The organism is Arenicella xantha (assembly GCF_003315245.1).
Classification (GTDB): Bacteria; Pseudomonadota; Gammaproteobacteria; order Arenicellales; family Arenicellaceae; genus Arenicella; species Arenicella xantha.
In genome coordinates, this window is record NZ_QNRT01000002.1 from 292,587 (window position 1) to 523,272 (window position 230,686).

At 47.2% G+C, this 230,686-nt stretch carries 182 protein-coding genes, 3 tRNA genes and 1 pseudogene (1 of these 186 running past the window's edge); 69 read left to right on the plus strand and 117 right to left on the minus strand.

What is annotated here, in order from left to right; translation table 11 throughout:
* The 3 genes from dnaJ to grpE all read right to left on the minus strand — a co-directional run.
* Positions 1 to 135, minus strand: the beginning of a protein-coding gene (dnaJ, locus tag DFR28_RS07235; RefSeq protein WP_113953669.1) for a molecular chaperone DnaJ. 1,008 nt of this gene lie to the left of the window's left edge; only the first 135 of its 1,143 coding nucleotides appear in the window; its start codon is at positions 133 to 135; its stop codon lies beyond the left edge, outside the window.
* Between the two features lie 174 nt (positions 136 to 309).
* Positions 310 to 2,235: a molecular chaperone DnaK gene (gene dnaK / locus DFR28_RS07240; RefSeq protein WP_113953670.1), complete on the minus strand. Its 1,926-nt coding sequence runs from the start codon at positions 2,233 to 2,235 to the stop codon at positions 310 to 312.
* A 110-nt stretch (positions 2,236 to 2,345) separates the two neighbouring features.
* Complete coding sequence (gene grpE / locus DFR28_RS07245; RefSeq protein ID WP_170132008.1) at positions 2,346 to 2,963, minus strand: nucleotide exchange factor GrpE; 618 nt, start codon at positions 2,961 to 2,963, stop codon at positions 2,346 to 2,348.
* Between the two features lie 569 nt (positions 2,964 to 3,532).
* Here grpE and speD point away from each other — a divergent pair.
* From speD to DFR28_RS07260, 3 genes are all read left to right on the plus strand, one after another.
* Complete coding sequence (gene speD / locus DFR28_RS07250) at positions 3,533 to 4,078, plus strand: adenosylmethionine decarboxylase (RefSeq protein ID WP_113953672.1); 546 nt, start codon at positions 3,533 to 3,535, stop codon at positions 4,076 to 4,078.
* A gap of 97 nt (positions 4,079 to 4,175) precedes the next feature.
* On the plus strand, positions 4,176 to 5,036 hold the full coding sequence (gene speE / locus DFR28_RS07255) for a polyamine aminopropyltransferase (RefSeq protein WP_113953673.1): 861 nt from the start codon (positions 4,176 to 4,178) through the stop codon (positions 5,034 to 5,036).
* A 60-nt stretch (positions 5,037 to 5,096) separates the two neighbouring features.
* Positions 5,097 to 6,263: a type III PLP-dependent enzyme gene (locus tag DFR28_RS07260; RefSeq protein WP_113953674.1), complete on the plus strand. Its 1,167-nt coding sequence runs from the start codon at positions 5,097 to 5,099 to the stop codon at positions 6,261 to 6,263.
* A gap of 138 nt (positions 6,264 to 6,401) precedes the next feature.
* Here the strand turns inward: DFR28_RS07260 and DFR28_RS07265 are convergent, their stop codons facing one another.
* The 3 genes from DFR28_RS07265 to DFR28_RS07275 all read right to left on the minus strand — a co-directional run bounded on the left by DFR28_RS07265 (position 6,402) and on the right by DFR28_RS07275 (position 8,565).
* Positions 6,402 to 6,956 (minus strand): energy transducer TonB, encoded by a 555-nt coding sequence (locus DFR28_RS07265; protein ID WP_113953675.1) that lies wholly within the window; start codon positions 6,954 to 6,956, stop codon positions 6,402 to 6,404.
* Positions 6,957 to 7,241: 285 nt separating this feature from the next.
* Positions 7,242 to 7,547 (minus strand): hypothetical protein, encoded by a 306-nt coding sequence (locus DFR28_RS07270; RefSeq protein WP_113953676.1) that lies wholly within the window; start codon positions 7,545 to 7,547, stop codon positions 7,242 to 7,244.
* Positions 7,548 to 7,719: 172 nt separating this feature from the next.
* On the minus strand, positions 7,720 to 8,565 hold the full coding sequence (locus DFR28_RS07275) for a LysR family transcriptional regulator (protein ID WP_113953677.1): 846 nt from the start codon (positions 8,563 to 8,565) through the stop codon (positions 7,720 to 7,722).
* Between the two features lie 217 nt (positions 8,566 to 8,782).
* On the opposite strand from DFR28_RS07275, the gene DFR28_RS07280 reads away from it, so the two are divergent.
* The gene (locus DFR28_RS07280) at positions 8,783 to 8,998 is read left to right on the plus strand and encodes a PA3496 family putative envelope integrity protein (RefSeq protein ID WP_113953678.1); all 216 of its coding nucleotides are present in this window, start codon (positions 8,783 to 8,785) and stop codon (positions 8,996 to 8,998) included.
* Positions 8,999 to 9,270: 272 nt separating this feature from the next.
* On the opposite strand, the gene DFR28_RS07285 is transcribed toward DFR28_RS07280, so the two are convergent.
* Entirely contained in the window at positions 9,271 to 10,662 is a 1,392-nt protein-coding gene (locus DFR28_RS07285) for a GH1 family beta-glucosidase (RefSeq protein ID WP_113953679.1), read from the minus strand.
* A gap of 2 nt (positions 10,663 to 10,664) precedes the next feature.
* Positions 10,665 to 12,506: a sodium:solute symporter family protein gene (locus DFR28_RS07290; RefSeq protein WP_113954531.1), complete on the minus strand. Its 1,842-nt coding sequence runs from the start codon at positions 12,504 to 12,506 to the stop codon at positions 10,665 to 10,667.
* A 655-nt stretch (positions 12,507 to 13,161) separates the two neighbouring features.
* On the opposite strand from DFR28_RS07290, the gene DFR28_RS07295 reads away from it, so the two are divergent.
* Positions 13,162 to 14,190, plus strand: a complete 1,029-nt coding sequence (locus DFR28_RS07295) for a LacI family DNA-binding transcriptional regulator (protein WP_113953680.1) — start codon at positions 13,162 to 13,164, stop codon at positions 14,188 to 14,190.
* 38 nt (positions 14,191 to 14,228) lie between these two features.
* On the opposite strand, the gene DFR28_RS07300 is transcribed toward DFR28_RS07295, so the two are convergent.
* A complete protein-coding gene (locus DFR28_RS07300; protein ID WP_113953681.1) occupies positions 14,229 to 15,860 on the minus strand; it encodes a long-chain-fatty-acid--CoA ligase in 1,632 nt (543 codons plus the stop codon).
* A gap of 276 nt (positions 15,861 to 16,136) precedes the next feature.
* Here DFR28_RS07300 and DFR28_RS07305 point away from each other — a divergent pair, with 276 nt between their 5' ends.
* The 3 genes from DFR28_RS07305 (at position 16,137) to DFR28_RS07310 (ending at position 18,659) form a co-directional block, all read left to right on the plus strand.
* Positions 16,137 to 16,562: a hypothetical protein gene (locus DFR28_RS07305; RefSeq protein WP_113953682.1), complete on the plus strand. Its 426-nt coding sequence runs from the start codon at positions 16,137 to 16,139 to the stop codon at positions 16,560 to 16,562.
* Between the two features lie 104 nt (positions 16,563 to 16,666).
* Entirely contained in the window at positions 16,667 to 16,816 is a 150-nt protein-coding gene (locus DFR28_RS19640) for a DUF5989 family protein (protein ID WP_170132009.1), read from the plus strand.
* Positions 16,817 to 16,823: 7 nt separating this feature from the next.
* Complete coding sequence (locus DFR28_RS07310) at positions 16,824 to 18,659, plus strand: carbamoyltransferase family protein (protein ID WP_113953683.1); 1,836 nt, start codon at positions 16,824 to 16,826, stop codon at positions 18,657 to 18,659.
* Between the two features lie 185 nt (positions 18,660 to 18,844).
* Here the strand turns inward: DFR28_RS07310 and DFR28_RS07315 are convergent, their stop codons facing one another.
* The 5 genes from DFR28_RS07315 to leuB form a co-directional block, all read right to left on the minus strand.
* A complete protein-coding gene (locus DFR28_RS07315; protein ID WP_113953684.1) occupies positions 18,845 to 19,744 on the minus strand; it encodes a hypothetical protein in 900 nt (299 codons plus the stop codon).
* A 167-nt stretch (positions 19,745 to 19,911) separates the two neighbouring features.
* Positions 19,912 to 20,304 (minus strand): hypothetical protein, encoded by a 393-nt coding sequence (locus DFR28_RS07320; RefSeq protein ID WP_113953685.1) that lies wholly within the window; start codon positions 20,302 to 20,304, stop codon positions 19,912 to 19,914.
* Positions 20,301 to 20,861: an RNA polymerase sigma factor gene (locus DFR28_RS07325; protein WP_170132010.1), complete on the minus strand. Its 561-nt coding sequence runs from the start codon at positions 20,859 to 20,861 to the stop codon at positions 20,301 to 20,303. The genes DFR28_RS07320 and DFR28_RS07325 overlap by 4 nt, the downstream gene beginning before the upstream one ends.
* A gap of 39 nt (positions 20,862 to 20,900) precedes the next feature.
* Positions 20,901 to 21,626 (minus strand): DUF6249 domain-containing protein, encoded by a 726-nt coding sequence (locus DFR28_RS07330; protein ID WP_113953687.1) that lies wholly within the window; start codon positions 21,624 to 21,626, stop codon positions 20,901 to 20,903.
* A gap of 515 nt (positions 21,627 to 22,141) precedes the next feature.
* Positions 22,142 to 23,245: a 3-isopropylmalate dehydrogenase gene (gene leuB, locus DFR28_RS07335; protein ID WP_113953688.1), complete on the minus strand. Its 1,104-nt coding sequence runs from the start codon at positions 23,243 to 23,245 to the stop codon at positions 22,142 to 22,144.
* A 320-nt stretch (positions 23,246 to 23,565) separates the two neighbouring features.
* Between leuB and DFR28_RS07340 the strand changes: the two genes are divergently transcribed.
* Genes DFR28_RS07340 through DFR28_RS07350 form a run of 3 tightly spaced genes read left to right on the plus strand, consistent with a single transcriptional unit; the run spans position 23,566 to position 25,636 of the window.
* Positions 23,566 to 24,495 (plus strand): MBL fold metallo-hydrolase, encoded by a 930-nt coding sequence (locus tag DFR28_RS07340; RefSeq protein ID WP_113953689.1) that lies wholly within the window; start codon positions 23,566 to 23,568, stop codon positions 24,493 to 24,495.
* Between the two features lie 5 nt (positions 24,496 to 24,500).
* Positions 24,501 to 24,731: a DUF350 domain-containing protein gene (locus tag DFR28_RS07345; RefSeq protein WP_113953690.1), complete on the plus strand. Its 231-nt coding sequence runs from the start codon at positions 24,501 to 24,503 to the stop codon at positions 24,729 to 24,731.
* Between the two features lie 47 nt (positions 24,732 to 24,778).
* Positions 24,779 to 25,636, plus strand: a complete 858-nt coding sequence (locus DFR28_RS07350) for a transglutaminase-like domain-containing protein (RefSeq protein ID WP_170132011.1) — start codon at positions 24,779 to 24,781, stop codon at positions 25,634 to 25,636.
* Here the strand turns inward: DFR28_RS07350 and rraA are convergent.
* From rraA to DFR28_RS07375, 5 genes are read right to left on the minus strand one after another with little or no spacing between them, the layout of a single operon-like run.
* Positions 25,625 to 26,128 carry a ribonuclease E activity regulator RraA gene (gene rraA, locus DFR28_RS07355; protein WP_113953692.1) on the minus strand — a complete coding sequence of 168 codons (504 nt, stop codon included), beginning with the start codon at positions 26,126 to 26,128 and terminating at the stop codon, positions 25,625 to 25,627. The genes DFR28_RS07350 and rraA overlap by 12 nt on opposite strands.
* Complete coding sequence (locus DFR28_RS20045; RefSeq protein WP_113953693.1) at positions 26,121 to 26,348, minus strand: DUF5522 domain-containing protein; 228 nt, start codon at positions 26,346 to 26,348, stop codon at positions 26,121 to 26,123. The genes rraA and DFR28_RS20045 overlap by 8 nt, the downstream gene beginning before the upstream one ends.
* Positions 26,349 to 26,359: 11 nt before the next feature.
* Positions 26,360 to 29,626: a fused isobutyryl-CoA mutase/GTPase IcmF gene (gene icmF / locus DFR28_RS07365; protein ID WP_113953694.1), complete on the minus strand. Its 3,267-nt coding sequence runs from the start codon at positions 29,624 to 29,626 to the stop codon at positions 26,360 to 26,362.
* Positions 29,616 to 30,263 carry a TetR/AcrR family transcriptional regulator gene (locus DFR28_RS07370; protein WP_113953695.1) on the minus strand — a complete coding sequence of 216 codons (648 nt, stop codon included), beginning with the start codon at positions 30,261 to 30,263 and terminating at the stop codon, positions 29,616 to 29,618. Before DFR28_RS07370 ends, icmF begins: the two co-directional genes overlap by 11 nt.
* Before the next feature lie 5 nt (positions 30,264 to 30,268).
* On the minus strand, positions 30,269 to 32,044 hold the full coding sequence (locus DFR28_RS07375) for an acyl-CoA dehydrogenase (RefSeq protein WP_113953696.1): 1,776 nt from the start codon (positions 32,042 to 32,044) through the stop codon (positions 30,269 to 30,271).
* A 228-nt stretch (positions 32,045 to 32,272) separates the two neighbouring features.
* Here DFR28_RS07375 and DFR28_RS07380 point away from each other — a divergent pair, with 228 nt between their 5' ends.
* From DFR28_RS07380 to prpC, 4 genes are all read left to right on the plus strand, one after another.
* On the plus strand, positions 32,273 to 32,881 hold the full coding sequence (locus DFR28_RS07380; protein WP_147250949.1) for a TetR/AcrR family transcriptional regulator: 609 nt from the start codon (positions 32,273 to 32,275) through the stop codon (positions 32,879 to 32,881).
* 108 nt (positions 32,882 to 32,989) lie between these two features.
* On the plus strand, positions 32,990 to 33,685 hold the full coding sequence (locus DFR28_RS07385; RefSeq protein WP_113953697.1) for a GntR family transcriptional regulator: 696 nt from the start codon (positions 32,990 to 32,992) through the stop codon (positions 33,683 to 33,685).
* 5 nt (positions 33,686 to 33,690) lie between these two features.
* On the plus strand, positions 33,691 to 34,587 hold the full coding sequence (gene prpB, locus DFR28_RS07390; RefSeq protein ID WP_113953698.1) for a methylisocitrate lyase: 897 nt from the start codon (positions 33,691 to 33,693) through the stop codon (positions 34,585 to 34,587).
* Positions 34,588 to 34,598: 11 nt separating this feature from the next.
* Entirely contained in the window at positions 34,599 to 35,729 is a 1,131-nt protein-coding gene (gene prpC, locus DFR28_RS07395; RefSeq protein ID WP_113953699.1) for a bifunctional 2-methylcitrate synthase/citrate synthase, read from the plus strand.
* A gap of 125 nt (positions 35,730 to 35,854) precedes the next feature.
* Here the strand turns inward: prpC and prpF are convergent, their stop codons facing one another.
* The 5 genes from prpF to DFR28_RS07420 all read right to left on the minus strand — a co-directional run bounded on the left by prpF (position 35,855) and on the right by DFR28_RS07420 (position 42,531).
* On the minus strand, positions 35,855 to 37,036 hold the full coding sequence (gene prpF / locus DFR28_RS07400) for a 2-methylaconitate cis-trans isomerase PrpF (RefSeq protein ID WP_113954533.1): 1,182 nt from the start codon (positions 37,034 to 37,036) through the stop codon (positions 35,855 to 35,857).
* A gap of 34 nt (positions 37,037 to 37,070) precedes the next feature.
* On the minus strand, positions 37,071 to 39,689 hold the full coding sequence (acnD, locus tag DFR28_RS07405; RefSeq protein WP_113953700.1) for a Fe/S-dependent 2-methylisocitrate dehydratase AcnD: 2,619 nt from the start codon (positions 39,687 to 39,689) through the stop codon (positions 37,071 to 37,073).
* 667 nt (positions 39,690 to 40,356) lie between these two features.
* Entirely contained in the window at positions 40,357 to 40,983 is a 627-nt protein-coding gene (locus DFR28_RS07410) for a cation efflux transmembrane domain-containing protein (protein WP_113953701.1), read from the minus strand.
* Between the two features lie 36 nt (positions 40,984 to 41,019).
* Positions 41,020 to 41,817, minus strand: a complete 798-nt coding sequence (locus DFR28_RS07415; RefSeq protein ID WP_113953702.1) for an inositol monophosphatase family protein — start codon at positions 41,815 to 41,817, stop codon at positions 41,020 to 41,022.
* A 126-nt stretch (positions 41,818 to 41,943) separates the two neighbouring features.
* Positions 41,944 to 42,531 (minus strand): TetR/AcrR family transcriptional regulator, encoded by a 588-nt coding sequence (locus tag DFR28_RS07420; RefSeq protein ID WP_170132012.1) that lies wholly within the window; start codon positions 42,529 to 42,531, stop codon positions 41,944 to 41,946.
* A gap of 433 nt (positions 42,532 to 42,964) precedes the next feature.
* On the opposite strand from DFR28_RS07420, the gene DFR28_RS07425 reads away from it, so the two are divergent.
* The 3 genes from DFR28_RS07425 (at position 42,965) to DFR28_RS07435 (ending at position 46,009) form a co-directional block, all read left to right on the plus strand.
* Entirely contained in the window at positions 42,965 to 43,513 is a 549-nt protein-coding gene (locus DFR28_RS07425; protein WP_113953704.1) for a hypothetical protein, read from the plus strand.
* Between the two features lie 2 nt (positions 43,514 to 43,515).
* Entirely contained in the window at positions 43,516 to 44,715 is a 1,200-nt protein-coding gene (locus tag DFR28_RS07430) for a hypothetical protein (protein ID WP_147250950.1), read from the plus strand.
* A gap of 136 nt (positions 44,716 to 44,851) precedes the next feature.
* Positions 44,852 to 46,009 (plus strand): pyridoxal-phosphate-dependent aminotransferase family protein, encoded by a 1,158-nt coding sequence (locus DFR28_RS07435; RefSeq protein ID WP_113954534.1) that lies wholly within the window; start codon positions 44,852 to 44,854, stop codon positions 46,007 to 46,009.
* A gap of 414 nt (positions 46,010 to 46,423) precedes the next feature.
* Here the strand turns inward: DFR28_RS07435 and DFR28_RS07440 are convergent, their stop codons facing one another.
* The 4 genes from DFR28_RS07440 to msrA (DFR28_RS07455) all read right to left on the minus strand — a co-directional run bounded on the left by DFR28_RS07440 (position 46,424) and on the right by msrA (DFR28_RS07455) (position 49,842).
* Positions 46,424 to 47,074, minus strand: a complete 651-nt coding sequence (locus DFR28_RS07440) for a response regulator (RefSeq protein ID WP_113954535.1) — start codon at positions 47,072 to 47,074, stop codon at positions 46,424 to 46,426.
* 184 nt (positions 47,075 to 47,258) lie between these two features.
* On the minus strand, positions 47,259 to 48,707 hold the full coding sequence (locus tag DFR28_RS07445; protein WP_113953706.1) for a sensor histidine kinase: 1,449 nt from the start codon (positions 48,705 to 48,707) through the stop codon (positions 47,259 to 47,261).
* A 109-nt stretch (positions 48,708 to 48,816) separates the two neighbouring features.
* Entirely contained in the window at positions 48,817 to 49,188 is a 372-nt protein-coding gene (locus DFR28_RS07450; RefSeq protein WP_113953707.1) for a DUF423 domain-containing protein, read from the minus strand.
* Positions 49,189 to 49,203: 15 nt separating this feature from the next.
* A complete protein-coding gene (msrA, locus tag DFR28_RS07455; RefSeq protein WP_113953708.1) occupies positions 49,204 to 49,842 on the minus strand; it encodes a peptide-methionine (S)-S-oxide reductase MsrA in 639 nt (212 codons plus the stop codon).
* Positions 49,843 to 49,971: 129 nt separating this feature from the next.
* Here msrA (DFR28_RS07455) and msrA (DFR28_RS07460) point away from each other — a divergent pair, with 129 nt between their 5' ends.
* Positions 49,972 to 50,613, plus strand: a complete 642-nt coding sequence (gene msrA, locus DFR28_RS07460; protein WP_113953709.1) for a peptide-methionine (S)-S-oxide reductase MsrA — start codon at positions 49,972 to 49,974, stop codon at positions 50,611 to 50,613.
* A gap of 42 nt (positions 50,614 to 50,655) precedes the next feature.
* Here the strand turns inward: msrA (DFR28_RS07460) and DFR28_RS07465 are convergent, their stop codons facing one another.
* The gene (locus DFR28_RS07465; RefSeq protein ID WP_113953710.1) at positions 50,656 to 51,006 is read right to left on the minus strand and encodes a TraR/DksA family transcriptional regulator; all 351 of its coding nucleotides are present in this window, start codon (positions 51,004 to 51,006) and stop codon (positions 50,656 to 50,658) included.
* The gene (gene ttcA / locus DFR28_RS07470) at positions 50,993 to 51,871 is read right to left on the minus strand and encodes a tRNA 2-thiocytidine(32) synthetase TtcA (protein WP_113953711.1); all 879 of its coding nucleotides are present in this window, start codon (positions 51,869 to 51,871) and stop codon (positions 50,993 to 50,995) included. The genes DFR28_RS07465 and ttcA overlap by 14 nt, the downstream gene beginning before the upstream one ends.
* A 192-nt stretch (positions 51,872 to 52,063) precedes the next feature.
* On the opposite strand from ttcA, the gene phoB reads away from it, so the two are divergent.
* Both phoB and phoR read left to right on the plus strand, forming a co-directional pair.
* Positions 52,064 to 52,756 (plus strand): phosphate regulon transcriptional regulator PhoB, encoded by a 693-nt coding sequence (phoB, locus tag DFR28_RS07475; protein ID WP_113953712.1) that lies wholly within the window; start codon positions 52,064 to 52,066, stop codon positions 52,754 to 52,756.
* A 21-nt stretch (positions 52,757 to 52,777) separates the two neighbouring features.
* A complete protein-coding gene (phoR, locus tag DFR28_RS07480) occupies positions 52,778 to 54,109 on the plus strand; it encodes a phosphate regulon sensor histidine kinase PhoR (RefSeq protein ID WP_113953713.1) in 1,332 nt (443 codons plus the stop codon).
* A 35-nt stretch (positions 54,110 to 54,144) separates the two neighbouring features.
* Here phoR and DFR28_RS07485 read toward each other — a convergent pair whose 3' ends face one another.
* The 9 genes and pseudogenes from DFR28_RS07485 to DFR28_RS07525 form a co-directional block, all read right to left on the minus strand.
* Positions 54,145 to 55,821, minus strand: coding sequence for an endonuclease/exonuclease/phosphatase family protein (locus DFR28_RS07485; RefSeq protein ID WP_113953714.1), 1,677 nt, complete (start codon positions 55,819 to 55,821; stop codon positions 54,145 to 54,147).
* Positions 55,822 to 55,919: 98 nt separating this feature from the next.
* On the minus strand, positions 55,920 to 56,633 hold the full coding sequence (phoU, locus tag DFR28_RS07490; RefSeq protein WP_113953715.1) for a phosphate signaling complex protein PhoU: 714 nt from the start codon (positions 56,631 to 56,633) through the stop codon (positions 55,920 to 55,922).
* A 52-nt stretch (positions 56,634 to 56,685) separates the two neighbouring features.
* Positions 56,686 to 57,468: pseudogene (gene pstB / locus DFR28_RS07495) on the minus strand (phosphate ABC transporter ATP-binding protein PstB); the annotation flags it as partial.
* 82 nt (positions 57,469 to 57,550) lie between these two features.
* Positions 57,551 to 58,870: a phosphate ABC transporter permease PstA gene (gene pstA / locus DFR28_RS07500; RefSeq protein ID WP_113953717.1), complete on the minus strand. Its 1,320-nt coding sequence runs from the start codon at positions 58,868 to 58,870 to the stop codon at positions 57,551 to 57,553.
* Positions 58,863 to 60,290 carry a phosphate ABC transporter permease subunit PstC gene (gene pstC, locus DFR28_RS07505; protein WP_113953718.1) on the minus strand — a complete coding sequence of 476 codons (1,428 nt, stop codon included), beginning with the start codon at positions 60,288 to 60,290 and terminating at the stop codon, positions 58,863 to 58,865. The genes pstA and pstC overlap by 8 nt, the downstream gene beginning before the upstream one ends.
* Positions 60,291 to 60,548: 258 nt before the next feature.
* A complete protein-coding gene (locus tag DFR28_RS07510) occupies positions 60,549 to 61,679 on the minus strand; it encodes a substrate-binding domain-containing protein (RefSeq protein ID WP_113953719.1) in 1,131 nt (376 codons plus the stop codon).
* Positions 61,680 to 61,788: 109 nt separating this feature from the next.
* Positions 61,789 to 62,535: an oxygen-insensitive NADPH nitroreductase gene (gene nfsA, locus DFR28_RS07515; protein ID WP_113953720.1), complete on the minus strand. Its 747-nt coding sequence runs from the start codon at positions 62,533 to 62,535 to the stop codon at positions 61,789 to 61,791.
* A gap of 4 nt (positions 62,536 to 62,539) precedes the next feature.
* Complete coding sequence (locus DFR28_RS07520) at positions 62,540 to 62,854, minus strand: DUF2288 domain-containing protein (protein ID WP_113953721.1); 315 nt, start codon at positions 62,852 to 62,854, stop codon at positions 62,540 to 62,542.
* Between the two features lie 164 nt (positions 62,855 to 63,018).
* The gene (locus DFR28_RS07525; RefSeq protein ID WP_113953722.1) at positions 63,019 to 63,462 is read right to left on the minus strand and encodes a hypothetical protein; all 444 of its coding nucleotides are present in this window, start codon (positions 63,460 to 63,462) and stop codon (positions 63,019 to 63,021) included.
* 445 nt (positions 63,463 to 63,907) lie between these two features.
* Between DFR28_RS07525 and dksA the strand changes: the two genes are divergently transcribed.
* Positions 63,908 to 64,360, plus strand: a complete 453-nt coding sequence (dksA, locus tag DFR28_RS07530) for an RNA polymerase-binding protein DksA (protein ID WP_245941743.1) — start codon at positions 63,908 to 63,910, stop codon at positions 64,358 to 64,360.
* A 153-nt stretch (positions 64,361 to 64,513) separates the two neighbouring features.
* On the opposite strand, the gene DFR28_RS07535 is transcribed toward dksA, so the two are convergent.
* Positions 64,514 to 65,785: a peptidylprolyl isomerase gene (locus tag DFR28_RS07535; protein WP_483959584.1), complete on the minus strand. Its 1,272-nt coding sequence runs from the start codon at positions 65,783 to 65,785 to the stop codon at positions 64,514 to 64,516.
* A gap of 37 nt (positions 65,786 to 65,822) precedes the next feature.
* Positions 65,823 to 68,102, minus strand: coding sequence for an LPS-assembly protein LptD (locus tag DFR28_RS07540; RefSeq protein ID WP_113953724.1), 2,280 nt, complete (start codon positions 68,100 to 68,102; stop codon positions 65,823 to 65,825).
* Between the two features lie 433 nt (positions 68,103 to 68,535).
* Here DFR28_RS07540 and DFR28_RS07545 point away from each other — a divergent pair, with 433 nt between their 5' ends.
* Positions 68,536 to 69,525 (plus strand): aminoglycoside phosphotransferase family protein, encoded by a 990-nt coding sequence (locus DFR28_RS07545; protein ID WP_211316922.1) that lies wholly within the window; start codon positions 68,536 to 68,538, stop codon positions 69,523 to 69,525.
* Positions 69,522 to 70,229 carry an N-acetylmuramate alpha-1-phosphate uridylyltransferase MurU gene (gene murU, locus DFR28_RS07550; protein ID WP_113953726.1) on the plus strand — a complete coding sequence of 236 codons (708 nt, stop codon included), beginning with the start codon at positions 69,522 to 69,524 and terminating at the stop codon, positions 70,227 to 70,229. Before DFR28_RS07545 ends, murU begins: the two co-directional genes overlap by 4 nt.
* On the opposite strand, the gene lipB is transcribed toward murU, so the two are convergent.
* From lipB to DFR28_RS07595, 9 genes are all read right to left on the minus strand, one after another.
* A complete protein-coding gene (gene lipB / locus DFR28_RS07555; protein WP_342773294.1) occupies positions 70,200 to 70,748 on the minus strand; it encodes a lipoyl(octanoyl) transferase LipB in 549 nt (182 codons plus the stop codon). The two genes, murU and lipB, sit on opposite strands and share 30 nt — an antisense overlap.
* A gap of 118 nt (positions 70,749 to 70,866) precedes the next feature.
* Complete coding sequence (locus DFR28_RS07560; RefSeq protein WP_113953728.1) at positions 70,867 to 71,172, minus strand: DUF493 domain-containing protein; 306 nt, start codon at positions 71,170 to 71,172, stop codon at positions 70,867 to 70,869.
* Between the two features lie 45 nt (positions 71,173 to 71,217).
* Positions 71,218 to 72,393, minus strand: a complete 1,176-nt coding sequence (locus DFR28_RS07565) for a D-alanyl-D-alanine carboxypeptidase family protein (RefSeq protein WP_170132014.1) — start codon at positions 72,391 to 72,393, stop codon at positions 71,218 to 71,220.
* Positions 72,394 to 72,412: 19 nt separating this feature from the next.
* Entirely contained in the window at positions 72,413 to 73,708 is a 1,296-nt protein-coding gene (mltB, locus tag DFR28_RS07570) for a lytic murein transglycosylase B (protein ID WP_113953730.1), read from the minus strand.
* 5 nt (positions 73,709 to 73,713) lie between these two features.
* Positions 73,714 to 74,787 (minus strand): rod shape-determining protein RodA, encoded by a 1,074-nt coding sequence (gene rodA, locus DFR28_RS07575; RefSeq protein WP_113953731.1) that lies wholly within the window; start codon positions 74,785 to 74,787, stop codon positions 73,714 to 73,716.
* Complete coding sequence (gene mrdA / locus DFR28_RS07580) at positions 74,788 to 76,701, minus strand: penicillin-binding protein 2 (protein ID WP_211316923.1); 1,914 nt, start codon at positions 76,699 to 76,701, stop codon at positions 74,788 to 74,790. It abuts the gene before it with no gap.
* A 12-nt stretch (positions 76,702 to 76,713) separates the two neighbouring features.
* Positions 76,714 to 77,208 carry a rod shape-determining protein MreD gene (gene mreD, locus DFR28_RS07585; RefSeq protein WP_113953732.1) on the minus strand — a complete coding sequence of 165 codons (495 nt, stop codon included), beginning with the start codon at positions 77,206 to 77,208 and terminating at the stop codon, positions 76,714 to 76,716.
* Positions 77,209 to 77,216: 8 nt separating this feature from the next.
* Positions 77,217 to 78,071 (minus strand): rod shape-determining protein MreC, encoded by an 855-nt coding sequence (gene mreC, locus DFR28_RS07590; protein ID WP_113953733.1) that lies wholly within the window; start codon positions 78,069 to 78,071, stop codon positions 77,217 to 77,219.
* Positions 78,072 to 78,128: 57 nt separating this feature from the next.
* Positions 78,129 to 79,175: a rod shape-determining protein gene (locus DFR28_RS07595; protein ID WP_113953734.1), complete on the minus strand. Its 1,047-nt coding sequence runs from the start codon at positions 79,173 to 79,175 to the stop codon at positions 78,129 to 78,131.
* A 218-nt stretch (positions 79,176 to 79,393) separates the two neighbouring features.
* On the opposite strand from DFR28_RS07595, the gene gatC reads away from it, so the two are divergent.
* The 4 genes from gatC to DFR28_RS07615 all read left to right on the plus strand — a co-directional run bounded on the left by gatC (position 79,394) and on the right by DFR28_RS07615 (position 83,511).
* Complete coding sequence (gatC, locus tag DFR28_RS07600) at positions 79,394 to 79,681, plus strand: Asp-tRNA(Asn)/Glu-tRNA(Gln) amidotransferase subunit GatC (RefSeq protein ID WP_113953735.1); 288 nt, start codon at positions 79,394 to 79,396, stop codon at positions 79,679 to 79,681.
* 151 nt (positions 79,682 to 79,832) lie between these two features.
* Entirely contained in the window at positions 79,833 to 81,272 is a 1,440-nt protein-coding gene (gene gatA, locus DFR28_RS07605) for an Asp-tRNA(Asn)/Glu-tRNA(Gln) amidotransferase subunit GatA (RefSeq protein WP_425455477.1), read from the plus strand.
* Positions 81,272 to 82,720, plus strand: a complete 1,449-nt coding sequence (gene gatB, locus DFR28_RS07610; RefSeq protein ID WP_113953737.1) for an Asp-tRNA(Asn)/Glu-tRNA(Gln) amidotransferase subunit GatB — start codon at positions 81,272 to 81,274, stop codon at positions 82,718 to 82,720. The genes gatA and gatB overlap by 1 nt, the downstream gene beginning before the upstream one ends.
* Positions 82,717 to 83,511 (plus strand): thioesterase family protein, encoded by a 795-nt coding sequence (locus DFR28_RS07615; RefSeq protein WP_113953738.1) that lies wholly within the window; start codon positions 82,717 to 82,719, stop codon positions 83,509 to 83,511. The genes gatB and DFR28_RS07615 overlap by 4 nt, the downstream gene beginning before the upstream one ends.
* Positions 83,512 to 83,774: 263 nt before the next feature.
* Here DFR28_RS07615 and DFR28_RS07620 read toward each other — a convergent pair.
* A tRNA-Arg gene (locus DFR28_RS07620) sits at positions 83,775 to 83,851 on the minus strand.
* Positions 83,852 to 84,244: 393 nt separating this feature from the next.
* Between DFR28_RS07620 and hrpA the strand changes: the two genes are divergently transcribed.
* Positions 84,245 to 88,126, plus strand: a complete 3,882-nt coding sequence (gene hrpA, locus DFR28_RS07625) for an ATP-dependent RNA helicase HrpA (RefSeq protein WP_113953739.1) — start codon at positions 84,245 to 84,247, stop codon at positions 88,124 to 88,126.
* A 203-nt stretch (positions 88,127 to 88,329) separates the two neighbouring features.
* Here hrpA and eno read toward each other — a convergent pair whose 3' ends face one another.
* From eno to rpsB, 19 genes are all read right to left on the minus strand, one after another.
* The gene (gene eno, locus DFR28_RS07630) at positions 88,330 to 89,613 is read right to left on the minus strand and encodes a phosphopyruvate hydratase (RefSeq protein WP_113953740.1); all 1,284 of its coding nucleotides are present in this window, start codon (positions 89,611 to 89,613) and stop codon (positions 88,330 to 88,332) included.
* A gap of 52 nt (positions 89,614 to 89,665) precedes the next feature.
* Positions 89,666 to 90,502, minus strand: a complete 837-nt coding sequence (gene kdsA / locus DFR28_RS07635) for a 3-deoxy-8-phosphooctulonate synthase (RefSeq protein ID WP_113953741.1) — start codon at positions 90,500 to 90,502, stop codon at positions 89,666 to 89,668.
* Between the two features lie 36 nt (positions 90,503 to 90,538).
* Positions 90,539 to 92,164: a CTP synthase gene (locus DFR28_RS07640; RefSeq protein WP_113954538.1), complete on the minus strand. Its 1,626-nt coding sequence runs from the start codon at positions 92,162 to 92,164 to the stop codon at positions 90,539 to 90,541.
* Positions 92,165 to 92,453: 289 nt separating this feature from the next.
* Entirely contained in the window at positions 92,454 to 93,782 is a 1,329-nt protein-coding gene (gene tilS / locus DFR28_RS07645; protein WP_113953742.1) for a tRNA lysidine(34) synthetase TilS, read from the minus strand.
* Between the two features lie 347 nt (positions 93,783 to 94,129).
* Complete coding sequence (gene dnaE, locus DFR28_RS07650) at positions 94,130 to 97,588, minus strand: DNA polymerase III subunit alpha (protein ID WP_113953743.1); 3,459 nt, start codon at positions 97,586 to 97,588, stop codon at positions 94,130 to 94,132.
* Positions 97,589 to 97,714: 126 nt separating this feature from the next.
* Entirely contained in the window at positions 97,715 to 98,272 is a 558-nt protein-coding gene (gene rnhB / locus DFR28_RS07655) for a ribonuclease HII (RefSeq protein ID WP_113953744.1), read from the minus strand.
* A complete protein-coding gene (gene lpxB / locus DFR28_RS07660; protein WP_113953745.1) occupies positions 98,269 to 99,447 on the minus strand; it encodes a lipid-A-disaccharide synthase in 1,179 nt (392 codons plus the stop codon). The genes rnhB and lpxB overlap by 4 nt, the downstream gene beginning before the upstream one ends.
* A gap of 32 nt (positions 99,448 to 99,479) precedes the next feature.
* On the minus strand, positions 99,480 to 100,259 hold the full coding sequence (gene lpxA, locus DFR28_RS07665; protein ID WP_113953746.1) for an acyl-ACP--UDP-N-acetylglucosamine O-acyltransferase: 780 nt from the start codon (positions 100,257 to 100,259) through the stop codon (positions 99,480 to 99,482).
* Between the two features lie 10 nt (positions 100,260 to 100,269).
* Positions 100,270 to 100,719: a 3-hydroxyacyl-ACP dehydratase FabZ gene (fabZ, locus tag DFR28_RS07670; RefSeq protein ID WP_113953747.1), complete on the minus strand. Its 450-nt coding sequence runs from the start codon at positions 100,717 to 100,719 to the stop codon at positions 100,270 to 100,272.
* Positions 100,720 to 100,890: 171 nt separating this feature from the next.
* Entirely contained in the window at positions 100,891 to 101,397 is a 507-nt protein-coding gene (locus DFR28_RS07675) for an OmpH/Skp family outer membrane protein (protein ID WP_113953748.1), read from the minus strand.
* 95 nt (positions 101,398 to 101,492) lie between these two features.
* Positions 101,493 to 103,775 (minus strand): outer membrane protein assembly factor BamA, encoded by a 2,283-nt coding sequence (gene bamA / locus DFR28_RS07680; protein WP_113953749.1) that lies wholly within the window; start codon positions 103,773 to 103,775, stop codon positions 101,493 to 101,495.
* 108 nt (positions 103,776 to 103,883) lie between these two features.
* Positions 103,884 to 105,248: an RIP metalloprotease RseP gene (gene rseP, locus DFR28_RS07685; RefSeq protein WP_113953750.1), complete on the minus strand. Its 1,365-nt coding sequence runs from the start codon at positions 105,246 to 105,248 to the stop codon at positions 103,884 to 103,886.
* A 32-nt stretch (positions 105,249 to 105,280) separates the two neighbouring features.
* Positions 105,281 to 106,453 carry a 1-deoxy-D-xylulose-5-phosphate reductoisomerase gene (gene ispC / locus DFR28_RS07690; protein ID WP_113953751.1) on the minus strand — a complete coding sequence of 391 codons (1,173 nt, stop codon included), beginning with the start codon at positions 106,451 to 106,453 and terminating at the stop codon, positions 105,281 to 105,283.
* A gap of 24 nt (positions 106,454 to 106,477) precedes the next feature.
* Complete coding sequence (locus tag DFR28_RS07695; RefSeq protein ID WP_113953752.1) at positions 106,478 to 107,281, minus strand: phosphatidate cytidylyltransferase; 804 nt, start codon at positions 107,279 to 107,281, stop codon at positions 106,478 to 106,480.
* Position 107,282: 1 nt separating this feature from the next.
* Positions 107,283 to 108,125: an undecaprenyl pyrophosphate synthase gene (locus DFR28_RS07700; RefSeq protein WP_113953753.1), complete on the minus strand. Its 843-nt coding sequence runs from the start codon at positions 108,123 to 108,125 to the stop codon at positions 107,283 to 107,285.
* A gap of 48 nt (positions 108,126 to 108,173) precedes the next feature.
* Positions 108,174 to 108,731 carry a ribosome recycling factor gene (gene frr, locus DFR28_RS07705; RefSeq protein WP_113953754.1) on the minus strand — a complete coding sequence of 186 codons (558 nt, stop codon included), beginning with the start codon at positions 108,729 to 108,731 and terminating at the stop codon, positions 108,174 to 108,176.
* Positions 108,732 to 108,888: 157 nt separating this feature from the next.
* Complete coding sequence (gene pyrH / locus DFR28_RS07710; protein WP_113953755.1) at positions 108,889 to 109,629, minus strand: UMP kinase; 741 nt, start codon at positions 109,627 to 109,629, stop codon at positions 108,889 to 108,891.
* Between the two features lie 165 nt (positions 109,630 to 109,794).
* Entirely contained in the window at positions 109,795 to 110,673 is an 879-nt protein-coding gene (gene tsf, locus DFR28_RS07715; protein ID WP_113953756.1) for a translation elongation factor Ts, read from the minus strand.
* 113 nt (positions 110,674 to 110,786) lie between these two features.
* A complete protein-coding gene (rpsB, locus tag DFR28_RS19930) occupies positions 110,787 to 111,809 on the minus strand; it encodes a 30S ribosomal protein S2 (protein ID WP_113953757.1) in 1,023 nt (340 codons plus the stop codon).
* 360 nt (positions 111,810 to 112,169) lie between these two features.
* On the opposite strand from rpsB, the gene DFR28_RS07725 reads away from it, so the two are divergent.
* Together DFR28_RS07725 and DFR28_RS07730 are read left to right on the plus strand one after the other, a co-directional pair.
* Positions 112,170 to 113,705 carry a WS/DGAT/MGAT family O-acyltransferase gene (locus DFR28_RS07725; RefSeq protein WP_113953758.1) on the plus strand — a complete coding sequence of 512 codons (1,536 nt, stop codon included), beginning with the start codon at positions 112,170 to 112,172 and terminating at the stop codon, positions 113,703 to 113,705.
* Between the two features lie 36 nt (positions 113,706 to 113,741).
* A complete protein-coding gene (locus DFR28_RS07730) occupies positions 113,742 to 114,635 on the plus strand; it encodes an alpha/beta fold hydrolase (protein ID WP_113953759.1) in 894 nt (297 codons plus the stop codon).
* A 48-nt stretch (positions 114,636 to 114,683) separates the two neighbouring features.
* Here the strand turns inward: DFR28_RS07730 and DFR28_RS07735 are convergent, their stop codons facing one another.
* Positions 114,684 to 115,484, minus strand: coding sequence for an esterase/lipase family protein (locus DFR28_RS07735; protein ID WP_113953760.1), 801 nt, complete (start codon positions 115,482 to 115,484; stop codon positions 114,684 to 114,686).
* A 151-nt stretch (positions 115,485 to 115,635) separates the two neighbouring features.
* Here DFR28_RS07735 and map point away from each other — a divergent pair, with 151 nt between their 5' ends.
* From map to dapE, 4 genes are all read left to right on the plus strand, one after another.
* Positions 115,636 to 116,406, plus strand: coding sequence for a type I methionyl aminopeptidase (map, locus tag DFR28_RS07740; protein WP_113953761.1), 771 nt, complete (start codon positions 115,636 to 115,638; stop codon positions 116,404 to 116,406).
* 45 nt (positions 116,407 to 116,451) lie between these two features.
* Positions 116,452 to 119,139, plus strand: coding sequence for a [protein-PII] uridylyltransferase (gene glnD, locus DFR28_RS07745; RefSeq protein WP_113953762.1), 2,688 nt, complete (start codon positions 116,452 to 116,454; stop codon positions 119,137 to 119,139).
* 90 nt (positions 119,140 to 119,229) lie between these two features.
* Complete coding sequence (gene dapD, locus DFR28_RS07750) at positions 119,230 to 120,054, plus strand: 2,3,4,5-tetrahydropyridine-2,6-dicarboxylate N-succinyltransferase (RefSeq protein WP_113953763.1); 825 nt, start codon at positions 119,230 to 119,232, stop codon at positions 120,052 to 120,054.
* Positions 120,055 to 120,067: 13 nt separating this feature from the next.
* Positions 120,068 to 121,225, plus strand: coding sequence for a succinyl-diaminopimelate desuccinylase (gene dapE, locus DFR28_RS07755; RefSeq protein ID WP_113954539.1), 1,158 nt, complete (start codon positions 120,068 to 120,070; stop codon positions 121,223 to 121,225).
* Between the two features lie 68 nt (positions 121,226 to 121,293).
* On the opposite strand, the gene DFR28_RS07760 is transcribed toward dapE, so the two are convergent.
* Positions 121,294 to 121,626 (minus strand): hypothetical protein, encoded by a 333-nt coding sequence (locus DFR28_RS07760; protein WP_170132015.1) that lies wholly within the window; start codon positions 121,624 to 121,626, stop codon positions 121,294 to 121,296.
* A gap of 130 nt (positions 121,627 to 121,756) precedes the next feature.
* Here DFR28_RS07760 and DFR28_RS07765 point away from each other — a divergent pair, with 130 nt between their 5' ends.
* Positions 121,757 to 122,740, plus strand: a complete 984-nt coding sequence (locus DFR28_RS07765) for an alpha/beta hydrolase (protein WP_113953765.1) — start codon at positions 121,757 to 121,759, stop codon at positions 122,738 to 122,740.
* A 7-nt stretch (positions 122,741 to 122,747) separates the two neighbouring features.
* Here DFR28_RS07765 and purL read toward each other — a convergent pair whose 3' ends face one another.
* The 9 genes from purL to ilvB all read right to left on the minus strand — a co-directional run bounded on the left by purL (position 122,748) and on the right by ilvB (position 134,135).
* Positions 122,748 to 126,644: a phosphoribosylformylglycinamidine synthase gene (purL, locus tag DFR28_RS07770; RefSeq protein ID WP_113953766.1), complete on the minus strand. Its 3,897-nt coding sequence runs from the start codon at positions 126,642 to 126,644 to the stop codon at positions 122,748 to 122,750.
* Positions 126,645 to 126,748: 104 nt separating this feature from the next.
* Positions 126,749 to 127,459, minus strand: coding sequence for a phosphoribosylaminoimidazolesuccinocarboxamide synthase (purC, locus tag DFR28_RS07775; RefSeq protein ID WP_113953767.1), 711 nt, complete (start codon positions 127,457 to 127,459; stop codon positions 126,749 to 126,751).
* Positions 127,460 to 127,509: 50 nt separating this feature from the next.
* Positions 127,510 to 128,214 carry an outer membrane protein assembly factor BamC gene (locus DFR28_RS07780; RefSeq protein ID WP_147250951.1) on the minus strand — a complete coding sequence of 235 codons (705 nt, stop codon included), beginning with the start codon at positions 128,212 to 128,214 and terminating at the stop codon, positions 127,510 to 127,512.
* A 47-nt stretch (positions 128,215 to 128,261) separates the two neighbouring features.
* Complete coding sequence (dapA, locus tag DFR28_RS07785) at positions 128,262 to 129,140, minus strand: 4-hydroxy-tetrahydrodipicolinate synthase (RefSeq protein ID WP_113953769.1); 879 nt, start codon at positions 129,138 to 129,140, stop codon at positions 128,262 to 128,264.
* Positions 129,141 to 129,206: 66 nt separating this feature from the next.
* Positions 129,207 to 129,998: a CDP-diacylglycerol--serine O-phosphatidyltransferase gene (pssA, locus tag DFR28_RS07790; RefSeq protein ID WP_113953770.1), complete on the minus strand. Its 792-nt coding sequence runs from the start codon at positions 129,996 to 129,998 to the stop codon at positions 129,207 to 129,209.
* Between the two features lie 51 nt (positions 129,999 to 130,049).
* Positions 130,050 to 130,700: a phosphatidylserine decarboxylase gene (locus DFR28_RS07795; protein WP_113953771.1), complete on the minus strand. Its 651-nt coding sequence runs from the start codon at positions 130,698 to 130,700 to the stop codon at positions 130,050 to 130,052.
* 132 nt (positions 130,701 to 130,832) lie between these two features.
* Complete coding sequence (gene ilvC / locus DFR28_RS07800) at positions 130,833 to 131,843, minus strand: ketol-acid reductoisomerase (RefSeq protein ID WP_113953772.1); 1,011 nt, start codon at positions 131,841 to 131,843, stop codon at positions 130,833 to 130,835.
* Positions 131,844 to 131,899: 56 nt separating this feature from the next.
* Positions 131,900 to 132,391: an acetolactate synthase small subunit gene (ilvN, locus tag DFR28_RS07805; RefSeq protein ID WP_113953773.1), complete on the minus strand. Its 492-nt coding sequence runs from the start codon at positions 132,389 to 132,391 to the stop codon at positions 131,900 to 131,902.
* Positions 132,392 to 132,431: 40 nt separating this feature from the next.
* Entirely contained in the window at positions 132,432 to 134,135 is a 1,704-nt protein-coding gene (ilvB, locus tag DFR28_RS07810) for a biosynthetic-type acetolactate synthase large subunit (protein ID WP_113953774.1), read from the minus strand.
* Between the two features lie 307 nt (positions 134,136 to 134,442).
* Between ilvB and DFR28_RS07815 the strand changes: the two genes are divergently transcribed.
* Positions 134,443 to 135,177 (plus strand): UDP-2,3-diacylglucosamine diphosphatase, encoded by a 735-nt coding sequence (locus DFR28_RS07815; RefSeq protein ID WP_113953775.1) that lies wholly within the window; start codon positions 134,443 to 134,445, stop codon positions 135,175 to 135,177.
* A gap of 67 nt (positions 135,178 to 135,244) precedes the next feature.
* Here the strand turns inward: DFR28_RS07815 and ftsB are convergent, their stop codons facing one another.
* Positions 135,245 to 135,541: a cell division protein FtsB gene (gene ftsB, locus DFR28_RS07820; protein ID WP_113953776.1), complete on the minus strand. Its 297-nt coding sequence runs from the start codon at positions 135,539 to 135,541 to the stop codon at positions 135,245 to 135,247.
* A 248-nt stretch (positions 135,542 to 135,789) separates the two neighbouring features.
* Here ftsB and DFR28_RS07825 point away from each other — a divergent pair, with 248 nt between their 5' ends.
* Positions 135,790 to 136,392 (plus strand): outer membrane beta-barrel protein, encoded by a 603-nt coding sequence (locus DFR28_RS07825; protein WP_113953777.1) that lies wholly within the window; start codon positions 135,790 to 135,792, stop codon positions 136,390 to 136,392.
* Between the two features lie 129 nt (positions 136,393 to 136,521).
* Here the strand turns inward: DFR28_RS07825 and DFR28_RS07830 are convergent, their stop codons facing one another.
* From DFR28_RS07830 to DFR28_RS07870, 9 genes are all read right to left on the minus strand, one after another.
* Positions 136,522 to 137,700, minus strand: a complete 1,179-nt coding sequence (locus tag DFR28_RS07830; protein ID WP_113953778.1) for an O-succinylhomoserine sulfhydrylase — start codon at positions 137,698 to 137,700, stop codon at positions 136,522 to 136,524.
* 10 nt (positions 137,701 to 137,710) lie between these two features.
* Positions 137,711 to 139,237: an amidophosphoribosyltransferase gene (purF, locus tag DFR28_RS07835; protein WP_113953779.1), complete on the minus strand. Its 1,527-nt coding sequence runs from the start codon at positions 139,235 to 139,237 to the stop codon at positions 137,711 to 137,713.
* Positions 139,238 to 139,368: 131 nt separating this feature from the next.
* A complete protein-coding gene (locus DFR28_RS07840; RefSeq protein ID WP_113953780.1) occupies positions 139,369 to 139,938 on the minus strand; it encodes a CvpA family protein in 570 nt (189 codons plus the stop codon).
* 108 nt (positions 139,939 to 140,046) lie between these two features.
* Positions 140,047 to 140,901 carry an SPOR domain-containing protein gene (locus tag DFR28_RS07845; protein ID WP_113953781.1) on the minus strand — a complete coding sequence of 285 codons (855 nt, stop codon included), beginning with the start codon at positions 140,899 to 140,901 and terminating at the stop codon, positions 140,047 to 140,049.
* A 75-nt stretch (positions 140,902 to 140,976) separates the two neighbouring features.
* A complete protein-coding gene (gene folC / locus DFR28_RS07850) occupies positions 140,977 to 142,251 on the minus strand; it encodes a bifunctional tetrahydrofolate synthase/dihydrofolate synthase (protein WP_113953782.1) in 1,275 nt (424 codons plus the stop codon).
* A gap of 36 nt (positions 142,252 to 142,287) precedes the next feature.
* On the minus strand, positions 142,288 to 142,923 hold the full coding sequence (locus tag DFR28_RS07855) for a phosphoribosylanthranilate isomerase (RefSeq protein WP_113953783.1): 636 nt from the start codon (positions 142,921 to 142,923) through the stop codon (positions 142,288 to 142,290).
* 33 nt (positions 142,924 to 142,956) lie between these two features.
* Complete coding sequence (gene truA / locus DFR28_RS07860; RefSeq protein WP_211316924.1) at positions 142,957 to 143,751, minus strand: tRNA pseudouridine(38-40) synthase TruA; 795 nt, start codon at positions 143,749 to 143,751, stop codon at positions 142,957 to 142,959.
* 131 nt (positions 143,752 to 143,882) lie between these two features.
* Positions 143,883 to 146,804, minus strand: coding sequence for a FimV/HubP family polar landmark protein (locus tag DFR28_RS07865; protein WP_113953785.1), 2,922 nt, complete (start codon positions 146,802 to 146,804; stop codon positions 143,883 to 143,885).
* A 292-nt stretch (positions 146,805 to 147,096) separates the two neighbouring features.
* Positions 147,097 to 148,143, minus strand: coding sequence for an aspartate-semialdehyde dehydrogenase (locus tag DFR28_RS07870; RefSeq protein WP_113953786.1), 1,047 nt, complete (start codon positions 148,141 to 148,143; stop codon positions 147,097 to 147,099).
* A gap of 382 nt (positions 148,144 to 148,525) precedes the next feature.
* Between DFR28_RS07870 and DFR28_RS07875 the strand changes: the two genes are divergently transcribed.
* Entirely contained in the window at positions 148,526 to 148,993 is a 468-nt protein-coding gene (locus tag DFR28_RS07875; RefSeq protein WP_147250952.1) for a hypothetical protein, read from the plus strand.
* A 29-nt stretch (positions 148,994 to 149,022) separates the two neighbouring features.
* On the opposite strand, the gene ligA is transcribed toward DFR28_RS07875, so the two are convergent.
* Genes ligA through smc form a run of 3 tightly spaced genes read right to left on the minus strand, consistent with a single transcriptional unit; the run spans position 149,023 to position 155,860 of the window.
* Complete coding sequence (ligA, locus tag DFR28_RS07880; protein ID WP_113953788.1) at positions 149,023 to 151,068, minus strand: NAD-dependent DNA ligase LigA; 2,046 nt, start codon at positions 151,066 to 151,068, stop codon at positions 149,023 to 149,025.
* Positions 151,069 to 151,079: 11 nt separating this feature from the next.
* Complete coding sequence (locus DFR28_RS07885; RefSeq protein ID WP_113953789.1) at positions 151,080 to 152,351, minus strand: cell division protein ZipA C-terminal FtsZ-binding domain-containing protein; 1,272 nt, start codon at positions 152,349 to 152,351, stop codon at positions 151,080 to 151,082.
* Positions 152,351 to 155,860: a chromosome segregation protein SMC gene (gene smc / locus DFR28_RS07890; RefSeq protein WP_170132016.1), complete on the minus strand. Its 3,510-nt coding sequence runs from the start codon at positions 155,858 to 155,860 to the stop codon at positions 152,351 to 152,353. Before smc ends, DFR28_RS07885 begins: the two co-directional genes overlap by 1 nt.
* Before the next feature lie 370 nt (positions 155,861 to 156,230).
* Here smc and DFR28_RS07895 point away from each other — a divergent pair, with 370 nt between their 5' ends.
* Entirely contained in the window at positions 156,231 to 157,031 is an 801-nt protein-coding gene (locus DFR28_RS07895) for a phytanoyl-CoA dioxygenase family protein (RefSeq protein ID WP_113953791.1), read from the plus strand.
* 214 nt (positions 157,032 to 157,245) lie between these two features.
* Positions 157,246 to 158,373 carry a lipase family protein gene (locus DFR28_RS07900; RefSeq protein ID WP_113953792.1) on the plus strand — a complete coding sequence of 376 codons (1,128 nt, stop codon included), beginning with the start codon at positions 157,246 to 157,248 and terminating at the stop codon, positions 158,371 to 158,373.
* A 35-nt stretch (positions 158,374 to 158,408) separates the two neighbouring features.
* On the opposite strand, the gene DFR28_RS07905 is transcribed toward DFR28_RS07900, so the two are convergent.
* From DFR28_RS07905 to DFR28_RS07935, 7 genes are all read right to left on the minus strand, one after another.
* On the minus strand, positions 158,409 to 160,334 hold the full coding sequence (locus DFR28_RS07905) for a M1 family metallopeptidase (protein ID WP_211316925.1): 1,926 nt from the start codon (positions 160,332 to 160,334) through the stop codon (positions 158,409 to 158,411).
* Between the two features lie 91 nt (positions 160,335 to 160,425).
* Positions 160,426 to 161,421: a hypothetical protein gene (locus DFR28_RS07910; RefSeq protein WP_342773296.1), complete on the minus strand. Its 996-nt coding sequence runs from the start codon at positions 161,419 to 161,421 to the stop codon at positions 160,426 to 160,428.
* Between the two features lie 444 nt (positions 161,422 to 161,865).
* Entirely contained in the window at positions 161,866 to 163,458 is a 1,593-nt protein-coding gene (locus DFR28_RS07915; protein WP_113953793.1) for a sulfotransferase family protein, read from the minus strand.
* The gene (locus DFR28_RS07920; protein WP_113953794.1) at positions 163,416 to 164,267 is read right to left on the minus strand and encodes a sulfotransferase; all 852 of its coding nucleotides are present in this window, start codon (positions 164,265 to 164,267) and stop codon (positions 163,416 to 163,418) included. The genes DFR28_RS07915 and DFR28_RS07920 overlap by 43 nt, the downstream gene beginning before the upstream one ends.
* A 106-nt stretch (positions 164,268 to 164,373) precedes the next feature.
* The gene (locus DFR28_RS07925; RefSeq protein WP_113953795.1) at positions 164,374 to 165,498 is read right to left on the minus strand and encodes a hypothetical protein; all 1,125 of its coding nucleotides are present in this window, start codon (positions 165,496 to 165,498) and stop codon (positions 164,374 to 164,376) included.
* 126 nt (positions 165,499 to 165,624) lie between these two features.
* On the minus strand, positions 165,625 to 166,422 hold the full coding sequence (locus tag DFR28_RS07930) for a hypothetical protein (protein ID WP_113953796.1): 798 nt from the start codon (positions 166,420 to 166,422) through the stop codon (positions 165,625 to 165,627).
* 90 nt (positions 166,423 to 166,512) lie between these two features.
* Positions 166,513 to 168,816: a CRTAC1 family protein gene (locus DFR28_RS07935; RefSeq protein WP_113953797.1), complete on the minus strand. Its 2,304-nt coding sequence runs from the start codon at positions 168,814 to 168,816 to the stop codon at positions 166,513 to 166,515.
* 192 nt (positions 168,817 to 169,008) lie between these two features.
* Here DFR28_RS07935 and DFR28_RS07940 point away from each other — a divergent pair, with 192 nt between their 5' ends.
* The 5 genes from DFR28_RS07940 (at position 169,009) to DFR28_RS07960 (ending at position 173,986) form a co-directional block, all read left to right on the plus strand.
* Positions 169,009 to 169,947, plus strand: a complete 939-nt coding sequence (locus tag DFR28_RS07940) for a hypothetical protein (protein WP_147250953.1) — start codon at positions 169,009 to 169,011, stop codon at positions 169,945 to 169,947.
* A gap of 24 nt (positions 169,948 to 169,971) precedes the next feature.
* Complete coding sequence (locus DFR28_RS07945) at positions 169,972 to 171,186, plus strand: glycosyltransferase family 4 protein (RefSeq protein WP_113953799.1); 1,215 nt, start codon at positions 169,972 to 169,974, stop codon at positions 171,184 to 171,186.
* A 296-nt stretch (positions 171,187 to 171,482) separates the two neighbouring features.
* Complete coding sequence (locus tag DFR28_RS07950; protein WP_113953800.1) at positions 171,483 to 171,785, plus strand: hypothetical protein; 303 nt, start codon at positions 171,483 to 171,485, stop codon at positions 171,783 to 171,785.
* 12 nt (positions 171,786 to 171,797) lie between these two features.
* A complete protein-coding gene (locus DFR28_RS07955) occupies positions 171,798 to 172,094 on the plus strand; it encodes a hypothetical protein (RefSeq protein WP_113953801.1) in 297 nt (98 codons plus the stop codon).
* Positions 172,095 to 172,138: 44 nt separating this feature from the next.
* Entirely contained in the window at positions 172,139 to 173,986 is a 1,848-nt protein-coding gene (locus DFR28_RS07960; protein WP_113953802.1) for a glycosyltransferase, read from the plus strand.
* 18 nt (positions 173,987 to 174,004) lie between these two features.
* Here the strand turns inward: DFR28_RS07960 and DFR28_RS07965 are convergent, their stop codons facing one another.
* From DFR28_RS07965 to DFR28_RS07975, 3 genes are all read right to left on the minus strand, one after another.
* Positions 174,005 to 175,393, minus strand: a complete 1,389-nt coding sequence (locus tag DFR28_RS07965; protein WP_113953803.1) for a sulfotransferase family protein — start codon at positions 175,391 to 175,393, stop codon at positions 174,005 to 174,007.
* A gap of 79 nt (positions 175,394 to 175,472) precedes the next feature.
* A complete protein-coding gene (locus DFR28_RS07970) occupies positions 175,473 to 176,225 on the minus strand; it encodes an ABC transporter ATP-binding protein (RefSeq protein WP_113953804.1) in 753 nt (250 codons plus the stop codon).
* Between the two features lie 7 nt (positions 176,226 to 176,232).
* Positions 176,233 to 177,042, minus strand: a complete 810-nt coding sequence (locus DFR28_RS07975) for an ABC transporter permease (protein ID WP_113953805.1) — start codon at positions 177,040 to 177,042, stop codon at positions 176,233 to 176,235.
* Positions 177,043 to 177,306: 264 nt separating this feature from the next.
* Between DFR28_RS07975 and DFR28_RS07980 the strand changes: the two genes are divergently transcribed.
* The 5 genes from DFR28_RS07980 to DFR28_RS08000 all read left to right on the plus strand — a co-directional run bounded on the left by DFR28_RS07980 (position 177,307) and on the right by DFR28_RS08000 (position 186,687).
* The gene (locus DFR28_RS07980) at positions 177,307 to 178,413 is read left to right on the plus strand and encodes a glycosyltransferase (protein ID WP_170132017.1); all 1,107 of its coding nucleotides are present in this window, start codon (positions 177,307 to 177,309) and stop codon (positions 178,411 to 178,413) included.
* Positions 178,414 to 179,562: a glycosyltransferase family 4 protein gene (locus tag DFR28_RS07985; RefSeq protein ID WP_113953807.1), complete on the plus strand. Its 1,149-nt coding sequence runs from the start codon at positions 178,414 to 178,416 to the stop codon at positions 179,560 to 179,562.
* A complete protein-coding gene (locus DFR28_RS07990) occupies positions 179,549 to 181,858 on the plus strand; it encodes a DUF255 domain-containing protein (protein ID WP_113953808.1) in 2,310 nt (769 codons plus the stop codon). Before DFR28_RS07985 ends, DFR28_RS07990 begins: the two co-directional genes overlap by 14 nt.
* A 347-nt stretch (positions 181,859 to 182,205) precedes the next feature.
* Positions 182,206 to 186,294 (plus strand): beta strand repeat-containing protein, encoded by a 4,089-nt coding sequence (locus DFR28_RS20050; protein ID WP_113953809.1) that lies wholly within the window; start codon positions 182,206 to 182,208, stop codon positions 186,292 to 186,294.
* 12 nt (positions 186,295 to 186,306) lie between these two features.
* Complete coding sequence (locus DFR28_RS08000) at positions 186,307 to 186,687, plus strand: hypothetical protein (protein ID WP_113953810.1); 381 nt, start codon at positions 186,307 to 186,309, stop codon at positions 186,685 to 186,687.
* A 109-nt stretch (positions 186,688 to 186,796) separates the two neighbouring features.
* Here the strand turns inward: DFR28_RS08000 and DFR28_RS08005 are convergent, their stop codons facing one another.
* Complete coding sequence (locus DFR28_RS08005; protein WP_147250954.1) at positions 186,797 to 187,033, minus strand: hypothetical protein; 237 nt, start codon at positions 187,031 to 187,033, stop codon at positions 186,797 to 186,799.
* 525 nt (positions 187,034 to 187,558) lie between these two features.
* On the opposite strand from DFR28_RS08005, the gene DFR28_RS08010 reads away from it, so the two are divergent.
* The gene (locus tag DFR28_RS08010) at positions 187,559 to 188,710 is read left to right on the plus strand and encodes an energy transducer TonB (protein WP_113953812.1); all 1,152 of its coding nucleotides are present in this window, start codon (positions 187,559 to 187,561) and stop codon (positions 188,708 to 188,710) included.
* 26 nt (positions 188,711 to 188,736) lie between these two features.
* Here the strand turns inward: DFR28_RS08010 and DFR28_RS08015 are convergent, their stop codons facing one another.
* Positions 188,737 to 189,396, minus strand: a complete 660-nt coding sequence (locus tag DFR28_RS08015; protein WP_113953813.1) for a VF530 family protein — start codon at positions 189,394 to 189,396, stop codon at positions 188,737 to 188,739.
* Between the two features lie 248 nt (positions 189,397 to 189,644).
* Between DFR28_RS08015 and DFR28_RS08020 the strand changes: the two genes are divergently transcribed.
* Positions 189,645 to 190,721: an alpha/beta fold hydrolase gene (locus tag DFR28_RS08020; RefSeq protein WP_113953814.1), complete on the plus strand. Its 1,077-nt coding sequence runs from the start codon at positions 189,645 to 189,647 to the stop codon at positions 190,719 to 190,721.
* A gap of 117 nt (positions 190,722 to 190,838) precedes the next feature.
* Here the strand turns inward: DFR28_RS08020 and DFR28_RS08025 are convergent, their stop codons facing one another.
* Positions 190,839 to 191,384 carry a TFIIB-type zinc ribbon-containing protein gene (locus tag DFR28_RS08025; protein ID WP_113953815.1) on the minus strand — a complete coding sequence of 182 codons (546 nt, stop codon included), beginning with the start codon at positions 191,382 to 191,384 and terminating at the stop codon, positions 190,839 to 190,841.
* Between the two features lie 154 nt (positions 191,385 to 191,538).
* On the opposite strand from DFR28_RS08025, the gene DFR28_RS08030 reads away from it, so the two are divergent.
* The 6 genes from DFR28_RS08030 to DFR28_RS08055 all read left to right on the plus strand — a co-directional run bounded on the left by DFR28_RS08030 (position 191,539) and on the right by DFR28_RS08055 (position 201,483).
* Positions 191,539 to 192,165, plus strand: a complete 627-nt coding sequence (locus DFR28_RS08030; protein WP_113953816.1) for a YjfI family protein — start codon at positions 191,539 to 191,541, stop codon at positions 192,163 to 192,165.
* Between the two features lie 43 nt (positions 192,166 to 192,208).
* Positions 192,209 to 192,898, plus strand: coding sequence for a PspA/IM30 family protein (locus tag DFR28_RS08035; protein ID WP_113953817.1), 690 nt, complete (start codon positions 192,209 to 192,211; stop codon positions 192,896 to 192,898).
* A 217-nt stretch (positions 192,899 to 193,115) separates the two neighbouring features.
* On the plus strand, positions 193,116 to 193,799 hold the full coding sequence (locus tag DFR28_RS08040) for a DUF1449 family protein (protein WP_113953818.1): 684 nt from the start codon (positions 193,116 to 193,118) through the stop codon (positions 193,797 to 193,799).
* Between the two features lie 32 nt (positions 193,800 to 193,831).
* Positions 193,832 to 195,694, plus strand: a complete 1,863-nt coding sequence (locus tag DFR28_RS08045; protein WP_113953819.1) for a flotillin family protein — start codon at positions 193,832 to 193,834, stop codon at positions 195,692 to 195,694.
* Between the two features lie 104 nt (positions 195,695 to 195,798).
* Positions 195,799 to 196,038, plus strand: coding sequence for a hypothetical protein (locus tag DFR28_RS08050; RefSeq protein ID WP_113954542.1), 240 nt, complete (start codon positions 195,799 to 195,801; stop codon positions 196,036 to 196,038).
* Between the two features lie 60 nt (positions 196,039 to 196,098).
* Positions 196,099 to 201,483, plus strand: coding sequence for a DNA repair ATPase (locus DFR28_RS08055; protein ID WP_113953820.1), 5,385 nt, complete (start codon positions 196,099 to 196,101; stop codon positions 201,481 to 201,483).
* Between the two features lie 89 nt (positions 201,484 to 201,572).
* Here DFR28_RS08055 and DFR28_RS08060 read toward each other — a convergent pair whose 3' ends face one another.
* Entirely contained in the window at positions 201,573 to 203,117 is a 1,545-nt protein-coding gene (locus DFR28_RS08060; protein WP_170132018.1) for a mannan-binding lectin, read from the minus strand.
* Between the two features lie 531 nt (positions 203,118 to 203,648).
* Between DFR28_RS08060 and DFR28_RS08065 the strand changes: the two genes are divergently transcribed.
* Positions 203,649 to 204,563, plus strand: coding sequence for a dienelactone hydrolase family protein (locus tag DFR28_RS08065; RefSeq protein ID WP_113953822.1), 915 nt, complete (start codon positions 203,649 to 203,651; stop codon positions 204,561 to 204,563).
* A 114-nt stretch (positions 204,564 to 204,677) separates the two neighbouring features.
* Here the strand turns inward: DFR28_RS08065 and DFR28_RS08070 are convergent, their stop codons facing one another.
* The 4 genes from DFR28_RS08070 to DFR28_RS08085 all read right to left on the minus strand — a co-directional run bounded on the left by DFR28_RS08070 (position 204,678) and on the right by DFR28_RS08085 (position 215,559).
* Entirely contained in the window at positions 204,678 to 205,217 is a 540-nt protein-coding gene (locus DFR28_RS08070; RefSeq protein WP_147250955.1) for a hypothetical protein, read from the minus strand.
* A 471-nt stretch (positions 205,218 to 205,688) separates the two neighbouring features.
* A complete protein-coding gene (locus tag DFR28_RS08075; protein ID WP_113953824.1) occupies positions 205,689 to 207,845 on the minus strand; it encodes a C25 family cysteine peptidase in 2,157 nt (718 codons plus the stop codon).
* Between the two features lie 24 nt (positions 207,846 to 207,869).
* On the minus strand, positions 207,870 to 214,217 hold the full coding sequence (locus DFR28_RS08080) for an SdrD B-like domain-containing protein (protein ID WP_113953825.1): 6,348 nt from the start codon (positions 214,215 to 214,217) through the stop codon (positions 207,870 to 207,872).
* Between the two features lie 580 nt (positions 214,218 to 214,797).
* The gene (locus DFR28_RS08085) at positions 214,798 to 215,559 is read right to left on the minus strand and encodes an oxygen-binding di-iron domain-containing protein (protein ID WP_113953826.1); all 762 of its coding nucleotides are present in this window, start codon (positions 215,557 to 215,559) and stop codon (positions 214,798 to 214,800) included.
* 981 nt (positions 215,560 to 216,540) lie between these two features.
* Between DFR28_RS08085 and DFR28_RS19650 the strand changes: the two genes are divergently transcribed.
* The 7 genes from DFR28_RS19650 to DFR28_RS08115 all read left to right on the plus strand — a co-directional run bounded on the left by DFR28_RS19650 (position 216,541) and on the right by DFR28_RS08115 (position 221,480).
* Positions 216,541 to 216,610, plus strand: a tRNA-OTHER gene (locus DFR28_RS19650).
* 4 nt (positions 216,611 to 216,614) lie between these two features.
* Positions 216,615 to 216,680, plus strand: a tRNA-Asn gene (locus tag DFR28_RS08090).
* A gap of 371 nt (positions 216,681 to 217,051) precedes the next feature.
* Complete coding sequence (locus tag DFR28_RS08095) at positions 217,052 to 218,188, plus strand: slipin family protein (RefSeq protein ID WP_113953827.1); 1,137 nt, start codon at positions 217,052 to 217,054, stop codon at positions 218,186 to 218,188.
* A gap of 190 nt (positions 218,189 to 218,378) precedes the next feature.
* Positions 218,379 to 219,575, plus strand: a complete 1,197-nt coding sequence (locus DFR28_RS08100) for an RtcB family protein (RefSeq protein ID WP_113953828.1) — start codon at positions 218,379 to 218,381, stop codon at positions 219,573 to 219,575.
* A 406-nt stretch (positions 219,576 to 219,981) separates the two neighbouring features.
* A complete protein-coding gene (locus DFR28_RS08105; protein WP_147250956.1) occupies positions 219,982 to 220,998 on the plus strand; it encodes a hypothetical protein in 1,017 nt (338 codons plus the stop codon).
* A complete protein-coding gene (locus DFR28_RS08110) occupies positions 220,983 to 221,186 on the plus strand; it encodes a hypothetical protein (protein WP_113953830.1) in 204 nt (67 codons plus the stop codon). The genes DFR28_RS08105 and DFR28_RS08110 overlap by 16 nt, the downstream gene beginning before the upstream one ends.
* An 87-nt stretch (positions 221,187 to 221,273) precedes the next feature.
* A complete protein-coding gene (locus DFR28_RS08115; RefSeq protein WP_147250957.1) occupies positions 221,274 to 221,480 on the plus strand; it encodes a hypothetical protein in 207 nt (68 codons plus the stop codon).
* 470 nt (positions 221,481 to 221,950) lie between these two features.
* On the opposite strand, the gene DFR28_RS08120 is transcribed toward DFR28_RS08115, so the two are convergent.
* Both DFR28_RS08120 and DFR28_RS19655 read right to left on the minus strand, forming a co-directional pair.
* On the minus strand, positions 221,951 to 222,652 hold the full coding sequence (locus tag DFR28_RS08120) for a hypothetical protein (protein WP_113953832.1): 702 nt from the start codon (positions 222,650 to 222,652) through the stop codon (positions 221,951 to 221,953).
* A gap of 375 nt (positions 222,653 to 223,027) precedes the next feature.
* A complete protein-coding gene (locus DFR28_RS19655) occupies positions 223,028 to 223,174 on the minus strand; it encodes a hypothetical protein (RefSeq protein WP_170132020.1) in 147 nt (48 codons plus the stop codon).
* 487 nt (positions 223,175 to 223,661) lie between these two features.
* Between DFR28_RS19655 and DFR28_RS08125 the strand changes: the two genes are divergently transcribed.
* The gene (locus DFR28_RS08125; protein WP_147250958.1) at positions 223,662 to 225,149 is read left to right on the plus strand and encodes a hypothetical protein; all 1,488 of its coding nucleotides are present in this window, start codon (positions 223,662 to 223,664) and stop codon (positions 225,147 to 225,149) included.
* Between the two features lie 108 nt (positions 225,150 to 225,257).
* On the opposite strand, the gene DFR28_RS08130 is transcribed toward DFR28_RS08125, so the two are convergent.
* Both DFR28_RS08130 and DFR28_RS08135 read right to left on the minus strand, forming a co-directional pair.
* On the minus strand, positions 225,258 to 225,461 hold the full coding sequence (locus tag DFR28_RS08130; protein ID WP_113953834.1) for a hypothetical protein: 204 nt from the start codon (positions 225,459 to 225,461) through the stop codon (positions 225,258 to 225,260).
* A gap of 94 nt (positions 225,462 to 225,555) precedes the next feature.
* Positions 225,556 to 227,832 (minus strand): N-acyl-D-amino-acid deacylase family protein, encoded by a 2,277-nt coding sequence (locus tag DFR28_RS08135; RefSeq protein ID WP_170132021.1) that lies wholly within the window; start codon positions 227,830 to 227,832, stop codon positions 225,556 to 225,558.
* A 503-nt stretch (positions 227,833 to 228,335) separates the two neighbouring features.
* Here DFR28_RS08135 and DFR28_RS08145 point away from each other — a divergent pair.
* Positions 228,336 to 229,748, plus strand: coding sequence for a hypothetical protein (locus DFR28_RS08145; protein ID WP_113953837.1), 1,413 nt, complete (start codon positions 228,336 to 228,338; stop codon positions 229,746 to 229,748).
* 493 nt (positions 229,749 to 230,241) lie between these two features.
* On the opposite strand, the gene DFR28_RS19660 is transcribed toward DFR28_RS08145, so the two are convergent.
* The gene (locus DFR28_RS19660) at positions 230,242 to 230,391 is read right to left on the minus strand and encodes a hypothetical protein (protein ID WP_170132022.1); all 150 of its coding nucleotides are present in this window, start codon (positions 230,389 to 230,391) and stop codon (positions 230,242 to 230,244) included.
* Between the last annotated feature and the right edge of the window lie 295 nt (positions 230,392 to 230,686).

Genomic DNA, 230,686 nt, shown 5'->3' on the forward strand with positions numbered 1-230,686 from the left:
AGCCTCAGCCTCGGTATCGTCGGGGTTGCGATCTGGATGGTGCTTCATTGCCAACCGACGGTAGGCCTTCTTTAACTCCGCCTCATCGACCGACTTTGATACACCCAATACTTCGTAATAATCTCGTTTTGCCATAATACTTACAATATTTGGAAACGCCGCAGCGTCAATTTAGACCCAGTTTAAACAACAACCTCCGCCAATAAGCGGAGGTTGATGGTCCTTAGGTACTTTAGTAGAAACCAAGCGTTACTTGCTTGCCTGCGACATATGTACCCAAGCTTAACTTGAACGTGCTACGTCCGCCGTTTAGGCATCCTTACGCTCGTCATCGTTTACTTCTTCAAACTCAGCGTCGACGACATTGTCGTCTTGAGCCGCGCCCGAATCAGCCGCATCTGCGCCTTCAGCACCTTGAGTTTGAGCGTACATCTGCTCTGCAAGCTTATGGCTAGCTTGCATCAGCGCTTCGGTTTTGGCGTTAATCGCATCAACATCGTCGGACTTAACCGCTTCTTCAACTTCAGCAATCGCCGCTTCGATAGCAGTTTTTTCGCTAGCATCAAGCTTGTCACCAGCATCTTCCATGGTTTTCTTAACACCATTAACCATCGACTCGGCCTGATTACGCGCTTCAACCAATGCTTTCGCCTTGGCATCTTCTTCAGCGTGTGCTTCAGCATCTGAAATCATCGCTTCAATCTCTTCATCACTCAGACCTGAGCTCGATTTGATCACGATTTTGTTCTCTTTGCCAGTCGCTTTATCTTTTGCCGAAACGTGCATAATACCGTTGGCATCAATATCAAAAGTCACTTCAACCTGTGGCACACCACGTGGCGCTGGCGGAATATCCGACAAGTCAAATCGACCCAATGACTTATTACCAGCAGCCATCTCACGTTCACCTTGAAGCACGTGAATAGTAACCGCACTTTGGTTGTCTTCAGCAGTTGAAAACACTTGACTCGCATTAGTTGGGATCGTTGTATTTTTATCGATCAAGGCTGTGCGAACACCGCCCATAGTCTCAATACCAAGCGTCAATGGCGTCACATCAAGCAACAAAACGTCTTTGACATTGCCACCTAATACACCACCTTGAATCGCTGCGCCCATCGCAACAGCTTCATCTGGGTTAACATCGCGACGCGCTTCTTTTCCGAAGAACTCTTGTACCGCTTCTTGTACTTTCGGCATACGTGTTTGACCACCAACCAAAATTACATCATCGATTTCACTGGCAGACAAGCCGGCGTCTTTTAAAGCCATTTTACAAGGATCAATAGTGCGCTTAATTAGGTCGCCAACTAATGACTCCAACTTGGCACGTGACAACTTAAGCACCAAGTGTTTTGGACCTGTTGCATCGGCCGTGATGTAAGGCAAATTAATTTCGGTTTGCGAACTAGAAGACAGTTCAATCTTAGCTTTTTCAGCCGCTTCCTTTAAGCGCTGCATGGCTAATGCATCGCCTTTAAGGGTGATGTTCTGATCCTTCTTAAATTCGTCGGCAAGATAATCAATAATGCGATTATCAAAGTCTTCACCGCCTAGGAAGGTGTCTCCGTTAGTCGACAACACTTCAAATTGGTGCTCACCATCGATGTCAGCAATCTCAATAATTGACACATCAAAGGTACCACCACCAAGGTCATACACGGCGATCTTACGGTCACCGGTTTTTTGATCCATACCGTAGGCTAGTGCAGCAGCTGTTGGCTCATTAATAATACGCTTAACGTCTAGGCCAGCGATCTTGCCTGCATCTTTCGTTGCTTGGCGTTGAGCGTCATTAAAGTAAGCCGGTACAGTCACTACGGCTTCAGTGACTTCTTCACCAAGAAATTCCTCGGCAGTTTTTTTCATTTTTTGCAGTACCCGTGCCGACACTTCAGGTGCCGCCATGGCTTTGCCATTCGCTTCTACCCAAGCATCGCCATTCTTCGCCTTAACGATTTTGTACGGCATTAGATCTTTGTCGCGCTGCACGACTTCTTCGTCAAATTTACGACCGATTAGTCGTTTGACGGCATACAGCGTATTCGCTGGATTAGTAACAGATTGACGTTTGGCAGGTTGGCCTACTAATACTTCGCCATCATCAGCGAATGCAACATACGAAGGCGTCGTGCGATCACCTTCGCTGTTCTCGATAACGCGTGGCTTGTCGCCATCCATTACCGCAACGCAAGAGTTAGTGGTACCCAGATCGATTCCAATAATTTTGCCCATTTTGTATTACCTCAAATAATAAAGTTGTTCTGCCCTGAGTAGTAGGGCTCATATTTGTGAATTCAACCGTCAAGCTGCTCTAAAGTGACGATTTTTGATGAAAAGTGTCGCTATTTAGCTACCACTACCATCGCTGGTCGTAATAATCGCTCATGCAACTGAAAGCCACTTTGAATGACATTCAAAATACAGCCAGAGGCGACATCAGCAGACTCCACTAAACTCATCGCTTGATGCAGATTTGGGTCAAGCTTGTCACCAACATTTGGCACAATCTCACTGATCGAGAATTTACTGAAGCCAGCCTGTAATTGCTTCAAGGTTATGTTCACTCCTTCGTGCACGCTTTTAATCGCATCATCGGCATCGTCAGCAAGCTCCACGGCAACCGCAAGCTTTAAGCTGTCATAAACATTGAGCATCTCCTTAGCAAACCCTTCAACAGCAAATTTGCGACTGTTCGAGACTTCTTTCTCTGCACGACGACGCACATTGTCTTCTTCTGCTTTCGCACGTAAAAATGCATCCTTCAGATTCGCTACCTCAATCTGAGCAGCCTCAAGTTCAGACTCGACGCTGCCGGGCTGCGGAGCATCCTGCGCTCCTTCCCCTGCACTCTGGTCTACTTGATCATCCACCATTACATCTGGTTGATTGTCAGTCCCCGCCTGCGTGTCAGCATTGGCGGCACTAGCTTGGTCTAAGTCTGTTTTCTTTTGATCGGTCATAAGTCTAAAATTAAGCATCGAAATGAATGCGTGAATTATGGGGATTGAATTAGGTAGATCAAGCATATTGATCGAATTTTGATCAATATTTTCTATCGACTGTACCGCCGTAATACATTATCGCTGAGTCAATACAGCACTGATCCGGCTGAAAGCTTGTAAACTCAGCATCACACATCTCACCACTTTAGCTAACCTTGCCTAGCCTTGGCGCGATCGATCTACTGACATCATCTATAGCGCAAAATTCAGTCGTATTCCCATTGAACGAAGCCCAACCTCACTCAAGCTAGAACACCGCATACGCTAAATAGCGAGACCTGTTTCAAGCCACCTCCCGAGTCACCAGAAATACGTGAAAATAGAGATAAAAACATCGATCAAAAATGACTTGTGTTTTATCAGAAAGAAATTAGAATGTCGGCACTTTTTTAACCCTTGGGGTTTTTATGTTACGTCGCTAATTGCGCGTTATTGGATCGTCTATTGGCCGCACTATGCAGCGCCAACCATTCCGCCAAGAAACGCGTTAGCTTTTTTATCACCGCTGTTTTTACGAGGATGTGTCGATGACGCTCGAAACTGTTAATTGCGCCACCGTCAACGCTGGCGCTCTACCTGTTCAATCGAATACTAACCAAATTGACTCCAGCTCCAATGCTGTGCAGTGCAACTGGCCAACCCATAATCAAACCGAAATTGATTCCAGCCATACCGCTGATCACTTTATCGTTCGCAACGGCGTAGAGTTTGCCGGCACGCATATTATTCTGGATTTATGGGGCGCCAAAAACTTAGACAACTTAGAGCTAATGGAGCAGGCGCTACGCAAAGCGGTTGACGTGGCTGGCGCAACTCTGCTGCATATCCATCTACACCACTTCACACCCAATGGTGGTATTTCAGGGGTCGCGGTACTTGCCGAGTCTCACATTAGCGTACACACTTGGCCGGAACGAAACTTTGCGGCATTTGATGTTTTTATGTGCGGCGACGCGCAACCGGAAGCTACCATACCGGTGCTCCGCGACGCATTTAAGCCGGCTAATATCAATGTGTCAGAGCACCTACGCGGTGCAAATATTGAGCACATCGAACCGGCTAACGATCTCTAATACGCACGCGATGAAGTCACTGCGTGGAACAAGCGCGGCTAACGAACCAACTACTCGCCTAATCAATAGCGCCAGCAACTAAGTAGCGATAGAAACTATGAAGCACTTTAAAGAAACTCTGTACGACGCGGTATGCCAAGAATATCGTATCGACAAAATGTATTTTGAGAATAAGACTGACCATCAGCACTTAATGATTTTTCATAACGCCCAATTAGGTCGCGTTATGACCTTAGACGGCGTAGTGCAAACCACTGAAGCCGATGAGTTCATCTATCACGAAATGCTCGCCCACACGCCCATCTTGGCACATGGATCAGTAAAGCGCGTGTTAATCATTGGCGGCGGCGACGGCGGCATGATTCGTGAGGTTCTGAAACACCCAGTTGAGCATGTAACTCAAGTCGAAATTGATCAGGCCGTTGTAGACATGGCAATAGAATACCTGCCAAATCATTCAGCGGGCGCCTACGATGACGAGAGACTAAACTTGGTAATCGCAGATGGCTTCGATTTTGTAAAAGAATATGCCGACAGCGACAACCCAAAATTTGATGTAATCATCTCAGACAGCACTGACCCAATCGGGCCAGGCGAAGTTCTGTTCACTAATGATTTTTATGCGCATGCAAAGAACTGCCTAACCAACGAAGGCATTATGGTGACGCAAAATGGAGTGCCATTCTTCCAAGAAGATGAAATTCAAAACACTCACGCAAGAATGGGCGCACATTTCTCTGATATGCGCTTTTATTGCGCACCAATCCCGACTTACTACGGCGGTTTCATGACCTTCGCATGGGGGACCAATAACCACGCAGCCGGTCATCGAACTGAAAGCGCGATCGAGCAGTCCTTTCAAGCACTCGAACTCAACACAAAATACTACAACCCCGCGATCCACCTAGCTTCGTTTGCCCTACCCCAATACGTCAAACGCGCTATTGGTAAAGCTTAGTCACGTTGAGCATCAACAGCGGTCGATAAGTCTAATGAATCCTACCAATGGGAGTTACTAATGCTGCCGAATGAAAAAATTGACCAACGGCCCCTGCTGATCAACGCAGAACCAGACAATGCGTCAGCCGAATTTTATCGGCAGCAGGTTGCCATACATGGCTCACCACTATTGATCTTCAACGCTCAAGTTCTACGCAATCAATTTAAAGCCTTACAATCCGCGCTTCCGGAGGTAGATCTATATTATGCCGTTAAGGCGCATCCGGACCCGGAAATCATCCATGTAATAGACCAGTTAGGCGGCGGGTTTGACATTGCATCAGCTGGCGAAATGAACCTGTTACTAGCACACAAAATATCAGGGCGGCGTACGATTCACACACACCCGATCAAAAAGGATCAGGAAATCCGTGACGCATTACGCTTTGGCGCCACTACGTTTGTGGTAGACAACTTACACGAGCTAAAGAAACTAGTGCCTTATCGTTCTCGCGTTGGCGTGCTGCTGCGCGTTAGCTTTCGAAGCGCTGCAGCCATGGTAGATTTATCCAAAAAATTTGGTTGCGCCCCAGAAGAAGTTGAGCAATTGGTAAAGGACGCCGACGACTTAGGCATTCATATTAAGGGCTTATCGTTTCATGTTGGTTCTCAATGTACCGACGCCAGCAAGCATGTCGAGGCGATCGAAAAATGCCATCAACTAATGCAAGAAATCAATGCTACCGCCAATAAACCTCTAAGCATATTAGATATTGGTGGTGGATTCCCTGCCGACTACGAGTTACAAGGAATCGACATCAACGCTTTTTGTGCGCCGATCAGAGCTGCGCTTGCGCAACTACCCCAAGATTGGCACCTGATTGCCGAGCCAGGCCGCTATTTAATTGCGCCCGCTGTTACCAGCGTTACTACGGTCGCCGGAAAATCTAAGCGCAACGGGTATCATTGGTATTATCTGGATGACGGCATATACGGTTCTTATTCAGGCCAGCTTTTTGACCATGCGATCTACCCACTAGAAGTGTTCCGCGATGGCGAGCACTACCCTAGCATTATTGCGGGCCCGACTTGCGACAGTATCGACGTGGTTGCCGAGAATATTTCAATGCCAGAATTAGAAATTGGCGACTTACTTATTGGTCATCAAATGGGGGCCTACACCGCGGCGACTAAAACCCGCTTCAACTCAATTCCAGACGCAAAACTGATCGTTATTAATGACTGAATGCGATAATACCGGGCAAGCTTAAACAGTAAGTGCCTGCTATATAAAAAAATACCCCGACCATGAAATCCATGATCGGGGCCAAATATGCCTCACGTTTAGTCAGGCATCGGCTACTGCACAATTCAGAGGTAAATATTACCCAGCCCTTCTGAGTCGCCGCATGGCATCAACTTCTTCACGCTCGAGGACTCGAAGGTCAAACTCGAATGGGAACTCCATCTGACAAGGAGTTCCATCACACACTGCAGGGTCAAAATCAGTTGCCCCAACAACCGCAGTAGCAATGTTTGTAATACGCTCATCAGGACTGTTATATACAGCAATATTTATCACTTTACCTTGTTCGCTAACATTGGCGATTAAGAACAACTTGCCCGGCATGCCGATCGCCTTATTCGCATTAATCAAGGCTTTATAAATATCCTTCGTACCTTTTTTGGGGTATGGCGGCTGCTCAGTTTCTTTCAGAATGCCGTAGTTAGCTCGGAACGCAGCTTTCTGCTCCGCGCTCAATGCTTGATAGCTTTTATTGAAGGGGATTGCCGATTCTACTTCGATCGGCCGAGTTCGAGAGCCAGTCACTTTATCACCGTAAATGCGAAATTTTTCCGCTGCCATCGCTTCAGCACCAATTAATACCATTATGGTAATACAGGCAGATTTCACCACCGTCGAATCTAATTTCAACATACTTACTCCTCATTCATTTCCACTGATTGTGCATAACTGCACGGATATCATTTACAAATAGGTTCGACGACGAGCTGCTTCACTTTGATCGCGTGCCGAACAATCACTTGCTCTTACATACTTAGATGCAAAGTCAGTGGCTTTGGATTCAAAAAAAGAAGAGAAATTATGTTTGTTAAATATCAGAAACTTAGAGACAGTCCTTATAAAGGATTCATTCCGAAAGCGACAACAATCCGTGTCTATTTACAGTGTTAGCGGCAAAAAATTGTCGAAAGGTTTTATCTAATCGAAGAATGAAGGAGCAAAAATCAGCACATAACCAACTAAAAGCGCCATCACAAAGCCATAGCCAAAACCCAGAGCGGCAACCGTCACGATTAAACTCGTGTGGTCAAACAAGGAAATCGGCTCAACTAGCTGCAAATAATTGTCGTGCAGTGCAAAAATGACCAGTGTGGCCAATGCTGCGGTGATCAAACCCGATATTAGCGAAGCTTTCCAATAGACGGAGCCTGGTTTGGCATGCAGGTAAACCGATAGAAATAGTGATACGGCAGTAATAAAATGTGGCGTGTAGTATTCGAGCATTCGGAGAAAGGGTTGAGTACCGATCAATCTTTTTATACCATGCTTCGCGCTATGATACAGCGCAATTAATCACTAGTTAAAGGTATGTGGTAACGCAAAAGCAATGCCTCTCAGTAACCAGAGCATCGCTTTAGCAAACACGCATTAAGGCAAAATTCAAACTACGCTGGGCTTAATCTTGCATTAATGAGTCTTGTAAGAGTTGGGTAACAAACTCAGCCTTATTGCTACTTTGATGGAACACCGCATAGGCTGCTCGTTCAAATACCGGAGCATCGGCGACATAGCTAATCTCACCACGCTGAACCGCTGAACGCACCATTGGCTCGGCAAGGTAGGCCGCCCCACCATTCGCCTTGATCGCCTCAAATGCGATACGACCAGAGCTGGTATACAGCTTGGCGATCGATGAGCTCGGAAACGCAGCCGCATGTTGCACGCCGAAATAGGTTCCCCAGTCGACGTAAATATAACGGTCTTGTATTGCATCGTCGATCGACACATCAGGGTTAGACGAAACTAAGCGCAAATTTATCTTACTAAAGATCTGGGATGTGAGTTGCGGTGAGTGTGGCGCATCGTAAAAGAATGCCAAGTCTATCGAACGGTTAAGAACCTTTTCAACCAACACATCGGCGCTATAAATGTCAGCATTCATTGCCAAATCAGGTTGAGCTAACAACACTTGATTCAACCAGTCTTGCAGTAAGATATCCCACAATCCAGGTAAACCACCAACGTTCAAACTGTATTGCATACCATTCGGCAGACTAACCTCCTGACGTGCACGATTCCACATATCCACAATGCTACTGGCATGAATCACCAGCGCTTCACCACTCGGACTCAAATGGATATTGCTTCTCTCACGAATAAATAACTCAGCACCTAGACTCTCTTCCAGCGCCTTGATACGTGCACTCACAGCCGACTGCGTGACACACAGGTTATTCGCCGCCCGCCCAAAATGTCGAGTCTTGGCTACTTCGAGAAAGGTCTTAAAAGCATTAATATCCATTTAGCAGTGCGGTGCTCTCAAATTTGGCTAGGTGACTGGGCATGACAAACAAAGATATTGATCGTGACAATAAAAATAATTCTTTTTACATAGTCATATCATAGTCCAATAATTAGTGTGACGTTAAGCCTTGTTTATAAGCCACATTTATAATGATGTCGCATCTAAACATCCTAACTAGTTTTAACTTTCTAACTACACAACGGAGTCGCATATCATGCGCAAACACAGCTCAAAATCCGACCATCAAAGCGAAGAATTGTTGTTCGGCGATTTTGAAGACATGTCTGAAGACCAGTTCTTCGAACAGTTTGAAAAGAAGGATAGCCGAAAAAGTAGCAAACGCAAGCGTGATGCTAGACGACAAATTGAAAGGTACAACGAAGATCGAGAGCTTGCTCGATGGATCAACGACTACCACTTAGAAGCGTAACGTACAGTTAGACGTCGACACTAGCTACACACACACCACGTGTATAACTTTGACGGCTAATTAGGTAATAACTAGATCAGGTTTAGCTGATGACTGGCTATCGTCAATTAGACCTATCTACCGGCTACAAGCAATTACATTCACCAGCAATCGCGGCCACGGTGTGAAAAGCGGCTCCGTCACAACTTGGGAGCCGCTGTTTAACCCAGACACCGATCCAAACTACCTACCTTCCATGGATGGTACTAAATAATAAATCAAAATTAGGCTTCTCAATCAAGATTACGCTTTAACATTTTGCTGAACCATAAAGCGCTGTTTTTAGGCGTTCGCCTAAATGTTTTGAAGTCGACATGGTGTAATCCGAAGCGCTTTTGGTATCCTTGCGCCCATTCAAAATTATCCAACAGCGACCATGCAAAATAGCCTTTTAGATTAACCCCGTTGTCAATAGCATTTGCACACTCCTCTAAGTAGCTCGCATAGTAGTCAATTCGTCGCTGATCGTTGACACTGCCATCTACAAGTTCGTCATCATAAGCACAACCATTCTCGGTAATATATAACGCGGGATTATCATATCTAGCGGCTATCCACTCTAATAGTTTACGACAACCCCACGGCACGACGGCCCACTGCATGTCGGTTTTCTCCCAGTCTTTATCAACCGTCAGATCAATCCCTTGGTCTTCAGATAAACCGCCGTTGCCGTAAACATTTTGATCCTTTACGTCACCGTCAGACTCCGATGCAAGCATCGTGGTGTAATGATTAAGACCAAAAAAATCAGAAGAACCTTGTATTAGTGCTTTGTGCTCGGGAGTCATTTCTGGCAACCGATCTGCAACCTTATCGCGCATTGCTTGAGGGTAATCTCCCAAATAAATCGGATCGGCAAACCAACCTAAAAAGAACTCAAGTGCGCGCTGCGCTGCAGCATGATCTTGCGGATCATTCGTTAACGGCTCGCGCCAATCACAATTATTAGTAATGCCAATCACTCCACCTTGAGTCGATTGAAATTGTTCACGATAGATTTTTACGGCTTTACCATGCGCTAATAACAAATTGTGAGCAACTTGGTATGGCTCGGAATTTGAGCTATGCCCAGGCGCAAACACACCTTGGCCATGACCCAACACCGAGACGACCCAGGCTTCGTTAATGGTGATCCAGTGCTTAACTCGATCGCCATACTGCTCAAAACACAATTGCGCATAGTCAGCAAATAGACCAGAAGTCTTTTCGCCCATCCAACCACCGTCTGATGTCTGCAGGTCATCAGGCAGATCCCAATGATAGAGTGTAACCCACGGCTGAATGCCATGCGACAAACAGCAATCAATTAAGCGATTGTAAAAATCAATACCGGCTTGATTTACATTGTCGCGCGTGCCGTTTGGTAACAACCTAGGCCACGAGATAGAAAAACGATATGCGCCGACGCCCATATTCGCCATGAGTTTCACGTCTTCGGCGAAGCGATGAAAGTGATCGCAGGCTTGCTCGCCACTGTCACCGTTAACAACATTGCCCGGAATGTCACAAAAAGCATCCCAAATTGACCGGCCTCGGCCGCCTTGATTTGCACCGCCTTCGATTTGGTAAGCCGACGTAGCGGTTCCCCATATAAAGTCATCAGGAAATCGATTAATTAGCGACATGGTTATGCTCCTTTAACAACATCTTGCGGCAATCGGTCGAACCATGTCTTTTTGAGCACGATAGTGCTGACAATCGCGATACCGGCAGTAACAACTAACGGCAAACCTGATTTAAGGACAATAAATATCGGTAGAATCACCAATGAGGTCTGCCAAATAACCCCAATAAATACGTTAAACGCGTCGCGCTTAAAATTATCATTTGGCGCAAAACTCGGGTCTTCAGCCATCACCTTGTCGCGAATCGGCCCCCAAAAGCCCCAGGGTTTTACGTTTTTGTAAAATGCTTTTAGCGTTTCATCGTCCACCGGCTTGGTCAATAAGGTGCCGGCTATACAACCAATTACCGCGAGCAACAACATCAACGGGAATGTATAAAGGTCAAATACTCCTTCGAAGATATATCGAAACGTTAACGCCGGGACTAATCCGCCAACCATACCCCAGAAAAAACCAGTGCCATTAAATCTCCACCAGTACCACTTTAATACATTAGCGGCGACGTAGCTGCCGTATAGGCCCGACACGATCCATTGCAAAATATTGTTTACGTTGCCAGCAAAGAATCCCAATACAATACTGACCGAGACCATGAGCAATCCGGCGCTCCAGTTGATTCTCGTTATAGTTTTAGCATTGGCTTCAGGGTTAATGTGCTTCAGGTAGATATCATTAACCAAGTACGCCTGCGTAGCGTTAAGCGTGCCGGCAAAAGTTGACATAAAGGCCGCTAATAAGCCAGCCAACAACAGGCCAAGCACACCTGAAGGAACAAATTCGTTAATCGCTGATGGCAATATTTGCTCGAAATCGATCTGCCCGTTCACCATCAAATCTAGCTTGTCAAAATTCAACACGGCCAAAACCCCAAATCCGGCGATCATGAAGTACCTTAGTGGCATTAAAATCAAGCTCACCGAGCCGCTCATTAGTGCTGCTTCGCGTGGGGATTTAGTGGACAATATCTTCTGCATGTCGTAATTCGGCGCAGGCCCCGCCATGCTGACCAACACACCTTTGAAAATCATCATCATGAAAAAGATATGAAAGATTCCAAAATTGTCGCTCACGATTTTGTCGTTAACCTCTGGGATAATACGCCCCCAATCAAGCGATGAACTGGTTCCAAAAAATGGCGTCAACCAACCATCAGGAACCAATAAGGACTGATCTCCCAACGCATTCATGGCTATAACACCGATTACAATTGCCGCTATAGCCATTAACACAAACTGAATCACATCGGCCCAAACAATACTCATCATGCCGCCCAGCACCGAATAGAAAACAGCGAAACAGGTTAGCACCACTCCGTAGAAATGCGGCACATATTGAGGCGAGACGGAAAACGGCAAATACGCCGAAACGACTTCCCATGGTAAAAATATCTCTACGAATTTACCGACCCCAATGAAGCCATAGGCTAAATAGCCAAGACCAAGCAGGATCGCAAATACCACGATCACGGTGTGGGATAATTGTGCGCCGGTACCATGGCCAAATCGCGTGCCAATCCATTCAGCACCAGTCGAGACATTCGAACGACGTAACCACATCGACAAAAAGACCATCAAAAAGATCTGGTTGAACACTGGCCATAACCATGGAATCCAAGCGCTCTTGAGCCCGTAAACAAACAATAGAGTGACAAGCCACATGGTGCCGGAGATATCAAACATACCCGACGCGTTCGACAAACCGAGCATATACCAAGGCAGCTTATTGCCCCCCAACATATAGTCTTTCTTTGATCTTTCGGCGCGCTTCTTTAGCACTAATCCAATCACTACCGTAGCGAGCAAATACGCTACGATAATCGAAAAATCCAGCATTGATAGTTGCATCCAAATCTCCGGCAGGACGTACAGCTTGCTAAACAAGCCAACCGTAGCCCTATATTTTTATAATTATAATTTAGTTAAGGTAATCGTTTACCATTATCGCTTAATAGCCGCTAACATTTCCAGCTTAATAAAAATTATTTTCAACTAGATGTTAAATTCGGATCTAGACGAACCAAGCTAAACCCACCTCAGCCATAAGAAATAAGTCTTCAACTCCGTCAATAACAGCCTTAGCCTGGCGCTTTAGAGAAAACAAATGTGACCATTTATTTTTATTTATTTTCAATCACTTAAAAAAGATTATTAACACTAAAACTCCAGTGACAATAAAGCCACAGCGATCAATATCAGAGCGAATTTTACCGAGTGTAAATCGTGAATCGCCCACCCTAATATCTCGAAATTTCGTACAAATTGCCTATTAACTAATTTGCGACCTTCGCTATTTAGCGGCAATATCTATGCCCATCCACTGTACAGAGAGGACCTTTTTCACCTCACCAAAGTCAAAATAAGGAAATCGTTTCCATTTTTACCAATAGAATCGCCTGCAATTCGGTCAAACCGAGCGAAGTCCTCACGTCTGTTATTTCTTCCCCACCGAAATCCTGTTAGAGTCTTGCGAAACAAACTCGTCAACCCACTTAGTAAGTCTATGGCAAAAATCGGAATCAAGGAGCTCGCCAAAATTGCTGGCGTATCTACCGCGTCAGCTTCTCGCGCATTGAGTAATCCGAGTCGAGTGTCAAAAAAAATGCGCGACAAGGTACAGGCCGCTGCACTTGAGATCGGCTACAGCCCAAATAGACTCGGCGCCAGTTTGCGCACTTCTAAGTCAGGCAACATAATTGCCATTATTCCAGACATCAGCGATACATTTAACTCAGGAGTAATTCAATCTCTCGAGCGCGCCGCCGCAGATCGCGGATACTCGGTTCTGTTTGGTGATACACAAGGGTTGAGGTCTCGAGAGTTAGTCTACGGCAGCATGGTAAAGTCACGACAAGCCGATGGCATTATCGTTCTCTCGCACCGCCTACCCTTCGAAGATCGCGACCTCGCCTCTGAGCACTTTGTGTTGCCACCACTAGTGAATTCCTGTGAGTTTGCTGAATCGTCACTGATAGACACCAGCACAATCCCTTGGGTCTCAATCGACAATGTGCAGGCAGGGCGCGACGCGGTGGAACACTTATTGTCATTAGGCCACAAAAAAATCGCAGTAATTACAGGCGACCCAGAATCTCCAAGTTCACAACAACGTTTGGAAGGCTATAAAGCAGCGTTGGAAAACGCCGGCGTGGAGCTAACCGCTGATTTAATACATGAGGGCGAGTACACGCTAGAGGCTGGAGTGCGAGTCACGGAAACTATTTTATTGGCTAAAAACCGCCCCACTGCGATCTTTTGCATGTGCGATGAAATGGCACTAGGTTGTATCGCCACGTTAAAAAGACACGGCTTTAGTGTGCCTCAAGATATGTCTGTGGTTGGTTTTGATGACATTCGTTTTGCTGAATATTTATCGCCGACGCTAACCACTATCCGTCAGCCTGTTGAAGAGATTGGCCGAACTTGCGCGAATATATTGCTGGATATTATTGATTGTGAGCCTCTCGACAATCCGAAACACATTCTACCGCACGAACTAATGGTGCGAGATAGCTCAGCAAGACTTCGCTGAGCCATCATCAAACTTATCCGTATATGCAGTAAGCCCGCTTAGACGCTATCTGAAAACCGGTAGTCAGCAAACTGGTCACGCAGCTTCATCTTATGAATTTTGCCGGTTGCTGTGTGCGGAAGCTCATCAACAAAAGCGACTTCTTCAGGCATCCACCATTTTGCGACCTTGCCATCCATGAAATCAAGAATTTCCTGAGGCGACACCTCAACCCCGGGCTCTTTAACAACAATCAACAAAGGCCGCTCATCCCATTTAGGATGAACAACACCAATAACCGCCGCTTCGGCGACCGCTTCATGACCTACCGCGCAATTCTCCAGATCGATTGACGATATCCACTCGCCGCCAGACTTAATAACATCTTTGGTGCGGTCAGTAATAACCATATTGCCATCTGGGTTGATACTTGCCACGTCACCAGTATCGAACCAACCTTGGCTATCCAAAGCGGAATCATCATGTTTAAAGTACCGCTCAACAACCCAAGGTCCTTTAACCTTAAGCGCGCCGAACGCGACGCCATCCCAGGGCTGCTCAACATCATTTTCGTCGACAATCTTCATCGACACACCAAACACTGGTCGCCCGGCCCGAACGCGAAGCTGGTCGTATTCGGCATCGCTATAATGTGATCGCGGATGCTTAGGGGCATTGAAGGTACCTAGCGGAGCCATTTCAGTCATCCCCCAACCGGTTACCGTGGTAACCCCATGATTTTGTTCAAAATCATGCATAATACTGAGCGGGCAAGCCGAGCCGCCAACACCGACACGCTGCAGAGATTCAACTGTCTTACCAGCTTTTTTCAAGTAAGTTAACAATGCCAACCAAACCGTAGGCACGCCAACCGCATACGTCACGCCTTCTTCAGAGATCAGCCGATGCAGGGTTTCACCATCGCCCATTTTGGATCCAGGAAAAATAAGTTTAAAGCCAGCCAGTGCCGCTGAGTAAGGCATATTCCAAGCGTTTACATGAAACATAGGCACAATCGGTAATGCCACATCGTGGGCGCCCAACCCCATACCGTCGCTTAAGCAACAAGCATAGGACTGCAGCACCAATGAACGGTGCGAGTACAACACACCTTTAGGGTTTCCGGTAGTGCCCGAGGTGTAACACAACGAACATGCGGTAGTTTCATTCAATTCAGGCCATTCAAAATCTGCCGACTGCTCAGCCAGCAACGTTTCATAACAGTAAACAGACTCTAAGGTAGTGTCAGGCATAGAAGCTTCGTCGGACATCACGATAAAGCCTTTTACGTTTGGAATCGAGGTTGATATGGCCTCAAGTAAAGGCAAGAACATCGGGTCGACAAGTAAGTATTGGTCTTCGGCATGATTAATGATGTAAACCAATTGCTCGGGGAATAAGCGCGGATTAATCGTGTGACACACTGACCCGCTGCAAGCAACGCCGTAATAGACTTCCATATGACGGTAATCGTTCCAAGCTAAGGTGCCAACCACCTCCCCTTGCTTAACACCTAGCTGTTGTAGAGCGTTGGCCAACTGACCTGCACGATCGTAGCACTCAGCTTGTGTGTATACATGACGAGGGTTGTCGTGGGTAACGGAGACAATTTCACTGTCCCCATTAATAGCTCTACCGTGCCGCATCAACGCGGTAATAGTGAGCTGCTCGTCCATCATTAATCCAAGCATTTAAGCCTCCTAATATTGGATTGTCATCGTAAGGGACTGTTGTCAGTCCACGTTTTATTATTGAGTTTTGATGTTATCACGGTACCTAAACTTGTGTGTAATTTGCGTATCGAAGACGCAATTTCAGCCTAAACTACGAGTCCAAAGAAACATTCTGCTACAACGCCCCGAAAGAGCACGAAAAAACATGCGGGACAGCCCTTTGCAAACCGGTTGATTTACGATACCTTCCGTCTTCACGTCGATCTGCATACAAGCTAATACGGACCTCAAATTATGCCTATAGAGCACAAAGCCGCCGCCACCAGCCCCACCGCCAAAGCACTTGAAAACCGCACCTTTGGGTTAATCTTTGCTGGGATATTCGCGGTGATAGCTCTAATTCCCTTAATAAATGGCAATTCTATAACTATTTGGGCTGCGATCTTATCCGGCCTTATGGCGTTGTCAGCACTGTTACTGCCGACATTATTGACGCCACTCAATACTCTGTTTCAGAAGTTTGGCTTGGTGATGCATAAAATCACTAATCCTATTTTTATGGGCTTAGTATTCTTTGGCACGGTGCTGCCAACTGGCCTAATTATGCGGCTACTGGGCAAAGACCCCATGCACCGAAAATTAGACCCAGCAGCGGACTCATACTGGATAGCGCGCGAGACTCACCTAGTGACTAAAGACTCGTTCGACAACCAATTTTAGAGCGCCCCATCTTACGCAACTAACATACGAAAGCTAACGTCGACAACCGCAATCAATAAGCCTTGGCATGTACATTACGCTGAGCGCGACACAAGGAACCAACAATGGAACTAATTAAAGAACTCTGGAAATTCATGAAGGTACGCAAGAAATTTTGGCTATTGCCCATTATGGTCTTTGCTCTATTACTTGGTGGTTTGGTGATCTTTGCCCAAGGCTCCCCACTTGCACCGTTCATTTACACTCTATTTTAGCCTACCCATGATCATACTCGGCATTTCGGCCTTTTATCACGACAGCGCAGCCGCAATTATTGACGGTGAAAAAATTATCGCCGCAGCTCAAGAGGAAAGATTTTCTCGAGTGAAGCACGATGCAGCCTTCCCCATCAATGCGGTTGAGTATTGCCTACAGGAGGCTGGCCTGACTTTGAATGAAGTCGACAATGTCGTGTTCTTTGAAAAGCCCTTTGTTAAATTTGAGCGATTACTGGAGACTTACGTTGCCTTTGCTCCTCGGGGATTTCAATCATTTCGATCAGCTCTGCCTTTGTGGGTCAAAGAGAAACTTTTCCAGAAAAAGATCATCCGCGAAACAATGGCGCATTTAGGCACCGAGTATGACTGGGAAAATCGCCTTAAGTTCTCTGAGCATCACCTCAGCCATGCTGCCAGTGCATTTTTCCCATCACCATTCGAAGAAGCGATTGTGCTCACCTTGGATGGCGTTGGGGAATGGGTAACAACGTCAATGGCAATCGGCCGCGGAAACTCACTTGAGATTGTAAAAGAAATACACTTTCCGCACTCGCTGGGCTTGTTGTATTCAGCGTTCACATATTACACCGGCTTCAGAGTGAACTCTGGTGAATACAAAGTAATGGGCTTAGCCCCCTACGGCGAGCCTAAATATAAAGACTTAATTTTACAGCACATCATTGACGTAAAGGAAGACGGCTCGTATCGGTTAGACCAACGCTATTTTAACTATTGCACTGGCTTGACCATGACCAATGACAAATTCGCAAAGCTGTTTGGTCGCCCCGCACGAGTACCTGAGGATGAACTAGAGCAATTCCATATGGACATCGCGGCTTCAGTACAGGCCGTCACTGAAGAAATAGTTCTCAAGCTAGCCAAATCACTGTCGGCCGAAACCGGCATAAAAAATATTTGCTTGGCAGGCGGCGTAGCGCTCAACTGCGTTGCAAATGGCAAACTTCAACGATCCGGTTATTTTGACAACGTCTGGATTCAGCCAGCAGCCGGCGATGCCGGTGGTGCACTTGGTGCGGCGCAAGCTCTAGCGCACCTCTACCATGATGTTCCGCGCGTGGTGCAGGCTAACGATAATATGCAGGGCAGCTATCTAGGCCGCGAATACAGCGATGACGAAATCCGCGCGAGTCTAACCGCGATTGGCGCAAAATTCACCGAACACCAAAGCCGCGATGCCATGATAGAAGCAACGGCCACCGCGTTAGCCGACGAAAAAGTAGTTGGCTGGTTCCAAGGGCGAATGGAGTTTGGCCCACGTGCGCTAGGCGGACGTTCAATTCTCGGTGACCCTCGCTCCCCAAAAATGCAAAAAAACTTGAACCTGAAGATCAAGTATCGCGAATCATTTCGGCCTTTTGCCCCGTCAATTTTAGCTGAACGTGTGAATGACTACTTCGAGCTATCTGGGTCAAGCCCCTACATGCTGCTGGTTGATGCGGTAAAACAAGATAAACGACTATCCATGTCAGATACTGAACAATCATTGTTCGGAATTGAAAAGCTCAACGTACCACGCTCAGAAATTCCGGCCGTTACACATGTCGATTATTCAGCGCGAATTCAGACAGTGCACCGTGAAACCAATCCACGTTATCATCAGCTAATCTCAGAATTCGACAAGAAAACCGGCTGCCCTCTAGTAGTAAACACTAGTTTCAATGTTCGCGGAGAACCTATCGTCGGATCGCCGGAGGACGCGTTTAATTGCTTTATGGGCACGGAGATGGATCTACTATCCATTGGCCAGTTCACGCTCAATAAGAGCGAACAAGACGCGTCTTTGGCAAAAGACTATAAGAATGAATTCAGCTTAGATTAAGCTGTTAACCAAGGGGCTGAGCTTCATCAGCCCCATGTGAAAAGCCGAGACGAAACACGATACTGCAGTAGTTGCTCACTATAAATTGCGGTATTTTAGATCGCCATAGACCCAAAATGGTCATGCAAGATCCAATCAGCTGACCAACACAATCAATTTATTCCTGCTCGGTCAGTTAGCCAGCATTAGCCTTCCAACAACAGCAAACTAAGCGCTCCCAATATCGATGCCGATTTATCGGCTAATTCTCCGTCGCCGTCAATAAAGGTCAGTTCCATATTTATAAAACTATCAAACTTACGGTAAAGAAAACTTTCACCATCGGTGAACGACAACGGGTTACCTGCGGCGGTGGTCGGGAACTGTGGATCGCTGAGAACCCCTTCTGGGCAAGTTTCACACTTCAGTTGTACATTCCAGCCACTAATATTCGATAACCGCGGCACGCCCAGCAGAAAAGGAAATGCAGTTTGATCTTTGCTAGCCGACATCATTTGACTGAACACGGGCTTATTCGAAAGCGCAGCACCGGTCAATACTAGCTCAATCTCCTCATCGCCATCCGCCGCCACACCGTCCGGTAAACGAATAGTCCCGGAGTACATATCGGCACGTTCCAACGCGATATCTACCGTGATAACGCCGTCATCGTCAACCGGACTGCTAGCCAACTGAAAAAGCTCTGCTTGGAGCTCGTCAACCACACCTTTAGAAGTATCCCAAAATCCGGCGGTGGTTAACGGTAATGATGACGTACAACCACTGATGCACTCAAACCGCAAACGGAAATCTTCGTAGTCGGGCGCATCTGGATCCTCAGATGAGGCATCATCTTTCAATAGAATAGAATAATTTGCTGAACGAGAAAATCTAGCAATCGTTACAGTCGTTGAGGTCTCTAGCTCACCATCATCGGTCAAAATGATCGACAATGGGTCAGTTGACACTTCAAACACAAGTTCATCTTGACTAACAATAATACCTGCAGGTAGATCAACTGTTCCTGAGACACGATTCGTTTGACTTAGAGCTGTGGTCGAGAATAGTAGCCCGGCAACGATTAATGCGGATTGAATTAGTTTCATGCTTTATAAAAAAATATCTGAGTAAAAGTAGATAGCTATCCAAATCATCTGGTTTAGCTCCAAAGTATCCAACCATGCCCAACGAAAAAAACGGCAAGCGAATAACGCCTGCCGTCACAATTTCTTTCTATTCTCGCCGAACTTAACCTACACCAATCCTTGTAAACTCAACGACTTCGTTCAACAACCCACCAGGCGGCTACCGACATGGCACTTATACCACCTAAGGCAATCAGCATATGCATGGGCGACAGTGTAATCGAATGCGGCATCATTGCGATAAAGCCTCTGATCAAGCTATTAAAATCGATCATGAAATAAGCAATCACCAAACCGACAAGCACACCAATCAACTCAAATGACACACCAGAGGCCTTGCGTCTAACCGGCTCTTCAGGTATCGAGTTGAGCACCATTTTAGTGAAATTGTCTGACGCAAAATTAGGTGCCGATTCTCGTGCATCACTGAACAATGCATCAAGAGCGTCTGCGCCCATAGCTAACTCGCTGAATGACTTGTCGTCCAGTGTAGCGTTTGCAATTTCAATTTTATCAGTCATGCTGTTTTCTCCTGCCAGCCGTGCAAACTTTGTTGCAACGCCGCTCGGCCGCGATTGATATGAGTTTTCACAGTTCCCAGTGGAATTCCCATAATATCTGAAATTTCCTGCTGTGTATTCTGTCTGTGTAATAACAAGTGTAACACGGAGCGTCTTTCTGGCTCTAACATAGCTAACAATTTGGCAACCTTTTGATGCAGCGGTGAGTCTTCCTCACCGTGCGGAGCTTCCGCGATTTGATTTGCAATATATGGATTCTCATCAATTGATTGAGTATCCAGTTGACGTTTACGAACATGCTGTAGAAAAACGTTGTAACCGATACGGTAAAGCCAACTGGAGAACTTGGCCTCTTTGCGAAATCGGTGCAACTCTTTAAAAGCTTGAATAAATGTTTCTTGTGCAAGGTCATCGGCTAAATCTTCATTCCAATTAGTTAGCTGCCGCATCGAGTAACGTAGGTTCGACTGATGCCGATTTACCAACTCAGTAAATGCGCGCTGATCGTTGTTGCTTACCGCAAGTTCGACCAGCACTGCCTCATCCAATTTATTCACAATTATGCCTAAACGTCGCTAATCTGATTCAAGCCCGGACTAAAGGCTGTGCTTACGTTCAGCCAAGTACCAATACACCAATCTAGCGATACCAATAAACATCGGAATTAAGCCGAATCCTGCAACCGTATTCTCGCCTACCGCGCTAAACCCAGCTACCACTCCAAGCCCTATCCCAGTCAACATGATTCCACGCTTGAGTGAATCGCCACCGTCATTGTCAATCGTGTGTAGGATTTCTGGTGGCACATCTTTACCGGCATCCAGAAAGCGGTTAATCAGCTCAAGTCGTTGACGGCGTTTCTTATGCCCAAACCAAAGCACTAACAGCACGATGATTACCGGCATGCCGAGCGTTAGAACCACCGCAGGAATCGCTATTAGTAGCGCAGCGAGCGGAATTCCATCACCATCGACGTTGAATGTAAAACCGTCCTCAATCGCTGATACTAGCTTCTCTTTCTCTTCGTCAGTTAAACCGTCTATTTCGCGGTTCAATTCATCCGCGAACTCTTCACCAAGCTTCTCCTTAATAGCACTCCGAGCCAAGGCAAATTTTTCATCAGTGGTCAATTCCTCGTCATCGTCGATCGTGAGGTTCAATCGAATTCCAGAGTCGAGATCTTCAATATTGACATCAGAGCCGGTGCTTAGCTCTTTTGCGGCTTGTGCCTTCGGAATATTGACGTCTGCATCCTGAGCGTGGGATGACGCTGCACCGCTCAGCATTGCCGCTAGACCAAAAGCGATAAATAGGTTTTTCATGAGTATTCTCCAGTTGTTGTTAAACACTGTTACTGTGTTCTTGGTGATTTAGATGCGTCTACCAGACATTCGGATTCACCTTTTTGTCTAAAATTAGTAAAAATGCCACTTTTTATTAAAAACACGTACCTAACACCTCGTTAAAACGAATTTTCACGAGGTGCTTCAGAAAAATCTCGGCGTTGGCCGATCTAGCTGTAAACCTCCCTATCAATACTTCTAGGCGATTAATTAGGCAAAAGCGGCGATCTAGCCGTTAATGAGATCACCAATCCGTATCAAAAAACTTAAATATATATCGGCACTGATAGAGTAAGACTATGCGACTTGTATCACGCGATCGAACTAAACGATTAAGCGCAAGCCAAAATATTTACGGGCAATCCAAGTTAGGTTGCCCGTAAACGAAACAAAAATAGTTGCTAGCTTCGATACAACCAGCATGGAGGGCTTAACTGCCTAGACAGATGAGTCATAACAATCTAGGCCGCCTACCCATAACCTATCGGCAAGTTCTAATTATTCGCCATCAAGTGCTGAACCACCTTGTCGCCGAAATCGGCCGTTTTCAGTAGCTTGATACCGCTGCCAGGCTTAGATAGATCCGCCGTTGAGTAACCAGCATCAAAGACACTTTGCATAGCATCCCAAACGTTGCGTGCCTCATCAACCATATTGAAACTGTATTCCAGCATCATTGCCATAGAGCCGATCATTGAGTAGGGGTTGGCGATTTGCTGTCCGGCAATATCCGGTGCTGAACCATGTGAAGGTTCATAATAAGCTTTGCCGTTTTCACCGAGGCACGCCGACGGCATCAAGCCAAGTGACCCCAATATCCCGCCACCTTGATCGCTCAGAATGTCACCAAACATATTCTCCATAACCATGACGTCAAATTGACCAGGATTCAAACACAAAGCCGTCGCAGCCGCGTCGACCAAGGTATGAATCACAGTCACATCAGAATACTGACCGGCAATCTCTTCGAGCACTTCATTCCATAGCACGCTCGATTTAAGTACATTACTCTTATGAATATTGTGCAACACCTTCTTGCGTGATTGCGCTAGCTTGAAGCCTTCATGCAATATCGCCGCGATCTGGTCTTCATCATATTCAAGCATCTCGCGTACGTAACGCTTACCTTGGTCATTGACTCCCATCTCCTTGGCGCCAAAATACAAACCACCAACCAACTCTCGAACCATGATGATATCAATACCTTCACCAATAACTTCAGCTTTAAGCGGTGAAAAATGGGCAAGTGATTTAGGCAAATAGACCGGTCTAAAATTAGCGTAGGTATTCAGGCGCTTGCGCAACGGCAGCAGTGCTCCCCGCTCAGGTTGCTGATCAACTGGGATTTTTTTTGACTCTTGATGACTCAAACCAATCGGTCCTTTAACGACAGCATCAGCCAAGTCGACCAAACGCTGAGTTTCCTCAGGAAAGGAACTGCCGTGGCTAAAATATGCACTAGCACCAAAAGGCGCCTCGATCAGGTCGAATTCGACCTCATTGCGTTGCTCTATGACTTTGAGGACTTTAATACCCTCTTGCATGATTTCTGGACCGATTCCGTCGCCGGCCAAAATAGCGATTTTGTATTTACTCACGTTTTATCTGATAGTTTGATTGTGTCGCGCGATGGATTTTAGCTGAATTAACTAGCCATGCGTACCCTAGCCGAGTAAAAGTGCTGCAATCAAGCTCTGCGTTAACAAGGAGTCGTTCAAGTTACCGAGCACGATACCCATTCACACGCTTTACACAATCAAAAGCACCGTCACAGTAAGATGGCTCAGTTCTATTGTTATCGGTCTCTGTTTACACGTTTTCTGCATCCCGATAAGATACCGTACAGTTACATTTTTCACAGTCGTCTATTTTACTTCTGATTTAGATTCAGATAACCTCAGACATCCAAGGTGATTTCATGAACATCAAGCAAACATTCAACCGCAACTGGATTCTAACCAGCGCGCTGCTGTCACTTTTTTCATCTACGAGCGCTGTCATTGCGCAAGAAGCTGAACTTAGCTTCACGACCACCAAGGTGAGCGACACGGTGTATATGCTAAGTGGCACAGGTGGGTTCACGGGCGGAAATGTCGGCTTAACCGTTGGTGACGACGGCGTCGCGATGATTGATAATGGGGTATCCGACGTACTTGACATTCTACGAGAGGAAATTAAGAAAACCACCGATAAGCCGATTGACTACTTAATCAACACTCATATTCATGGCGACCACACTGGTAACAATCACGCATTTGGTGATGGTGGAACAAAAATAATCAGCCATCAAAACTTACGCCATTCTTTGGTGACCAAAGGTGTTGCAAAAGAAGAAGGGTTCGAGCCTGCACCATTATCGGCGTTGCCGGTCTTAACGTTTTCCGACCAAATGACGATTCACATCAATGGAGATGCCGCCAAGATCATGCATTTCGCAAATGCACATACCGACGGCGATGCTGCAGTAATGTTTGAATCCGACAATATCATCCACACCGGCGACATTTTATTCAATAAGGTATTCCCATACATTGATGAGAGCAATGGCGGCAGCATGGCTGGCGTGATTGATGCTCTTAAAGCAATTGCGGCACTCAGCAATGAATCCACTAAAATCATACCTGGCCATGGCCCGCTCGCCGACAAATCGGACGTCGAACGCACCATATCTATGCTTGAAGACAGCTACCAAATGATCGCAGAGCTAGTCGCCAACGGCAGCACTGATGAAGAAATTATTGCCGCGAACCCACTAAGCAAATATCAAGACTATAACTGGGGATTTATAACTACCGAACGTATGACAAACCAAGTCATATCCGCTGCCAGAAAAGCAGCTAAGAGCTAAGCATCATGGAAAGTGAATTTTTTATTGCCACACTATTTAATTTGGCAATCAATCTGCTCTATACACTACTCTCTTTGTTAGTTGGGGTCATTGCATTAAAGTTTGTCGATAAACAACTGCTCAAGAATGTCGACATCGAGCGACAACTACAAAGCGGCAATATAGCGGTAGCGATTTTTGCCTCGACCATTCTTTTGTTCGTGGCGATTATTGTGTCGTTCGGTCTCAAAGGTTAACCAAGCGTTAACTCCTAACCAAGGATGGTACTGAGGGTTATAGTTTGTTGAAAAATGGTTTGCTTAAGAATAGTTTTGCTTTACTGATAATCTGCCTGATCGCGTTAGCTTACTTAGAGCAAACGCGCCACGTTGTAGTCCAACGAGGTGGCGGTGATGGGGCTAGCAGCTTACCCCATCTCTCAACCGTCGAACCGCTAGCGCAAAACAAGCAACAACGAGGTTTCATCACCAGCCAATTCGGCATGTCGCACTTCAATACCGACGAATTAAACGCCATCGTTGGCGCACCGGACTATCAAGCAGGCAACGATAGTTTTTATTTAACCGACCCCAAGCATCGGATCATCAATTATGTTGCCGTGGGGATTAATCAAAAACCCTACTTCGCAAATTCGTATCTAGTCGGTTTCGTACCGTTTCAAACGGATCGAATTTGGGTCCCGTTGGCAACCCTAAGTATGCGTAAACGCTATGTGCTGGACCATATACAATATGGGCCCAGCATGTCGGATGTCTGGCAAAACTCAGAACAAGCTTATTACTACGGTCATGGAGACTGTGAAGACCATGCCTTACTGTTGGCTGATTGGTTAATTGGTTTAGACTACGATGCCCGAGTCGTGATTGGCGAGATACCAGCAGGTGGACACGCTTGGGTAGTAGTGTTTCTCGATGGTAAGGAGTACGTACTCGAAGCGACAGATAAACGCCGACCGTCATCATTAAACGATTTCATGTTGGCCAGTCTGGCCACGGCTTATCGGCCGAAACTTCAGTTCAATCGAACTTCGTTTTGGGAAAACACCGGTTCAACATTAACCGTTCGCTATGGCGATGATAAGTGGCAACTACACTCACGATTTAAACGCGAGTCGCCGGCGCCATTAACGCTAGTCGAATGACAATGCTTGATCACAAACCAAAACACCATTTTGATCGGCGTACAGCCAATCGCCCGGCATGATGGTTTGACCAGCAAAGGTAACCGGTACATCCAGATCGCCTAAACCGCGCTTCTCAGTCTTCATAGGATGCGTATTCAACGCCTTAACGCCAACGGCGGTCTCGGCAATTTCTAAGCAGTCTCGAATACACCCATTGATTACCAAACCAGCCCAACCATTATCGGCGGCTTGTGCGGCCAACATATCCCCTAAAATAGCTCGACGTAACGACCCGCCGCCATCCATCACGATCACACGCCCTTCGCCGGGGGTAGAAACCAACTGTTTGACAACAGAGTTGTCTTCAAAGCATTTGATCGTGACAACTTGACCAAAAAATGACGTGACGCCACCATAATCATTGAAAACACTGTCTAGGACCCTTACCTGCTCTGGATAGGCATCACAAAGGTCTGGCGTTGAAACTAAATTATTATCTTTTTCAGTCACTTGGTTTCCTCACATTAATATGTTCAAAGGGGCAGTGTCGACATGCGTTTCCGCAACATCGGCCACGAGCTAAATGGTAAGCCTCGGTTAGAACCATCAGACCATTCTCCATATAATAATGCTCGTTTTCTCGCAATTCCTTAATCGGCCAAACAGGCGCGTTGACCGAGTTTGTGGCTTGAGGTGCTGAATCAGCGTTCGACTTTGTGATTAGGCTCATAATAGCTGCCGCTAAGTGCTGCGACGATATTGACCACCAACCTCAAAAAAGGCATCCGTCAACTCGCCAAGCGAACAAGTGCGCACGGCATCCATTAACGCTTCAAAACCATTGCCACCGTCGTTGATAGTTTGCTTTATCTCAGCAATCGCCGCCGATGACTCTGACTCGTGTCGCTGCTTAAAGTCTCTAAGTCGACTGATTTGGCTTTGCTTCTCATCGTCAGTAGAACGCGCCAGTTCCACAGTAAACTCTTCCTCAGCCGCTTCAGGCAAGAAGGTATTAACACCAATAATCGGGTAACTACCATTGTGCTTCTGCGTTTCGTACTTCATTGACTCTTCCTGAATTCGACCACGTTGGTAGCCGGTTTCCATCGCCCCTAGCACACCACCACGATCTGAAATACGCTCAAATTCGCGCAGAACCGCTTCTTCCACAAGATCGGTTAGCTCATCAATAATGAAAGCGCCCTGCTGCGGATTCTCATTCTTAGCTAAACCAAATTCTCTATTTATAATCAACTGGATAGCCAATGCTCTTCGCACTGATTCTTCGGTCGGCGTGGTAATAGCTTCATCATAAGCATTGGTGTGCAGACTATTGCAATTATCGTTAATTGCCAATAGCGCTTGCAACGTGGTTCGAATGTCATTGAACTGCATTTCCTGCGCATGCAGTGAACGTCCAGAAGTTTGAATATGATATTTCAACTTCTGACTACGTGCATTAGCACCATACTTCTCACGCATTGCAACAGCCCAAATACGCCGCGCGACTCGACCGATCACGGTGTACTCGGGATCCATTCCATTTGAAAAGAAAAATGACAAATTTGGTGCGAAGTCGTCAATGTGCATGCCGCGTGCCAAATAAGTTTCAACAAAGGTAAAACCATTGGCTAAAGTAAACGCGAGCTGCGAAATCGGGTTAGCCCCAGCCTCAGCGATATGATAGCCAGAAATAGAAACCGAATAGAAATTACGAATTTCGTGATCGATAAAGTATTGCTGTATATCGCCCATCATGCGAAGACTAAACTCAGTTGAGAAAATACAAGTATTTTGACCTTGATCCTCTTTGAGAATGTCTGCTTGCACTGTGCCGCGTACGGCACGCAGCGCATTGGATTTTATCGTTGCATGCTCGCTCACGTTCGGCTCACGATCATTCTCCGCCACGAATTTATCCACTTGCTGATCGATCGCAGTATTTAAAAACATCGCTAAGATAGTTGGCGCAGGCCCATTTATGGTCATCGAAACCGAGGTATTCGGAGCACACAGATCAAAACCATCAAATAGCTGCTTCATGTCATCCAGCGTCGCTACCGAAACCCCTGAGTTACCGATTTTCCCGTAGATATCTGGACGCTCTGCTGGATCAAAGCCGTACAGTGTCACTGAATCAAACGCGGTCGACAAACGCACAGCTTCGGCGTGTTTAGACAACCTCTTGAAGCGCTGATTGGTTCGTTTCGGGTCACCTTCACCAGCAAACATCCGTGCAGGATCTTCACCTTCGCGCTTGAATGGGAATACGCCGGCGGTATATGGGAAGAATCCTGGTAGATTTTCGCGTTTCATCCAGCGCAATAAATCTCCAGCGTCTGAGTACTTAGGCACTGCGACTCGCGGCACCAACGTGCCAGACAAGCTTTCACGCACCAACTGAGTTGTAACCTGCTTACCGTTTGGCAAGGTGTCGGTTCGCTCTACTCCGCGATAAGATGCAGCTCGATCCGGCCACTCATCGAGCAGCGACTTACTCTCAGCACTTAGCTGTTGGTCGCGCTCGCCGATCAACTGCATTATCTGAGGTGAACCAGCAGAATCACCAAGCTCTAACATCTCCGCTGTGCGCGTGAGTGCTTGACGTTCACTGGCGATTGCGGCTTGTTGATCTGCATCAGCTAAATACGCGCGGACTGTCTCAGCAATTTCAGCGAGGTAGCGTTGTCGAGAACTGGGCACAATAACTGAGCGCTCAGATGGTACTCGATTATCTTGGAATGGAAGAGTTGATTGCCAATCACGCAGGCCTTTTTCACGTAACACAGTCAACAGTCCATGATACGCAGAGGTAACCCCATCATCGCCAAAGCGAGACGCAATCGAGCCAAACACAGGTAACTTTGCAGGCTCGGTATCCCATGCCTCACGATTTCGTTGGACTTGCTTAGCAACATCGCGTAGCGCATCAGCGGCGCCCTTACGATCAAATTTATTAATCACCACCAAATCAGCAAAATCAAGCATATCGATTTTTTCTAGCTGGCTCTGAGCTCCAAACTCTGGCGTCATAACATACATCGATGCATCGACGTATGGCACGATGCCCGCATCGCCCTGCCCGATTCCAGGCGTTTCGACAATTATTAGATCAAACTCGAAGTGTCGAAGCGTCGCAATTATGTCCCGCAAGGCCTCAGGGACCTCACCACTTGAACCGCGTGTAGCAATGGAACGCATGTATATATTGTCAGCGTAGATCGAATTCATGCGGATTCGATCACCTAATAGCGCGCCCCCGGTCTTCCGGCGCGTTGGATCAATCGCTAGCACGGCGATTTTGGCCTGATCTTGGCTATCAATGCGAAAACGCCTAATCATCTCATCAGTTAACGATGACTTACCTGCGCCGCCGGTGCCTGTGATCCCCAGTACCGGTACACGCTTGTCCGACGCCAGTTTAATCTTCGCCAGGCTTAATTTATCGATTTGTTGGTTCTCAATCGAACTGATGATTCTCGATAATGCGACTAGATCGGTACGATCTTGTCCGGCGAGGTCAATTTTTCCATTTACTGTCGGCGAAACCTGCACACAACGATCAATCATGTCTTGAATCATGCCAACCAGGCCAAGCTTCATGCCGTCTTGCGGAGAATAGATGCGCTCGACCCCATAATCGTGTAACTCTTGTATTTCCGCCGGCACAATCACGCCACCGCCACCGCCAAACACGCGAATGTGTTCAGCGCCGTTGTCTTTGAGCATATCCACCATATATTTAAAATATTCAACATGACCGCCTTGATACGAGCTCATTGCAATCCCTTGCACATCTTCCTGCAACGCGGCCTGCACCACTTCCGCGACTGAACGGTTGTGCGCCAAATGAATCACCTCAACCCCTAGAGATTGCAAAATTCGTCGCATAATATTAATTGATGCGTCGTGCCCATCAAAAAGACTCGCTGCGGTGACAAACCTCAGCGGCGTAGCTGTCTGACTCGATTGCGTCGTTGCATTGTCGAGACTGCTGTTAATCGTCATTACCTGTTTCCTCGCTCAATAAGCGTGTCATGGTTAGTTTAAGACCATCGTGTAAGCTTTTGGTTTCATTTAGTTTTTCAGGATTCGCCAGCCAGTAATAGACTACCCCGATAATAGATGCGCTAAACTGCGCTGCAATCACGTCCGCCTCTTTCTTAGCACGTTCTGAGATTCGCTCGTCGTGTACTATCCAATTTACTACGTCCTGAAAGCGTCGTTGATGAATAGCCTTGATGGTTGCACTTAGCTCAGAGTCGCTATTGAGTGACTCAAACCACAAGGTGTATAGCGTCCTAACATGATCAGGTGCGTCAACACAGAAATCATAATGCTGATCAATGGCATGCTCAATCGCCGCCAACCCCGACTTGGTGTTGGTCACCTCTTTAAGCTTAGCCAACCACATCTCACCAAGCTTCAACACGACAAAGTTAAATAGGTTGTCTTTAGACCCGAATCGATGACTAGCCAAGCCACGACTGTAGCCTGCCAACACACCAACATCGGTAAGGCTAGTGGCAGATGGCCCCCGCTCAACAATCAACTTGACGGTTGCATCAAGCATCCGTTGGTCGGACATCTCGGTGCGCTGCGCCTGCGTTCGGCGCGGCTCGCGTTGATTGGCGACATTATTCATTGAGACTACGAGAAAGATTGCTCATTTAATTCGGAACCAATGCCGGCACCATCACGTACCGCACTCCCAAAAGCAAACGCTCGCGGTAACATTTGGTGGATATAAAACCGTGCCGCTAATAGTTTATTTGCGTAAAACTGCGAATCACCTTCACCGGATTGAAGCTTTTTGTGCGCCGCAAGCGCACTGCGATAGTGATACCACGCACCGCACACATACCCCATTTGCATCAAATAATTGTATGCCACAGCACCTTCGAAATAGTCGCTATCTTTATGATTATCAAGAATATAATTTGAAGTCTCTTGCAGTTCTGATACGCCAGCACGAAACGCATCTCGCAATTCAGGAAAATCACCGGCTGACTCAACTGATTGCGTCATTTCGTTCATCAACGCCTTAACCCCTGCGCCACCATCACGTATTAATTTTCGATTAACTAAATCATTTGCCTGGATACCATTGGTACCTTCATAAATCGAGGTGATACGAGCATCTCTATAATGCTGAGCAACGCCTGTTTCCTCAACAAACCCCATGCCACCATGCACTTGAATCCCCAGCGATGTAACTTCATTAACCAGCTCGGTACACCAAGCTTTAGTTACCGGCGTCAGCAAGGCAAATCGTGTGGAATGATAATCGCGAGTCTCCTCATCATCGCCATGTGTCCGTAGATCGTGCGACATTGACGCGTCGTAGCACAGAGCTCGCATAGCGTCAGTGAGTGATTTCATCTGCATCAGCATGCGCTGCACGTCTGGATGCCCAATAATACTGATGCTATCACCGGTCGCTGGTGAACGACCTTGAACGCGTTCACGCGCGTAACTGAGTGCGTCTTGGTAGGCTCGCTCTGATAGGCCAACTCCCTCTAATCCAACTTCTAGGCGCGCATGATTCATTAACGTAAACATGCAAGCTAAGCCCTGACCAGGCTCACCGATCATGTACCCGACAGCGCCAGCATTCTCACCAAAACTCATAACACAAGTTGGGCTCGCGTTAATCCCAAGCTTATGTTCGGTAGAAACCACTTTAACGTCGTTGCGTTCGCCCAGACTACCATCTTCATTAACCAAAAATTTCGGCACCACGAACAGCGACAAGCCCTTTACTCCCGCAGGTGCATCGGCTAACGGCGCTAACACGATATGCACGATATTATCGGTCATGTCATGCTCGCCCCAGGTAATGTAAATCTTCTGACCTTTAATGAGATAGTGATCATCATGAGGGGTCGCTTTAGTTTTTAGATTTGATAAATCGGAACCTGCATGTGATTCTGTCAAATTCATCGTGCCAGTCCACTCTCCCGAAATAAGCTTCGGTAAGTAAATAGCCTTGAGTTCATTACTCGCATGCGCCGCAAATACATCAATCGCACCAGCCGTCAACATCGGGCATAGGGCCATCGAGGTATTCGCGCTATTCCAAAACTCACTTGCCGTCATATGCACGGTGAATGGTAAACCTTGACCACCATATTCAGGGTCTTGCGCTAAACTCATCCAACCGTTGTCAACAAAAAGTTGATACGCTTCTTTAAAACCATCTGGCGTCACCACCTCGCCATTGACTGCACGGCTGTGTTGTAAGTCGCCAACACGGTTTATCGGCGCGAACACTTGCGCAGCAAATTTACCAGCCTCTTCAACCACTGCATCAACAAGCTCTGCAGAAGCTTCTGAAAAATCTGGCAAGGCGTACAATTTAGGCACATCAAGTAGATCATTAAGTACGAACGATATTTCCGAAACTGGTGCTTGGTAATCTGCCATTGCTTGCTGCCTTCCTAAATAGGATAAAAGAATTATATTTTGATGGTTGTGGTACGGACTATAAATAGACTTGCCTGAACAAACCCCAATTTACTTGTTTGCAACAAGCAAGTCAATTAGCCACAGATATTGCCGCTATTACTATCAGAAGCAATAATCGATCTAGATAATATCTAAAATGGCGTTATCATGATGCAAACAAGATGTACCTATCGACAGTAAACTCCCGTGAATAACTCCATTCAATCAAGAAAAGCACCGTCCTCAGCGCGGGTCGGGCGACGCCGCGACAGCACTAAACACCAGGACATAATGCAAGCCACACGCGAATTGGTTGGCGAACTCGGGTACCGAGGGCTGTCCTTAAGTTCAATTGCGAGTCGCGCCAAAGTGTCGCGCAATGTGCTTTACAACTGGTGGAATGGTGATGTCAGTCGCATCGTCGAAGAAGCCTTTCTACCCAACGTTCGTGAATGGCCGGTACCGAATACTGGGAGCTTTGAATCAGACATCGATCAATTTCTCGACTTAACCATCGACGCTATCCACAAACCTGATGTGCTAAAAGGGTTCTTAACTTTAGCGGCAGAAATCGTCGACGATAGCGCGCAGTTATCACAAACTTCCCGCTATTTTCGCGCCCCTTACGCACGCCTGATTGCCAAGATCGTTCAACAAGCAGAAGCAAGAGACGAGATCTGCGCAGACCTTGATCCCAATCATTTAGCTCAAATCATTTCAGGCAGCGTCATGCAATTTGCGATTAGCAAGAAACCTGGCCGCCGAAATACTAAAATAGTCTTATCAAAAATCATCCAAAAACTCGCTCAAAAATAGCCTAGTTGTATACAATAAGCCCTGAATTATTGAATAAAAATGGAAATAGTGCCATTTATTCGCCTCATTGTTGACAATTAGTCGCCGCACCAGCAAACTAACGAGGCTATGTTAGAAGCCAATAACAATGTCTCGGACAATCCACCAGAACACTCAGACAATACCCTGAGCGGTCAAACCACGACCGCACTACGAGAGGCTATCGTCACGGGGCAAATACGTCCTGGCGAAAAATTAAATGAGCCGCGATTAGCTGAGCAATTTCATGTCAGTCGCGGCCCCCTCAGAGAAGCTATACGTCGCTTGGTCGCAATGCGCTTAGTTCGGCACATCCCCCATGTTGGGGCAACCGTCGTCACCATGAGCCCAAATAGCATCAAGGACCTTTACGAAGTCCGCGAAGTACTAGAGGGCAAAGCTGCTGGCCTAGCGGCTCTTAATATGACTGACGAGCAAATTACCCAACTACGCAAGCTACTTGAAATTCACCGCCACCATACCGAAACAAATGCTGGTGAGTACATGCAAGCCGAGGGCGATTTCGACTTCCACTATCAGATCATCAAGGGTTGTGGTAACGCCCTACTGGCAAACCAACTGTGTGACGAGCTATACCATCTGATTCGCATGTTTCGGTTCCAGACCAGTCGCTTCAAAGCCCGCTCTAATCGAGCGCTTATAGAGCACGACCAGTTAATTTACGCCATTGAGCTGCGCGATGCTGAGCTGTCAGAAATGCTGATGCGAAAACATATAGCTCGGGCCAAAACATCCATTCTTAACTCTTTAGCAACGCAGAGCTGACAACCATGACTATACATTCAGCCGGCCACCGATTTCGGGTCGCTCTAACTGAAAATTCGCCCCTTCAAATTGTTGGAACGGTAAACGCCTATTCGGCGCTAATGGCTACCAAAATCGGCCACCAAGCGATCTACATCTCCGGCGGCGCATGCGCTAATGCATCATATGGCTTACCCGATCTCGGCATGACCAGCATGAATGACGTACTAGAGGATGCTCGACGAATAACGTCAGCCGTCGATACCCCGCTGCTTATCGATATCGACACCGGATGGGGCGGTGCGTTCAATATTGCTCGCACGATCAAAGAATCCATACGAGCTGGAGTCGCCGCCGTCCATATGGAAGATCAAGTCGCGCAAAAGCGCTGCGGACACCGCCCCAACAAAGCCATTGTCAGCCGCCAAGAAATGGTTGACCGAATCAAAGCTGCAGTAGATGCACGAACCGATGATAATTTTTTTATTATGGCGCGTACCGACTCCTACGCAATAGAAGGCCTAGAGGCGTCGATCGAACGTGCAGCAGCCTATGTCGAAGCGGGCGCCGACGGAATCTTTGCTGAGGCAATGGCCTCACTCGATGAGTATCAAGCCTACAACCAGGTCATCGACGCGCCGATTCTAGCCAACATGACTGAATTTGGAATGTCACCGCTGTTTGATACGCAAGAGCTGCAGGCACACGGTGTCTCGATGGTTCTCTACCCTCTCACGGCAACACGCGCGATGCACAAGGCGGCCGAAATGGTGTATCAAGACGTTTTGAATAAAGGGCACCAACGCGACATGGTCGAGCACATGCAAACACGCATGGAACTCTATGACTACCTGAACTACCACGAATATGAGACAACATTAGACACACTGTTCTCAACCCACACCAACAAAACAACAGACTAAGGAGTATCCCTATGTCATCTGATTCAAAACTGAGCGGCGCAGGCCTACGCGGACAAGTTGCCGGACAAACCGCCTTGTGCACCGTTGGCACTCAAGGCTCAGGCCTTAATTATCGAGGCTATGACGTCGACGACCTTGCCGAAAACTGCATCTTTGAAGAGGTAGCGTACCTGATACTCAAGGGTCATTTACCGACTCAAACGGAACTCGACGCGTACCAACGCACTTTGCATGGCTTACGTAGCCTACCAAGCGCATTGAAAACCGCACTCGAACTCATACCCGCCAGCGCCCATCCGATGGATGTCATGCGCAGCGGCGTATCACTGCTTGGAAACCTCGAGCCTGAAACAGATTTCTCACAACAAGCCGAATGCGTTGATCGAATTTTAGCCCTATTGCCAGCTATTGTTGTGTATTGGTATCGATTTTCACACGAAGGTGTACGGGTTGATACAGACACCGACGAAGCGACTATAGGCGGACACTTCCTACATATGCTACACGGTAAACCGACTAGTGAGCTACATGCCAAAGTGATGAATGTATCACTGATTCTCTATGCAGAACACGAATTCAATGCATCTACTTTTGCCGGCAGAGTTGCCGCATCTACGTTAACCGACATCCACTCGGTAATTACTGGAGCAATTGGCACTCTGCGCGGCCCATTGCATGGCGGCGCAAACGAAGCAGCAATGGAAATGATCGAGCAATGGTCAACTCCGGATGAAGCCGAAGCTGCGATTCTCGACAAGCTGGCCAACAAAGAATTGATTATGGGATTTGGGCACGCGGTATATAAAGAACGCGATCCACGCAATGCAATTATCAAAAAATGGGCAGAAGTGCTTTCGAAAGACGTTGGCGATGAAGTCCTATACCCCGTTTCGGAACGAGTTGAAGCGGTAATGAAACGCGAAAAAAACATGTTCTGCAATGCAGACTTTTTTCATGCGTCGGCCTATAACTTCATGGGCATCCCGACCGGGCTATTTACACCAATTTTCGTGATGTCTAGGGTGACTGGCTGGGCCGCACACGCCTTCGAGCAACGTGCCAATAACCGGATTATCCGTCCTAGTGCTGAATACATCGGCCCGGAACACCGAGCAGTTGTACCTATTTCAGACCGAGACTAAGAGAAAATATAAAATTATTCAATAGCTTAGCAAACATAGTTGAAAGCCAACAGCATGGTCACTGCTGTTGGCTTTTTAGCTAATCGGTGGATATATTTATCTGAAGACGCACGACTCTTTGCAAATCAATCAAATGCAGACGCCGGAACTCGCACAGAGCCTTCCATAAGAATCCTTGCCGAGCGACTCATCACGGCTTTTGATGCCTGCCATTTACCGTCGACCAAACTAGCACTAGCACCAACCTTTAGCGTTCCCGAAGGATGTCCAAAACGAACAGCATTGCGATTACCACCGCCGCAAGCAAGGTTGACCAAACTACCCGGCACCGCTGCAGCCACACTAATCGCTACCGCAGCAGTACCCATCATAGCGTGATGCAACTGCCCCATGGACATCGCACGCACTAACAAATCAATCTCCTCTCGGTCGACTAATTTGCCACTGGACGCTGTGTAGCTATCTGCTGGCGCAACAAATGCGAGCTTTGGCGTATGTTGACTCGCGGAGGCTTCTTGCAACGTGTTAGCTAAACCCATTTGAAGCGCACCACTGAGTCTAATTGCCTCTAGCTTAGTGAGCAGGCTCGCATCACTATTAATATCAGACTGCAATTCTTTACCGGAAAAACCGAGGTCCGCGGCATTAACAAAAATGGTTGGAATGCCGGCATTAATCATAGTTGCCAAAAACACTCCATGACCTTCCACCGCTAAATCATCTACGATATTACCGGTCGGAAACAGATCGCCATCGCCGGCAGCTGGATCCATAAATGCCAATTCAATTTCTGCGGCCGGGAACGTCACGCCGTCTAGCTCAAAATCTCCTATTTCCTGCACCTCACCGTCTTTAATCGGCACCGATGCAACAATAGTTTTAGCAATGTTAGCTTGCCATATTTTAACTTCGACGATGCCATTGTCTGGTAATCGGCCCGCATCAAGCATGCCCTGAGCTATAGCAAAAGGCCCTACCGCTGCACTCAAATTACCACAATTACCGCTCCAATCCACCACCGGCTTATCAATAGATACCTGGCCAAATAAATAATCAACGTCGTGATCAGCTTGAGTGCTCTGAGACACTAGCACCGTTTTACTGGTACTCGAAGTTGCTCCGCCCATCCCGTCGGTCTGCTTTCCATATTGGTCGGGACTCCCAATCACACGCAGCAATACTTGGTCACGTACACGCCCAGGAGCTTGCATGCTTGCTGGCAAGTCTGCCACATTGAAAAACACACCTTTGCTAGTGCCACCGCGCATATAGGTCGCAGGCACTTTGATTTGCGGACGACTATTCATATTGGTATCAGTGCCCTGTGTCATAGCCCCGCCCTCACTCATTAGTTGCTACCGTTGATTCTAAAAAGTCTTGAGCAAAACGCTGTAAGACCCCACCGGCGGCATAGATAGACACCTCTTCTTCGGTATCCAGGCGACACAATACCGGAACCACAAAATGCTCACCATTAGTGCGTAACACGCGCAGTTCAAGCATCGCGCCGGGGGTTGGTGTACCAAGCACATCAAAGGTTTCCGAACCGTCTATCTTCAGCGTTTTACGTGTAGTGCCCTTGGCAAATTCGAGTGGCAATACGCCCATGCCGATCAAGTTGGTGCGATGAATTCGTTCAAACCCTTCCGCAGCAATCGCCTCAACCCCGGCCAGTCTTACGCCTTTAGCGGCCCAGTCACGCGATGACCCTTGGCCATAATCCGCGCCGGCGATAATAATTAGCGGCTGCTTACGTGCCATATACGTTTCTATGGCCTCCCACATCCGCGTGACGGTGCCTTCTGGCTCAACTCTAGCCCATGACCCTTGTACTACTTGACCGTCTTCAAGGACCATTTCATTCAATAATTTAGGGTTGGCAAACGTTGCACGTTGCGCGGTCAAGTGGTCACCTCGGTGCGTTGCATACGAATTAAAGTCGGCCTCAGGCACGCCCATCTTAGTCAAGTACTCACCAGCGGCACTGTCGGCCAAGATCGCGTTAGACGGCGACAAGTGGTCGGTGGTGATATTATCGCCGAGCACCGCAAGTGGCCGCATACCCGTTAGCTTACGCTCACCGGCCAGAGCTCCCTCCCAGTAAGGCGGTCGACGAATATAGGTACTCATCTCGCGCCAGTCATACAATGGGCTGATTTCGCTATCATGCGATACCTCAAGATTAAACATTGGCTCGTACACCGACCGATACTGTTCGGGCTTAACACTTGCCGCCACAATCTCATCAATCTCGTCGTCGCCCGGCCAAATATCCATTAACCGAACCGGCTTACCGTGCTGGTCATGACCCAATACACCGTTTTCAATATCAAACCGAATGGAACCAGCAATTGCATAGGCAATGACCAACGGTGGCGACGCCAAAAATGCTTGTTTCGCATACGGATGTATACGCCCATCAAAGTTTCGATTGCCCGACAAAACCGCCGTCGAGTACAAATCACGCTCTACTACTTCTTGCTGTATTTGAGGGTTTAACGCACCACTCATGCCATTACAGGTAGTACAAGCGAAGCCGACAATACCGAATCCAAGTTGCTCTAACTCGGTCAACAAACCGGCCTCTTCTAAATACAGTTGCACTGTTTTTGATCCCGGCGCCAAAGAACTTTTAACCCATGGCTTACGCAGCAAACCGAGCTTGTTGGCATTTCGAGCAATGAGGCCCGCGGCAATCATATTGCGCGGGTTACTAGTATTCGTACAGCTAGTAATTGCGGCAATAATTACCGCACCGTCAGGCATATGGCCCTGCCAGTTAGTCAAGTCGACATCTTCCACAATGTCGCGGCTAATACCTTGCTCAGCGAGGTCTGATGTCGCGACTCGGCGATGCGGGTTCGACGGCCCAGCAATATTGCGCCCGACACTGGATAGATCAAAACTCAATACACGTTCGTATTTGGCATCAAGCAAGTCAGATGCCCACAAACCAGACTGTTTTGCATAAGTTTCAACGAGCGCCACCTGAGCTTCATCGCGACCGGTAAGGCGAAGGTAGTCGATGGTCTTCTGATCGATATAGAACATCGCCGCGGTGGCACCAAATTCAGGCGTCATATTCGAAATAGTGGCTCGATCACCAATCGTCAAGTCATTGGCTCCCTCACCAAAAAACTCTAAATAGGTCGAAACAACCCGTTCAGCGCGCAAAAACTCCGTTAATGCCAAAACAATATCAGTCGCTGTAATGCCGGGCTGCCGTTTACCGCTTAACTCAACTCCAACAATATCTGGTAAGCGCATGTAAGACGCTCGGCCGAGCATCACGCTCTCAGCTTCAAGACCACCGACACCGATTGCGATGACCCCCAGCGCATCAACGTGCGGTGTATGACTGTCTGTGCCTACCAACGTATCAGGAAATGCAACACCGTCTCGAGAGTGCACTACTGGCGACATCTTCTCGAGATTAATTTGATGCATAATCCCATTACCAGGAGGGATCACATCTACATTTTTGAATGCTTTCTTAGTCCAATTAATAAAGTGAAACCGATCTTCATTTCGACGGTCTTCAATCGCCCTATTCTTATCGAATGCATCAGTTTCAAAACCGGCATGCTCCACCGCTAGAGAATGGTCAACAATTAGCTGAGTAGGCACGACTGGGTTTACTTGAGCCGGATCACCACCTTTTGCTGCAATTGCGTCACGTAAACCAGCTAAATCAACCAAGGCTGTTTGACCCAAGATATCGTGACAAACCACGCGCGCTGGAAACCATGGAAAGTCTTGGTCGCGACGACGTTCAATTATTTGCAACAATGCAGAATCTAACTGACTTGGCTCACATCGTCTAACAAGGTTCTCAGCGAAAACACGCGAGGTGTATGGGAGTTCGTCAAACGCGCCCGGTGCGAGAGCGTCGACGGCTGAGCGTGTGTCGAAATAATCGAGCGAAGTTCCAGGGAGCGGTTTTCGAAATAGTGAGTTCATAGTGATTTTTGATCTTGAGTTAATTCGAGCACTATCGAAAGTGCGCTAAACAGCAGTGCTGTCGGAGTAACAGGATTCACCAGTTACTTAACACTCATTGTATACAATAATGAGCATTATTTCTTGTAGACCACATTATTCAGCTATAGAAAGCTATCATTGTCGACAATTAAGACTGTCTTGAGCAACACGACATAACATTTCAGCACCGCCTAGACTATTTTTATAACTATTCAAAACCTCCTCCTTCACAGAAATTTAACAATTGTGTAATATTCCTGAGCCACCAATAATAAAATTCAATCATTCTCTTTGGTTATTTCTAATATGACGATATACCATTTTCAAATCAGCTTCTTAGCCCTCATATTACAGCCCGACGGAGCGCTGTAGGCTCTAACTAAAAACACAACTTGACCTCATTATTACTCTATCTATTTCAAAGGTGAAATCATGGAAATTTTAACCGTTTTGACTCTTGTACTTTTAGCCTTAGTTGCGCTGAACGAAGTAACAGATCACTAACAGACATTAAACATTGAGCCACATAAGTGCTTAGTAGAGATAAACTCTCTAGCCGACCAACCTCACTCCTAAATTGGGATGGCTCAATTGTATTGCTAAACCGTTAGACAGAAAGTCTAACGGTTTTTTTGTATGCGCCGTGTTAATGATGACTATGCGGCTCAGCCAAACGTTCCTGTCGAGCCTGGCGAATAATTTGTACCGCTGAAGATGAGAAAAGTGATGCGAGCAAAAATGCCACGATTAAATCAGGCCAGTGAGTCTGTGTTACATAGACCAGCCCCGCAGCAAGCAACACGGCAGCATTGCCGATTGTGTCATTACGACTACACAACCAAACCGAACGAACATTAGCATCGCCATCCCGGAAACGTAGCAACAGCAATACACTGGCTAAATTGGCTAGCAACGCAGCCATCGCTATCGACCCCATTATCGGCGCTGCCGGTGAATTTGCTACTACTGCGTAATATACCGTTGAGCAAAGAACCCAAGCAGCGATAAATAGCAGACTGTACCCTTTAAGCAGCGCCACCTTACTGCGCACACCACTCGCTTTACCAATTGCCCAAAGTGACACAGCATAAGTAGCGCTATCACTCAAAAAATCCAATGCATCCGCCTTCAGTGCTTGCGACTCGCCACGAATGCCAAACCACATTTCCACCAAAAACATGGTGGCGTTTATCATGATCACGGCCAACAGCGCTCGACGATACGCAGGGCTTGCCCCATCGAAGGTATCTACATGATGACAGCTAGCTGACATAAACTAAATCGCCTCAATTACACTATAAAGATTCGCTTAACCATAACAGCTTTGCGTAACCAGCAACATTTCGCGATGTACGTTAGGACTGCCGGCAAGAACATCACCACTTTCTAAATAACCGACACCTCCGGAAAGGTCAGAAATGACACCACCGGCTTCGGTAACCAGAAGTACCCCAGCGGCGATGTCCCAAAGTTTAAGATGTGATTCCCAAAAACCGTCATAGCGACCCGCTGCAACATACGCCAGATCCAATGCGGCTGCACCTAGGCGTCGCACACCGCTGGTCTGCGTTTCAAGCAATTGATTCAATGTCGACAAGAACCGCTCTAATTCTTCCAGCGGTTGGCCACTAAAGGGAATGCCGGTGGCTAATAACCCGCCACGCAGTCCTAATCGTTTCGCCACAGTCACAGGTTTACCGTTAAGTGTCGTACCCTGCTCTTGTTGTGCAACAAACATCTCGTTCTTTATGGGGTCAAACACGACAGCCGCATATGGTGTACCACGGAATAGGATACCAATCGACACGGCAAAGTGCGGGATACCGCGAACAAAGTTTGTGGTGCCATCGAGTGGATCGATCACCCATTGATAATCTGCCGCTTGCGCGCCACTTCGACCAAACTCTTCGCCAATTATCTGATGCGTCGGGAAAGACTTTAGAACATCCTCTGTCAACATCGTCTCGGAGGTTCGATCAACTTCTGAGACGTAGTCATGCAGACTCTTCTCCTCGACCTCAAAATTGTCTCGTTGGTAGAACGAGTCGCCGATAAATTTCCCCGCGCGCCGCGCAGCTTGCTTTGCTACCTGAATAATATCGCTCATTCGAACATTATCGAGTAGCGCGTAAACTAAGGCAAGAAATCCTTTCTATCGCGAGCACTGCGACCACCGGCCGCAGAAGCCAGCGACGGAGGCGTGATACACACACCAACCGTCGCTAACTGATGGCTAATTTGAATGAGAAATATACCCGTCCAAGCCATGCGGAACCAATCGACCGATTTGACGTGCCACTGATGCGATATCCTTCATCGGCGTATCGTCCAACAACCAGCCTTGTACCGTTCCTATAATTCCACCTGCGTAAAAGTCAGCAATCGTATCCAACTGACGCGCATTGAAATTATGGTTGAATTGAAACAATATTCGGTCTGAAATCAACCTTGAAACCAAGGACTTAAGTAACGACAAGCATTGAATACCGGCCTGACCAGTAAATGCCGCTCGCATTAATATCCGTTCCTTGTCACACTCCTCTAAAAGGTTGCGCATGCTGATTTCAACAAACTCCTCACGCCCTATCTCAGAGTTTTGTACTAGTGACTCAGTTCTGGTCCAGCTTTTTTCGAATAAATTTTCGATACGCGTGAGCAGAATTGATTGCTTACTGTCAAAATTAGAGTAAAACGTTTGTCGGCTCACGCCGGCTGTTTTAGTGAGTTCGCCGATGGTTATTTCATCGATAGTTTTGCTTTGCAGATGGTGAGCTAATGCTATCTGTAGCTTTTCCTGACTGCGTCTTTTTCGTAGATCCACTTTTGTGCCCCTGAATAAATTTTCATGATCAATTAGAATAAAGTTTTATATCGTTTTATGATGGCAGTACGATGCTGCCAAATTGGCGTTAAGCCACTCAAATTAATAGGTAAAACAAACACAGGTGACAAATCGAAAAGACAACACAGCGCCCTACAACGCGTGCTGAGTTTTCATCAAAAATATCCCAATAAAAAGAAGTTATCTTTTACTGTTTGTTTTTCTAGAAAGTTAAATAGACCCTTTAATACGCAAATTAATTAGACAATGATCCACCTGTTTTGCCAACACTTGTTCGGTAAATGTGACGAAACTTTACAAAGCGGTAGATATGTCTAATATCGCTAGCGTACAACACAAGTATTATACTACGTGTCACTTAGCTGACAAATGTCATTAATATTTATTATTAATCCAAATAAAAAATCGTTCTATGTTTTTACCTTTCTACCGATCAATTATTTTACTCTTTGTCGCTATTAGCCTAACGGGCTGCCAATCGTTCGGAACCAAGCAACCTTGGCCCGCCGAACTGCCCGATAAACAACTGTTTATCGACGCATATTTGGAAAAGCGCAACTTGGAAACGGTTGCGCCGGATGTAATCGAAACCCACCTATCTTGGATTCGCCGCTTTTATCAAGGCACATTGCTGTATCCAAACGGCTGGAATCAAGCGACCCAACAGTTCCTCGCGACAGTTAAGAATAGCAAAACTAAGCGTGAAGTCCGACGCAGAATGCGTCAACTAGGCATCGACATCGCCAATGAGTGGGCGCAAGATAATCATTACCGCAACATCGACAATACCAATGTCGCCATTTGGGGAAGCGCACTCAGAGAAGCCGCCGAACGCAGTGATCATCTTAACTTCATCACTAAAGTAGAAGCTGACGTTGCCAAATTAGTCGCTAGAGAGATCGCCCCGTCTCAGATACAGTATGAGCGGTATTATCCAGAAGAAGATTACGGTAATTTTTAGTAATGCAAATACCTTCATCGAATCTTACTAGTGACCTTGGCGCACGTCATCGGCCCAGCCCCATGACGCAAAAAGCGCACGGTGAAATTGCGCGTCGTAGCCTCATTGCCGTTGTCATAAGCCTACAGTGCATTTCGCCCTGCTGGTCCGCAGAAGCCGCTCAAGCAAAGCCGCTTAAAGCCACTGAGCTTGCCGAGACGCCAATCGAGTTAGACGACACGACACGCAAGATTGACGAACTTGACGAACTTGAAGAACCGCTTGAGTCCAAAGAAGACAACGGCTGCAAGCAACGTACCGAAAGTCGAGTATGGGTAGATAGACTGCGTGCAGATACGCACACGCGGCTATGCAACACCGCCAGTTGGGTCGATGGCCTATTTGGCGATGAACAACCCTTTAAGGGCGAGAACTTTAGAGGCAAGGTCGCCGTGGGGTTTCGCCATGACGAAATCGAAGGCATTGACCCGCGAGTGCGAATTCGAATTCGTACCGATTTGCCAAACATGGATAATCGACTAAACGCATTTGTTGGGCGAGTAGAAGAAGACAGCTATATCAGCAATACCGAGGTTAGCGAAGATCGGCTGAATAATGTGGGTTTACGATCGACCAATGACGATGACAGTGAATGGCTGGTCGGCTTGGGATACCGGTCCCCTACCCGCGACAGCAGCGGCTGGGATTTTTCTGTTGGAGCTAAGCTTAGCGGCGGACTCAGCCCTTACTCAAGACTGACCTACCGCCAAGTTTTTCAAACTGGCGAAGATCAATTTTGGAAAACAGAACAAACAGGTTTTTGGCGTAAACAAGACGGCTTCGGCGTGAGCAGCAACGTGGACTACACGCGCATGTTCGGAGAAAAGGACATCATGGTCCTCAACGGCAGCGTTAAATACACCGAAGAAGCAGAACAATGGGAATGGTTTACAGACGCTACGTGGCACCACTCAATCACTGACAAGCGCGGCGTGTCGTCGAGTGTCTACGCACGCGGAGAAGAGGAGAACCCAGTTTCATTGCCAGAATATGGGGTTACGTTCACTTACATCCAACCAATTATGCGAGATTGGGTATTTATCGAAACTGGCGTAGACTTTCGCTGGGAACGAGAGTACCCAGGACAATCATACCAAGGCGCAATCAACCTCGGCATTCAGTTTGAGATGTTGCTGGGCGACTATTATCGCCGTCGCAGGTAAGCTTAACTATTCACCTTGTGCATAGCGACTAGTTATCGCTTTTACCGCAGCGAACACTCAGTACCGAGTATAATTGAGTTTTTATAACTGACGGCAGTGCGACACAATGAGCTTTTATCCACCACACCGAACTTTGATGGGTCCGGGACCCTCTGACGTTTACCCTCAAGTGTCATTGGCACTAGCGCGTCCGACAATTGGGCACCTCGACCCCGAATTCATTCGCTTGATGGATGAAATAAAACAATTATTGCAATACGCATTCCGTACCGACAACGAGCTCACATTACCGATATCTGCGCCTGGCTCAGCGGGTATGGAAGCCTGCTTCGTCAATCTAATCGAACCAAACGACACCGTCATCGTATGCCAAAACGGGGTATTTGGCGGTCGCATGAAAGAGAATGTCGAAAGAATCGGTGCTACCGCCATCATGGTAGAAGACTCTTGGGGAACGGCAATAGACCTTGATAAAGTCCAAGCAGCGGCTAAGCAACATCCAAATGCTAAAGCCATTGCATTCGTGCATGCTGAAACTTCAACCGGCGTTCAGAGCGACGCAAAAGCCATCTGCCATATCGCAAGGCAATATGGCATGCTGAGTATTGTTGATACAGTAACTGGGCTGGCGGGCATCCCCGTAGACGTAGACGCTTGGGGCGCTGACGCGGTCTACAGCGGCACACAAAAATGCCTGTCGTGTGTACCTGGGCTGTCTCCAGTTACATTTTCCGATCACGCTCGTGAAGTGATTTCCACTCGTAAAACGCCTGTCCAAAGCTGGTTTCTCGACATGAACCTAGTCATGGGTTATTGGGGCGCAGGAAGGCAACGAGCCTACCATCACACAGCGCCCGTCAATACACTTTACGCCCTACATGAATCATTAACAGTGCTACGTGATGAAGGGCTAGAAGCAAGTTGGGCAAGACATCAACTGAATCATCAAGCACTAAAAGCGGGTCTTGAGGCGATGGGGCTGCAACTTCTAGTGGCGGAGTCAGACCGCTTACCACAACTCAACACTGTTTGTGTGCCGGACGGCATCGACGAGGCTTTAGTCAGACAGCAGTTATTGAAAGAATTCAGCATTGAAATTGGTGCGGGGCTCGGCCAACTGGCTGGCAAAGTTTGGCGCATTGGCCTCATGGGGTATGCATCGCGCGAAAGCAATGTTCGGTCGTGCGTACAAGCCTTAGAAAGCGCTCTTTCCAAACAGTCATTCCAATTTCCCAACGGTGCAGCGATGCTGGCAATTGATGAAGTATACCGTCAGGCCGCGTCAACAAGTTAACCACTCAAACTATTAGAACAGAATCCACCTGATACGCCGGGACAGACTTGAAGAATGGACAATCAGTGAGTGCTCATGAGGGTCGCCACTAAACGACCCTCCTCTGGTTACCCAGCAGACCAATCCATTGATCTCAAAGCGCAACGCCTTGCGGTCCAGCGGCAAACAGTAGGCGAAAAAAAAGCCCCCTACCCAAGGAGCTTTATTTTCCTCATTGCTGAGTAATATGAACCAGATCTGAACTTTAGTATTTTATCCTACCCATGCCCAAATAAAACTATAAGTAAGATCAGATCCGAGTCATACGTCTACCTAACCATGAGTCAAATATAGACGGTTAAACGCCTAACAACCATGAACTAAGGTAGGAAATTACATCAGACTTTAGTCCCGATTCGACATATCTACTTAGTTCTATCGATTCGGATATTTACTCATTTCATATGCTTTAATTGCGGCTTGCACACGATTGCTAACATGAAGCTTGTGCATAATGTTAGTCATATAATGCTTAACCGTCTTCTCACTCAGGTAAATATCATCGGCAATTTCCTTATTACTCATCCCAATTGCCAACTTCTCCAATATTTGGCGTTCCCTATCGTTTAAATCGAAGTCTTCCGGCGAGTCTCTCTTAGGCTTCTCCGAGCTTCGCATTAGCAAGTTAACAGCTAAGTTCGGCGATATATAGGAGTCACCATTATGAATATCCTGCAATATTGAAATCAGGTCTTCAGACGCAACGCCCTTAAGAATATAACCTCGCGCCTGAGCCTTAAGTGCGGCTTGAACATCATGCTCTTGCTCTGACACGGTTAGCATAATGATTTTAATAACTGGGACCCGCGACGATATCTCGGTAGCCGTTTCGATTCCGCCACCGGGCATACTCACATCCAATAACATTAAGTCGGGAAGATGTTTTTCGGCCTGAATAATCGCCTCTTCCTTGCTACCCGCCTGAGCAACGACGTCGAAAAGGCCGCTCTCGACCAATGTTGTTACCACTCCTTCGCGAAACAACGGGTGGTCGTCGACCACAACTATTGAGATTCTCTCAGCCATATTATTTGCTTTTCTCCGATAAACGCAATTGCTGCAAAACACGTCGCGCTCAATAAATATGCCGGTTAACATCCAACAAGATGCCGACTAGTTTTTTATGATCTAAATAGACCATAAACCCCGCCCATATATTAGATAATACCTAAATACCTATCTAGTCTTAGCCGATATTCCGGCTGCCGCTCTAATTGTCGTCCTTTAGACTGATCGACAATTTAAGCGCAGTGCCCACACCCAGTTCACTGTTAATGCTGAATTTCCCGCCTAAGCTCTCTATACGGTCCTTCAACCCCATCAATCCTAGATGACCTCCGCTAGGACTAAGTGTTGATTTTCTAAAACCAACACCATTATCTTTCAGCGATAAATGTAGCACATCGCCTTTGACGAAAGCATTCAATCGACATTTTTTGGCCTGACCATGTCGATGTGAATTATTTAGCCCTTCTTGAGTAAACCGATACGCAGTTATTTTGATTGGTAGCGGAATATCGTCTGGCAAATCTTGGTAAAACTGAGCAATGTCCGAATCAGATTTCGTACCATGCAGCAGCACCACCTTACGTAAACACTCTTCCAAACTCATCTTTTCCAGTTCAGGCAATACCAGACCCGAGGAGATACCACGAATTTCCTCAAGAGACTCATCGAGTGCTTGGCGCACAGCATGAAACTCATGCCCGAACTGTGTCGCGGCTTCTTGCTTAGACACCTGAGCCAATCGCATTACGGCGAAGCCGATCATTTGAGCTGGCCCATCGTGCAAATCAGCACCAACTCTGCGCAAAAACTGTTCATTTAACTCGACCGCGCGAGCACTCGCAGTTTTCATACTTCGCTGCATGTCTTTATTAGACGTCAGCAACTTAGACAATCGAGTTATCTGCTCGCTGAGCCTATCTTCTTGCTCGTTTATGGTCTGAATGCCACGACGAAAAGTATAGAACAGTAACAAAAATAATAGGCTCGTACTAATTACCAATACCAATAAAAGTTGGCCAGCCAGAAGCCGCGCTGCGGACAACCCATCTCTAAAGTCAACATTGAGTTTAGCTACTTCAACTCGCTTATTCGGTAGTCTTATCGAAACCAATAGCTCACTGATCGGATAATTATTGCTCAATGCCTCAAGCCAAGAGCTCGCCTCGAGCAAATTATGGTTGAGTTTTCTATACGGCTCACTTCGACTCTGCAACAACTTGGTAAATTCTACACGTTGCTCATCCGCAATACTGAGGTCAGCGCGCGATCGCCAGACACTGCCACCATTAATGTCAAACAGCGCAATTGATTCAACGCCTGAAATACTCAAAGCTTTATTACCAATCAATCTAGCCAAGTGCCTCTCTAATTCGAGTGGATCGATCTTCGACGAATCCATATTGGTATCATTAGGTGTAACCGCTGCATTTTTCATAACCTCCGTTACGGCATTACTTTGTGCTATCCGCTGCAGTTCACTGGAAACGCGATTCGCCATGTCTGTCGTGGCACTTTTCTGAAGGCGAGCGTACCCCCCTGCGGTTAACACAGCGACAATCAATAGAATAGTTGTCAGGCCAGCAGCAACAAAACGGCGATTTAAACCGCGCTTTTTCGCCTCGGCCGTGCTGATGAGGGTTAGATCATTCATGGGTAATGGGCAGTCTTGCAACCAGCCGCGAGAACTGATTACGTTGGCGCAATTCTAAGCCGTATTAAGCTAAGAATAAAGACATCTTCAGCGATAAATGCACTAACGTCTATTTATCACGCGCAACACCAACCAAATAGACTGTCCAACCAGCCAGCAAGCTAAGCCCGCCAACCGGTGTAACGGCTCCTAGCCACTGAATATTGGTCACCGCCAATAGGTACAATGAAGCGCTAAATATGACAATACCAACACCTAAGCATAGGGTCGTATAATAGACCAGTTTGTGTGAGCAAAGCTGGGGGTTTAAGCCAATAATCAATAGTGCTAAACCATGATAAAACTGATAGCGATTAGCTAACTCGAAGGTGGCTTGCCGTTGATTCAACGCCAAAACATCGGCCAGCGCATGAGCGCCGAACGCACCAATCGCAACGCCGGTTAAGCAGAGCAGTGCGCCAATAAAAACAGTTAGTTTCACAGCAATGTTAGCGTTCTAAATCGGGCATGTGACACCGGTTCCACCGATTCCACAGTAGCCATTTGGGTTTTTCGCCAAGTATTGCTGATGATACTGTTCAGCATAGTAAAACGGCGGTGCCAGCTCGATCTCGGTGGTGATCTGGCCGTAGCCTTGTTCAACTAAAGTCGACTGATAATCAGTCGCAATTTGTCGTGCAACGGTTAACTGGTCAGCACTCGAGCAGTAGATACCGGATCGATACTGAGTGCCCTTATCATTACCCTGCCGCATCCCTTGGGTTGGGTCATGCAATTCAAAAAATGCCGCAAGTAATTGGGGCAGACTAACAATCGCGGGATCAAATACGACTAACACCACTTCAGTATGACCCGTTCGGCCACTACAAACTTCCTCGTAAGTTGGGTTAGGAGTAAACCCAGCCATGTATCCAACAGCTGTTGTGTAGACACCAGGCATCTGCCAGAATTTTCGTTCCGCGCCCCAAAAACAACCCAAGCCTAGATAAACAGTTTGTAGATTGCCAGCATCGGTATCAAACGGCGGCATGATTGCCCGACCATTTACAAAATGTTTATTTTCAAGCGTCAGCGCGATGTCGCGGCCAGGCAACGCGTTGTCTCGAGATGGAAGTGATAATTTATCTGTAAACACGGTCTTGCTACCTAAGGTGTAATCTATTCAATGCTCAAATAGTACCATTGTTACAAACATCAAGGCTCGACATGAAATTTACTTTCGCTCGCCAGCGAACAAACTAATCAGCTATGACCTAACTTCATTATGAAAAAACAATTATTTACTATCATTACGCTAACCGTCTTTGCATTGTCTTCAATTCCAGCGCAGAGCGGTCAAACTAACAGCGCCGAAAATGCCCGATCAGATGTTTCTAAAACGGTTAGAACAGCGGTGTTCGCTGGAGGCTGCTTTTGGTGTGTGGAGTCTGACTTTGAAAAGCTCAACGGTGTGCTTAGCGCTGTATCTGGCTACACCGGCGGTAGCGCTGCAACGGCTAATTATAAAACCGTAAGCTATACCGAAACCGGTCATTACGAGGCGGTCCAAGTCAGCTATGACCCAAATCAAGTCAGCTACTCTGAACTGGTCGAGTTTTTTTGGCGCCATATCGACCCGACCGACCCCCATGGTCAGTTTTGTGACAAAGGTAGTTCTTATAAATCCGCTATTTTTTATGCCGACGACTCACAAAAATTAGTAGTCGAACAGTCACTGCAACAGTTATCCGCGAATAAACCGTTTACCGCAAATATTGTGACCGCGATTGAAGCCGCGAAGCCTTTTTACCTGGCCGAGGAGTACCACCAAGACTATTATAAGAAAAACCCTATTAGGTATCGCATATACCGATCTCGATGCGGACGAGACCAACGAATCGAGCAGCTTTGGGGTAAACAGGACTAACATCAGAACAAAGCCCAACACAATCACAATTTGCCAGCGGCGCTATTCGCGAAGCGCCGCGCAGCCTATGCAATACTCAGCTGTCAGATCTATCTCCAAGCGTGCCGCCGGAATCGCCTCACTACACTCAAAACATAGCCCGTAGGAGCCGTTAACGAGTCGCAAAAGCGCCTGATCAATACATTTGATTAACTGTATCTGACGGCGCTCGCTAGCCTGCGCCATGGCCTGCCCTTGCATTGCATCCATCCGAGACAAGCGCCCTACACTGTTTTGATCCAGCACCACCGGCTTAGCACTCAAATTAACTGAGTCGATGGTGCGCTGAGCCTGCTCTCGCAGTAACTCTAGCTTGTTTTTATAGAATTTCTGCTGTTGCTTATTGAGCAGCATTTGAACGCGTCAAAATAAGCTCCAGTGGAGAATCATCGAAAGCCGTGTCGAACTCGGTCAAATGTTGCGCATTATCCGCCGTCAAGCCAACAAAATCGAACAAGTCGCGGTCCATTAGATGCGAGCCAGTCACACGCGACATCGACTTAAACACATTAACCACTCTGCCCGGTTGTTCTTGGTCCCAATTAGCTAACATTTGCTTAATTTTCTTACGTTGCAAATTCTCTTGCGAGCCACAGAGATTGCACGGGATAATTGGAAACTCGCGCAACACTGAAAACGCTTCAAGGTCTGATTCTCGACAATACGCCAGCGGCCGAATCACTACATTCTTTTTGTCATCACTGACTAACTTAGGCGGCATACTTTTCAGCCGAGCCCCATGAAACATATTGAGAAATAGTGTTTCAACCATATCGTCCAAGTGGTGCCCCAAAGCTATTTTGGTTGCGCCTAACTCATTCGCAGTGCGATACAAAATACCGCGCCGCAAACGAGAACAAAGTGAACAAGTGGTCTTACCTGCTGGAATCTTATCGGTAACGATACTGTAGGTATCTTCTTCAACGATTTGGTACGGAATGGCGAGCTTATCTAAGTACGCAGGCAGTATCTCGGCTGGAAAACCCGGCTGTTTCTGATCTAGGTTCACCGCAAACAGCTCAAAATTTATTGGCGCACGCCGCTGCAAGGCCTGCAAAATATCAAGCATTGCATAGCTGTCCTTACCACCAGACAAACAGACCATAACGCGATCGCCCTCTTCGATCATGTTGAAGTCAACGATCGCCTCACCAACTTGGCGCTGCAGTCGTTTCACCAGCTTGTTTTGACTATATGCCAACTTTCGAGTGTCTTTCATCGTATTATAATGCCTATGATATTTGCGCGTATTCTACTCCACCAAGTGCGCAGAGGTAAGCGCGATACACACAAGCAATGCATTTCTCTCATCACAAGCGTTAATTCGACGTAAAGTTGTTGCCTGTCACATACATGTAATATGATGACGATTTAATGACGCACATTAAAAACCATATTGAGTGACACCGTCATGACCCACCACATTTTGATAGTTGATGACGAAGCGGCTATCCGTGACATGGTGCGGATGGCCCTAGAAATAGATGGCTTTACCGTATCCGACGCCAGTAATGCGCACCAAGCTGCCAAATTACTCGAAGAAGAGGAAATTGACTTATTACTATTAGACTGGATGATGCCCGGCATTTCTGGAATAGACTTTGCCGGACGCATCAGACGCGAAGGCAACCATCAGGTTGGCATTATCATGTTAACCGCCAAAGATGATGAAGCCGACATGGTTCGCGGCTTAGATGTTGGTGCTGACGATTACGTAAAAAAACCCTTCTCGACTAAGGAACTGCTGTCTAGAATCAATGCTGTGCTCCGAAGGTTGTCGAGTGGCCACGTGTCCGGCGACGTAGTATCGGCCGGCAAGATCACAATCGACTCCGAGCAGCATCGAGTTTTGATCGACGGCAATAATGTTGACTTTAGCCCAACCGAATTTCGCCTTTTACACTTCCTATTAACCCATCCTGATCGCGTATTTGCGCGTGACCAGTTATTAGATAATGTATGGGGCAATCAAGTATATGTCGAAGACAGAACAGTTGACGTGCACATCCGTCGACTGCGTAAAGTGTTGGAACCCTGTGGTTGCGACGACTACATCAATACCGTCAGAGGTGTGGGCTACCGATTCTCGCTACCGGCACTGTAAGATATTGGTCATCCCACTTCAATGAAACAAGACATCATCAAATTCGTCAGCTTATTGGCGACCGCAGGCTTGGTGGGTTGGACACTAAATATTCCTATTTTAGGCATGCTGATCGTCGCAATCGGCATTATTGGCTGGCAGATTCAGCGACTAAATATGCTGCAGAAGTGGGTCGAAAACCCCGGCGGTAACCCGATGCCTGAGATGAGCGGCCAATTCTATCAATTGCACCGCCAGCTGAGCCGCAAAGACACCCAGAACGCCAAACGTAAACGACGACTCAATGAGTTTGTCAGCCAATTTAGACGCGCCATCAGCGCCTTGCCCGACGCCATAGTCCTCGTCGATAACGACGGCAAGATCGAATGGGCGAATACTAATTCAGACCGAATTTTAGGCATACGCTGGCCGGCTGACGCCAATGTGCGATTTGTGAACCTAATTCGCTACCCAGAAGTTGATCAACTGTTACTCGCGCAAAACCCTCCCTCGGTAGGTGTGGAAGTAACAGCATCCACCGATCGCCAAATCACCATCAATATAAAGTGTGTGCGCTATACCAATAAACTACGAATGATAATCGCGCGAGACGTAAGTCGGTTAATCACGGTCAACAAGATACACACCGATTTCGTAGCCAATGTTTCGCATGAGCTCAAGACTCCGCTAACAGTGCTACGTGGTTATTTAGAAATACTGCAAAATAGCCAAGAACTGCCGCAAAAATTTCACAAGCCGATCGCTCAAATGAACATTCAAGGCGCCAGAATGCAGTCGATCGTCAGCGACTTGCTGTACCTTGCTAAACTCGAAGATCATCCCGAAGAGCTACCCATGCAAGCGTTAGATATAACGCATTTAATCAATACGATAATCGAAGCCGTACAGCCACTACTCACCGACAAGCACCATCAACTGGAGTTGGATATCGACCATTCGCTCAAAATGCGAGGAGTCCAAACAGAGCTGCATAGTGCGTTTACAAACCTGATCACCAACGCCATTCACTACACTCCGAGCGGCGGCATAATTCAAATCCAATGGCAAGCCACCGCTTCACACGCGGTGTTCTCGGTAAAAGACAATGGTATCGGTATAGCACCACAACATCTCGACCGTTTAACGCAACGCTTTTATCGGGTCGACAACGATCGTGCACGAGATAGCGGCGGCACCGGTCTAGGCCTGGCAATCGTCAAACATGTTATGCAACGGCACAATGGCCAACTTGAGATCGACAGCAATGAAGATAACGGCAGTGAGTTTCGCTGCGTCTTTCCAATCTATCAAGCCGTCGGCTTCAATGCCGAGGGTAAGCCGTCAAAAGCACCTACTCCGCAGTCAGTCGGCTAACCTCAAGCATTAGCCGATTGGGCAGCTTAGCACGCTTAAGCAAGCGTTAATTTCGCTATAACGTAAGCATGATCGCTCGGCTTATCGGTTTCTTCTCCCGGATTAATTCCGATCAGCTCATTACCGTGTAAAATTTCATACTGAGCGCGATCTTGCTCAGCCAATCTATGGCTTACCAACCCATGCATCAGCACCTGTAACTTGCCACGATGGTTATAATCATAACGTTGATTTTCAGGCAACGACATCACCAAATTTACCGAACCTGAATCGGTTAAGGTCGCGAGTGTGTCGCTTTGCTGAGTATCATTGAAATCGCCTGTCACATAATATTCAACATTGCTTAAGCGAATTTTCTCAAGCTCATTCGCTACTACCATAGCTTGCGCAATCCGAATTTCAGATTTGGCATCGACACCTGGGTTCTCTGGCGCAAAAATACTCGATTGGTGGCGCTTAGATGCAAAATGCACATTGATTACCTCCAACTTTTGGGACGAAGCGGTATGCGTAAAGCAAACCACTAAAGGTTTGCGTGAATCGGTATAACACGGATCGTTAGTACCGAGCAGCCGCAATGACCCGAGATCCGGCGTAACACGGTCAGCGCGATACAAAAATGCATTACGAATATTACCGCCAGGCTGACCGCCATCAGCGCCACTTTCTGGTGGTATATCTAACCATGCGTAGCGCACTTCAGTGAGGGTCTCAATCGCCTCAATCAGCTTCTGGTAAGTTACCGTTGCATCCACCACTGTGGTTAGCTCAGCGCCATCGCTGTCTTGAATTTCTTGTAATGCAATTATGTCCGGACACAAGGCTTGTAGCCCTACCGCTTGCGCCAAGGTATGAAAGCGCCCTTCCCCCCAATCATCGTCAATATCCTGCCGAGGGTTAGACACACGGTGCTCCGACTCAACGTGCGGGTCAAGATTGAAACAATTCAAGGTCATTATGGTGACCGAAGCATCATCGCTAAACAATGCCGTTTTAGAAAGCTCAACAAAATACGGGTCAATAGTGAACGGTTGATCAACCGACATCTGATACGCGTCCGCTCGAAAATGCAGAGGGCCGGTGATTCGACTGCGCAACTTGGCGCCCAAGTTAAGCCGTTGCGCATGATTATAATTACTTACTCTAAATCCGGGAAACCATCTTAGTGGATTGCTGTTTTCGACGATAACACCACCGTCTTCAGTGCGAACTGCACTGCGATCCACGCCAGAGCTATCTAGGGCTAGTACATAATCGCCGTGCGCATTGCTTGGTGCGATAAAGGTCTGCCCAGACGCGATAGTCACAAGCATGCCCTCCAATGCATTCAATAATCGAGCAAGGCGCGCATTATCATTCGGGATCAATTGCGCGGTAATTTCTATCGGATCAACTTGATAATCAGCCGGATTAACTCGAACGACATCTGCCTCGATAAGCCGTAATTGCGTAACTGGCTTGGCCGTTTCATGCTTTATGTAATTCAAGCATTCGCCTTCGGCTTCCACCATCACACCAACCTCTGGTCGCCAACCGGGGCTATAAACAAATACCGCGTCCGAGCCTAGTCGATCCCACTCTTTGTTGGGAGTTTGAATATAAAAACCGCGCCTGAGCACGCCGGTGACAACACCAGCTACCGTTACGGTTTCACCGCTGAACGGAGAATAAAGTGAGTCGCCCTGAATATCCCTGATAGTTACCTTAGTCACAAATAGTTTCTGTATTAAGCCAGTATTAACTGCAGTATAAACAAAAAGAGCCGACTAACCCTGGTTAGCCGGCTCTTTTGTAAACAGGAGCTTACTGATTACGCTAATTTCTCGGTAATCCGATCCAATGTTGTGTGGCGTACGTCTTGCCCTTCAACTAGGTAAATCACGTTTTCACAGATATTGATGCAGTGATCGCCAATCCTCTCCAGCGATCTGGCGGCCCACATTACGTCTAATGCGTCGGATATGTTGTCTGAGTTTTTCTTCATCAGCCCAACTAAGCGGACAATAACTCGCGCATACTCTTCATCGATTGCATTGTCCATACGCATGTTAGTCACAGCCGAGCGTGAATCCATACGCGCATAGGTATTCAAGGTTGCGTGCAATAACTCTTTCACATGCTCGCCCAAGGACAACAACCCCTTAAACGATTTGTTAGAGGCATCATTGTCGATGGCATGTCGAACCATATTGGCAACTCGCTCCGCTTCATCGCCAATACGCTCTAAATCGCGAACCGATTTTGATGTTGCGATAATAAGCCTTAGATCGCCAGCAGCAGGCTGACGTTTAGCTAATATTTGTGTGCACTCTTCGTCGATAACCATCTCAAGCTTATTGATCTTTCGATCAAGCTTTTCGACATCAACGATATTCTCCGCCGAATCCAGCCGCAATGCTTCAAGAGCTTTATCTAGCTGCGATTCCACTAAGCCGCCCATCTTGAGCACACGTGTGCGTATTTCGTCTAGTTCATCGTCAAATTGACGAGAAATATGTCCACCAATTTTAATTTCTTCGTTCATAAGTCTTCTTGAGTTTGGCGTAATCGCCTAGTTAAGGTTAGCGATATTAGGATTACCCTATTCGGCCAGTAATATATTCTTCGGTCAATTGATGCTGAGGATTAGTGAATACCGTTGATGTGTCATTCACCTCAATCAGTTTCCCCAAATGGAAGTATGCGGTGCGCTGTGATACTCGCGCGGCTTGTTGCATCGAGTGCGTGACGATACAGATAGTAAAGTTCTCGCTTAACTCACGAATCAGCTCTTCAACCGTAGCCGTAGCAATTGGGTCAAGCGCAGAACAAGGTTCATCCATCAAGATTACTTCTGGATTCACTGCAATGGCGCGCGCAATACAAAGGCGCTGTTGTTGACCGCCCGATAAGCCAGTCGCTGGCTCATCAAGTCGCTCCTTCACTTCTTTCCATAACCCACATCGAATTAGGCTTTGTTCAACCAATTCATCAAGTTCCACCTTATTATCGGTCAAGCCATGTATGCGTGCACCATACGCAACATTTTCATAGATCGACTTAGGGAATGGATTGGGCTTTTGGAACACCATGCCCACACGCGCGCGGAGTTCAACAACATCGATTTTCTTGTCATAGATATTCTGAGATTCCAACATCAACTCACCAGAAACACGACAGATATCGATGGTGTCATTCATTCGATTTAAACATCTCAGAAAGGTCGATTTACCACAACCGGAAGGACCAATCATCGACACTACTTGGTTCCGACCAATATCTAGGTTGACGTCAAAAATGGCTTGCTTCTCACCATAAAAAACGTCGACGTTGCGTACTCGCATTTTCGGGTCATCCAATAAAGGAAGCCCTGTTGTCTGGTATGTTTCGCTCACAATTTCAGCCTTAGTGTGTTGTGCATTATTCATTGTAACTGCCTTATTCAATTTAGAGTACTCAGGTTTACCAACGTCGTTCTAGGCGTCTACGCAACCAAACCGCCAAGCTATTCATACAAATCAAGAAGCTTAATAGCACCATAATCGCGGCAGATGTTTTTTCGACAAATGCACGTTCAGGGCTATCTGACCATAGAAAGATCTGCACTGGTAACACCGTCGCAGAATCCGTGACACTGCCAGGCACATCGACAATGAATGCCACCATCCCGATCATTAATAGCGGAGCTGTTTCACCAAGCGCTTGCGCCATGCCAATAATAGTTCCGGTTAACATGCCGGGCATGGCTAACGGCAGCACATGATGAATCACGGTTTGCATCTTCGATGCTCCCATGCCCATTGCCGCATCGCGAATTGAAGGCGGCACCGCCTTAATTGCAGCACGACTAGAAATAATAATCGTCGGCAAGGTCATCAGTGTTAGCACAAAGCCGCCAATTAAGGGTACCGAGCGCGGTAGACCAAAGAAATTAATAAAAACAGCCAAGCCCAACAAACCAAAGATCACAGATGGCACCGCCGCGAGGTTATTGATATTCACTTCAATAAAGTCAGTAATCTTGTTTTGCGGAGCAAACTCTTCAAGATAAATAGCCGTGGAAACAGCTATTGGAAACGACAGCAACAGTGTGACCATGAGAGTCAGAATTGAACCCATAATTGCGCCCTTAATGCCGGCCAACTCGGGTTCACGTGAGTCCGAGTTTGTAAACAATATGGTATTTAACTTGGTATACACTGCGCCGGATTTCACCAGCTTATCCACGATTTCAAGCTGTGAATCACTCAAACGATTAATTTGATCAGCCGCGTCAATGTCACGCCCATAGCTGTGCTTAAAATACATATCAAAATCGTCATCAGCGATCATGCTAATGGTCTGGGTCGTGCCGATCAACGTGGGGTCATCAACCACCATATTGCGCAATATTAACGGCATGTCACTGGTGAAAATCGCATACAGGCCACGTTTTGCCTTGCGATCGGTTACCTCAGGAAACATCTCGCGTAATGATTTCTTAAAGAAAGACTCAAAACTAGCCGCCTTTATTTCTTTCTCGGTGCTGTCTGGGGTCAGTCCTAAGGCTTCCGCATCAAATGTAATTGGCACATCCACATAGGTTTGGGTAAATGCACCAACTCCCTTGCCAATAATATCGGTAAATAGAAAAACCACCGCCGCTAAGCCAAATGCTATCGAAAGCCTACCGAACCAACGGAATCGACGTTCAGCTGCATGTCGTTGTTTTAATTTAGCCGCGCGTCGTTCAGCCGCTACAGCGCGTGGATCCTGTTCGGTTTCTGGTAATTGATCAGTCATACTGTTCTCGGTATTTCTTCACTACACGCAATGCAATCACGTTTAAGAATAAGGTAATAAGGAACAAGAAAAGCCCCAACGCAAACGCCGCAAGTGTTTTTGCGCTGTCGAATTCTTGGTCGCCTACTAATAGAGTTACTATCTGTACGGTCACAGTGGTAACCGCTTCGAGCGGGTTCACCGTTAGGTTAGCCGCCAACCCGGCAGCCATTACCACAATCATAGTTTCGCCAATTGCACGCGATGCGGCTAACAGCACACCACCAACAATGCCCGGCAATGCGGCTGGAAAAATTACTCGCTTTATGGTTTCCGATTGAGTCGCGCCCAAGCCAAACGAACCATCGCGCAGGCTCTGCGGCACAGCATTAATCACATCGTCAGAAAGTGACGACACAAACGGAATAATCATCACGCCCATGACGATACCAGCGGCCAACGCACTCTCGGATGAGACCGCCAAATTGGCCAACCAATCAATACCATTTTCTGCGCCCCAATCTCGTGCAGCATCGCCATATTGACGAATCGCTGGAGCTACGGTAAGTGCCGCGAAAAAGCCGTAGACTACGGTCGGTACCCCAGCCAAAATTTCTAATGTAGGCTTAACAAAGCCGCGTACCCGACGGCTCGCGTATTCAGACAAGTAAATAGCCGACATTAACCCAATGGGAACCGCTATGAGTAACGCGATAAATGAGATCAGCAAAGTCCCGACGATTAACGGGATCACGCCAAACGAACCTGAGGCCCCCGCTTGATCAGCTCGAATCGCAATTTGCGGACTCCAATGGGTACCAAATAAGAATTCAGTAATCGGCACTTTCTGAAAAAATGCGATTGACTCAAACAATACTGAAAACACGATTCCAAAGGTAGTAAAGATCGCGATGCTTGAACAGATAAACAGCGTGGCATTAAATACCTTTTCAACCGAATAGCGCGCATTATTGTCGGCCCTAACGGCACGCAAACCTAGTAACAAGCCAACCGCAAGCGCGCACAATGACAGAATCGGCATGGCTTTCGCGCTAATGGCATTCAGGTTTTGCAAACGTTCGATCGCAGGCCGGTACTCAATGCCAATCGATTCGACTGAGCCAATACCAGAAGCCACATTCTCAACCTGACTAAGAACCAAGCCAAGACTTTCGGGACTCAACTGTTTGGCTTCAGCAGGCAAGGAACTTTTCACCAGTGAGGCAATAATTGATCCGTCCAAGGCCAACCAAAGAAACACCAGCAGTAAGGACGGAATCAAGGCCCACAAGCCAACCATTGTCGCGTAATAGCTTGGCAGTGCTGCCAAGCTGCGAATGCCGCCAGCTGGCTTAGCAATTTGCTGAGAGCGCGTATGCCCCAGGAAATAGGCCACCGCTGACGCCGCAAAAATAATAATGAGTAAAGAGGATAAAGTCATCGTACGAAGTCGTTTTCCGTCGAGTGCAATGGGTCGTAGAGACCCTAAATTAAGCCAGCAAGCCTATCATAAATTATGAGTCTTACAGAATCATGAAAGCGGCAATAAGTAGGGTTTGAATAGTACTGTATTTACACGTGAAAAAAATGATGAATGAGTGTACTACCCATTCATCATCGCAACCCGAAGGTTAGTCTCTCGCAAGATGAGACCACCGAGTCTTATAGGCGGCACGACTCATCTCAGCGAAAAGCAGATTTAAAGCGCTAGATTTGTTAACGCTTTGGCACCAACAGCCATCTCTTTATACTTGTCAGCATCCAATGGAATCAAGCCTTTGTCGACCAAATATCCATCTTCACCGATTGCGTCTTCAGAGATAAATGCATTCAAAAACTCTTCAATGCCAGGAACCGTACCGATGTGCGCTTTCTTAACATAGAAATACAGCGGACGACTCACTTTATAGTCACCAGCAGCAATCGCATCAAAAGTTGGCGCCATGCCATCAATTACCGAACCTTGGACCATGTCAGAATTTTGATCTAGAAAACTAAAACCGAAGATTCCGAGTGCGTTAGGGTTCGCAACCAACTTGTTAACGATAAGATTATCGTTCTCACCAGCTTCGATATAAGCACCGTCTTCGCGTACAGCTCGACCGATTACTTTGACAATGTCTTTCCCCTTTGCCGCCGCACCTTTCTTCTTAACAGTTGAGGCCCAAGCATCTTGAATACCGAGTTTTGCAACCAGCGCTTCAATTTCACTTTTCTGATCTGCGCCTAAACCGCGTAGCGTTTCGATATCAGCAATCTGGCGAGCACCGCCTTCAAGCGCCAATTCTGCAAACGCATCACGGGTACCTGATGTTGGTGGTGGGCCAAGCACTTCAATTTTGCTCGCTGGCAATGCTGAATTAACGTCTTTCCAAGTTTTATTTGGATTTTCGATCAATTTACCATCTGGGCCAGGAACCATTTTAGCAAGAGCAAGATATATGTCTTTGCGAGTCAGGTTATATGCAGTCGAACCCTTTGCGTTGGCCAATACGATTCCGTCGAATCCGATCAACACTTCAACGATGTCTTTAACACCGTTGGCTTGGCATTGCTCGAACTCGCTAGACTTGATACGACGAGACGCATTCGCGACGTCCGGAGTAGCAACACCAACGCCGTTACAAAAAAGCTTCAAACCGCCGCCAGAACCAGTCGATTCGACTTTTGGCGCCTTGAAGTCCGATGATTTACCAAACCGCTCAGCCACAACGGTGGCAAACGGATAAACGGTAGATGAGCCAACAATGCTAATTGAATCGCGCGCTGCGGCTGTAGAAATATTGAAGGCGGCGGTAGTAGCTACTAGGCCTAGGACTAACTTATTCACAGTTTTTCTCCTTACTATTAAGGTATCTGGGGGTTATCTGAAACTGTGGCTATCCTAATCGGCCTGTGTGACAAGATTATGACAGCTAAAATAAGCTGCTATACGCGCTTCAATGCTGGTTAAACCCTTGTTTTTTAATGTATTCCCCCATGAATTTACGAGTTTGCGAGGCCGATTGCTTCGCCATTTGCTGGGTAAATGTCACATTTAATTTGCCGTTGGTACGGCGCTGGTAATAATCGGCGACTTCGGCATCGTACTCATCTAAGACCACATCCGTCTCGCCACGTTCAGGATAAGCGTTTTGATGAAACACCGCTTCGATAGGCAACCTCGGTTTTGCAGCTGGGTCTTGATCCGGGTAGCCTAGGCACAAACCAAATACTGGGTAAACCAAATCCGGTAGCGCAAGCAATTCTGTCACCTGCTCTGGATCGTTGCGAATTCCGCCGATATAGCAGCAACCAAGCCCGTCACTCTCTGCAGCCACCACCACGTTTTGCGCAAACAGAGCGACATCAACGGTAGCCGCAATAAATTGTTCAGTCCAGGAAAAATCGGGTTCCTCGGCAGCAACGTCGCGGCGAATGCGATCACGATTTCGACTTAAATCAGCACAAAACACCAAAAACTCCGGCGCCGACTCCACATAAGGCTGACCACCGGCTAACTTGGCAAATTTCGCTCTATTGGCAGAGTCTGACACTCGAATAACGGACACCGCTTGGATAAACGATGAGCTCGAAGCCATTTGACCAGCACGGATGTATTCTTTAAGTTGTGAGTCAGCCAGCGGTTGATCACTAAAGCGACGAATAGATCGATGCTTAAGTATGGTTGCAATTGTGTCATTCATAGCCTTAGGCCTCCCGTGATGCGTCTTGAACCAGAACATAAGGCGCTACGACCAGAGTCCAAAGCTCAGCGTCGTCTTGATACCATTTACGCGCTAAATCACTCGATGGCGCGGAAATTTTAGCGGCGTCAATCAACGGCTTCAATGTAGCAGCATCATCCTCGGCAATGCTCACACCGATGCTGACGAGATCAAGACTCGGATCGACAACCAATACTTTGCCTTGAGCGAAAAAACGTTGCAGCTCACGCCATGCGCAGTGAGCGGTTTCAGAATGAAGTTTTGCCACAAGGTTAGATTGCGCCTCGTTAATATTCATGTTTATTTTACAAACCCGTTTATCGATTATTACCAAGTAAGCGCAGCGTATTCACTACACTTCGGAACGCTATACAACCGCCAGCGCCAATACTCTGGCTGCAAAAAGCAAAAAAGCCCCACTACTCAGTGAGGCCCTTTGCGTGATTCATGTGCAGCTAATGATTAATCATCAAGCTTTTCTGCTTCTTCACTCACTGCTTCTTTAGTCGCTTCAGCAGCTTCTTCAGCGGAATCCATTGCGTCGTCAGCCATATCAGCACTGTCAGACATTGCGCCATCAATTGCGTCGGCAGCACCGTCGACCATGTCTTCAGCACCGTCCATTGCGTCTTTGGCCATATCACTAGCACCGTCCATCGCATCTTCGGCCATATCGCTAGCACCTTCAACTGCATCGCTTGCCGCGTCAGCTACTGCATCGCCAGCATCGTCTGCCATTTCTGCCGCTGAATCTACCGCGTCAGCAGTCGCATCAACTGCGTCTGAAGCGGCTTCTTTAGTCGCATCTATTGCATTACTAATCGCGCTATCTTCGCTTTGATTGCCACATGCCGCTAGAATCAACATCAGCATTGCGGTTAAAGCCGTTTTGGAAATAAGTTTCATAATAGCCTCCCAATCGAGGGATTGGTCTTATAATTGTTGTGTGGTGTACGCCAAACTGAATTGTAATGTTCGTTAGACAACACAGTCCGGACACCAATCATTATACTCAACTAAGCTGTTCCTACCATGTAAATTCAGCAAAATGAAACTTTCTTGCATGGCACAGCGAACAAGAGACGCATTATTTCGACATTAACCGTCCAACTTTGATTGATAAAGTCGTAGCTTTGTAGTAAAAATGCCTGCTAATTTTTCAGGCGACGAGTTGCCACTTTGATTAATTCGCTTTATCGAGCACAATTCTATTTGGGTTACTAATGGTCGGTTCAATGACCAGATGTGGCTTTTAGAGATTGCAAACATAGAGTAAACCTAAAAGTGCAGAATTCGGCATGCCCACGCCGAGCAACTCTTAACTCAACGCAAACTAACCAGTAGCAAGAAAGTGACTAATAAAAAAGCGTCTACTGCCGCAGACCAGGCAGAAAATTTGATTCATGGCGTCGCTCCTTACCAAGAGAAAGCGAACGAAGAGTATATGAACCCGGAACAAGTTGAACACTTTCGGAATATATTACTGTCGTGGAAACGAAACTTGCTCGATGAAGTGTCTAGAACGATTCATTTAATGCAAGATGAAAACATCAATCATCCTGACCCTAACGATCGAGCAAGTCAGGAAACAGACATGTCGCTTGAGTTACGTAACCGCGACCGTGAACGTAAACTACTAAAGAAGATTGATCAAACCATCACGCGCGTCGATAACGATGACTACGGTTGGTGTGATCGATGTGGCATTGAAATTGGCATTCGTCGCCTAGAAGCACGACCAACTGCTGAGCTATGCGTTGACTGCAAGACACTCAATGAAATTAAAGAAAGGCAGATGATTTAGTCATCGGCGCATTCACGAAGCAAGAAAGCGCTCACCAGGTTGAGTTCACAATATAAAAAGCCCGCTAAATATCTGCGGGCTTTTTTAATGATCAATCTAGCCTGCTTGTCATACAGCTAGTACCACACGTTTCAAGCAGGATTAACAGTGCAGCTATGATTTAACCAGCGAATCTGGGGTCGCCACATACTCCACGTACGCGCCCTCCTCTAGCTCCCTTATCCACTGCTTATATTCACGGTCAGCTCGTTGTCGACGGAGAATTTGCTCAGCTCGGCCGCGAACCATCTGCTCAGTGATGTTCTTTTTACGACGATCATCGGCTATTAGGATATGCATGCCAAACTGAGTCTCGATCGGCTGACTGACTTCACCTAAAGGGAGCTTTTGAAATGTTTCCTCAAACGCTGGCACCATCTCACCAGGTGAAACCCAACCCAAACTTCCTCCATTTGCAGCGGATACCGAATCGTCTGAATAAATGCGTGCTAGAGCAGAAAAGTCTTCTCCATTATTAATTCGTTGACGTAGATCAAACAGCTTCTTAGCGGCTTGCGATTTCGCTACCTTAGAATCAGACGAGATAAGAATGTGGCGAACTTTAGTTTGAATAATCTCAGTTCTGTCGCCCTTCATATCGAGCAATTTGAGAATATGGTAACCATTCGCGGTTTCGAGAACCTGAGACACCTCTCCGACCTGAACATCTTTGAGCGCGCTAACGTAGATTTCAGGTAACTGCCCAGTTGAGCGCCATCCAATCACACCACCTTCTTGCGCATCAGTCGCCTCAGAATAAGTGAGAACCGCTTGCTGAAAGCTTAGTCCGGTATCGATTTCATCTCGCACTTGGCGCGCAAGCTCTGCAGCGTTATCGCCGTTCTTAATCAATATGCGAGCAATCTGATATTCCGACGTATCAGCATCAAGATCATTCGCGGCTATAAACGTCTCTATTTCGTAATCCGGTACGATTACGCGCGAACGCGCATAGTAATCGGTGAATCTTGAAATAACCATCGAGTCACGAACCGATTCTTGGAACATTCCAAAAGGTTGTCCTGCCGCGGAAATTTGTGCCTTTAATTCGGCTACCGTGGCGTTTTGCTGTGCAGCAAAACGCTCCATTGTGGCCTGCACCTCAGCATCACTCACCTCAATTCCGCGACGCTGCGCTTCCTGAACTTGCAAGCGATCGCTAACCATGGTCTCGAGCAATTGCTGGCTAAGCCCTGGAGGCGGTGTTTGCCCAGCAGCTTTAAGCTCATCCAAAACCGTCACCATACGATAATCGAACTCGGACTGCGTAATCACATCCTCATTAACAATTACCAATACGCGATCCGCGTATGAATGGGCCGTTAAGCTTGTTATTAAAGCAATGAAGGCGATTGCAGACGCCAGTGATAATTTCATAATATTCAATGGTTTATTCCTAATGAGATGGCCAATTTAGCGGCATCTATAGCCCGGTTCTAACGCGACCTAATGAGGTCAGCTCTAGTTCAACAAACACAGAGGTGCGTTTGTCTTCAATGTCCCGGTTATGTATTCGATCAGTTCCGATGAAGCGTAGTTTCCAGCAGCAAGCGTTGTACTCAAGCCCAACGGTGGTCGCTAGACTCTCTTCATCTTCAACCGAGTAGCGTTCTTCACCAAAAAACTGCCAGCGATCAGAAATCGGCCAATTAGCCGACACAGTCACTTGGTCAACAACTTGAGTGCCGAAGTCAGAGCGATAATACCCAACACTTACGTTCTTTCGATCATCATCGTCGGGTTGGTACGACACCGCAAAGCGAGCGGTTCTTAACTCACTCTCGTCATGATCATACTGAAGAAAAGTGTAAGTAGACCACGCACCGGCTGATTCCGTCCTCACCTCAGCAAGCAGATCTCCAAGACCACTTTCGATCGTTGCCGATGTGCTCGACAAGCCTTGCTCCAAGTCATCTAATATCACCAGCTGACCGACACTCGCTGTCAACCGTTGATCACCAGACTCATTGTCAAGCATACGAGTGGTCACGCCAACAGTAACCTGATTGGTATCACCAACGCGGTCATCACCATAGAAGCGGTTTTCGCGAAATATATTGCTAAAATTATTCAACGAAACTTGACTGGTGTCGAACAGCGGAATGTCACTTTGATCCTCTTCCGGCGCGTACACGTAGTACAAGCGAGGTTCCAACGTTTGCAAAGCCGCATCACCAAACCAGCTAGTGTTACGTTCAAAAACCACACCAGAGTCTATACTAAAGATTGGTACCGCAAATGATGGGTTGTCTTCAACGCCAGCGTCAACATTGTCCAACTGATAGGAACGCGAATACAGAGAAACACGCGGTTTAACGTAACCCCAGATATTATCTAGCGGTAACTCCACATAGGGATTTAGCGAAGTTCGAGTACCTTCTATGCGCGAATCTGAACTGAAATTAGTATAGCTTGCGTCAAGTCCATAACGCATCCCCATAGGACCTTCAGGTAGGTTTGTGCGCATTCCGATCGAAGGTAGCCGCTCATACGGCTTAAACTGCTCCGAGATTCGATCGTCAATGATTTGATACTCGCTGGCGCGCGCGCCAATACGGACATACTTTCCAGAATAGTTAAGTTGCACGTCACGCGGAACATACGTCGCCGAAAAGTAGCGGATATCATTTCTAAGATCATCAAAATAATCGATATCAGAAACGTCATTGTAATTAATCTGGCCAGATAAGCTATCGGTGAACTGTTGAGAGTGCTGGATCGTCAAAAGACTACGATCATCATCTATTTCAGCATCGGGAGTCCCAGCCAAGATGTTTCTTGCTTCGACTTCGCTTCGATAGAATTCGTCACCAGACATATTTTCACCGTATATATAAGTCGATGAACGTTGAGTCTGCAGGCGATACTCTAAGCCGACCTGAACACCACGATCGCTATAATAGCGAGGCGTAATAGTGGCATCTTGGTTTTTTGCTATGTTCCAATACCAAGGTAACTCGAATATGTTACCGGAGTCTGCATCGGAACCAAAGCCAGGCGTCAATAGACCAGTTTTACGCTCGTCATTGAGTGGAAACGATATATAAGGGGTATAGAATATCGGGATGCCTTGAAATCGCACCGTTGCGCCACGCGCTTTACCAACACCAGCAACGCGATCTAACTCTAAATCACGGGCACCGATCACTACGCTGTCATCGCCTTCCGCACAGGTGGTGTATTTAGCATTCTCTAAACGTACTACGCCCTCACCTTCTAGATTAACCAGATCAGCGGTGCCACGAGATTCGATCTGAGCCGTATCGACCCCATCTTTTGACGTGAGCCCTTTAGATAATTTAAATTGCGCATTGGTCATGGAACCAATCTGTGTGGGCACATGCACATCAATGGAGTCACTCGCTAAATAATCACCATTTTCGGAGATCATTTCAACGTTTCCATCAGCGACGACACGCTCACTTTCGCGATAATAACGCAGCTTATCAGCAACAATGGTTTGGCGCCCTTGTTGAACCTCCGCATCGCCCTCGAGCAACACTAAGTCCTGACCTTGAGCTTCAACCGAATCCGCCTCCAATGAAATCGGAAACTTGCCATCAGCATTTTTGGCTAATTGCGGAGTTTCAAATTTCAGTTCTGACGGTTTGCAAATACAGTTACTCCCTTTGCATGCGGCCTGAGCAGTATTTGCCATCAGTAGTGACGCCGCAATACTCGCAAGCGCCAATCCGTGTTTCATTTGAAGTGATATTCGATTCACTCGCACACCTTTTTATTAGTTGTAATTTAAACGCAGAACGTCGGAGCTATAGATCTTGGCAGTATAGATCTTGGCAAAAAGTCTAATCGACATGCTAACTCGACTTTTACTCGTTACACCGAAACCTAATACATGCAGTCATGGCAAACTGTGAACTACTTCACTCAACGAAGTAGATCCATAGTCACTAGCCGCGAACAACACAATCAATCCGCAGCTCGAACTGATCAAACATCACCAATTCTGTATACTTGCTGGAACATATTATAGAGCAATACGAGCCGCACTGCTAAGCTACGATTAAGACCTTTTAATTAAAAACCGAATTAAAAATTTTAGCCCTTGCCTTTTCACGTTAAAGCGCTCTAACCTTCCGCAATTCACATTAGCTATCAACTAACCGTTACGTATTTTGGATAAACGATACCAGCAAGCACTAATCTGGCTACAGACCCAGCAATCAATGCCTGACGCGCGCCTATCGGTTGCCTCGGCTGACGCCAGCTTCCGGCGTTATTTTCGTGTACACACAGCCCAGCAAAGCTACATCTTAATGGATGCGCCGCCCGACAAAGAGAACTCCTCGTTATTTGTCACAATCGCCCAAGCGCTTAGCCGACTCGACGTTCACGCGCCAACCATTTACGCGGCCGACCTTGAACTAGGCTTTCTACTACTGGAAGATCTAGGCGACCGAACGTACCTTGACGAACTGAAGGACGAACCAAATAAGCTCTATTCTGATGCTCTCGCCGCGCTAGTGAAACTTCAACATGGGGAAATTAACTCCACCAACAACACTATCGAGACATATGATAAAAATCGCTTACAAAGTGAAATGGACTTATTTGAAGACTGGTTCATCAAACGTCACTTAGGCTTAAACTTACAGCCGGCGCAAGTTGCCACACTCGGCCGTATTCAACGCTATCTCATCGACACTTGCTTAACCCAGCCACAAGTATGGGTTCATCGAGATTTTCATTCGAGAAACTTGATGATCACAGATCGCAACTCGCCGGGCGTAATTGATTTTCAAGACTTAGTCGTTGGGCCATTGGCGTATGATCTCGCCTCGATCTTCAAGGATTGCTACATTGCTTGGCCTCGCAGTCGCCAGCTAACGTGGCTCAGGGAGTATCAACAACTTGCCAACGATATGCTCGACCTACCGCAATTCAGCTTCGATGAATTAGTGAGATGGTATGACCTAACCGGCCTACAACGACACCTAAAAGTTTTGGGCATCTTCTGCCGATTGAACTATCGCGACAACAAACCCAATTATCTTAATGACTTACCAATGGTTGCCAATTATGTAATTGAAGTAATTGATCTCTACCCCGAACTGCAAGAATTTGGTCTTCACTTTCGACCAATGATCGAGAGCGCTACCGCATGAGTGACTATCTTGCTAAGGCCACCACCGTGGTTTTGCTAGCCGCCGGCCGCGGCGCGCGCATGCGACCTCTGACCGATACCACACCAAAACCGCTACTCACTGTCGGCCCGCGTACTTTAATCGAACACCATTTATCTAAACTCGCGTCCTTAGGCTTTAAAAATGTGGTAATTAATACCGCGCATTTAGCGGAACAGTTTCCAGCAAAATTGGGCGACGGCGCGCAATACGGACTATCAATACAATACTCGGACGAGTCGCAATTTGGCGCCTTAGAAACCGCGGGAGGACTTCAGCATGCAGTGCCGTTAATTCACAGCGATCCATTCTTGGTAATTAACAGCGACATCTGGACCGACTTCGACTTCACCGTGTTACTACGCCCGCTAGGTGTGCTGGGGCGGCTGGTGATGGTTAACAATCCGGCACACAATCAACGCGGCGACTTTGTATTAAAGCAGGACGGCTATTTAGATGTGATGCCTGAGCACACTACCACAGGCCTCACCTTTAGCGGCATCGCGCTCTACCACAAAGCGATGTTTGCGCCATTACCTCACGGCAAACAAGCCCTCGCTCCGCTTCTAAGAAACTGTATGAAAACGCAACAACTAGAAGGCATTCAACATACTGGAAAGTGGGTCGACGTTGGCACGCCTGAAAGACTCGAACAACTAAATCAAACTTACAAAATTCGCTACTAGATCAGCGCGAACCTTAGCCGCATCGAACTGTGGAACTAAATCGCTAAGTTGCGTCACTCGCAAACCCTGATAGCCACAGGGGTCAATATTAGTAAATGGACTTAAATCCAAATCAATATTTAGACTCAAACCGTGGTAACTCCTACCGCGTCGAATACGCAAGCCTAACGCCGCTATTTTGGCTCCATCTACATACACACCAGGCGCATCCTGACGTCGCTCAGCAAGCACCGACAACGACGCCAAAGTATCAATCACTGCTTGCTCCAAGCTAGCGACCAGCGTTTTTACCCCGAGACCTAACGGCTTTAAATGCAGCAATGGATATAAAATTAATTGCCCTGGGCCATGGTAAGTAATTTGTCCGCCACGATCCGTTTTTATAGTCGGAATATCGCTCGGCAACAAGGTCTGCAATTGGCATGCTGTTCCTTGAGTATATACTCGCTCATGTTCTAACAACCATATTTGGTCGTTATTGATATCATCGTCTACCGACTTAGAAACATGTTCAAGCATCGCTGAATGTGCATCCGAATAAGCAGACTGTGCGAACTCGCAAACTTCAATACTTCGCCCTGAACCAGTTTCAAGCAAGCGCGACGAACGTAGCTTGAGCGCAGACTCGAAATCCATATTAAAGCGTCATCACAACGCGCGACGACTGGCTAATAAGCAGATAAATAGCCTCCAATTGCTCTCTATTTTGCAGCCGTACCACAGCAGTGACCGATTCAAACTTACCGGTTCGACTCGTATTTGTACTCGTTTTGAGTAACGCATTATCATCGACCATCGGGGTAATCAAACCACGAATATAATCAGCCGCGGGTTGCTCATCTTGCGTGCGACACATCGCCTTGAAAGCAAAGTCACACGGGTATTCAATAAAATCAAAGCCATCTTTAGGCGTTGAGTCTGGAGAAGAAGGCACGTCACTCATAACTGTTCTACAAATCGTCTGGTTAGTCTGAATTAATCTACCCGATTAATCGGCCATCATTTGATGGATGCTGAGTTTAATCGAGTCAACCAACTGTTTCCACCAGCCAGCCTCATCAACCTGAGTTGCTGCCACCAGCGGCACTTCAGCTAGGGTTGTACCGCCTAACTGAACCGACGCAAGTCCAACACTTTGATCAGCAATAATTGGCGCCTCAAAATACGGACTGTATTGTAATGCTACAGTGACCTCTTTTTGCCTATTTTTCGGAACCACAAGATCAATGTTTGATGCGGCACGCATTTCTAACGAATCTGCTAGTCCGCCGTAAACCTTGGCACTAACCGCCCCTTCGTCAGAAACAGACACACGAACAGCGTCATAAGCGGCAAAACCGTAATTTAATAGCGCCAGCACCTGTTTCTCGCGTGTACGCTCACTTTCGGAACCGAGCACCACCGCAATCCAACGTTGACTGCCACGTTGAGCACTAGCGACTAAGCAGTACCCAGCGGCCTCAGTGTGCCCAGTTTTGAGACCATCAACACTATCGTCTTTCCATAACAGTCTGTTGCGATTCTTTTGAGTGATATTATTGTGTGTGTATTCCTTCTCAGAATACCAAGAGTAAAACTCTGGGAATTCGCGAATAATAGCCGCCGCTAAACGGGCGATATCATGTGCTGACATAGCATGCCCTTCGGCCGGCAGACCTGAACTATTTTCAAAATGAGACTGCTGCAAGCCTAATTCGGCGGCAGCCTGATTCATCAACTGCGCAAATGCGTACTCAGTGCCACCAGCGTACTCAGCAAGCGCGATTGCCGCATCGTTTCCAGACTGAATAATCGTACTCTTTAAAAGATGCGCTAATTCAATTCGCGTGTTGACATCAGCAAACATCCGCGACCCTTCAGCACGCCAGGCATCTTCACTAATGGGGACTTGACTAGACAAACTGATATCGCCATCGCGCAATCTCTGAAATACCACATAATTCATCATCAGCTTAGTGATGCTCGCCGGCGGCATAGGCTGATCGGCATTATGTCCAGTCACCACCGTGCCACTGTTCATTTCCATTAAAACCCACGCCTTGGCATCAAACTCTGGTGCTGGCAGGTTTGACGAAACGAGATTCGATTGCAACTCAAACGCCTTCGCAACGGGAATACAAACGAAGATCAAGGTAAAAAGTAAAGTTGAGCGTTTAATAGACATAGTAGACATCAAATAGGGACTAATTATTGGCGTTGCGCTTGGCCGCTGCAATAGCAACACTCAGGTCATAAACAGCCATCGCGTACAACACGCTATGGTTATATTCCGTTATCGCGTAAAAATTATGATGCGTGTAAAAGTAACGAGGCATCGGCACGTAGCGCTCAACATTACTGGATTTCTCAACCGTTTTTTGACTTGTCTCTATTGGTTGAGAAACTACCCATTTACTCGAACTCGGCGTCACAGCTACTGGTGCAGACGGTTTTGGATTATTCGCAGTGAGCGGCAATTTGAGTTTTTGCCCACGATAAATCGAGCCTTTTTTATTTAATCCATTCAACTTAAATAGGGCCTTACACGGCACCGAATGACTTTCCGCAATCTGGCAAGCCGTATCGCCGGCGCGCACAATATAATAATCCTTCTCTTCAGCGTCAGGCACGATCTCGCTGGCATCAAGCATGACTACATTCAGTGGCTCACTATCAGGGATGCTTGCATCTATGTTTGCGCCCAATTTACGAAGATCCGCCGCCACATAAATTGCCTTGCGCTTGCGATTAGCCAGCTCTGCAATAGGCGAAGCAACCTGAAGCATCGGAGCGGAAGTAACTGCTTCGCCGCTGCGCCAACCGTTGCGCTTAAAGTAGTTAGCGACACTACCAATGGCATCAACCGGCTGATTCAACAGGTCGGTCTTACCATCGCCAGAAAAATCCACGGCATAATTTCGATAACTCGAAGAAATAAACTGTGGATAACCAACGGCACCAGCGTAAGAACCTAGAATTTCGTGAGGGTCAAGTGCATTCTCCTTGGTCAAAATGAGAAACTCTTTAAGCTCCCTGGCGAAGAACGCGCTGCGCCGAGGGTAACCCACAGCAAGTGTGGTTAAGCTGTCTAACACCTTGTGCTTGCCAGTAATCCGACCAAATTTCGTTTCCACACCAATAATCGAGACAATAACACTGGCCGGCACACCGTATTCACGCTCAGCTCGAGCTAGGGTTGCTTCATGCTCCTTCCAAAACTCGACCCCCAGTTGAATACGCTCTTCACCAAGAAATATCTTGCGATATTTACCCCAAGTTAGTTTGTATTCAGCCGGATTCGTCATCGCGTCCAATACCGACTGCTGAATAATTACCGACGCAAACACGTCACGAAGCTGGTCGCGAGTGTAGTGCTTTTCAGCAACCAACTCTTCAACTAAGGGTTGCAGCTCAGGATGCTCATCGAGTTCCACTGACTGTGCAACCGATAAAAAGAAATAGCCCATACCGACTAACAGTATGGCGAAAGTGTTTTTCATATTTACTACCGCGACATCAAACTTCGTGTGTTATGGATTCCCATTAAAATCCCAAATCCAGCCAGCAACGTTACCATAGAGGTCCCGCCGTAACTAATAAGGGGTAACGGTACACCAACCACCGGCAACATGCCGGAAACCATACCAATATTAACGAAAACATAGAAAAAGAACGTCATTGACAAACTACCGGCCAATAAACGCGAGAAAGTATCCTTGGTGTAATAGGCAATATACAAGCCACGTGCAGTCAACGCCAAGTACAGCGTCAACAACATCAACGCGCCAATAAACCCGTGCTCTTCGGAAAACACCGAAAAAATAAAGTCAGTGTGCCGTTCAGGTATAAAATCAAGTTGTGATTGACTACCTTCAGTCCAGCCCTTGCCTTGTGCGCCACCGCTACCGATAGCAATCATCGACTGAATAGTATGGTAACCATTACCCAAGGGGTCAGACCAAGGATCAAAAAGGGTTTGGATTCTGCGCTGCTGGTAAGGATGCAAAAATTGATACAAAACCGGCGCCGCAATGGCGGCAGCACCAAATAGAATGGCTATATACTTCCAAGCAAAACCGGCTAGAAAAATAATCAGCGAGCCAGACATTAAAATCAACAATGTAGTGCCAAGGTCTGGCTGCTTAAGAATTAAGAAAGACGGGAGCAACAACACCAGTGCTGCGTAAAAGAGGTTTTTTGGCGGCGGCGGCAGCGTTTTCCGGGTCACAACCCAAGCGACCATCATGGGTACTGCAATCTTCATTGCTTCCGACGGTTGGAATCGAATCACACCAAAGTCTAGCCAACGTTGCGCGCCCTTGCCCACATCACCAACCAACAATACCAAGACCAACATCACCAGACCAGCAAAGTAGAAGTATGGCGACCAACGAAACAGTGTATCAGTCCTTATTTGCGCAATCACTAGCATCCCGAAAAAGGCCACGCCCATACGAATAGCCTGATTCCAGATTAGGCGAGAATTCTCTCCACCGGCGCTCCATAGAATTAGCAAACTTCCGGCACACAACAGAAGCAAACCGAACAATATTGGCAGATCAACCTTTAAACGAACCACTTACAGCCCCTCTGTTACTTGCGACGCTGAGTTGATAACCTCAACCGGTGGCGCATTTGCATCTACGCCGAGTAAATAATAGTCCATTACTTTACGTGCGACCGGTGCGGCGACCCCGCTTCCGCTTCCGCCATTTTCAACAATTACCGCGACCGCTATTTTCGGTTTATCGACAGGGGCAAATGCAACGAATAAGGCGTGATCCTTCTCAAAATCACTCAAGATACTGGCATCGTATTTAGCACCTTGTGGTATGCCCACTACTTGCGCCGTGCCGGTTTTCCCAGCGATCGTATACAGCGCATCTAGACCGGAACGACGAGCCGTACCAGCTGGACCTTGAACCACATCGTGCATCGCATCAATTATTTGCGCATAACTAGTGTCTTGTGCCTCAACTCGCCCCAATGAGGCACCTTGCTGAGGAATAACCTCGCGCATGCTGTGGCCGTCTATTGCATGTTCCAAACGATCGACTATTCTCGGTTCAACTCGCTCACCACGATTGGCCAGCGTTGCGGTCATGACCCCCAACTGCAACGGTGTAACCAAGGTAAAGCCTTGTCCAATCCCACTATTCAAGGTGTCACCAGGATACCAGCTAACACCATAACGCTCGCGCTTCCATTCCCGTGACGGAATCAAGCCGGTCGGCTCCGAAGGTAAATCGATGCCGGTTTTCTGGCCAAGCCCAAACTGACTTAGAAAGCTCGAAATTTTATCAATTCCTAAAGTACTCGATAATTGATAATAAAATACGTCGCAGGAATGTACTATCGAATCGGCCAAAGACATCGGCCCGTGCCCTACTCGCTTCCAGCAACGATAGCGATGACTGCTGCCTTTAAGCGTAAAATAACCATTACACACGACCTTTTTGTTCGGGTCCCAACCATTCTCTAGACCGACCATCGAAATCAAGCCTTTAATGGTTGACCCTGGAGCATAGCGACCACTCAAACCACGATTGAGAAGCGGTCGATTAATATCGTCTCGTAACGCGTTATAAGAGAGGTGATCTATTCCATTAACAAACTTATTGGGGTCGTATACTGGATTGCTGACAAAGGCTAAGACATCACCACTCTCTGGCTCTATCGCGACAATAGCCCCACGCCGACCATCTAAGTACTCGCGCGCTTTTATCTGCAAGTCCGCATCGATATTGAGGTAAAGATTATCGCCGGATATTGGTGCAGTGCGATCCAGAGTACGAATTCGCTGACCGTGCGCATTGGTTTCGACTTGCTCCACGCCGACTTCGCCAAGCAATTGTGCTTCATATTGCGCCTCGATTCCCAACTTGCCGATATAGTCAGTTCCTTTATATGCGCGCTCATCAATTCTTTCGGCGTCACGCTGATTAATTCTTCCAACGTAGCCAATAACATGCACCAGCTCGGGCCCATAAGGATAATTACGTTGCAGTCTAGCTTCGACCTGCGCGCCAAGCAGTCGATGTTGATTGACCACAAACCGCGCCATTTCTTCATCACTTAAATGCAGTTTTAGAACCTGAGCTTCGAAACCAGGACGCGCGCGCACCTGACTTCGGAATTTTTCTATTTCACTCGGTGACACCTCAACTATCTTGCTTAAGTCATTCAGCAAGGCGTCCATATCGTCGACTTTATTCGGCGATATCTCTAAGGTAAAAACAGGCACGTTTTCCGCCAACACTTTGCCATTGCGATCATAAATCTGACCACGCACCGGCGGCACTGGCATCAATCTAACGCGATTATCCTTTGAAAGAACCTCGAATCGATCGTAATCATAAATTTGCAAGTACCAGAGTCGCACGACCAACAAACTCGCCAACAGCACAAGCAGAATCACCAGTGCCATTAATCGCGCATGAATCAGATTCGTTTCGCGAAGGTAGTCCTTTAATTGAATTCTCTCTTGTGCCACGGCTACGTAGTACTAGCGGATGCGGGCTTTACGCCGCATTTCTTCCAATAAAATATAAACAAATGGCCAAATCAACATGCCGCCGAGAATGGAATACCAATACTCCTTAGTAATGGCGAAATCATCAACAATACCGTACAACCAGCCAGTCACTAATTTGAAAATGCCGACAAATAGGCCGACAAAAACCATTTGCTGCCAAACCGACAAAACTCGAAGCTGTTGATGCGCTGAATTAACTAATAACGCGAGTATTGCAAGCCCTAAGCCAAGCACGCCAAAAGTGCGCACGAATAACACCTCAAGCAAAACGCCAACAATAAAAGCACTCAATGGTCCAATACGTGTAGGTGTAACTAGCGACCAGTAGATAATGATCAATGCTATCCAATCAGGCCAAAAATAAAACAGCCAAGTAGGCAATTGAACAATGGTTAATACGAAGGCGATAAAAGTGGAAATCGCGACACCGAAAAACAGGCCGAGTGATGAACTTGTACGATTCATGGCGCCGATTAATTAGTTTCAGTTGTTTTGCTGAGCGTGGTTTTAACATTCTCTCGCGACAATAAAAGCACATGTTTAGAACGGTCTAGCTTAGCGATTGGGCGCGCACTCACTCGTATAAATTTCTCATCTTGAATAATCTGTACGTCGTCAATTTCAGCAACAGGGTAGCCGTTTGGAAACCGTCCACCGAGTCCGGAACTTAACAGCAGATCGCCCACTTTAACGTCGGAGTTTTGGTTCAAGAATGGCACTCGCAAACGACTCAGCTCCCCAGTTCCGTACACGATTGTGCGTAAACCGTTACGCGCCACTTGTACCGGCATTGCATGACCCGGATCAGTAATCAACACCACCATACTGCTCAATGGCATGACTTCAGTGACCTGTCCAACCACGCCCAAATCATCGATTACCGCCTGACCAACATATACACGGTCACGGAGACCTCTATCGATAGAGATTCGATGGTTATAACGATCCAAACTTACAGCAACCAATTCGGCTAAGGTAATCTTTTCTTGAACCCGCTGCGAGGCATCTAACAGCTCTCTAAGCCCTTGATTTTCTTCTTCAAGGGTTCGCAACAGCAGGGTTTCAGACTTGAGTTTAAAGTACTCATTGCGCAAATTATCGTAAGCGATTTGCACATCGGGTTCAGCAGTCAACGAGGCAGTAAAATAACGACCGACCGCAGCAGGGACCGACGCCAAATATTGTATCGGCGTCAATAACACCGACATAGTGTTGCGCGCTCCATTTAGCCATACTGTTCTAGAATCCACCACCATCATGGTGACCGATATCACAAACACTAGGCCAAATTGCGGCCAACCAGAGTTTTTACGAAAAGGGGTTGCCACTAGAATGTATCGGTTTGGCTAAATCATTAAGTTAACGTTGTGCTCCCAATTAATCCATTACTCATGTGCGAACACATCGCCCAGATTGTCCATCTCTTCCAGCGCACGACCACAGCCGCGAGCAACACAGGTCAGCGGATCATCAGCAATAACCACGGGCAACCCAGTATCTTCCATCAGTCGACGATCCATATCACGCATTAACGCACCGCCACCAGCAATCACCATGCCTTTGTCGCCGATATCAGCACTCAGCTCCGGTGGGGTTTGCTCCAGCGCTTGCTTGATCGTCTGCACAATTGATTCGAGTGGGTCGCTAATAGCCGAATAAATTTCTTTGCTACTCAAAGTCACTGCACGTGATAACCCTTCTGCAATATCACGCCCTTTGACTTCCATCTCACGCTCTTCAGATTTATCCCAAGCCGTTGCAATTGCTTTTTTAACTCGCTCGGCACTGGCTTCACCAATCAACAGACCGTGATTCCTTCGTACATGATTAATAATAGCTTCATCAAAGGTATCGCCGGCTACTCTTAGCGAGGTACTGTAAACCATACCACCTAGAGACATAACGCCGACTTCCGTGGTGCCACCACCAATATCAAGCACCATCGAACCGGTGGGCTCAGCTACCGGTAAGTTTGCACCGATCGCAACCGCCATCGGCTCTTCAATTAGATACACTTCACGTGCACCAGCACCATAAGCCGACTCGCGAATAGCACGGCGTTCAACCTGAGTCGAACCACATGGCACGCAGATAATAATGCGTGGACTGCCTTGCAACCAACGATTCTCTTGTACCTTTTTGATAAAGTACTTGAGCATTTTTTCAGTCACGTTGAAATCGGCGATCACACCGTCTTTCATCGGTCGAATTGCTTTTATCGAACCAGGTGTTCTACCCAACATTTTTTTAGCATCGGCACCGACCGCCAAAATGCTCTTATTGTTAAGTCCGCCGCCAGGTGCGTAGCGTATCGCTACCACCGAAGGTTCATTTAGAATGATCCCCTTTTCTTTGACATAGATAAGAGTATTGGCGGTACCGAGGTCGATCGCCAAATCGTTTGAAAACAAGCCGAGAATACTGCGTAACATGGTTTATTTGATGAGTTCTTTGAGATAATTGTTCTTATTAGAGGTTATACAAATATTGTACAGGCTAACGAGCCCACACGCTATTCAACAACGCGTCTATATGTGGTAATTTTGTTGTTTATTCAGCGAATAGCCATCAGCGGCAAATTGGATTGCACTACAAACCCGATCCGACATCGCAAATACCCATTAACCTTTCTCACCGTGACATAAATCGAATGACCCTTGATAAACAAATCGTGCATACGATCGCCCGTTTAGCTCGCCTGCACATCAGCGAGTCCGACACTGAAAAATATCAAAACGAGCTATCTAGCATTCTAGATCTAGTTGCCCAAATGGAGGCCGTCGACACGAATAACATTGAGCCAATGACACATCCGTTCGATGCCACACTGCGCATGCGCGAGGATCGAATAAGCGAAGTCAATCAACGAGAAAAGTTTCAAGCCATTGCACCAAGCACTGAAGACGGATTGTATTTGGTCCCAAAAGTTATTGATTGAGTGTTGCTTATTAGTAACTGTTGTTATTTCAACCAACACCGACTCTCGCCTAATATCCAATTACAGCAGACCATTGCTATAGACTGCTGTCGTTATGTAATTCTAAAGGAACCCAGTTTTGACTATTACCACCTTAACTAAGCTGTCCGACATGCTTGCCAGCGGCAAGACCTCAAGTGTGGAACTCACGCAGGACTATTTATCGCGTATCAAGAACTCAAATCACAACGCTTTTATCAGCATTGATGCCGAACAATCACTTGCCGAAGCAGCCGCTGCCGACGACCTCCGGGGCCAGCAAAAAACCAGCCCATTACTAGGACTACCAATCGCTCAGAAAGATATTTTCTGCATCGATGGCACACAGACCACCTGTGGATCTAAGATGCTTGAGGGGTTTATTGCTCCTTATACCGCGACCGTAGTCGACAAGTTGAAAGCACAGGGTTCAGTCAATCTGGGTAAAACCAATATGGATGAATTCGCCATGGGGTCATCTAATGAGAGCTCCTATTTTGGCGCAGTCATTAATCCCTGGAGCCCCGCGAACGAAACACTTGTTCCTGGCGGCAGCTCTGGCGGATCAGCGGCAGCGGTAGCTGCCGGTCTAGCCCCAGCAGCTACCGGCACGGATACTGGCGGCTCAATTCGACAACCGGCATCTTTTTGCAATCTAACAGGCCTTAAACCCAGCTACGGACGCTGCTCACGCTACGGCATGATCGCCTTCGCATCGTCACTCGATCAAGCTGGTCCGATGACGCACACCGCCGAGGACGCCGCATTGATGCTAACGGCAATGGCTGGCTTCGATCAGCGTGACTCGACCTCGCTGAATGTTCCTCAAGAAGATTTTAGCCGCTTGCTCAACGAGTCATTAAACGGTCTAACTATCGGTGTACCCAAAGAATTCTTTGGTGAAGGCCTAGATAGCGAAGTTGCAACACTTGTTGAAGCCGCTATAAAAGAATACGAAGCACTCGGCGCAACAATTAAATCCGTCTCGCTGCCTAATTCGCACTTAGCACTCCCTAGCTATTATGTTATTGCGCCAGCTGAAGCCTCGTCAAACCTATCGCGCTTCGATGGCGTGCGCTATGGCTTTCGCGCCAGCGACTACACCGACTTAGTTGACATGTATACCAAGACCCGAACCGAGGGCTTTGGCGATGAAGTAAAGCGCCGCATCATGATTGGAGCCTACGCCCTTTCATCTGGTTACTACGATGCGTATTACTCGAAAGCTCAAAAGCTTCGACGCCTTATCTCAAATGATTTTGATGCCGCCTTCGAACAATGCGATGTATTGATGGGGCCGACCACACCGAGCCCTGCGTTCGCAATTAACAGCCGCGCAGACGACCCAGTTTCCATGTACTTAAATGACATCTACACCATTCCGGCCAACTTAGCTGGATTACCAGCGGCCTCTATACAAGCAGGCTTCACAAACAATAATTTACCAGTGGGCTTACATCTGATTTCGCCCTATCTGCAAGAGGCAAAATTGCTCAATATCGCGCACCAATACCAACAAGTAACTGACTGGCATACGCGCATCGCACCGACTGCTATTGGAGGGTCGAACTAATGTTTACATGGGACCAACGCTGGGAAGTCGTAATCGGCCTCGAAGTCCACACGCAACTACAAACACAATCCAAAATTTTTTCCGGCAGCTCGATTGCCTACGGCGCCGAACCCAATACGCAAGCCAGTGCCGTAGACATAGCCTTGCCAGGCGTATTGCCAGTCATGAACCGAGAAGCAGCGCGACTCGCGGTGAAATTTGGTCTGGCCATCGGCGCACAGATCAATCAGCGTAATGTATTTGCCAGAAAAAATTATTTTTACCCTGACCTTCCAAAAGGCTATCAGATTTCACAGATGGAGCTGCCTATAGTCGGGCCGGGCAAGCTCGAAATTGATACTCCCGCAGGCCCCAGAGAAATTGGTGTCACTCGGGCGCACCTTGAAGAAGACGCTGGCAAATCTCTACACGAAGATTTTCAAGGCCAAACGGGTATCGATTTAAATCGCGCGGGCACACCATTACTGGAAATTGTCTCCGACCCAGACATGCGTTCGCCGGCTGAGGCTGTAGCGTATTTACGTAAACTGCATAGCCTGGTTCGTTACATTGAGATATGCGATGGAAACATGCAAGAAGGTTCATTTAGATGTGATGCCAACGTTTCGATTCGTCCACGCGGACAAGCAGAACTGGGTACCCGCACCGAACTCAAAAACATTAACTCATTCCGTTTTGTCGAACGCGCCATCGAGTTCGAAATCGAGCGACAAATAGACATCCTTGAAGACGGCGGAAAAGTCACTCAAGAAACCAGACTCTACGACCCAGACAAACACGAGACGCGGTCAATGCGATCCAAAGAGGACGCCCATGACTATCGATACTTTCCGGATCCAGACTTACCTCCGATGGTACTTGATGATGCATTTCTTGAGGAGATACGGAAAACACTTCCAGAGCTCCCCAGCGCCAAGACCGCACGATTTGTTTCAGACTTAGGGTTATCCACTGAAGACGCAGCAGTACTGACCTCCGAACGAGAGGTCGCTGAGTACTTTGAAGCGGTGGTGAATACAACTCAGGCAGACACCAAAACGGTTTCGAACTGGATGACTGGAGAACTATTTGCCAGCTTAAACAAACACGAGCTAGAGATCGACCAATCTCCCGTTTCGGTGGCTCAATTTTCGTTATTGCTAGACCGAATTTCAGACAACACCTTATCAGGTAAAACCGCAAAGCAGGTGTTTGCAGCGCTATGGGACAGCGAAGGTGAAGTAGATCAGATCATTGAGTCCAAAGGTCTAAAACAGATTACCGATACCGGTGCGATCGAAGCGATCGTCGATGAAGTGATCGCGGCTTGCCCTGATCAAGTGGCTCAATTTAATGATGGGAACGACAAAGTTATCGGCTTCTTAGTCGGTCAAGTGATGCAAAAGTCCAGAGGAAAAGCAAACCCCCAAATGGCTAACAAGCTACTAGTGGAGAAAATGAAAAAATGAGTCAACCCAGCTTTTCAGAACTACTAGACAATCTTGATAGCGTCTCACCTGAGTCTTGGTCCGTCACAATTACACCTAATTGGATGCAAGGTCGAACTACCTATGGTGGCTTGTCGGCTGCTCTCTGCTTGCAAGCCGTACTACAAGAATATTCTGACTTACCACCACTACGTTCGGCACAAATAAACTTTATTGGCCCCGTTGGTGGAACCGTGTCAATTAAGACATCAATACTCAGACAAGGTCGGTCAGTGTGCTTTATCAGCGCAGAAATGTGGGGCGAGAAAGGCTTAGGCACGCATGCTGTATTCTGTTTTGGCGCAAAGCGCGAATCACGACTGAACAGTGACTTCACTAGTCGCCCAACAGTACCGAACATAGCCGATTCCGTCGAATTTTTTGACACTGGACAAGGCCCTGAATTCGCTCGTAATTATGACTGTGTTCTGGCCAGCGGTGGCCGACCTATCAGCGGCTCAAAAATAAGTGAACATTATATTTGGGTTCGACACAAAGACCGCCAAGCAAATAATCTCGCAGCCTTGGTGGGCATTGCTGATATGCCACCACCAGCGGTGCTGCCAATGTTTGAAGATTTTGCACCAATCAGCTCAATGAATTGGACACTAAATTTCTTAAGCGAGGACATTAGCACCGAAGACGGCTGGTGGCTAATGCGCTCCGCCGCCGAACACGCGCGCGACGGCTATTCGAGTCAAGACATGCAAGTTTGGAACTCAGAAGGAAAATTAGTAATCAGCGCACTTCAGAGTGTCGCCCTTTTTTATTGATCGCCTTATTGATCGTATTTTAATCAATATGCCTCGCTAACTGCCTAGCGGGATTGGTCGTGGCATCCACGCGACCTCCTTCTGGGCAACCTTTAGCTGTTCGACTACGCTCATAGGGAATTTACCGAGTCGGTGTTAACTGAAGCGATCCGATTAAGCCTCTGTGCTTTTTTCTGAAGCCCGCGGATTCTGAAGGCTTCATTACGTCCGCGGCTAATGTGTATTCACATAAAAAAACCGGCACAAGGCCGGTTCTTTTATTATGGCGCGCCCGGAGGGATTCGAACCCCCGACCACTTGGTTCGAAGCCAAGTACTCTATCCAGCTGAGCTACAGGCGCGTAACTCTTTCATATTATCAATCACCGCCAAAACCAAATGTGGTTCGAAGCCAACTAATTAGACGCCACAGGCGCTCTATCCAGCTGAGCTACAGGCGCGTAACTCTTTCATATTAATGCAATTGATAAATCACAATTCAATCTAAGCAAGCAGATTTGAGCTAGTGCTGACTATACCTAGTCTTGCTTTAGGTAAACAACTGCTTTACCAAGGTGTGCGATTATATGCGAATAAAATCATAGTTTCGACTATTGATTGCACTCCCGAGTATAATTTCTTGTTTAGCGCCTAAAATTTGATCATTACGACGCATATATCAACCTGTCGCACGAACAAATTAGCCTCACATTCAGATTAACAACCCCATTCCGACACCGTAAGCAACCATCCAGATGCCGAAAGCGAAACCTACCTCTAAAACGCCGTTGGCGTCGACTATCATCTTTCCTGACTCACTACCCATTTGTCAGCGGCGTGATGAAATCGCCGAACTGATTAAAGCGAATCAAGTTGTAATTGTTGCTGGCGAAACGGGTTCCGGTAAAACAACCCAACTTCCAAAAATCTGTCTGTCGTTAGGTTACGGTGAAAAAGGACTCATTGGCCATACGCAGCCACGCAGAATAGCGGCGCGCACTGTCGCCGACCGTATTGCGTCGGAATTAAAAACAGCGCTTGGGGAAACCGTCGGCTATCAGGTTCGCTTCAAAGATCTGTCGAGCGCCAACACTCGAATAAAATTAATGACCGACGGGGTACTACTCAGTGAGTTTCAACACGACCGACTACTACGTAAATATGAGGTCATTATCATCGATGAAGCACACGAACGCAGCCTGAACATCGATTTTATTCTAGGCTTACTAAAGCCGCTAGCGAGTAAGCGACCGGATCTGAAAATAATTATTACCTCAGCAACGATCGACCTCGAAAAATTTGCCGAACACTTTAGCCATAATGAGGTACCGGCTCCAATTATAGAAGTGTCGGGACGCACCTACCCAGTAGAAACGATTTACCAACCCATTGAAACAGAAAACGAAGCGCTACCAGACACAATAACGCGCACCGTTGAATCGGTCCTTCGAGATGAAGCCAAAGGTAAATATCGAGCCAGCGGTGACATATTAATATTTTGTGCTGGAGAGCGAGACATCAGAGAAACAGCCCAATCCTTACGGCGTGCTGAATTGCCGATTGACGTCCTGCCGCTCTACTCTCGCCTGAGTGTCGCTGAGCAGAATAAGGTATTCAAGCCAGCACATCGCCGCAAGGTCGTGCTCGCGACCAATGTTGCGGAAACATCCATCACCGTGCCAGGAATCGCATACGTGATCGACCCTGGACTTGCGCGCATCTCGCGCTACAGTTTCCGCTCAAAGATTCAGCGCTTACCGATCGAAGCCGTATCACAGGCCAGTGCTAATCAACGCATGGGCCGGTGCGGACGCGTTGCAAATGGCGTATGCATTCGGCTCTACAGCAAAGCCGACTTTGATCAGCGGCCTCTTTTTACTCCAGCCGAGATTTTGCGTAGCAACTTAGCATCCGTTATTCTAAAAATGCTCAGGCTCAAAATTCGGAATATCTACGATTTCGAATTTCTAGATAAACCAGACCGACGGCTATTGAACGACGGTTATAAGTTACTCCAAGAACTTAATGCGATAGATACCAGCAAACGCCTAACTACCATCGGGCGTCAAATGAGCGACCTATCGATTGATCCTAAATTTGCCAGAATCCTAGTCGCTGCAAATGAACAGGGATGCCTGACGGACGGCCTTGTTTTACTTAGCGTACTGAGCATTCAAGACCCGCGTGAACGACCGGCAGAGAAGCAACAAACCGCGGATCAAAGTCACAAAACACTGTTTCATCCAGCTTCGGATCTATTTACCTATCTAAACCTATGGCAAGCGGTATTGAACGCACGCGATTCAATGAGCAATAGCAAGTTCAAGTCGCATTGCGGTGCCCAGTACTGGTCGATCGCGCGGATCTTCGAGTGGCGTGAACTTAAACACCAGCTAGCCACTCAATGTCGACGATTAGGTTGGAAAATAGACGCATGGCAGCCACTTACGCTACCAGCACCTGCGGATAAAAAACCCAAAAGAATAGATTTTGACAAGCGCTATGAAACACTTCATCGCGCATTATTATCGGGCCTTTTAAGCAATATAGCGCTAAAAGACATCGACGGTGAATATCTTGCAGCGCGCAGTCGGCGGATCAGTATTTTTCCTGGCTCATCCCAAGCTAAACGACAGCCTAAATGGCTAGTTGCTGGTGAGCTATTAGAAACATCCCGCGTATTTGCCCACTCAGTTGGGGAGGTGAAGCCCGAGTGGATTATTCAAGCCTCCGCGCACCTGCTGAGCTATAACCACAGCGCGCCACATTATCATGTTCGCTCTGGTAGCGTAAAAGCGTACCGCAAAACATTACTCTATGGCTTAGTTCTGCGCGACAAAGAGCCGGTGAATTATTCTCCGATTAATCCATCCGAATCGAGAAGTGTTTTTATTCAACAGGCATTGGTCAACCAGCTGTATCAGCCGCGCAATAAACACGCCGAATTTGTTGAGCATAACCGTAAACTAATAAAGCAAATTGAAAAAATTGAGACCAAAACTCGCAAACGCAACCTCCTCGTTAACGACGATGCTATTTTTGATTTTTACGCGCAGCGATTACCTGAGACAATTAGCAACCGTGCAGACTTAGAATTATGGTTATCCAAAGGCAATCAAGATTCACTAAAGCTCACGCGTGAGCAGTTATTAATTAGCAACGTCGACGAGCAAGAAGTCGCACAGTTTCCTGACCACATTGAAGTTCACGGCAAACGAATTTCCATCGAATACAAATTCAACCCAGGTCAACACAGTGATGGCGTTACCATGGTTATTCCCATATCCGTGCTAGCGCCCTTCCCTGTACACGTTGGCGAATGGTTAGTACCCGGCCTACTGCGTGAAAAATGCATTGCTCTGATCAAGACCTTACCTAAATCAATTCGCCGAAACTTTGCACCAGCTGCCGATGCGATTGATCGCGTACTGACCAAACTGACACCAGGAAACCATGCCTTACACCAACAACTTGCTGAGGTATTGTACAAGACTCGAGGGGTTAAAGTTCAAGGCTCGGATTTTTGTTTAGAAAAACTCGACTCCTATTATCAAATGAATTACCGAGTAATAGACGTCGATGGATCATTGGTAAATGAGGGTCGAGACCTACTCGTACTAAAAAGCGAGTATGCCGATGCAGTGCAAGAGAGCGTACACTCTAACCATGCATCAGAGCGCACAAACTTAGAGCAACACAAGCTACGGAGCTGGGATTTTGGCGATTTACCGAGGCAAGTTCAGTACCAGCATCAAGGACTTACGGTGCAAGCCTATCCAATGCTCTGCGTCAGCTCAGACGACACAATTGACCTACTGATCCATGACGATATGCAAATTGCGCATTACCATACACAACGCGGCATCATTGCTTTGGGCAAAAAAACACTAAGCAACACCACACAAAAACAAGCCTACAAATACCTCCGCAAAGAACTAATGCCGCGCTCCCAAAAGAAACCAACCGGTCTCAATGCACTTGCCGCGCAATTAAACTCTATTGGACCATCTAGCGCGGAGCGTGATACATGGGTCGAGGAGCTGATCGATGCCGGACTCTATGCAGCCTGCTTTTTAGAATCCGAGGAATTAATTCGTACACAAGCCGATTTCGAAACCGCACTAGCTCGTGGAGCTAAAGACTGGGTTCGTAAAAGCATCGAACTTGAAGGCGCGTTAAGTACGGCACTGCAGCAACGTGACGATTTGTTCAACAGTCTTAAGCGCATCAAGGTAGTCAGCATTCCGGTAGACAGTGCACTCGAAGATATAAAAGCACAGTTATATCGCCTGTTCAACCCAACGTTTTTGCGATACACCAATCTAGCGACGCTCAAACAATACCCGCGCTATTTGCGTGCCATCGAAGCGAGACTCGACAAACTTGGACAAAATAAACCCGAAACGACAGCTTTACTAAGCCTGCAACACAAACTAGATGCGCGCATCAATGAACTCTGCCGAAATGATCAGGACCTCGACTTTGCTTATCTAACTTATCCTCGATTAGCCGAGTTCGCTTTACTGCTAGAAGAGTGGCGCGTGTCTATTTTTGCTCAACACCTGAAGACTCAAGCGCCGGTCTCTGAAAAGAGATTGAATACATTTTGGCAGCAGCATATTCAACCATCACACTAAGCAAAAACGTCTAAATAATGCGGCTTAATAGCGGCTCAAAAACAGCAAATACAATGATTGGACGTTTATTCCAAGCAAACCAATCTCTTCAAGAGCGCGACAATAGACGTAAAAAAAAGCCTCTAATTGAGGCTTTTTTTTTACACTATAACTGTGCCTATTGACTATGCGGCCGAAAACAACATCGACCGCATATTAAAACGCTATAAAAACGACTTCATGCCTGGATATACCGCTTTATCGCCAAGTTCTTGCTCAATACGCAGTAATTGGTTGTATTTAGCAACGCGGTCAGAACGACACAAAGAACCTGTTTTAATCTGACCAGCCGCGGTAGCAACGGCCAAATCAGCAATTGTTGTGTCTTCAGTCTCACCAGATCGATGCGAAATCGTCGCCTTGTATCCAGCATCATGCGCCATCTGAATTGCATCCAATGTTTCAGTCAGCGAGCCGATTTGGTTAAACTTAATAAGAATAGAATTCGCCACACCTTTCTCTATACCTTCGCTGAGAATTTTGGTATTCGTCACGAACAAATCATCACCAGTTAGCTGAATATCGTTACCGACTCGATTGGTTAAATCAGCCCAACCTTCCCAATCATCTTCGGCCATGCCATCTTCGATAGTAATAATTGGATACTTTCGAACCCAGGCTTCTAGGTACTCAGCAAATTCTTTTGAATTCAACGACTTGCCTTCGGCGCTTAAGGTGTACTGCCCATCTTTATAGAACTCCGTACTGGCGACATCTAGGCCAATCATAATGTCTTCACCAGCTTTATATCCGGCATTCTCAATTGCCTGAATAATAATTCCGACGGCTGCCTCGTTGCTGTCTAGATTTGGCGCAAAGCCGCCTTCATCACCAACCGCAGTGCTCAAGCCCATACCTGATAATACTTTCTTCAAGGAATGAAACACTTCAGCGCCAGCACGCAACGCCTCACTGAAAGTTGGTAAGCCAGTTGGCAAGATCATAAACTCCTGAAAATCAATGGAGTTATCAGCATGCTCACCACCGTTAATGATGTTCATCTGCGGGACCGGCATAGTGTAAACATCGTTACCGAAAAGCTCAGCAAAGTGCGCATAAAGTGGAATACCTTTACTCACCGCAGCTGCCTTCGCAACGGCTAGGGAAACCGCTAAAATTGAATTCGCACCTAACTTACTTTTATTTTCGGTGCCATCTAGGTCGATCATTACTTGATCGATATTGCGTTGATCTAGTGCATCCAAGCCTATCAACGCACTCGCGATGACAGTATTGGCATTGGCGACCGCTTGCAAGGTGCCTTTGCCTAAGTAACGCGCTTTATCACCGTCGCGCAACTCAAGTGCTTCTAAGGAACCGGTCGATGCTCCGGACGGTGCCACGGCGCGGCCAAATGAACCATCCGACAGGGTTACGTCGGCTTCAACGGTTGGATTACCGCGAGAATCTAAGATTTCGCGAGCGATGATTGATTGAATTTTGGACATACTGCGTTCTGCCTCGAGATTTTTAAATTGATTCAGGTTTCGAACACCAACCCTAAAGGTCAGTATCTGAAAAACCACCAGCTTTCGTGGACTGGTCAAGTTGTTGTAGAACGGTAAGCAACGCTTTTAATTTTTGCGTCGGCCATGCATTCGGGCCATCACTTTTAGCGTTGGCGGGGTCGGGATGCGTTTCCATAAATATACCGGAAATACCTGCGGCTACTGCCGCACGAGCGAGAACCGGAACAAATTCGCGTTGACCACCAGAGCGGTCACCTTGACCACCAGGCAGCTGAACCGAATGAGTCGCATCAAATACGACGGGGCATCCAGTCTCGCGCATCTGTGCTAAACCACGCATATCAACGACCAGATTATTGTAACCAAATGAAGCACCGCGTTCACATACGGTGATACGACCTTTGCCACCAGCTGCTTCGGCCTTCTTAGTTACATTGATCATTTCGGGGGGCGATAAAAATTGCCCTTTCTTTATGTTAGCAGGAATTCCGCAAGCGCCAACGGCTTCGATCAAGTCAGTTTGACGGCATAGAAACGCTGGCGTCTGGATCATATCCACATACTTAGCAGCCAATTCAACTTGTTCTGGAGTATGCACGTCAGTCAACACAGGTATGCCAGCTGTCTCGCGTACTTCTTGTAGAATTTCTAATCCTTCTTGAATTCCAGGGCCGCGAAAAGACGTGCCGGAAGTGCGATTAGCCTTGTCAAACGACGATTTATATAAGGTGTTGATACCGAGTTCGCCAGTAATATCGCGAACCATTTTTGCAACTTCTAACGCATGTTTGCGCGACTCAATCACACACGGGCCAGCGATCAAAAAAAACGGCTTGTCTAAACCAACCTCAAAATCTGCAATTTTCATAATAGTAATCTCGCTAACGGAGTGATTGTGCAAGCCCTAAGCTTTAGCACCATGTGCTCTAGCTGCCTCAATATAGGAGGTGAACAGCGGATGGCCATCACGCGGACTAGATGTAAATTCAGGATGGAATTGTACACCGACGAACCATGGATGATCGGGAATTTCGATAGTTTCTACTAAGTCGTCATCGGATACTCCGCCAATCACTAAACCCGCATCCACTAACTGTTTACGGAGTGTGTTATTAAACTCGTAACGATGACGGTGTCGCTCTACTATCGACTCCGCAGCATATATCTCACGCACTTTGGTACCAAGCCCTAAATGACAGGTTTGCCCGCCCAGTCGCATGGTGCCACCTAAATCAGAATTCTCATCGCGCTGCTGAACATTGCCGTGCTCATCAGTCCATTCGGAGATCAACGCAATCACTGGGTACGGTGTATCGGTATTGAATTCGGAACTATTAGCATTCTCCATTCCCGCAACATGACGTGCGAAATCGATAACCGCCACCTGCATACCCAAACAAATACCAAGATACGGAGTCTTGGTTTCACGGGCATACTCTGCCGCACGAATTTTGCCTTCTGTACCTCGATCGCCAAACCCTCCGGCGACCAAAATGGCGTCGTTACCGGCAAGCACCGATACCCCTATCTTTTCAATATCTTCGGCTTCAATATAATTGATATTGACCTTGGTCAAAGTTTGAATGCCGGCGTGAATCAACGATTCCGACAATGACTTATACGATTCCGTTAAGCCTATGTATTTTCCAACCAAGGCAACGTTTACTTCGCCAGTCGGGTTCGCTTTACGTTCAACAACCCGCTCCCATTCACTCAAATCAGCTGGCGGGCAGTCTAGCCTAAAGTGCTTAACCACCAACTCATCAACTTTTTGGTCGCGGTACAATAGCGGGATTTGATAGATATTCTCGACATCAACACCCGAAATCACCGCTTCTGGCATTACATTAGTGAACAAAGCGATCTTACGTTTTGCGTCGTCTGGTAGCGGTTCATTCACGCGACACAACAGGATGTCAGGCTGAATACCGATACTCCGCAACTCTTTTACAGAGTGCTGAGTTGGCTTGGTCTTAATCTCGCCAGCAACCGCGATATACGGCACCAAGGTGAGATGCATAAACAACACATTCTCAAACCCTTTTTCAATCCGCATTTGGCGAATAGCTTCCAGAAACGGTAACGATTCAATATCGCCGACGGTACCGCCAATTTCAACCAAAGCAACATCGACATCACCAGCACCATCTTCGATGGCGCTCTTCATTTCATTGGTGATATGCGGAATAACCTGTACCGTGCCACCAAGATAATCACCACGCCGTTCTTTGCGTATCACTCGCTCATAAATACGCCCGGTGGTGAAGTTGTTTTTTTGCGATAACGTGGTGCGGATAAAGCGCTCATAGTGCCCTAAATCGAGGTCTGTTTCAGCGCCATCCTCGGTAACAAAAACTTCACCGTGTTGAAATGGGCTCATAGTGCCAGGATCCACATTGATATACGGATCGAGCTTCATTAGTGTCACTTTGAGTCCGCGGGACTCCAGCAACGTTGCGAGCGAAGCAGCTGCTATCCCTTTCCCTAAAGAAGAAACAACACCACCGGTAATAAACACATATTTTGTCATTGCACCAAAAAACCGAGCCAGACTAACCGGCAATAAATAGCTAATGCGGCATTCTATTTATTCCAAACATCACAATTTTTGCCTATATTAATAGGCACGAGGTGATATTTAATAGAACTACATTATTAAAAAAAGAAATGGCATATCAGAGCTGCAGACAAACGCTTGAGTTTGTTTTGCGCTGAGCTCCAGAAGGTTCTACATGATACGTGAGGCGATGAAAATCAACAATCTATTTTGCGCAGGTATTGATAGATTTTCATCAAACTGCAACAACGCGCAAAAGACCTTAGCTTGCGATTGATTCAGAATCGAATGAAACCCAATCATTTGTCATATGCACATCTACCGGAGCAAGCACTAAGTCCTTTTTCGCTTTTCTAACCGTCAACAACGGCACAGCCTGTCGACGCCATGGTGGAATACCAATCTCATTCATCCACTTCTTGAGATTGAGGCTATGTCCTTGCAAAGCCTTAGGGTTTTCCACATGCGCCTTTTCAGCAAGCCTTACCAAAGCATGAGAATCATCACTAATTAAACTCCGAAGCTTCGGCCTTGCATCTAAGCGCAACTTACTTGCATAAATATCAATAGGTTGCGATACATTCTGCCAGTCAATAACACCAAAAGGAGGAGTCTCTTTGATAGCCGGCATAACGTACATATACCCACTGTGGAACCGAAACTGTTGGCCACCTTCCTGCATAACTGCAGTGCTTGCCGGAGGCACCTCAATTGCGCGCACCAAGGTTTGCAAGAAGCGACGGCTGGGCGTATGTAATTGAAGAGTCTTTAGCCAAAAGCGAATAACGTTCGACTGCCTAGCCGGTGTCAGATGCATCATATCGGCGACACACAATGCGTAGGATTTATCCACCGGATGCTGAGGATGCTCTCGCACCTCAACTAGGTCACAAATAGCCACCTCTCGCAGCAGCCCATTCTCCTGCTCCAGATTAGAAGCAGCACGCGCAATATTCTGAATAGCGTCCGGTCGGAAGTCGATCAACGTTGGGATGATCTCATGACGAATGGTATTACGTGAATAATCATTGGTCCGATTGCTCGGATCTTCTACCCATGTCAATCCGCTGTTTGCAGCGATAGATTCTAAATCAGCTTTGTCGTACGGCAATAATGGTCTCGCCAATTTTGCCCCGTGAAATGGTCGCACCGCACGCATACTCGATAGCCCAGCGCTACCCGCTCCGCGCATCAAATTAAATAGAAATGTTTCAGCACGATCTTGCCGATGATGTGCGGTGAGTAAGACTGAATGACGATCTAGCTGTTTACTAAACCAAGCGTAACGTGAATTACGCGCGGTTACTTCACTCTTATTTTCGAGCTGTAGTGAGGTATGCTTGAAATCAATACCCAACTTTTGACAAGTTGTTAGACAGTGCTCCGCCCAAAACTCTGATCGTTCTTGTAGATTATGATTAACGTGCAACGCAGTAAGCTTAAACCCATTTCGTTGCTGCAACTGATGCATTAGGTGCAGCAATACGGTCGAGTCTATGCCACCGCTATAGGCCACATAATAATGACTGTCGCGAGCCAACCCTAAGTTTCCAAACAACTCATCTTCGAATGCCGAAATCGAAAAAGTCATTCTTGACTACCCCACCGTATCGTAAGTACAACTATTATAATTTTTAGACTGCGTTTGAACAGTACTTGATACCGCAAAACCCAGTAAGCCTCTAGTAAATCATTTAGCAATGGTCAGCGTGACTGACGGATAAGTTGGGGAAATCGCGGTATGCGACCGTAAGTCAACGAACAACCTACAACCCAAACTCTATAAACTCGGAATCAAACCCAACCGCCAACGCCACCTTTGAGTGACACTTGTCTTATTACTTTCGAAAAACAGTATAGCACCAGCCTAGAAAGCATTTAAAGAGCAACGACTTAGAAAGTTTTTATAAAAACGCCCTTAACAGTACTCTGTAGCACTCAGTATATTAAACGAATATTCTTTTGGCCAACTAGGCTTTCGAGTCGCTCTAGCATCACTTTATTTGGGATAACACGCCATCCATGCGCAACATCCAACTGGCATACTCCGGTCTCTGTTTGATACTGAAAACCGACGCCACACTGCCCTTCTTCTTGCGGCTCAAGAATTTGTCTTAGATCCTTAACTACATTGCCGTGCAACTGGTCCGAACGGATATGAATTTGCATATGACGAGCTAGATTACTGCGTGCCTGTTCAATATCAAACAATTCTTCTGCCGACAAGCGAATGCCACCACTAAAATGGTCATAGCTAGCCTTGCCTTTAACCACCAACACCTTGTCTTTATGGATCACATCACGACGTTGGTCGTACAACTCACCAAACACACCAACTTCTACACGGGCCGTTTTATCGTCCAATTGCAGAAACGCCATCTTCGAGCCAGACTTGGTATTCATGGTTCGGGCACCAATCACTAAACCAGCCAGAGTAACGGATTTTTTGCCCTTACCCTGCGCAACATCCAAATCGACCAGCCGCGATGAAGTGAACTGATCGAGCTCTTGAATATACATATCGATTGGATGACCACTTAGATACAAACCAAGTGTGTCTTTCTCGGCCGCCAGCAAATCCTCTTCTTTCCACTCGGGAACCTGCTGATAGGTCTGCACAGTCTCTGCCGGCGCAGCAATACCAAACATATCGTTCTGACCGGCCAAAGCACTTCGATGTTGCTGATTCGCAGCATCTAAGGCTAAGTCGACACTTTCAATTAAACTAGCTCGATGTACCCCGAGCTCATCAAGGGCACCGGCGCGAATCAATGCCTCGAGAGCTCGACGATTAACCCGTTTAACATCAACTCGAGCGCACAAGTCATACAAATCGGAGAAACGGCCACCAGCATCCCGAGCACTAATAATGGCCTCAATTACCGGTTTACCAATACCTTTAATGGCACCTAAGCCATACACGATATGCTTTTCATCGGTCGCCCTAAAGTCATACTGGCAAAGATTGATATCCGGATGCTGGACAGTCAAACCCATCTCGTTAGCTTCATTCAACAGGATAACGACTTTATCCGTGTTCTCCATATCCGCAGACATACACGCCGCCATGAATTGCGATGGATAGTGAGCCTTTAACCAAGCAGTTTGATACGCAATCAGGGCATACGCAGCGGAGTGACTTTTATTGAAGCCATACGCCGCGAAGTATTCCATCAAGTCGAACACTTCTTTGGCAACTTCCGGCGGAACGTTACGCTCGTCCGCGCCTTGTTCGAAAATGGCTCGTTGCTTCGCCATTTCTTCGGGTTTTTTCTTACCCATTGCGCGCCGCAAAATATCCGCGCCGCCTAAGGAGTAACCGGCCATTACCTGGGCGATTTCCATTACCTGCTCTTGATACAGGATAATGCCTTGGGTATTTTCGAGGATTGGTTCGAGCATTGGATGAGCGTATTTAGTCGCTTCCTTGCCATGCTTACGGTCGCAGTAAACCTTTTCCATGCCAGCCCCAAGTGGGCCCGGACGGTATAGGGCCACTAGCGCCACGATATCTTCGAATTGGTCAGGCTTGAGGTTTTTGATCAGCTCCTTCATGCCGGAAGATTCCAGCTGGAAGATGGCGGTGGTCAGCCCTTTGCGTAAAATTTCATAGGTTTTCTGATCATCCAGAGGCAACTGAGTAATATCGACCGGCGCTTCGTCGCGCTGCTCACGGTAAACATTAATCGCCTTAACCGCCCAATCAATAATGGTTAAGGTCTTCAGCCCTAGAAAGTCAAATTTGACCAGCCCAACCGTTTCGAGATCGTCTTTATCGTATTGCGAAACAATTTGATCACTGCCATGTTCACAATACAGAGGCGTGAAGTCAGTCAGGTTCGTAGGTGCAATAACGACCCCACCGGCGTGCTTACCGACATTTCTGGCCAAGCCCTCAAGCTTTAAGGCCATGTCGATAAGCTCGGTGATTTCTTCTTCGTTATCGTAGCGATCCTTAAGCTCGGGCTCTTGTTCCAAGGCCTTAGTTAGGGTAATGCCTAAATCAAACGGTATCAGCTTGGCTACACCATCAACATGACCGTATGACATGCCCATAACACGCCCCACGTCACGCACGACGCCCTTGGCCGCCATGGTGCCATAAGTAATGATCTGCGATACTTTTTCTCGCCCATATTTCTGCGCAACGTATTCGATTACCCGTTCGCGACCCTCAATACAAAAGTCGACATCGAAATCTGGCATTGATACCCGTTCTGGGTTCAAAAACCGCTCAAAGAGTAGAACATGTTCAATTGGGTCAAGATCCGTGATCTTTAGTACATAGGCAATAATTGACCCCGCACCAGATCCCCGTCCAGGCCCTACCGGCACACCATTTTCTTTGGCCCACTGAATGAAGTCAGCAACAATCAGAAAGTAGCCAGGAAACCCCATTTCATTAATGATTTTGAGCTCGAAGTCCATTCGCGCGTGATACTCGCGTAGCGTCGCTTCGTCGGGCCCATCGGGAAACCGGCGCCGCAACACAGCGTCTAGACCGTTGTAAGATTCATTACGCAGATGCGATTCAATTGTCTCACCATCGGGAACTGGAAAATCCGGCAGGAAATACTCGCCCATTCGCATCACGAAATTGCAACGCTGCGCAATTCTTAGCGTGTTATGAATAGCACTGGGTATATCGGCAAACAGCTCAACCATTTCAGGCGCTGATTTATAATACTGCTGAGGCGTATGGTGCTTCGCCCTACGCGGGTCATTAAGCGCGCGACCTTCGTTGATACACACACGAACTTCATGCGCATCAAAATCAGACTCCTGCATGAAATGCGCATCATTGGTTGCCACTAGCGGAATCTGAAAGCGTTCCGCGAGTTGAGCGACGGCAGCTATATACTCTTCTTCGTAAGAGCGACCAACACGTTGAATTTCAAGATAAAATCGACCCGGGAACGATGCTTGATACTCAGCGATAAGCTGCTCACTGTAATCCGCACGCCCAGCCATTAGCGCGCCGCCTATTTCACCACGTAACCCGCCAGACAAACATATAAGTCCATCGGTTTTTCCCTGTAACCACTCCTTCTGAAGAATCGGCCGACCATGCGCCTGACCCTCGCGAAAGCCCCGCGACAGTAGTTCAGATAGATGAACATAACCAACTTCATTCTGTACCAGCAGCACCAGAATATAAGGTTGCGTTACCTTGTCAGGATTCTCGAGATAAACTTCTGCGCCAATAATCGGCTTAATCCCTTGCCCAACACACCTATTAAAAAACTTAACCGCGCCATACAAGTTACCCATATCGGTAATTGCTACGGCAGGCATTTGGTTTTGCAGCGTTTGTTCCACTAACGCAGGCAAACGAATCATGCCATTGACCAGTGAATACTCAGAATGAAGGTGAAGATGTACGAATGAACCAGGCATGGGCGGGATTATAAACCGAAGCGATTTATTCGCGAGCACCTTCTCAATTTTTTTTCATTTAGTTAAACCAAGTGCAGTGATAAAGCCCTGTAGCAAGGCGTAGACATGAGCAGCGTAGATTTAGTATTAACAGAGCGCCTTAACCGGTGCGAAACTACGCCGGTGAATTCGCGTTACTCCGAATTCCACCAAGGCGTCTCGATGCTGCTTAGTCGGATATCCACTATTTCGATCGAAGCCGTAATTAGGAAATTCCAATGCATACTCTTTCATCAATTGATCGCGCGCAACTTTGGCAATTATGGACGCCGCAGAAATACACGGTTCGAGGCCATCGCCGCCAATCACAGCACGCGCGGGAATGCCAAAGTCCGGACAGCGGTTGCCATCAACCAGCACCATACTGGCCGTAACATTCAACTTTACCACCGCTCGCTGCATGGCTAGCATAGTGGCTTGAAGGATATTAATGGTATCAATTTCGGCGACAGTCGCCTCACCAAGCGTCCACGCAACTGCCTGCTCTTTAATTGCACTAGACAATAATTCACGTCGTCGCGCGGTGAGTTTTTTAGAATCAGTTAAGCCGGGCAAGTCGTAGTTATCGGGCAATATCACTGCAGCAGTCACTACCGGACCAGCCAATGGACCACGACCAACTTCATCGACGCCCGCGATAATCATAAGTTTGAATTTAGCTCCGCCGCACGATCGTTCAAGAGCGCTTCAATTGCGTTACACGCAAGCTCGCCCGACGACTCACTTAAACTGGGCGCGATGGTCGCCAGAGTTGCTTGAACATGCTGGTAATGCTCGTCGTCCGTCAATAATTTAGTAAGTTGAGCGACCAATGCTCCTGACGTCGCATTGTCCTGGATCAGCTCGGGCACTATCGGCGGGCTAACAAGATGATTAGGCATAGAGTAATGCGAAACGGTCATGGTTCGCGACGCATACCATTCATTGATTTTCGAAACCTTGTACATCACCACCATTGGCTTAGCGAACAAGGCTGCTTCAAGCGCTGCGGTTCCAGAGGCCAACACAGCCACGTGACATAACGCCAAAGCGTCTCGCGAATGACCATCAATCAAGCGGACTCTGGTCTTGCCTATACTGAGCTCATTCGTCAAATAATCGGCAATTTTTGCATTGGCTGCCGGAATCACAAAGTCCAGATCTGGAAAAGCGTCAGCCAACTCCTCGCAGGCCGCTAACATGATCGGAGCTAAGCGCGAGACCTCACTCATCCGACTCCCAGGTAACACAGCGACCATTCGGCGAGGCTGTTGCCCTTCGTTTTGTGAGGCCGGCAACAACATCGCTCGAACCTCATCGCTAACTTGCCAGCGCAACACTGGGCTGGCCAACGGGTGACCGACATACTTAACGCGAACACCTTTGGCCTGATAGAATTGTTCTTCGAAAGGGAACAATGTAAGCATCAGACTCACTGCTTTACGTATTTTTTTGATTCGCTTGCCGCGCCACGCCCACACGGTTGGGCTAACATAGTGGACTGTCGGTATACCCGATTGTTTGAGCATCAACTCAAGACCAAGGTTAAAATCGGGCACATCGATACCGATGAACACATCCGGTTTCCAGCTCAGCATCTCGCGCTTTATCGTGCGCCGTATCGCTAATATCTCTCTCAACCCCTTCAGCGCTCCAGCTATACCCATGATGCTAATCTTGTCCATTTCAGCAAGGGTCTTAGCGCCAGCCTGCTGCATTAACGGACCAGCTAGCCCAATAAATTGTGCATCTGGATAGCGTGCAGAAATAGCCTTAATCAGTTCAGCACCAAGGTAATCACCAGACTTTTCGCCAGCAACAATACCGACCTTTAAGACCATCGATTAAGAAATACTATGAAGGGTTTCAATGATTAACGAATTACGCCACGCGGTGAAGCTTTTATGAACTCCACGAGTCTAGCCACCATTTCGCTACTACTGGATTTCGCTTCAAGTTCAGCAATGGCATGCACCATCGTATGCCCTGAACGGTAAATAGTTTTATACGCGCGCTTTAACTCCAACAAATCCTCTTTGCTAACTCCACGACTACGCATACCGCGAACGTTGATACCGTGGGTAATTGCTTTGTTACCAGCCACCAGCATGTAAGGTGGAATGTCGAGCGTACAGTAGGTGTTAACACCGCAAAAACTATGCTCGCCTATACTGACAAATTGGTGCACCAAGGTATAGCCTGCAAGCACTACATAGTCAGCAACTCTAACGTGACCGGCTAAGCTGGCATTATTAGAAAATAACAAGCCCGAGCCAAGGCGACAATCATGCGCAATGTGCACATACGCCATAAACAGGTTATTACTGCCGATTTGGGTTATGCCTTCATCACCAACAGTTCCACGATTAACCGTAATGTTTTCACGAAACGTATTATTGTCGCCGATTACCGTTTGAGTCGGCTCTCCTTTATAGGAGACAGACTGGGGCTCACTGCCTAATGCAGTGAACGAAAATATTTTGTTATTTTCACCAATACTCGTATGGCCTTCAACGACAACATGCGCCGCAATTTGTGTTCCATCACCAATCGTGACGTTACTTCCAATAACTGAATATGGGCCAACACTGACATTTGAACCAAGTTCCGCACCAGGTTCGATTATTGCAGTGGGATGAATTGCCGTTGTCATAAGTTACAACCTATTCTGTAATGTCTTTAAATGTGAACATCATTTCTGCCGACGCCACGAGCTTGTCGTCGACCTTGGCAACGCCTTGACACTTGTACATATTTTTGATTTTACGCAGCAATTTAACTTCAAAAATAAGTTGATCGCCAGGCTCTACTGGTTGTTTAAAGCGTGCTTTATCAATTCCAGTGAAATAATAAACACGATTAGTCGTATCAATGTCTTGGCGTCCATAGCTCGCCATTAAAGCCGCAGCTTGAGCCAATGCTTCAACAATAAGCACTCCGGGCATCACCGGACGATTTGGAAAGTGGCCGGCAAAAAACGGCTCATTAATCGTTACATTCTTAAGCGCAACCAATCGTTCTTCAGGGGTCGCCTCCAACACTCGATCAATCAGTAAAAATGGATATCGATGCGGTAAATAGTTACGGATTTCGTGAATATCGAGCAGTGCCAATTGGGGTTCCTATCTATTCTTGAATGGTTGGTCAATTACGCTGACATAATCAGACTAAAAAAGGCGGGTAAAATCACTTTACACCGCCCTATTCTACTACAGAGTTTGCACCGAATTCCAAGCTTTAGCGAATACCCGCCAGCGCTAAGAGTCCAATGCAAACTATGTGACTTATTTTGAAGACATCCGCTTAAGAACTTTATCGGTGATATCTACTTTTGGGCTGGCAAACATCACGCCGCTACGCAAGATCAGGTCAAAGCCCTCTTCTTTGGCAACTTCAGTAACTTCTGAATCAACCGAGGTTTGAAATTTTCGAATAGCTTCGTTGCGGCGTACATTAAACAAACGCTCAGTGTCTTCAGCATACAATTGAAGCTCACGGCGCTTACTCTGCCATTCCAACTGTTTGGCCTGCAAATCAGCTTCTGAATAGATAGTGCCAGCATTTTTTTCAATATCTTCTTTTAGCTTTAGCAATGCTTGTTGCTTCTCGGCAATTTCTTTTTGCTTCGGCTCAAATTCGGCATTCAAGTTCTTAAATTCCTTTTGAACAGACGGCAAACTTTCTAAAATCTTGCGTGCATCATACACACCGATTTTAACTTCAGCGGCAACAATTGCTGTTTGAAACACAGCCGCAAACGCTGCGACAATAATTAAACTACGTTTTAACATTACTAATACCTATTAACTTATTTGCTTGTTTTATTCGACGCCAACCAATTTGACGCCTTAACCCGTTTAACTTCTTACACTAATACTGTGTGGCTCTACTGAATCAACTGACCAACACTAAACTGGAATTTTTCGATCTCATCGCCCTCTTCTTCGTTCAATGGAATCGAATAACTAATCGATAACGGCCCGACTGGTGAGATCCAGTTAAACCCGACACCAGCGGTAACTCGAATCTCAGACGAATCGAAACTCTCTTCTGGACCGTATACTTGACCTGCATCAACAAAAAGCTGCAGGCGTTTATCCAACGAATCACCACCAACTGGTAACAATAACGACGCATTCAATAACACGCGTTTACTACCGCCCAGAGGATCTTGATTAACACTATCGTCGCGTGGGCCGAGTGAGCGAGCTTCATAACCACGCACCGTTCGCGAGCCGCCAGCGAAGTAGTTTTTAAAGAACGGTAATTCATCGGTATCGCCGTAACCGTCTCCATAGCCTATATCAGCCGCGAGTTTTAGCGCTGCACGCTGGGTAAACGGAAAATAGGTGCTGGCATCCACATTCACACGGTAATACTCTAAATCGGAACCTGGAGCTGTGGCATCCAGCGAGACACGAAACTCATTACCAGCTGTTGGATATAACAAACTATCGCGTGTGTCATGCACGAAGGCAGTACTTAGCGTGATTAAATCATTTTCTGGATTTTCATCGATAAATTCGCGAATATTTGAAACAGTAAACACCGTGGTTTCTAAATCAATTCGCTCCAAGCCGGCACCGAGTGAGAACGAGTTATTTTCATTAATCGGAAACAAGTAGCGAACATTGAGGCCAAGCGTCTCGGTGATATATTCCGAGGTATTCGCCGCAGCCGAGTCGATACTCCGACCGCTCAAGCCAATGGTACGGCTAATACCACTTTTCGTATAGTAAGGATTCGTGTATTGCAGCGTTACCGCTTCAACGAAGCTCGACCGCTGCACATTAAAATTCAGCTGATTACCCGTACCGAACAAGTTAGCCTGCGAGATACTTGCTTGCACCAATGCTCCGTTATCCCCAGAGTAACCAAGACCAAACAAGAAGCTGCCGGTTGGACGCTCTTTTACAATTACTTGCAGATCCACTTGGTCATCACGACCCGCTACTGGATTGGTTTCTATTTCAACTTCGTCGAAAAAGCTAAGACGCTGTAGACGAATCTTTGAGCGATTCACACGGCTCGGCGAAAACGCACCGCCCTCAGTCTGACGCATCTCGCGTCGAATCACCGAATCATTAGTTAAATCGTTACCAATAATATCGATGCGGCGAACGTAAACACGCCGACCTGGTTTAATATTAATCGAGAAAGCAACGGTTCGCGCCTCTCGATCAATATCAGGCACTGGTACCACCTGAGCGTAGGAGTAACCCTCTTCAGCTAGACGGTCACTGATCACCTCAACGGTATTGTCGACATCTTTACGCGAGTAGGTTCGGCCCGGCGCGATAAATACATACGGTAATAACTCGTCTTCCGGCACCACTAAGCGACCGTTTAAAACAAACTGAGATACCGTGTAGCGCTCGCCCTCTTCGACATTAATCGTCAAGAAGATTCCGTCTTTTTGCGGCGAGATACTGACTTGGTTCGAGGTGATTTGAAAATCCAGAAAGCCTTGATCTTGGTAAAAGCTACGCAAACTCTCTAGGTCACCAGAGACCTTTTCCTTTGAATATTGATCTTCTTTACCCCAAAACTTCCAGAAAGGTACGCTATCTGATAACTCAAATTCATCTAGCAACATCTCATCACTGAAGTATTTATTGCCAATGATGTTAATGTTCTGGATCTTAGCCGTCGGCCCTTCTTTTACATGTAACTTAACTTTGACACGATTTCGCGGGAGATCCGTAACTTCGGTGCCGACCTGAGCATTGTATTTACCTTGGTTCAAATACTGCCGCTTCAGTTCTTGCTTAACTTGTTCTAACACATTGGGCTGAAATACTCGCCCTTCAATGAAATCGTTATTAGACAAGGCCTCACGTAGCGCTTCTTCTTTAATGAGCTTATTACCGGCAAACTCGATAGTCGCAATCGAAGGGTACTCAATAACTTCCACGATAATGGCAGTGCCATCCGTATTCAATTCAATGTTTTTGAAAAAACCAGTCTTATACAGCTCGCGAATCAAGTCTGCGGACATGGTCGGATCAAATTGGTCACCAACTTTGATTGGCAGATAGTTGAAGATCGAGCCAGCCGATATCCGCTGAAGGCCTTTGACGCGAACGTCTGACACAATGAATGAATCTTGCGCTAATGCCACGGAGGTCATTACAGCAAATAGGAGGCCGATGCAGAGTTTTTTTATCATTTGATCCTCAGTATTCCAGGCGAACGATTAGTCGTGCCAACCAGACGTTATATTGCTTATTATAGTTTTACGGCGCGGCGAACACGCGTTTTCGGGCGTGAGCTGATTCTAATTGAATATCATCAAAATATCATTATAAAAAGCCAGACTCATTAAGCCTACCAACATCAGCAGACCTAGGGGCTGAATTGCCAAATATACTTTTTCAGATAGACGACGACCAGCCACAGTCTCAATTGCAAAGCGTAATAAGTGCCCGCCATCCAACATAGGCATCGGCAGCAAGTTCATTACTCCTAAACTAATACTGATCAGCGCCAAAAAATACAAATACGGTTCAAGCCCAACTTGAATAACCTGACCCGCCACATCCGCAATCATTATTGGCCCGTTGACATTTTTAAGAGACACTTGCAACGTAACCATTTTGCCAAGCATGCGCACGATCGTCGAAGACATCAACCAAGTCGTGGTAACACCGTTTTCAAGGGCCTGCAAAGGCGAATTTGACACAGTAACAAAGTGCTCTGCCGGACGCGGAATAAACGGACGCTGCACTCCAATTAAGCCGACGACTTTGTCACCAACTTTCTGCGCAGCAGGGGTCACCGACACATCAACGCTAGCATCGCCACGTGCCACAGTAACCATAATTGGCACACCGGCTTTAGGGAATACCGCTTGCGTCAACTCACTCCACTTAAGAACCGCTTGACCATCAATAGCAGTTATTTCGTCGCCTACCTGCAGGCCAGCCAAGGCAGCCGGAGAACCTTCGTTAACGACCGCGATCTCACGAGTGCTCGGACCCTCAATCGGATTAAAGCCCAGCTCAGCCATGAGACTTGCAGGGTTAATGTTATAAATCGGGATAGCATCGGTCGCTAAGGTTACTTGCTTAACTTGCCCCGCTGATTCAATTGACAGTTGAATCGGCTCTTTCTGTAGTACCTGATTAAAGATATACAGGTCATGCTCAGCGTAATACTGATACGAACGCCCATCAACACTCAATAAGCGGTCACCAGCGGCAACACTAGCAGTTGCCAACGGCGAATCTACCGGCGGCTCACCAAACACTGGCACTAAGCGCTGCGAGTCTGGTAGGCCTATCAAGGCGAACAACAGTATCGCGAATAAAAAATTAATCCCAGGACCGGCTGCAACAATCAGGCTACGCTTCCAGATTGGTTGATTGTCGAAAGCACGGTGCGCTTCATTCGCTTGAACTGGCGTGTCGGGGTCATTCTCCCCCAACATCTTCACATACCCGCCAAGCGGAATTGCGGCTAATACATACTCAGTGTTATCCGGGCCCGACACACGCTTCCACAGCGGCTTACCGAAACCAACCGAAAAACGCAGGACTTTAACGCCTAACTTACGCGCAACCCAAAAATGCCCAAATTCGTGAACGGTGACCAGAATACCGATGGCCAACATAAACCCTACCGCGCTATAAACAATGCCCATTTAATTACCCAAATAGTGCGTTGCGCACTCTATCAAAACTGATTCGATTCTAGTCGTGCTAATGCCACGCCTCTGGCTTCATTATCAATATGTAATACGTCATCGATAGTGTCATTCGATCTATTTTGCACATTATTCAATGTGGCATCGACTATTTCAGCAATTGCGGTAAAGCGAATTTGCCCCTGAAGAAATGCCTCGACTGCCACTTCATTGGCGGCATTCAGTATCGCAGGCGCCGACAAACCGGCAGTCGCAGCCTGCCGAGCTAAGCGCAAACAAGGCAAGTTCTCCATATCCGGCGCATGGAAATCTAATCGAGCTATATCCGTAATGTTTAGAGTTTCGGCCCCAGACATAATGCGACTCGGCCATGCAAGCGCGTGCGCAATCGGTATACACATATCTGGCGCGCCGAGTTGCGCCAAAAAAGACCCGTCTATATATTCAACCATTGAATGAATAATACTTTGCGGATGAATAACAATTTCGACCTGACTTTGCGGCAAACTAAACAACGCAGCGGCTTCAATCAACTCTAAGCCCTTATTCATCATAGTGGCGGAATCCACCGAGATTTTTTGGCCCATCGACCAATTTGGATGCGCGCATGCTTGCTCAGGCGTAATGTCCTGCAACTCAGACCATTTGCGCCCTCGGAAAGGCCCGCCCGATGCGGTCAGGTGAATCTTGCGAACGGCCCGTGTTTCGCCACCTTCAGGCAAGCATTGAAAAATAGCATTGTGCTCACTGTCAATCGGCAAAATGGTGGCATTACAACGTACCGCTTCGCGCATAAATAGATCGCCAGTCATAACCAGAGGCTCTTTATTGGCAATTAGCACACGTTTACCAGCTTGCACCGCCGCCAACGTCGGCAATAAGCCCGCCGCACCGACAATAGCGGACATCACCGTAGCAGAGGCGGTATCGCGAGCGACTGCCACCACGCCCTGTTGACCAATCTCAACTGAAATATTCTGCAGCCCATGCTTAGCCAATTGAGCGACCAACTGTTTAGCAGCATCACCATCGACCATCACCACCGTTTCCGGTTGAAACTCGAGACACTGCTCCAGCATCTTAACGACATTTTCATTTGCGGTAAGCGCCACAACCTTGAACCCACCAGGGTTCTGCGCGATTACCCGCAAGGTACTTTGACCGACCGAGCCGGTTGAGCCTAAGATAGAAATTGATTGCATGCGAGAGCTTACCGAACCAGTTAATTAAGGCAGATAGCCAAGAATCAGCAAACCTAGCGCGAAAAAGTTGGCGCCAACCATGATGCTATCAATGCGATCGAGAATCCCACCATGTCCCGGCAAAATTCGACTACTATCTTTGAGCCCAACATGCCGCTTTAACTTACTCTCAAATAAATCTCCACCAACTGATACAACGGCTGTTACCAGCACAGTAATCAATAGCAGACTAGCCGCTTGCACAGGGAATACCGTGTACAGCCCGGGGATGTAAATCAGCGCGACGAGCGCCAAGCCTCCAGCAAACCCTTCAATAGTTTTTCCGGGGCTAATTGATGGCGCGAGTTTATTGCGGCCAAAGCGCTTACCGACGAAATAGGCCCCGACATCGGCAGCGACCACCGTACCGAGAAAGCACAATATCCAAAGCGGCCCATGCTCTAACTGCTTAATTTCAATAACGATAAAGCCCGCTGACGACAACACCGCAATGCCGATAATCAGCTTAATCCAATTCGCATGCAAAAAATCCAGCGTATTGGTCATTGTAAACACCAGTAAAACGACCCAAAGCAAACATGCCATGGGAATAATGACACTGAGTGGGATTACGCTGGATTCAACTAAGAATAAACACAAGCCAAACAAGGCGAATGCGCAAAGTCGCAATAGTGGTTTTTTAATATCACAAAAACGAACCCATTCAACGAACCCGAGTAACACCACTAAAGTAATCAAACCTCGCCAATAAATAGGGTTTGGTGCGAACAAAGCAGCAAGCACAATGGCGACCATGAAAAGCGCGGTTATCACTCGTTGTTTTAACATCTTAGCTAGACTCCCGTCGATTGGTAGCTGGTCTCATTGTCGACTCATTGCCATGACCTGCCGAGTCCACCATGTCTTGAGCCGTTCCAAAGCGACGGTCGCGACGCGTAAACTTCAGCAATGCTTCGGTGAATGCGTTTTCGTCAAAATCTGGCCACAAAGTATCGGTGAAATAGAACTCCGAGTAGGCAGCCTGCCAAAGCAGAAAATTACTTATTCGATACTCTCCAGAGGTGCGAATAAACAAGTCGGGATCAGGAATACCAGCAGTGGTTAGTTCGCCGTTGATCGCTTCCTCATCAATATCGTCAGGTCGCATATCGCCGTTCGCGACACGCTCGGCAAGGCGTCGACACGCTTGCGTTATATCCCAGCGACCACCATAGTTAATTGCAACATTAAACACCAACTTTTCATTGCTCGACGTCGCTTGCTGAGCACTGGCAGCCAATTGTTGAATACGTGGACTAAATCGTGACAAGTCACCTAATAACTGAAGCCGAACGCCATTCTCATTAAGTTTCTTGGTTTGCGTTTCTAAAGCGTTGGCAAGTAAATCCATCAACGCATCGATTTCTGATTGCGGCCTACGCCAATTTTCGCTGCTAAACGCAAATATCGAGAGGTAAGGAATCTCGTGCTGCAAACAACTTTTGATCAGCGCCTTAACCGAATCAACGCCTCGCTTATGCCCAGCAACTCGTGACAGTCCTTGAGAGTTAGCCCAGCGACCGTTACCATCCATAATTACCGCCACATGTTGCGGCTTAGGCGTAATGATTGCTACGCCCGCTGGCTGGCTGACCCGAAGCAAGCGGAACAATGATCGTAATTTAGTCAACATAACGCTCTGATTCGGTAGATGCGGATTCCTAACAACAGGAACCGGCGGTTAGACCTTCAAAATTTCGACTTCTTTTTCTTTAACAATCTCATCAACTGACGCAACGAATTTATCAGTTAATTGCTGCACTCGATCTTCTGCACGCTTCTCATCGTCTTCACTGATTTCCTTATCCTTCAGCAAAGCTTTAAAATCAGAATTAGCATCGCGCCGAATATTGCGTATCGCTATCTTACCGTTCTCGCCCTCGCCTGCAGCAACCTTGACCATCTCCTTACGACGCTCTTCGGTTAACGCTGGCATTGGAATTCGAATCAAATCACCAGCCGTCACAGGATTAAAGCCCAAGTTAGCTTCCATAATCGCCCGCTCGACAACCGGCACCATGTTTTTCTCCCATGGCTGGACAGCCAAAGTCCGCGCATCTTGTACGGATACGTTCGCCACCTGATTAATCGGCGTAGGATTGCCGTAGTAGTCCACTGTCAAATGATCTATTAGCGCGGAACTAGCTCGCCCTGTGCGAATCTTGGCCATCTCACTTCGCATTGAATCAATGCTCTTCTTCATGCGCTCTTCAGCGTCTTTAAGGATATCTTCAATCATTTTATTCGCCTCTCTATTTCGTGATATCGGGGACTCGATTAATCGTTTCGGGTTGGGTTCACGTTAATAAACGCAAAAAATAGACGCACCAGTCAGTATACTTGGTACGCCATTCTGATGGGCTGCTCGATCATTATCACGCAACACCAAAGGGAAACTATGAGCTGGTTATTAGTGTACCAACCGGTTCGCCTGCGGCCATCCTCATTAACGACCCTTCTTCGCCAATCGACAACACTCGCATCGGCATATTATTGTCACGGCACAGCGCAATCGCCGTCGCGTCCATCACATTGAGTCGTTGTTGCAGGACTTCATCATAAGTCACTTGATCATAACGCACAGCGTCGGCGTTATGTACTGGGTCTTTATCATAAACCCCATCAACTTTTGTTGCCTTAACAAGAATATCCGCATTGATTTCAGCGGCTCTCAGGCTGGCTGCAGTATCGGTGGTAAAATAAGGATTACCCGTACCAGCAGCGAAAATCACTACCCTTCCCATATTAAGGTGCTTAAGTGCACGGAGACGTACATAAGGTTCAGAAACGGGGGAAATGGGGATGGCTGATTGGACTCGAGCTTCGACACCGATTTGCTTCAACCCTTGCTGAACCGCCAGAGCGTTCATCACGGTGGCTAACATGCCAATATAATCGGCTGTTGCACGCTCAATTCCGGATTCAGATGCTGAGATACCACGGAAAAAGTTTCCGCCACCAATAACTACCGCAACCTGTGTCCCAGACTTGACGACGCGGCCAATTTCTTGACATACATTATCGAGTGTTTTAGCGTCGATGCCAAACTTCTTGTCTTCATCACTGCCAGCTAGGGCCTCACCGCTCAATTTGAGTAAAATACGTCTAAAACTCGGTTTGGAAGTGTTAGTCGGCATTGGCGTGACCCCTCTTTTAGGTGGTGATGTATGCGATTTTTTTAATTACTTATACTGCGCTTAAGACGGGTCAATGACAACGAATGAAAAGACCCATCTCAAGTTTAACCAAAACAGATCGAGCTATCATAGTTCGATATAGCTCGACCCATATTATTGGCTATATTAGGCCTTACCAGCCTGTGCCATTACTTCGCTAACGAAGTCATCTTCTTTCTTTTCGATGCCTTCACCAACTTCGTAACGAACAAATTGCTTCACTTCAGCGCCAGCTGATTTTAACAACTTTTCCACTGTTTGATCTGGATCTTTAACAAACGATTGACCCAACAGCGTTACCTCGTTCAAATACTTACGAATTCGACCGTCAACCATTTTCTCCATGATTTCAGCCGGCTTACCACTCTCAGCCGCTTGGGCAGAGAATATTTCGCGTTCTTTTTCAAGTAGCTCAGCAGGCACTTCATCCGCAGAAATACAAACAGGTCGGCTAGCGGCAACGTGCATCGCAATATCCTTCGCCAACTCTTCACTGGCATTAGATAAGCGCGTCAGCACTGATATTTTGTTACCGTGCTGGTAAGCGCCAACTATCTCGCTGTCACCAGCTTCAACAAGTTCAAATCGGCGAACTGTAATGTTCTCACCAATTTTTTGTATCAATGCTTGACGAGCTTCCTCAACCGTTTTCCCACCGGCAACTGATGCTGCCGAAAGCGCTTCTAAGTCAGCCGGCTGAGCGGCCATGACAGCTGCTGCAACTTGATTTGCAAATTCAACAAAAAATTCATCTTTAGCTGAAAAGTCAGTCTCTGAGTTAACTTCAACGGCTACGCCTTTATTACCGTCGACCAAAGTTACAATAGTACCTTCGGCCGCGATACGACCCGCTTTTTTATCGGCTTGAGCTGCACCATTCTTGCGCATCTCTTCAATCGCAGCTTCGATGTCGCCATTAGTCTGGGTCAACATCTTTTTACATTCCATCATGCCAGCGCCGGTACGCTCGCGTAGTTCTTTTACTAATGCGGCAGTAATTGCCATATCGTCACCTATATACTTTCTATGAGGTTATTTAATCTTTTATCGAGTCAATCCACGCGCCATTAAGTTAGTTTACTTGCTGGCACGTGCAACACATTGACGCGTTAACTACTTTAAGCAATTTTTGCTTTAGCTTGTGCGATCCACTCTTCACGCTCAATACGACCTTTGAAGTTTAATTCAGCGTCTACGCGCTCAACCTCTTCAGGAGTGAATTCAGCAATTTGCTTGAAAGTAGCAATACCGATCTCTTTAAGCTTGCCAGCAATCACTGGACCAATGCCATTGATTTCAGTTAGCTCGTCACCGGCTGTAGTGCTTGCTTCGACTGGAGCAGCTTCAGCGACCACTGGTGCAGGCTCAGCAGCAACTGGCGCAGCTTCCGCAACGGCAGGCTCCTCAACGACTTCAACATACTCATCGCCACCAGCGGCAATAGCAGACTTAACTTGAGCCGCTGCACGCGCATTGATAATAGCGTCAGCAACACCTTCAACATAAAGGCTAATTGCTCGAATCGCGTCGTCATTACCTGGAATCACATAGTCAACGCCATCTGGAACACAGTTGGTATCAACAACAGCGACAACTGGAATGCCGAGCTTGTTGGCTTCAGAGATTGCGATGTACTCATTCTTCACGTCAATAACAAACAATGCATCAGGCAAGCCTTGCATGTTTTTGATACCGCCCAAGCTGCGTTCTAACTTAATACGCTCACGCTCAAGAGTTAACGATTCTTTCTTATTTAAACGAGCACTAGTACCTTCAACCAACTGAGTATCAAGTTCTTTTAGGCGTTTGATTGAGTTTTTAACGGTTTTGAAGTTAGTCAACATTCCGCCCAACCAACGATGGTTAACGAAAGGCGTGCCAGCGCGCTCGGCTGCATCTTTGATCAACTTACTGGCAGAACGTTTAGTCCCAACCATCATGACTTGACCACCATTGCCTGCCACCTGACCGATGTAGTTCATCGCGTCATTGAACATTGGCAACGTTTGCTCAAGGTTAATAATATGAATTTTGTTGCGCTCACCGAAGATAAACGGGCGCATTTTAGGTGACCAATAACGGGTTTGATGACCAAAGTGTACGCCTGCTTCAAGCATCTGGCGCATAGTAACGTCTGACATAAATGTACTCCAAATTGTACGGGTTTAGACAAATCCGAAAGATCTAAGCAGTTAACCCTGTATTGCAGCAATCGCCTTTAGCGCGTTAATCAAGTGCAATCTAGCGAATTGGCAAGACATACATTTAATTAAAGCAAAACAATCACTTACAACAATAAAAGGCACCCAACTGCTACTGGTGATAATCGGATGATTTAAGTTGAGGCGCGTTTATACCATAGGGGCTAGATAATGCAAAGAAATAATCAGTTTAAACCCAGTGTTTTGATCACTTACTTAGCGCGTAAATTCGGGTCATGACGCAGGCCGTGGATCAGGGTATTATGCTCAGCTGGCAACTGGTCTCACCGAGGAATCCCCTTGCAACAACTCACTGGTCTCGACGCATCTTTTCTCTATCTTGAAACCGCCAGTTCGCCGATGCATATTGGCGGGCTAACGATCTACGACCCAGCTAGCGCTCCTGGCGGATTAGTTGGGTTTAAACAGATCATGGCAAATGTTGCTGAACGTGCACACAAGGTAGCATCGATGAACAACGTGCTGCTCGAAGTGCCAATGCGACTAGACCATCCATATTGGCGCTCCGACGGCGAATTCGACCCAGAATTTCATATTCGACACATAGCACTCCCCAAACCTGGTGACTGGCGGCAGCTGTGTATTCAAGTGGCACGCTTACACGCCCGCCCTTTAGATAGAGCGCGCCCGCTGTGGGAAATGTACATAGTTGAGGGGCTCGACAACATTGAGGGCTATCCGCCAGGCTGCTTTGCATTAGTGACAAAGATGCATCATGCCGCAATAGACGGCGCGTCAGGAATTGAAATCGCCGCCACAATCCACGATTTGTCACCGGACTACCGCATTAATAGTTCACCACAGCCAGTGACGCGCGACCGCCAACCAACTTACTTAGAACTAATATGGCGATCCCAATTAAACTCACTCAGAACGCCGAAACGAGTATTTGAGGTCGCTAAAAACACCGTGCCAGGCTTTGCAAAAATGGTAGCTGGCGTGGCGCGCGGCCGCTTAAAGCGGGTTACCGACATACCACGCACACGCTTTAATACCAATGTTTCGCCACATCGCGCCTTTGATGCAGTAGAAGTTGAGCTCAGCGACATAAAACAGATTAAGGACTCCATACCTGGCGTAACCGTCAACGATGTTGCTCTGGCAATCTGCGGTGGCGGCTTACGAAAATACCTAGAAAGCAAAGGCGAATTACCCCAGCGTTCAATGGTAGCCATGGCACCGATCAACATCCGCACGCAAGACAAGCTTGGCACCGCAGGCAACCAAGTATCGCAAATGACCGTGCGCATCGGTAGCAATATCGCAGACCCAATGGAACGGTTAATCTTTGTCAATCAAGGCACTCGAAATGCTAAAGAGCTAACCAATGCAATCGGCGCCAAGACCATGACCGACTATGCGCAATTCATTCCTTCAACCTTGACCGCCTCGGCCGCCAAACTGTACAGCCGCTTAGGGATGGCTAATAGAATTAAACCCGCTTACAACTGCGTAATTACGAATGTACCTGGCCCGCAAGTACCGCTGTACTTTACCGGCGCTAAGATGATGAGCAGCTTTGCACTCGGGCCGCCGATTGACGGAATGGGCCTATTCCATGGACTGGGAAGCTATTGCGGCAAGTTTAATATTTCAATCAGCGCCTGCCGAGAAATGATGCCCGACCCAGCGTTTTACGCCGAGTGCCTACGAACCTCGTTCGAAGAACTGCATGGCGCCGCCATTGCCACGCAAGGCGCTAATAAACAAAGTGCCACGCCACCAGTAACCAACACCCCCAAAAAGCCTGCTTCAAGAAAGAAAAAAGCCACTACTAAAAAGCAGGCAAAAAAGGCGAGCAAGAAATTGCTTTAGTAACCACACACAATCAACCAAGAAGATTAACGCAGTATGGAAAAGTATTTAATGGCCAACGGTTTGCGCTTGGCATATGACGAGTTTGGCAAATCAAACGACCCGGCAATTGTGCTTATAATGGGCTTAGGCACACAAATGGTCGCTTGGCCGGAGCCATTTTGTATTGCCTTAGCAGAGCGCGGCTATCGAGTGATTCGCTTCGACAATCGAGACATTGGTTTATCTCAAAAAATCGAGGTCAAGAAAGATGTAAATATCCTGAAGCTTCTATTCAGAAAACGAATTGGCCTAAGTTTACGAGTTCCCTACACGCTGCGCGACATGGCCGCAGACACAATCGGATTACTAGACCACCTAGAAATTGACGCCGCACACTGGGTTGGCGCTTCAATGGGCGGCATGATTGCTCAAATATTAGCGGCTGAATATCCACAACGCAGCCTATCGCTTACATCAATTATGTCCACCACCGGCAACCCCGAACTCCCTCAAACCAACTGGAGAGTGTCTAAACAACTGATCAGCCGCCCCAGCAACAACGACGAAACGGCTTATTTGAAGCACAGCCTAGAAACTTGGAAAGTCATCGGCAGCCCAGATTACCCGCCGAATCAAGATGAATTGACCGACCGTATTTTGTCGGCGGTGCGACGGTCTTATTACCCTAAAGGCTATAAAAATCAAATGGCCGCAATACTCGAAGGTGGCGACCGCCGTGGCCTGCTTCGCAAAATTTCGGTGCCGACCATGGTGATCCACGGCAAAGCCGACGTCCTGGTTCCGGTCGAAGGCGGCATTGACACGGCTGCCAACATTAAAGATGCAAAACTCGAACTTATCGAAGGCATGGGGCACGATCTACCCAAGCAGCTGCTGCCTAAGTTTATTGATCTTATTAGCGCCAACGCACAACTTGCTAACAACTAACTAACAACAAATACCCCTGCACGCGGTAACGGCTCAATCAATCCAGCATTAATGAGCACGCGCGCCGTCGTTCGCCACAGCCACATTAGCAGGCGGTTTTGCAAAGATGATTTTGCGCAAACCTGAAAACGAAAATTTACGCCAAGCCATATCGGTTTGGCGTAAACGGTCAGCGAGAATGTACATAGCCAACGGATTAACTCCGATGCCCAAATGACTGGCTGGCACCTGAATACTCTCAGCCAAGTCCGACTCTGCCTGTATAGACCCTTCCCATGCCACAATGCCGTCAGTCTTGGAATAAATTGACGTAGTCGGGACTGGTGGAGCCGTGCTCAAACTAAGACGACGGGTATACTCTAAATCGGAAGGTTTACCATTGATCGCTTGAAATAATCGATGCGCATTCGAGTGACGCGTTCTTCCTGAAATCGGGCTCCCTAGAGAAATCACGTTTCTCACTACATCTGGGCATGCCTTTGCCACTTCTCGAGCAAATAGCCCGCCTAGACTCCAACCAACGAGAGATACTTTACCGCCTGTCTCGTCAGCCACCTCACGCACTAATGCCACCATTTCAGCTTCGAGGTGATCATCAAAAATTAAATTGGTCCCGAGCCCCCAGCCATATGAGCGATAGCCCAAGTCACTCAACAGCTTACGCATTGGCTTAGTCGAACGATCACTCCCGCCGAAACCTGGAAACACAACAACAGCATGCCCATCGCCTTTCGGGAGACGCTTCAATAACGGCTTCAGGGCATAAAAACTCTGCCACTCAAAAATTGCCCGAGGTTCGGCGTAACGCCAAAAACGGAACTGCGCACGACGAAACAAGCTCAAAGACATTACCCTACTCCAATTTATCATTGTTATAGCTGCAGCTTACCGCTCCAAGCGTAATTATTCGACCCCTTTTTCGACCATGAGTTGTGATTATCAGGTTTGTCGTGCAAATTTTGTTACAATCGAGATCTTAGTCAGTTAGCCACATTTTCCCATGACCGTTACCATTAAGAACAACGAAGAAATCGAAAAAATGCGCATTGCCGGCCGCTTAGCCAGCGAAGTGCTCGACATGATTGAAGAGCACGTGAAACCGGGCATTACTACCGACGAGCTCAACACGATTTGCCATGACTACATCGTTAACGAGCAAGATGCAATTCCTGCGCCACTCGACTATCGAGGCTTTCCAAAATCTATCTGCACCTCGGTAAATCACGTAATCTGCCATGGCATACCCGGCGACAAAAAGCTCAAAAAAGGCGACATAATCAATATTGACATCACCGTCATCAAAGACGGGTTTCATGGCGACAATAGTCGAATGTACTATGTTGGAAAACCTAATGTACTAGCAAAACGGCTATGTGAAGTCGCCAAGGAGTCGATGTTTGTCGGCATTAGAATGGTTAAACCTGGAGTGAAATTGGGCGATATAGGACATGCTATTCAACAACATGCCGAAGCCAGTAACTTTTCGGTTGTACGTGAGTATTGTGGCCACGGTATTGGGCGTGTGTTTCATGAAGAACCACAAGTCTTGCACTATGGCCGACCAAACACCGGAATGGCACTGCAAGAAGGCATGACCTTTACTATCGAGCCGATGATCAATGCCGGCCGCAAAGAGACCCGCCTGCTCGCCGATGATTGGACTGTTGTAACTCGTGACCACTCCTTGTCAGCCCAATGGGAGCACACTATCTTGGTAACCAGCGACGGCTATGAAATACTCACAACGTCAGCCAATGCGGTACTTCCTTAACTAGTAATATTCGCTTCTCTACGCGATTAACCGGTGAACGAGTCTATGCACTTTGCCAAAAGCAAACTATTTAATCGCGCGACATTTAAGCACTCGATTCGTGATGCCGAGACATTACCAATCGCGCCATTTAAGGCGGCTATCAAAAAGGCTTTGGCGGTTTTAGAAGAACAGCAGGTGCAAGGGGCATCTTCAGCTGATTTGGTAGGCCACTTTACGTGGATGATCGACCAATTACTGATCCTCATTTGGAATCACCAGAAACAATCACTCGACGACCGAGTCCATCTGGAATTGGTTGCAGTTGGAGGTTATGGACGCGGTGAACTGCATCCCCGTTCAGACGTCGACCTATTAGTTCTACTGAAGAAAGACCAATACGACGAAGCGAAAGAGTTTGTGGAGTCATTTTTACGCTTTCTATGGGATATTGGTCTGGATATCGGCCACAGCGTTAGATCTATTCGCGATTGCGTTAAAGAAGCGCGCAGCGATGTCACGGTAATGACCAACTTGCTCGAAGCGCGTCACCTAGCCGGCGACAAGGCATTATTTGAGTTACTAGACACTAAAATTCGAGCCCCAAGAATGTGGGCACCTGACAAATTCTTTATAGCCAAGACCCAAGAACAAGAGCAGCGCCACGCCCAATATCAAGATACCGCCTACTCATTAGAGCCCAACCTCAAAGAGTCACCCGGTGGCTTACGCGACCTTCAAACAATCTTATGGATTTATAATCGCCGCTACGGTGTTCGCTCATTTCGTGACATGGCTGAGCAAAAGCTCATTGACCGCGATGAGTACCGCATCCTTATACGAGCGCGCAACATCCTTTGGCGAATGCGTTCAGGGCTTCACCTAATTACGCAACGACATGAAGATCGCTTGCTATTCGACACACAGCGAACCTTGGCCGATGACTTCGGTTACCTCGACACCTCGACGCACTTAGCGGTAGAACAGTTGATGAAGCGATACTATCGCACCGCCAAACAAGTCATGTATCTTAATGAGGTGCTACTGGCAAGCTATCGGGTCACACACAGCAAACGCATTTCATTGGCGGTCGGAAGAAATCTTAACGACAACTTTTTGTTGAAGAACAAAATGATTGAGCAGCGTTCTAGCAAGGTATTCAAGCGTCAGCCAAGTGCTATGCTAGAACTCTTCAACTTGATGCAAGAACACAAAATCACGGTCATCCATCCGGATACCATTCGCTCTATTCGAGCCAACCTTGACCTAATTAACAACCAGTTTCGCAGCGATCCTGACGCCCATAAACGCTTCCTAGCGTTATTTAAACACGAAGGTGACGGACTCACTAATGCACTTGCGAGAATGAATGCCTACGGCCTGCTGGGCGCTTACCTCCCGTCATTTGGTGCGATCGTTGGACAAATGCAACACGACCTGTTTCATGTTTATACGGTTGATGGTCATACACTTAAGGTAATTGAAAACCTAACACGCTTACGCAAGTACCCTGACGAATTCCCAATGGCCAGCGAACTGCTAGCCGACCTGTATAAGCCCGAACGACTATTTCTCGGTGCGCTGTTTCATGATATTGCCAAAGGCCGCGGCGGAGATCATTCTGAATTGGGCGAGTCAGACGCCTACGAATTCTGCATCCAACATGGCTTAAGTGAGTACGACGCGCGATTAGTCGGCTGGTTAGTGTTGAAACACCTCATGATGTCGCACTTCTCCCAACGGCGCGACATATCCGACCCAGACGTGATCAAAGAATTTGCCGACATCGTTGGCGACATTGAACATCTAGACAATTTATATTTACTGACTTTAGCCGATATACGTGGCACCAGCCCCAAAGTGTGGAATGCATGGAAAGGTCAGTTATTGTTAGAACTATATAATGCAACCCGCAAAGCGCTGCGCCAAGGTGTAGCTAAACCACACAATGTCCGCGAACATGTCGAAGACGACAAACGCGCCGCGCTAGAACTGATTACTCAGCAACTTGGCGAAAAAAGCGTCAATGAAGAGCTTATACAAACGTTTTGGAATACCCTTCCTGGCGACTACTTTGTGCGCAATGAACCCTATTACATTGCATGGCATGCTAGCAGCCTGCTGCTATCTTCGGCAATCGACATCCCGCTAGTCACAACTCGATACAGCGAACGCCTTGAAGCCAATATGTTCTTCGTATTTGCACCTGAAACCAATAAGCTCCTGACGCAGGTAACCGGAGCTTTTGATCGCATGGAACTAAACATTATTGAAGCACGGTTACAACTTAGCTCCAACGGGTTTGCGCTCTACACCTTTAACGCAACGGTTCCAGAATCAGACACCGCGCGAAGTAGCGACTATGCACGCTTTATTGAGGCACGTTTACGCAAATTAATTATAGAGCACAGTGGAGAGAAATTTGTCGCTCGCAGTCACTCGTCACGCGCGCTAAAGCACTTCCCGATCGAACCACGAATTACCTTCCTGTTCACCAGTAAGAGCTACACGACAATGGAAGTGGTTGCGCAAGACCAACCCGGCTTATTACATAATGTTGCACGCGTTCTACAGACTCACAATTTGATTCTGCTAAGCGCCCGTGTCGCGACTTTTGGAGAACGTGCGGAAGACATATTCTACATTCGACACGGAGACCACTCCCCGGTGGTTGACAAAAACCTACTCCAACAGCTTGAGTCAGAGCTATCTGAAGCACTAGACAAACGCACTTCTGCCCAAAAACAAGCCTAATCGCAGCAACAACCACATTTAGGCTAGCAGTCTAATTGCGCATGTTAGATAATTCTGCAAATTTTACGCTACCAACTTCTTCTTATTCGTATGTCTGAACAATTGCAATCCATTATCGACCACGCCTTCGAGAACCGCTCGGAAATTAAACCCAACAACGTCGACCCTCAAATCAAGACCGCGGTTGAAAGCTGCATTGAATTACTCGACCAAGGCAAGGCCAGAGTCGCCGAAAAAATAGATGGCGAATGGCAAGTCAATCAATGGTTAAAAAAAGCGGTATTGCTCTCTTTTGCTATGCGCGACAACGAATTGATGCCAGGTAGTGAAACCAACTATTTCGACAAGGTGCCATCAAAATTCGCTGATTATGACGAAGCAAGGTTTCGTCAGGAAGGGTTTCGTGTAGTCCCACCAGCAGCCGTACGCAAAGGTTCATACATTGCTCCGGGCGTCGTGCTTATGCCTAGTTACGTTAATATTGGCGCCTACGTCGATAGCGGCAGCATGGTTGATACCTGGGCTACCGTCGGCTCGTGCGCGCAGATCGGTAAAAACGTTCACCTGTCTGGTGGCGTCGGCATTGGCGGCGTGTTAGAACCCATTCAAGCTGGCCCAGTTATTATTGAAGACAACTGCTTTATTGGCGCGCGCAGCGAAGTCGTCGAAGGCGTCATTGTCGAAGAAGGATCAGTAATCTCGATGGGCGTCTACCTAGGACAAAGCACAAAAATTCTAGACCGTGAGACCGGCGAAGTAAGCTACGGCCGAATTCCGGCTGGCTCCGTCGTGGTGTCGGGCTCCATTCCTAGCAAAGATAATACACATAGCTTGTATTGCGCAGTGATCGTAAAGAAAGTCGATGCCAAAACTCGCAGTAAAACCGGCTTAAATGAACTATTGCGGGTCGATTAACACTCCTTATATTATGAAAACTACCGACACCGACCGTCCAACCTTAGCGCTAACTAAGCAGCTAATAGCAGCGCAATCTGTAACCCCAAATGATGCTGGATGCCAAATGCTGATGACCGAAAGGCTCAGCGAATTGGGCTTCCATATTGAAGCCATGAACTTCTCAGACAAACACGGCACGGTACAGAACTTTTGGGCAAGACGCGGCAACGCCAAACCGTGCTTAGCCTTTGCTGGCCATACCGATGTGGTTCCCACCGGCGATTTAAAACAGTGGGAAAGTGACCCGTTTACGCCCACTGAGCGCGACGGAATGCTCTATGGACGTGGCACCGCCGACATGAAAACCTCACTCGCCGCATTCGTTACGTCGATTGAGCGCTTCGTTAGCGAGCATCCGGACCACAAAGGCTCAATTGCTTTATTAATCACCTCAGATGAGGAAGGCCCCTCCACCTGCGGTACGGTAAAAGTGATTCAAGAGCTCGAAGCACGTAGTGAAAAAATCGACTACTGCCTAGTTGGTGAACCAAGCTCTACTAATCAGCTAGGCGATGTCATCAAGAATGGTCGTCGTGGGTCATTAGGCTGCGTATTAACTATTTTAGGAACCCAAGGTCATGTCGCCTACCCTCACTTGGCCGACAACCCTATTCATCGCTGCGGTGCAGTGATCGAAGCTCTAACAAATATCGAATGGGATCAAGGCAATGAGTACTTCCCACCGACCAGTTTTCAAATCTCAAATATTAATGGTGGAACTGGCGCGACCAATGTAATTCCAGCAACCACAACGTTGACGTTTAATCTACGCTACTCAACTGAAATCGATGAGGCTGGCATAAAGCAAAAAGTTCGTGATGTCTTGGATCAACTCGATATGCAATATGAGGAGGATTGGACCTTATTCGGCCTACCGTTCTTAACTGAAAAAGGCGCCTTAGTAAACGCCTGTCGCCAAGCAATCAGTGACGAGTGCAACATCGAGTCAGAATTATCGACCTCTGGCGGCACTTCCGACGGGCGTTTTATCGCTCCGACTGGCGCACAAGTCGTAGAACTAGGTCCAGTGAACGCAACTATTCACAAGGTCAACGAATGTGTGGATATTAACGCGCCAGATCAACTTTCACGGATATACGAAGGCGTTCTGAGAAACCTTCTACTGTAAAATCTGGCGCTAATATGAGTCTACGTAATGCGTTGATTTTACCAGCAACGCATTACCATTGATGGCTATTAGGCTCCGCCCGAAGGACGGGTTTCCTCTAGCTCCATTTTGTTAAGGCTGTCAGTTCTAAACAAATGGAACGCGTGATTGTTGGCAAACGCAACAACGTATCCATCGTATTTCCAGAGCGTATAAGTCGCGTGGGTTCCGACCGGCGCAGTCATACTCAAAGGTTCACCTAGAGTTTGACGCACTTGGTCTTCACTCTTCCAACGAATCTGATTAATATCTTGGGCTAGTGCTGTGTTTAGGAGTCCGCTAAATAGGGCGATCACAACAACGAAGGTTGTTGATTTTAAACGGCTCGGCGATGTAAATCGTCTAACTGTATGATTTAACAATTTAATTTCCATCCTTCAGGGTTAGGGTTACGTGACATTAGCAAAGAACCTCAACGAGAGCAATCTCGCATTGCGTGCCACGAATAAAACTACTCGTTAAAAATCCACCTATCAGACTGTTTAAAAAGCTATGACGCCGATTAACGCCGCGAAAAAAAACACCACCTCTAATATGGTGTCACATTTCAATTACTACTGGCTGCTGCAGCTATTTGCCGTTGCCCTAGCGTGCTCCGCCCCAACCACTCATGCCAATGATTTGACATCCCTTGAAGACTCCATCAATGCCGCAGAAGCGCATTTTGACGACATTATTGACGGCGCAGAGAAGAACATTCGCTGGCATCAAAACCAGTTAATTAAGACCGAATACTCTATTGTTTACCTACATGGATTCTCCGCTTCCCGACAGGAGCTCAATCCACTTGTTGACGAGCTAGCCGATGAATTAGCGGCCAACGTCTTTTACGCACGCTTGCGTGGCCATGGCCGATCAGCAGATGCAATGTTGGACGGCAATGTAGCAGCCTGGCAACAAGATACACTTGACGCGTTCAAGATTGGGCAATTAATCGGTGAAAAAGTAATTCTAATTGGCACCTCAACTGGTGCTACCTTAGCTACTTGGCTGAATAGCCAAAGCAACAGCACTCAGGCAGCAGCAAGCATTCTGATTTCACCGAATTTCAAGGTTAAGAGTCGCTCAGCATCAATGGTGCAATGGCGGCTTGGATTGTGGCTGGCAAAACAGCTAAACGGCGATTACCACTCATTTAAGCCGCATAACGAGTTTCATGCCAAATACTGGACCGAGCGTTATCCGCTGGATGCCGTAGTACCAATGCTAGACTTAGTAGATCTAGTCGAAGAGATAGATAAATCGTCTATCAAAGTTCCACAACTAATCGTTTACTCGCCAAACGATCAAGTAGTCGACGTCAATAAAATCAAGCAAGTTTCGATGCAGTTTACCGGCACTAAGGTCAGCTTAGTGCCTTTCACAAGCTCCAAAGACCCTGCCCAACATGTGCTAGTCGGTGACTCCAGCTCACCAAATGAAGTCGCTGATATGCGCGCATTAATTATCGACTTCTTACGAACCCTGGAACGTTAGTACCGCCCTAGCCTACCCAAACTCGGGCATTGCGAAACATTCGCATCCAAGGCCCATATTCGCCCCAACTCGGATCCTGCCACGAATTGGTGACGCTACGGAATATACGCTCAGGATGCGGCATCATAATAGTGACCCTACCATCAGCATTACTCAGACCAGCAATGCCATTCGGTGAACCATTAGGGTTTGCCGGATAGTGCTCGGTCGGCGCACCGCTATGATCGATGTAGCGCAACGCCAGCAAGCTTGATTGATCTTGCCCTGAATATTCTGCTCGACCTTCACCGTGAGCCACAACCACAGGCAGCTTAGAACCTTGCATCCCACTCAGGAATAAAGAATTGCTGTCTTGCGGAATTTCCACCTGCACTAAACGGGCTTCGAATTGCTCAGAAGCATTACGTACGAAGTGAGGCCACTGCTCAGCTCCAGGAATTATTTCCTTAAGATTGGACATCATTTGGCAACCATTGCAAATACCCAGCGCAAATGCATCTTGGCGAGCGAAAAATGCCGAGAAAGTATCGCGCACCATTGGATTAAACAAGATCGATTTAGCCCATCCCTCACCGGCTCCTAATACATCACCATAAGAAAAACCGCCGCAAGCAACTAGCCCATTGAATTCAGAGAGGTCGGTTCGACCTGCATTTACGTCACTCATCGTGACATCGACCGCCGTAAAACCAGCTTGGGAGAATGCCGCCGCCATTTCAATATGACCATTCACGCCTTGTTCTCGCAAGATAGCCACGCGCGGCTTATTGCCACCAATAAACGGTGCTGAGATATCCTTATTACTATCAAACATTAACTCTGAGAACAAACCTCGGTCTTCGACATCCAAAATACGATCGTATTCTTGCTGAGCGCAACTAGGGTTATCACGTAAGGACTGCATCTGATAACTCGTCTCCGACCAAGCTCGGTGTAAATCAACACGCGACGCATTCAGCACCTGCGCATCGCCAAACGCAATCGAAACCTTATCGCCAGACACGGCCTTACCTAGAGGCAGCAGAGCGTGCGATATGTTTGCCTGATCGAGCACAGTATTAACGCGTGCCAACTGCGAATCGGCAATTTGCAACACAACACCTAATTCCTCATTGAATAATACGGATAAGCTGCTTGACTGATCACCGCTAAGCTTAATATCCAAACCACAGCGACTGGCAAATGCCATTTCCAATAACGCGGTAACTAAACCACCGTCAGAGCGATCGTGATACGCTAACAACAAGCCATCTGCGATCATTGTTTGTATCGCCAGCAAGCCGCTCTTTAACAACGTCGACGAGTCCACGTCGGGCGTCTCGGTACCGACCTGACCAAACACTTGCGCTAAAATAGAACAACCTAGACGCTGTTGACCGCCAGACAGATCTAGCAAATAAAGGCCAGACTCCGATGCAAGATCGAGCTCTGGCGTGCAAGTCTTACGAACATCGTCTACTGGGGCAAAGGCGCTAATAATGCACGACACTGGCGCCGTCACACTGCGCTCTTTGCGTTGCTCATCGAGCCACACACTTTTCATCGACATCGAATCCTTACCAACTGGAATCGCAATCCCGAGCTCAGGACATAACTCCATGCCAACAGCCTTCACGGTAGCGTATAGCGCCGCATCATCACCGGAGTGGCCACCTGCCGCCATCCAGTTTGCAGACAATTTAACCTCAGATAAATCACGAATATTTGACGCCATCAAATTGGTAAGCGCTTCGCCAATCGCCATTCGACCACTGGCCGGCGCATTGACGGAGGCCAACGGTGTGCGCTCGCCCAATGCCATGGCTTCGCCACTCGCTCCAGTATAGGCACTGGTAGTAACCGCAACATCACTGACCGGCACTTGCCAAGGACCAACCATTTGATCGCGCGCAATCATGCCGGTAACACTACGATCGCCAATGGTTATTAAAAAAGATTTATCCGCCACCGCCGGACAAGCCAACACTCGAGCTAACGCTTGCTCTAGTGACACTCCAGAAAAATCTAATTCGGGAGGGTTACGGTCGGCGCTTTCGACATTGCGTAGCATTTTTGGAGGCTTGCCAAACAGCGTCGCCATCGGCAAGTCAATCGGTGTTTGCTGACGTGGGCTAGCATCAGCAAACTGTGGGTCTTCGAGCACTAAAAGCTCATCGTCCGTGGCTTGCCCGATGACGCAATACAAACAGCGTTCACGCGCGCAAATTGCTTCAAATTCAGCTAAACGTTCTGGGGCAACGGCGAGCGTGTAGCGCTCCTGAGCTTCGTTACACCATATCTGCATGGGCGACATACCAGGCTCATCGTTAAGCACCTTACGTAGATCGAAACGACCACCGCGACCCGCATCACCAACTAATTCAGGAACCGCATTACACAATCCGCCGGCACCGATATCGTGAATCGAAATAATTGGATTGTTGTCATCCATCGCCCAACACGTATCGATCACTTCTTGGCAACGTCGTTGCATTTCAGGGTTACCGCGCTGCACCGATGCATAATCCAATTGCTCAGAGCTCTTGCCCGAAGCAACACTCGACGCGGCTCCGCCGCCCAGACCAATCAACATGGCTGGACCGCCCAATACAATAATGTAAGAACCGTCAGGTATAATATTTTTTTCTACATGCTGACCACGAATATTACCAAGCCCGCCTGCCAGCATAATAGGTTTGTGGTAACCGCGAACATCGTCCGGTGACGCAATAGCCTGCTCATAGGTACGAAAATATCCGGCAATATTAGGTCGACCGAACTCGTTATTAAACGATGCGCCCCCAATAGGTGCTTCCAACATAATCTGTAACGGCGAAGCGATACGCGCAGGTTTTGCTTCCGGCCCTTCCCAAGGCTGAGGTAATTCAGGCAATCGTAAGTTTGATACTGTGAATCCGGTTAAACCCGCTTTTGGCTTAGAACCCCGACCAGTTGCACCTTCATCACGAATTTCCCCACCAGAACCGGTCGCAGCGCCGGGGAACGGCGATATGGCGGTCGGATGATTATGCGTTTCCACTTTACACAGAATATGAATTGGCTCTTTCACTGAAGCGTATTCATGGCATGCTGGATCCGCATAAAAGCGCTCACCTTCAGAACCTTCTAACACCGACGAGTTATCAGAATAAGCCACGAGAGTGCCCTTACTATTCTGGATGTGGGTCTCGCGGATCATACGAAATAGCGAATGAGCTTGAGCCTCGCCATCGATAATCCAATCGGCATTGAATATCTTATGGCGACAGTGCTCGGAATTGACCTGAGCGAACATCATTAACTCGACATCAGTAGGATTTTTGCCAAGCAAGGAATACTGCTCAAGCAAATAATCAATTTCATCATCTGATAGCGCTAAACCCAACTGCTGATTTGCCGATTCAAGCGCCGGTCGACCTTCGCGCTGTAACGGTACTTCGAAAAGCGCCTTAGGCGTTTCATGCCGAAATAGCCCCGCTGCTTGGTCAATATCTAAAACCACTGATTCCGTCATTGGATCATGCAGTTCAGCCGCAATGACAAGCAATTCTTGCTCACTAAATGGTTTATCAGACTCTAAATAAAACACTATGCCGCGCTCTATTCTCTCGACCGAACTCAGGCCGCAATGATGCGCGATATCGGTAGCTTTGGTTGCCCAAGGGGAAATCGTGCCTAACCTCGGGATTACAAAAATTAATTGGCCTTGATGCTCTACTTCCGAAGTATGCGGTCCGTAAGCTAACAGACGAGTTAGTTTGGCCAGTTCAGCATCTGACAATGCAGGCGATTCAGGATGTAAGGAAATAAGGTGTTGAAATTCCGTCCGACACTGTTTCAACGAAGGGAACTGCCGTTGAACCTCATTCAATAATTTCTGAATTCGAAAATTGGAGAGGGCTTGACCGCCACGTAATCGCAACATGCTGACTTCCGATATAATTTAATGTGTTCATTCAGGGCAAACTGAACGAGAAACGCCAGATCGTCACTCGACTAATCTGGCGCGCAAATAACCTTTTCCGACGCTTAGAGGGCTAGACCTAGACGGCTAGCAACTGCCTCATATGCTTCGACAACGCCGCCTAAACCTTTCCGGAAGCGGTCTTTATCTAACTTTTCACGAGTTTCAATATCCCAAATTCGACAACCATCAGGACTAAATTCATCACCAAGAAAAAGCTGATCGCCCTGCTTACCGAATTCAAGTTTAAAATCCACCAGCAGCATTCCAGAATCAGCAAACAACTTACTAAGAATATCATTCACTTGCAGCGTAGTTTTTTGCATATAGGCTACCGCTTCAGGGTCTGCCCAACCAAAGGTCGCAATATGAGACTCGTTTACCATTGGGTCATGCAGAGCATCATTCTTCAGGAAGAATTCAAATGTTGGCGGCGACAAAGTCATGCCATCCTCAATACCGAGGCGCTTACAAATTGATCCTGATGCAACATTGCGTACCACGCACTCGACCGGAATCATGTCCAACCGGCGCACTAGAGACTCCGTGTCTGATAGCAATTCAATAAAATGTGTGGAGACACCATTGGCTTCCAAATGCTGCATGATAAATGCATTAAATTTATTATTGACCATACCCTTGCGATCGAGTTGCTCAATACGCTCCCCGTCAAACGCCGAGGTGTCGTTACGGAAATGTAAAATTAACGCATCATCACGGTCTGACTTGAAAACCGATTTAGCTTTACCACTGTATATTTCTTCGCCACGTTGCATAGTGTCCTCGCTACCTAATTGCGATGTATTTGTTAAACTGCTTCAAATAACTAATTGTTCAAAATACGTTCAAATACACGATTACTACTATTGGCAGAAACAATCGCACCTGAACGATTTAACACAGAGACATGAGACACACCTTTCTTTTCAACTACTTGCAGTGCGCAATACTCTAAATTTTCAGACTTCTCACGAGTGAAAAATGACCAACCACCACGTTTTTGAACTGTAACATTGTCATCCACAATGTCTCCACAACCAATTGAGAACCGACCAGCGGACTCATTTCGAGCAAAAATGGTGACGTCGGAGCGCTGTAAATTTTCAGCCAAATATTCCCATGCTCGATCAAATGATGCGTCAATCTCAAGTACCGCTTGATCGTCATCAACCGTCACAACTCGCGCGGCGATAAACTGATCGGCATCATTAACCGAAGAATCAGTATCCTTAATCAACGTCGGTTGCGCTTGAACCGCTGCCGGCTGAGGTTCGGGTTCAATCAAAACCACATCTTCAGGAGTCGTACTAGGATCGTCGTTACTGGATGGCAAAACTTGCTCACGCGCCGGCTTCTTTAACGGAGGCAAGGAACGCGCAGAGCGATAATCAGCACTGTCATCGACGGTCTGGATCACTCCTCGACTGCCACAGCCAGCAATAGACAGCAATAACACTAGACTCATAAGCAAGGTCAGCGGATTGACCACTGAGCGTGTACTAACGGATGGGGATAGAGGGCTGGTCTTCACTAAATGATTCCTCGGTGTCGTACTATTTTTTTGTCGTTATGTTCGGATTAGTCCACGTCAGCTTGATGCATTGCGGCATCAACGATCTGCGTAAACTGAGGACTGAGCGGTGTCAACGGCAATCTTAAAACGTTCGCAGTATAGCCCATTTTTGACACGGCATACTTAACCGGTATCGGGTTTGATTCTACGAAGAGATCGCGGTGCAAAGCACGTAACTTCAGATCCAACTGCCGTGCATCATCAAACTTACCGGCCAGCGCAGCCTCACACATTTGGCTCATCAAACTAGGCGCCACATTGGCCGTGACGGATATATCTCCACGTGCACCAATTTGCATGTACTCCAACGCAGTTGGATCATCGCCGGACAAAATAGTAAGTCGATCACCGCAACGGTCAACTAGATCTCGTCCGCGCGCCAGATCGCCAGTGGCATCTTTACAACCTACTATATTGTCAATATCCGCTAACACTGCGATGGAGTCATTGGACAAGTCAGCCACCGTACGCCCAGGTACATTGTATAAAATCTGAGGTATGGGTACGGCCTTAGCAATGCTGGAAAAGTGCTGAATTAATCCAGCTTGGGTCGGCTTGTTATAATACGGCACCACAATCAGCGCAGCATCAGCACCTAAGCGCTCTGCATGCTTAGTGAGATGAATAGCCTCACTCGTTGAATTTGCCCCAGTACCGGCGATAACCGGAATCCTCCGATCAACTGTCTTGATGGTATATTCAATTACCGCCAAGTGTTCGTCAACGGTTAAGGTTGCGGATTCGCCCGTTGTGCCTACGGCGACAATCCCGTGAGTGCCAGAAGCTACATGAAACTCAATCAAGCGAGTCAGAGCAGCAAAATCCACCGCGCCGTTCGGCTGCATGGGGGTAATCAAAGCGACGATACTGCCTTCTAGTTTCATCTATATATGCGGTATAGGGTTGTGTCTAACTCGGTAAGCCCGAGATTACGATTAATCGGAATATTCCTACTCGGTAGGAGATTTATTCTGCCGTCGGAGTTTTTTGACGACATACAATATTGTGCCACTTAGCAAATAACCCAAGCCACAGAATAAAAATGCCATGGGCGGATCCCAATAGATCAACGCCACGACCATGACTCCAACAATGAGTCCGACAAACGGCATTTGATCACGAAAGTTAACGTCTTTGAATGACCGAAACTTAACGTTACTCACCATTGCTAACGCAGTCGCTAACATCAAGATAGCCAGCGGCACACTAATGCCCGATGGGTCAATATCATAGTCCACAGAAACCCAAACGATCGACGCCATAATAGCCGCCGCACCTGGGCTCGGCATACCAATAAAGTGCGACTTATCATTGACCGTCGCCACATTAAATCGCGCTAAGCGGAGCGCCGCACAGGCAATATAGACAAAAGCCACCAAGCTACCAAATCGACCCAACTCAGATAGTGCAAATTCGAATAACACCATTGCTGGAGCAACACCAAAAGATACCATATCTGACAGACTGTCATACTCTGACCCAAAAGCACTTTGCGTGTTCGTCAGACGTGCCAAACGGCCATCGAGAATATCCATCACCATTGCAACATATATTGCTAGCGACGCCGCCTCAAAGTGACCAAGCCGAGCTTGCATAATGGCGTAAAAACCTGCAAATAACCCCGCCGTAGTAAACAGGTTGGGCAATACGTAAATACCCTTTGCAGGCTTAGCTCTTACAGCCTTTTTGGCTTTGACGTTAGCGGTGTTATCCGCATCATTATTGGAGTGCTCTGAGCTCATGCCCGCGATTATACAAGCTCATTCACAAAAATGTTCGCCATTTGAACGTTCTCAGTCAACGAACTTACCCAGAATGGAAGTTCCTGATGAGACTGTATCTCCAAGTTTAACGCTGGCCGAAAATTCAGTAGGCAAAAACAAGTCAACGCGCGAACCAAACCGGATAAAACCATAGCGCTGCCCTTGCTCTAGCTCGTCACCTTCTTTGACATAACACAAAATCCGCCGTGCAATTAACCCAGCCACCTGCACCGAGATAATGTCCTTGCCCTCGGGCGTCTGCAACCAAATGGCGTTTCGCTCATTCTGTTCAGAAGCCTTATCAAACGCGGCGTTGACGAACAAACCAGGATGATACCAAACTTGTTTGACCTTACCCGCTAGCGGCGCTCGATTCGAATGCACCGAAAAAACGTTCATAAACACGCTAATCTTAAAGGCCTTTCGATCGATATAGGGATCATCAACCACACCTGTAAAAATCACTTTACCATCAGCGGGCGACACTAATGCTCCAGCTTGCTGTGGGATCGCACGATGCGGATCTCGAAAAAACTGTAAAACAAAGGCAAAAATGACCCAAAACACAATTGCCACATACCACGGAAAAGCCCAGCTTGTAACGAGCGCGGCAAACAAAGTAAGGGCAAGATAAAACCAGCCTTCTCTTGCCAGAAGTGGATGTGAATCAATTGCTTTCATAATATTTTTCCTGTTATTTATCGGCTTGACTTCACGCCACACCAAAAAACATACAGCGCGTTGAAGGTCGCCTTCAACGCGCTGTATGAGAAAACAAAGCGGCGCTCGAGAACGCGCGCAGTGAACTCTGCTTTAGTTTTTATCTTTATCGATAATCTTCTTAATCCACGGCATCATGCCACGTAACTTCTCGCCAGTCTGCTCTATCGGATGAGCGGCATTGTTACGTCGCCATGCTGTCATCATTGGATAATTTAGTGCGCCTTCAGAGATGAATTTCTTAGCGTATTCACCGTCTTGAATATCTTTTAAGCACGCACGCATAGCTTCCCGAGACTGCTCGTTGATTACTTTGGGGCCAGTGACATATTCACCGAACTCGGCATTATTCGAAATCGAATAATTCATATTCGCTATGCCGCCTTCGTACATCAGATCGACGATCAACTTAAGCTCATGTAAGCATTCAAAGTACGCCATCTCAGGCGCATATCCCGCCTCGGTTAGAGTTTCGAAACCCATCTTCACCAACTCAACGGCACCACCACATAGAACCGCTTGCTCGCCGAACAAATCAGTTTCAGTTTCATCTTTAAAGGTAGTTTGAATAATACCGGTACGTCCACCACCAATCGCTGACGCATACGACAACGCGGTTTCTTTTGCTGAGCCCGACGCATCTTGATACACAGCAATCAGATCTGGAATACCACCACCATTAACAAACTCATTGCGTACAGTGTGTCCCGGCGCTTTTGGAGCAATCATAATCACATCCAAATCGGCGCGTGGCACAACTTGATTGTAGTGAATAGCGAAACCGTGCGCAAAAGCCAATATGGCGCCCTGCTGAAGGTTCGGTTCAATCTCATCAGCGTACAGATTAGACTGAAATTCATCAGGCGTAAGCACCATAACTAAATCAGCAGCGGCCACAGCCTCTTCAACGGTCTTGACCTTCAAACCATGCGCTTCGGCTTTTTTGATTGAAGATGAACCTTGTCTAAGGCCGACAGTCACATCGACGCCCGACTCTTGTAGATTGCACGCGTGTGCATGGCCTTGAGATCCATAACCCAAGATAGCGACCTTCTTACCGCGGATGATAGAAAGATCACAATCCTTATCGTAATAAACTTGCATGATTAAACCTATGTTGCTGTGTGAGCTGATTAAAATTTATGTATTAGTTCTATTGCTTAAACACTAAGTGCGCCTTCACTGGCCGAAAGCCCGGTCACTCCGGAGCGCGCTATTTCAATAATCTGAATGCCTGAGAGACTATTTAGCAGTTCGTCGATTTTTTCGCTACTGCCGCTCATTTCAATAATCGACTGCGTGTCCGAAACGTCAATTAGAGAACCGTTAAACGCTTTGACGATACGCTCTAGGTCAGCCTTTTGTTCAGGCTTAATGACCACTTTAGCGAGAATCACTTCGCGCTCCAAGTGCCCGCTAATGGTAATGTCTTCTAAGGCAGCCACATCCACCAATTTGAATAGCTGCTTCTCTATTTGATCTATTTTACGATCATCACCGATTGTCACGATGGTCATTCTAGATAAGGTGGGATCGTTAGTTGGCGCCACCGTTAACGATTCAATGTTATAGCCGCGCGCCGAAAACAACCCAGACACGCGTGACAACGCACCGGATTCGTTTTCAAGTAATACTGAAATAATATGTCGCATGTTAATTCCTGGTCGTTCCTAGCAATCTATCGGTCTGAACTTACTTTGCTGGACGCAAGCGCATTTCGTGATGGTTTTTACCGGCCTCGATCATCGGATATACGTTTTCTTCGCGATCCGTTATAAAGTCCATAAACACCAAGCGATCCTTCAAAGCAAAAGCCTCGCGGAGCGCGCCTTCGACATCTGAAGGCTTGGTGATTTGCATACCGACATGACCATACGCTTCGGCGAGCGCCACAAAATCCGGCAACGAGTCCATATAGGAATTGGAATAACGCTTCTCGTAGTTAAATTCCTGCCACTGTCGCACCATGCCAAGATATCGATTATTCAAATTAATAACTTTTACTGGCAAACCGTACTGCTTACACGTACCCAGTTCTTGGATACACATTTGGATACTACCTTCGCCAGTCACACAAGCCACGTCAGAATCAGGAAAAGCTAACTTCACGCCCATGGCGGCAGGCAAGCCAAACCCCATAGTGCCTAAGCCACCTGAATTGATCCACTTGTGGGTATCGGAGAATCCGTAAAATTGAGCGGCAAACATCTGGTGCTGTCCGACGTCAGAGGTCACGTAGGCGTCACCTCCAGTAACTTCATGTAATTTCTGCACCACATACTGAGGCTTGATTACCGTATCGCTGTGCTCATACCAAAGACTATCGAGTCCTTGCCATTCAGCGATTTGCTTCCACCAATCCTTAGTCAACTCAGGATTAATATCTTTAACTCGCCGAGCGATTTCACGATTAAACTGCGTCAGCACTTGCTTTACATCGCCAATAATAGCGATATCAGCTTTGATGTTTTTATCAATCACTGATGGGTCGATGTCCACATGCAGTATTTTCGCACCAGGCGCGAAGTCATCCAGCGCACCGGTAATTCGATCGTCGAAGCGCGCGCCCAATGCCACAATAAGGTCGGCATCATGCATCGCCATATTCGCTTCATAGGTCCCGTGCATTCCTAACATGCCAATAAAAAGAGGATCATTGTGCGGGTAAGCACCTAGCCCCATCAGCGTATTAGTACACGGAAACCCAAGTGTCTGCACGAAATCGCGCAACTCTTCTTGAGCTTTTGCCAGAACCACGCCGCCACCGGTGTATACCACTGGTTTTTTGGCATTCAGAATGGCTTCAACAGCCCCAACAATCTCAGCGGGTCGTGCCGCTTTCACGTCGGGGTACGAACGCATCGCAATGTCCTTTGGATAAATAAACTCGGTCAATTGAGCGGTAATATCCTTTGGAATATCGACCAATACCGGCCCAGGACGCCCAGAGGTAGCAATATGGAATGCCTTCTTAATCGTCGCGGCGATATCCTCAACATTCTGAATCAAGAAATTATGTTTGACGCAGGGCCGACTAATACCGACCGCGTCTATCTCTTGAAATGCATCAAAACCGATCAATGGAGCCATAACTTGGCCCGATAGAACCACCATTGGAATCGAATCCATATAAGCCGTGGCGATGCCAGTGATAGCATTGGTAATGCCCGGCCCGGATGTAACCATCACGACCCCCGGCTTGCCAGTGGCTCGTGCAAACCCGTCGGCAGCATGAGTCGCTCCCTGTTCGTGGCGCACCAAAATATGTTGCACATCGTCTTGACGATGAAATGCATCATATATATGTAGTGCGGCCCCTCCCGGGTATCCGAATACGTACTCTACACCTTCTTCTTTAAGGCTCTGTACAACAATATCTGCGCCGGTTAACTGCACCGTAGTCTCCGTCTGTCACATCAGGTATTTTTGGGTACCACGCGCTGAAGCTGCGCAAATAATAACCAAAGAAAAAAAGGCCCGCATGCTGGGCACTTAGTCGAGCGAGAAATTATAAACGCAAGGTGATTAAACGCAACGCTCAATTCCGTTTTTTTCTAGTGTTTTCGCGGCCTTGCAAAGCGTAAATGGCGTGTTTTATGACATTTTGTAATTTTGTTGATATAAAACATTCATCACACTGATGCTAACAACGCCCCACAATCAGTGTTTGCCCTCTACTAACCAGCTCGCATACAATAGCGTGATGCACACTCTATTCCTATCTGACCTCCATCTCACGCCAGAAAGACCAGCTGTCACAGCTGCTTTTTTGCACTTTTTGGAGCACCAAGCCCCGCACGCCGACAAAATTTACTTGTTGGGCGACTTATTTGAGTTCTGGATTGGCGATGATGCTGCCAGCATGCTTGGCGCCGAACCAATTCTGCGAGCTATGCACGAGGCAAGCCAGCGCACTGAATGTTTTTTTATCGCCGGCAATCGAGACTTTTTAGTTCGAGATACATTTAGCCAACAATCCGGCTTCACCATATTGCCAGACGAAACTGTCATCGACCTTTACGGCACAGCAACCCTTTTACTGCATGGAGACAGCCTATGCACCGACGACGTTGCGCATCAACAGTTTCGCTCAGCAATGATGACCAATAGCCATTTTTGCGATGCATTCTTGACACTGTCGATTCCGGAACGCATCGCCAAAGCGAAAGAAGCCCGATTACAAAGCTACGAGCACAAATCAGCTGTTAGCATGGAAATAATGGACGTGACTGAAAGTGCTGTCAGACAAGCGTTCGACCAGCACTCAGTTAAACAAATGATCCACGGTCATACGCACCGGCAACACGTCCACCACTACCAAATAGATGGTGGCCCGGCAACGCGTTATGTGCTCGGAGACTGGCACTCACAAACCAGCGTATTAACAGCAGATAAAGACGGACTTACAATCCAAAATCAAGCGATTCCCAATGACTGAACGATAACCCTCAGACAGATAATCTCGAACTAGACAGCATTTCTTGAGAATGATATTGAATGACTGATTATTCAGTTGGCAACGCATCACCAACTTTAGGGATCACACGATAGAACACTTCACCATCTTTAATAAAGCCTAGCTGGCTGCGCGCGCGGGCCTCCAATGCCTCCCTACCCTCTTTGAGCTCTTTAACTTCCGCGTGCAATGCCTCGTTGCGCAAGCTAATCAAATCGTTCCGATCTCGCTCATCGGTAATTGTAGAATCTAACGACCAGAGCTGAAACACGCCATGCGCGCCAAACCAAAGCTTGGCCTGCAACACAATCAACAACAAAAACAACAAACTGGCGAGAATCCTCATACCTCAATTTTACAACGCCAAGCACCAACGAATAAAGCAATACCGCACATTAATAGCTAAATAACATTCGAAACTTAGCGTACAATTTACCCAAAGAATTATACTCAAACCATTGAAGCGTAACACTTTTTATTATAAGGTGAACCACCGCTCACAATAGATAGAGCGACTAACCAATAATCGGCTGGCCTGCAGAGCGCTAGCAGACGTTACCCGTACTCGAATTAAAGAAGGGAGTGACAAAAAAAATGAAAAAATTTACTCTAGCATGCAGCCTTGCTACCGCAGCATGTCTAACACTGAGCGCACCAGTTCTGGCAGCCGAAAGCGGCACCGGTACATTTTTCGGTAAAGACGCGCCCGGCAAATGGATAGTTGGCGCAAAAGTCGTCAACATCGACCCTAACGTGCCTGATACTAATGATGCCAGCGGTGTAGGCATCGTGCTCGGTTATGAATTCGCCAAAAGTGTTGGTGAAGGGACGTCTAGCTTTGAAATTGAATACATCAGCGGCGAAGAAGAACAAATATCGCTAGTTAATTCGGTTGCTACCATCCCAGCCTACCCAGCAGGGTTTGGAACTTATGAAGCTGAAATTTTCAATGCCTATTTTACCTATCGGTCACCAGGCACCGTCTATTACAAGCTCAAAGGCGGAGTCTCTTACGTTGACTTGAATGTAGCGCCAGTCAGCTTACTAGACCGCGACTATGAAGATGTATCATTTGCTGTCGGCCTTGGCATCGGATATCGAATTAACGAGTTAGGTGTAATCGAACTAGAATATACACAAGATAGCGGCGATGCTGATGTTGGCACACTAGGTGTCAATGCATTACTAACGTTCTAGCTTGTTAGCGGCCATAGCCTCAGTTGAGGCAAGCGCCAAAGAAACAAAAAAGCCTCGCTAATATAGCGAGGCTTTTTTACATGCAGACGAAGAAAAATTTAGCTGGGCACACAGCCCGAGACATGTTACTTAAAGCTGCAAATCTTCTATTAAGTCCTCAACATCTTCCAAACCCACCGCGATTCGTATTAGCCCCTCGGTAATCCCCACTTCAGCCTTCTCTTCATCACTCCAACGCGCATGCGTAGTGGTATAAGGATGTGTGATTGTGGTTCGGGTATCGCCTAAATTAGCAGTTATTGACATCAATTTAACTTGGTCGATAATCCTCCACGCTGCCTCTCGACCACCAGCTACTTCAAACGAGACAACCGCGCCGCCTTTACACTGCTGAGTTTTAGCCAAATGGTACTGCGGATGACTTTCTAACCCTGGGTAATAAACGTTTTTAACGTTAGCTGTTTCACTTAAGTGCTCAGCGATTCTCGCCGAATTATCACAAGCCTGATGCATTCTCAAAGACAGCGTTTCTAAACCCTTAGCGAAGGTCCAAGCATTAAATGGACTCATCGATGGACCAGCAGTGCGCATAAATCCAAGCACTTTGTCGCCAACAAAGTCAGCATCACCGACAACAGCGCCGCCAACACAACGCCCCTGCCCGTCAATAAATTTAGTCGCAGAGTGCAACACGACATCAGCACCTAATGATAACGGCTGCTGTAACACCGGCGTACAAAAGCAATTATCTACTACCACCTTGATATCGGTATTATATGCATGCGCAATTTCAGATATAGCGGCAATATCACCAATTTCCATTAAGGGGTTAGTCGGAGTCTCAAAAAACACCATGCGTGTCTTCGGGCTTAGCGCAGCGCGCCAAGCATCCAAATTTTTCATATCAACAAAACTGGTGTCGACCCCAAATTTAGCCAGTAAACCTGCCAGTAAAATTTTACTAGCGCCGAAAATAGATGATGCTGAAACAACATGATCTCCGGCTTGCAAACCGGCCATGCAAACGGCAAGCATGGCCGACATACCAGACGCAGTGCCCACACATGACTCACCACCTTCCAAGGCCGCTAAGCGCTGCTCGAAAACTCTTACTGTAGGATTGGTAAAGCGAGAGTAAATGTTGCCTAGCTCTTGATACGAAAAACGCGCGGCTGACTCTGCCGCCGACCCAAATACAAAACTTGAAGTTGTGTAGATTGGCTCGCTATGCTCGCCTTCGGATCCACGCAACTGCCCAACTCTTACGGCCTGTGTAGCCGGGCGATAGTTTTTAAAATCATTGGTCATAGCAATTTGATTAACTTGAAAATTGGCTTACATCGCGCAACTCTGACGGCTCAGCTTCTTTCGATTTTTTCGCATCATCGCTTCGTGAAGTCTCTAAGCGAGCAAAATATTCATCGTCAACATCGCCAGTAACGTAGCGCTTACTAAAACAAGACGTATCAAACTCAGTAATTTGAGGGTTACCCTCGGAAGCAGAATCAATGAGATCCTGAAGATCTTGATAAAATAGTTTATCGGAGCCAATTTGCTCCTGAATCTGCTCTACTGTGCGATTGTTCGCGATCAATTCCGAGGCCGCAGGCATATCAATTCCATACACGTTCGGATATCGCACCGGAGGAGCCGCCGATGCGAAATAAACTTTATTAGCGCCAGCTTCTCGCGCCATCTGCACAATTTGTTTGGACGTCGTGCCACGCACAATCGAATCATCCACCAACATCACATTCTTACCGCGAAACTCTAATTCAATCGCGTTTAATTTTTGACGCACTGATTTTTTGCGCTGTTCCTGACCGGGCATAATAAAGGTGCGACCGATATATCGGTTTTTAATAAACCCTTCTCGATACCGAACCCCTAACAATTGTGACATCTCGAGCGCCGCTGTACGGCTAGTATCAGGAATCGGAATGACCACATCAATATCGTGATCAGGCCACTCCCGAGCGATCTTCTTGGCTAATTTCTCGCCCATCCGCATCCGTGTGCGATACACAGAAATACCATCGATCATAGAATCCGGACGAGCCAAATATACTTGCTCAAATATACACGGGGCATAGGTGACGTCTTTAACACATTGATGGGTTTGAACATCGCCTTCTAATGGCAGAATAATAGCCTCACCGGGTTTTACGTCGGCTATAATTTTAAATCCTTGACTGTCGAGAGCGACACTTTCAGATGCCACCATATACTCGCGGCCCGCTTCCGTGTCGCGATAGCCATAGATGAGTGGTCGAATCCCAAATTTATCGCGAAATGCGATGATACCGACGCCCATAATATATGCCACCACGGCGTAGCCACCACGGCAACGATGAAAAACACCTTCCACAGCTTGAAAGATATGGCGATTCGTCAACGTATACGTGTCATCGCCAAGGGCTTTGTAAATCTCATGCGCCAACACATTTAACAAAATCTCTGAATCAGACGATGTATTGATATGGCGCAAATCATCGCGAAAAATCCGTCGACGAAGACTCTCAGCATTAGTTAAATTGCCATTGTGTGCCAACGCGATACCAAACGGCGAGTTAACGTAAAACGGTTGAGCTTCGGCTGGCGAACTAGAACCTGCAGTCGGATATCGACAATGCGCTATTCCAACATTGCCATTGAGACGTTGCATGTGGCGACTAAAAAATACATCTTTAACCAAGCCATTATCTTTGCGCAAATTAACGAATCCGTTCTCGTCACAGGTCAAAATTCCAGCGGCATCCTGACCTCGATGCTGCAAAACTGTTAAGCCGTCATACAAGCTTGGACCGACAGGTGATTTACCTACAATTCCTAACACACCACACATATATTTAATCTACCGAATATCAAGTCGTGATTATCACGCGCCCATTGCTAATTTTGAGCAGCGCGGGGAGAGCGAATAATACAACATTTGCTCGGTGTCGAAGGTATGAAGAAGCGAATAAAACGATAAATCTACTCTTCTGCTTCTTTTGTCGATTCAGATACCTTTTCCGCCAAAATATCAGCAACTACTTTAGCATTATTCCGTTCTTCTTCAGTTTGTGCTTTCCAACTCTCGGGCAGTAGGTGTTCAACCGAATCAGCCATGGACTCAAAGTAACCAATCTGACTAGAGTTCTTCCACCACTCCCTCTCTTCTAACGCAGCTCCACGTCCAACGATAACCACCGCAACCATAATGGCGGCGGCTCGAATCGCTCCAAAACCTAAGCCAAGTATACGATCAACCCCCTTAATTGGGCCACGGATCAACAACTTAACAATCGCGTAACTGATCAACGCAAATATGATCAAGCCGCCGATAAAAATAAGTGCAAAACCAGCCCAATCACGAAAGCTCGGGTTCGGAATACGAATATACTGATTAATAAACTCGCCTGCTTCGGTGCAAAACGTAAACGCTAGCCAAATCGACACCATCCACGACGCAATCGATAGCGCCTCCTTGGCGAATCCGCGCATCAAACCAACGATAATCGACACCAAGAAAATCGCCGCTATAATCCAATCAAAACCACCCATATCTCATTCTCGCTAAAAATTTATATATTGGCTTCAATGTAAGCCACTGCTACAACCGCATTGCACTAGACAATGCCTACCCTAGCCATCCAATCGCCAAACTGTACCTTATGGATACACTCTGATAAATCCATCTTTACCCGTTTTACTTTTCAACTCTTGGTTTTTTGCTTCAGCATCTGGGCGCTTCTGAAATGGGCCAAGCCAAACACGCGTTCCAGTTTTCGGCCCGCGGTTAGTATCAACAATGGTGCTTTGTGGTGAGAACCCTTGTTTACTTAGCTCCGCCATCTTCTTATCGACGCCAACCTTCTCGGTGTATAGCCCAACCTGAACAACCCAACCAACTTGAATTTTCCGGACTTCAGCAGTCTGCGCCTCGGCCTCTAAAGCATTTTTCAGCTCTTTTTCACGTTCAGCTTGCAGCCGACGCTCTTCCTCCGCCTTAGAGTTCGAGTCGCTCTTCGACCCACTCTGCTCTTTTGGTTTTGGTTTTGGTTTGTTGGTTGCTGTGGCCTGGGTCACGGGGGGATCCACATCTGGTTTCTTAGGCGCAGCCTTTTCTTCAACAGCAACCGACTCTGATTTAGCGCTTACCGCTGGCTTGTCACTTGGTTTAGATTCTTTCGACTCAGTCTTGTTGACAGCTTCATCAACGCCGACAGAATCACTTGAATCACTGCCGTCTAATGGCGTGATTTTAGAAATATAAACCGTTTCTTCTGGAAGCTCGTCTACTCGATCTAGGCCCAGCAGTTCATTTTCGATATCACGAGCTGAAATATCCTCAGAGATACTCTCACTGATCGAAGCGCTAGGCTGCTTACTCGCTTCACTCGGCGGACCAAGCAACCAAGGAATTACTAAAGCACCGACAAATAGCAGTACCGCAGCACCAGTAATACGATGTTTCAAATTGAACTCATCAGCCAATTTTACGTCAGACTTATTAGGATCGCTCATAGTTCGGGGAATTGCGCGGCGCGCGACTTGCCAATTTGATAGTTACATTCAGATCAACTTGCAAAGGGTATACCATCACGTTGATTCAAGCAGCTGCAGTATATCACCTACAATATAGAACGAACCAAAAACAACCAGACAGTCATCAGCCGTTAATGTTGCCACTGCCGCCTTGTAAGCGGCCTCAGCGTTGTTAAAACAACGCGTACCAGTCTGCCCTTCGTCTTCAAGCTCTTGCAGCAGTGCATCAATGGCCTGAGCGGGAGATCCTCGCTCGCCCTCAATCGAAGACAAATACCATTCATCTACCAATGGTGCCATGATAGCCAAACTCTCGTGTATTTGTTTATCTCGCAACATCCCACACACCGCGACGATACGACCACGTACCGATTGCTCGCTTAAAAACTGCTGTAGGCGTGAGACCGAGGCTACATTATGGGATACGTCGACCACAACCATCGGCGCAACGCTTACCACCTGACATCGGCCACGGATCGCAGCATTTCGCAGGCCTTTAGCTATCGCGCTCGGCTCTACCGGCAACACATCAAGCAATGAGACCACTGCCTGGATCGCTCCAGACGCGTTATCCAATTGAACCCCTAGTTGACCAAACGGTAAAGGTAAGTGGTTATATAAACAGTCCTGTCCAACGAAAGCCCACTCGTCCGGGGCATCAAGCCGCACGCAGAAATCCCTGTCAAGTTGCGTAATCTCGGCGCCGATAGCTTGGCAAGCTTCGATCAAGGTTTTTGGCGGTGTCGTTGAGGCAATAACGCAAGGGCGCTGTGCACGTGCGATTCCGGCCTTTTCGACAGCAATTTGTTCTACTGTGTCACCTAACCATGCAGTATGATCAATCGATATATTGGTAATGATGGCCAGATCAGCATCTAGCATATTGACCGCATCAAGCCTGCCACCGAGCCCAACCTCCATAACGGCAATATCAATTTTTTCACTGCAAAACACTTCAATAGCGACCAAGGTCGCGTATTCAAAATAGGTAATAGTAATGTCGCCGCGCTGCGACTCAACTCGCTCAAAAGCGACTAGCAACCGAACATCGTCAACCGGTTCTCCCAGCAGCTCTACTCGCTCATTGAACTGCACTAAATGTGGTGACGTATATTTGCCAACACGATACCCTGCAGCACGGTAAATCGACGACAACAATTCTGATGTACTGCCTTTCCCGTTAGTGCCAGCAACACTAACAACTTTAAACGGAACACCATCCGGATGCATACGGGCGAACACGGCGCGAATACGCTCCAACGACATATCGATATTGCGCACGTGCAAGGTCTGAATATACTCGACCCACTGATTTACTGTACGTTGCATTAGTACTTAGTGCCTATGTAATCAGAGGTTTTCATATTAGTATGTAGCGCGAATTGCGCGCATCGCTTCGGCCACCAAGCGCGGATCCTTAATACCTGGCGCCTGCTCCAAACCACTATTCAAATCGACCGCAAAGGGATTCAACGATAGTATTCTGTCCGCCACATTCTCGCCTGACAGCCCTCCAGCAAGTATCAGATTCTGCGTAGAATCACTTGGCCAAAAATTTGGGTCCAACAACTTGCCGGTGCCACCGTGCTGACCTTCAACGTAAGGGTCCAGCAATATCCCAGCCGCGGTCGGGAATTGTTTAATTTGGTCCACTACATGCTGGCGATTTTGAACTCGCAACGCTTTGATATAGGGCCTTGTTAACGATTGCCCATCAGCATCAGACTCAGCACCATGCAACTGAACGAAATCTAAGCCGATTTCCGCAATCATTTGATTGATGACATTCGTATCACAATCAACAAACACACCAACCAAGCTGACCATTGGTGGTACAACTCGCCGTATTTGCTTAGCGCGCGCCACGTCGATCGTTCGAGGACTGGTGGCGTGCAAAATCATGCCTATCGCATCAACGCCATGGTCGACTGCGTGAGACACCTGATGGGGATCTGTCATTCCACAAATCTTGACTCGTGTGCGCAGCTTAGCAATTGTCATTTAACTGTTCTCCTAGTAGGCTCGTGGCGGCGCTTAATCCGCCCAAAAGGCGACGTCACGCTTGGAACTCGGCAAAACGAACTCCTTAGGGTACTGAACACCAGTAAGGTATAAGCCATTCGGCGGGGCAGTAATCCCGCCCATAGTTCGATCGCGATACTCTAACACTTCAGACATCCATTCAACTTTGCGCTTTTGGCATCCTATTTCAATAAGACAACCGGCGATATTTCGTACCATATGTTGTAAAAATGCATTCGCGGTTACATCAAACCATATCCAAGAACCTGACGAATTAAGCTCAATTTTATGCATATTGCGTACCGGAGAATGCGCTTGGCAACCGGCCGCCCTGAACGAACTAAAGTCATGCTCACCGATTAAAGCACTCGCCGCACTCTGCATTAACGCAACATCTAGCGGCCTGAATTCATGAGTGCTGTACTTACGGTACAGTGCACTAGCGATAGACGAATTGTAAATCACAAACCGGTAAGAGCGCGTAAGCGCTGAAAAACGAGCGTGAAACTCGGGGTCTATTTCAGCAACCCATTGCAACCGAACATCCTGATCAAGAAAACGGTTGGTGCCGCGACACCAAGCAAACTCGGTTCGTGATGCCTCCGACTCAAAATGGATAACTTGATGCGAGGCGTGCACGCCGGTATCAGTTCGACCAGCGGTAATTATCGCCGTAGGCTGATTAGCCACACGACTTAGCGCCCGCTCAACTGTTTGCTGAACCGTGCGAACGCCATGCTGTTGAGTTTGCCATCCTGAGAAGCCCGAACCATCGTATTCTACGCAAGCTACGTATCGCTTAAGCACCGATATATCCTGTTAAATAGTAATATTTCTGTTGTAGACAAAAACAAACAAGCCCAAGCTCTTTAGAGCATGGGCTTGTCAGATTCGCGATCAGAACAGAACGGTTGGATCAAGCCAACCGTCGCTGCCGACTAACCACTAATGGAATCGAGCAACTGACGCGCGTCAGAGATCACTGATTCGTCATTCTCATCATTGGCGACCAATTCGCTAAGAATCTTGCGGGCACCGTCTTCATCACCTAGATCAACAAACACCTTTGCTAGCTCATATTGAGTGCGGGCTTCGTCATAATCTGGGTCAATTTCCAAATCGCTTACCTCACGAACCTCACTAATATGCTGCTCTTCGTCGTCATCTGAGGCGTCGCCATCAGCGTCGAATTCGAAGCTAAGCAAATCACCATCGTCATCGTCTGATGAGACATCAATTCCAGCAGAATCAGCCAATGCGGCGTCGTCTAACCCTGGTGTCGCAAACTCTAGAACGTCTGATGCGTCATCTTCTAGCGAAATCGCATCAATTTCGACATCATCTAATTCACTCACTTCGCTACGACCTTCGTCGAAATCAATAAGCTGGATATCATCATCGTCGCTCAACGATTCTTCTACCAACTCTGAATGGCCTTCCAGTCCATCAAGCGGTGATGGCTCGTCAGATGCGGCACTTGCAGCAACGTCTGACTCTGCGGCTGCGTCAATCGACACCGATGAACTAGCCGCAGTAGATAAATCATCTACCGACAGTGAGAACAGAGGATTATCTGGTGACAGCTCTCGACCCATTGCACTTACTTCTTCCCACAACTCGGGCGTTAATGCATCGCGCTGAGAATAGAGCTCTTCGGCAACCCGCTCAAACCCTTCAACATTCTGAGTTTTTTGGTATAAGCCGAGTACTTTTTGCTTGATATCAACACGATCAGGATGATTGGCAATACCATCTAACAATACCTCTTCGGCCTGCTCATCTCGCCCGTATGCGATGTAAACATCTGCTTCGGCAACTGGATCAACTTCATCAGCCTGCACCACGGCATCACTATCGCTGTAGACCGTCAAAAATGATGTTTCTTTGTCGGCAACCCCTTCGGCTACTGACGCAACTGATGCGGACATCGAAGCAGAGACCGAACTTGAGTCGCTTTGCATGGTGTCAACGCTTTGCGAATTGCTCTCGATCGAAAGCATGCTTATCTCGAATTCTTCATCAACCTTGCGACGACGGGCAAACAACACTCCCAGACCGCCCAACATCAATACAACCAGCCCTGCCAACACCTTCCAAAGTCCGCCATCAAAGAACAAGCCTTTAGCTTTGTCCATGAATGACTCTGACTTAACTGGCTGGATTACCGGTGTGACTTTACTAACAGCCTCATCTACTTCATCAGATGGCTGAGCATCTAAGCCGGATGACGCGTCTTCGATAACACTCTCGAAACCGTCTTCAGTCGCATCAACCGCTTGATCTACCGATTCGTCAACAGATGATAAGAATTCATCAACTGTTGACTCACCAGAGGTATCGACGTCGTCAGTACCAACGTCCGCTAAAAACTCATCGACTGCGGACTGCGAATCAGTTGAATCATTTAAACCAAATTCATCTTCAACCGAAGTATCCGTCAAAAATTCGTCGACCGTACTAGTCGCGCTGGTATCAGAAAACTCTGATTCGGGTTCCGACGTAGCTTGGTCAGCTAAAGTTTGCTCTACCGCCGCCATTTCGGCACTCTCAACATCGAGGCTCATTAGACGGTTCATATCAGCCAACTGGCCTTCTAAAGAAGAGATACGCTCATTCAGCTCTTGGTTTTCTAGTTCACTCGAAGCCAAAGCCGTTTCTATTTGAGATATTTCTTGGCGTAACGCCAAAACCTCACCTTCTCGGCTAGCACCTTGGTCGCTCGAAACGAATTCAGCTGTATCGCGAGAGGCTCCGACTTGAAAATTATCTGCGCTAGAGCCCGTAGATGAAGAACCTGTATCTGACGACCCAAAAGTGTCGTCATTAAAAGAGTAGTCATCTTGCCCCACACTAATCGGGTCGGAGCTACTAGAGATCAATACACCCGGATCCCAGTCAGCAACCTGACTCGAGAAAAAGGCCTTAGCTTGCACAGCATCAACCGCGCGGATCGCATTAAGATCGCCAATATCTAACACTGAACCTTCCATCAACCCATTGATATTATTACCAATGAATGCACTTTTATTTTCCTCAAATAGCACCTGCATAATTGAGTAGATACTTAAATCTGGGAATTGACGTTGCAACTCTTGCGCTATCAAACTCAATGATTCGCCGCTCGTGACCGGTCCGTATCGAGCATCAGTTCCCTGTGGCACAACAGTTTCAGAGCTTGCGCTTTCTGAATACTCTTGAACGCCTTCGGCTTCTGGCTCTTCGTAAAAATTATCGTCAATTAATGGCGCGTCTTCTTCGGCAATATCCTCGATCGGAGGATCATCGACGACTACCTCGTCATACTCAGCAGCTGAATCATCATCGAGCGTTTCCGCTGCAATGGTCGGGCTAGATGCTTGAGCATAAGCCTGATCGGTTCCGACTGAACGCGGCTCAGCAACAGCTTTAGGTGTCGCTGCGGCATAGACTGGCGGGTCGATTAAAGCGGTGTATTCACGCAAAAAACTACCACCAGACCAATCAACACGTATTAGGAAATGTATGAACGGCTCGTTAATGACAACTTCGTCACTCCGAACTCTCAACACCTTGCCGCCACCGACATCTTCCATCGAGAGACTGATATTCTCCATGTAAGTGGGGTAATCGATTCCCAAACTTTCAAAATCTTCCTTTGATGCTATTCGAGCATTAAGCGTCGTCAAGTCATCACTCGGAGCGGTACGCAGCTCAATAGTTCCGCTAAGCGGCTCTTCCAAATTGGATTGAACTTGTAATGCACCGAGTCCTAAAGCACTGGCATTGGTGGATGCCATCAGCATCGCTGCAGTAACCCCCAGTTGTTTTAGAATTGAATTGGCGGTTTTAGTTTTTGAGAATGTCATTTTTCGGTCTGCCATAGAGCACTCCAGCTTTCATGATGTCATGGCTTTGTTGCTTACAACGTGTCTACTAGGCCACGAACACGTCAGCACATCGCAAAAGAAGGTTTTTGTAATAGTTTTAGGTAGTTAGCAACGCATTGTAACAACTTACATCAGTTTTTAGCAAATCAATAGTGCAATCTGACTAAAAGTAGTATTTAGAAGCACATCGAAGCGAATAAAAAATAGTCAATTATCTATCTACTGTTCAAACAAACGAGATTGATCTCAAACTAAGAACAACCTCGCTAGAGCACTCGCGTGACAACTATAAATAGTCTTTTACAAGACACTCAGCAATTTGCACACTATTAGTTGCTGCGCCTTTACGCACATTGTCTGCGACTACCCACAAATTGAGGCCGCGCGGATGAGAGATATCTTCTCTAATTCGCCCCACATACACAGGATCAGTTCCTGAGGCATGTTTAACAGCCGTTGGGTATCCGCCGTCTTGACGATCATCAACTACCACTATTCCGTCAAAATTGCGTAATAATTCAGTAGCTTGCTCGACCGATATTTTTTCACGTGTTTCGATATGCAGCGCTTCAGAGTGACCATAAAAAACCGGCACGCGCACCGCCGTCGGATTAACTTCTATACGATCATCCCCCAGAATTTTCTTGGTTTCCCATACCATTTTCATTTCTTCTTTGGTGTACCCGTTTTCCATAAACACATCAATTTGCGGCAACACATTAAACGCAATCTGTTGTGGGTAAACCTCAGTTTCAACAGTCTTACCGTTCAGTAGTGCCGCCGTCTGTGATGCCAACTCTTCCATCGCAGGTTTGCCAGTACCGGACACCGCCTGATAAGTACACACATTGATTCGCTCAATACCTACCGCATCATGAATTGGCTTAAGTGCTACTAGCATCTGTATGGTTGAGCAATTTGGGTTAGCTATAATATTAGTATCACGATACTGCGCTATAGCTTCGGGGTTAACCTCTGGCACGACTAACGGTTTATCGTCGTCATAACGAAAGTGAGAGGTATTGTCTATAACGACGCAGCCGGCTGCGGCAGCACGCGGCGCAAACTCGGCTGAAATACTACCACCAGCTGAGAACAGACCTATATCCGCTTTAGAAAAGTCAAAAGTAGCCAAATCTTCTACACGAATATTTTTACCTTTGAATTTGCGCGTTGCACCGGCTGAGCGCTCACTGGCCAATAGAAAAAGCTCTTTGACTGGAAAATCTCTGGCCTCAAGCACGTCGATCAAGGTTTCTCCGACGGCTCCAGTCGCGCCGACAATCGCTACGTTATATAGTTTGGGGGAATTATTTGAATTAGACGCGCTCATACAACAGTTCTCAATACTAAAATCAGGTTAATTAAATTTGCTCGTTTCACAATACGCTCACACGATCATCCTGATACCCAACGAAGATGCCTACACCATTAAAATTGACAGCTTCGATACTTGGCGGTACCTTTTAATTTGGTTTAACGACATTTTTAAACCAATTTGACGACACGTTTGAACTTCTGGCCATTGATCGGGAAAGCAAAGCAAGCTCCAACAATATACTTCGCTACTCACGCATTTGGATAGGCGTCGCATCAGCTTCAAGCCGACACGCTATCAAGCTGAGAAAAACTAGCACAGGTAGCTGCAATTAGTTTCAAACACGCAGTAGCAGCGCGCGATTCTATCACGCTAACCAGTATTCAAAGAAGAGCAAATGAACAAGCATACCGCCCACACTCCCCAGAAAATGACACCTAACTTGGGTTTCCTAAAATTTTGGCAGGCGATCGGGGAAGAGCTTGGCAACTCAAAACTCAAAATAAACACCTCTGCCAGCACTGTGCGCCAAATCCTCGCGCCCAACAGTGATCATCGTGAATACTTAAGTGAAATAATCCGCTTGAGCTATACACGCAGCCGGTGCACCAATCTTAATGATGCAATTGATCTAAATTCAGTACTCGACGTATTGGGGGAAACCGCTTTTGAGCTACAAGGCCAACATGCCGATGATCTATTGGACATCGAGCTTCTGGAGGAAATAGCGTGGGTTGTGTCTGAACGCTTCGGGGCATACCTACAAACCGAATCAACGCAGCAGAATAGCTCAAACGGCAACTCAACAGCCCGCATCATATCGCTGAGCAAAATCAAAACTCTGCAAGCCAATAAATACCTTTAAGGCCCGGCCACTGAGGTCTCTCAATCACTTTATTCTAACAATGATGTTCCGCTCAATATTCTTAGTAATTCTTCCTCATCAGCGGTCGGAACACCAAGCTCCTCGGCCTTAGTAGCTTTACTGCCAGCATCAGCACCGACGATCACTAAACTGGTTTTTTTTGAGACACTTCCAGCGACTTTCGCGCCTAAACTTTGTAGTTTTTTCTTAGCATCAGAGCGACTCATTGATTCGAGCGCACCAGTTAGCACCACCGTTTTACCGGCCATCGGTAAGCTATCAGGATCCGGCTGCGCTTGCACATCAATAACCGTATATCGAACACCGCGATCCAACAACGATTGAATAACCTGTTTGTTATTTTCACCATGAAAGAATGACACGATGTTGTGCGCCACGATTGGCCCGATATCGGGCATAGACTCAAGCGTCTCTTGGTCAGCTGACTCAACGGCCTCGATTGATCCGAACCGTAGCGCTAGTTGCTGGGCCGTGGTCTCGCCCACTTGTGGAATACCTAAAGCAAAGAGCAAACGCTCTAATTCAGTTTGCTTACTACTCTCTATAGAGTCGATAACATTTTGCGCTGATTTTTCTGCAAACCCTTCTAACTCGACAATCTGCTCGAAGCTTAGCGTATATAAGTCGGATACATTAGCAATCAACTCTTGATCGACCAATGCGTCCACAATCTTATCACCTAAGCCGTCAATATCCATCGCTTTACGTGAGACGAAATGCTTGATTCCTTGCTTTACTTGAGCGGCACAACTGAGCCCGCCAGAACATCGAGCGATGATACCCTGCCCTTCAGCGACAACCTCGGACCCGCAAATTGGGCAGCGCTCAGGGAACTGATACGGCACTGACTGCGTCGAGCGTTTTGACAGGTTAACCGAAACGATTTGCGGAATCACGTCGCCAGCTCGCCTTACCACCACTGTGTCGCCCACCCGGATATCAAGCCGGGCAATCTCCGCTTGATTGTGCAACGTAACATTGGATACCGTCACACCACCAACAAACACAGGCTCTAGCCTAGCCACTGGAGTAATCGCTCCGGTACGGCCAACTTGCACATCAATTTCGTTGACCGTCGTGCTTTTCTCTTGCGCTGGAAACTTATGCGCCAATGCCCATCGCGGTGCTTTAGCAATAAATCCAGCCGCACGTTGCCACGCAAGCCGATTCAATTTGTAAACAATGCCGTCAATTTCATAATCTAGGCTGGCGCGACGCTCGGACATCTTGGCAAAATACCCTAAACAACCCGACACGCCAGTCACATTTTCCACCAATGGACATATGGGGAAGCCCAGTTCACCAAGCCGACTAAGCGTGTCGGCATGAGTGTCAGCAAAGCTCTCATCACTGTTAACGCCAACCGAATACACAAACAGATCAAGCGGTCGAGATGCGGTGATTTTGCTATCTAGCTGGCGAAGACTCCCCGCTGCGGCATTACGCGGATTAATAAATAACTTCTTACCGGCGGCTAGCTGCGCCTCGTTCAATGCCGCAAAGCCCGCATGTGAGATAAAAATTTCGCCCCGTACCTCTAACCGCTTTGGTGCAGACGCGGGCAGCCGAAGAGGAACACTGCGAATAGTTTTGACATTATGCGTGATATCTTCGCCAACACGTCCGTCGCCACGTGTCGCGGCATGCTGAATGACACCGTCAACATATAAAATGCTAACGGCTAAACCATCGAGCTTAGGCTCTGCCACATAGTCAAACTGTAGATCTTCGCTTTGACCCAATTCATTATGCAAACGACGGTCAAACTCTTGAATATCATGCTCGTCAAAACCGTTACTCAGCGACAGCATTGGCATTTCATGCTGTATCTGCCGAAATTCGGCAAGCGGCGCAGAACCAACTCGCTGACTAGGCGAGTCTGGGGTCTTTAGTTCAATAAACTGTGACTCGATTGCCAACAATTCTTGCATCAGCTCGTCATACTCAACGTCAGCAATCTCAGGTTCATCTTGTGTGTAATACAGTTGATTGTGGTGGTTGATTACTGCCACCAACTCCTGATGCCGCTTCAGCGCATCACTTTGTTCAGACATTCGTTACCCTGCTAGAATAATTTTTTAGAGATCGCATCACCAGGCATTAAGCCGTCTTGCTGCATACTGAAAGCGATGTCTGATACCTGTTGCATCAATGTCGAATAAGAGCGCTGGGTCATAACACGCCCCGCGCGATCAACGACCTTTCCATCGAGCCAGGTTGCTAGGCTGTTGGCGTCTTTTACCATATCCTGAAATACCACTTCAGGATCCTCAGTAGCCGGCACATTCATATACACAACCAAGTCGTGAACCGGCATAGACGCGCCGCCTGAAACCCCGAAATGACCCGAACCATCAGTACATGCAAGGCGATACAGAACTGTCTGTTGCGATTTATGACCGCGAGTTTTCAGAAAAATCCCATTTTTATCAGTCGCCATCATTAAATCTCGCGCACAACTCTCGATGTCGGCCATACGAAACCCAGTTTTTGAGCGTGGCACAACATTAAGCACCGCCATTGAATCATAACGTCGCCCTAGTTGATCGAGCGCCTCAGCTTGCTTTAATGCCTCGTCAATATCCATCGAAAACTCGAACGGCGCATCATACGTATTAGTGAACTCGAGCACCATTTGCTGAAAGTCATGCAACTCTTTTTTACTCATTGCACCATCGCGATCAGCCAACTGAATCGCCACACCGAGTTCAGTAAATCGAGCCGATGGCAATTCAAATTCGATATCACGCCACATTTCGGTCAGCTCGTTTAAGCCATAGATATGCACATTGCGATGAAACTTAAAGTCATGCTTACGAAACAACACTAGTAAGCCTTTCTGCTCTATCGGCTGTGAATTTTTAATGCGCGCGACCAACTCAGTAATAGGGCTTGAATTCTTCGCGTTACCGCGGCCAGCTAGCGGTTTACTCGAGCCCATTCCAGCATTGCTTGAGGTCACCGTTTCGAGCGCCTGACCAGAGTCAACAACCGAATCGCTCAGGCTAGGCTCACTCCCTTGCATTGGCTCTGGTCGCGCCTGTTGAGGCGAACTCGGTTTAATAATACTCGGCTCGCGCTTAGCGGACGCCGCGGCTGCCTGATTCCCAACCAAGGCATCGGCCTCATCAGCTTCCGAGTGGCCGACATCGGCAATAGCACTGTCTCCACGCTCGTCAGAATCGGTGCTGGTGCTGACTGACTCCACACTTAAAGGGTCGTTAAAATCAGCATCAGCTTCGACCTCGCGACTGCGTTTCTGCAGATACGAAAACGCCACAATTGCAGCAAACAGAATTAAGCCTACTGCAAAAAATATGAGATATAGATCTGCCACTACTGTGCCGCCATCGCCGCCGCTTCAGCCACGTCCACTGCAACCAAGCGCGAGACCCCTGGTTCAGCCATCGTGACACCGACTAAGACATCAGCGACCTCCATGGTTATTTTATTGTGGGTAATAAATAACAACTGAGTTTTTTCTCCAAGCTGCTTTAGAACGCCGGCGTATCGCTCAACATTGGCATCATCCATCGGTGCATCTACTTCGTCCAGTACGCAAAATGGTGCGGGGTTAAGCTCGAAGAAAGCAAATAATAGCGACACAGCGGTTAACGCCTTCTCACCGCCAGACAGCAAATGAATGGTACTGTTACGTTTACCTGGGGGCCTCGCCATTACACCAACACCAGTGTTCAGCATGTCATTACCGGTGAGCTCCAGATACGCACTCCCACCGCCAAACAACTTTGGAAAAAACTCTTTAAACCCTTCATTCAGACTGTCGAATGTTTCCTTAAAACGGCTTCGAGTTTCTTTATCGATTTTGGCAATTGCCGATTCAAGTGTCGCCATTGCTTCAATTAAATCGGCATTCTGCTTATCTAAATACAGCTTTCGTTCCGAACACTCTTCATACTCGTCGATGGCAACTAGATTCACCGCGCCGATACGTTCTATTTTCTGAATGATCTCCGCCAAACGCTGCTCCAACTCCGACACTTTAAGCCCCTCAGGCAAGGCCTGCTGCAGCAAGGTCATGGCCTCTTCGTCTTTGTCTAATTCCTCAGAAATAGTATTTCGACGCACCACTAACTCCTGACGAGCCATTCTGACTGTTTCCAGACTATCGCGTACCGTTTTAGAATGCCGGTCAAAGCCTAGACGTGCTTGGTCGGCGTTCTTCATTTGATTTTCAAAATCAGCCAGAGCATCACGTGCACGAGATAGCGATTGTTCAACCTCTAAACGTTTCTCGATCAACGCTTGTAGCTGCTCGCGCATTAGCTCGGTCGGATCTTCATCAGTGTCAATTAGCGTAGCTAACTCAGTACGACGAGCCGCTTGCCCCTCCAACTGTTGCGACAATCGAGCAATACTCTCCTGCAAACTGTTCTGACTTGACTGTAACCGCTCCAATTCAATTTGTTTGGCCTGACGTTCATCGCGGGCCGCCCGCTCTCGCTGGCGTGACTGCTCTAGATCACTAGTCAAATTGGCGCGCTGCGCAGTTAGCTCTTCACGTCGCACACCGAAATTTGCGGCCAAGTCCCGAGCATCTTCCATCAGCTTTTGAGCGCCAGCGACATCATCTTTCGCCTTAGCCAATCGATCGCTCAACTCTTGTTGCTCAATCAGCAGATTATCGCGCTGCTTCAATAGCTCAGAACTTCGCGCTTCAATACGCCCAAGCTGATTGTGTAAATCAGATCGTTGGTGAGACTTATTGCGAAAATCACTACGGGCTTGTTCACGCGCCGCTTCAACGTCCTTAATCTGGGCTTGCAGACTCTCGGTCGCAGACTGGATTTTCTGAATCTCATGACTTGCCAAATCCACGCTATCGGTGAGCTTTTCGATCTGCGCTTCACGTTGCAGCACTCCGCCTTCCGCTTGATCCACACCAAATGATGCCCAATTGGTGCCGATCCAACATCCCTCACGGGTCACAATCGATTCGTGGGCATTCAATAAATGACGACTTTCAAGCGCCTCTTTAACTGAATCGACCGCATAAACGCCATGAAACCAGCCATCGATTTGTATATCAAGCGACGTCACTTTGTCAGCCAACGGATCCAACTTATGCGCCTTATCTTCTACCGGCGCAGAGCTCTTGTCGACAACCCAAACACGACCGTCTTTAAAGTCACTAAAATCTCCAACAAATTGTTCAAGCTTCTGCACTGAAATAGCATTGAGCTGACTGCTAAGTACGGTATCAACCGCTAGCTCCCAGCCGCCTTTAACTTGTAAGCTTGAAGCCAGACGCGGATTATCTTTAATGCCCTTCATCTGCAGCCATTTATTGACTTCTTTATTGTCCTCACCTAGCGCTGCCGCTTGCAAAGCCTTGAGTGAGTTCAATTGTGCAGAGTCATCTTGCAGCTTATGACGAACTAAATTGTGACGTTCTCGACTGTCTTCTAAGTCGGTTCGCAGTTTTACAATTTGCTCGTCACGCTCCTGCAACTGCGATTCGAGCAAATTACACTCTTCGTCGACCTGAACCACAGACTCTTTAAGCTGAGTAATTTCTTCGATATTTAGTTTGCTATCGATATCAGTTAGGGTACTGGCGACTTGCTCACTGCGTTGCGTGAAATGATGTATCTGACGTTGCTGCTCTTCGATCCGCGCAGACTGAACTTCACGTTCTTTCTCAGGGTCAGCGGCATCGCGATTCAACTGCTCCCATTCAACTTGCCAGTGTTGATAAACCTGTTCGGCTGTTTGAAATTCACTAAGCACAGTCTCATAGCGTTCTGCCAACTCCTCAACCATCGGTGCTAGCTCGAGTTGCGACTCACTGACCTCTTCAAGCCTAATCTGGTCTTGCTCCAGCAATTGAGACGCTTCAAGCTCTGAATTGACCAATCGCTCAAACTCTTCCTGCTGACGTTGACGGGTCGAACGAGCGTGTTCAATTGATTGTTCTAACGCCGCGATCTCACCACCAACACCGTAGTATTCGGCATGTACTACATTCAAGTTTTCGGTAAGTTCCGTTTGCTGTGCGCGCATCATTTCTATTTGCGACTCAACATCACGCTGCTCGGCAACCTGTGACTCAAACTCTGTTTGCAAGCGCTCGAGTTCAACGTCTTTAGCTTTTACCTGTTGCTGCAAACCAGACCAACGCAGGGTCTTTAACTGACTATCTACTTCGCGTTGCTCGGATTTAAGATTCTTATAACGCTCAGCCTCATTCGCCTGACGCTTCAGCCTGCGTAACTGACTCTCAAGCTCACCAATAATATCTTCGACACGACTGAGGTTGTCGCGGGTATGACGTATACGATTCTCGGTTTCACGACGGCGCTCTTTATACTTTGAGATACCCGCCGCTTCTTCGATTAAAACACGCAGGTCTTCGGGCTTAGACTCCACTATTCGACCAACCATGCCCTGTTCAATAATCGAGTAAGAACGTGGCCCTAAACCGGTGCCGAGGAAAATATCTTGGATATCCTTACGACGACAGCGGTCGCGATTAATAAAGTACTTGGATCCACCATCCCGGGCTAGTTCCCGGCGAATACCAATTTCAGCAAATTTTGCGTAACTACCTGGAGCAGATCCATCGGAATTATCGAACACTAACTCAACGTAAGCTCGATTCACTGGCTTGCGCACTGCAGAACCGTTAAAAATAACGTCTTCCATGCTGTCGCCACGCAGGGTCTTAGCCGATGATTCGCCCATAACCCAGCGGATCGCATCGATCACATTAGACTTACCGCAGCCGTTAGGGCCAACGATGCCTATCAAATTATTGGGTACCGAAACTTTAGTCGTATCTACAAACGACTTAAAGCCAGATAGTTTAATGTGTTTTAAGCGCATTAAGGGGTCCTTTGTCAGCATCCGGCTTGCGCCGTCGCCAACAGGTGTTTTTGTTCTGTAAGGCCTAGGTTACATTGAATGTTTTCAATAACATACGTAAAGTCGTAAACTAACCTAGCATCAGTTGTAAACCTGCATTTATGACGAAGCAGTAATCGCGTATTCAATTCTACACTTTTCCGCTGACATCCCTAAATTGGCTTACAGCCGTTGCTATCGAGCATGACCTTGCGCGATCTCATGATCGCCTATAAAACCTCAGGTGAATCCCTAAGGTTAAGTTAAAATCGCGTTCGAGAAAACCACTGATTCATGCAATTCGTGTTTTTTACACAATTGCCCATTGTACACTTAACTAAGCAAAGCGAGAATGACCGAAATAGTCCGCCTTCAACCTGCCAATACCATGCTCACACACGCGCAAATTCAACAATTCAAGATTGACGGTTATCTGGTATTGCCGCAAATACTCAATGAACGACAACGGTTCGAGCTCAGAGCATTGTGCCAGGCTCACTTAGATAAGCGAATTGAACCATTTGAATTGGAAGCTGACGTCCAGTACCCCGGTTCCCCGACCAGCAAAGACGCGAGCGGCGGAAACACTATCCGCAGACTGTTGCTAGCGTATCAACGAGACGCACTATTTCGGAGCTATGCCGAGGCACCAGAGATTATTGCCGCCATTTCGAAAATTCTTGATTGCGACACGGTTCTGCTTAATCCCAACCACCACAATTGCGTAATGACCAAACAACCGCAATACAGCTCGGAAACCATGTGGCACCGAGACACTCGGTATTGGAATTTCAGCGATAAATATTTAATTAACGCGTGGTTTGCGCTTGGCGACGAACAACTAGAAAACGGCGCAATGAAGATCTTGCCCGGCTCGCATCGCTGGGATGTTCGGGAGTCCGCACTAGACGAGGCGCAGTTTTTACGAATCGACCATCCAGATAACCGCGACCGCCTACCGACTCAACGCCTGGTTCCGCTCAACGCTGGCGACGTTCTTTTATTCAGCGCCCATTGCTTTCACGCTGCAGGTAAAAACACCACCACTAAACCGAAGTTTTCGATGGTCTACACTTACCACGCAGAATCGACGCAACCAATAGCTGGCACACACTCCGCCAGCCGACCGGAGATACCGCTGGCACTGAAGTAATTTACAGGAAGTAATTTATAGAAAGTAGCGGGTTAAATCACATCATCCTCGAGCAGGGTAAGCACACGATGATTAATACTGCTTTGCCTGACATACCCATACTTGAGTAAAACCACGCGCAACAACAATAATGTTGCGCAACAATCCTCACCTACCCCCGCGCTAGTCTATTTGTGTAATAGATTTAGCTATTTGATCGGTGTTTACTAGCACCATGAACAGCCAACCATATACACGACCACTCGCTGCAGCGAGCACGTCGACTCCGATACCCCCGCAATCCGACACTTACATAGCTAATATGCAGAGGTCACAGCACATGCTGCACACCAACACATCCAATGACAACAGCTCGGTAGTTATTGATCCCAATCTGGCTAGTTTAGCTGGCCAAGCCTCAGCGGCGGCCTACGCCGACTATGCGCACTCAAATGACCCCGCGCATGTACCTGCCGCAATCTACAGCGGAGCTCATTCATATAGTTATTTAATGCGCTTCAGCGGCTTCGATGCGGTCGCTTGGGGCAGCGGTAAAGAGGAAAGATTCGGCCTTGTCTACCAGTCGACCAAGCACAGCGATGAATATCTATTCGCATTTCGCGGCACCTCATCAGTTTATGATATGTGGGAAGACTTAGACTCAACGGGCACCACGGAGTTTCGCCCACATCAGCCGAGCAAGAGCTTCCCCAACGATATCCAAGTTGGCGCTGGATTCAATCGACTTTACTCCAGCAAAAGCATGTCAATGTCCGCTAGCATGCAACAGCAACTATTTAATACCATTAAAGCACTACCACAAACACCAAAGAAAATATTCATTACCGGCCACAGCCTTGGTTCGGCTCTAGCCAGCCTGTTTACCTTGGATCTTGCCACCAGCCAGCCGAGCATTGAGTTATTTGCAATTAATTTTGCCAGCCCGCGAGTTGGTACTAGAGCATGGCAGAAGTGTTACGACACTCAGTATCGCTTAAAAGACAGCACAATTAGAATTCGCAACAATTACGACCTGATTACCAACGTTCCTTTTGACGCTGCCCCGTTTAATTTCCAGCATGTGGGCACTGAATTTGAAGTGTCTTTTACTGTCGATAGCTACATGCATGACCCAGTCATAATCATAGAAGCGTGGCATTCACTGAGCAATTATCGATACGTCGTTGACCGCGCAACCATGCGGTCACCCGAAATTTGGCTAGGTGAGTTTTTCGACCAAGCTATCACTCACACCAGCTGGCCAATGACCAGCTACGCGCCAGACCAGCAATCACTTAACTGGGAACAAGGCAACCTCATGAAAGTTCGCCGAGACTTAGAGGCAGTAGCAGACTACATGTAAATCAATCTGCGACACCTCCTAGCTCGATGTCGCCGTTACTCTACAAACGGCAAATTCGCTTTCACTGTCAATGGATGATAACCATCGCGAGCTTCAGCAAATGCTTTTTGCCCTAACGCTTTACCTTTTTCGGACTTAGCCAACTCGCGATAAAGTGGTTTAACCAACTTATTTCGCCCAATCGACGTCAAATAGCTGTGTAATCTCGGTAATGCAGGCTCATACCAATTCTTGATACTCATTAATAACCAGCTATGCGCAATCTCATTATTACGCGACTCGGTTAAGCCAAACGCATTATCCAAATCCGCTAATTGTTCTTGGCTAAGTGCCTCAGGCATATTGTTCAAGAAATACAACCACTGATGTACCGTCCAATCTTTGGTCTCGATATCGCTGGCTGCACGCTCACCGCCTAACCACTGCATCCGCGCGGTATCGACCTTGGTAAAGGCATCGGACTCTTCCAATGGCAATTTGTCGAGCAAACCAGCTTCAAATATCCATTGATTAATTCGCTCTTCGCTTAGCTTGTCGGGGTATTCGACTAACAATGTTTGCTTTAGATAATCAACAAATTGATCGGTGGTGATGCTCTGAAACGCAAATTCTTTGAAGTAATTCGTTAAGAACGCATCAAACTGATCTCGACCAACCCGCTGCTCGATCTCACGCAGAAATAACGCGCCTTTCTCATAAGGCACATTAGAGAACACGTCGTCTGGATCACGCCCGCGCAGATCAATTGCCAATATCGTGTCTGCGGCGTCGAGCCGATCTATATCGGCTTCTAAATCTTGAAAGCCTAAAACGGCTTCCATGTTGTAACGGTCAGTACCATACACAATCTCCATGATCCGATAGGTCAGATAGGTGGTAAAGCCTTCGTTCAACCAAAGGTCACGCCAAGTCGCATTGGTAACGGTATTCCCAGACCATGAATGCGCCAATTCGTGAGCGATCAAAGAAACAAGACTCTTATCACCGGCAATCACGGTAGGTGTAATAAAAGACAAACGTGGATTCTCCATACCACCAAACGGGAATGACGGTGGCAAAATCAACAAATCATAGCGATCCCAACCATATGGACCGTAACGCTGCTCGGTAGCTATCAACATAGACTCGGTATCTTCGAATTCGGCCGCTGCGGACTCAAGCAGGGCGGGCTCGGCATACACACCGGTCCGCTCGCCCATCGCCTTAAACTGCAGGTCACCGACCGCGATAGCAATCAAATAAGACGGCACGGGCTGCGGCATAGTAAATTCGTATACACCATCGCGCGCGGCATCAGGGTCGTTTGACGCACTCATCACCGCCAACAATTCCTTAGGAGTGCGAATCGTAGCTTGGTAAGTAACACGAACTTGCGGTGAGTCTTGCAATGGAATAAAGCTTCGCGCGTGAATCGCTTGCGCTTGTGAGAATAGAAACGGGTGCTGTCCACCTGCGGTCTGAGCTGGCGTCAGCCATTGCAAGCCAGATGCTTCTGGTGACGTCGTGTATGCAACCGTGACCGCTTGCGCGTCAGCCGGCAAAGTAATCGACAAGGGCGCGCCCAAAAATGAATCCGCAGAGCCAAGCGCATACTCAATATCTGCACCATTAACGGTAACCGAATGTATGGTCAAATCGCGAGTGTCGAGCACCAACGTATTTGCATCAGCTTGCTTGCGGTCAAATGCCAAGGTCGCTGAACCGCGCAAAACCTGCTGCGCAAAGTCGACATCCAAATCCAACGCAATATTGGTCACTATGATCTGCTGAGGATTAGACAACGAATGGTAGTCCTTACCAACCTCGATAGATTGATCGGCCGCGTTAGATTCGCTCGCAACTGTCGCTTCGCTTGATCCAGAGCTAGTACCGGATGTGTCGGACGGCGTACCGCGCTCACAGGCTGTTACAGCCAATAGCGCAATCACAAGAAACAAAGTTCGTAAGGTCATGATAGTCATAGTTTGGTTATTCGTGAAGGCGGTGATTATGCGCTCTTCTACGTCAATTTCAACTTTGACGATCAACCCTTTTACCCACCAGCAACTCGCGCTATTGGATTGTTGAGCGCACCACCGATGGATTACCACGCCCCAAAAAGAAAATGCCTGGGTAATTCGCGGTCTCAAAACCTAAACTAGGATTACTCCGGAGCAAAGAATTCTCAATACTCAGTGTGCCCTGTCGATTATTACTTACAAAGAATACCGCTCCACCACCTTCATTTGCATGATTATTTTCTATCGTAGTACCGCACAAAAATAAATCGAAATCATTACCATCATTGTAGATTGCCCCACCACTCCCACCGCCCGGAGTGCCTGAACGACTTGGATTTGCACCATTCCCAATCGCACGATTATGACTAAACCAAGAATTATATATAGAGAACGACACACCAATGCTGCTCAGCCCGCCGCCGTTTGAACATACATTGGCTGTTTCCGCTGAGCCGCCGAAAATACTATTAGCAACATAAACCGGCAAGCCTTGATATTGACTAAACACGCGCACAGCTGCGCCGCCCACATCGGGCCCAGCATCAGCACAAACATTGTTTTCAAAACGAGTATTCACTAGCTTGAAACGCCCTCCTCTGACCCAAATTGCACCACCGCCATCGTATTGTGTTTCGCTCTTAGAGTTACCGTTCTTAAACGTAATATTTTGCACTGTCAGCTGCGGATGGTCCTGATTCTGACAATGCGGAGTTGTCCATATTTGATCTGGGTCACAGGTATTCATATACAGAATGCGACGCTGCCCTTGCCCGTTCAATGTCACCTTTCCACCACCGTCGATGACAATGCGCGGCCCAGTATTATTAATAACCTTGGCGGTTTGTTGCATCTCTATTTCAACCGGCGCAGCACCGCAATTGAAGGTAATAACCCCGCCCTTAGCCACCGCCGCAACGACTGCTGCACTGGTGCAACTCGCTGGAGAACCGTTACCGATCACCGTATCAGGCTGCGCGATCGACTCAGCCTGAGCAGTCGCCGGCACCGCACAAAAACCTGCGGCTGGTTCGGGAATGTCTAACTCCATCGAAGCTCGATAACTCCCTGCAATCAAAGCTGGTACAGTCAGCAACAGATCGTCACTCGACTCCTGCGCAGAAACCACCTGAATCGCTACGATTGAGTAAAACAACCAAAACATCACAATACTTGCTTTGAATTGAAACATATTTCAAATACCTCGTTCACGACCAAACCCAATATCTTCAACATAAGCCCATCCCGACATTCAACACAAACACGAATAGACTCTACGGTTTGTCTCCGCAGCGAAGAAAGCACACGGTTAACACCAAGTCATCCGCCAACCAACCCTTTTGAATGCGCAAAAGCATTCGCTTGAAAACACGAAGAACATACAACAATATCATCGATGATATGTAAGTCGCATCCACTACTGGTTAATAAAAATGCACAATATATAGCAACGAAAGCGACTGGCCGGCCATTAGGTACATTCAGTCCGCGCTTTTCATTCAGATGTGTATCCAAGTCTCAGTCTAATAGGCTTAAGTATTTGCTCCACGTCTTTACACACAGCATCGTCATAGGTTACCGACGGATTCGCAGCCCTAGATATATCTATAGAATCCTGGAGATTCGCGCCAGAAACTTTGACGCCTAACCAGCTTGCGACGTTTGCCGCAACAGATGCGGGGGCCTCACATATATCTTCAAATCTTATTTCAAAAAGGTTTGACCCAAGATGGAGCTTGCTACTGTCAAACACTTGTTGCAGCTGATGCACTGTTGTGTAGGCCATGTGCTTAGCCGGCGAATCAGTCAGAATCTGAGATGCAGATAAGCCGTTCGCTTCGTACGCGAGTGGCAATGTTACTCTACCGATTTCATTGTCTAATCTAGCCGTCATATGAGTACGTCGCAAACATGTGGCCAATGGGTCTCGCACCATATGAATAAATTTTGCGTTAGGAAATGCCTGCACTAAGAGATCAGGTATTAACATCGCCTCAGGCAATTTAAACCCCCAAAACATACTGTTCCCAATTTGACTCAACAGGTTTCTAGCGGCGTAATGCAACCCCCGAACCGACTGCTTTTCAGGATCACAAGAACTGGGAAACCGGTTTATTTTAAAAATTGCTTTATAAATGGCTAAAACCATGGGGATTGAATCACCACTACCGTTTAATTCGCTACCCATATCGATATTTAAGTCTTGCGCCAGTTCTGACAAGAGCCTAGAACCGCTACCGCCTCTAGACAGAAATATTATCAATTGCTTGTCCGAACCCAGCACCTGCTCTAGGGTTTCGCAGGCCGGCGATAACCCCCATTTATCTAAATAATACTCGTGGGTAGATTCTAGTTCGGCGCGAAACGTAAAGGTCTGTCGATTCACTATCTTCGGTGAATCGCCCCTTGATTGAATTAAATTTCCGCATTCATCAGCGTATTTATGAATACAAGGCGCATTAATTACGTATGCATTTTGACCTAAAACATTCGCATTACGTATCAAATCTTCGCCGATTAAATGAATGCTAGGCAAGTTATCATCAAGACGAAGGGTATTGCTTTTTCGAAACACCAAAAGCTGCTCATCTAGCTTTACAACTTGAGCAAAATTTTGAGCCTGCAAATGATCCCTATAAGACTGAGGGTCTGAAACGTGACCGGTGGGCTTGATGTCCACATCCCATCCATACACTCCTAAGATACCCCAATTAGGGTCCACTGATTCCAGCTCACTTAAAGCTTGCTCAAACTTACCATCCCATCCAGGTGGAAGTAACACATCTTCATGCACAACCACGATAGTTTCATGAACTGCCCGATTAACGCCAGCATTAATAGCTTGCCCTAAATTATGATAACGAAGGTTTGCTACATTATCGACAGTAATAAATTGATGCCTAGGTTTGTTAACGGCATCAGACCTACAAATATTGTGATCATAATCTCCAGAAAACTGGACGGTCACAAAGCTAATAGGCCTTGACTCGTGACCAATATAACCTGTGAGGTCAGGGTACTCTCGACGTATCTCAACACTCATTTTTACGTATAACCATACTCGCTCATCAACTCTTTCGCTGTACATTTAATATCAGACAAAACCAATGGATCCAAATCAACCCAGGCATCTAACGAATTCGAATCTATTGGTCTACTTCGCTCGGTCCCTCCGGGCCCTTTGCCGGTTAAGATCGAGTGGTGTTGCAACATACTTTGACTAAAATTCAATGAGCAATGCTCGGCTAGCAATTGAGCCATTTCTTCTCTGCGCAAGACCAAATCCTCATATTTTAAAACCATAGTTGGAATACCTGCATTCAAAAAATCGCCAACTAAACTAGACTTAATCAACCAAACCAGCGCTCTCTTCACGTGCTCGCTAGTGTTCGAAGAACAAATCTTTGAATACGCCACAGCGAACCTTGAAACTAAATCAGGTTTAGCGGAAATCAGTTTGATTTGATTCTCAACCATTGGGATTTGCGAGAGCCTGGTCATTGAGCGAACGACTGAACGTGGATCCCTTACTAAGTAGATTGCAGCAACAGGGATATCCAAAGTTGAAAGTCGCTCAAACTCATAAGTTAGATTTGGAACCTTTAGAACTAAGTGCGTAATTTCCGTAGTAGCGCTTCCGCAATCAGCATTTTCACGCAAATGACCTACAATCCCTCGTTTTTGAACATATTTATCGTGTGCTCTAAGCAATACAGAGTAAAGCGTATCGACATTTACCTCCCCATCACCCGAGACCTCCTTAAACCACTCATAAACACCATCAGTCTCATCCAGCAAAAATGCCTTCGGATGAGACCCGACAATTTGTCCAGTTAGCGTCGTGCCGCTGCGCTGACATCCCACGACAACCACAATTTTTTTGATAGCATCTAACATATCATCACTCAAAAAAAACCCGTGGAATACACCACGGGCTTGATAAAAAACTTATTGGGTTGCGCCGAAACGGCTGAAGCTAACAGCCCAATCTAAGCAGCAATGTCTACTGTTGAACCAATTTTTCTTCCAGTTCAACGAGCCGCTCATTTAACTGCTCAATATAAACGTGAGCTTTTTCCAACTCGTTTAACATACGCAACATTTTAACCGTCATATTGATTGGTTCATCGGCTCCGGTCGGGCCCACAGATGGGAGATATTTATTCTCCCACATCGATTTCGCATGCTCCTCAATCGAAGGAATTTCATACACATTTTTGTCAAAGACTCTATCGCACGGGTCAGCAACCGTACAGTTCCCACCTCCACCAACTGATATTAGCCCACCAGCGATTGTTAGGTCTCCTGTGGGGCTCAATGTAAACAGATTGCCACCTGGTCCACCGTCCTCTCGCATTATCAGATTCAGACCTGCTGAAATTTCCCATGATTTAGAAACATTAGTATTTTCAAAAACCAGCTCTGGATTACCATTATTCTGCAGGCGAAGCATATTTTGTCCACCAGAGCCACTCGTATCAGAGATATGCAACGCAGTATTAGGAGTAGAAGTCCCCATACCGACATCACCATTAGCCGCGACAAATAGAGAACCGGAATCGGCTCCAGGCTTAATTTGCAAAGGCAGCCGACTGCCATTAGTTACATCTCGAATAAAAAAGTTAGCTTCATTCCCAGCCATATCCCATGTTTGAGGGGTAAAGCCATCTGAACCATCTTGCTCAAAGCGAACTGTAGGGGTATTGCCTTCTACTATATGTAAATCGACAACGGGATTTAGCGTTTTAATACCAATATCGCCATCGCTCTCTACAACTAAGGAATTGGCAGGAGCTCCGGCTTCGACACGAAACGGTGAACGACCGGCGGTCGAGTCTTGAATTGAGAAATGACTAGTACCACCATTGCTAGTATCATTTGCCACCAAGCGCCAATCATTCGATGGGAAGCTCGCAGAGTTACTGGTATCGTCGAAGTGAATCCGTAAATTATTTTCCTTTAGGCGTTGAGTATCAAAACCAAAATTCTCACCATTTGCGCAGTCACTTCCCACGCACTGGCTAAATTGAATAATGACATCATCTGCATGAACGACATCTGCTTGCGCTGAATGTGTGAACGCTACACCACTTAATATAGCTAGCGTGCTTTTTGCTATGAACTTCATTCCAATCCCCTGAGTTTATTACTCACTTAAAAATTACAGTCAACACTATGACTGTGACCCGCTTGCTTTCAACCACCCTGCTCCACAGAAAGCCAGCTCTTCATTACAATTAAGTAACAGTATAACTTAATCGTCGTTACCTATCAGCTCTTTTGAACCGTCTACATAATTTGGCCTAGCGACGCCGTTAATTACCGAGAATGAGCCTGATTGACGGTTCTGATCGCCTTGCTCCTCGGTTGGCAAACTGCCTTCATTACGGAGACGTTGCAGTAGTTCCAGCTCCGCTGCCGAGTCGCCCGACGATCTAACAGCCTGCATCTCGACTCTAACCGATTCGTCTACTTGCGGCGATATAACTGATTCCCATGTATAAACGCCATCCGGTAGGCTTGAATCCATAGACAAACTCTCACCTGGCCCAAAAGACTGCTGTATACGCTGCCCGTCTGGTCCGACAATCGTTATGTCCGCTCGACTATAATCTATATTTTCGGGCGCGCTCCACTCCACATAATTTTCAGTGAGGGGTTGTAACGCAACTCGGTCGATTGGCGCTTCATAATTTGCATAAATTTCATCAGCAAGCTCATCGGTTAGCTCATCAGATTCTCCCTCCACATCATCAACTGCAGAACTTGAATCTCCCCCTACAGCATTGTGTCGATGTGAAGCATCTTCAATAGCTGGTAGAGAATCATCTTCAGATGTCTGCACAGAGATAACTTCAGCGACACTATCTTGAGCTTCAGCGGTCTTTTGAGTTACGTGAGGCGGTGGTTCGTTCGAACAACCAATTAAAGCGAGAAACATTAAACCAGAAGCAACTAGTTTGATGTCTACACTAGGCCTTAGGCTGTCACAGAGAATTTTCAATCTTCCCACGCCAGCCTCTTGTTGATGCAACATTTTCCAAGCCATCATGTTAATAAAACCTGTTAGTAAGCAATTGATAATACGCCTTGATAAGTCGTGTGTCGTGCGACTAAAGTCGCATTCCTAACACCGACCCGACTAAGGCTTGATTGTTTGGCCCGCTGCATTATTCGCTTTAGGCAATCGATGATACTTGTCTATTGCCGGCTCATCGAGCACCACCTCAGTGCCATCACTCCACGTGATAGTGAGCTTTGCTACTGCCGCATTCAAACCAAGACCAAAATGTAATTTGGCTGAATGTTGCGACGAAAATGAGTCACCAGTAACCACTCGAGTCATTTGATTTCCAGACTCAGCTATAACTCGCACGGTAGCGCCAATAGTCGACCTCTCATCATCGTCTTCAAGCTGAACACCGATCCAATGACCGGCCTCATTGAGGCCATTACGATAGATATGTAAGCGGTAGCGCGTGTCATTAGTGCCGCTAGCTATATGCTCTACCACCAACAGGTCAACTCGGCCATCGTTATCAATATCCTCTGTCACAACCGCTCTCGCGTCATACTCAAATGCCACGCCCATCAAATACGCAATATTGATGAACTCGTCATTATGCTTTAGGTATAGCACCTTATGCTCATAGCCATTCCAAGAGATTTTTGCTTCTCTCAGATCTGTCGATTCAACTTGAAACAACATATCCCGAGCGATGTCTTCTTGACCACCTTCATAGATATCGTGACGCCAAAATGTAGTGCAATAATCCTGTGTACTCTCACCACTAAAATGGCCATTCGCAACAAAAATATCTTTGTCACCGTCATTATCGAAGTCAAAGGTACTCGTGCCCCAAGACCATCCAGTGCGAGCCACTTCATCATTATTCGGCGCTTTGACAAATCCCTCATCACGTTTTAAAAACATTCTATTGCCATAGCCCATAGCCATCCGCATATCAGTGTGTTCCTTAAAATCGTCACGACCTAACCCCATGCCCTCCAAACGTCGAGCAGTTGTTGAGCTCATTCCAATCACATAGAAATCAAGTTTGCCATCGCCATCAAAGTCATCGAAGGTATGCCCCATTCCAAAGAAGTGCCGATCCAAACCAAAGTCATCTGTGACATCGGTAAAATGACCTTTACCGTCATTTAGGTAGACATCAAAACCGGCATAGTCACTAACAACGATCAGATCCATGTCTTGGTCATCGTCCAAGTCAACTAATGAGCTGCTATACGATCTTCGATTACGCTTAGCGCCAAGCCCGACCTCGTCGGTAACATCAGTAAATTTATTATCGCCGTCATTACGCAACATCACAGCAGGATAGCCGTCATTCGCGTCATAATACGGATTTGGCATTTGGCCCTGGCGATACGCATACTTGTAGTTAGCAATATGCAAATCCAAATCACCATCACCATCAATATCGCCAGCGGTAAAAGTTTTCGGTAAGCTCATATGATGGTCCGATATCTTTAAAGGATTCCCTTTAAAACGACCATCAGGACCGCCAACAAACATCATGGGATACCCACGTTCATCAACACCAACAAAATCAACCTGACCATCGCCGTTGAAATCAGCTAGCACTGCACCGTCATAAAGGTTGCGGTACTTATCGAACAATTCCTCGGCAACTAATTCGCCGCCACCATTGTTCTTAAGCAAGATATTTTGCCCGCCCAACACGATTTCAGAGTTCCCATCTTTATCGAGGTCATACACCAGAAGAGGATGAATCAGAGGTCGCTCCTCAGTGCCCGTTACCGTAAACACTTCGGTAAATGGAGCGGCTTTCTCGCGCTCAAGAATGCTCATATTTAGCACCTTGATTTTGTCAGCAACCAACTCGACATCACCCGCTAACGCTACGCTCCAATCAATCTCCAGCATGCCCTTAAAAGCCAGTCGATGGGCAGGGTTGGGCCGATTAATATGTAGCGTGAAACTTACTTCTGAGACCGCCCCCATATTAGCTGCTGGCGGTGTGAATTTGGCATGATGCCACTCAGACTGCTCTAACACATAACCCTCAGCGGCCATGCTAGCAATAAATGCCTTGAACTTGGCGTTGGTCCAAAGTTCACCATCACCGGAAAATTTATAGCGAGCAATTTGTAACGCTAACGGCTCACTACTGCTGTGTTTCGCGAGCTGTAAACTATTGAATGGAAAACTAGCCAACACCGAAAATTTATCATCGGATTTAAGTAGGTCGTCCCAAAGCTTGACGATTCGCTGTTCGTACATTTGAGCAATTTCTTCGGGGCCCCAAACAAGCCGATCAAGTTTGCGACGAGTATTGACCAAGTTTAAGGCTTTGTCTCGATTTTCCCGCACCTCAGTATCGCTTGGCCCAACCACCTGAGCCTGCAGCAAGCCAGCAAAAAGACTGGTAAAAACCAGCACAAGCAAACTTTTAAACTTCATGAATTTTTACCTATCGAATCGTAATTGCGGTCATTAAACGTTAAGCCATTAGCAAAATCAATACACCATTCAGACTAGTCGTAAAGCTGGACTTCTAATAAGACTAACGAGCCAGCACTAGCTACTCAGTTCAAGGGCACAGCAATAAGTGTTAGCATCATATCGCCAGCATCAACTTCACCACACATCGCCATGCAGATTGTCTACATCAGCAACCGACCTAAGACACTGAACCAAACATTGAAAAAAGTATGTGCCAACATGCCTTACATTGACTCGGCACTGGTTTGCATGCCTGAAGCATTGTTGAAATCCGTTGTTGCACCAGCCGAACTAAAGATCACCCTTACCCCTGAAGAATCTTTGTTGAATAAGTTGGAGCGGTCTCAACTGAGCTCACTTGACCACCAACGCCGCAACTATTTATTGCGCAAATCGCTTATAGCATCGGAGTTGGTTCAACATAGATTTATCATGTCAGATGATGACGCTCGCCCACTTAGATTGGTAAAACTAGACTATTTTTTAAGTGCTAATCGCTACCAGCGATATTACTTCCACGACTTAATGACCTGGCCCAATAGTCGAACAGAATTTGACACCGGACAGTTAATGACAGGAGCGCTTTTAAGTAGCCTTGGGCTACCAACACTGTCTTATGCTAGCCATATGCCACAGCTAGTTGACCGCCAAATTTACCTTGAAGCTTGTCACTTCTTCGAACCCTACAGTATAGAGTTTGCTTTGTGTGAATGGAGCAGCTACTTCAATTACGCTGCCGTTAAGCACCCTGATCTTTTCGACTCACCACGCCCATACTTAACACTCTGCTGGCCCGAACACCCATTGGCCTGGACTCCGCTCGTAAGGCCCGATGAATACATTTTCGAAAATTACACGCCGAGCTTGTATACGCTGAACGGTCCATTTTCAGAGGAATCTCTCGCAATGACGGAAACCATTAGCGACGTAGAGAGTCGGAAAACAATTGAAGCGACCAAAAAAGTTTTAGCTTGGCGACTCTATGACATAGGGCTTCGATATCCAGAGCAAAACACTGGTTTCAAAAAGTACTTAAATCCCCGCACGTGGATCAATAAGCTACTCACGCGCTACTCCATCCACCAGTAAGACACTAGTTAAACCGAAGCCTTAATGAAAACCATCTACTTTGATATCGAAAACACACTTCACTCAAACTACATCGCAGGCATTCAACGTGTCACTCGAGAATTTGCCAAGATAGTTACATCGAAAAACGGGCTATCGTTGAAGCACCACTACGAACCAATCATTTATGACTCCAACTCTAAAAATTGGCGTAAGATTACCAAGTCGGAACACGACAGATTGTGGCTTTCCGCACCAACTCAGTCCAAACTTTTTAACCGAATAAAAAATCATTTGATCAAACGCTTACCCAAAGCGAAATCCCTTTATATCGAGCCGTTAGATCAGGACTCAATTTTTTTAGACATCGAAAGCGCTTGGCATTCAAAATTAAAAAGAAAAAATTTATTTCCGGAGCTCAAGCGCGGCGAAGTCGAAATAGTTAAATTACACTACGATTTAGTGCCGATACTCTTCCCCGAGCTAACGCACCCACACACTCGAATTGCTTTTAACGAACATCTTGATGCCCACCTGCGCTACGCAAACCTTTTCCTTTGCATCAGCAAAGTTAGCGAGTCCGACTTACGCAACTATTGTACAAAACACCTAATTACCAAGCCAAAAACCTCGATTATTCAACTCGGCGTCGGTAGTAATTATCTCCACGCCCCGGTGAGAAAATCATCTAGTCTAGAAAAGTTTGGTAAATACATTGTTTGCGTCGGCACACTTGAACCCCGAAAAAATCACATTCTTCTAATTGATGCGTTTAACGAAATCAAAGACCGCTCCCATTTGAATCTAGTACTTATAGGTAGAACGGGTTGGTTGTCAGATAAGTTGATAGAGTCAATTGAAACCCACGAAGACTTTAACAAAAGGATATTTCACATCCATAATGCCAGCGATGATGAAGTAATTGCATTCTATGATAACGCTTGGCTTAACGTCGTTGCATCACACTATGAAGGCTACGGGCTCTCTGTGATTGAAGCACTTACGCGCGGTTGCCCAACAATCTGCTCAAACACAGGCTCACTGCCGGAAGCAGGAGAAAAATACGTACGCTACTTTTCCCCAAACCTTTCAGAGAGCCTGACTTCTCTGTTACTCGAGCTATCTGAGAGTGCTCCCGCCTATACCGAACTACAGCGTCTCACTGCGAGCTTCAGGCCTCCTAGTTGGCAGCAGACCGTCAAGCAAATAGATAGCGCGATATCAACAGAACTAAGCAACCATCAGAAACAACAACTTTGATATGGAGATCAAAACAGGCCCAGCAAAACGTTTAATATACTTGCTGCCCAAGCTTATTAAACACTATGCAATAACACTTAGGTCGATTAAAGAAATACCGACCCAGTAACCAAAGCACATGCTATCTAGCAAATTTAGAGCAACATAGATCATAGTAGCCACTTCAGCTATCATTACGCTCCAGCGAAACTGCACTGACTCAAACACCTTTTGCTAAAGCATCTCTCTCTGACATCAACATCAAGCCAAGTATTTAATCAGCATAAAATCGATAATCAGCGTCATTAAATAAAACTATGAAAGCATCTAAAGGTCATTCGACTCCATATCAACTTGGTCAGCTTGAGGCGCAAAAATTCGTCAACGAGCTGTTACTCGACAGGCTATCACGCAACGACGAACCTAACTTGAATGAACCACTGGCTGAGCCACAGCCCGCGCCACCGGTCGTGTACAGTGCGCCTCCATCGGTCTATAAACGGCTCGCCGAAACCGAAAGCGAGCTTGCGAACGCTCAGCGTTTTATACACTCACTCTCACAATCTCGCGCATATCGTCTTATGATGAAAACACTACGCTTACTCGGGCGCACTCGCTAACAGGGAATAAATATGAAGTTCAATACTAAAAAAGAGGAAATTGAGTATCTCAGGGGAAAAGTAGCTGGTCTAGAGCAAAGCATCGAAGACCTAGTCCTCTTGATAAACTCCTCTCGAACAAACGAGCCATTGCCGAGTTCGCTATCTACCGTATCTACAAAAAGTCATACCGCCTTATCACAAAGATCTAAGCCGAAAACCAGCTTCGACCTTGAACGCGCGCTCTCAAGCGTCGACGTTGGTCACGTGATTCACGTAGGCACAATTAGCACGGCACTAGAAGAGTGTTGGCAAGTCAGATCTAAATAAATACAGAAAACCCCAATCGATATTTATAAAAAACAGGCACAACTATGAAACGGAAAATCACTCTAATTGTTCTGACTTGGAATCGGTGGTATCTAACCGAGCGCTGCCTAGATAGTTTAGCCCAGACAAACATTGGCGATGCCAAAGTGTTGGTTGTTGACAATGGCTCAACCGACTCAACCCTCAAAAATCTGGAAAACTACGACTGGCTTGATGTTATCTCGCTCGACAAAAATTATGGCTATGTTCGCGGTAACAACGCAGGCATCGAAGCCTCCGACCCAGATAGCGACATTGTATTACTAAATAACGATTTACAGTTCACCCAAGAGGATTGGTTGGAGCGACTAACAGATTGCGCACATGAACAAGATGACATTGGAATTGTTGGTGCACGCTTAATTAACAATGAGGGAAGATTGTTACACGCCGGCACCTATATTCTGCCAGATGATTGCTGGGGACAACAGATCGGCAGTGGTTCAGTAGACTATGGCCAATACGAGTTCAGACGCGAAGTATCAGGAATCGTATTTGCCTGTGCATATATCAAACGCTCAACAATCAATGAAGTCGGCGTTTTGTCCGAGGACTTCATATCCTATTTCGAGGACACTGACTACTGCTTAAGAGTAACTGAAGCTGGTAAGAAAATTTTTTGTTGTGGTGATGTGACCCTAATGCATGACGAACATGGCTCAACCAAAGGCGACGGAAAGAAAATGATGAAGCTTTTTCGGACAAGCCAACGCGTGTTCAAAAAGAAATGGAAGAAGAAACTCGAAAATAATTACGATCAAGAGGTCCGGTGGCAATCCATTATTAATTTTCCGACGGGCTATGCGACAAGCAGTCGAGAATTTGTTTTAGCACTTGAAAAACAAGGCACTAAAGTAAGCTACGACTATATCTATGGACCATCAACTATTTTCCCTGTGGTTGAAAACACTTTTTACGGCGACCATCGAATTAACCTTATTGCCAGCAGATCTAGTCTCATCCAACCAAAAGTATCGATCGCATACTCTCAAGGTGATGTCCTATACCGCAATAACGGCCGATATAAAGTCGGATTCACAATGCTAGAAGTCAATGGCTTTCCATTCGAATGGGTACGACAAGCTCAGAAAATGGATGAAATCTGGGTGCCGTCACAATTTGCTAAAGAAGCATATCTAAGTTGCGGACTGACCAAACCGATCTATAAGATACCACTAGGAATAGATACTGACATATTTCGCCCAGACGGCAACTTCATAGATTCCCCGAACGATGACTACGTATTTCTATCTTTGTTCGAATGGGGTGAGCGGAAAGAACCAGAACTAATTTTGAAGACGTTTAATGCAACATTTTCTGCTGACGAAGATGTTAGATTAGTCGCAAAAATAATGAACACCGACCCATCTATTAATTTAAGAGAAAGAATTGCAAACCTTGAGCTTGACCCCAACGGCGGTCGTATCGACTTCATAGTTAATCGAGAGTTTGCGAGGGAAGACTTGCCTACGCTGTATCGCTCATCCGATTGCTTCTTGTCGCCATCCAAAGGTGAAGGTTGGAACATGCCATTGATGGAGGCTATGGCCTGCGGGCTCCCTTGCATTGCAACTGACTGGAGTGCTCAAACTGAGTTTTTTAATAGCTCTAATGGGTTTCCTATAGAGGTTACTTGTCTCGAACCAGCCAAAGCAAAGTGCCCGTACTACGAGGGGTTTTACTGGGCAAAACCTGACAAAGAGCACTTTAGATATCTAATGCGACAGGTTTTTGAAAACCGAGAGGACGCAGCAAAAATCGGAACAATCGCGGCTATTGACGTGGCTAAAAACTGGACATGGGATAGTGCAGCACACAAAATTCGGCAACGGCTTGATGACATCGGCGCGTAAATAAACATAGTGAAAAATCTAATTCTTGCTGTGCTTTTTCACGTAATGAAACAGGCCGCTACCTTCACTAAACTGAGAGACACCCTTCGTGTAAGCACATTCTTCAAAATTGCTATTGGGATTATAGTTAAGGCGGTGCCCCACGGTAATGTAGTGTAACAGCGGGTGAGTCATCATCCATTTAATACCCGGATTGACCTCCAGATAGTAGGCGCTGTCAAATAAGCCTGAATCTTGTAGCACCTTCATTTCTCTAAGGCGATCATTGGCATTATCAATTTTTTTAAGCTTCAAATAGGCTCTCGCGGCCATCGAATTTGACAGGACCCTATGCGACATCCGCTGAATGAACGTTGCGCAACTACCCAGCCATGAATTCTCAAATAACTGCTGATGGCTTATAAGTAAATCGGCTTTAGCCTTATGGGTTTGAACACATGCTTTGAGAGCGTCAGCCTCATCTCTCAGGGCTTGCAGTTCAGAACTCTGCACTGCCAAGCGACTAGTAGCTGAATCGACTCGCGTTGATAAATCACTAATCAACCTCTCACGCACCGAAATCAACGACGCGACATCGGTTAAAATCGCTCCAAACTGCGCGTAGGAGTGATCTAACTCCTGTAAGCTCTTCGTGCTGCCTAGAGACACAATAGAACGATAAACCTCGTTATACACCCAGCCCTTTTGCACACCGTCAACGGGATTCGCCTTGTGTCTCCATAACCCTTTATCAACGAACTGACGCACTTCAGCGCACGAACTCGTGGAGAGATCAACCGGCAATTCAAGCTCCATCAAAATTTTTTCTACGGTTTCAACTGGGTTAGATAAAAGGTCTGCGTATTCAATGAACACTCTCTTCGCACCACGAGTCATTTTTTCAGCGTTAAGCACATAGTGCAGCCATAAGAGGAGAGATTGCTCTAACGGAATTTCATTCCGCAGCGCTAATGACTGCGCTGACTCACTAGGGTTCCTCAACGCGAACAAATAGACTGGGCTAATATCTAAACGCTCAAGTGCCGCTTGCCACACAGGCAATACCAGACACAGTCGCGGATCCTTCAATACTATGGTTTGACTGGTTGTACCAAATTCGGAAAGTATTAACTCACATAGAGAATCCAACTCTGCTTGCGTATGAGTCATTAGAATGCCTAAATCTAGCGAATTAGACCAAAATTGGTCCCAAGCATAGCCACGAGAAGTCAGATAATCATCATTAAATCTTGAAAGTAGTGCAGATTCCCAAAACCCTTTGTCATTTTCTCCCGCCACCGAAGGAATCAGTGTTTTAGGTGCAGCAAGTCCAGATTTCGTCAACGCTCCAGCAAACGCAGATGTGCCACTGCGATGAAAACCTAAAACGACCAACGCAGTAGAGATTCTGTTATTAAGGTCAATCATGAAACGATTTCACCGCCATTGCCTAATAGATTAATTTTTTGCCTTACCCAGCATTAGCAACCTCACCCCCCACTCATCATCAATGATTACATTCAGCCTGAAATTCGATCACGTCATCAATATTTCCAGTTTGTATCACTCTGCCATGCTCAAGAAACATGGCCTTATTACAAAGGTTTTTTGCAACATCATGACTATGGGTGGCTAAAACCAAAATTGATGAGCGATTGACCATCTCACTAAGTCGGTTCTTCGCTCTGTCTATAAAAGCTTTATCTCCTGCCCCAACCCACTCATCGAGTAACAAAATATCACTCTCGATGCTGGTGCAAATTGAAAAAGCCAGACGGAGAATCATCCCCTGCGAATAGAGCCGAACAGGAAGATCTAGGTAGGACCCCAACTCACTGAACTCTGCAATACTCTCCGTACGATCAACAATCTGCTGACGTCGCATACCATGTAACGTCCCACACAATTGAATATTTTCATAGCCAGTGATATTCAAGTCCATTCCAGCCACAAGTTCCAGGAGAGCCGAAACCTTCCCATTAACATGTCGTGAGCCAGAAGTCGGCTCATAGAAGCCAGCTAGAACTTTCAGCAGGGAGGTCTTTCCTGCGCCATTATGGCCAAGTAATGCTACCCGGTCTCCCCTTTTGAAGGAGAGCGATACCCTGTCAAGCGCCAAAATAGAAGACTTTCGCCTTGCATCAACACGGATCTTTCCGCCGATGGGAATGTTATCAGTGATTGTTTTCGTTATTGATCGGTGGACGGTATCGTAAATAGGCAAAGCTAATGATACATCATCAAGGCGAAGATACGGCATATCTAGATTACAACCAAAAAGCTATTCTATTTCTATACTTTGCAAACACCGGTAACGCCACACACCACCCGACGGCTACTAACAGTAGAGCCAAATGCCATGAATTCCACTCAACCTCCCCATATAACAAAGGCTGCCTGTACACTTCTATTAGATGATAAACGGGATTAAGGTTTGCAACCAAAGCCAAATCTTCATCCACACTAGGCATCCACATGATCGGCGTTATAAAGAATACTAATCTAAAAATATTATTCATCAACTCCGACACATCGCGAAAACGAGTAGCAAACACGCTCATCAATAAAGCCATCCAAAGAGCATTAAGCGTCAACAACAGAAGAGCAACTGGCGCGACTGCCCAAACTAATTTCACAGGATGCTGTAATACCAACGAGAATACCAGAAATACCAGCATCTGATACATCAACACGATCAAATTGCGCCACACCACTCGAAATAAAAGAGTGAAGTAGCTAAGCTGAAACGAAACTAAAAATCCGGCTGAATTGATGAATTCTCGGCCACTTTCCATAATGATCGAAGAAATATAGTTCCAGATAATAAACCCGAGTAACAAATGCAATAAATAAATTCTTACCTCAACACCCATAAGACGAGCGTAAACTGGTCCAATTGCCGCGACAAAAATAAGAATGCTCATACTCGCCCAAAAAACACCCAACTTCGACCGATTATAGCGATTGCGCACATCGTTCCACCCTAAAGCTATAAATATCGGGAAACTCAGTAGTCCCCTTTGAATGTCTAGAAAGGCCAGTCGCAGATTAGAAGATTGATCAGAAGACTCGGTCATGAGCGTTGCAGGGGGTATTTAATAACTCGAAGATTGGAGCTTAGTTAAAGACTAGGCTACGTTTGAGGAACAGAACCATACAGTATCAGCGTACTGAACTCCAGACCTAAACATTTTTGAACTGCACACTACAGAATCGCAACGAGCACTGCAAAAATAACTAAAAACAACCAATGCTAAATCAGGAAACAAGGAATTATTTGACTTTTTTTTCGTATACTGTGCGATATATAAGAATAACATTCCGTGCCAAAGGCAACACTAGTGGATAAAAATGAACGAAGAATTCTCCATATCTGCAAAGTCTTCTTACCTGAAAAAGGTGGCGTACAACGCATCGTCGAACATATAACCAGTCTAGACAAATCACATCAACACACCGTACTGACAACCGCCGATGATGGTGCTATATCACGCGAAGACCGAAACGGAGTTAGCATAATAAGGTGCCGCTCTTATGCACATTTAGCTTCTATGCCAATCGCTCCGAGTATAATTAGTGCAATCAAGCAACAAAAGCGACAGCATGAATTGATTGCGGTTCACTACCCCTTTCCTCTTGTCGAACTGGCTTATGCATTTATTTTGTTTTCACCTCCCATCGTTGTTCACTGGCACTCAAGAGTCATCGCACAACGTCGACTAAAATGGGTTGTCGCACCATTTACATTTTTATTGTTAGCCAGAGCGAAAGCCATTGTAGTCACCTCAGATCGGATGATCACGCGCTCTAGGTTTCTACGTTTTTTCCAAAACAAGGTCTCTATCATTCCCTATGGCATCCCAACTGCTGATGAATCAAACTCACCAGCTACCATAGATGAATACGATAAGTACCTACTCCTAATAGGTCGCCATGTTTCCTATAAAGGCATCAATATAGCTATCAACAGCATGCAAAATGTACAAGGAAATCTAGTTATTGTTGGCGATGGTCCATTGTTTGAGAAACACAAGAAATTGGCATTGGAGTCCGACGCGTCTGGTCGAATTCACTTTGAGCGGCACGCTGAAGATAGCCGTGTTAACGCTCTGCTAAAGCAGTCAACTGGGCTTGTTGTGCCTTCAGTAATGGAGAACGAGGCCTTTGCCGTGGTGCAACTAGAAGCAATGCGGCTGGCAAAACCAATTATTAATACGAACCTACCATCGTCGGTACCTTGGGTTGCACGCCACAACAAAGAAGCTCTCACCGTCGAGCCAAGCGATGTCGACGCACTGGCAAACGCAATGAACCAGCTCCTTTGCGACTCAACGCTGGCTCATCGATTAGGAGATGCGGGTCACCATCGATTTATCGATTGCTTTACTGGTGCTCAATTTGAGCGTCAAGTAGAAAATCTTTACGAGTCGCTGTTAGGCCAGCAATAGATGATCAAACCAATCTACAATCTAAACAGCATTCGCCCACCAATAACTGGCGTCGGCCGTTACACCTTGGAGCTGATTAACGGTCAGTTAACGCAGAACCAGCCTGTAGTAGCCGTTTATCAAGGAAAACTGTATCAAGGACAGACGCTAAAACGGCTCACAAAATCCTTGCTTGAAACCACTATTTCTACAAATGGAAACCTGCGCAAACTTATCGGCTCCCTACCCTTTTCGCGAGACATATATCATCATCTAAAAAAGGCCGAGTTTCGTCGAATTCGATCTCGCATAGAACCTAAGCCGCTCATCGAACACGATGTCAACTACGCTAATCCAAATGCAGACGTCATCACATTATTTGACACATCACACATTAATGCACGGAGCTCACATCCTCGTCATCGAGTCACGTTCTTAGATCGCTATTTCAAACAACTGTTAGCGAATCAAAGAAGCATCATTACGATTAGCGAAGCGGTAAAACAAGAGTTAATAACCCACTGCAGTATAGAACCCGAGCGCATTCATGTTACACCATTGGCGGCCGACGCGAATTACCATCCCAGAACCGAGTCTAGCTGTTCGCAGAGACTCATTAGCTATGGCATTAACTATCATCAGTACGTATTAAGCCTAGCCACCGTTGAGCCACGCAAAAACCTTAGTCGAAGCATTGACGCCTACCTTAATCTGCCACCAGCAACTCGCCAACAATTCCCGCTGGTTATCGCTGGCGCACCGGGCTGGAAATCATCTTCTTTAATGACAAGAATAAACCTGCTCGCAGAGCAAGGCGAAATCACTTATCTGGGCTATGTTAGCGAGCGGGATCTACCCTTTTTGTATGCCGGCTCAACGGTTTTTCTTTACCCCTCGCTCTATGAGGGCTTCGGCCTTCCGTTATTAGAAGCGATGCAAAGCGGGAGCGCGTGTGTCACATCAAACTCCGGCGCGCTGGCAGAGGTATCAAATGGAGCAGCACTCGAAGTCGATCCAACCAATGTGATTGATATAACTACTGCCATCAGCACCTTACTAACCAATCCCGAATCTAATGCACAGCACCGTCAACTTGCCATTGATCGTGCCAATCATTTTTCGTGGAGTCACACAGTCGAATTGACCAGAGCCGTATATGAATCGATTTAAACAGGCAAGCCTGATAACGGTTGCCGCTCTACTAATCACAGTCTCAGCTTGCGACCAGCCTGAACTGACACTCGATGAGGTTGGTCGGGCCAAACAAGGCAGTTACCCCATCCGTACCGAACACTTAAAGTCCGACGGAACACCGCTTTTTACCAACCGCCTGATCCGCGAAAGTTCGCCTTATCTACTGCAACATGCACACAACCCTGTTAATTGGTGGGCTTGGAGTGACGAAGCGTTTAAAGCCGCAAAAGAACTGGATAAACCCATTCTTCTCTCTATTGGCTATTCAACCTGCCATTGGTGTCATGTCATGGAACGCGAAAGCTTTGAAAACATGGAAATTGCCAACTATATCAATGAACACTTTATTGCGATCAAAGTGGATCGTGAAGAGCACCCCGACATTGATGAAACGTACCTAACTGCCGTGCAAATGCTATCAGGCAAAGTAGGATGGCCACTTACTGTTGGCTTAACACCAGAAGCGGATGCATTCTTTGGCGGTACTTACTTTGCTCCTGAGCAGTTTTTAGTACTGCTCGAGAAAATCACCCAAACTTGGGGCAACGACCGGCCAGCAATAAACGAACAAGCCGGCCGCTTAAAAAAATCTTTAGCCAAATTGAGCCAAGCAGCGAACACGGTTAAATCGATCGACACCGATGCGATTGATCGAGCCGAGCAAGCTATTGCCCAAACACTGTTCGCTCCTCCGCGCCATAACCAACCAGGGTTTCCGCGTGAACCCGAGATGCTCTTTTTAATGCATCGCGCGATTTTAAACAATGACACTAGCCTGCTGAACTCCTTAACCCAACGCCTCTTAACCTTGTCGGAGGGCGGCATCCATGATCAGGTCGGCGGCGGGTTTCACCGCTATTCGGTCGACGCCGAATGGCAAATTCCGCACTTTGAGAAAATGCTTTATAACCAGGCGCAACTCGGCCACCTTTATGCACTCGCATCACAATATACTAACGACCCTCGCCTGATCACACTCAGCAAATCAACCTTGCAGTTCGTATTGGATGAGCTCGCTAACTCAGAAAAAACTGGATTTTACTCAGCGATGGATGCTGAGAGCGGTGGCACGGAAGGCGGGTATTACCTGTGGAGCTACCAAGAACTGAGCACACAGCTTTCCACCACAGAGCTCAAGCTGGCCGAAGTCGTTTTCGGTGTGACTAAACAAGGTAATTTCAACGGTGCAAATGTACTCCGGTTTAAGCCAGACGTGGCCAGCACTGAACTACAACAGACCAAAGCTTTGCTATCAAAACTAGCAGCGATAAGATCACAGCGTACCGCACCTAAAACGGATACTAAAATCATCACCGCTTGGAATGCGATGACCGTTTCAGCCTTAGTCGCAGGCTACCGATCACATAATATTACCAACTATCTCGACCGCGCGACTGCTGTAGCCGAGCAGATCTGGGCAAGCGCATATTCAGACCAAGACGGCTTATTCAGAACCATCACCGCCGATAGCTATAAGATCCCCGCCGCTCTTGATGATTATGCGTATGCAGCCAACGCATTCATTGACCTCTACGACACCTCAAAACAATCGTTTTGGCTGGATCGTGCGGAAGCCATTATTAAGCGAATGACACTGGAGTTTCATGACTCTAACACCGGCGCTTTTTTGATTAGCAATAAAACTAACGGCAAAGGCTTATCGGTTGCTCTTATCACAGCGCGCGACGATGCTCTTTATTCAGGTAACTCGATGGCCGCACAAAGTCTCGTAAAACTGTTTAATCGTACCGGTGACATCGAATATCGCGATTTAGCGAGAGGCTTGCTTGCCCACTTTTCAACTAAGATTATCAGCAGCCCTGAGTCAACGAGCGGTCTTTGGTTAGCCGCCTCTAGTCTGAACGTAGGAGAGACCGGCTCGGTACTATACTCCGCACGCAGTAAGGTACGAGTTGAGTCATCACAAAACAACGATCAATTAAACATAAATATCAGCATAGCTCCTGGCTGGCATATCAACGCAAACGAAGTGTTAAGCGAGTTCCTAATCCCAACATCACTCAACACACTGAAAGGAAGTTGTGCCACGATTCAATCCGTAACCTACCCAAAATACCATACTGTAGAATTGGGGTTCCAAGCAGAACCACTACAAGTCTATGAACAGACAACGAATCTCACTGCAACCTTAGCCAATAACGATCACTATGAATCTTGCGCCGCATCGGCCTTTGAACTGAGAATCCAAGCTTGCTCCGACGAAGTATGTTTATCGCCAGAAATAGTCCCTATTCGAACTGCGCCTCATTAGCCTAGCCGCTAATGCAACTAATATCTCTAATCCTCGCTATATTCGCCTTCGAAATTTTCAAGGTGCTAGACAACGACTAAAATTAGTGAGATTGTAAGGTCTGAGGCTGAGGTGTTGGGGAATCCATTGATCTGCGCAATAAATAAAACAAACTTAAGAGTTGTTCTGTCTTGCAAAGACTGGCCTGTCACTTGCATAAACTGTGAAGAAATTGTGACTCATTACCCACCAAGCCCTCGCCTCAATTATAAGAATAACTGCACAAAACTCGTTTCCATCCAATACCGTCAACAGGCGCTCTTCAAGGGCTCTTTTGACTTCTAAGACACACTAAAGAGCATTCTGACATGATGAAAATTAGCCGAACACTTCGAGCCATCCTTCCCGCGTCACTTAAAATCATTGTGATTATGCTGATCGGCATCTTTAGCCATTTGGCCAGCGCAGGAATTGCCGTCAGCAGCTTAACCTTCAATAATAATTTCTCTCCCAACACAATCGGACCTGGTAGCACCACAACACTACAGTTTACGCTCTCAAACCCGAGCGGACTTCCAGCCACAGACCTAGCCTTCAGCAACACTTTGCCAGTTGGACTAACGATTGCAGACCCAGCTATAGCGAACCACAACTGTGGCGCCTCCGCGTTATTCACCGCGACCAGTGGCAGCAACAGCATTACGTTCTTCGGCGGTAGTCTCGCACCTGGCGAAACTTGCACAGCAACCGTTAATGTAGTCAGCAACGCCACACCAGTTTCTGGTGCACCAGTTATTCACACGAACCAACCGAGCCAACTGACCTCAACGAATAGCTCGGCAACCGCGACCAACGCAGACCTCAATGTGACTGCGGAACGACCTGGATTCAGCAAAATTTTCTCGCCGAGCACCATTGCTCCAGGGCAAACCAGCCAACTGACATTTACCATCGATAACAGCGCAAACCAGAGCAATATTGCAACTCTCAGTTTTACTGATGACTTACCAACTGGCTTGGTTATTTCCGAAAACACTCTCGCGACAACAGACTGTGGCACAGAACTTATTCCTCCGACGCTAACCGCAGTACCAAACTCTAGTTCAATTGTCTTTTTTGCCAACAGTTTTTATCCGAACTTCGCAGCTCTCGATGCAGGTCAAACCTGCGAGGTATCACTCGAAGTCAAAGCTGAAGCAGCTGGTGAATACAACACTATTAGTAGCGACCTTTCAGCTGGTGGCCAAACATCTGGTAAAGCTAGCGCATCACTATCAGTGCCGCGCCAATTTTTAGCCAAGTCATTTCTAGATGACCCCGTTGCACCCGGAGGCAGCGTAGACTTAGCATTCACATTGACCAATTTAACGCGAAACGCAACGGCCACCAATATCGCTTTCACCGATGACCTAAACGCAGCCCTAAGCGGATTAACCTACTCAACACTGAAGTCTAATAGTTGCGGTGGTTCAGTAAGCGGTCTTGGCACCACCGCTATCACGCTCAACGGTGGCGCCTTGCCGGCCGAATCTTCTTGCACAATTGTAACCACATTGAATGTACCGACCGGAGCAGCTTCTGGACTTTACCCTAGCACCACGTCGGCTGCCTCCGTACTACTTGATGGTTCTCCATTTACTAGCAATACCGCTAGTGACCGGCTAGAGATTAGCACCGCGCCTAAAGTTACTATGAGCTTTAGCCCACAAACGATTAGAGCATCTGATTCCACGACGCTAAGCTATACGGTCACTAATAACAGCACGACATCATCAGCAACTGATATTTCCTTCTCGACTGAATTTCCGATAATGCTTCAAACGGCAACCTCCTTGCCAGCGACCGAATCGTGCGGCACAGGATCGACAGTTACTTTTTTTCCGGCATCCTTCGATCCAGCGCGACTGACTCTCTCTGGCGGCGACCTCGCTCCAGCGGGATCACCCGGAGACACCTGCACCTTTTCCATCACATTTGACTCCAGTGCTGATGCATCCACCGGTAGTTATCCAGTCACTCTTGAAAACGGCTCGAGCACGGTTGATGGTGCCACACGAACAATCAAACCAGCGACGACCTCAATTACAATTTTGCCGGTGCCCAGCATCAGCAAAACGTTCGTTGACAGCCCAGTCGCTCCAGGCGGCACAGTGACTCTAGAATATCGAATTAGCTACCCAGAAGAGGCCAGCGAACCCGCCACCGCCATAAGCTTCACGGATGATTTCAGTGCCGTATTGGTGGGCTTAACCGCTAATCTACCATCAACACCTGACCCCGCATGCGGTGCTGGCTCAGCACTAACTGGCTCAGCTAGCGATACCATACTTAATTTTAGCGGCGGCAGCCTGCTACCCGGCGAAAGCTGTGTATTTAGCGTTGTATTAGGTGTACCTCAAAATGCAAGCTCACAGACCATCACCAGCGCCACCAGCGAATTAGGCGCCATAATCGGGACATTGCCAGCCACCAGCGCACCCGCTTCCGCCGACTTAGTTATTGCCTCGTTGCAGCTGTCCAGTACCTTCATCGAGAGCCCCAATCTCCCCGGTGACCTAGTAACACTACGATTCACCATCGACAAAGCCGAGATAACTGATACCGCATCTAGCATTTTCTTTACCGATAATTTAAATGCTGCGCTCAGCGGATTAGCTGCCGTCGCACCATTTCCAACAGACCCCTGTGGTAGTGGTTCTAGCCTAAGCGGCACGACCTTCTTAATTATGTCTGGAGGCTCATTGCCTTCGGGCGTAGCCAGTTGCACGTTTGATATTCTTGTGCAAATACCAGCCGCCGCGAACGACTCTGTCTACGTAAACACTACAAGCAACCTAACTGCTCAGATCAACGGCAGCGCTTCAGCGCTAGTATTTAATGCCGCAAGCAGTGAATTAGTAATCGACACTAAGCGCTTAAGCATCACCAAAGCGTTTGCACACGATACGGTAGTGGCTGGCGCTTCGACCAGCTTGAATTTCACCTTGACTAACTTAGATGCAGTCAATGAAATTACCCAAGTAGCATTTAGTGACAACCTCGAAACAATGCTAAGCGGAGCCTCAGTAAGTGGCCTACCTATATCCGTTTGCGGTGGCACACTGACAGCTATTTCAGGGAACTCAATTGATTTTTCAGGGGGAGTATTAACCGCCAATGGGGTCTGTTCATTTAGCGTCCCTATCACAACACCGGCCAACTCAACTCCAGGAAATTATTTGAATACCACCAGCGATATCACGGGTGCAATAGGTGCCGCCACCGTTAGTGGCGAACCAGCGACCGACGACTTTGAACTAGTCGCGTTAGATGTCAGCCTAGCAAAAGAATTCAGCGATATGTCGGTGCAGGCTGGTGGCACAACCTCACTGACCTTTACGATTATTAATAACAGCCCAGCAACCGTCGCATCACCCATGGTGTTTAGCGACAATCTCGATTCGATGATTAGCGGCTTAATAGCAACCAATTTACCACTGGTCGACGTTTGCGGCACAGGTTCATTGGTATCCGGCACCTCACAGATTGCCTTAACCGGAGGCAACCTAAGCGCGAGCGGAGGTACTTGCTCGTTCACCGTTGAACTGGCGATTCCGATTAGTGCCACGCCAGGTTTGACTACGAATATAACCAGCCCGCTATCAATACAAGGTTTAACCATTGCAGCTCCAGCTACAGCTCAGCTTACTATTATTCCAGCAACACCGCCGGTGTTTAGCAAGGCGTTTTCACCGACAACAGTGGACACCGATATTGCCTCGCGATTGACCTTTGTTATAAACAACACTGCAAGTGCATCTGTTGCGAGCAATCTTGACTTCATCGATAACCTGCCAGCAGGTTTAGTGATCGCAACGCCGGCAAATGCATTAACATCTTGCACCGGTGGAACACTCTCCGCTGTCGCAGGAAGTAGCTTAATATCCTATACCGGTGGCACAGTCGCTGCTGGTAATACCTGCAGCCTATCAGTCGATACAGTCTCATCAACCAGCGGCTTGTTCATTAACGTGTCAGGAGATCTCACCTCTTCGATAGGAAACAGCGGGGTAGCGTCAGCCACTCTTACGGTAAGTGATGCCAATCTCAACGACAATGACAACGACTCAATCTTAAACTCGGTCGACAACTGCCCATCTATTCCGAACCCAACTCAAGCGGACTTCGACTCGGATGGACTAGGTGATGCCTGTGATTCAGACGATGATGGTGACGGCATGCCCGATAGCTTTGAACTTGCGAATGGCTTAGACCCCTTCAACTCATTTGACCAGCAAGCCGACGCGGACGCAGATGGTTTCACGAACCTCGAAGAGTTTAACTTTGGCAGCAATCCCAATATTGCAGATACAGACACTAACAATAATGGCATACCAGACTTGGTTGACCAGCGCCGTAGAAATACTAGCCCATTACCGGCTATCTTATTACTTCTCGATGAACAAACCCCTGATTAGAGCGAGATCAATATGTCACATCAAAAACGTACCAATTTGACATCGGACCTAGCGTCTGAAAACTTAAATAATGAGTTATCTGCCACTGAACAAGCTAGAAGAAAACAATTGCTGATGATCGCCGGAGTCGCTGGCGGCACGCTACTGCTGACTGGCTGGGGTAAGCCTATCGTAAATGCCATTGTTTTACCTGCGCATGCCCAGACCAGCATTTGCACCACCGACACTGTTGTCGGCGGGCCGCTTGCGGGCAATGCATCCGGTGCCACCTCATGCCAGACTGCCTGTGAGGCAGAAGCCGCAGACCAATCGGCACAGCTATGTCGAGTCGAAGAATCACTTGACGCAATGAGCGCGACGCAATGCAGTTGTGAGCTTGATCTACCGAATTAGGAGGCGACTGAAAACCAACGTAATTCAATTAATTTGAAAATGCCGCCGTCGTGATACGCGGCATTTTTTTTGCAAAGAACTTTTTGCACAAGACTTCGCAACGAGATGACTAATTAGAATGCAGACTCAGCATCATTTGAATGCCGTGGCGATCCAGCCCCGCCAAAAGTTTTGATTGCTCAGCACTGAGTTGACCGGAAGCTTGAATATATTTTTCAATCTCGACCGCTATCTCTATCGTCGATAAATAGTAGAACGATGGATGTGTTTCGCTCAATTTGGACATGATGTCCAAAACGACACGCTCTTGCTTTGCGCTTTTTAGTTCACTTTTTTTCTCTTGCATAGGCATATAGTACACCTAAGTACGTGAATTTGCCGCTGGCGGCTTGATCCTCTGAACTGAATAGGTAGAATGCCTTTGTGTGCCGTATGCCACGTATTTATTGCCCCTATAACAGAGAGGCACGTGACATCAGCGCTCGCTTTGACTAACATCTATTAATACCAAACCACCGTGACAATAAAAATAAAATTGCGTTGGTGAGGCTATAGCACCATACCAGTGCGACTATAATTTTTGGCTCGTATCAGCCCTAACCCGCGACATCCTCGCTAAGTTAGACCAACTAGATACAAGCGCAACGACGCGCTTTGAATGTATACGGTAGTTGTATAGTGTCACTAAATTGATTTCTAGCTATTTTAGGAGAGGCGGCATTTGCCATAAAAACCTCTTAGCTTGCCAGTCAAGGACACTCACGACGAATATTACGCGGGTCAAGCGTAACCCCCCGATGCAGGCCTGACGCTGGGTCGATGTGTTCTGAGCCACGATGTTATAACCACCTATAACTAATCGGATTCAAAAATGATTAAACGATATTCTTATGGCAAAGCCTTAAGCATCGCTATATTGGCACTACTCGTTCACAGCGCCTCAGCTCAAGAAGTTCAAGACTCAAACACTGCAGGTGCTAGCACTCAGGTCGCGCAAGTCGCGGCTACACAGAGTGCTTCACCGACTCTCGCACAATTAAATGCAAATTATCAGCAAGCGGCTAATGCCGAAGATTGGAAGCAAGCCGCAACTATTGCCAACCAAGCTTACCTAGCTGGCAAACAACTCTACAGTACAGAAGATCCCTTATTAGCCGATCTTGCGGGCCAACTCGGACATGCCCAACTGCAATTAGGTGATACCGCAAGCATTGACGCCTTAACACAGGCACTAGGCATTAAAACCCGCGTGTTTGGCGAAGAGTCTGAAAAGATCTTGCCAAACCTCATGGATTTTGGTGCCTCCCAAGTGTTGGTCGGCAACTTAGATGCCGCGAAAGACACCTTTAATCGTGCGCTTGATATCGCTGAAGATACATTTGGCAAAGGTTCAACAATGCTCGCCAAATTGAGCTCAGAAGCGGGTAACGCATACTTTAATGCTGGTGAGTATCGCCTTGCTTCATCGTACATTTACGACACCTACGATATTTATAAAACCATGTTTGGCGCATTCTCAACAAAAACTGGGGATGCCGCCTATCGCGTAGCTAAATTAAAAGAAGCATTGGGCAACTATTCGGGAATGGCTCTGTCGCTCAAACAAGCAGTGGCAACATTCCCAGATCCAACCACTCCGGCTAACGACTACGAACGCTCGGTTCATCAAGATTTGGTCATTGCGTACCATGCTTCCGACAAACCTGAAAAAGCAACGCCTCATGTCCTAGCGCTAGCTCGCACCTCCAAGACCGACACATCAGAACCAACCTTAGTGGTCAAACCTAGCCCATCGTACCGAGGCAGTAAGCTGGACGGTTTCGTAACAATCCGCTACGACGTAGACCAACAAGGGTTCGTAAAAAATACCCAACTAATTGAAAATGAAGGTAACCGCAAACTGGTTAGCGCGGCCATGAAAGCACTAGATGGCTACCGTTATATTCCAGTTTTCAAAGACGGCCAAACAATCAGCACCACAGGGTTAGAAACAAAGATCATCTTTAAGTGGGACGACGTCTAACAGCGCAACTGAGCTTGCTCAGCAGTTCACTCCGCTTCGTCACCTTGCGGCGACGCTGTTAACTTAGTTCGCGCCTTAGCCCAAGGGTCTACGGTGCCTGTTTCGGCAGGGGGAACCGTGTCGGCGCTACTTACGCGCTCTGCGGTGACATACTCCTCGGCAGTTTCAACGTTAGCATCCATCTCGGTCTGCTCATCAAGCGCCGTAACATCGACGCCACTCCCTGCCGACTCCGACTGCGTGGCTCGTCTACTTACTGGTTGATGAGCCGGCGTTGAAGCCTGCTTACTCTTGGTTTGGGTCGCTAAAACCTGACGCTTGCTAGGAAACACGGGGCCGCTCGCAGGGTCATCGAAAAACTCAGCATCATCCACCGTTAAAACCGCAGGCTCACCTCTTCCAGCCGACATATCGATTGTTCGCTCGCGTGGTGGCAAAGTATGCTCTTCATCGCTAGGTCGAGGGTACTGACAATATTGATACAAGTAGAATGCTTCAACTCGCTGCCTCGCCCAAGGCGTTTTGCGTAAGAACGTCAAGCTAGACTTGATACTGGGATAGCTGGTGAAACAATTGATATTAATCTGGCCCGCCAAGACATCCCAGCCATAATGATCAACCAGCTCGGTTAGCAAGGCGTTAAGCTTGATACCATTTAAAGGATGATTTTGTAGATGACTTTTCATGGGCGCTAGCCTACCACGGGATTTGCTTAAACGCACCTGTATTGCTAGCTGTCTCGGCAAATCAGCGAGCAAATACACAAGCCAATCTACCCGCCCCAAACCCTCAACGCAAGACCTTAGACCTGCAATACTAATTGCGCTACGACTATATACAGCCTCGCACCTCGTGACCGACACAGTGCTATCATAGCAGGCAACAAAGCGCGAAATAGTTGCACAAAAAACCAATATCCAGAGAAGATATCAGCATGAAAATAATAAGAAGAAGTCTTTTAGGGCTATTCACAGCACTCATTCTAATCTGGTTAGCGACAATCCTAGCGCTGCAATTTGAACACCATGAATACACTCCAGTCAGTCAAGAGCAGCGCGATCAAGCGTCGCACTACTTAGCAAACAAGATCACACCAATACCCTCCGACTGGCAATGGGAATCGTTTGAGGCTGAACCTGGCGTTATACTTAGAACCGGCATACTTGATGTCGCGAACGCCAAAGGAACCGTGGTTTTCGTACCTGGATTTACCGGCTCCATCGACATGTCCATGAGCACCATTACCCAGCTCTCGCAAAATGGTTACCGCGTGGCCGCCATTGAGTATCGCGGCCAAGGCAAGTCGTATCGTCCACTCGCGCACCCAGAAAAAGGTTACGTCCAAGACTATCAATTACTGGCCAACGATTTAGCCAAATTCGCACGTCATGTAAAACGCAACAACGAACCGCTGTATTTCTTCTCAATCTCCAAAGGCGCCCACCTCACCATGCGCATGGCAGCCGAATTCGACGTCGACGCAAGCGCCTATGCGCTTGTCGTACCGATGATTAAAATCAATACCGGCAACACGGATTACCAATGGGTAGAGCGCAGCGCGAACGCACTGAATGCGATTGGTTTAGGCAAAATGTACGCGCCAGGACAAGCGCAATGGCCTCCCCTACCATTAAAGTTTGGCGAAGCGAATGAATGCAACAGCAATCCCGACACAGCCCAACTTCAAAGCGCTATGTTTGCCCTCGATGAATCGTTGCGAGTGCGTGGCACCACAGTTAAATGGCTAATAGAAACGATTCACTCGAGCCATTTACTAATGTCCGACGGATTTATGCACGCACTGACGCAACCGGTAAAGATTTTCACCGCTGGGGACGACCGCCTAGTCGATACCGATGCAGCCCAGCAGTTTTGCTCATCGCTAACGCAATGCGAAGTGCAACACTATCCTGACGCGCGACACTGTATCAACAGAGAAGATCCAGAACGAATGCACGCTATTGTTGATGCCGCGGTTACACATTTTGAGTCAGCCAACAAACGGGCATGAAATCGAGTTGTGTTGTACATTGAGATTTACATCGCACTACTCGAAAACAGTAGCCATACGCAAACAACACATTTGAGAATGCATTGTCAGAGCTTGAACATGACCCTTAGCTTAACGCTACGGCTTGTAAGGGTCATCTGCTAATAGATAGGCAATCACCTCAGACCGCTCATCCATCTTGTCGATCTTTGCTCGAAACGCCTTAATATCGGCGTAATGCTCGCCAAAACGCTTAGCGTATAATCCATCCAAAATATCAGCGGACTCCTTTGAGCGCACGTCGCTTTGCCAGTGATCGGTAAATATCTCATTCAATCGTCCGGCCAAGCCCTGCTCCTTGAGCAACGCCCACTCGCCTTTATCAAGCCAAACAGCATTAATATGCGGGCTCAAATCGAGTCGATGCTCGGTTTCTTTGGCTATCCGATACTTTGTCATCAAACGCCCAGTCTTCGGACATAACAGCGCTCGTTCAGTCTCTTGGATTTCAACCTTAGTCGAAGTATCGCTTATAAATAGCGCATTTTCATTAGCGTCCTGCCACCGTAAATAGTCACCAAGCATGACCAAATTACCGCCACAATCAGTACAAGTATGGCAAGGAAACAAACCTTCCAGATAAGCCGGAATCAATAATCCAGACTCACAAGCAGTACATTTCATCGTCAGTCACCTCCGTTAGAAAATTATTTTCACTTATATCAACATAGCATAAGGTGTTGTCATCATTGAATATTTTGTTACTAGAGCCTCAGCAAAAATCCTTACATGTAATTTATATTTGACAAACTTACATGTAATAGTATAAATTTCTTACATGACGAAAAAATCATCCGCAGAATACCAAAGAGAATATCGCCGACGGTTGCGCGAACAAGGCTTGGTTAAGAAAGAGGTTTGGGTACTTCCTGACAACAGCAAGCAGTTAAGTGCTTTTGAGCAGGAACTACGTAAACCACAACTCAATCACACCGCAGGGTTAACGACAGGAGAGAGCCATATGAATGAAAAAGCTGCACACCGCTGGACCACTGAGAGTTTATTCACCGCACTGAAAGAGCGCCCAGCGTTTAGCAACGGTAGCTGTTCGATAGAAATCATTGACGGCATTGACTCATCAATTGTGATTTTAATGCATCAATATGGCGACCTTCCGATCTTCATTACCGCTGGCGGCGAGCAAATCTTAGCAGAGGCGGTACTCTTCTCAGTTAACGATGTCGCCGATACCAGCAAATTTAACGAATATGTATTGCGCACACACAAGTACCTTCCACTGTCGACCATCAGCATTGAGACAGACTTGGAACATGGCGATTACTACCACATGTTTGGCGCGCTGAGCTCGTCATCGAGTATCAACGCGGTAGTTCTTGAAGTAGAAACACTAGCCGAAAACGTGATCCAAGCAACAGAAGCTTTCAAAGCATTTTTAACAGTTTAACCGGCCAGGAACGGCCACCATTAATATAAACACCGGAGATAACATGAACATTTGGTCCAAGATGATAACCGCATTACGTGGCGGCGTTAATGAAGCAGGCGAAGCCGTGATTGACGCTCAGGCGTTGCGCATACTTGATCAAGAGATAAGAGATGCCTCTGAAGAGCTGAATAAGTCCAAAGACGGTCTCGCATCAATCATCGCACAACAAAAATTGGCTGAGGAAAAGGTCAATACGATCAAAGCGGACATCAAAAAGAACGAAGGCTTTATTCTTGCCGCATTAGAAAAAAAGGATGAATCATTAGCACAAGAGCTAGCGGTAAGAGTTGCCAACTTCGAAAACCAACTCGAGAGTGAAACCGAGGCTGCCAAAACGTTTAAACTACAAGCGGACAACTTGCGTGAATCGATCCGAACCGCCGACTCGCAGATAAAGCAACTCAAGCAGCAGACCGAAACCGTTAAAGCCACCGAAGCCGTACAGCGTGCGCAAAAAGTAGTCGCCGAACGGCACAGCGGCAGCAACTCAAAGCTACGTACTGCGCTGGATTCTCTCGATAGAATCCATGAAAACCAGAAGTTAAGCGCCGCAAAAATGGCCGCCGCCACCGAGTTGGCACAAGAGTCTGGTGAATCGTCACTAGATCAAAAGCTGCGCGATGCTGGCATTACCGGCGCATCGAAAGCCGATGACGTACTGGCACGCATGAAAGCCAAAACAAAGAAGTAAATGCACCATTTATGGGTTCCAGCCCCTATTCAGGAGAGTCCGCGACGCAGGAGCAAACGCAGGGCTGGGATCTGTAAAACTCGCAAGGACACAGGCCAAGTTTAAATGCGATAATCGCCTCGAAGCATTAGCCGAACACTCAAAACGAGCGTTTAACCAGAAGTCACTAATAATAAATCACTTCGCCATCGAATGGCGATAACTAGAGGGAGTCTGCATGTTCGCTATATTTCTGCATGAAAGCATGAACCCATTCCATCAAACGGTGACATCATTTCCAACTGTGATTTACACCATCTTATTGATTATTTGCGCTATCTATTGGTTAGTTGCAGTAATGGGGCTTGTTGAAATTGACATCCTTGACTTTGATTTAGACGGCGACATTGACGCTGCCGACTCAACATCACTGCAAGAAGGAATCGCTGGCATTTTGCATCGAATCGGCCTGGCTGGCGTGCCACTTACCGTGGTGTTAACAATCATCGCCTGCATCGGCTGGTTACTGTGTTACTACACGACCTATTTTATTCGACCGCTACTACCCGATGTGACCCTAATTAGGCTAGCCCTTGGCCTTGTCACCTTTGTGGTCGCCACCTACATCACGGTTCTGACCACTGCGCAAATACTTAAGCCGATACGTAGCCTATTTCAACGACTCGACTACGACGAGACCAAATACATTCTCGGACAAACGGTGGTTGTTCGATCATCCATCGTCAACCGAGACCGAGGAGAAGCCGAGTTAAACGATGGTGGCGCAGGATTACTGCTTAATGTCAGAGCCACTGGAGATGAACAATTCACTAAAGGTCAGGAAGTGGTTGTCATTGAACAACTCGAAGACCAAAACCTATTTCGGGTTGTTGCCAAAGCAGAATTTGGCTCAACCGAATAAACCTATTTAACTTTTTCTATAAGGAGACAATTATGGCTGATCTATCTGGATGGATACCTATCGCATCTATTGTGGGCTTCATTGCGTTTGTGCTTTTCATCGCGTTACCCATTGTACTGAAAAAATTCTACATCAAAGTAGAACAAGGAACCGCCTTGATCATTAATACCCTGCGTGCCAAACCACGCGTCACCTTTACCGGTGGCATGGTATTGCCGATCATTCACATGAAAGAGTTGATGAAAATTTCACTCATCACGCTCGAAGTGGATCGACGCGGTAAAGACGGCCTTATCTGTAAAGATAATATGCGAGCTGACATCACCGTGGCGTTCTATTTGCGTGTTAACGAAACTGAACAAGACGTGTTACGCGTCGCTAAAGCAGTGGGAACTCAACGCGCCTCTGACAACCAAGCGGTTTACACCTTGTTCGCCGCCAAATTCAGTGAAGCTTTAAAAACCGTTGGCAAGAAAGTTGACTTCGAGGAACTATTCGAAGACCGACAACGCTTTCGCGATGCGATTGTTGAAGCCATTGGCCGCGATTTAAACGGCTATTCACTCGAAGACGTGGCCATTGATTACTTGGAACAAACGCCTAAGTCTGCGCTCGACCCGAACAACATTCTAGACTCTCAAGGCATCAAGAAGATTACCGAGCTCACTGCCAAACAAAACATTCAAACCAACATCTTCGAGAAAGATGAAGAGCTCGCTATCACCAAGAAAAATGTCGAAGCTCGTGAAGCGATGCTAGAACTCGAACGTCAACAAGCCGACGCCGAAGCCAAGCAAGCTCGCGAAGTAGCCAGCGTGATTGCTCGTGAAGAAGCCGAAACACTTAAGATTCAAGAAGAAGAACGCCTTAAGTCCGAAACCGCTTCTATCGAAGTAGTGAGAGATCTGGCCATACAGTCTGAGAATCAACAACGCGAAATCGAGATCGCCAATGAAAATCGCCAACGCGCGGTAGCTATCGAGACTGAAAAGGTCGAGCGTACTAAGCGCATGGAACGTGTGCACAGTGACCGCGAAGTGGAACTAACGCGCATTGAAGCCGACAAAGAAGTAGAGCGTGAGAAAAAGAACATCGCCGACATTATTCGCGAGCGCGTTGCTGTCGACAAAACCGTCGCCATCGAAGAAGAGAAGATCAACGAAGTTCGCGAAGTATCCGAAGCCGACCGTCTTAAGCAAATTCAAGTTAAAGGTGCTGAAGCAGTTGCTGAAGAACAAAAAGTCAAAGAGGTCAAAGCTGCCGAAGCCGCTGAAATCGCCGCGAAGCATAAAGCAACCGAAGTAACCACACTAGCTGAAGCTAACCTCGAAGCGGCCGAGAAAGACGCTGCTGCCAAGATCAAGCTCGCCGAGGCCACCAAAGCTCAACAAGCAGCGGCTGGCTTAGCCGAAGCCGAAGTGATCCGTGCCATGGGCCAATCAGAAGCCGAAGTCATTCGACAAAAAGGGGAATCAGAAGCCGATGCCGAGCTCAAAGTAGGTTCATCTAAAGCCGACGTAACGCTGAGACAGTTCCGCGCCGAAGCCGAAGGTCTTACTGAGAAGTTCGAAGCCATGAACAGTATGAGTCCAGATGCACGCTCGCACGAGGAGTTCCGTATGACGCTTGAGACAGCTCTAAAAGAGACCTTGGCCTCAATCGAAGCCGGCAAACTAATCTCTAAAGAGAATGCAGAAGTGCTCGCCACGGCGCTGCGCGAAGCGAAGATTGACATCGTCGGCGGCGAAGAGCATTTCTTTGACACATTCGCTAAATCACTGTCTATGGGTAAGGCTATCGACGGCTTGGCCAACAAGAGCGAGACCATTCAAGGCTTGCTAGGTCAGTTGTCGCACTTTATCCCCACTAAAGACGACAGCAAGTCAGCCAGCTAAGCACGAGCTGACGGGGCAGCGCACACTTATGCGCTGCCCTACTCTGGTGATTCTTATAAATCTCAGGATCACGCCCAATCGACCCGCCACCGATGGTGATTTTTATGACTAAGTCCTACGACTATATTGAAATGGCATTTCGTTCAATCGAGTGCTTCTCCAAAGACGGAAAACTCAAGGCACACGAACTAGGTCAGGTCCTCGCTATTGCGGAGCGTGACGGAACCATCGATCAGAATGAAATTCGCGTCTTGAGAAAAATTATTGGCAAAATAAAACCGTCTGAAGTGGACCGCGCGATGCGTGACAAACTTCAGGAAATATCAAATAAAATCAATAATTAAGCGCAACAACCCTCCAGTTACGCACTCAATTCCATGCGACCCCAATCATAAACGGACGATATGAGCAAAGACGAAACACAAATTATTGACAACGCGGTCGCCGAAGCCGGCGCCTACGATGTAATTCGCAAACGCCTTAACGAGCAAGGTTCTAATTTACAGACGCTAGCGCAACAACTGAATCAACAACGTTTATCTGAGTTCGGTGGCGTCGAAATCCAAGCCATTGCTCGCACTCGAGTAAGAACCGAAAACAACTGTATAGCACGCGATATTGTGCGAGTTGGCGATCAGCTTTTATTCGGCTATAACGTGTTTATCGGTCTCAAAAAAGAAACTCATATCGACGACGTTTTTGCCCTATTTGAACTAGTGCAAGACGGCGACACCTTTGAGTTACAAGCAGCTGACATCCAAAAATCATTTCTGGCCGACTCTCGTTTCCAAGGCGATTTCGACGAACTGTATCGCTACTATAAGGAATCTCGCCTGGTTCAATTACGCGTTATCGATGGCAAGCTACTCGCTGGATTCCAAGTGGGCGAACGCGCCACAGACATTCGCGTGTTTCGTTGGGCGATCTCCGCTGACGGCAAGCAGTTTGATTACATTGACAATCGCGGGGAACGCGATATCGAGCTTCCCACTCAATACGACTTCGAGTGGATCGAAACCAGTCGCGACGACTTCGTACATGGCCGACATCCGCACGTTAACATCGCCGACACCGTATTTGTCGAAACCATTAATGGCGAGCTCACGGTCAAGGTTGAGGACAATACTGAAGACGGTCTTGGTATCTATTCCGAACAAGTACAAGAAGCCAACCAGTCACTAGACGACGCAAGTATTAGCTATGCCAAGGTTGGCAATCTCATTCTATTGGCCGTAACGCCATATAAAGAAGAAAAAACGCGCTACCTCGTCTTCAACTCCCTAACCCAACAAGTCGAGCGCATCGATGCCATTGGGCAGTCCTGCATCGGCCTGCCCGAAGGCCACGGCATTATCTTCCCTGGCGGAATTTATTTAGACACGGGCGAATCGAAGTCGTTTCCAGATGACATTAATGGTTTGACCTTCAAACGCATGATTCGCTCGCCCAACGGCGAAGATGTGCTGTATGTGTTCTACGAGCAAGTCGAAGGCAAGTTCGGATTATTTAGCTACAACCTAATTACTCGATCGCTACAAAACCCAATTTTTGGCAATGGTTATGGACTCTTTCCCGACGGCAAGTTGATCGTTTTCTCAGCGGAGGCTGAACCCACTCGTGTACATCCAATGCAACTTTGGCAGACCTCGTATATCAGCGCCGAATTTGCCAGCGAACAACCCGAGAGCACTACCGAGCTAGGCAAGATTGGCAACTCAGAATTAGTCCGCGGCATTTCAGACCTGTTCTCTATTCACCAACTCATTGAGAAAAAAGAAGTATCAATGCGCCACTACGAGGAGCTTCGAGAGGCCACGCGTAAGATCTTCGATATGCACTATTGGCTCGACTCCAGCGCACGACCTGAAATTGCCGCTACGTTACGCGAAGTCGGACAAACCTCTGAACTGGTTATCGATGAATTCGAAAAAGTTCAAAGCATTCAACTGCAATCGAGCCAAGCGCTGAGCGAAGCAAAATCTAAACAGCGCACACTACTAAGTCGTATTCAAACCACCACTTGGGAAACTGCCGAACAGTTTGTCGCATCGATTCTCGAAATACGTAAGCAACGCGGCCATATCGCCACCATTAAAAGCTACCGCTACATTAATGTCGAAGAGCTCGAACAACTCGAACAGGCGCTGACTGATGCTGAAACACAACTGGGAACCCAGACCACCGAATTTCTAACCGCAGAAGACTCGCTGCAGTCCTACAGTCAGCACACCGCCGCATACGCCGAACAAATCGACATGGCTCAAACGAATGCTGAAATCCGCCCCATCATTGAGTCGATTGGCGAGACCACGGCACAGTTAGACTTGCTCTCGGAACTGATCACCACCTTGAAAATCGACGACACCACAGTGCGAACGCGTATTGTCGACACGATCTCTGAGGTCTACGCCAACCTTAATCAAACCAAGGCACGCGGCACGCAAAAGCAAAAGGGGCTCGGCTCAGAAGAAGCAATCGCGCAATTTTCAGCACAATTCAAACTATTCTCGCAGAGCATCACGAATGCGCTCAGTGCGTCAGATACACCGGACAAATGTGATGAACAGCTAGCCAAACTATTAGTACAGCTCGAGGATCTGGAGAGCCAGTTTAGCGACTACGATCAATTTCTTGGCGACATTATGGACAAGCGCGAAGAGATCTATGAATCGTTCGAAGCGCACAAGCAAAGCCTAATGGAAGCGCGACAACGACGCGCACAAACTCTGAGTGATTCCGCCGCGCGTATCCTCAATAGCATCGAGAAACGCTCACTTAAATTAGCTAACAGCGACGACCTAAACACTTACTTTGCATCCGATGCCTTAGTACTCAAGACCGACGAGCTAATCGAACAGTTACGCGCACTTGACGCGCAGATTAATGCCGATGATGTGCAGTCACGATTCAAGGGAATCAAAGAACAAGCTATTCGGGCATTACGCGACAAGACCGACATCTATGAAGACGGTGGTAAAGTCATTAAGTTGGGGCCAAAACACAAATTCAGCGTCAACCAACAAGAACTCGACCTCACCATAATTCCGCGCAACGATCAGCTCTACTTCCACCTTATTGGTACTGACTTCTATGAGCCAGTAAGCGACCCTAAACTGGCCGATGCACAGCAATACTGGTCAATGTCGCTCGAGTCTGAAACACCGGATATCTACCGTGCCGAGACACTCGCATTTCTAGTCCTTGATGCCGCGCGACAAGGGCAACACGAGCTTAGTATGAAGGGTTTATACGAAGTTCTAAAAAAACCAGACGAGCTGACCAAGCTACTACGTGATTTCTCCACGCCGCTTTATAAACACGGCTATCAAAAAGGCATACACGACTTCGATGCGTCACTTATTCTGCAAGCCATTTTACCGGCCATAACCGCAGCTGAGCTGTTAACCTTTGAACCGAGTGCTCGAGCACTTGCCACCGTGTTCTGGCACAACTTGCCGTTATTAGAAAACCAAGATGCAAAAGAGCTGCAAGCGGACTGGTCACAACGCGCTATTTCAAGCCGCGTATTGCGCGAGCTCTTTACCGACGATCAGGCTTTACGCCTACTCGCGGTTGAAATTCATAATGCCATTGAACGCTTCTTAGCCACCTTTCCGATTCCCAATATGGCATCTTCCAGCTATCGAGCGGCGGAATACCTGGTCGAACATTTAGCTGAACACAGCGGCAAATTCATACAGAGTCGCTACGCACGTGATTTGCAAGCGCACTTTGACCGTAGCCTGAACAGCGAATCCAGCAAACTATTCCGTGAGTCGATCAAACGGCTGGCACATAAACCCGACCAAGCTTGGTCGAGTGCGCACGCTTGGTTAACCGCCGTATCAAACTCCATGCGTGACTCACACCCTGAAGTATTGACCATGCAACGCTACATACCCGAAGTTATCGGTCAGCTGATAACCGGCGTCGACACCGCAGCGTCCTCAGCAAAATTAGAACTCGAGGTTGAAGGCTTGCTCGGGGAACATAACAAGATTTCCCAACAAACCTTGTCGTTTAGTCTCGACGAATACCTGCAAAGAATGGAGCATCATCAACGTGTGACTTTGCCAGCATATCGTGATTATCTAACGCTACGTAGCGACGTCATGAAGTCCGAGCGGAACAAGCTCAAGCTCGAATCGTTTAAAGCAAAACCACTTAGTTCATTTGTGCGAAATCGCTTGGTGAATGAATCATACCTGCCGTTGATTGGTGACAATCTCGCTAAGCAAATGGGCACAATCGGTGACACTAAACGAACCGATTTGATGGGCTTATTAATGATGATCTCGCCACCAGGCTACGGTAAAACCACATTAATGGAATACGTGGCCAATCGTTTAGGGCTGATCTTTATGAAGATCAACTGTCCTTCGCTCGGGCATGATGTTACCTCGCTGGATCCAGAGCAAGCACCTAACTCCACCGCACGCCAGGAGCTAGAGAAAATTAACTTGGCATTTGAGATGGGTAACAATGTGATGCTGTATCTGGACGATATTCAGCATACTCATCCAGAGTTTTTGCAAAAATACATTTCGCTGTGTGATGGCACACGACGCATTGATGGGGTATGGCGCGGTCAAACAAAGACCTATGATATGCGCGGCAAAAAGTTCTGCGTGGTAATGGCGGGCAACCCTTACACCGAATCTGGCGAAGTGTTTAAAGTTCCAGACATGCTCGCAAACCGCGCAGACATCTACAATTTGGGCGATATATTAGGCGGCATGGACGAGCAGTTTGGGCTAAGTTATATAGAAAATGCATTAACATCCAATGCCGTACTCGCGCCGCTCGCCACACGTGACATGCAAGATGTGTATCGACTCATCGATATGGCCAAAGGCAAGAACGTGGCAGCCACCGAACTTAGTCATCAATACAGCGGAGCTGAAATCAACGAGATCAGCAGCGTATTCGAGAAGCTATTCGTCATTCAATCGCTAATCTTAAAAGTGAATCAGCAATACATTGCCTCCGCCGCACAGGCTGATCGCTATCGAGTTGAACCCCCTTTCAAACTACAAGGCAGTTATCGCAACATGAACAAAATGGCCGAGAAAGTATCGGCAGTAATGAATCATGACGAGCTAATGCAACTGATCGAAGACCACTATCAAGGCGAGGCGCAGCTACTTACCAACGGTACGGAGCAGAATCTACTTAAGCTTGCCGAGTTACGCGGTAACTTAACGCCCGAAGAAACAGTTCGTTGGGAGCAAATTCGAGCCGACTTTAAGCGCAGTAAAGCATTAGGCGGAGAAGACATCGATGGCAGCACGCGAATCGCCAATCAGATGATGGACTTAGTAGCACGACTAGACGAAATCAATGAGTCGGTTGCGAGTTCCGTGGCTGCCAGCAAACAACAACATGCTAGTGATGGAGCAGCTCAATCTAAATTGGCTGAGCAACGACTCGAGTTAGAAGCGAAACAAACGCGCGCGTTACTAAAATCTCTGGCGTCCATTAGCGAAGCGCTGGGCACACAGGCCGCTCCTACCGTTGAAGTGATTAATCAGCCATCAGACAAAATGATCAATACACTAGACATCATGGCAGCCGCGATGGAAACCAGCATACAACCGCTACTCCTAAGCATGGAGAAGAAGATGGATATTGATCTGCGCACCTTAGAAAAAATCCATGATTTAACGCAGCGCATCCAAACGATTAAAGATGAAGCATCCTTGACCACGCGCACGACTCAGCGCAAAACGAGCAAAACTCAGCAAGGGTCTAGTAGAGAAGCGACTAAGCAAAAGCCAAACAAGGACTAAGCAGCACGCTTGACCGATAATTCGCCGCCATACAGGAGACCTAGCGCTGGCATCAAACAGGTTTTGATACCAGCGCTAAACTTGAACAGTTATTTAACAGAGTCAGGACAACAACCACACACCGTCATCGGTACGCCTTTGTTGGTCCACTGCCCGTTCCACTTCGAGAAACCAGCCTGTGGTGCACACGCCGTTGGGCACGCCGCATCAGCTTGCGCTTGATTATTAATAAGAGTGGCCGACGCTACGTCTTTGCATTGCCCCAAAATCATGTCATCAAAACTATGACTTAGATGCGCAGCAAACGAAGTATTTGGTTGGTTCGCCACATTCGCGGTGCCGTTGTAGTTGTGACATCCGAAACAATTCAATGCGCCGCCGCCGTTTGCCGCGCTCCCTTGAAAAGTTGTCTCCAATACCACATTCGCTAGCTCTAATGAGCCACGCTGATTGGTGGTCGATGCGGGGCTAGACGAACCTGAGCCTTTACTGATATCCGAAACCCACAAAGCCCCATTGAATTCGTAACTTTTCCACACATCAAGACTAGCCGGTACGCCTGCGCCAGCCAACACGGTTTGTTGCGCTGCATTCAACTTTTCAATCAACGCAATATTAAGGCCATTACGTGTATCAATAGGGTCGCCCTCTACCGTGCCATACGGAAACTCTTGGCAGATATCATTGCCACGCTGACCTGACGGCAAGCTAACCGTCGTAAATGGTTGAGACTCGTTGAGTTTTTGGCAGGCTGTGGCGTCGACTGCGCAAGCCTCGCTGGTAAAATCGTACGCCGATTGACCTTTGGCCATGTCCGCACAATCAACCGCATTGGCCTGATGGTCGAGGGTAATCCACACCATTTCTGGATGATTATCCGCCGCCACAACGATATGCCAGCCAATCATGCCAAGTGTGTAATCTACTCCATCAATGGTCGCATCTGACAACACAAATCCATCAGTGCTCTCATTCGGCTTCATGACTCTCCAAGCCATTTTCATTTCCACCGTTTTAGCTGGAAAGTTTGGCTCTGACTGAATCGCTGCATAGTCACACAGATTATGCGACAAACGAATTTCGTAGAAAACCACGTTACCGGCTTGATCATAGATCGCGTGAGCGCCCGCTTGGTCTGTTCTTTCCGGCAAAATAATAGCGCCAGTATCGTCAATGGTTTTAGCGGTACGAATACTCAAACCCCGATCCTTAGTTGCACCGTCGCACGAATTTGCGCCTATTTCCAGCACCGGATACTGGGCTTGATCTTGCCAATTAGCCAAACCCGGTTTAGCACTTGGTGAAATCAGATACAGAAACCAGTCTTGTGCGAATTGGTAGAATTCACAAAATTCAGGAGAACCCGTCACTGGGTTACTGGCAATACTTCCAGGCACCTGCGTCACCGAACGTTGCCACCAGTTGGCTGCCTGACTAAAATCACAATTTTTGACCTGATCGGCATTCGACAAGCTCGCTGCTACAGCACTCGGCTCAGCCGCCCAAAGGGTCGGGGAATAAGCACTTTGTGCTATCACAAAACTGGTTACAAGACACACGGCAATCTGTTTAGCGAGCCACAGACGTGCCCTTTTGCCACGAACATTCATTTTTGCAAGGATAATTTTTCTCATAGTACACTCCATATAACGGGGCTTTTGATCTAGCTTTGTATAAAGCTATTCATCTAGCCCCAGATCGTTAATAACTTAACAACAAACTGTGCTGTTAATCACTCAATATGAGGGCGTCTAAGCGTCAAAACGGTGATGCGTTGTCGCAACATTCCATGCGGTCCTTTCCTGCCAAGCGCTATACCGGCTGGACACAACAGTTTAGTTTTTAAAAACCGTAATGCGCCAGTTTCTCCATAAGCTCTACCAAAACTATAGTAAAGCTTAATGTGATATTACGTTGGCGATGCCGTATCGTCCGTATGACACAAATTACTTAAATTGCCGACTCCACACCGCCCCCCAGCGCGCGGTAGTCAGTCAAAAACTTGTCTGCTAACCGACAAGCTCCTAATTACCGTAAACTCTTTTTCTGGACAATGATACTGACGTTAGTCTAATAATGTAACTGCGACAATACTCACCTAATATTCCACTTCGCCAATTAAAATATTGCTGCGCCCTTTAAATTAGCTCTTTAGGATCCTAAACATGAACGATTTTACCGACCACCAAAAGCACACTGATTCAAGCATTGCCATCCCACAAGAAGCCTTCGACTGGTATGACGAATACGCCCACGGAGACATCGATCGACGTACATTCTTAGCGCGCTTGGGCACCTTAGCGATTGTTGGACTCAGCGCCAGCACGATAGCTGCTGCGCTCATTCCTGACTACGCATTGGCCGAGCAGGTATCGTTCAACGACCCAGATATTCGCGCGGAATACACTACCTTTAGTACCCCCAAAGGTCACGGAGAAGGTCGTGGATACTTGGTGGTGCCCCAAGGCAATGAGAAGCCGATGCCGACCGTGCTAGTAGTGCATGAAAATCGAGGCTTGAACCCTTATATTGAAGACGTAGCGCGCCGACTAGGCAAACAGGGATTTATCGCTTTTGCGCCCGATGCCTTGCACCCATTAGGCGGCTACCCAGGCAACGACGATGAAGGACGAGCGATGCAACGAAGTCTAGATCGAGCTAAGATCGAACAAGACTTTTTGGCCGCGGCAAATTTCTTAAAGCAGCATACAAAAGGTAACGGCAAATTGGGCGTGGTAGGGTTCTGCTTTGGTGGTTATATCAGCAATATGTTGGCCGCGGCAGCACCTGAGATTATCGACGCCGCGGTTCCGTTCTACGGCACGCCCGCCAGCGCTGATTTGATTCCCAACGTGCGTGGCCCACTGTTGATTCAATTCGCCGAAAAAGACGATCGGGTGAATGCCTCTTGGCCTGACTACGAAGCTGCACTCAAAGCCAACAAAGCGCCATATCAAGCCTATGTTTACCCAGATACCAACCACGGGTTCCATAATGACTCGACCAGTCGATACGACAAAGAAGCAGCAGAGTTAGCGTGGTCACGAACCTTGGCGTTTTTTACTAAACACTTGGTCTAACGGAGAGAAATTACGTGCTTACCACACACGCACACTAGATATTTTACGAAAAAATGAGGGCCAGCAAGAACATGCTGGCCCTAGAATGACAACTATTGAACCTTACATCGAGTTTTAAATCGAATCATCAAACGCGCGTGCATACACATCAGCGTTCGCTTCATGCACGTATCTGCGAGCACGTCCTAGTAGTCCAACATAATCAGCTCGATAGTAGACTTTAAGCGTAGTGTCTGATGGAACCAAAGATGTAATATCGAACACAAAGTCCATCTCGAGCGAATTGAGCCCGATAAGATTAGTGGTCAGTTCACCAGTAAGCGGAGTGCCAGAAACAAGACTGGTTATTGCTCCACCTAAGCCTGACACGATTATGGTGTCGTCATATAACGTGGTCGCGGCGATTAAATCTTCTACTATGATGTGCACCATAACCGACCCACCAGCTAAAAAAGCGGTAGGCAACAAGGTTCCGTCCGTCATTTCAAACCGACTTGACGCGGTTACCTCAGTAGCATCAGTTACCCCGATTGAAAATGATTCCGAGACTGGTATCGCTTGCGCAAATACCGGAGAACTCGACAATACAAAGACGGCGAGTAGTGCGCTTGCTGTGTACTTCACAAAAATTGAATAAACGTTTTTTACTAACATAGTGGTACTCCATAAGAGTTTGCGTGGTTCCCCGCCCATAGTGTCTATAAACCACTGATTGAATTGACATCATCATGTAGTAACAATGCCAATATTATTGATTCTGAACACATCCAAACAACAACAAACTAGTGAAACTTAGACTCAAAAAACAGCCAAAGCACCAGCATTGAAATCCCCTGTAAAACTGTACAAAATCCACCAACGCTGCTTAGCTATGATGCCGCTGCAACCATTGCCACGACACTGACCGCATACCTAAACAGCGCTAAATACATGCCCCAAATTTAAAACTCCCCTTCCCACGCTTCAGCCGAATTACGACGTCATTGCCGTTATCAGTCTGTTTGAGGCGGCAGATAAAACCTCTTTTTACTTTACGACGTGGCTGCCAGACTCTACCCAGCCACACTCGTTCCAATCCTCATACCCCAAGATGATTACGCTAAATACTCTACGCAAACTCCCAGACTAAGGATTGATCTTGAGCGCGGGATCCCCAAGCAAATGCCAACCAAGTTGCACCGCCGGAAAATCGCTATACTGAGCCAATGCTTGCTTGGCCTGAATCATTGCCTCGCCGATAGTCATACCCTTAAGATACATGCGCTTATTTAGCTCAATACCTAACGCGCGCTCACCGACAGAACTAGTCAATGTCGATGCGCCCATAACACTAGCCGCCCCGTTCTCACCGGACAGCAGCAACATGTCGGATATCGTGTTGCCTCGAGGATCCACAAAATACGTGTTCCAGCAGCCCCACTGAGTAACCACCGTGGGCTTATTAAGGTTCGTTAGATCGGCCACCTGCGATGCTCGCAACATTGGAGGAGTGGTATATGCCCAGCTCTGTTGTGATGAGTGCCCAATGTAAGACACCACCGACACGCCTTGGTTGATGAGGCTTAGTAGCTTGTCATGCGCTTGCTGGTGACCATCGATATCAGGATAAACGCGAAAGTCTTCACGTACTCCATCGGACCACTCGCTCGGAATCGCAGCGATCATGTCGTCGGCATCCTTAGAGAACGACACGCCATTACCAAGGTCGTTCTTATCGGTCACCACCACTGTTCTACCTAAATACCCTGAGCGATTCTCATAGGCCTTGATCTTGCTCACTACATTGGCCAACTCACTCGGTGTTCTCGCGGAAATACGCGCCACCACCAGTTCGGGTATGCCATCTTCATTGAGGTCACCGTAGGCAACATCAGACGGAGTTTGAGTAATAGTCAGCGCACCACCTGGCGTAGTCACATAGCGCGTAGGTACTAAACTGACTGAACTCGAAGTGATGTTTTTGTAGTCCAGCGTATCGCTGCCAAGTAGCACAACCATCGTCGTGCCCATATGCGTCGCTGCGTGCTTAATGTACGACTGGATCCCTTCCGCGCCAAACATGTGATGACCGAACTGAGCATAGATATCCGCCACATCGACGACCTTAACGAGGTAGTCTTGTGCGCGTAGTGCAACGAGTTCGTCGAGCGCTGCCCCTTGCAAACTAGCATGCGTAATAATCAGATATTCAGCGGTACCCGAAGTAATGTCCGTTGGCTCGAGAACCTCTTGCACTGTGGGTTGCGGGTAAGCGGATTCACCAATTACAAGATACTCAGCGGCTACACCGCCGGTATTAAACACCACCGAGTCATCTTGATAGCGGATTCCGCGCTTATTTAGTTTTTCGATATGGCCATCGTCCAAACGCCGATAGACATTAGCCGAAGCTTCACCAAAGTTAGATACTTCGAGTTGCTCGGCATCAACAAAGCCAGCCAGATATCGTTGACCTTCGGCATCAGCAGAACGTCGATAGCTTACGCTGAATTGGTTCAGCGCAATCCGATCAAACGGCACGCCGGCAATCGCACGATAATTATATTTAAGTGTATTCGTACCTGCCTGTAAGGGTGCATTGTCAATCGCAAGCTGAGTCGCCGAATTGCCATCAAACTGCTGATCACCAACGACTATGCCATTTACTTCAATTTCAAAGTGATGATCATTGCCTTCAATCGCAAAATCGAGCAATCCGTACATATCAACCGTAATATCACCTACCGTTGCCGCAAGATTATCAACCTCAAATTGGTAACTCGGCGTGGCAAAAAAACTAAACGTCTGACCAAAGTGATAAGGGTCAGTAGATGATGGTGAGGAGAAATCATAAGTAACATTACGCTCAATCACCGCGGTATGTAGATAACTTGAAGCAGACTCCAAGCGTCGATTAACTCGGGTATGAAATGTTTGTATTGACTTACGGTTTGCTAGCGAACGATTAGCCAGCATATGTAGCACATACACTTGTTCGTCACGGTACAAACTATCAGCGGGTTCAGCATAAAATTCAATGTAGCCGCCTCCTCCAAACTGACGATTGCGACCACCGCCTTTACCCGCTGTGGCTAACTGAACCCACTCGCCATTCAGACTCAAACCAAACCGGTCGTGCCTTAAACCGGCCAGATCAGCTCCAGCGTCGACCAACTGCTCGTAGGTAATGCGATGCATACCAGCTTGTGTAGTACTCAACGTCAATAATTCGAACGCAGCCGCCGTGTTTACAAAACCGCAAACTGCGAGTGCACTAAAGAACCTAATAAATAAATTTTTCATAGCTATTTCTCGATCGTCGCTAGTTTAGTTTTTCGATTCAGACTCAATGCCTGTATCGTCCGCTTCTGGCAGATCTAGATCGTACTCACCGGATGATCGTAGCTGGTTCAAACGTCTATTAATGTTAGTACGTACTGAGTCAACATCCTCCACCTTCGGGCGAATCCGTGACCAATCGAACTCTTCTGGGGTAATCATATTTGCGCCATAAGAAGCATCAGTCTTGAATGGACCATGTGCTGTGACTTCCTCGGCATTTGATATATCCACCAATGAAAACCACTTAGCATCGGTATTTACTCGGTGAACGTATTGTCGTGTTTCCATGGCTTCACCAGGGCGACCAACAATCATTTCAGGCGTTAATAGAGTCCATTGATCGGCCTCACGAGAGTAGATTTGGAAACCCGCATGACCTACTTCGTTACTGGTTTCCCAACTAATTTCTACCCAATCGCCTTGACGCTCAGCTTTCAAATAATTGATGGTTACTGGCGTCGTTGCAAACTGTTGCTGATATGCGAAGTCAATGGCTGACTGCGTTGCGCCACCCGATAACGAGTAGCTCGGCGATGCGTTGTCACACAGCGCTGCAGTCGGCGAATCACAAACGCGATCTTCTGGCAATGGTTCACCGGCTAGATCTGGGTCACCGGTCTGTCCGTAACCATCAACCACAGAGCCACTGGTAACCACTTCGACTCGATAGTTACCGTCCGGCAAATTTGCAAAACTATAATCGCCATTGGCGTCTGTAGTGGTTTCCGAGAGCTTCACAAAACTACCGCCCTGCTCCACATACAACTCTACAACCACCGCTTGGGCTGGCACATCGGCATTACCACCAGGGCTACCGTCTAATTCCGTCGCTTCTAGTGTGCCGTTGTCATCAGGTTCGACCAAAGAGATATCCTCTATCACGATGGTGCCGCTAATTTCGTTCGACCCATTGACCCCGAAATCCGCGGTCAAATTAGGCGAGTTAGTGGTCAGAGCATAGGTCCAAGGCTTAGCTAGATTGTCACCAACCCCGCCGGTCACCAAGGTTCCGTCACCAATTTCGCTATAACCTACCGCATCGAGCACAACAACAATATATTGCCCGCTCGGCAAACTGGTGCAGTAATATTCACCATACTGATTAGTTCGTACCGTTCGAACCAAATTGTCCACACCTGGCACTGGCGCATTAGTTACCAGACCTGGATCATTTGGCGTCTCGCTGGAATCACTGTCTAACCAACACTGAATAGTAACCCCCGAAATTCCCGGCTCATCGTCATCGATAATGCCATCGGCATTAACATCGAACCAAAACCGGTTGCCTATAGAACCTAATTTAACGTCCGACACATACCCTGCGTCTTGCCCAACGATATCTGCACCGCCAGCAATAACGATTGGAGTAGGAATCACCTCAAGGGCATTCAAACCGCTTGTCACGCTCGATAAATCCGTGACCTGAATCGTATAGCTGTCATCTGGCAAACCATTGAAAACGTAGGATCCGTTGGCATTGGTTTTAGTGGTAGCCACCACATTTCCACCGCTATCTAGCAAGTTCAGCGTAACGCCTTGAAACTCACCGTCGTCAGCGGCGAGATAATCACCATTTGCATTTGAATCGGAGTAAATAGTGCCGGCAATGCTACCTAAATCGCTACCAACTTCAGGATTAAAACCGAAGTCAAGGTTGCCAATATTGTTATCCGAATCACTCGCCAAATCGATTGGGAAGTAATTAAATGATCCAACCGACAGATTGGTCGGCTGTGTATCGTTTAAGTCAACGCCCGCCGCGCCATCAACATCAGCTGACTCATAGCCAACGATTAGCCCGTCAATTAAATCAGCGCCGGTGATACCGGAAATAATCCAACTCCCATCAGCGTTGGTGGTAGTGGTTAGAATAATGTCGCCCTGTGGGTTCGCTCCGGTTGCAGTAGATGAGTCATAAATATTGACAGTCACTCCAGCAATTGGCGCTTCGCCAGCATCGTGAACGCCATCGTTGTCGACATCTACCCACATAAATCCTGACAGAATACCGTCACCGACACTCGGCTCGTAACCTACATCCACCTCAGTCACACGTTCACCTTCTGATAATAGAACGGCTTGTGGGTCAACCGTCAAATCTAGGCCTGCCGGAATATCAGCGGGGTTTGCATCCACCAGATATTCACCAGCCACCAGGTCAGGGAATATATATTCGCCATTCGCGTCAGTTTGAGTCGAAGCAACAAACTCGGGGTCAGTGGGATCACACGGAGGGGAAGCAATTGGGCTGGTACACAGATAAACTGTCATACCCGACAAATTCAACTCAGGATCATCAGCCAAACCATTGGTGGTGCCGCCGGCATTTGCCGCGTCCACAAACAATTCCCCAGAAATTGAGCCGGTCACTTCGTCGTTGATGTAACCGAAGTCAACATCACTTACATCGGCGCCGGCAACACTTACCGACAGCGCATCTAAACCACTGGTTAAGTCATAGCCAGACAATAGCGATGCCTGGTCTGTTACCGCTACCACATAGTCACCATCGGCTACACCCGAGAAGCTGTAATCGCCACTCGAATCCGTCACCGTGGTAGCTAGCACTACCGACGGCAACACACCGTCATCATCCGCCAAATCGGGCAAAACCACACTACCGTTGCCGTTCATATCGAAGAGACCAGCAATCACCGCCACGCCGTTTACCGTGGCCGTATCTGCCGCGTCTATCAGCGCGTCACCATTGATGTCGATATTACCGTCAATTACGCTGTAGCCAAGATACAGTCCATCATCAGTGGCGTCGATCAAACCATCACCGTTGATATCAAGCTGGCCGTCAATGACTTCAAGTTCGGCACTTAGCAGTGATAGTGTCACGTCCGCAAAGCCAACCTCACCAAGGTCTTCTACACCATCTTTGTCGGCATCCACAAACACCGTGCCAGAAACATCGTTCAGCGTTGCATCAACATAACCAAAGTCCACGTTGCTAGCGCTGCTGCCTAGTTCCAGAGTTAACTCTGTGGCGTTGTTAACAGCACCATCTGGATCTTCGGTTTGCGCACCGCCAGGGGCGGTCACAAGCACTTGGTAATCACCAGGCACCAGACCATCAAAGGCATAGCTACCATCAGACCCAGAATTTACTACCGACACGGTTGTCTCGTAACTTCCGTTGCCATCGGTGTCTTGCAGCAACGTTACCACCGTACCACCAATGCCTAACTCGCCATCAGTTTGATCTGCGCTGGAGTCTGCGTCGCTATAAATTACGCCGCTTATCGAACCAGAATTGTTAAAACCGAAACTATCTTGGTTATCGGTGACGCCACCAGCGACGATTACGGCATCAGAGAGTAAATTCTCTGCTTCGGATGTCGTTCCATTAAAACCGTTTAATTGGCCCTCGGTATCGTTGACCGCTAATAAATAGGTACCATCCTCCAAACCAGTAAACGATACATCGCCGTTTTCATCAGTCTGCTGAGTCGACACCACATCCGGCTGGCCATCGCCATTTAGGTCATCCGGAATACCATTTGAATCATTGTCTAAGTAAAGATTAATTGACACGCCAGCAACACCATCTTCGCCAGGGTCTTTAATGCCGTCTTGGTTCGTGTCGATCCACACCGTATCTTCAATCGTATTGAGCGCAGGATTATCAAAACCAAAGTCCACGTCGGTTACGGTCGACACACCGATATTGAGTGTGATCGGCGAACTGGTATAAGCACCTTCGCTTTGGGCACCGAGCGTTGGCGTGTAACCAACTAATTCGGGATCGGTGGCGCTTAAGCGCACAGTGTAGTCGTCGCCAAATGCCACATTGGTAAACAAGTATGACCCATCAGCACTGGTGGTCGTAGTGTCTAGCAATATGCCTGACGCGTTATACAGCTCAACCACCACACCAGCAATGCCAGCCTCACCAGCATCTTGAATACCATCGCCGTCAGCATCAGCCCAAACGAGGTTGCCAATTGCGCCAGTATTGGCCGGCGCAACATAACCAAAATCAATACCAGTAACTGCATCGTTGGGTTCCAAAGAAACCGCTTTAGGGTCAACACCGCCAACACCAAAGGTGTTGATTAAACCCGCTGGTAAGGTAGTGTCATCAACGTTAATCGTATAGTCGCCAACCGGAACATCCGTGAAGGAATACGCCCCATTCGCATCGGTAACGGTGGTCGCTGCCACGCCGCCTAAGTCATCCAATAACTCAACAACAATACCAGACAGCTCGGCTTCTTCGAGATCGTTGATCCCATCTCGGTCTTGATCTAACCAAACACTGCCGCCAACACTCGATGTTTGAGCATCAACAAAGTTGTTATTCGCGTCGACTTCGTCAACCGCCACCGACACAGGAATCTGATTGTCATTGGCATTGCCGTTGCCCGCTGCATCGGTGTCTACTGATTGCGTATCACTCACCGATGAATAACCCGCAGGGTCGACCTCGACAATCACGTAATCGCCAACTATGACGTCTTCAAATAGAAAGTCTCCGTTAATATCCGTCACAGCCGTATAAGCTAAAACTCCGTCGCTAGGATCACCGTCACCATTTGGGTCGGTGTACAACAGTATACTTACCCCAGCTAGATCAACATCACCAACACCATCGAAGTTCTGATCGGCTGATACATTGCCAGACACATCTCCCGTGGCAAGTTGGTCGGTCACTGAACCCTCAATCGGTGTGGGCAATTCTACCGACGTGGTCGACGCCGTGTTTTCTAGCTCCGTAATTCCGGCGGCAATAGGGTCATCAACAATTACATCAAAAGTGACTACCAATGTCTCCCCTGGCGGCAAGTCTATATCATCGCCTGCGGTCACCATATTTGGTGGCGCACTCGCAGCATCGTTAATTGTTCCTAAGTACTCGTAGTTAACAGTGAAATCAAGCGAGCCTGAGGTGTTCGTGCCGCCAGACAAAGTGTATGTATCTCGCCATTCGAACGAATAGTTACCTACCGCGTTACCTGTCTGCGCATTTGGGCCAAAAGTTACGTTCCATGGACCTTGGTTATTGCCTCCAAAGCTTCCAGGGCCAAAGGCATATGTCGTGCCATTTGCTATCGACACATCAAGCCCTATGTCACTGCGCCAATCAGTTGTGCCGCCAGCACTTGCGAAGGCGAACGACGTTATAGAGCTGTCTGCTGGCAAATCAGGTGTTGTGTTGTAAGCTTGGGTCAGCGTGGATGCAAAGTTTTGATTCGCCGCGAATATATGATTAAAACTATCCGAAACGAGCCCAGGATAAGTTTTTTGCGCAGTTGCGTTCACATACGTCACACCGGGTGGCAATAAGTCGCTTAATGTAACGTCGTTGGCAGTGCCTGAACCGGTGTTGGTGACGGTAATGGTGTAGGTAAGCGTATCGCCAGGGCTCACAGCGGCGCCGGCCGCACTCGATACTTTAGTGATCTCGAGCTCGGGTTCATCGACCGCACAAAAAGTAAATCCAGCCAACCTTATCGCATGACCATCACTTTCACCGTGCGGTGCTGGTTCGCCGCCACTGGCTTCCGCTGCCGCATCATCTGGCCCATTTGAGTAACTCACACTTAACGAATCAATCAAATTTGGCGCACTAATCGTAATCTGCCCTGCTGGATCAGTTGTCGCTACACCACCGGACACGCCTGTGACATAGTTTGCCGAGGATGTCTGCCCTACCACTGTCACATTGCTGCCAGCGTTTGAAATTGTAATCGGCACATTCGAGCCACTTAGGCTTGCGTTGACTTGCACCACGTCTTGGAACGATGACACAGGAAGCGTATTGCTTGGCGCGTTGTAACCAACATCGTCTATATCGGCAACCTGATAATCCACAACATAACCTGGTTCTGAAAACGAAAATTCAAAGCCGACCACATCGGTCGAGTCGCTTGAAGCCATGCCAACCGTTAAAAAGCCGGTACCAAAAGCCCCATTTGTTTCGGTAGTAATATCCAAACCTGGCGGTGGATCAATGTCACAACTGCCACCGGCCGCTATGACATTAGCCGGACAAGTAAAATTTGAATCAAAATTTCGACCATCAGGATCGATTAAGGTTGCAGTCACGACAACACTTTGCGGATTACCAAGCCCGTCCGTATAGTTGACCGTATAGTTTTGGCTCGCGCCATCCGTATTATTGGTGTCTAACCACTCATTGCCAGTACCCACGCCGGTCGACCAAGAAAAAGTCGCCGGAGAACTATTAGCCGGACATGTTTGTGCATACCCAGAGGTCGGGAATAGTAAAAATATTCCGATCGTGGCTAATAGCCCAGAGTGTTTTGCATCCAGCGAACCGAAAATACACCCAACCAAATCGCGAAACTTACGATTGAATTTCATCAAATATCCCCCCAGGGAAAAATTGTGCGCTAGTTAACGCTCCTTTTAAAAGGCAGGGGGAGAACTGACAATATGATTGGCCACGACAGCGCCAACCATATTGTAGTGGGTCGGGGTAAACTAATTAGAGTACATAACAGTCGATAGCGAATCGATTTTGTGAGCCCTCACACAAACTACAACAAATTCTTTGACTGAATTCGATTGCCTAAAGTAGTAACACATTAGGTCAGAACAGCATAGCGCTATCGTATGTAATCTAACAGTAATTACCCCCCACGGATCAATCCCCCTGCTAGACTATTGACACTAACTAATCAAGTCCCAAATGGCAAGCTGAAAACAATACAATCGGTTGTATTTTACAAAAAAAGACATTTGGCAAAGATATATGCAAGATGATTGTCAAGTTTTACACTTTAATCGTTCCAATTAGGCTCGATACTAGTGCGCCGTTCTAACTAAGGGTCGCGTCCCACAGCCAGTCCTTTGCCCTTCCACAATCGATTCGATAGAGCTTATTTCAACGTCGTTCGAGCACATGCCCACACACGACAATCAAGTGCTAGATGATTGATTGCTAGCAAACCCTATAATCGTTCTGTGACATAAGGTCGACACCACACGGCAAAGCCTCTATCCAGTCTAAAAACGCATTGACCATTTTCGGCCCTTTAAAAGATCGGCCATGCTGTGGCACCATCCACTGCACGTCAAGCGACCGCACCATATTGGCCCAGTAACGACACACTGTATTGCTATTCATATAGCGTTGATGAAATCCTTTCATGCTTGGTATCGCTTCATCGAATGACTTGAATGGCATATCCAAATTGTCATGCGTGAGGTTAGCGCCCATATCCCCAGAAAAAAGCACTTTGCTAATGGGATCATAAAACTGAAAATTACCCTCAGAGTGCAGAAAGTGAGCAGGAATCGCTTTAATAACTGTTCGACCTAGCGGTATGTCCATGCCGCGATCTGGTATGGAAATGATTCGATCTTGCATTTTGCCAGCGCGCGAGAAATGCGGAATAAATCGCTCCCAAATCTCCGGGCACACGAGCTTGCAATCGGTACCGTTCATCCAACGATTAATCGATGCAACAATATCAGGGTCTTGATGCGATGCAAGTACGTATTCGAGCTCCTTACTATTCACATGCTTGTTCATTTCCATAAACAACCCACTGTAAGTTAACTCACCGCCTGGATCGATTAACGCGGCTTGACCATTATTCGCAATTAAAAACTGATTCGACTGTACACTCGCCTGATCATTAACCAAGTCCGTGAAAGCGATGTTTAGGTGGTTATCTTTATCAAATAACTTAATACTCATCGGCTTGCTATCCGCTCGCTATATTTATTTGAGCGCTATTTTAGTGAACGGATGTAAGTGATAATTGATCTGTGTCAATTTATGCCAGCATAAACTAACTAACAGCTAACTGGTGTTAAAAGTAAGCGTCATCGCTCATCAATCAGCCTGTTGAACGAGCCATAAAAAATCAACCAATAACCCTAACTCTTTTTCCCTCAAGTAATTTCATTTTGAGCTTTCGCTCAAACCTAGATAAATTTTCTATTTTTTATTTGTAGGCTGAGAGCACTAACTCATCGGCCTAAAGTGCTTTGAGAGCAATACTCGACTTCAATTGACTAAACAATCGTAACCAATTGTATTAATTAGAATTTCACCTATTCTAAAACTAGGTTCTCGACGATAAAACCGCAATGAAATAGCACACTCCAGCTGCCCTATTAAAGTAGATTCTATATTTCACATGCCGATAAAAAGGTGTTGACAACATTTTTTATCGGCGTATATTCCCGCCCCCATGAAATACACGTTAAACATATTCAACCTTCCAACGCTCTGCGTGCGGCCAAGTGCTGCCCATTTGAGTGTGGATTTTTCGCGCCTGGAGAACATCAGCGCGGTCGCCATCGCGTATGGCGCACAAGACAATTTGATTAGTTAACGTAGTCTCGAAATATTCGAAGGCTGCGTAAGCGGCCTTCTTGGAAATGCATTTGCAGAAACCTCGGTGGTCGTATGACCTCGAGGTTTTTTTCGTATTGGGAGCGACAAATACGACACCTCAGGGAACAAGAGATATCAGTGAGTACGATAAAAACCCACCATTGCATACGCCTCAAGGGGCACCTAGGTTCATGCAACCGTGGCATACCGTTCACGCTGAACATAAGTTCGACATTGTTCATTCGTCTGAAACGAATGCTGGCTCGAGAGTCCAGCCTGGTGCCAACCGCGTGCGGTCTTGGTATACCTCAAATGAATGGCACGTCAAACACCAACTTGGTTGTAGCTAAGCGGTCTAGCAATGAGATTTATCTCATGTACGCAGGTTCGATTCCTGCCATCCAAACACTAGTAGCTCAGTGGGTAGAGCAGCGAACTATTAATTCGTCGGTCGCGGGTTCGAGTCCCGCCTACCAACCTATCACGTTGGATATTGCGCGAAAGCGCGTTTTAGCAAGTGGGAAGTTCCCGCGCTGAGTATCTTGGATGTCACGATAAACCAGGCTGGAAACGGCCTAGTTCTAAAAGGCAACAAGATGCTCAGCAACACACAAGAGACTTGTGCCGTTTATCAACGCAGATGAACTCTCTGGCAACGGTTTGTTACTGCAAGATCAGAAATCTGGAAGCAGTATCAAAACAGGCAGTTTTACCAACCTGGTCCAGCGATGCAGTCCGCCAACATGAACCGCCCGTCGCCTGTGTGTGGGAACTTTCTACGACTTAGCAATTTTGCAATAACCCGTAGACGAATATGTCTATACAAAAAAAGAGAGAGGAACCGATCATGATCTTATCAAGAATCGTAATCGCCCAGCATGAACGCGGTCTTGTCCTCAAGGACAAACGAATTCATGACATTTTGATGCCAGGTATTTATTGGCGTTGGAATTTCGGATCCCGCATCGAGGTGCTGGACACAAAAAACGCGGAAGTCAGCAACCCTGAGTTACATAAGTTGTTGGACTCCACTGCAGAGAATGATCTGCAACTGATACAGCAGTATTTAAGCGTGGTTGAACTTAGCGAAACCGAGCTTGCGTTGGTCTACCAACGTAAAGCTTTGCGTCAAGTTTTGACTAGCGGTACTCGTCACGTGTTCTGGAAACATGCCCCCGGTTTGGAAATCAAACTGGTGGACACCAAACAAGACTATCGAGTAGACAAGTCACTAGCGAACATTCTAGCAAGACGTTCCGGTATTACCGGATTGCTGAACCAAGTCACCGCCGCCGAAGTGGGCTCCAAGCAATTGGGCCTATTGTGGGTAGACGGTGAGCTAGTCGACACGCTGGATGCTGGTTTGCATGCATTCTGGAAAACCAACCGTTCGATCAAGGTCGAGCTAATGGAACTCCGTTTGCAAAACTTGGAAATCGCCGGTCAGGAGATTCTGACACGCGACAAAGTGAGTCTACGACTTAACTTGTCGGCCAGCTACCAAGTGACAGATGGCGTGCGAGCGCGTCTACAGTTGAAAGACTATGAAGATTATTTGTACCGTCAATTGCAATTCGCTTTGCGTGAAGCGGTCGGAACCAAAACTTTGGACAGCCTGTTGGCTGATAAAGAAGCGCTCAACGGCGAACTGTTCCGCTCCGTGGTAAAGCAAATGGCTGAGTACGGTATCAAAGTCTCCAGCGTCGGTGTGAAAGACATCATCTTGCCTGGCGAGATGAAAGAAATTCTGAACCACGTAGTCGCAACTGAAAAAGCGGCGCAGGCCAACGTTATTCGCCGACGCGAAGAAACTGCGGCCACACGATCATTGCTGAACACCGCTAAGCTGATGGAGTCAAACCCAACGCTATTGCGCTTGAAGGAACTGGAAACGCTTGAAAAAGTAGTCGAGAAAGTCGACAAAATCAGCGTTTTCGATGGTCTTAACGGCCTACTTCGAGACACGGTGAAGTTGCAGGTCTAATGCAATAAATGAAAAGTCTCCTCACTCAATCCGGAGTGAGGAGCACAACAAAAGGTAAGAGCGTGAGCGATTTTGTTCTGAGATAAGGCGCAACAGGGCACAGGTGAGGCGCGTACAAATTGTACGTAACGAACCGAGCACTGTTGCAACGAAATATCAGGGCAAAAGTGCCACGCGGGAAAGAATCAAAATGCCCATTTTACAAACAATTAACAAAGGCCATGTTCCCGTCAAAGTCTATACAGACGATATTGAGCACTCGGCCTACCAACAACTCGTGAATATGTCGCAGATGCCATTTATTCACTCCCATATCGCCGCCATGCCAGATGTGCATTGTGGGATTGGCGCTACCGTAGGTTCAGTTATTCCAACCAAGGGCGCCATCATTCCTGCGGCAGTGGGCGTGGACATAGGCTGTGGCATGAACGCAATTCGTTTAAGTATCAAAGCAGATCAACTGCCCGATAACTTACGCGGATTAAGAAGTGCCATAGAACGTGATGTGCCCGTTGGCTTCAACATGCACAAATACGATGCAGTACCCGACTCCACGGTCAGAGCTTTATCTAACGGCTTATCTAACATTTGGGAGAAACACCCAAAGTTGAAAAGCAAACAGAAACAGCCATACCAAACCTGGATTCGCCAATTGGCGACCTTAGGCGGAGGCAACCACTTCATCGAATTGTGTCTAGACGAAAACGACGATGTGTGGGTAATGCTGCACTCCGGCAGTCGCGGTGTTGGCAATGCGATTGGTCAGTATTTTATTGAGATGGCACGGCGCGACATGGAAAAGGTTCAAATGAACCTACCCGACCGCGACCTAGCCTACTTCAATGAAGGTACGAGCCACTTTAACGACTACATAGAGGCGGTCGGCTGGGCGCAAGACTACGCCATGATCAACCGCCGAGAGATGATGCGATTAGTACTCAAAGTGCTAAAAGCAAGATTGCCGAATTTTAAAGTAACGAAAGAAGCAATTAACTGTCATCACAACTACGTGTCAGAAGAGCATCACTTTGGCGAAACCGTGTTCGTGACCCGCAAAGGCGCGATTAGAGCAAGAGAAGGAGAGTTAGGAATCATCCCCGGCAGTATGGGCGCTAAATCGTTCATCGTAAGGGGCAAAGGTAACGAAAGCTCCTTCTGCTCTTGTTCACACGGAGCTGGCCGAGTGATGAGCCGCAGCAAGGCAAAACGGTTGTTCAACGAACAAGATTTGGCAACGCAAACCGCCGACGTGGAATGCAAAAAAGACAAATCCGTCATCGACGAAATACCCGCAGCCTACAAAGACATCGACAAAGTAATGGCCAACCAAACCGACCTAGTAGATGTAGTACACACCCTAAAGCAAGTAGTTTGCATCAAGGGCTAAACCGTCACGGCCGAGCAAAACTCGGTCGTGACACTTAACGAACAACAACGGCGCAGCTCAAAGAGCGAGCCGTCTATAGACTCCCCGTTTGGGGTCGCCATAATTTAGTGTTCTTGAAAGGGGGTCGTCGGCGAGGACTGTCTGAGCGAAGCGAGTTCCGCAGCCGCCCTTTCAAGAACACTAAATTATGGGAACCCGAAGGGCGACTACAACAGGGGCGTGTTTCTTTGGTTCCGTTTCTTTGCACGAGCAAAGCACCCCAAGGGCATCTGAAAATGAACGCCCGTCGCGGCGAGCGACAATCTCTAACAAAACGCAAAAACGAAATGATCAACCAACCACCAAAACAAAAATTGAAACCAAAACCAAAATAACCCCTGCCCAACAAGCAGGCAAAAAACAAAAAATGAACACTCAACTACTAACAGACGTGATCACCTGCTTACCAAAAGGAAAAACCCACTACCGATACTTCAAAGGCGCCTACGCCCCAAGACTCTTATCGATATTGCTTCCTGAGCAAGCCAGCGTTCACCAACTAAAACAAACACGATTCAAGCGCTTGTTAGAGCATCCAACAGTCAAACCTATTGTGGCCAACTGTGGCAATGGCGTGCTCGACGCAAATCAACTGAATAACGTATGGCAAGACCCCTCTCAACCCTTCCTACTCACAGTAAGCCGTTGGGGCGGCGAACGAGATCGCAGCTGGTTTCAAACTTCGCGCCATGGTGAAAACCTGGTGCTGCAATTGAACTTACCGGTTGAGCATCAGCGCCAATACCAAGCGCATATTGACGACAGCGGTAATGAAACACTGAACGGCGCCGACTCATGCCACCCAGTGCAACTGCCGAAAGACAATCCAAACTTTCGCGAAACCCTAGCGTGGTCACGCATCGACATAGACTTTGACACCAACGAAGCCCTAATCGAAGAAGTACAAAGCGACGGCGCAAGATACCTTATGTGGTGGGAGAAACGCTACAAGCGCTGCCGCTGCGAACGCTGCCAGCAACGCCTGAAGTACATCGATTGGATGCAACGCTACCGAGAGATATGGGCCGAAGCACTTCTGTGCGCAACCATCGAATTCATCCAAAACGAACTCGGTGTAGAACGCATCTTTATGCACACTGCTCGTTCTGGTTGGCAGGTAAAAAATATGGATCGAGACTGGCACGCGCCCCGCTCGTTGTATTCTGATTTGCCGAAGAAGTTTGCGTTTAAACAGACGTGGGCAGCACCGGAGTTTTTGTTGGCGACCAAGTGTTATCAGCGTTTGATTCGTAAGCAGCCGGATATTGATTTTTATCAGTTGAGTTTGGATGAGTTGCGTCAAACTATCCGTCGTCCAGAGGAACGCAGCGACGCCGGATCTCGTCATGCAAATGTAGGAGGTGCATCATGTCACGCCGTGTAGGAAATACCATCGTGCCGCGCAACCATGTGGTGCGCGCTTCTGCGTCTCGGCGTGGCGGCGTGCATGAGCGTGGGCGGACTGCTGAGCGGATGGGGAGTCGGGCGAAAGTTCGGGAGATGGCTGAGGATTGGCGGGAGGATTTGGCGTTTGAGCGTGAAGTTCGGGTTGAGCTAAATGATGATGAATAACTGAGGGTAAGATGATGAGATTTAGAGAATTACTTAGACTGCGAGGGTTTGGTTTCCATTAGTTACTTTTAGCTGATGGAGGCTGATATGAGATATGTTACTTGGTTTAGACAACCGCGTACTAAGAATGAAATGTGGCAGTTTTATACTGCTTTTGATGATGAGTTGGGGGTTCGGATTAAGGTTCGGGTGCGTCGGAGTCCTAAGTACTTGCCTACTGCTTGGGATGATTTGGAGCGTGGTGAGTTTGGTGTGCGTTGTTGGAAGATTTATGGGAGGACCCAATGGAAGTGATGTTTATAAATTATGGATGGGGCCAATTACTATGACAATGCTGTTGAAGAACGATTCTTTGGCCGCTTGAAGTACGAATAGCTCGCCAATGTTATCCATTTAACTCGCGATGGAACTATCAATGACGTTAACCAATACATCCGCTACTATAACGGCACTAGACTCCACGCAACATAAGATTACCAAACTCCAAACGAGTACGAAAACTCTCAAATCAATGTGTGCAACCAAACCAAACTAGTACATTACACTTCGGTCGCACACCGTGAGACGCAGAATACAGAACGCGGGCCTACTGTGCGTTTACTATTTATATGCTTGCAGAAATGATCGGCGATCTTTTGACTTTGTCAGCCTTCCAAATTTGGTCGGCGAACATGTAAGTCCCTCGTGGGCAGCTTCTCGTTGCTGGAGACTGCGTAGTCCGAGCCTAAGCTGCGGTACAGTACTTCTTTATATTTACACCGATCTTACTGTACTGCACAGCGATTAAATCGACCTTCGAGCTGATGTTGCACTTGGCGCCAATACTGCAAACACATGACATCACGTGCCAATAGACGTGCGTTCAGGTCGGACTCACCCTTTACCTTGAGGGTGAATTTCGACTGAGCCTTGAAGCCTTGGAGTGCGTTTTGAAAACGATTACCTTCGCTTTCGTCAATCGATGTAATACAAGCCAGTGCAGTTGTATCAAGCTTATCCAAAAGGATCGCGCAATTTTTACCCATGCCCTCAGTCGACACGTCGACCTCTCTTGACGGCGCGTCCCAATCGACTAAGAAGTTGGTCTCACTGCTCCACTTGCCTGGGGCGCCGCCGCCTGCAAACCCGCTAGCCCCCTTTAAGTTCTCGGTGAAAATTTGCTCGAATTGCATACGATACGGAACGTACCAGTCAGATGGGGTATCAATATCCGGTAAACAATCAGCTGCATGCAGCATTTTTGCGCGCTTTCTAGCCGCTAGACCTGAGCCGTCAGAGATTGCTGGCATTGCCACGGCCGGCGATACGCTGACAATCGAACAGCCTTGGAAAGTGATGGCGAGCGAAGCATCTGGCAAATCTTTATCGGCGTTGGAGCCACAGGCGGCTAGTAACATGCAGACAACGATGAGCAGTGCAGTTGATGAGCGTGCAAGATTCGAGCAATCAATCATATAATTATTCATTGACCTTCCATTGATGGAGCGTCACTATACTTGAAATTAGTAAATAGAACGAGTGAGGATGATCTGTTTTATGTAGTCAGCCTCGGGTGACGATGCGCGTCTAAGTCGTACCTAACCGACCGTTAAAGATCTTTAGCCCCAACTGCCATTTGACGTTAGATTATTGGTTGCAAGATGCCGTTTTGCAGTAGCGTGTTTTGAGGCGCCTACGCTGCCTTGTGTAAAATTGCCTTAGGCGTGGCTCATATTACAAGGACACCCCTCACTAGAACAGGTCAGCCTAAAAGTCCTCCATCATTAGAACGTTCCATAAAACTGTAGCGAATACTCGCCCTACTCCTCTAAAAGAAAGGACGGGGGTCAGGATCGAGGGAGTCATAGATCAAAAACCTGCCCCTCCTTGCTTGTTCCGAATATCAACCCTTTCTGAGTCATCACACCGATATCGTTGAGTACGGCTTCGTCCATCGTTTCGGAGAACAAATCGCGATAGTTCTCTAACCGCAACGCCACCGACGGCATATCGAACTCCGTTTCGATTCAATCCAAATTGTCTGGGTAGCTTACCTTATCAGGCTGTCATTGTTAATTCGGCTCTGACCCCTTTTCTCTCCCCCTTTTCTTCTTATATCGATATCACCAATCGTGGCGGACTAGCATCGAACAACGCAACACAACACAACACAACACAACACAACAAATCATCGTTCAAGCGTCTGGATACTTCTATAAAAAATAGCGCTGACTGATGGTTATTTCAGAGAAATATACCGCAGATAGAGCAAACGCAGCCACCCAAGGTACAGCGTAAGTCTTTGAACGAAATTAATTCTCAGAAAAACCTTCTAAAGCCGTTCACGTATTTTTAAAAAAGACTCACTTAATTGAACCATACCTGTTCCGCTAAACACTTATAGGGAAGTACGTGTGTTTCCTCGTCAGGCATCACACAGTCATTAGCGGTGTTCGCCAACTTTGGTTGAACAATCTAGAAAGCGGAAGGTTTAATATGGTTCATTTCTCACGTCAATTGTGTCGGTCCTTGTCTTTGTTTTTCACGACTTTGGTTATTCATGGAATAGTCCTTTCAGCGTCTGCCGCCGAAGTTCCTGAGTATCAGGACATATTTCCTGAGCTGTCGTTAAATGGCAGCATCAACAGAATCCAAATGACGGAAAGCGGAAAACATCTGGTGGCATTGGTGGAGTCTGCCACTACCGGACAGAATGAACTATTTAGTATTCGCTTAGATAACAGAGTAGCTACCAAGCTGCATGTACCCTTAAACGGAGGTAACCAGGTTTCAGGTTTCAAAATAAGCCCGAATGGGAATCTGGTAGTGTATCGGACTCAATTTCTTACAGACTCGTCTGATCAACTATTTAGCGTCTCAATCAATGGTGGTGAGTCCGTCGTACTTAATCCCTTGTTGCTGAGCAATCGCTCTGTGAGGGATTTCTTGATTTCACCCAACAGCCAATTTGTTGTTTTTCAAGGTGATATCGATGTCGACGAGAGAAGGGAAGTTTACAGCGTCCCCATTCAAGGAGGTACAGTAATTAAGCTGAACTCAAATCTTATAAACGGACAGTCTTTATTTGGCCTTGAGATAACGCCGAACAGTGATCGAGTTATCTACAGGAAGACAGACCCGAGCTTTAAGACTGATCTTGTCAGTGTGCCAATCGGCGGCGGCTCAGAGGTGCGTTTGCATCCAACACGAACGAACGGCGCATCTGCAAAAAGTTTCGGCACGTATTCCTCGGATGGTCGTTCAGTTTTATTGGGGTTTGGCTATGGACTTTTTCAGAGTGAAGATGTTTTTATAGCCACAATCGATGGAAGCACACCGCCACTGCATGTGGTTAAGCGGTCAACTACCGATTTCAAGATATCTGAAGCGCACTTTACTTTGGATGATCGATTCATCATTTTTCTCGGAAAAAATGAAAGCGCTACATCAAATAATCAACAGCACTTATTTAGATCCGACCTTGCTGAGGACGCTGCGCTGGTGCGATTCACACCGATATTACCCAACGCCTTAGGTATTCGCCAACCTTTTCTTCACCCAGACGGTATCCACGTTGTCTATCGAGCAACACCTAGCACCTCGAATATATTTGAAGTATTTCAGATACCAATTGCCGGTGGCGAGCCAGAGTTATTAAGTGGCGTCAGCTCTGCTAATTATACAACCAATGACTTTCTGGTAAGCAGGGATGGTAAACATATAATGTTCAACAAAATTCTATTACCTAGTTTCGTCCAACAACTATTTGTGACTTCGTTTAATGATAAAAAAACCAGCGCAATTAGCGACACCTTCTTCACCGAATCGGAAAGTACCATTGGCTATGACATAGGGTCGTCGATCTCAAACTCACTCTTCCTATCGCTAAATCGTGATGCCGTGTTTGTTCCTAAAGTCGAAAATGATGAGCTTTGTGTGCCTATTAAAGTTAAAAATGGTCGTGTCGCAGTAGTCTGTTTATAGGGGCAAGATAAGCACGACTGGAACCTAGATTGATAGGCTCGCACTGCGAGCCTTAGAGAACGCTACTGAGGTTTTAGATACCTACAAGTAAAAAGCAAGTAAAAAGGGTCAGAGCCGTTTTTTCGTTGGCCGCCCTATTGGGCGATGCTCAACCTCACGACCAAGTAGCTCAGCAACCTGCGACCGAAACTCATCGGATCCTAATATCAAACCTCTCGGAGTCGTCACACGGGTATCCTTAAGTACCGCTTCGTCCAACTTTCCAGAGAACAAATCGCGATACTTCAATAACTGCGACGCCACCGACCGCATATCGAACTCCGTTTCGATTCAATCTAAATTGTCTGGGTAGCTTATCTTGTCAGGCTGTCATTGTTAATTCGGCTCTGCCCCCTTTTCTTCTTCGTTATTTTTCAATATTAAACCAACTGGGCGTATCAAATTGGGGCTTGGCATTGATGTTCATTTCTGAATATTCGCCTTTAAATACCACTTCTTTTTTATCCATTAAACGAAACTTATGCGGCCACTGAATGCCGTTTTCCAAAGGGCGGTAATCCGATTCAAGAATATAACGCCCATCATCAAAAAGCACTTTGCGAATGTGACCAGTGTCGCGATCTAAACCAATTGCAGGCGATAACAGGTCACCTGTATTCATGATCCACCAGCTTTGATCTCCGTGTTCTGGTATATCCAATGGACCTAACAACCTGAGCTCATCACTGCGCAAAAAACTTAAGAAGTTTAAATCCATATTATTCAAAAGTTGGTTTTGCTTGTTCTTTTTTAATGCTGAAATCTCTCCCTTCTTATGTTGCTCTGAACGTTCAGGAGTTCTTAAATACAATTCTTCTAATTCTGGAAGAGATTGGGCAACATGCTTCTTAGAAAAATCAAAATATGAGCGAGAAACTTTAACTTTCTGTTGGCTATTTATCGTGGTGAGTGTGGTTGAGAATCTATCGATACTGGTGAGTAGTTCTTTTCCACCAAAGGCATTTCTCAACATCTCAAGCATATGTTTTTCTGTCGGTTCTTGTTCTGCAAGATGTTGATGGCGAATAAGAGGTTTACCTGCAAGGATGGTTGTTGCTTTGCCTTTCTCTAAAGCTATTTGGCCGTTGATCAATACATACTCTAATCCCTCTGAATATTGCTGAGAGTTTTCATAAGTGGCTTTATCTTTGAGCTCCGCTAAGTTGAAAATATTAATATCTGCGTAGTGGCCGACAGTTAACCTGCCTCTATCGGCTATGCCGAGAAATTGTGACGGTAGCGATGTCATACCTCGTATTGCAAATGGCAGGCTTATTAATTTTTCATCGACCACAAATTTACGTATTTTTTTAGTAAAGGCCGCAAAATCGCGCGGATGTCCCTGTCTGTCCCCGGCTGGCTCAGAGCCGCCATCGGTACTTGTCATCATCCATTCTTGTGTTGCCAACAAACGAATATTGTTCATATCGTATAGGCCAATGTTCATCACACTCGCATCGTTTTGGGCGCGTACAATTTTGATAACCGTCTCGAACACAGAAAGGTTGTAGATCTCTGCGACTTCTTTTAAAGTTTTGCCATTGAGTTCAGGGTTGGCGTCGGCAAACATTAGCTTTCCGGCGCCGCCTCTAATATTTAACATACGTTTGCTGTCTTCTCGTATGCGTGCGTTTGTTTTAGCCTCTGTTAGCCTGTTGAATAATTGTTCAATGCCACCGGCTAAGGCCCAGTCGGGAAGAGTGTAAGCAAGCAGCGAGCTTCGCGTGGCGATATATGGGTGCTGAGCGGCGACAACGTCAACACCTCGAAGGCGCGCATTATTGATTAGTTTTACACCGATATCTGCGCGACCGTAGTTGTGCCTTCCCTGCGGAGTAAAATGGCTAAAGATAACTCTATTGCCACTTTTCTCTCCGATATCGATGGCCTCAGCAACGGATGCATCATAGCCAATGCCATCGAGAACAGACCCCATATCTCTATCGTGTGTGTCGTAAACCCCATTGTATTTACGCGCAATAGACGCAACCGAGATAACCTCTTCGGTAGAGGCGTAGGTAGCGGGTCTATAGAATAGACCTGATGATATTCCAAACGCACCTTCTTGCATCCCGCGTTCAATAAACTGTTGCATTGCTTTCAATTGCGCCGGCGTTGGGGCGTCAGCACTCATTCCCAATACTTTCTGGCGCGCTGCATTAAAACCCACGTAAGAGGCCACATTGGCGCCAATGCCGTGTGCTATGTACTCAGCATATTGTTGTGCAACGTCATTGTTACCTTGGCCATCAACACCCAAGACAACAGTTGTTACTCCCTGGTATAACTGCGGCAGCATTTTTCTCGCCTCAGGATGCCCTGGCTCAGCGTGACTGTGCATATCAATAAATCCCGGTGTCACATAAAGTCCGTTGGCTTTGATAACCCGCTTTGCTTTAACTTGGTGGCTATCCGCATCGCCAATAAAAGCAATTCTTTCACCGGAGATGCCAATGTCCTGATACGCCCATGGATTGCCACTGCCATCTAAAACTTTACCACCGACTATCAAGGTATCAACGGTTGTTAACGGAGCAGCATTGGGCTTGGATGCTGAGATCTCATTAGTGTTAGCCGACAGAGTTTGGGGCACGATAAGACAGACTACCAATGACAACTGTAAAAACTTTAGCCATTTTTTCATTGTTGTTTCCTTGTTCTTCTTTGCATAAAAACGCATTTATCCAGGTAAATCGTTGGTAGTGTAGTACCCCAAATTATAAGCGAAGTTCTAAATAAAAAAGGGGCCGTTTTTTCGTTGGCCGCCCTCTCGGGCAATGCGCGCCCTCACGACCGAGCAGCTCAGCAACCTGCGCCCGAAACTCATCGGTTCCTAATATCAAACCTCTCTGAGTCGTCACACGGATATCGTTAAATACCGCTTCGTCCAACTTTCCAGAGAACAAATCGCGAAACTTCTGTAACCGTAACGCCACCGGCGGCATATCGAGTTCCGTTTCGATTCAACCTAAATTGTCAGGGTAGCTTACTTTATCAGGCTGTCATTGTTAATTCGGCTCTGCCCCCTTTTCTTCTGGGTTTTTCTCAAGTTACGAGTGGGCGCACACTCTTCCACAGGTGTCCACATTCTCCTAAATAAATGCTATAGTGACGCGCAAAATTAAATTTTGAAGGACTAGACTAAGGATGCATTTACGTCAATTCAGCATTGGACTTATATTCTTTTTTTGCGCAGCCAATACCGCCTATGGCGCAGCTTACCGTACGTCTGAACTAAGCAGTGAGTTTAAGCAAGCTCCTCCTGGTGATGGATCTATAGCTCAGCTTAATGAGCGTTCTATTGTCTACGTCACAAAAGAGAGCTACGGTTTGGCAATCAGGCTTTTTGATCTCGGCACGCAAACCTCTAAGCTGCTAACTAAAGTTGAAGAAACGTCAGTTTTAGCTGCATCTAGCATTACTGCTGGAGAAGGTTACGCACTGCTAGATATATTAGGTCGAGTCTATGTGACTGATGGCACCACCACAGGTACAAAATTCATTAAGGACTTTGGGTACGGTTTTGCAGGTAACGTGGGGTCGGAATTTTCAAATCTCATTGAATCCTATGTGTCGGGCAACGTATTTTATATGCTGGTAAGGAATGTTGACAACGACCAAAATTATGCCCCAGTCTTATGGCGCTTTGATGCAGGCAAATCACAACTTAATAAATTAAACACTGACGCTTTGGGTATTATAAACGGCGTTACACCCAACAAAGGTGGTACTGCGGGATCAGTGACATTACTGACACACAACGTCGGCGGTGGTACCAACGTTTGGAGAAATGATAGCCGTGGCTTTGACAATTTCGAATTGCGTGATTCGAGCACGTTCGATCTAGGAGATTCACTGGCATTTCGTAACGCCACATCAAACTCTAAGGGCACCTTTTTCTGTGTCATCGGATACGATCAACAAGGAAGTTATTCGGCAGATAATTCCGGTTTAATGCGGATATCTAACTCCGGCCAGTTAGATAAACTAACCACGGGTTGTTCAGATACTCCTGTCGTAGTGAATGACAAACTCTATTTCCAGAGAATTTCTGGGCAGACGCGAGCAATTTGGGAAACAAATGGAAACGTCGGAGCGATGAATCGACTGCTAATTTTGAACTCTTCTTACCCAGTCAATGGATATGAAGGCGTCCAGTCAATCTGCGCAGTTCAACAACATATCTACATTCAAGACTATTCTTACGATCAAGGCGACTCGGACAATGCTCCGAATCGTTTGTTTAAAATCGATTTACCATCTTCATCAACAGAACACGTTGTGCAACGTCCCCTAACAGGAAGCCTCTTAAGCTGCTCGAAAACAAAAGCGGCGATTTCAGCGAGTGACTTATTGAGTCGCAAGGCGTTTTTTCTTGATGGTGGCACTCAGAAAATGCGTGTGATTCTGCCTACTGACGCAGTACCAGATATCGAGTTATGGGAATACAATGAGCACTATTACAGCATAGTTCATCTAGATTCGTATCGGACGTCTTATTTCGTCAAGCTAAAACTCACCTACCCCGAACTCTCAGCGCTTAATTTGATTTTAGATTGAGGCAAAATTGCAGGGAGAAGTAAGTCGTCTACTAGTAGTGGTTAGTGTTTGGGTGACACCGTTTTTGTACGAGTCCGTTGGACTGTTCGTTTATAAACAAACTAACGCTCACTTTCGATTGCTCGCATTAACTAGAACACAGAACTCATCGACACTGCATTGATCGCTGCTTAACTTATAAATGCTGCTAAAGGCTCCCATCTATATTCTGGTAAAGGATCGGGACAACCACTCTAACGAAGTGCCGCAAACAGCTGGCTCATCAGTTTTACCAATCAATGGTTGGAAAATACGCTTATGACTAGATTAACTCGCCGGTTACGAGCCGCAACTACACACTCGTTCGGTTCCGGCTGGATGCAAAGCTCTCCAGACAAGCCGTCCCTTCGCTTAAATAAGTTGAATGAGAAAAGTTCACCTAGATAACTCGTTTTCTATAAAAGCGCTTGGCAACCGCGAATCGCGGGTAGCTTATATAGCTGCCTTCGCACACTCACATTACAATATGCTCTGAACCAACCCAAGACTGAAACCGACTTTCAAACTTGGCGGCGAGCACCGCCCACGACTCCGAATCAAGCCCGAGCAACCTGAGTAGCAGCATCGCGTTGTGTGTTCTAACCCCACGTCTACCCTCACGCATAATTTACCCAGTGCAATCCACAAGCTCTAAATGGTGCTTCAGACTAAACGGAATACCTTATATAGCATTTGATGCTTATTTTGCGCCGTTATGTGATGGCAAACGCAGTGAATTACGATTTTTCCAGTATGTTTTCCACCGCCGCTGAAGTGAAATTTAGATCTACGTACGCCATGTAAGTTTAAGCAAAGCAATGATTAACGATATCCGTGTGACGTATAAAAGAGGTTTGATATGATGCACCCTGCTCACCAACCTTTATCTTGGTATTTTTGGTGGTAGTCACTCCACTGTG

Bases quoted from the DNA above. Each gene is read 5' to 3' on its own strand.
- msrA (WP_113953709.1), top strand. From the start codon at position 49,972: ATGAAAAAACAATTATTTACTATCATTACGCTAACCGTCTTTGCATTG.
- DFR28_RS07830 (WP_113953778.1), bottom strand. From the start codon at position 137,700: ATGACCAATGATTTTAAAAACTATCGCCCGGCTACACAGGCCGTAAGA.
- dnaE (WP_113953743.1), bottom strand. From the start codon at position 97,588: ATGCCTGGTTCATTCGTACATCTTCACCTTCATTCTGAGTATTCACTG.
- DFR28_RS07305 (WP_113953682.1), top strand. From the start codon at position 16,137: ATGCCTATAGAGCACAAAGCCGCCGCCACCAGCCCCACCGCCAAAGCA.
- mreD (WP_113953732.1), bottom strand. From the start codon at position 77,208: ATGAATCGTACAAGTTCATCACTCGGCCTGTTTTTCGGTGTCGCGATT.
- lpxA (WP_113953746.1), bottom strand. From the start codon at position 100,259: ATGACAACGGCAATTCATCCCACTGCAATAATCGAACCTGGTGCGGAA.
- rpsB (WP_113953757.1), bottom strand. From the start codon at position 111,809: ATGTCAGACGTTACTATGCGCCAGATGCTTGAAGCAGGCGTACACTTT.
- gatA (WP_425455477.1), top strand. From the start codon at position 79,833: ATGCTTGCCAGCGGCAAGACCTCAAGTGTGGAACTCACGCAGGACTAT.
- rseP (WP_113953750.1), bottom strand. From the start codon at position 105,248: ATGGGCATTGTTTATAGCGCGGTAGGGTTTATGTTGGCCATCGGTATT.
- DFR28_RS07920 (WP_113953794.1), bottom strand. From the start codon at position 164,267: ATGTTAGATGCTATCAAAAAAATTGTGGTTGTCGTGGGATGTCAGCGC.
- DFR28_RS07330 (WP_113953687.1), bottom strand. From the start codon at position 21,626: ATGAAAAACCTATTTATCGCTTTTGGTCTAGCGGCAATGCTGAGCGGT.
- purC (WP_113953767.1), bottom strand. From the start codon at position 127,459: ATGCAACGTGGCGAAGAAATATACAGTGGTAAAGCTAAATCGGTTTTC.
- DFR28_RS19655 (WP_170132020.1), bottom strand. From the start codon at position 223,174: ATGCCGTCGGTGGCGTTGCGGTTAGAGAACTATCGCGATTTGTTCTCC.
- ilvC (WP_113953772.1), bottom strand. From the start codon at position 131,843: ATGCAAGTTTATTACGATAAGGATTGTGATCTTTCTATCATCCGCGGT.
- DFR28_RS07345 (WP_113953690.1), top strand. From the start codon at position 24,501: ATGGAAAGTGAATTTTTTATTGCCACACTATTTAATTTGGCAATCAAT.
- DFR28_RS07840 (WP_113953780.1), bottom strand. From the start codon at position 139,938: ATGGGTGGTTTTGATTGGATTATAGCGGCGATTTTCTTGGTGTCGATT.
- DFR28_RS07435 (WP_113954534.1), top strand. From the start codon at position 44,852: ATGGGTCCGGGACCCTCTGACGTTTACCCTCAAGTGTCATTGGCACTA.
- DFR28_RS07540 (WP_113953724.1), bottom strand. From the start codon at position 68,102: ATGAAACACGGATTGGCGCTTGCGAGTATTGCGGCGTCACTACTGATG.
- eno (WP_113953740.1), bottom strand. From the start codon at position 89,613: ATGTCCAAAATTCAATCAATCATCGCTCGCGAAATCTTAGATTCTCGC.
- DFR28_RS07960 (WP_113953802.1), top strand. From the start codon at position 172,139: ATGAAACGGAAAATCACTCTAATTGTTCTGACTTGGAATCGGTGGTAT.
- DFR28_RS07560 (WP_113953728.1), bottom strand. From the start codon at position 71,172: ATGAGTGACGTGCCTTCTTCTCCAGACTCAACGCCTAAAGATGGCTTT.
- DFR28_RS07310 (WP_113953683.1), top strand. From the start codon at position 16,824: ATGATCATACTCGGCATTTCGGCCTTTTATCACGACAGCGCAGCCGCA.
- tilS (WP_113953742.1), bottom strand. From the start codon at position 93,782: ATGACTTTTTCGATTTCGGCATTCGAAGATGAGTTGTTTGGAAACTTA.
- dapD (WP_113953763.1), top strand. From the start codon at position 119,230: ATGTCTGAACAATTGCAATCCATTATCGACCACGCCTTCGAGAACCGC.
- map (WP_113953761.1), top strand. From the start codon at position 115,636: ATGACCGTTACCATTAAGAACAACGAAGAAATCGAAAAAATGCGCATT.
- prpC (WP_113953699.1), top strand. From the start codon at position 34,599: ATGTCATCTGATTCAAAACTGAGCGGCGCAGGCCTACGCGGACAAGTT.
- pstC (WP_113953718.1), bottom strand. From the start codon at position 60,290: ATGACTTTATCCTCTTTACTCATTATTATTTTTGCGGCGTCAGCGGTG.
- DFR28_RS07855 (WP_113953783.1), bottom strand. From the start codon at position 142,923: ATGACAATTGCTAAGCTGCGCACACGAGTCAAGATTTGTGGAATGACA.
- DFR28_RS08050 (WP_113954542.1), top strand. From the start codon at position 195,799: ATGACTAAGTCCTACGACTATATTGAAATGGCATTTCGTTCAATCGAG.
- DFR28_RS08130 (WP_113953834.1), bottom strand. From the start codon at position 225,461: ATGCGGTCGGTGGCGTCGCAGTTATTGAAGTATCGCGATTTGTTCTCT.
- DFR28_RS07370 (WP_113953695.1), bottom strand. From the start codon at position 30,263: ATGAATAATGTCGCCAATCAACGCGAGCCGCGCCGAACGCAGGCGCAG.
- DFR28_RS07700 (WP_113953753.1), bottom strand. From the start codon at position 108,125: ATGTTGACTAAATTACGATCATTGTTCCGCTTGCTTCGGGTCAGCCAG.
- DFR28_RS08025 (WP_113953815.1), bottom strand. From the start codon at position 191,384: ATGAAATGTACTGCTTGTGAGTCTGGATTATTGATTCCGGCTTATCTG.
- DFR28_RS08145 (WP_113953837.1), top strand. From the start codon at position 228,336: ATGCATTTACGTCAATTCAGCATTGGACTTATATTCTTTTTTTGCGCA.
- DFR28_RS07280 (WP_113953678.1), top strand. From the start codon at position 8,783: ATGCGCAAACACAGCTCAAAATCCGACCATCAAAGCGAAGAATTGTTG.
- DFR28_RS19640 (WP_170132009.1), top strand. From the start codon at position 16,667: ATGGAACTAATTAAAGAACTCTGGAAATTCATGAAGGTACGCAAGAAA.
- DFR28_RS08110 (WP_113953830.1), top strand. From the start codon at position 220,983: ATGTCACGCCGTGTAGGAAATACCATCGTGCCGCGCAACCATGTGGTG.
- DFR28_RS08020 (WP_113953814.1), top strand. From the start codon at position 189,645: ATGAAAATAATAAGAAGAAGTCTTTTAGGGCTATTCACAGCACTCATT.
- DFR28_RS08085 (WP_113953826.1), bottom strand. From the start codon at position 215,559: ATGAGTATTAAGTTATTTGATAAAGATAACCACCTAAACATCGCTTTC.
- DFR28_RS07295 (WP_113953680.1), top strand. From the start codon at position 13,162: ATGGCAAAAATCGGAATCAAGGAGCTCGCCAAAATTGCTGGCGTATCT.
- DFR28_RS08030 (WP_113953816.1), top strand. From the start codon at position 191,539: ATGACGAAAAAATCATCCGCAGAATACCAAAGAGAATATCGCCGACGG.
- kdsA (WP_113953741.1), bottom strand. From the start codon at position 90,502: ATGAAAATTGCAGATTTTGAGGTTGGTTTAGACAAGCCGTTTTTTTTG.
- DFR28_RS07925 (WP_113953795.1), bottom strand. From the start codon at position 165,498: ATGAAGTTCATAGCAAAAAGCACGCTAGCTATATTAAGTGGTGTAGCG.
- DFR28_RS07900 (WP_113953792.1), top strand. From the start codon at position 157,246: ATGAACAGCCAACCATATACACGACCACTCGCTGCAGCGAGCACGTCG.
- DFR28_RS20050 (WP_113953809.1), top strand. From the start codon at position 182,206: ATGATGAAAATTAGCCGAACACTTCGAGCCATCCTTCCCGCGTCACTT.
- DFR28_RS07825 (WP_113953777.1), top strand. From the start codon at position 135,790: ATGAAAAAATTTACTCTAGCATGCAGCCTTGCTACCGCAGCATGTCTA.
- DFR28_RS07765 (WP_113953765.1), top strand. From the start codon at position 121,757: ATGACGCCGATTAACGCCGCGAAAAAAAACACCACCTCTAATATGGTG.
- dapA (WP_113953769.1), bottom strand. From the start codon at position 129,140: ATGAAACTAGAAGGCAGTATCGTCGCTTTGATTACCCCCATGCAGCCG.
- DFR28_RS19660 (WP_170132022.1), bottom strand. From the start codon at position 230,391: ATGCGTGAGGGTAGACGTGGGGTTAGAACACACAACGCGATGCTGCTA.
- murU (WP_113953726.1), top strand. From the start codon at position 69,522: ATGAGTGACTATCTTGCTAAGGCCACCACCGTGGTTTTGCTAGCCGCC.
- DFR28_RS07375 (WP_113953696.1), bottom strand. From the start codon at position 32,044: ATGGCAGATTACCAAGCACCAGTTTCGGAAATATCGTTCGTACTTAAT.
- DFR28_RS07415 (WP_113953702.1), bottom strand. From the start codon at position 41,817: ATGAGCGATATTATTCAGGTAGCAAAGCAAGCTGCGCGGCGCGCGGGG.
- DFR28_RS07985 (WP_113953807.1), top strand. From the start codon at position 178,414: ATGATCAAACCAATCTACAATCTAAACAGCATTCGCCCACCAATAACT.
- DFR28_RS07640 (WP_113954538.1), bottom strand. From the start codon at position 92,164: ATGACAAAATATGTGTTTATTACCGGTGGTGTTGTTTCTTCTTTAGGG.
- ilvN (WP_113953773.1), bottom strand. From the start codon at position 132,391: ATGCGACATATTATTTCAGTATTACTTGAAAACGAATCCGGTGCGTTG.
- DFR28_RS07905 (WP_211316925.1), bottom strand. From the start codon at position 160,334: ATGACTATCATGACCTTACGAACTTTGTTTCTTGTGATTGCGCTATTG.
- lipB (WP_342773294.1), bottom strand. From the start codon at position 70,748: ATGCTTGAACATGTTTCTAAGTCGGTAGACGATGATATCAATAACGAC.
- bamA (WP_113953749.1), bottom strand. From the start codon at position 103,775: ATGATAAAAAAACTCTGCATCGGCCTCCTATTTGCTGTAATGACCTCC.
- pyrH (WP_113953755.1), bottom strand. From the start codon at position 109,629: ATGCCGACTAACACTTCCAAACCGAGTTTTAGACGTATTTTACTCAAA.
- DFR28_RS07675 (WP_113953748.1), bottom strand. From the start codon at position 101,397: ATGTTAAAACGTAGTTTAATTATTGTCGCAGCGTTTGCGGCTGTGTTT.
- DFR28_RS08010 (WP_113953812.1), top strand. From the start codon at position 187,559: ATGATTAAACGATATTCTTATGGCAAAGCCTTAAGCATCGCTATATTG.
- DFR28_RS07565 (WP_170132014.1), bottom strand. From the start codon at position 72,393: ATGTCTATTAAACGCTCAACTTTACTTTTTACCTTGATCTTCGTTTGT.
- DFR28_RS08115 (WP_147250957.1), top strand. From the start codon at position 221,274: ATGAGATATGTTACTTGGTTTAGACAACCGCGTACTAAGAATGAAATG.
- DFR28_RS08095 (WP_113953827.1), top strand. From the start codon at position 217,052: ATGATCTTATCAAGAATCGTAATCGCCCAGCATGAACGCGGTCTTGTC.
- DFR28_RS07320 (WP_113953685.1), bottom strand. From the start codon at position 20,304: ATGACTGATAAAATTGAAATTGCAAACGCTACACTGGACGACAAGTCA.
- DFR28_RS08135 (WP_170132021.1), bottom strand. From the start codon at position 227,832: ATGAAAAAATGGCTAAAGTTTTTACAGTTGTCATTGGTAGTCTGTCTT.
- DFR28_RS07975 (WP_113953805.1), bottom strand. From the start codon at position 177,042: ATGACCGAGTCTTCTGATCAATCTTCTAATCTGCGACTGGCCTTTCTA.
- DFR28_RS07845 (WP_113953781.1), bottom strand. From the start codon at position 140,901: ATGAGCGATCCTAATAAGTCTGACGTAAAATTGGCTGATGAGTTCAAT.
- DFR28_RS07430 (WP_147250950.1), top strand. From the start codon at position 43,516: ATGCAAATACCTTCATCGAATCTTACTAGTGACCTTGGCGCACGTCAT.
- purL (WP_113953766.1), bottom strand. From the start codon at position 126,644: ATGTTGCGATTACGTGGCGGTCAAGCCCTCTCCAATTTTCGAATTCAG.
- DFR28_RS07875 (WP_147250952.1), top strand. From the start codon at position 148,526: ATGAACAAGCATACCGCCCACACTCCCCAGAAAATGACACCTAACTTG.
- pssA (WP_113953770.1), bottom strand. From the start codon at position 129,998: ATGAGCTCAGAGCACTCCAATAATGATGCGGATAACACCGCTAACGTC.
- DFR28_RS07950 (WP_113953800.1), top strand. From the start codon at position 171,483: ATGAAAGCATCTAAAGGTCATTCGACTCCATATCAACTTGGTCAGCTT.
- prpF (WP_113954533.1), bottom strand. From the start codon at position 37,036: ATGAATAGTCGTCCGCAAATCAAAGTGCCTGCGACCTATATGCGCGGT.
- DFR28_RS08120 (WP_113953832.1), bottom strand. From the start codon at position 222,652: ATGAATAATTATATGATTGATTGCTCGAATCTTGCACGCTCATCAACT.
- DFR28_RS07285 (WP_113953679.1), bottom strand. From the start codon at position 10,662: ATGTCGCTAATTAATCGATTTCCTGATGACTTTATATGGGGAACCGCT.
- DFR28_RS07935 (WP_113953797.1), bottom strand. From the start codon at position 168,816: ATGAAGTTTAAAAGTTTGCTTGTGCTGGTTTTTACCAGTCTTTTTGCT.
- DFR28_RS07425 (WP_113953704.1), top strand. From the start codon at position 42,965: ATGTTTTTACCTTTCTACCGATCAATTATTTTACTCTTTGTCGCTATT.
- nfsA (WP_113953720.1), bottom strand. From the start codon at position 62,535: ATGAATGACACAATTGCAACCATACTTAAGCATCGATCTATTCGTCGC.
- DFR28_RS08100 (WP_113953828.1), top strand. From the start codon at position 218,379: ATGCCCATTTTACAAACAATTAACAAAGGCCATGTTCCCGTCAAAGTC.
- DFR28_RS07940 (WP_147250953.1), top strand. From the start codon at position 169,009: ATGCAGATTGTCTACATCAGCAACCGACCTAAGACACTGAACCAAACA.
- DFR28_RS07730 (WP_113953759.1), top strand. From the start codon at position 113,742: ATGGAAAAGTATTTAATGGCCAACGGTTTGCGCTTGGCATATGACGAG.
- DFR28_RS20045 (WP_113953693.1), bottom strand. From the start codon at position 26,348: ATGAGCCTAATCACAAAGTCGAACGCTGATTCAGCACCTCAAGCCACA.
- DFR28_RS08015 (WP_113953813.1), bottom strand. From the start codon at position 189,396: ATGAAAAGTCATCTACAAAATCATCCTTTAAATGGTATCAAGCTTAAC.
- mltB (WP_113953730.1), bottom strand. From the start codon at position 73,708: ATGAAAAACACTTTCGCCATACTGTTAGTCGGTATGGGCTATTTCTTT.
- hrpA (WP_113953739.1), top strand. From the start codon at position 84,245: ATGCCGAAAGCGAAACCTACCTCTAAAACGCCGTTGGCGTCGACTATC.
- DFR28_RS07795 (WP_113953771.1), bottom strand. From the start codon at position 130,700: ATGAAAGCAATTGATTCACATCCACTTCTGGCAAGAGAAGGCTGGTTT.
- phoB (WP_113953712.1), top strand. From the start codon at position 52,064: ATGACCCACCACATTTTGATAGTTGATGACGAAGCGGCTATCCGTGAC.
- ispC (WP_113953751.1), bottom strand. From the start codon at position 106,453: ATGCAATCAATTTCTATCTTAGGCTCAACCGGCTCGGTCGGTCAAAGT.
- ttcA (WP_113953711.1), bottom strand. From the start codon at position 51,871: ATGAAAGACACTCGAAAGTTGGCATATAGTCAAAACAAGCTGGTGAAA.
- tsf (WP_113953756.1), bottom strand. From the start codon at position 110,673: ATGGCAATTACTGCCGCATTAGTAAAAGAACTACGCGAGCGTACCGGC.
- DFR28_RS08075 (WP_113953824.1), bottom strand. From the start codon at position 207,845: ATGAAAAATTTATTTATTAGGTTCTTTAGTGCACTCGCAGTTTGCGGT.
- DFR28_RS07290 (WP_113954531.1), bottom strand. From the start codon at position 12,506: ATGCAACTATCAATGCTGGATTTTTCGATTATCGTAGCGTATTTGCTC.
- DFR28_RS08105 (WP_147250956.1), top strand. From the start codon at position 219,982: ATGAACACTCAACTACTAACAGACGTGATCACCTGCTTACCAAAAGGA.
- dnaK (WP_113953670.1), bottom strand. From the start codon at position 2,235: ATGGGCAAAATTATTGGAATCGATCTGGGTACCACTAACTCTTGCGTT.
- DFR28_RS07895 (WP_113953791.1), top strand. From the start codon at position 156,231: ATGACCGAAATAGTCCGCCTTCAACCTGCCAATACCATGCTCACACAC.
- grpE (WP_170132008.1), bottom strand. From the start codon at position 2,963: ATGACCGATCAAAAGAAAACAGACTTAGACCAAGCTAGTGCCGCCAAT.
- folC (WP_113953782.1), bottom strand. From the start codon at position 142,251: ATGCAACGTACAGTAAATCAGTGGGTCGAGTATATTCAGACCTTGCAC.
- DFR28_RS07260 (WP_113953674.1), top strand. From the start codon at position 5,097: ATGCTGCCGAATGAAAAAATTGACCAACGGCCCCTGCTGATCAACGCA.
- DFR28_RS07815 (WP_113953775.1), top strand. From the start codon at position 134,443: ATGCACACTCTATTCCTATCTGACCTCCATCTCACGCCAGAAAGACCA.
- DFR28_RS07525 (WP_113953722.1), bottom strand. From the start codon at position 63,462: ATGAAACTTATTTCCAAAACGGCTTTAACCGCAATGCTGATGTTGATT.
- dapE (WP_113954539.1), top strand. From the start codon at position 120,068: ATGAAAACTACCGACACCGACCGTCCAACCTTAGCGCTAACTAAGCAG.
- DFR28_RS07445 (WP_113953706.1), bottom strand. From the start codon at position 48,707: ATGAATGATCTAACCCTCATCAGCACGGCCGAGGCGAAAAAGCGCGGT.
- ligA (WP_113953788.1), bottom strand. From the start codon at position 151,068: ATGTCTGAACAAAGTGATGCGCTGAAGCGGCATCAGGAGTTGGTGGCA.
- DFR28_RS07970 (WP_113953804.1), bottom strand. From the start codon at position 176,225: ATGCCGTATCTTCGCCTTGATGATGTATCATTAGCTTTGCCTATTTAC.
- DFR28_RS07945 (WP_113953799.1), top strand. From the start codon at position 169,972: ATGAAAACCATCTACTTTGATATCGAAAACACACTTCACTCAAACTAC.
- DFR28_RS07965 (WP_113953803.1), bottom strand. From the start codon at position 175,393: ATGATTGACCTTAATAACAGAATCTCTACTGCGTTGGTCGTTTTAGGT.
- pstA (WP_113953717.1), bottom strand. From the start codon at position 58,870: ATGACTGATCAATTACCAGAAACCGAACAGGATCCACGCGCTGTAGCG.
- DFR28_RS07410 (WP_113953701.1), bottom strand. From the start codon at position 40,983: ATGTCAGCTAGCTGTCATCATGTAGATACCTTCGATGGGGCAAGCCCT.
- phoR (WP_113953713.1), top strand. From the start codon at position 52,778: ATGAAACAAGACATCATCAAATTCGTCAGCTTATTGGCGACCGCAGGC.
- DFR28_RS07955 (WP_113953801.1), top strand. From the start codon at position 171,798: ATGAAGTTCAATACTAAAAAAGAGGAAATTGAGTATCTCAGGGGAAAA.
- DFR28_RS08125 (WP_147250958.1), top strand. From the start codon at position 223,662: ATGGTTCATTTCTCACGTCAATTGTGTCGGTCCTTGTCTTTGTTTTTC.
- DFR28_RS07865 (WP_113953785.1), bottom strand. From the start codon at position 146,804: ATGGCAGACCGAAAAATGACATTCTCAAAAACTAAAACCGCCAATTCA.
- lpxB (WP_113953745.1), bottom strand. From the start codon at position 99,447: ATGGTCTTAAAGGTCGGTATTGTTGCTGGCGAAAAGTCTGGTGATTAC.
- icmF (WP_113953694.1), bottom strand. From the start codon at position 29,626: ATGACGATTAACAGCAGTCTCGACAATGCAACGACGCAATCGAGTCAG.
- DFR28_RS07315 (WP_113953684.1), bottom strand. From the start codon at position 19,744: ATGAAACTAATTCAATCCGCATTAATCGTTGCCGGGCTACTATTCTCG.
- DFR28_RS07735 (WP_113953760.1), bottom strand. From the start codon at position 115,484: ATGTCTTTGAGCTTGTTTCGTCGTGCGCAGTTCCGTTTTTGGCGTTAC.
- phoU (WP_113953715.1), bottom strand. From the start codon at position 56,633: ATGAACGAAGAAATTAAAATTGGTGGACATATTTCTCGTCAATTTGAC.
- DFR28_RS08045 (WP_113953819.1), top strand. From the start codon at position 193,832: ATGGCTGATCTATCTGGATGGATACCTATCGCATCTATTGTGGGCTTC.
- DFR28_RS08040 (WP_113953818.1), top strand. From the start codon at position 193,116: ATGTTCGCTATATTTCTGCATGAAAGCATGAACCCATTCCATCAAACG.
- DFR28_RS07270 (WP_113953676.1), bottom strand. From the start codon at position 7,547: ATGCTCGAATACTACACGCCACATTTTATTACTGCCGTATCACTATTT.
- DFR28_RS08000 (WP_113953810.1), top strand. From the start codon at position 186,307: ATGTCACATCAAAAACGTACCAATTTGACATCGGACCTAGCGTCTGAA.
- prpB (WP_113953698.1), top strand. From the start codon at position 33,691: ATGACTATACATTCAGCCGGCCACCGATTTCGGGTCGCTCTAACTGAA.
- rnhB (WP_113953744.1), bottom strand. From the start codon at position 98,272: ATGATTATCGCGGGCGTCGATGAAGTTGGTCGTGGTCCATTGGCTGGT.
- DFR28_RS07910 (WP_342773296.1), bottom strand. From the start codon at position 161,421: ATGGAGTTAGACATTCCCGAACCAGCCGCAGGTTTTTGTGCGGTGCCG.
- speE (WP_113953673.1), top strand. From the start codon at position 4,176: ATGAAGCACTTTAAAGAAACTCTGTACGACGCGGTATGCCAAGAATAT.
- DFR28_RS07695 (WP_113953752.1), bottom strand. From the start codon at position 107,281: ATGTTAAAACAACGAGTGATAACCGCGCTTTTCATGGTCGCCATTGTG.
- DFR28_RS08070 (WP_147250955.1), bottom strand. From the start codon at position 205,217: ATGTTAGTAAAAAACGTTTATTCAATTTTTGTGAAGTACACAGCAAGC.
- DFR28_RS07930 (WP_113953796.1), bottom strand. From the start codon at position 166,422: ATGATGGCTTGGAAAATGTTGCATCAACAAGAGGCTGGCGTGGGAAGA.
- DFR28_RS07300 (WP_113953681.1), bottom strand. From the start codon at position 15,860: ATGCTTGGATTAATGATGGACGAGCAGCTCACTATTACCGCGTTGATG.
- ftsB (WP_113953776.1), bottom strand. From the start codon at position 135,541: ATGAGGATTCTCGCCAGTTTGTTGTTTTTGTTGTTGATTGTGTTGCAG.
- DFR28_RS07595 (WP_113953734.1), bottom strand. From the start codon at position 79,175: ATGTTACGCAGTATTCTCGGCTTGTTTTCAAACGATTTGGCGATCGAC.
- DFR28_RS07915 (WP_113953793.1), bottom strand. From the start codon at position 163,458: ATGTACAGCGAAAGAGTTGATGAGCGAGTATGGTTATACGTAAAAATG.
- DFR28_RS07465 (WP_113953710.1), bottom strand. From the start codon at position 51,006: ATGCTGCTCAATAAGCAACAGCAGAAATTCTATAAAAACAAGCTAGAG.
- gatB (WP_113953737.1), top strand. From the start codon at position 81,272: ATGTTTACATGGGACCAACGCTGGGAAGTCGTAATCGGCCTCGAAGTC.
- purF (WP_113953779.1), bottom strand. From the start codon at position 139,237: ATGTGTGGTGTGTTAGGAATTGTAGGTAAATCACCTGTCGGTCCAAGC.
- DFR28_RS08005 (WP_147250954.1), bottom strand. From the start codon at position 187,033: ATGCAAGAGAAAAAAAGTGAACTAAAAAGCGCAAAGCAAGAGCGTGTC.
- DFR28_RS07275 (WP_113953677.1), bottom strand. From the start codon at position 8,565: ATGGATATTAATGCTTTTAAGACCTTTCTCGAAGTAGCCAAGACTCGA.
- DFR28_RS07870 (WP_113953786.1), bottom strand. From the start codon at position 148,143: ATGAGCGCGTCTAATTCAAATAATTCCCCCAAACTATATAACGTAGCG.
- speD (WP_113953672.1), top strand. From the start codon at position 3,533: ATGACGCTCGAAACTGTTAATTGCGCCACCGTCAACGCTGGCGCTCTA.
- frr (WP_113953754.1), bottom strand. From the start codon at position 108,731: ATGATTGAAGATATCCTTAAAGACGCTGAAGAGCGCATGAAGAAGAGC.
- gatC (WP_113953735.1), top strand. From the start codon at position 79,394: ATGACCCTTGATAAACAAATCGTGCATACGATCGCCCGTTTAGCTCGC.
- DFR28_RS07265 (WP_113953675.1), bottom strand. From the start codon at position 6,956: ATGTTGAAATTAGATTCGACGGTGGTGAAATCTGCCTGTATTACCATA.
- DFR28_RS07440 (WP_113954535.1), bottom strand. From the start codon at position 47,074: ATGGCTGAGAGAATCTCAATAGTTGTGGTCGACGACCACCCGTTGTTT.
- DFR28_RS08035 (WP_113953817.1), top strand. From the start codon at position 192,209: ATGAACATTTGGTCCAAGATGATAACCGCATTACGTGGCGGCGTTAAT.
- DFR28_RS07340 (WP_113953689.1), top strand. From the start codon at position 23,566: ATGAACATCAAGCAAACATTCAACCGCAACTGGATTCTAACCAGCGCG.
- DFR28_RS08065 (WP_113953822.1), top strand. From the start codon at position 203,649: ATGAACGATTTTACCGACCACCAAAAGCACACTGATTCAAGCATTGCC.
- DFR28_RS08055 (WP_113953820.1), top strand. From the start codon at position 196,099: ATGAGCAAAGACGAAACACAAATTATTGACAACGCGGTCGCCGAAGCC.
- acnD (WP_113953700.1), bottom strand. From the start codon at position 39,689: ATGAACTCACTATTTCGAAAACCGCTCCCTGGAACTTCGCTCGATTAT.
- DFR28_RS08060 (WP_170132018.1), bottom strand. From the start codon at position 203,117: ATGAGAAAAATTATCCTTGCAAAAATGAATGTTCGTGGCAAAAGGGCA.
- DFR28_RS07385 (WP_113953697.1), top strand. From the start codon at position 32,990: ATGTTAGAAGCCAATAACAATGTCTCGGACAATCCACCAGAACACTCA.
- DFR28_RS08080 (WP_113953825.1), bottom strand. From the start codon at position 214,217: ATGAAATTCAATCGTAAGTTTCGCGATTTGGTTGGGTGTATTTTCGGT.
- smc (WP_170132016.1), bottom strand. From the start codon at position 155,860: ATGCGCTTAAAACACATTAAACTATCTGGCTTTAAGTCGTTTGTAGAT.
- DFR28_RS07990 (WP_113953808.1), top strand. From the start codon at position 179,549: ATGAATCGATTTAAACAGGCAAGCCTGATAACGGTTGCCGCTCTACTA.
- DFR28_RS07615 (WP_113953738.1), top strand. From the start codon at position 82,717: ATGAGTCAACCCAGCTTTTCAGAACTACTAGACAATCTTGATAGCGTC.
- DFR28_RS07520 (WP_113953721.1), bottom strand. From the start codon at position 62,854: ATGAATATTAACGAGGCGCAATCTAACCTTGTGGCAAAACTTCATTCT.
- glnD (WP_113953762.1), top strand. From the start codon at position 116,452: ATGCACTTTGCCAAAAGCAAACTATTTAATCGCGCGACATTTAAGCAC.